Annotated in this window: 177 protein-coding genes and 2 pseudogenes; 117 read left to right on the plus strand and 62 right to left on the minus strand. The window is 57.0% G+C overall.

Annotated features, from left to right (window positions below; translation table 11 throughout):
- Positions 1 to 87 precede the first annotated feature (87 nt).
- Together murB and birA are read left to right on the plus strand one after the other, a co-directional pair.
- Complete coding sequence (gene murB / locus N5C09_RS13075) at positions 88 to 1,116, plus strand: UDP-N-acetylmuramate dehydrogenase (protein WP_279749182.1); 1,029 nt, start codon at positions 88 to 90, stop codon at positions 1,114 to 1,116.
- Entirely contained in the window at positions 1,113 to 2,075 is a 963-nt protein-coding gene (birA, locus tag N5C09_RS13080; protein WP_279749183.1) for a bifunctional biotin--[acetyl-CoA-carboxylase] ligase/biotin operon repressor BirA, read from the plus strand. The genes murB and birA overlap by 4 nt, the downstream gene beginning before the upstream one ends.
- Positions 2,076 to 2,109: 34 nt before the next feature.
- Here the strand turns inward: birA and bcsG are convergent, their stop codons facing one another.
- From bcsG to bcsE, 3 genes are read right to left on the minus strand one after another with little or no spacing between them, the layout of a single operon-like run.
- Complete coding sequence (gene bcsG, locus N5C09_RS13085) at positions 2,110 to 3,789, minus strand: cellulose biosynthesis protein BcsG (protein ID WP_279749184.1); 1,680 nt, start codon at positions 3,787 to 3,789, stop codon at positions 2,110 to 2,112.
- Complete coding sequence (gene bcsF, locus N5C09_RS13090) at positions 3,782 to 3,976, minus strand: cellulose biosynthesis protein BcsF (protein WP_006808586.1); 195 nt, start codon at positions 3,974 to 3,976, stop codon at positions 3,782 to 3,784. Before bcsF ends, bcsG begins: the two co-directional genes overlap by 8 nt.
- Positions 3,973 to 5,535 (minus strand): cellulose biosynthesis c-di-GMP-binding protein BcsE, encoded by a 1,563-nt coding sequence (gene bcsE / locus N5C09_RS13095; RefSeq protein WP_279749185.1) that lies wholly within the window; start codon positions 5,533 to 5,535, stop codon positions 3,973 to 3,975. The genes bcsF and bcsE overlap by 4 nt, the downstream gene beginning before the upstream one ends.
- Positions 5,536 to 5,708: 173 nt before the next feature.
- On the opposite strand from bcsE, the pseudogene bcsR reads away from it, so the two are divergent.
- The 9 genes and pseudogenes from bcsR to N5C09_RS13140 all read left to right on the plus strand — a co-directional run.
- Positions 5,709 to 5,905: pseudogene (bcsR, locus tag N5C09_RS13100) on the plus strand (cellulose biosynthesis protein BcsR); the annotation flags it as partial.
- Between the two features lie 3 nt (positions 5,906 to 5,908).
- Entirely contained in the window at positions 5,909 to 6,661 is a 753-nt protein-coding gene (gene bcsQ, locus N5C09_RS13105; RefSeq protein ID WP_063450031.1) for a cellulose biosynthesis protein BcsQ, read from the plus strand.
- On the plus strand, positions 6,658 to 9,273 hold the full coding sequence (gene bcsA / locus N5C09_RS13110) for a UDP-forming cellulose synthase catalytic subunit (RefSeq protein ID WP_279749186.1): 2,616 nt from the start codon (positions 6,658 to 6,660) through the stop codon (positions 9,271 to 9,273). The genes bcsQ and bcsA overlap by 4 nt, the downstream gene beginning before the upstream one ends.
- Before the next feature lie 10 nt (positions 9,274 to 9,283).
- Positions 9,284 to 11,707, plus strand: a complete 2,424-nt coding sequence (gene bcsB, locus N5C09_RS13115; RefSeq protein ID WP_107534170.1) for a cellulose biosynthesis cyclic di-GMP-binding regulatory protein BcsB — start codon at positions 9,284 to 9,286, stop codon at positions 11,705 to 11,707.
- 6 nt (positions 11,708 to 11,713) lie between these two features.
- Positions 11,714 to 12,820: a cellulose synthase complex periplasmic endoglucanase BcsZ gene (bcsZ, locus tag N5C09_RS13120; protein ID WP_063450028.1), complete on the plus strand. Its 1,107-nt coding sequence runs from the start codon at positions 11,714 to 11,716 to the stop codon at positions 12,818 to 12,820.
- Complete coding sequence (gene bcsC / locus N5C09_RS13125) at positions 12,802 to 16,284, plus strand: cellulose synthase complex outer membrane protein BcsC (RefSeq protein WP_279749187.1); 3,483 nt, start codon at positions 12,802 to 12,804, stop codon at positions 16,282 to 16,284. The genes bcsZ and bcsC overlap by 19 nt, the downstream gene beginning before the upstream one ends.
- A gap of 120 nt (positions 16,285 to 16,404) precedes the next feature.
- Entirely contained in the window at positions 16,405 to 18,411 is a 2,007-nt protein-coding gene (gene hmsP, locus N5C09_RS13130) for a biofilm formation regulator HmsP (RefSeq protein ID WP_064910089.1), read from the plus strand.
- Positions 18,412 to 18,570: 159 nt separating this feature from the next.
- Complete coding sequence (gene dctA, locus N5C09_RS13135; protein ID WP_063450025.1) at positions 18,571 to 19,857, plus strand: C4-dicarboxylate transporter DctC; 1,287 nt, start codon at positions 18,571 to 18,573, stop codon at positions 19,855 to 19,857.
- Positions 19,858 to 20,079: 222 nt separating this feature from the next.
- Positions 20,080 to 21,570, plus strand: a complete 1,491-nt coding sequence (locus N5C09_RS13140) for a pitrilysin family protein (RefSeq protein WP_063450024.1) — start codon at positions 20,080 to 20,082, stop codon at positions 21,568 to 21,570.
- A 62-nt stretch (positions 21,571 to 21,632) separates the two neighbouring features.
- On the opposite strand, the gene N5C09_RS13145 is transcribed toward N5C09_RS13140, so the two are convergent.
- Positions 21,633 to 22,562: a sugar kinase gene (locus tag N5C09_RS13145; protein WP_279749188.1), complete on the minus strand. Its 930-nt coding sequence runs from the start codon at positions 22,560 to 22,562 to the stop codon at positions 21,633 to 21,635.
- Positions 22,563 to 22,792: 230 nt separating this feature from the next.
- On the opposite strand from N5C09_RS13145, the gene pdeH reads away from it, so the two are divergent.
- Both pdeH and N5C09_RS13155 read left to right on the plus strand, forming a co-directional pair.
- On the plus strand, positions 22,793 to 23,566 hold the full coding sequence (pdeH, locus tag N5C09_RS13150) for a cyclic-guanylate-specific phosphodiesterase (RefSeq protein ID WP_063450022.1): 774 nt from the start codon (positions 22,793 to 22,795) through the stop codon (positions 23,564 to 23,566).
- A 65-nt stretch (positions 23,567 to 23,631) separates the two neighbouring features.
- Entirely contained in the window at positions 23,632 to 25,674 is a 2,043-nt protein-coding gene (locus tag N5C09_RS13155) for an AsmA family protein (protein ID WP_063450021.1), read from the plus strand.
- Between the two features lie 93 nt (positions 25,675 to 25,767).
- On the opposite strand, the gene N5C09_RS13160 is transcribed toward N5C09_RS13155, so the two are convergent.
- The 3 genes from N5C09_RS13160 to N5C09_RS13170 form a co-directional block, all read right to left on the minus strand.
- Positions 25,768 to 27,090, minus strand: a complete 1,323-nt coding sequence (locus tag N5C09_RS13160; protein ID WP_063865340.1) for an MFS transporter — start codon at positions 27,088 to 27,090, stop codon at positions 25,768 to 25,770.
- Between the two features lie 260 nt (positions 27,091 to 27,350).
- Entirely contained in the window at positions 27,351 to 28,376 is a 1,026-nt protein-coding gene (yhjD, locus tag N5C09_RS13165) for an inner membrane protein YhjD (RefSeq protein WP_063450037.1), read from the minus strand.
- A gap of 50 nt (positions 28,377 to 28,426) precedes the next feature.
- Positions 28,427 to 29,326: a LysR family transcriptional regulator gene (locus N5C09_RS13170; protein WP_063865341.1), complete on the minus strand. Its 900-nt coding sequence runs from the start codon at positions 29,324 to 29,326 to the stop codon at positions 28,427 to 28,429.
- Between the two features lie 119 nt (positions 29,327 to 29,445).
- On the opposite strand from N5C09_RS13170, the gene N5C09_RS13175 reads away from it, so the two are divergent.
- Positions 29,446 to 30,204 (plus strand): SDR family oxidoreductase, encoded by a 759-nt coding sequence (locus tag N5C09_RS13175; RefSeq protein ID WP_279749189.1) that lies wholly within the window; start codon positions 29,446 to 29,448, stop codon positions 30,202 to 30,204.
- A gap of 173 nt (positions 30,205 to 30,377) precedes the next feature.
- Positions 30,378 to 30,980 carry a response regulator transcription factor gene (locus N5C09_RS13180; RefSeq protein WP_203465324.1) on the plus strand — a complete coding sequence of 201 codons (603 nt, stop codon included), beginning with the start codon at positions 30,378 to 30,380 and terminating at the stop codon, positions 30,978 to 30,980.
- Here the strand turns inward: N5C09_RS13180 and N5C09_RS13185 are convergent.
- Positions 30,959 to 31,297 (minus strand): lysozyme, encoded by a 339-nt coding sequence (locus tag N5C09_RS13185; protein ID WP_063865344.1) that lies wholly within the window; start codon positions 31,295 to 31,297, stop codon positions 30,959 to 30,961. The genes N5C09_RS13180 and N5C09_RS13185 overlap by 22 nt on opposite strands.
- A gap of 71 nt (positions 31,298 to 31,368) precedes the next feature.
- Positions 31,369 to 31,908 carry a GNAT family protein gene (locus N5C09_RS13190; protein WP_279749190.1) on the minus strand — a complete coding sequence of 180 codons (540 nt, stop codon included), beginning with the start codon at positions 31,906 to 31,908 and terminating at the stop codon, positions 31,369 to 31,371.
- Positions 31,909 to 32,057: 149 nt separating this feature from the next.
- Here N5C09_RS13190 and N5C09_RS13195 point away from each other — a divergent pair, with 149 nt between their 5' ends.
- Complete coding sequence (locus tag N5C09_RS13195) at positions 32,058 to 33,641, plus strand: STY4199 family HEPN domain-containing protein (RefSeq protein ID WP_279749191.1); 1,584 nt, start codon at positions 32,058 to 32,060, stop codon at positions 33,639 to 33,641.
- A gap of 32 nt (positions 33,642 to 33,673) precedes the next feature.
- On the opposite strand, the gene N5C09_RS13200 is transcribed toward N5C09_RS13195, so the two are convergent.
- From N5C09_RS13200 to N5C09_RS13210, 3 genes are all read right to left on the minus strand, one after another.
- Entirely contained in the window at positions 33,674 to 35,323 is a 1,650-nt protein-coding gene (locus N5C09_RS13200) for an alpha,alpha-trehalase (RefSeq protein WP_063865347.1), read from the minus strand.
- A gap of 184 nt (positions 35,324 to 35,507) precedes the next feature.
- Complete coding sequence (gene gorA, locus N5C09_RS13205; RefSeq protein WP_063450012.1) at positions 35,508 to 36,860, minus strand: glutathione-disulfide reductase; 1,353 nt, start codon at positions 36,858 to 36,860, stop codon at positions 35,508 to 35,510.
- Between the two features lie 71 nt (positions 36,861 to 36,931).
- The gene (locus tag N5C09_RS13210; protein WP_006808562.1) at positions 36,932 to 37,774 is read right to left on the minus strand and encodes a 23S rRNA (adenine(2030)-N(6))-methyltransferase RlmJ; all 843 of its coding nucleotides are present in this window, start codon (positions 37,772 to 37,774) and stop codon (positions 36,932 to 36,934) included.
- A 206-nt stretch (positions 37,775 to 37,980) separates the two neighbouring features.
- Between N5C09_RS13210 and prlC the strand changes: the two genes are divergently transcribed.
- Complete coding sequence (gene prlC / locus N5C09_RS13215) at positions 37,981 to 40,023, plus strand: oligopeptidase A (protein WP_279749192.1); 2,043 nt, start codon at positions 37,981 to 37,983, stop codon at positions 40,021 to 40,023.
- A gap of 7 nt (positions 40,024 to 40,030) precedes the next feature.
- Positions 40,031 to 40,783 carry a 16S rRNA (guanine(1516)-N(2))-methyltransferase RsmJ gene (gene rsmJ / locus N5C09_RS13220; protein WP_107534151.1) on the plus strand — a complete coding sequence of 251 codons (753 nt, stop codon included), beginning with the start codon at positions 40,031 to 40,033 and terminating at the stop codon, positions 40,781 to 40,783.
- Positions 40,784 to 40,843: 60 nt separating this feature from the next.
- On the opposite strand, the gene uspA is transcribed toward rsmJ, so the two are convergent.
- Positions 40,844 to 41,281: a universal stress protein UspA gene (gene uspA, locus N5C09_RS13225; RefSeq protein ID WP_003861223.1), complete on the minus strand. Its 438-nt coding sequence runs from the start codon at positions 41,279 to 41,281 to the stop codon at positions 40,844 to 40,846.
- Between the two features lie 282 nt (positions 41,282 to 41,563).
- Here uspA and uspB point away from each other — a divergent pair, with 282 nt between their 5' ends.
- The gene (gene uspB / locus N5C09_RS13230; protein WP_003861224.1) at positions 41,564 to 41,899 is read left to right on the plus strand and encodes a universal stress protein UspB; all 336 of its coding nucleotides are present in this window, start codon (positions 41,564 to 41,566) and stop codon (positions 41,897 to 41,899) included.
- 54 nt (positions 41,900 to 41,953) lie between these two features.
- On the opposite strand, the gene pitA is transcribed toward uspB, so the two are convergent.
- On the minus strand, positions 41,954 to 43,453 hold the full coding sequence (gene pitA, locus N5C09_RS13235) for an inorganic phosphate transporter PitA (protein WP_063450006.1): 1,500 nt from the start codon (positions 43,451 to 43,453) through the stop codon (positions 41,954 to 41,956).
- Between the two features lie 228 nt (positions 43,454 to 43,681).
- On the opposite strand from pitA, the gene N5C09_RS13240 reads away from it, so the two are divergent.
- Entirely contained in the window at positions 43,682 to 44,878 is a 1,197-nt protein-coding gene (locus tag N5C09_RS13240) for an NAD(P)/FAD-dependent oxidoreductase (protein WP_279749193.1), read from the plus strand.
- 30 nt (positions 44,879 to 44,908) lie between these two features.
- Here the strand turns inward: N5C09_RS13240 and N5C09_RS13245 are convergent, their stop codons facing one another.
- Positions 44,909 to 45,856, minus strand: a complete 948-nt coding sequence (locus N5C09_RS13245) for a hydroxyacid dehydrogenase (RefSeq protein ID WP_063865354.1) — start codon at positions 45,854 to 45,856, stop codon at positions 44,909 to 44,911.
- Positions 45,856 to 46,548, minus strand: a complete 693-nt coding sequence (locus tag N5C09_RS13250) for an RraA family protein (RefSeq protein ID WP_279749194.1) — start codon at positions 46,546 to 46,548, stop codon at positions 45,856 to 45,858. Before N5C09_RS13250 ends, N5C09_RS13245 begins: the two co-directional genes overlap by 1 nt.
- Before the next feature lie 169 nt (positions 46,549 to 46,717).
- Here N5C09_RS13250 and N5C09_RS13255 point away from each other — a divergent pair, with 169 nt between their 5' ends.
- Positions 46,718 to 47,455, plus strand: a complete 738-nt coding sequence (locus N5C09_RS13255) for an IclR family transcriptional regulator (RefSeq protein ID WP_131637070.1) — start codon at positions 46,718 to 46,720, stop codon at positions 47,453 to 47,455.
- A 35-nt stretch (positions 47,456 to 47,490) separates the two neighbouring features.
- On the opposite strand, the gene N5C09_RS13260 is transcribed toward N5C09_RS13255, so the two are convergent.
- Positions 47,491 to 48,825 (minus strand): MFS transporter, encoded by a 1,335-nt coding sequence (locus tag N5C09_RS13260; RefSeq protein WP_279749195.1) that lies wholly within the window; start codon positions 48,823 to 48,825, stop codon positions 47,491 to 47,493.
- A gap of 328 nt (positions 48,826 to 49,153) precedes the next feature.
- On the opposite strand from N5C09_RS13260, the gene N5C09_RS13265 reads away from it, so the two are divergent.
- A complete protein-coding gene (locus N5C09_RS13265; RefSeq protein WP_023298822.1) occupies positions 49,154 to 50,179 on the plus strand; it encodes a TerC/Alx family metal homeostasis membrane protein in 1,026 nt (341 codons plus the stop codon).
- 83 nt (positions 50,180 to 50,262) lie between these two features.
- On the opposite strand, the gene N5C09_RS13270 is transcribed toward N5C09_RS13265, so the two are convergent.
- The 3 genes from N5C09_RS13270 to N5C09_RS13280 all read right to left on the minus strand — a co-directional run bounded on the left by N5C09_RS13270 (position 50,263) and on the right by N5C09_RS13280 (position 52,737).
- The gene (locus N5C09_RS13270) at positions 50,263 to 50,922 is read right to left on the minus strand and encodes an HAD family hydrolase (protein ID WP_074177577.1); all 660 of its coding nucleotides are present in this window, start codon (positions 50,920 to 50,922) and stop codon (positions 50,263 to 50,265) included.
- A 106-nt stretch (positions 50,923 to 51,028) separates the two neighbouring features.
- Positions 51,029 to 51,823 (minus strand): SDR family NAD(P)-dependent oxidoreductase, encoded by a 795-nt coding sequence (locus N5C09_RS13275; RefSeq protein ID WP_279749196.1) that lies wholly within the window; start codon positions 51,821 to 51,823, stop codon positions 51,029 to 51,031.
- A 32-nt stretch (positions 51,824 to 51,855) separates the two neighbouring features.
- Entirely contained in the window at positions 51,856 to 52,737 is an 882-nt protein-coding gene (locus N5C09_RS13280; RefSeq protein ID WP_279749197.1) for a LysR family transcriptional regulator, read from the minus strand.
- A gap of 99 nt (positions 52,738 to 52,836) precedes the next feature.
- Between N5C09_RS13280 and N5C09_RS13285 the strand changes: the two genes are divergently transcribed.
- A complete protein-coding gene (locus N5C09_RS13285; protein WP_063449998.1) occupies positions 52,837 to 53,343 on the plus strand; it encodes a phenolic acid decarboxylase in 507 nt (168 codons plus the stop codon).
- Between the two features lie 60 nt (positions 53,344 to 53,403).
- On the opposite strand, the gene acpT is transcribed toward N5C09_RS13285, so the two are convergent.
- From acpT to N5C09_RS13310, 5 genes and pseudogenes are all read right to left on the minus strand, one after another.
- Positions 53,404 to 53,997, minus strand: a complete 594-nt coding sequence (gene acpT / locus N5C09_RS13290) for a 4'-phosphopantetheinyl transferase AcpT (protein ID WP_112792227.1) — start codon at positions 53,995 to 53,997, stop codon at positions 53,404 to 53,406.
- Between the two features lie 2 nt (positions 53,998 to 53,999).
- Positions 54,000 to 54,131: pseudogene (locus tag N5C09_RS13295) on the minus strand (beta-ketoacyl-ACP synthase); the annotation flags it as partial.
- On the minus strand, positions 54,132 to 55,181 hold the full coding sequence (locus N5C09_RS13300) for an AI-2E family transporter (protein WP_063865361.1): 1,050 nt from the start codon (positions 55,179 to 55,181) through the stop codon (positions 54,132 to 54,134).
- 135 nt (positions 55,182 to 55,316) lie between these two features.
- Complete coding sequence (locus N5C09_RS13305) at positions 55,317 to 55,874, minus strand: DcrB family lipoprotein (protein ID WP_063865362.1); 558 nt, start codon at positions 55,872 to 55,874, stop codon at positions 55,317 to 55,319.
- Positions 55,875 to 55,946: 72 nt separating this feature from the next.
- Complete coding sequence (locus N5C09_RS13310; protein ID WP_279749198.1) at positions 55,947 to 56,612, minus strand: 7-cyano-7-deazaguanine/7-aminomethyl-7-deazaguanine transporter; 666 nt, start codon at positions 56,610 to 56,612, stop codon at positions 55,947 to 55,949.
- A 169-nt stretch (positions 56,613 to 56,781) separates the two neighbouring features.
- On the opposite strand from N5C09_RS13310, the gene tusA reads away from it, so the two are divergent.
- From tusA to N5C09_RS13330, 4 genes are all read left to right on the plus strand, one after another.
- On the plus strand, positions 56,782 to 57,024 hold the full coding sequence (gene tusA / locus N5C09_RS13315) for a sulfurtransferase TusA (protein WP_023307136.1): 243 nt from the start codon (positions 56,782 to 56,784) through the stop codon (positions 57,022 to 57,024).
- 233 nt (positions 57,025 to 57,257) lie between these two features.
- Positions 57,258 to 58,229, plus strand: coding sequence for a TRAP transporter substrate-binding protein (locus N5C09_RS13320; protein ID WP_279749199.1), 972 nt, complete (start codon positions 57,258 to 57,260; stop codon positions 58,227 to 58,229).
- Positions 58,230 to 58,241: 12 nt separating this feature from the next.
- Positions 58,242 to 58,751, plus strand: coding sequence for a TRAP transporter small permease (locus N5C09_RS13325; protein WP_203465315.1), 510 nt, complete (start codon positions 58,242 to 58,244; stop codon positions 58,749 to 58,751).
- Positions 58,752 to 58,761: 10 nt separating this feature from the next.
- Positions 58,762 to 60,048, plus strand: a complete 1,287-nt coding sequence (locus tag N5C09_RS13330; protein WP_279749200.1) for a TRAP transporter large permease — start codon at positions 58,762 to 58,764, stop codon at positions 60,046 to 60,048.
- 93 nt (positions 60,049 to 60,141) lie between these two features.
- Here N5C09_RS13330 and zntA read toward each other — a convergent pair whose 3' ends face one another.
- Positions 60,142 to 62,313, minus strand: a complete 2,172-nt coding sequence (gene zntA, locus N5C09_RS13335) for a Zn(II)/Cd(II)/Pb(II) translocating P-type ATPase ZntA (protein WP_279749201.1) — start codon at positions 62,311 to 62,313, stop codon at positions 60,142 to 60,144.
- 76 nt (positions 62,314 to 62,389) lie between these two features.
- Positions 62,390 to 63,016, minus strand: coding sequence for a lysoplasmalogenase (locus tag N5C09_RS13340; protein ID WP_063865366.1), 627 nt, complete (start codon positions 63,014 to 63,016; stop codon positions 62,390 to 62,392).
- Between the two features lie 129 nt (positions 63,017 to 63,145).
- Here N5C09_RS13340 and N5C09_RS13345 point away from each other — a divergent pair, with 129 nt between their 5' ends.
- The 5 genes from N5C09_RS13345 (at position 63,146) to N5C09_RS13365 (ending at position 66,364) form a co-directional block, all read left to right on the plus strand.
- Positions 63,146 to 63,505 (plus strand): DUF2500 domain-containing protein, encoded by a 360-nt coding sequence (locus tag N5C09_RS13345; protein WP_279749202.1) that lies wholly within the window; start codon positions 63,146 to 63,148, stop codon positions 63,503 to 63,505.
- A gap of 236 nt (positions 63,506 to 63,741) precedes the next feature.
- Positions 63,742 to 64,221 (plus strand): Hcp family type VI secretion system effector, encoded by a 480-nt coding sequence (locus tag N5C09_RS13350; protein WP_279749203.1) that lies wholly within the window; start codon positions 63,742 to 63,744, stop codon positions 64,219 to 64,221.
- Positions 64,222 to 64,230: 9 nt separating this feature from the next.
- Positions 64,231 to 65,109 (plus strand): hypothetical protein, encoded by an 879-nt coding sequence (locus N5C09_RS13355; protein ID WP_279749205.1) that lies wholly within the window; start codon positions 64,231 to 64,233, stop codon positions 65,107 to 65,109.
- A gap of 1 nt (position 65,110) precedes the next feature.
- Positions 65,111 to 65,617 (plus strand): hypothetical protein, encoded by a 507-nt coding sequence (locus tag N5C09_RS13360; protein WP_063865371.1) that lies wholly within the window; start codon positions 65,111 to 65,113, stop codon positions 65,615 to 65,617.
- 171 nt (positions 65,618 to 65,788) lie between these two features.
- Positions 65,789 to 66,364 carry a DUF1240 domain-containing protein gene (locus N5C09_RS13365; RefSeq protein ID WP_279749206.1) on the plus strand — a complete coding sequence of 192 codons (576 nt, stop codon included), beginning with the start codon at positions 65,789 to 65,791 and terminating at the stop codon, positions 66,362 to 66,364.
- A gap of 52 nt (positions 66,365 to 66,416) precedes the next feature.
- Here N5C09_RS13365 and N5C09_RS13370 read toward each other — a convergent pair whose 3' ends face one another.
- On the minus strand, positions 66,417 to 66,698 hold the full coding sequence (locus N5C09_RS13370) for a DUF1145 family protein (protein ID WP_063449553.1): 282 nt from the start codon (positions 66,696 to 66,698) through the stop codon (positions 66,417 to 66,419).
- Complete coding sequence (gene rsmD / locus N5C09_RS13375; RefSeq protein WP_279749207.1) at positions 66,682 to 67,284, minus strand: 16S rRNA (guanine(966)-N(2))-methyltransferase; 603 nt, start codon at positions 67,282 to 67,284, stop codon at positions 66,682 to 66,684. Before rsmD ends, N5C09_RS13370 begins: the two co-directional genes overlap by 17 nt.
- 126 nt (positions 67,285 to 67,410) lie before the next feature.
- On the opposite strand from rsmD, the gene ftsY reads away from it, so the two are divergent.
- From ftsY to N5C09_RS13450, 15 genes are all read left to right on the plus strand, one after another.
- Positions 67,411 to 68,871: a signal recognition particle-docking protein FtsY gene (ftsY, locus tag N5C09_RS13380; RefSeq protein ID WP_279749208.1), complete on the plus strand. Its 1,461-nt coding sequence runs from the start codon at positions 67,411 to 67,413 to the stop codon at positions 68,869 to 68,871.
- 2 nt (positions 68,872 to 68,873) lie between these two features.
- Complete coding sequence (ftsE, locus tag N5C09_RS13385) at positions 68,874 to 69,539, plus strand: cell division ATP-binding protein FtsE (protein WP_063449550.1); 666 nt, start codon at positions 68,874 to 68,876, stop codon at positions 69,537 to 69,539.
- Positions 69,532 to 70,587, plus strand: a complete 1,056-nt coding sequence (gene ftsX, locus N5C09_RS13390) for a permease-like cell division protein FtsX (RefSeq protein WP_203465307.1) — start codon at positions 69,532 to 69,534, stop codon at positions 70,585 to 70,587. The genes ftsE and ftsX overlap by 8 nt, the downstream gene beginning before the upstream one ends.
- 250 nt (positions 70,588 to 70,837) lie before the next feature.
- Entirely contained in the window at positions 70,838 to 71,695 is an 858-nt protein-coding gene (rpoH, locus tag N5C09_RS13395) for an RNA polymerase sigma factor RpoH (protein ID WP_000159624.1), read from the plus strand.
- A 135-nt stretch (positions 71,696 to 71,830) separates the two neighbouring features.
- On the plus strand, positions 71,831 to 73,096 hold the full coding sequence (locus tag N5C09_RS13400; protein ID WP_279749209.1) for a 4-aminobutyrate--2-oxoglutarate transaminase: 1,266 nt from the start codon (positions 71,831 to 71,833) through the stop codon (positions 73,094 to 73,096).
- A gap of 197 nt (positions 73,097 to 73,293) precedes the next feature.
- Positions 73,294 to 74,394 (plus strand): branched chain amino acid ABC transporter substrate-binding protein LivJ, encoded by a 1,101-nt coding sequence (gene livJ / locus N5C09_RS13405; RefSeq protein ID WP_279749210.1) that lies wholly within the window; start codon positions 73,294 to 73,296, stop codon positions 74,392 to 74,394.
- Between the two features lie 411 nt (positions 74,395 to 74,805).
- Positions 74,806 to 75,357 carry a TetR family transcriptional regulator gene (locus tag N5C09_RS13410; protein ID WP_107534124.1) on the plus strand — a complete coding sequence of 184 codons (552 nt, stop codon included), beginning with the start codon at positions 74,806 to 74,808 and terminating at the stop codon, positions 75,355 to 75,357.
- 29 nt (positions 75,358 to 75,386) lie between these two features.
- Positions 75,387 to 75,764 carry a cupin domain-containing protein gene (locus N5C09_RS13415; protein WP_193036037.1) on the plus strand — a complete coding sequence of 126 codons (378 nt, stop codon included), beginning with the start codon at positions 75,387 to 75,389 and terminating at the stop codon, positions 75,762 to 75,764.
- Entirely contained in the window at positions 75,761 to 77,695 is a 1,935-nt protein-coding gene (locus N5C09_RS13420; protein ID WP_279749211.1) for an aconitase family protein, read from the plus strand. The genes N5C09_RS13415 and N5C09_RS13420 overlap by 4 nt, the downstream gene beginning before the upstream one ends.
- A gap of 44 nt (positions 77,696 to 77,739) precedes the next feature.
- Positions 77,740 to 78,747 (plus strand): TauD/TfdA family dioxygenase, encoded by a 1,008-nt coding sequence (locus tag N5C09_RS13425; RefSeq protein WP_279749212.1) that lies wholly within the window; start codon positions 77,740 to 77,742, stop codon positions 78,745 to 78,747.
- Positions 78,748 to 78,791: 44 nt separating this feature from the next.
- Entirely contained in the window at positions 78,792 to 79,994 is a 1,203-nt protein-coding gene (locus N5C09_RS13430) for a pyridoxal phosphate-dependent aminotransferase (protein WP_107534118.1), read from the plus strand.
- Entirely contained in the window at positions 79,991 to 81,862 is a 1,872-nt protein-coding gene (locus N5C09_RS13435; RefSeq protein WP_279749213.1) for an FAD/NAD(P)-binding protein, read from the plus strand. Before N5C09_RS13430 ends, N5C09_RS13435 begins: the two co-directional genes overlap by 4 nt.
- A 5-nt stretch (positions 81,863 to 81,867) precedes the next feature.
- On the plus strand, positions 81,868 to 82,482 hold the full coding sequence (locus tag N5C09_RS13440) for an isochorismatase family cysteine hydrolase (protein WP_107534116.1): 615 nt from the start codon (positions 81,868 to 81,870) through the stop codon (positions 82,480 to 82,482).
- The gene (locus N5C09_RS13445) at positions 82,482 to 83,753 is read left to right on the plus strand and encodes an MFS transporter (RefSeq protein WP_107534115.1); all 1,272 of its coding nucleotides are present in this window, start codon (positions 82,482 to 82,484) and stop codon (positions 83,751 to 83,753) included. Before N5C09_RS13440 ends, N5C09_RS13445 begins: the two co-directional genes overlap by 1 nt.
- Complete coding sequence (locus tag N5C09_RS13450; RefSeq protein WP_279749214.1) at positions 83,750 to 85,288, plus strand: 2-isopropylmalate synthase; 1,539 nt, start codon at positions 83,750 to 83,752, stop codon at positions 85,286 to 85,288. Before N5C09_RS13445 ends, N5C09_RS13450 begins: the two co-directional genes overlap by 4 nt.
- A gap of 38 nt (positions 85,289 to 85,326) precedes the next feature.
- On the opposite strand, the gene panM is transcribed toward N5C09_RS13450, so the two are convergent.
- Positions 85,327 to 85,710, minus strand: coding sequence for an aspartate 1-decarboxylase autocleavage activator PanM (gene panM / locus N5C09_RS13455; RefSeq protein WP_063449547.1), 384 nt, complete (start codon positions 85,708 to 85,710; stop codon positions 85,327 to 85,329).
- Between the two features lie 425 nt (positions 85,711 to 86,135).
- Here panM and livK point away from each other — a divergent pair, with 425 nt between their 5' ends.
- The 10 genes from livK (at position 86,136) to ugpQ (ending at position 96,178) form a co-directional block, all read left to right on the plus strand.
- Complete coding sequence (gene livK / locus N5C09_RS13460) at positions 86,136 to 87,245, plus strand: high-affinity branched-chain amino acid ABC transporter substrate-binding protein LivK (protein ID WP_193036025.1); 1,110 nt, start codon at positions 86,136 to 86,138, stop codon at positions 87,243 to 87,245.
- Between the two features lie 46 nt (positions 87,246 to 87,291).
- Positions 87,292 to 88,218, plus strand: coding sequence for a high-affinity branched-chain amino acid ABC transporter permease LivH (gene livH / locus N5C09_RS13465; protein ID WP_063449544.1), 927 nt, complete (start codon positions 87,292 to 87,294; stop codon positions 88,216 to 88,218).
- Positions 88,215 to 89,492, plus strand: a complete 1,278-nt coding sequence (locus tag N5C09_RS13470; RefSeq protein WP_063865377.1) for a high-affinity branched-chain amino acid ABC transporter permease LivM — start codon at positions 88,215 to 88,217, stop codon at positions 89,490 to 89,492. Before livH ends, N5C09_RS13470 begins: the two co-directional genes overlap by 4 nt.
- Entirely contained in the window at positions 89,489 to 90,256 is a 768-nt protein-coding gene (gene livG, locus N5C09_RS13475) for a high-affinity branched-chain amino acid ABC transporter ATP-binding protein LivG (protein ID WP_006812274.1), read from the plus strand. The genes N5C09_RS13470 and livG overlap by 4 nt, the downstream gene beginning before the upstream one ends.
- 1 nt (position 90,257) lies before the next feature.
- The gene (gene livF / locus N5C09_RS13480; protein ID WP_074177582.1) at positions 90,258 to 90,971 is read left to right on the plus strand and encodes a high-affinity branched-chain amino acid ABC transporter ATP-binding protein LivF; all 714 of its coding nucleotides are present in this window, start codon (positions 90,258 to 90,260) and stop codon (positions 90,969 to 90,971) included.
- Positions 90,972 to 91,216: 245 nt separating this feature from the next.
- Entirely contained in the window at positions 91,217 to 92,533 is a 1,317-nt protein-coding gene (gene ugpB / locus N5C09_RS13485; RefSeq protein ID WP_263610865.1) for a sn-glycerol-3-phosphate ABC transporter substrate-binding protein UgpB, read from the plus strand.
- 106 nt (positions 92,534 to 92,639) lie between these two features.
- Entirely contained in the window at positions 92,640 to 93,527 is an 888-nt protein-coding gene (ugpA, locus tag N5C09_RS13490) for a sn-glycerol-3-phosphate ABC transporter permease UgpA (RefSeq protein WP_193034093.1), read from the plus strand.
- Positions 93,524 to 94,369, plus strand: a complete 846-nt coding sequence (gene ugpE / locus N5C09_RS13495) for a sn-glycerol-3-phosphate ABC transporter permease UgpE (RefSeq protein ID WP_045347706.1) — start codon at positions 93,524 to 93,526, stop codon at positions 94,367 to 94,369. The genes ugpA and ugpE overlap by 4 nt, the downstream gene beginning before the upstream one ends.
- A gap of 1 nt (position 94,370) precedes the next feature.
- Complete coding sequence (locus N5C09_RS13500) at positions 94,371 to 95,441, plus strand: sn-glycerol-3-phosphate import ATP-binding protein UgpC (RefSeq protein WP_063449539.1); 1,071 nt, start codon at positions 94,371 to 94,373, stop codon at positions 95,439 to 95,441.
- Positions 95,438 to 96,178, plus strand: coding sequence for a glycerophosphodiester phosphodiesterase (gene ugpQ / locus N5C09_RS13505; RefSeq protein ID WP_279749215.1), 741 nt, complete (start codon positions 95,438 to 95,440; stop codon positions 96,176 to 96,178). Before N5C09_RS13500 ends, ugpQ begins: the two co-directional genes overlap by 4 nt.
- Here ugpQ and N5C09_RS13510 read toward each other — a convergent pair.
- Positions 96,168 to 96,539: a DUF2756 family protein gene (locus N5C09_RS13510; RefSeq protein WP_063449537.1), complete on the minus strand. Its 372-nt coding sequence runs from the start codon at positions 96,537 to 96,539 to the stop codon at positions 96,168 to 96,170. The genes ugpQ and N5C09_RS13510 overlap by 11 nt on opposite strands.
- 122 nt (positions 96,540 to 96,661) lie before the next feature.
- On the opposite strand from N5C09_RS13510, the gene ggt reads away from it, so the two are divergent.
- Positions 96,662 to 98,407, plus strand: coding sequence for a gamma-glutamyltransferase (gene ggt / locus N5C09_RS13515; protein ID WP_279749216.1), 1,746 nt, complete (start codon positions 96,662 to 96,664; stop codon positions 98,405 to 98,407).
- 40 nt (positions 98,408 to 98,447) lie between these two features.
- Here the strand turns inward: ggt and yhhY are convergent, their stop codons facing one another.
- Entirely contained in the window at positions 98,448 to 98,936 is a 489-nt protein-coding gene (gene yhhY, locus N5C09_RS13520; protein ID WP_236329242.1) for an N-acetyltransferase, read from the minus strand.
- Positions 98,937 to 99,192: 256 nt separating this feature from the next.
- Between yhhY and N5C09_RS13525 the strand changes: the two genes are divergently transcribed.
- From N5C09_RS13525 to gntU, 5 genes are all read left to right on the plus strand, one after another.
- Positions 99,193 to 100,230 carry an oxidoreductase gene (locus N5C09_RS13525; protein ID WP_193034090.1) on the plus strand — a complete coding sequence of 346 codons (1,038 nt, stop codon included), beginning with the start codon at positions 99,193 to 99,195 and terminating at the stop codon, positions 100,228 to 100,230.
- Between the two features lie 123 nt (positions 100,231 to 100,353).
- Positions 100,354 to 101,049 (plus strand): pirin family protein, encoded by a 696-nt coding sequence (locus N5C09_RS13530; RefSeq protein ID WP_279749217.1) that lies wholly within the window; start codon positions 100,354 to 100,356, stop codon positions 101,047 to 101,049.
- 91 nt (positions 101,050 to 101,140) lie between these two features.
- Positions 101,141 to 102,136, plus strand: a complete 996-nt coding sequence (gntR, locus tag N5C09_RS13535; RefSeq protein ID WP_063865382.1) for a gluconate operon transcriptional repressor GntR — start codon at positions 101,141 to 101,143, stop codon at positions 102,134 to 102,136.
- Positions 102,137 to 102,262: 126 nt separating this feature from the next.
- Positions 102,263 to 102,790 carry a gluconokinase gene (gene gntK, locus N5C09_RS13540; RefSeq protein ID WP_003861569.1) on the plus strand — a complete coding sequence of 176 codons (528 nt, stop codon included), beginning with the start codon at positions 102,263 to 102,265 and terminating at the stop codon, positions 102,788 to 102,790.
- 3 nt (positions 102,791 to 102,793) lie between these two features.
- Complete coding sequence (gntU, locus tag N5C09_RS13545) at positions 102,794 to 104,134, plus strand: gluconate transporter (protein ID WP_023295539.1); 1,341 nt, start codon at positions 102,794 to 102,796, stop codon at positions 104,132 to 104,134.
- A gap of 105 nt (positions 104,135 to 104,239) precedes the next feature.
- Here the strand turns inward: gntU and yhgN are convergent, their stop codons facing one another.
- A complete protein-coding gene (yhgN, locus tag N5C09_RS13550) occupies positions 104,240 to 104,833 on the minus strand; it encodes an NAAT family transporter YhgN (protein WP_003861574.1) in 594 nt (197 codons plus the stop codon).
- Between the two features lie 178 nt (positions 104,834 to 105,011).
- Here yhgN and asd point away from each other — a divergent pair, with 178 nt between their 5' ends.
- The 6 genes from asd to glgP all read left to right on the plus strand — a co-directional run bounded on the left by asd (position 105,012) and on the right by glgP (position 115,723).
- Complete coding sequence (gene asd / locus N5C09_RS13555) at positions 105,012 to 106,115, plus strand: aspartate-semialdehyde dehydrogenase (RefSeq protein ID WP_107534097.1); 1,104 nt, start codon at positions 105,012 to 105,014, stop codon at positions 106,113 to 106,115.
- A gap of 239 nt (positions 106,116 to 106,354) precedes the next feature.
- Positions 106,355 to 108,541 carry a 1,4-alpha-glucan branching enzyme gene (gene glgB / locus N5C09_RS13560; protein ID WP_279749218.1) on the plus strand — a complete coding sequence of 729 codons (2,187 nt, stop codon included), beginning with the start codon at positions 106,355 to 106,357 and terminating at the stop codon, positions 108,539 to 108,541.
- Positions 108,538 to 110,511 carry a glycogen debranching protein GlgX gene (gene glgX, locus N5C09_RS13565; protein ID WP_279749219.1) on the plus strand — a complete coding sequence of 658 codons (1,974 nt, stop codon included), beginning with the start codon at positions 108,538 to 108,540 and terminating at the stop codon, positions 110,509 to 110,511. The genes glgB and glgX overlap by 4 nt, the downstream gene beginning before the upstream one ends.
- Before the next feature lie 17 nt (positions 110,512 to 110,528).
- Entirely contained in the window at positions 110,529 to 111,824 is a 1,296-nt protein-coding gene (gene glgC, locus N5C09_RS13570) for a glucose-1-phosphate adenylyltransferase (protein WP_063449532.1), read from the plus strand.
- Positions 111,824 to 113,257, plus strand: a complete 1,434-nt coding sequence (glgA, locus tag N5C09_RS13575) for a glycogen synthase GlgA (RefSeq protein WP_063865387.1) — start codon at positions 111,824 to 111,826, stop codon at positions 113,255 to 113,257. Before glgC ends, glgA begins: the two co-directional genes overlap by 1 nt.
- 18 nt (positions 113,258 to 113,275) lie before the next feature.
- Entirely contained in the window at positions 113,276 to 115,723 is a 2,448-nt protein-coding gene (gene glgP / locus N5C09_RS13580) for a glycogen phosphorylase (protein ID WP_063865388.1), read from the plus strand.
- A gap of 86 nt (positions 115,724 to 115,809) precedes the next feature.
- Here glgP and glpD read toward each other — a convergent pair whose 3' ends face one another.
- Positions 115,810 to 117,318, minus strand: coding sequence for a glycerol-3-phosphate dehydrogenase (gene glpD, locus N5C09_RS13585; RefSeq protein WP_112792199.1), 1,509 nt, complete (start codon positions 117,316 to 117,318; stop codon positions 115,810 to 115,812).
- 188 nt (positions 117,319 to 117,506) lie between these two features.
- On the opposite strand from glpD, the gene glpE reads away from it, so the two are divergent.
- Genes glpE through N5C09_RS13600 form a run of 3 tightly spaced genes read left to right on the plus strand, consistent with a single transcriptional unit; the run spans position 117,507 to position 119,492 of the window.
- The gene (gene glpE, locus N5C09_RS13590) at positions 117,507 to 117,839 is read left to right on the plus strand and encodes a thiosulfate sulfurtransferase GlpE (protein WP_063865391.1); all 333 of its coding nucleotides are present in this window, start codon (positions 117,507 to 117,509) and stop codon (positions 117,837 to 117,839) included.
- A gap of 47 nt (positions 117,840 to 117,886) precedes the next feature.
- Positions 117,887 to 118,717, plus strand: a complete 831-nt coding sequence (gene glpG, locus N5C09_RS13595; protein ID WP_279749220.1) for a rhomboid family intramembrane serine protease GlpG — start codon at positions 117,887 to 117,889, stop codon at positions 118,715 to 118,717.
- Positions 118,718 to 118,733: 16 nt separating this feature from the next.
- A complete protein-coding gene (locus N5C09_RS13600) occupies positions 118,734 to 119,492 on the plus strand; it encodes a DeoR/GlpR family transcriptional regulator (protein WP_063865393.1) in 759 nt (252 codons plus the stop codon).
- An 81-nt stretch (positions 119,493 to 119,573) separates the two neighbouring features.
- Here N5C09_RS13600 and malT read toward each other — a convergent pair whose 3' ends face one another.
- Positions 119,574 to 122,279: an HTH-type transcriptional regulator MalT gene (gene malT, locus N5C09_RS13605; protein ID WP_063865394.1), complete on the minus strand. Its 2,706-nt coding sequence runs from the start codon at positions 122,277 to 122,279 to the stop codon at positions 119,574 to 119,576.
- 572 nt (positions 122,280 to 122,851) lie between these two features.
- Between malT and malP the strand changes: the two genes are divergently transcribed.
- Both malP and malQ read left to right on the plus strand, forming a co-directional pair.
- A complete protein-coding gene (gene malP / locus N5C09_RS13610) occupies positions 122,852 to 125,245 on the plus strand; it encodes a maltodextrin phosphorylase (RefSeq protein ID WP_193036003.1) in 2,394 nt (797 codons plus the stop codon).
- Positions 125,246 to 125,254: 9 nt separating this feature from the next.
- The gene (malQ, locus tag N5C09_RS13615; RefSeq protein WP_279749221.1) at positions 125,255 to 127,333 is read left to right on the plus strand and encodes a 4-alpha-glucanotransferase; all 2,079 of its coding nucleotides are present in this window, start codon (positions 125,255 to 125,257) and stop codon (positions 127,331 to 127,333) included.
- A gap of 87 nt (positions 127,334 to 127,420) precedes the next feature.
- Here malQ and gntT read toward each other — a convergent pair whose 3' ends face one another.
- From gntT to gntX, 3 genes are all read right to left on the minus strand, one after another.
- A complete protein-coding gene (gene gntT, locus N5C09_RS13620; protein WP_063449523.1) occupies positions 127,421 to 128,737 on the minus strand; it encodes a gluconate transporter in 1,317 nt (438 codons plus the stop codon).
- Between the two features lie 363 nt (positions 128,738 to 129,100).
- A complete protein-coding gene (nfuA, locus tag N5C09_RS13625) occupies positions 129,101 to 129,676 on the minus strand; it encodes a Fe-S biogenesis protein NfuA (protein ID WP_063449522.1) in 576 nt (191 codons plus the stop codon).
- A gap of 61 nt (positions 129,677 to 129,737) precedes the next feature.
- Positions 129,738 to 130,418: a DNA utilization protein GntX gene (gntX, locus tag N5C09_RS13630; protein WP_279749222.1), complete on the minus strand. Its 681-nt coding sequence runs from the start codon at positions 130,416 to 130,418 to the stop codon at positions 129,738 to 129,740.
- A 36-nt stretch (positions 130,419 to 130,454) separates the two neighbouring features.
- On the opposite strand from gntX, the gene bioH reads away from it, so the two are divergent.
- Complete coding sequence (bioH, locus tag N5C09_RS13635; protein WP_279749223.1) at positions 130,455 to 131,237, plus strand: pimeloyl-ACP methyl ester esterase BioH; 783 nt, start codon at positions 130,455 to 130,457, stop codon at positions 131,235 to 131,237.
- Here bioH and feoC read toward each other — a convergent pair.
- The 5 genes from feoC to greB all read right to left on the minus strand — a co-directional run bounded on the left by feoC (position 131,212) and on the right by greB (position 137,247).
- Positions 131,212 to 131,448, minus strand: a complete 237-nt coding sequence (gene feoC / locus N5C09_RS13640; protein WP_279749224.1) for a [Fe-S]-dependent transcriptional repressor FeoC — start codon at positions 131,446 to 131,448, stop codon at positions 131,212 to 131,214. The genes bioH and feoC overlap by 26 nt on opposite strands.
- A gap of 11 nt (positions 131,449 to 131,459) precedes the next feature.
- Entirely contained in the window at positions 131,460 to 133,778 is a 2,319-nt protein-coding gene (gene feoB / locus N5C09_RS13645) for a Fe(2+) transporter permease subunit FeoB (protein ID WP_107534077.1), read from the minus strand.
- Between the two features lie 30 nt (positions 133,779 to 133,808).
- Positions 133,809 to 134,036, minus strand: a complete 228-nt coding sequence (gene feoA / locus N5C09_RS13650; RefSeq protein ID WP_006812243.1) for a ferrous iron transporter A — start codon at positions 134,034 to 134,036, stop codon at positions 133,809 to 133,811.
- Between the two features lie 319 nt (positions 134,037 to 134,355).
- The gene (locus N5C09_RS13655) at positions 134,356 to 136,686 is read right to left on the minus strand and encodes a Tex family protein (protein WP_279749248.1); all 2,331 of its coding nucleotides are present in this window, start codon (positions 136,684 to 136,686) and stop codon (positions 134,356 to 134,358) included.
- Between the two features lie 87 nt (positions 136,687 to 136,773).
- The gene (gene greB, locus N5C09_RS13660; RefSeq protein ID WP_014072116.1) at positions 136,774 to 137,247 is read right to left on the minus strand and encodes a transcription elongation factor GreB; all 474 of its coding nucleotides are present in this window, start codon (positions 137,245 to 137,247) and stop codon (positions 136,774 to 136,776) included.
- Positions 137,248 to 137,475: 228 nt separating this feature from the next.
- Here greB and ompR point away from each other — a divergent pair, with 228 nt between their 5' ends.
- On the plus strand, positions 137,476 to 138,195 hold the full coding sequence (ompR, locus tag N5C09_RS13665; RefSeq protein WP_001157751.1) for a two-component system response regulator OmpR: 720 nt from the start codon (positions 137,476 to 137,478) through the stop codon (positions 138,193 to 138,195).
- Complete coding sequence (gene envZ / locus N5C09_RS13670; protein WP_003861615.1) at positions 138,192 to 139,538, plus strand: two-component system sensor histidine kinase EnvZ; 1,347 nt, start codon at positions 138,192 to 138,194, stop codon at positions 139,536 to 139,538. Before ompR ends, envZ begins: the two co-directional genes overlap by 4 nt.
- Positions 139,539 to 139,662: 124 nt before the next feature.
- On the opposite strand, the gene pckA is transcribed toward envZ, so the two are convergent.
- Entirely contained in the window at positions 139,663 to 141,282 is a 1,620-nt protein-coding gene (gene pckA / locus N5C09_RS13675; RefSeq protein WP_063865721.1) for a phosphoenolpyruvate carboxykinase (ATP), read from the minus strand.
- Positions 141,283 to 141,657: 375 nt separating this feature from the next.
- On the opposite strand from pckA, the gene N5C09_RS13680 reads away from it, so the two are divergent.
- Entirely contained in the window at positions 141,658 to 143,415 is a 1,758-nt protein-coding gene (locus N5C09_RS13680; protein ID WP_279749225.1) for a DUF4153 domain-containing protein, read from the plus strand.
- Between the two features lie 122 nt (positions 143,416 to 143,537).
- Here the strand turns inward: N5C09_RS13680 and hslO are convergent, their stop codons facing one another.
- From hslO to N5C09_RS13700, 4 genes are all read right to left on the minus strand, one after another.
- On the minus strand, positions 143,538 to 144,422 hold the full coding sequence (gene hslO, locus N5C09_RS13685; protein WP_006812239.1) for an Hsp33 family molecular chaperone HslO: 885 nt from the start codon (positions 144,420 to 144,422) through the stop codon (positions 143,538 to 143,540).
- 18 nt (positions 144,423 to 144,440) lie between these two features.
- Positions 144,441 to 144,842, minus strand: a complete 402-nt coding sequence (hslR, locus tag N5C09_RS13690) for a ribosome-associated heat shock protein Hsp15 (RefSeq protein ID WP_063449514.1) — start codon at positions 144,840 to 144,842, stop codon at positions 144,441 to 144,443.
- Complete coding sequence (gene yrfG, locus N5C09_RS13695) at positions 144,839 to 145,522, minus strand: GMP/IMP nucleotidase (protein ID WP_006812237.1); 684 nt, start codon at positions 145,520 to 145,522, stop codon at positions 144,839 to 144,841. The genes hslR and yrfG overlap by 4 nt, the downstream gene beginning before the upstream one ends.
- A 64-nt stretch (positions 145,523 to 145,586) precedes the next feature.
- The gene (locus N5C09_RS13700) at positions 145,587 to 147,725 is read right to left on the minus strand and encodes an intracellular growth attenuator family protein (protein WP_063865725.1); all 2,139 of its coding nucleotides are present in this window, start codon (positions 147,723 to 147,725) and stop codon (positions 145,587 to 145,589) included.
- A 327-nt stretch (positions 147,726 to 148,052) separates the two neighbouring features.
- Between N5C09_RS13700 and nudE the strand changes: the two genes are divergently transcribed.
- Positions 148,053 to 148,613, plus strand: coding sequence for an ADP compounds hydrolase NudE (gene nudE, locus N5C09_RS13705; RefSeq protein WP_063449510.1), 561 nt, complete (start codon positions 148,053 to 148,055; stop codon positions 148,611 to 148,613).
- Between the two features lie 93 nt (positions 148,614 to 148,706).
- Here nudE and mrcA read toward each other — a convergent pair whose 3' ends face one another.
- Positions 148,707 to 151,259, minus strand: a complete 2,553-nt coding sequence (gene mrcA / locus N5C09_RS13710; RefSeq protein WP_279749226.1) for a peptidoglycan glycosyltransferase/peptidoglycan DD-transpeptidase MrcA — start codon at positions 151,257 to 151,259, stop codon at positions 148,707 to 148,709.
- A 120-nt stretch (positions 151,260 to 151,379) separates the two neighbouring features.
- On the opposite strand from mrcA, the gene pilM reads away from it, so the two are divergent.
- The 12 genes from pilM (at position 151,380) to trpS (ending at position 161,328) form a co-directional block, all read left to right on the plus strand.
- Positions 151,380 to 152,153, plus strand: coding sequence for a pilus assembly protein PilM (gene pilM, locus N5C09_RS13715; protein WP_279749227.1), 774 nt, complete (start codon positions 151,380 to 151,382; stop codon positions 152,151 to 152,153).
- Complete coding sequence (locus N5C09_RS13720; RefSeq protein ID WP_279749228.1) at positions 152,153 to 152,647, plus strand: PilN domain-containing protein; 495 nt, start codon at positions 152,153 to 152,155, stop codon at positions 152,645 to 152,647. The genes pilM and N5C09_RS13720 overlap by 1 nt, the downstream gene beginning before the upstream one ends.
- A gap of 3 nt (positions 152,648 to 152,650) precedes the next feature.
- Complete coding sequence (locus N5C09_RS13725) at positions 152,651 to 153,100, plus strand: DNA utilization protein HofO (RefSeq protein WP_279749229.1); 450 nt, start codon at positions 152,651 to 152,653, stop codon at positions 153,098 to 153,100.
- On the plus strand, positions 153,090 to 153,494 hold the full coding sequence (locus N5C09_RS13730; protein WP_279749230.1) for a HofP DNA utilization family protein: 405 nt from the start codon (positions 153,090 to 153,092) through the stop codon (positions 153,492 to 153,494). Before N5C09_RS13725 ends, N5C09_RS13730 begins: the two co-directional genes overlap by 11 nt.
- On the plus strand, positions 153,406 to 154,644 hold the full coding sequence (gene hofQ, locus N5C09_RS13735) for a DNA uptake porin HofQ (protein WP_279749231.1): 1,239 nt from the start codon (positions 153,406 to 153,408) through the stop codon (positions 154,642 to 154,644). The genes N5C09_RS13730 and hofQ overlap by 89 nt, the downstream gene beginning before the upstream one ends.
- A 286-nt stretch (positions 154,645 to 154,930) precedes the next feature.
- Positions 154,931 to 155,452: a shikimate kinase AroK gene (aroK, locus tag N5C09_RS13740; protein WP_003861630.1), complete on the plus strand. Its 522-nt coding sequence runs from the start codon at positions 154,931 to 154,933 to the stop codon at positions 155,450 to 155,452.
- Positions 155,453 to 155,509: 57 nt separating this feature from the next.
- Positions 155,510 to 156,598: a 3-dehydroquinate synthase gene (gene aroB / locus N5C09_RS13745; protein WP_063865743.1), complete on the plus strand. Its 1,089-nt coding sequence runs from the start codon at positions 155,510 to 155,512 to the stop codon at positions 156,596 to 156,598.
- Positions 156,599 to 156,690: 92 nt separating this feature from the next.
- Positions 156,691 to 157,980 (plus strand): cell division protein DamX, encoded by a 1,290-nt coding sequence (gene damX, locus N5C09_RS13750; protein ID WP_279749233.1) that lies wholly within the window; start codon positions 156,691 to 156,693, stop codon positions 157,978 to 157,980.
- A gap of 67 nt (positions 157,981 to 158,047) precedes the next feature.
- Entirely contained in the window at positions 158,048 to 158,860 is an 813-nt protein-coding gene (dam, locus tag N5C09_RS13755) for an adenine-specific DNA-methyltransferase (protein WP_063449500.1), read from the plus strand.
- Positions 158,861 to 158,899: 39 nt separating this feature from the next.
- Positions 158,900 to 159,577 carry a ribulose-phosphate 3-epimerase gene (gene rpe, locus N5C09_RS13760; RefSeq protein WP_003861634.1) on the plus strand — a complete coding sequence of 226 codons (678 nt, stop codon included), beginning with the start codon at positions 158,900 to 158,902 and terminating at the stop codon, positions 159,575 to 159,577.
- Positions 159,570 to 160,331, plus strand: coding sequence for a phosphoglycolate phosphatase (gene gph / locus N5C09_RS13765; RefSeq protein WP_279749234.1), 762 nt, complete (start codon positions 159,570 to 159,572; stop codon positions 160,329 to 160,331). Before rpe ends, gph begins: the two co-directional genes overlap by 8 nt.
- Complete coding sequence (trpS, locus tag N5C09_RS13770; protein WP_023298773.1) at positions 160,324 to 161,328, plus strand: tryptophan--tRNA ligase; 1,005 nt, start codon at positions 160,324 to 160,326, stop codon at positions 161,326 to 161,328. Before gph ends, trpS begins: the two co-directional genes overlap by 8 nt.
- A gap of 72 nt (positions 161,329 to 161,400) precedes the next feature.
- On the opposite strand, the gene N5C09_RS13775 is transcribed toward trpS, so the two are convergent.
- From N5C09_RS13775 to tsgA, 5 genes are all read right to left on the minus strand, one after another.
- Positions 161,401 to 161,571: a YhfL family protein gene (locus N5C09_RS13775; RefSeq protein ID WP_008503029.1), complete on the minus strand. Its 171-nt coding sequence runs from the start codon at positions 161,569 to 161,571 to the stop codon at positions 161,401 to 161,403.
- 143 nt (positions 161,572 to 161,714) lie between these two features.
- Positions 161,715 to 163,088, minus strand: coding sequence for a siroheme synthase CysG (cysG, locus tag N5C09_RS13780; protein ID WP_279749236.1), 1,374 nt, complete (start codon positions 163,086 to 163,088; stop codon positions 161,715 to 161,717).
- 134 nt (positions 163,089 to 163,222) lie between these two features.
- Entirely contained in the window at positions 163,223 to 163,549 is a 327-nt protein-coding gene (gene nirD / locus N5C09_RS13785; RefSeq protein WP_063449497.1) for a nitrite reductase small subunit NirD, read from the minus strand.
- A complete protein-coding gene (gene nirB, locus N5C09_RS13790; RefSeq protein ID WP_279749237.1) occupies positions 163,546 to 166,089 on the minus strand; it encodes a nitrite reductase large subunit NirB in 2,544 nt (847 codons plus the stop codon). The genes nirD and nirB overlap by 4 nt, the downstream gene beginning before the upstream one ends.
- Positions 166,090 to 166,349: 260 nt before the next feature.
- A complete protein-coding gene (gene tsgA / locus N5C09_RS13795; protein WP_279749238.1) occupies positions 166,350 to 167,534 on the minus strand; it encodes an MFS transporter TsgA in 1,185 nt (394 codons plus the stop codon).
- A 278-nt stretch (positions 167,535 to 167,812) separates the two neighbouring features.
- Here tsgA and ppiA point away from each other — a divergent pair, with 278 nt between their 5' ends.
- The 4 genes from ppiA to N5C09_RS13815 all read left to right on the plus strand — a co-directional run bounded on the left by ppiA (position 167,813) and on the right by N5C09_RS13815 (position 170,977).
- Positions 167,813 to 168,385, plus strand: coding sequence for a peptidylprolyl isomerase A (gene ppiA / locus N5C09_RS13800; RefSeq protein WP_022649614.1), 573 nt, complete (start codon positions 167,813 to 167,815; stop codon positions 168,383 to 168,385).
- Positions 168,386 to 168,490: 105 nt separating this feature from the next.
- Positions 168,491 to 169,075, plus strand: a complete 585-nt coding sequence (locus N5C09_RS13805; RefSeq protein WP_279749239.1) for a putative adenosine monophosphate-protein transferase Fic — start codon at positions 168,491 to 168,493, stop codon at positions 169,073 to 169,075.
- Between the two features lie 30 nt (positions 169,076 to 169,105).
- Positions 169,106 to 169,669 (plus strand): aminodeoxychorismate synthase component 2, encoded by a 564-nt coding sequence (gene pabA, locus N5C09_RS13810; RefSeq protein WP_279749240.1) that lies wholly within the window; start codon positions 169,106 to 169,108, stop codon positions 169,667 to 169,669.
- An 87-nt stretch (positions 169,670 to 169,756) separates the two neighbouring features.
- Entirely contained in the window at positions 169,757 to 170,977 is a 1,221-nt protein-coding gene (locus N5C09_RS13815) for an aspartate aminotransferase family protein (protein WP_279749241.1), read from the plus strand.
- On the opposite strand, the gene N5C09_RS13820 is transcribed toward N5C09_RS13815, so the two are convergent.
- Positions 170,974 to 173,061 (minus strand): YccS/YhfK family putative transporter, encoded by a 2,088-nt coding sequence (locus N5C09_RS13820; RefSeq protein WP_063449491.1) that lies wholly within the window; start codon positions 173,059 to 173,061, stop codon positions 170,974 to 170,976. The two genes, N5C09_RS13815 and N5C09_RS13820, sit on opposite strands and share 4 nt — an antisense overlap.
- Before the next feature lie 57 nt (positions 173,062 to 173,118).
- Entirely contained in the window at positions 173,119 to 173,751 is a 633-nt protein-coding gene (gene crp / locus N5C09_RS13825) for a cAMP-activated global transcriptional regulator CRP (protein ID WP_000242758.1), read from the minus strand.
- Between the two features lie 311 nt (positions 173,752 to 174,062).
- Here crp and N5C09_RS13830 point away from each other — a divergent pair, with 311 nt between their 5' ends.
- Positions 174,063 to 174,467, plus strand: coding sequence for an OsmC family protein (locus N5C09_RS13830; RefSeq protein ID WP_063449490.1), 405 nt, complete (start codon positions 174,063 to 174,065; stop codon positions 174,465 to 174,467).
- Positions 174,468 to 174,552: 85 nt separating this feature from the next.
- On the opposite strand, the gene N5C09_RS13835 is transcribed toward N5C09_RS13830, so the two are convergent.
- From N5C09_RS13835 to N5C09_RS13845, 3 genes are read right to left on the minus strand one after another with little or no spacing between them, the layout of a single operon-like run.
- On the minus strand, positions 174,553 to 175,422 hold the full coding sequence (locus tag N5C09_RS13835) for a phosphoribulokinase (RefSeq protein ID WP_063449489.1): 870 nt from the start codon (positions 175,420 to 175,422) through the stop codon (positions 174,553 to 174,555).
- A gap of 30 nt (positions 175,423 to 175,452) precedes the next feature.
- Positions 175,453 to 175,671: a YheU family protein gene (locus N5C09_RS13840; RefSeq protein ID WP_003861664.1), complete on the minus strand. Its 219-nt coding sequence runs from the start codon at positions 175,669 to 175,671 to the stop codon at positions 175,453 to 175,455.
- Positions 175,668 to 176,690, minus strand: coding sequence for a hydrolase (locus N5C09_RS13845; RefSeq protein ID WP_063449488.1), 1,023 nt, complete (start codon positions 176,688 to 176,690; stop codon positions 175,668 to 175,670). Before N5C09_RS13845 ends, N5C09_RS13840 begins: the two co-directional genes overlap by 4 nt.
- Before the next feature lie 228 nt (positions 176,691 to 176,918).
- Here N5C09_RS13845 and mdcA point away from each other — a divergent pair, with 228 nt between their 5' ends.
- From mdcA to mdcH, 8 genes are all read left to right on the plus strand, one after another.
- Entirely contained in the window at positions 176,919 to 178,574 is a 1,656-nt protein-coding gene (mdcA, locus tag N5C09_RS13850; protein ID WP_063449487.1) for a malonate decarboxylase subunit alpha, read from the plus strand.
- Positions 178,574 to 179,431 carry a triphosphoribosyl-dephospho-CoA synthase gene (locus N5C09_RS13855; RefSeq protein ID WP_279749242.1) on the plus strand — a complete coding sequence of 286 codons (858 nt, stop codon included), beginning with the start codon at positions 178,574 to 178,576 and terminating at the stop codon, positions 179,429 to 179,431. The genes mdcA and N5C09_RS13855 overlap by 1 nt, the downstream gene beginning before the upstream one ends.
- A gap of 9 nt (positions 179,432 to 179,440) precedes the next feature.
- Entirely contained in the window at positions 179,441 to 179,740 is a 300-nt protein-coding gene (gene mdcC, locus N5C09_RS13860; RefSeq protein WP_015571419.1) for a malonate decarboxylase acyl carrier protein, read from the plus strand.
- Positions 179,733 to 180,566, plus strand: a complete 834-nt coding sequence (locus N5C09_RS13865; RefSeq protein WP_063865774.1) for a biotin-independent malonate decarboxylase subunit beta — start codon at positions 179,733 to 179,735, stop codon at positions 180,564 to 180,566. The genes mdcC and N5C09_RS13865 overlap by 8 nt, the downstream gene beginning before the upstream one ends.
- Positions 180,566 to 181,366, plus strand: coding sequence for a biotin-independent malonate decarboxylase subunit gamma (mdcE, locus tag N5C09_RS13870; protein WP_279749250.1), 801 nt, complete (start codon positions 180,566 to 180,568; stop codon positions 181,364 to 181,366). Before N5C09_RS13865 ends, mdcE begins: the two co-directional genes overlap by 1 nt.
- A gap of 123 nt (positions 181,367 to 181,489) precedes the next feature.
- A complete protein-coding gene (locus N5C09_RS13875; protein ID WP_063449483.1) occupies positions 181,490 to 182,449 on the plus strand; it encodes an AEC family transporter in 960 nt (319 codons plus the stop codon).
- 2 nt (positions 182,450 to 182,451) lie between these two features.
- The gene (locus tag N5C09_RS13880; RefSeq protein ID WP_279749243.1) at positions 182,452 to 183,069 is read left to right on the plus strand and encodes a malonate decarboxylase holo-ACP synthase; all 618 of its coding nucleotides are present in this window, start codon (positions 182,452 to 182,454) and stop codon (positions 183,067 to 183,069) included.
- Complete coding sequence (gene mdcH, locus N5C09_RS13885; protein WP_279749245.1) at positions 183,069 to 183,965, plus strand: malonate decarboxylase subunit epsilon; 897 nt, start codon at positions 183,069 to 183,071, stop codon at positions 183,963 to 183,965. The genes N5C09_RS13880 and mdcH overlap by 1 nt, the downstream gene beginning before the upstream one ends.
- An 85-nt stretch (positions 183,966 to 184,050) precedes the next feature.
- On the opposite strand, the gene N5C09_RS13890 is transcribed toward mdcH, so the two are convergent.
- Entirely contained in the window at positions 184,051 to 184,983 is a 933-nt protein-coding gene (locus tag N5C09_RS13890) for a LysR substrate-binding domain-containing protein (RefSeq protein ID WP_063865781.1), read from the minus strand.
- Between the two features lie 15 nt (positions 184,984 to 184,998).
- Positions 184,999 to 186,903 carry an ABC transporter ATP-binding protein gene (locus tag N5C09_RS13895; protein WP_279749246.1) on the minus strand — a complete coding sequence of 635 codons (1,905 nt, stop codon included), beginning with the start codon at positions 186,901 to 186,903 and terminating at the stop codon, positions 184,999 to 185,001.
- 132 nt (positions 186,904 to 187,035) lie between these two features.
- Between N5C09_RS13895 and kefG the strand changes: the two genes are divergently transcribed.
- The 4 genes from kefG to slyD all read left to right on the plus strand — a co-directional run bounded on the left by kefG (position 187,036) and on the right by slyD (position 190,291).
- Positions 187,036 to 187,587, plus strand: a complete 552-nt coding sequence (kefG, locus tag N5C09_RS13900; RefSeq protein ID WP_074160922.1) for a glutathione-regulated potassium-efflux system ancillary protein KefG — start codon at positions 187,036 to 187,038, stop codon at positions 187,585 to 187,587.
- Positions 187,587 to 189,392, plus strand: coding sequence for a glutathione-regulated potassium-efflux system protein KefB (gene kefB, locus N5C09_RS13905; protein ID WP_279749247.1), 1,806 nt, complete (start codon positions 187,587 to 187,589; stop codon positions 189,390 to 189,392). The genes kefG and kefB overlap by 1 nt, the downstream gene beginning before the upstream one ends.
- Before the next feature lie 13 nt (positions 189,393 to 189,405).
- Complete coding sequence (locus N5C09_RS13910; protein ID WP_003861689.1) at positions 189,406 to 189,606, plus strand: YheV family putative zinc ribbon protein; 201 nt, start codon at positions 189,406 to 189,408, stop codon at positions 189,604 to 189,606.
- A gap of 94 nt (positions 189,607 to 189,700) precedes the next feature.
- Complete coding sequence (gene slyD / locus N5C09_RS13915; RefSeq protein ID WP_063865788.1) at positions 189,701 to 190,291, plus strand: peptidylprolyl isomerase; 591 nt, start codon at positions 189,701 to 189,703, stop codon at positions 190,289 to 190,291.
- A 51-nt stretch (positions 190,292 to 190,342) separates the two neighbouring features.
- Here the strand turns inward: slyD and N5C09_RS13920 are convergent, their stop codons facing one another.
- Positions 190,343 to 190,561 carry a protein SlyX gene (locus tag N5C09_RS13920; RefSeq protein ID WP_063449475.1) on the minus strand — a complete coding sequence of 73 codons (219 nt, stop codon included), beginning with the start codon at positions 190,559 to 190,561 and terminating at the stop codon, positions 190,343 to 190,345.
- Positions 190,562 to 190,799: 238 nt separating this feature from the next.
- On the opposite strand from N5C09_RS13920, the gene fkpA reads away from it, so the two are divergent.
- The 9 genes from fkpA to N5C09_RS13965 form a co-directional block, all read left to right on the plus strand.
- A complete protein-coding gene (gene fkpA / locus N5C09_RS13925; RefSeq protein WP_107534032.1) occupies positions 190,800 to 191,618 on the plus strand; it encodes an FKBP-type peptidyl-prolyl cis-trans isomerase in 819 nt (272 codons plus the stop codon).
- Between the two features lie 166 nt (positions 191,619 to 191,784).
- A complete protein-coding gene (locus tag N5C09_RS13930; RefSeq protein ID WP_023333674.1) occupies positions 191,785 to 192,507 on the plus strand; it encodes a transcriptional regulator in 723 nt (240 codons plus the stop codon).
- The gene (gene tusD / locus N5C09_RS13935) at positions 192,507 to 192,893 is read left to right on the plus strand and encodes a sulfurtransferase complex subunit TusD (protein WP_063865797.1); all 387 of its coding nucleotides are present in this window, start codon (positions 192,507 to 192,509) and stop codon (positions 192,891 to 192,893) included. Before N5C09_RS13930 ends, tusD begins: the two co-directional genes overlap by 1 nt.
- Positions 192,893 to 193,252, plus strand: a complete 360-nt coding sequence (gene tusC, locus N5C09_RS13940; protein ID WP_193033546.1) for a sulfurtransferase complex subunit TusC — start codon at positions 192,893 to 192,895, stop codon at positions 193,250 to 193,252. Before tusD ends, tusC begins: the two co-directional genes overlap by 1 nt.
- A 7-nt stretch (positions 193,253 to 193,259) precedes the next feature.
- Positions 193,260 to 193,547 carry a sulfurtransferase complex subunit TusB gene (gene tusB / locus N5C09_RS13945; RefSeq protein ID WP_063449471.1) on the plus strand — a complete coding sequence of 96 codons (288 nt, stop codon included), beginning with the start codon at positions 193,260 to 193,262 and terminating at the stop codon, positions 193,545 to 193,547.
- Positions 193,548 to 193,671: 124 nt separating this feature from the next.
- Positions 193,672 to 194,046: a 30S ribosomal protein S12 gene (gene rpsL, locus N5C09_RS13950; RefSeq protein WP_000246815.1), complete on the plus strand. Its 375-nt coding sequence runs from the start codon at positions 193,672 to 193,674 to the stop codon at positions 194,044 to 194,046.
- 96 nt (positions 194,047 to 194,142) lie between these two features.
- Positions 194,143 to 194,613: a 30S ribosomal protein S7 gene (rpsG, locus tag N5C09_RS13955; protein ID WP_003861706.1), complete on the plus strand. Its 471-nt coding sequence runs from the start codon at positions 194,143 to 194,145 to the stop codon at positions 194,611 to 194,613.
- A gap of 96 nt (positions 194,614 to 194,709) precedes the next feature.
- Positions 194,710 to 196,824 carry an elongation factor G gene (gene fusA / locus N5C09_RS13960; protein ID WP_063449470.1) on the plus strand — a complete coding sequence of 705 codons (2,115 nt, stop codon included), beginning with the start codon at positions 194,710 to 194,712 and terminating at the stop codon, positions 196,822 to 196,824.
- A 69-nt stretch (positions 196,825 to 196,893) separates the two neighbouring features.
- Positions 196,894 to 196,980 (plus strand): GTP-binding protein (locus tag N5C09_RS13965; protein WP_002436303.1); only part of this gene is annotated, 87 nt, incomplete at its 3' end.

The following is a 196,980-nucleotide window of genomic DNA, read 5'->3' on the forward strand; positions in this document are numbered from 1 at the left end:
TTGCAGATCCTTCATTTCCATAAACTAATCACCTATCCCTGCGTATATACGGTAAACTACCCCGGTTTTTGCATCAGGATAACGTCTATGAACCACTCCCTTAAGCCCTGGAATACCTTTGGTATTCAACGAAATGCTAATCAAATTGTACGTGCCGAAAATGCTCAGCAGCTGCTGAATGCGTGGCAGAGCGCAACAGAAAACGGTGAACCCGTACTGATTCTGGGCGAAGGAAGTAATGTCCTGTTTCTCGATGATTTTGCGGGAACGGTGATCGTCAACCGCATCATGGGAATTGACGTTGAAGAGCGCGCTGACAGCTGGTATTTACGCGTGGGTGCTGGCGAAAACTGGCACCGTCTGGTGCAATATACCCTTGAAAAAGGGATGCCCGGGCTGGAAAACCTGGCCCTGATCCCGGGCTGCGCAGGATCGTCTCCTATTCAAAACATCGGTGCCTACGGCATCGAACTGAAACACGTCTGCGAATACGTCGACTGCATTGAGCTGGCCACAGGTAATGCGCAGCGCTTAACCGCAGAGCAGTGCCGCTTTGGCTATCGCGACAGCATTTTCAAGCACGAGTATCAGGATCGGTTCGTCATTGTGGCCGTTGGTCTGCGTCTGGCAAAGGACTGGAAACCGGTGCTGACTTACGGCGATCTGACCCGCCTCGATCCGGCTACCGTCACACCGCGTGAGGTATTTGATTCCGTTTGCCATATGCGAATGACCAAGCTTCCGGACCCGAAAGTGAATGGAAACGCGGGCAGTTTCTTCAAAAACCCGGTGATCGGCAGCGAAAACGCCAAAGCATTTCTCGCCGGCTGGCCAACGGCTCCGCATTATCCTCAGGCGGATGGCAGCGTGAAGCTGGCCGCAGGCTGGCTTATCGATCAATGTGATTTAAAAGGTACCACTGTTGGTGGCGCTGCTGTTCACCGTCAGCAGGCACTGGTACTGATTAACCAGTCCAACGCGACGAGTGAAGATGTCGTCAACCTGGCGCACCATGTTCGCCAGCGCGTGGGCGAAAAATTTAACGTCTGGCTGGAGCCTGAAGTTCGCTTTATTGGCCGAACAGGCGAAGTGAATGCCGTGGAGACCATTGCGTGAAGGACAATACAATTCCGTTAACTCTCATCGGCATTCTGGCAGATGGCGAGTTTCATTCTGGCGAGCAGCTGGGCGAACAGCTGGGCATGAGCCGCGCTGCTATCAACAAGCATATACAAACGCTCCGCGACTGGGGCGTGGATGTGTTTACGGTGCCTGGTAAAGGTTATAGCCTGCCGGAACCGATCCAGTTACTGAATGAAGAGACCATTCGCAGCCAGATTGGGCACGGCAACGTTGCGGTATTGCCGGTTATTGATTCGACGAACCAGTATCTGCTGGACCGCCTGAGCGAGCTGACATCCGGCGATGCCTGCGTTGCCGAGTATCAACAGGCAGGACGTGGCCGTCGGGGTCGCAAGTGGTTCTCGCCATTTGGCGCCAACCTCTATCTCTCCATGTACTGGCGGCTTGAGCAGGGGCCGGCTGCGGCCATCGGGCTGAGCCTGGTCATCGGTATTGTGATGGCAGAGGTGCTGCACGATCTGGGCGCGGATAACGTGCGGGTGAAATGGCCGAACGATCTCTATCTCAACGATCGCAAACTGGCAGGTATCCTGGTTGAACTGACGGGAAAAACGGGCGATGCCGCGCAGATCGTCATTGGAGCTGGGCTAAACATGGTAATGCGAAACGTGCAAAACGATGTGGTGAACCAGGCCTGGACCAATCTCCAGGAAGCGGGGATCGCCATCGATCGCAATACGCTTGCCGGCCGGATGATCAATGAGTTACGAAGTTCGCTGACGCTCTTTGAACAGGAGGGATTAGCGCCATTCCTCTCCCGCTGGGAAAAGCTCGATAACTTTATTAACCGACCGGTGAAGCTGCTGATTGGGGATAAAGAGATTTACGGCACTTCACGCGGTATTGACGCACAGGGCGCGTTGCTTCTTGAACAGGATGGCGTGATTAAGCCCTGGGTGGGCGGAGAAATTTCGTTACGAAGTGCAGAGTAACCCTCTCCCCACAGGGGAGAGGGTGTAGCGGCTATTACTGCGGATATGGCACCCAATCCCCGGCATTCAGTCGGACATAAGGCTTGTTCTGATACTGGATCACCACCGCGTTAGCGTTTTCCGATACCTCTGCCGTCTGCGGCAGCCCGCTGGTGAGCTGATCCCAGTTCACGCTATCCTCCACAAACAGCTTACCGTCTACTGCGCGAGCAACCAGTTCCGAGATGGCCAGATAGCTGCTTGGCTGGGTGATCTCAACAGGCGCACCCTGACGCGGCGCCTTCATGCCAAAGAACTTAATCCCGGCCGGAACGTTAGTGATGGACGGGCTTGGGATATCACGCAGGCCAGACACCTGCATCCTGTCGCCTTTCAGCGCTCCACCATGTTCCGGTACCACCACCACCATCACTTTACGCCCTGATTTTTCCAGCTCGGTAAAGAACGCATCCAGCTCGTCAAAGAACTTCTGGGCACGGGCTTTATAATCGGCCGTTTTGCTTACGCCTGGATAGTGATTCCCGTCGTGCAGCGGCAGCGTGTTATAGAACGTCGCGCTACGCGTCCCTTCTTCTTTGCCGACGGTATCGAACCAGCGCTGAAGCACGGCGGTATCGTCATACACCGGCGAACCATCGAAGCCCAGTAACGTCACCGGCAGCCCTTTCTGGTCCATCAGTGGCGCCTGCATTCCCCCCTGTTCACGCACTTCCTTCAGGAAGTTACCGAACTGGCCGTTGTGGCCCATCATCAGGTGCTGCGTAAAGCCGAGTTTTGCCAGGTTATCGAACAGATAGCACTGGTTAGCTGCGGGCTGGTAGAGATTCTTATGCGAAGGCTGCCCACAGCTTGCACGCAGCAGACGGATAGCCGCCGGGCCGCTGTAGGAGGTGGCGGAGTTGAAGTCTTTAAACTGTATATCGAAATGCGACCACAGCGGATGCGACATCAACCCGGCCGCATCGACATCCGCCCAGGACAGAGAACAGATGTTAATCACCAGCAGTTCAAACGGCTGAGCATCGGCAGGCAGCGCATCCGGGAATTTCGTCTGGCGCTTATCTTCCGCAGCGTAAAAACTGGAGAGCCACGCGTTCAGGTTAGTGGATGTCGGCGGTGCGGTCTGCGCGGGGATATCCCCTACCACAGGCTTATCCCCTGCTGTCGCGACGGTAGCGGCGGCGGAACCGCCCGTGGTGGTCACGGTTGTTGTCGGCTGACCGGCTGGCCACAGCGAGAAGCTCGGGCCCGTCAGCGTCAGGACGTTTAGCCAGACCATAATCGCGACGACGAACACCGTCACGCGGATCCACTGAGACAGGAACAGCCAGGCGACCAGCAGGACAAATACCGCACCAATCATCTGCCAGTTAATAAAGCGCTCAACCAGATCGAGCATATAGTCCGCACTGAAACCTGCGACCTGGGAGCCCTGGCTCATGATGCTTTCGGGGCCAGGCAGCCAGGTATCATGCCAGAACAGGGCGAAACCGATGGGGATAGCGACCCAGTGACGTATACGGTGCAGCCTGAGGTTCGGAATTGGCATCAGCAGGAATGCCATAAACACCAGGTTAAGCAGAGGGTGGAAATTAAGGTAGCCTGCCCACAGCAGACCAAACTTCACCAGAAAGTAGAAATTCCAGCCGGACAGGCCGCGCCAGTATTGCCAGAGTGGCGATGGCGCCGAAGAGGTATAGGTAGAATTAGTCATGTTTTCGGTTTGCCTTGACGTTCGGAGCGCGAGTCAGTGTTCCGGCGGGTTTAATATAGCGAGGTTTGACGAACAGTAATCTGACCGTATCGCGAATACGGCGCAGGGAATGGCGCGCATAGTAGCCCAGCGGCAAAAAAATTAGCGCACACAGAACAACCAGTTGAATGATATCGCTGATATTCATAATGGCGCGCTCTCCTTGTTCTCATCCAGTAAACGTAGCGGCTCAGGTACCCGACGCCAGACATGCCCGTCATGCTTCGCGTTGAGAACCGGTACGGCACCGCTTGTTACAGGCAACGGTTTGGCCCACTTTTCGGGTGCCAGGGTACGCATCTGGACCAGCTCAGCAGCGATCAGGTTATCTTCGAACCAGACCATGCGGTTCGAGAAAATATCTCCGGTAGGCAGCGGGAAAATATGGTTCAGCGCGGTATCCAGATCGTTCACCCGGCAGAAGGAGAGGAACAGCACCAGGCGATTATCGCCAATGGTCATGATATCCCCTGTACGGTTAGGGCGGCACAAAGTAAGCGCCTGCTCAACACGAATGCCCGGCACGGGACGCAGGGCAACCATCACCCCTTTTCCGTCTGCCGGTAACAGCGTATTGCTTATCATGTTGCCCACCGCATCGCAGAAGGTGTCCCACTTCTGGTAGCCGCGCAGCTTCATCGGCTGCGTCATGGAAAGCAGGGTGCTGATATCTTCCGGAACGTGGCGGTTAAACTGCTGGCCCTGGATGCTTTCGATCAGCGTCAGACAGCGCGAGAGGGGCGCATTCCAGGGGATGACCATATTAGCGCCACAGCCCAGTAACAGGCGCTCATCGGTGGCGCGCAGGCTGGTATTATTTTCACGCACCACGATTTTTAACGCGCTGCCGCGCTGTCGACGTAGCGTGTGAATATGCCTTGCCAGCGTTTCGATTTGGTTATTCTGAATCAACGAGAAGATAATGGTCGCCGCCTGCGTGGTGCGCGCTTCATCAAATAAGGCTTCATTGGTTTCGAACAGTGACCAGTGTTCAGAAAGAGCAGGCGCGCCTTCCAGTACCGCAATATGACTCAGTACGCGTTTTTCATCACTGCGTGGCTGAACCACCGTCTCTTCCTGTTGAGCAAGATGCCACTCATCCCCGACATGTTTGAGGGTAAGCTGCTGTCGGGAGCTCACCCCTTTTTCATTGCACCAGAATGCCACGTCGTACAGATAGCTGTCAGTCTGGACACGAATACTGGCCAGGCCATAGAGGGAGCGGTATTCACTCATTAAAAGTGAAAAAAGCTTGTCGTTATTACTGCCTGGGTTAACCACCAATAAGGTGCAATTTTGATTTTTCGCCCATCTGTTGATTCTTTCCAGCCATTTCAGCAGTTTTTCTGACGGAATATTTTGTAGACCGTTTTGAGAACATTTAAGAATCAGTAAATAGTGTTCAGGAACAATAGAGCACTGAATATCGCGGGGTAAAAAGTATAAACTGTCGGCCTCTGCTGACATGGAAAATAATCGTACTGTCTGGGGTCCACGGTCAGTTTCGAGCCTGATGATTGACTTTGGCTCATCGCCCATCGTAATGACGGCAACGCGGGAATCCTTACCCTGCGCCGCTATCGTCTGGTTTACCAGACTGATGGCATCAGCATTACGATCCGTATTAACCCACCAGACTCCTCCGACTGGCATGTGGCGCAATTCGTCCCATAATGACTGGATGCCAATAGAAAATATGGAGTCCACGGTGTCCCTCTTTTCGTCGAATTTCTATGCCTCTCAGTTTACTAGCGAAAGCGTAGAAATAAACCTAACATTGAAATTAAAGAACATCAGATTTAGCATGTAAATGAATTTCGTGGGCAGGACGCCTCGCTGCATCTGAATCTTATGATTTTACTCAAAGGGATGAAATAAGAATGCAAAATAACGAACCCGCAACGCCAGTCGACTCAAGCCTGGGTTACACATTCCAAAACGATTTTCTGGCGCTCACGCAGGCTTTTTCGTTGCCTGAAATAGATTACACCGATATTTCCCAGCGGGAACAGTTGGCTGCGGCTATTAAACGTTGGCCGTTATTAGCTGAGTTTGCCCAACAACAATAAGGAAGCCATTGATGGCCGTACTAGGATTACAGGGCGTCCGTGGTGGGGTAGGTACAACTTCCGTAACCGCGGCGCTGGCGTGGTCATTGCAGGTTTTAGGTGAATCGGTACTGGTTATTGATGCCTGCTCCGATAATTTGCTGCGCATGTCATTCAATGTCGACTTTACGTATTCAAACGGCTGGGGGCGCGCGCTTCTGGACGATAAAGACTGGCGGGATGCGGGTTTGCGCTATACCTCCCAGCTCGATTTGCTTCCTTTTGGTCAGCTGACGGAAACCGAACGCGGGAATGAAGCCGCGTTTCAGCGCCTGTTCTCTCGCTTCACCACCGCGTTGCAGAGCCTGAAAGAGAAAGGGCACTATCGGTGGATCCTGCTGGACCTGCCGCACGGCGCCGCGTCGCTGACCCGCCAGTTGCTGGCGCAGTGTGACCATGTGCTCTCCATCGCGAACGTAGATGCGAATTGCCATATCCGTCTGCATCAGCAGGCGTTGCCTGCCAATGCCCATATTCTGATCAACGATCTGCGCATTGGCAGCCAGATCCAGGACGATCTGTACCAGGTCTGGCTACAGAGTCAGCGCCGCCTGTTGCCGATGGTGATCCATCGTGACGAAGCGATGGCGGAGTGCCTCGCGTCGAAACAACCCCTTGGGGAGTACCGTAGCGATTCACTGGCGGCGGAAGAGATCCTGACGCTGGCCAACTGGTGTCTGCTGCACTTTGCGAAAAGGCCTGAGTCTGCCGGGAGTACGGCATGAGTCGCCTGACCAGCTGGCTGCTCATCCCGCCGGTCAGTTCGCGCTTAAGTGAACGCTATCTCCATTACCGTCATCACGGCGCTTCATCGCTGAGCGCTGCGCTGGGCTGTTTCTGGATGGTTCTTGCGTGGATGTTCATCCCCCTTGAACATCCGCGCTGGCAACGTATTCGTGCGCGCCACGGTGAACTCTATCCGCATATCAACCCTGACAAGCCGCGTCCGCTCGATCCCGCGCGCTACGCTATTCAGTCCATCTGGCTGCTGGCGACCTCAACGGGCGCGGAGAAAAAAACGTCCCGCTGGCGCAGCTTCGATCGCGTGCAGAACCTGCGTGAACGCTATCACCAGTGGCTTGACCGGCTACCCGACCGGGTTGGCGACAGAACGGGACATTTAGATAACCACAAAGAGCTCGGGCACCTCCACCCGGGCTTGCGGCGTTTTATTCTCGGCGTGGTGGTGGCGTTCTCGCTCATTCTGGCGCTGGTCTGTATTACCCAGCCGTTCAACCCGCTGGCGCAGTTTACCTTCCTGATCCTGCTGTGGGGCGTGGCGCTGCTGGTGCGGCGCATTCCGGGACGTTTTTCCGCCCTGATGCTGATTGTGCTGTCGCTGACCGTTTCCTGCCGCTACATCTGGTGGCGTTATACCTCAACGCTGAACTGGGACGATCCGGTCAGCCTGGTGTGCGGGCTAGTGCTGCTGTTTGCGGAAACCTACGCCTGGATCGTGCTGGTGCTGGGTTACTTCCAGGTTATCTGGCCGTTGAATCGTCAGCCGGTGCCGCTGCCAAAAGACACGACCCAGTGGCCAACGGTGGACCTCTTCGTGCCGACCTACAACGAAGATCTGTCGGTGGTGAAAAACACCATCTACGCCGCGCTGGGTATCGACTGGCCGAAGGACAAAATCAAAATCTGGATCCTCGATGACGGTGGCCGCGCCGAGTTCCGCCAGTTCGCAGACGAAGTGGGGGTAGAGTACATCGCCCGTACCACTCACGAACATGCTAAGGCCGGTAACATCAACAATGCGCTGAAATATGCCAAAGGGGAGTTCGTCTCTATTTTTGACTGCGACCACGTGCCAACGCGCTCGTTCCTGCAAATGACGATGGGCTGGTTCCTGAAGGAGAAAGAGCTGGCGATGATGCAGACGCCGCACCACTTCTTCTCGCCGGATCCGTTTGAACGTAACCTTGGGCGTTTCCGCAAAACCCCGAACGAGGGCACGCTGTTCTATGGCCTGGTGCAGGACGGGAACGACATGTGGGACGCCACGTTCTTCTGCGGCTCCTGCGCGGTTATCCGCCGCAAGCCGCTGGATGAAATTGGCGGCATCGCCGTGGAAACGGTCACGGAAGATGCTCACACCTCCCTGCGTCTGCACCGCCTTGGCTATACCTCGGCCTATATGCGCATTCCCCAGGCGGCGGGGCTGGCAACGGAATCCCTGTCGGCACACATCGGCCAGCGTATTCGCTGGGCGCGCGGCATGGTGCAAATCTTCCGTCTCGATAACCCGCTGATGGGCAAAGGGCTGAAGCTGGCGCAGCGCCTGTGCTACGTCAACGCCATGTTCCACTTCCTGTCGGGTATTCCACGGCTTATCTTCCTCACCGCGCCGCTGGCGTTCCTGCTCCTTCACGCTTACATCATCTACGCTCCCGCGCTGATGATTGCCCTGTTCGTGCTGCCGCACATGATCCACGCCAGCCTGACGAACTCGAAGATTCAGGGAAAATATCGTCACTCCTTCTGGAGCGAAATTTACGAAACGGTGCTGGCCTGGTACATCGCGCCGCCAACCATGGTAGCGCTGATTAACCCGCATAAAGGGAAATTTAACGTCACCGCGAAGGGCGGGCTGGTGGAAGAGGAGTATGTCGACTGGGTGATCTCCCGGCCCTATATCTTCCTGGTGCTGCTGAATATTGTGGGCGTCATTGTTGGGATCTGGCGCTACTTCTACGGCCCGGAAAACGAAGTCCTGACGGTCTTCGTGAGTATGGCGTGGGTGTTTTACAACCTGATTATCCTCGGTGGCGCGGTGGCGGTATCGGTGGAGAGTAAACAGGTCCGCCGCGCGCACCGCGTCGAAATCAGCATGCCCGCAGCCATTGCCCGCGACGATGGCCATCTCTTCTCCTGTACCGTACATGACTTCTCGGATGGCGGTCTGGGTATCAAGATCAACGGTCAGGCTAAGGTGCTGGAGGGGCAGAAGGTTAATTTACTGCTTAAGCGCGGCCAGCAGGAGTATGTCTTCCCGACGCAGGTTGTACGCGTGAGAGGAAATGAGGTGGGTCTGCAACTGATGCCGCTGACCAAAAAGCAACATATTGATTTTGTGCAGTGTACGTTTGCCCGCGCGGATACGTGGGCTCTCTGGCAGGACAGCTTCCCTGAGGATAAGCCTCTGGAAAGCCTGCTGGATATTCTTAAGCTGGGGTTCCGTGGCTATCGTCACCTTGCAGAATTTGCCCCGTCGTCGGTGAAATTAATTTTCCGGTCACTTACTTCGCTGGTTTCCTGGGTCGTGTCGTTCATTCCGCGTCGGCCTGAGCGAGATGAAGCGAAGCAGGCGGACCCGGTTATGGCTCAACAATGATGATAACGCGATGAAAACAAAACTTTCCTGGTTATGTGCAGTGGCAATGGGGATGAGTGCGCTCCCTGCAACAGTGGCTAACGCGGCGCCTGATAACGCAGCGGCCACGCCCGCTCCAACGGTGCCTGTCGTCGCGCAAGCGACCGATCCGGTTGTGACGGCGGCGCCGGGGCAGACGGAAAACGTCGTCCCAAATCAGCCGACGACGGGGAATACGCTGCCTGCCGGTAATCCGGTGGTGGGGCAGGTCATGCCTGGCGTGCCCGGTGCCAACGCACCCGTGGTTGCGGAAAATACGCCGTCGCGTGACGTTAAGCTGACGTTCGCCCAGATCGCCCCTCCGCCGGGCAGCATGGTCCTGCGCGGCATCAACCCAAATGGCGGTATCGAATTCGGTATGCGCAGCGATGAAGTCGTGTCGAAAGCGATGCTCAACCTGGAATACACGCCATCGCCGTCGCTGCTGCCGGTGCAGTCCCAGCTTAAGGTCTATCTGAATGACGAACTGATGGACGTCCTGCCAGTCACCAAAGAGCAGCTGGGTAAGAAAACCCTGGCCCAAGTGCCGATTAACCCGCTGTTTATCACCGATTTTAACCGCGTACGCCTTGAATTTGTTGGCCACTATCGCGATGTCTGTGAAAACCCGGCCAGCAGCACCCTGTGGCTGGATGTGGGCCGCAACTCCTCGCTACAGATGACGTATCAGCCACTGGCGCTGAAAAATGATCTCTCGGCCTTCCCGGTGCCGTTCTTCGACCCGCGCGATAACCGTCCTCTGAACCTGCCGATGGTGTTTGCGGGCTCTCCGGATGTGACCGAACAGCTGGCGGCCTCCATCGTGGCATCCTGGTTTGGTTCCCGCTCCGGCTGGCGCGGTCAGAGTTTCCCGGTCATGTACGACAAAATGCCGGATAAAAACGCGATCGTGTTTGCCACCAACGCCAAACGTCCGTCATTTCTGCGTGACCATCCGGCCGTGAAAGCGCCCACCATCGAGATGATCACCCATCCGGACAACCCGTACGTGAAGCTGCTGGTGGTCTTCGGGCGTGATGAAAAAGATCTGGTGCAGGCGGCGAAGGGCATTGCGCAGGGGAATATCCTGTTCCGCGGCAACAGCGTCGTGGTGGATGAAGTGAAACCGCTGCTGGCGCGTAAGCCTTATGATGCCCCAAACTGGGTGCGCACCGACCGCGCGATCACCTTCGGTGAGCTGAAAACCTATGAAGAGCAATTGCAGTCCACCGGGCTTGAGCCTTCTCCCGTCAGCCTGTCGCTGAACCTGCCGCCGGATCTGTATCTGCTGCGCACCAACGGGATTGATATCAACCTGAACTACCGTTACACCGCGCCGGCAACCAAAGACAGCTCGCGCATGGATATCAGCCTCAACAACCAGTTCCTGCAATCGTTCAGCCTGACCAGCAGCCAGGAGACAAACCGGCTGATGCTTCGTCTGCCAGTATTGCAGGGGCTGCTGGACGGTAAAACCGACGTGTCGATCCCGGCGCTGAAGCTGGGTGCGGTGAACCAGCTGCGGTTTAACTTCCAGTATATGAACCCGATGCCGGGTGGAACGGTGGAAAACTGTATTACCTTCCAGCCGGTGCAAAACCACGTGGTGATTGGTGACGATTCCACAATCGACTTCTCAAAGTATTACCACTTTATCGCGATGCCGGACCTGCGTGCGTTTGCAAACGCCAGCTTCCCGTTCAGCCGCATGGCAGACCTCTCTGAATCAATTGTCGTGATGCCAAAAGCGGCCAACGAAGGTCAGGTTGCCACGCTGCTGGATACCATGGGCACCATCGGGGCGCAAACCGGCCTGCCGGCGGTCAACGTGACGGTGACGAACGACGGTAGCCAGATCCAGAACAAAGACGCCGATATCATGGTCATCGGCAACATTCCGGACAAGCTGAAAGACGAGAAGCGCGTCGATCTGCTGGTGCAGGCGGCGCAGTCATGGGTCAACACGCCGCTGCGTCAGACCGAGTTCCCGAGCATCATGCCGGACAGCGGCGATCGTCAGGCCAATATCAGGACGACCGTAAGCTCAACGGGCCCGATGGCCGCGATTGTCGGCTTCCAGTCGCCGTATAATGACCAGCGCAGCGTTATCGCCCTGCTGGCGGACAGCCCGCGCGGCTATGAGCTGCTCAATACGGCCATGAACGACAGCGGTAAACGGGCGGCAATGTACGGTTCCGTCTCGGTTATTCGTGAGTCGGGGGTCAACAGCCTGCGCGTGGGGGATGTCTACTATGTGGGCCATCTGCCGTGGTTCGAGCGCCTGTGGTACGCCCTGTCTAACCACCCGGTGCTGCTGGCCGTGCTGGCTGCGCTCAGCGTCGTATTGCTGGCCTGGGTGCTGTGGCGTCTGCTGCGAATCATTAGCCGTCGTCGTCTTAATCCGGACCATGAGTAAGCGGTGATGAAAATCTTTCGTGGGTGTGTAGTCGCAGCGTTGATGCTGGCGGCGGCGAATCTTCATGCCGCCTGCCGCTGGCCCGCCTGGGAGACGTTCAAGCAGGATTATATGAGCGAAGGTGGGCGCGTTATCGATCCCAGCGACGCGCGCAAGATCACCACCTCGGAAGGGCAAAGCTATGGGCTGTTCTTTGCGCTGGCAGCAAACGATCGCAAGGCGTTCGATCTGCTGCTGGCATGGACGCGCGATAACCTTGCCGAGGGGGATTTAGCCCAGCATCTCCCAGCCTGGCTGTGGGGGAAAAAGGACGACGAAACCTGGGCCGTTATCGACTCGAACTCGGCGTCGGATGCCGATATCTGGATTGCCTGGTCGCTGCTGGAAGCCGGGCGGCTATGGAAAAATCCCGATTATACGCGCACGGGTAAGGCGCTGTTGACGCGCATTGCCACCGAGGAAGTGGTGAAGGTGCCGGGTCTGGGCTCTATGTTGCTGCCGGGTAAAGTCGGTTTTGCCGAAGAGAGTGCCTGGCGCTTCAACCCCAGCTACCTGCCGCCGCAGCTTGCGAGCTATTTTACCCGTTTTGGTGCACCGTGGACGACGCTCCGAGAAACCAACCTGCGTCTGCTGCTGGAGACCGCGCCTAAAGGATTTTCCCCGAACTGGGTGAAATATCAGAAGAAGGGCGGCTGGCAGCTGAAGCAGGATGCGTCCCTTATCGGCAGCTACGATGCGATTCGCGTCTATCTCTGGGTAGGGATGATGAACGATAGCGATCCACAGAAAGCCCGGCTACTGGCGCGTTTCAAGCCCATGGCGACCACCACAACCAAACAAGGCTTGCCGCCGGAAAAAGTGGACGTAGCGACCGGGAAACGTACCGGAGATGGGCCGGTTGGGTTCTCTGCCTCCCTGCTTCCGTTTTTACAAAACCGGGACGCGCAGGCGGTGCAACGTCAGCGCGTCGCCGATCGTTTTCCCGATAATAATGCTTATTACAGCTACGTTCTGACCCTCTTTGGACAAGGGTGGGATCAGCATCGTTTTCGCTTCACCGCGCAAGGTGAATTACTACCGGATTGGGGCCAGGAATGCGCACGTTCACACTAAATCTCCTCACGTTATCGCTTGGCCTGGCGCTAATGCCCCTGGCCCAGGCCGCCAACTCCCCGCAGCAGAGACAGCTGCTGGAACAGGTTCGTCTGGGCGAATCCACGCAGCGTGAGGATTTGGTGCGTCAGTCGCTCTACCGCCTTGAGCTGATCGACCCCGACAACCCGGACGTGATTGCCGCACGCTTCCGCTATCTGTTACGACAGGGCGATACGGCGGGCGCGCAAAAAGAGCTGGATCGCCTGAAAGGAATGGCACCCGATTCCAGCGCGTACCAGTCCTCCCGTACGACCATGCTGCTCTCCACGCCGGACGGTCGCCAGGCCCTCCAGCAGGCTCGCCTGCTTGCCACTACCGGCCATACGCAGGAAGCCATTGCCGCGTATGACAAACTGTTTGACGGTAATCCGCCCTCCGGCGACATCGCGACGGAGTACTGGAACGTGGTGGCAAAAGATCCCGCCCGCCGGAACTCAGCCATAGGCCAGCTTAAAAACCTTAACGCCACCAGCCCGGGCAACGCCCCGCTACAGGCCTCGCTGGCCCAGCTTCTGTTCGAGAGCGGACGCCGTGACGAAGGGTTTGCGGTGTTGCAGGAGATGGCCAAATCGAACAAGGGCCGCAGTCAGGCGTCGGATATGTGGTACCAGCAGATCAAAGATCTGCCGGCCAGTAGCGCCAGCGTCACCGCGCTGCAACAGTACCTGAGCGTGTTCAGCGATGGGGATAACGTGACGGCGGCGCGCGCGCAGCTTGAAGCGCAGCAAAAACAGCTCGCCGATCCGGCGTTTCGCGCCAAAGCCGAAGGGTTAGCCGCGGTGGAAGCCGGGCAGGGCAACAAAGCGGTGACGGAGTTGCAGAAAGCGGTCAGCGCCAACCACGCCGACAGCGAAGCCGTAGGCGCGCTGGGGCAGGCCTATTCCCAGAAAGGCGATCGCGCCCGCGCGGTGGCGCAGTTTGAAAAGGCGATCGCCCTCGATCCGCAGAGCGATAACCGGGGCAAATGGGACAGCCTGCTGAAGGTCAACCGATACTGGCTGCTGATCCAGCAGGGGGATAACGCCCTGAAAGCCAACAATACGGCCCAGGCGGAACGCTATTACCAGCAGGCGCGCAGCGTCGATAATACCGACAGCTACGCGGTGCTGGGGCTGGGTGATGCGGCGGCGGCGCGTAAAGATAACGACGCGGCCGAACACTATTACCGCCAGGCGTTACGTATGGACAGCGGCAACACCAACGCGGTGCGCGGTCTTGCCAATATTTATCGCGCACAGTCTCCGGAGAAGGCGACGCAGTTTATTCAGTCGCTCTCTGCCAGCCAGCGCCGCAGCATTGATGATATTGAACGTAGCCTGACGAACGAGCAGCTGTCAGCCCAGGCCGAACGGCTGGAAAGCGAGGGGAAATATGCCCAGGCCGCAGAAATTCAGCGCCGACGCCTTGCGCTTTCCCCGGGCGACGTGTGGATCACCTACCGGCTGTCGCGCGATCTGTATAGCGCTGGTCAGCGCAGCCAGGCGGATAACCTGATGCGTCAGCTGGCAAGCCAGAAACCGGGCGATCCGGAGCAGGTTTACGCCAGCGGGCTGTACCTGTCCGGCAACGATCGGGACCGCGCCGCGCTGGCGCATCTGAACACGCTGCCGCGCGACAGGTGGAACAGCAACATTCAGGAGCTGGCGAGCCGCCTGCAAAGTAACCAGGTGCTGGAAAACGCCAACCGCCTGCGCGACGGTGGAAAAGAGCAGGAGGCGGAAGCGCTGCTTCGCCAGCAGCCCCCATCCACCCGTATCGACTTAACGCTGGCGGACTGGGCTGAACAGCGTGGCGATCATGAGGCCGCGAAAACCGCCTACAACACCGTCCTGCAACGGGAACCGCAGAACGAAGACGCGATTCTCGGCCTGACCGAAGTCAATCTTGCTCAGGGCAACAGGGACGCCGCTCGCGCTGAGCTGGCGAAACTGCCCGCGGCTCAAAACGGCGAACCGCTCTCCCTCAATATGCAGCGCCGGATCGCCATGGCGCAGGCCGGTCTGGGTGATTCTGCCACGGCAGAAAAGACCTTCAACGCCATTGTTCCTCAGGCAAAATCGCAGCCGCCTTCTATGGAAAGCGCGCTGGTGATGCGTGATGCCGCCCGTTTCCAGGCGCAAAACGGCCAGCCTCAGCAGGCGCTGGAAACCTGGAAAGATGCGATGGTCTCATCGGGCATCACGACGACCCGTCCGACCGATAACGACAGCTTTACGCGTCTTACGCGTAACGATGAGAAAGATGACTGGCTGAAGCGCGGCGTACGCAGCGATGCAGGCGATCTTTATCGTCAGCAGGATCTTAACGTCACGCTGCAACACGACTACTGGGGCTCCAGCGGCACGGGGGGCTATTCCGACCTAAAAGCGCACACCACCATGCTCCAGGTTGATGCGCCGCTGTCGGATGGTCGCATGTTCTTCCGTAGCGATCTGGTCAATATGAACGCCGGTTCCTTTGATACGGACAATGGCACTTACGATCCAACGTGGGGCACCTGCGCCGAAACGCCATGTCGCGGCAGCACGAATCAGTCGGCCAACGGCGCCAGCGTCGCCGTCGGCTGGCAGAACCAGACCTGGGCGTGGGACATCGGTACAACGCCGATGGGCTTCGACGTGGTCGATGTAGTGGGCAGTCTGAGCTACAGCAACGACTTAGGGCCGATTGGCTACACCCTGAATGCCCATCGCCGTCCGATTTCCAGCTCTGTGCTGGCCTTCGGCGGGCAAAAAGATCCCAATACCGACACCACCTGGGGCGGCGTGCGTGCCACCGGTGGCGGCGTGAGCGTGAGCTACGACAAAGGCGAAGCTAACGGTATCTGGTCAAGCCTGAGTGCCGACAGCCTCAGCGGGAAGAATGTCGAAGATAACTGGCGCGTCCGCTGGATGACCGGCTATTACTACAAGCTTATCAATCAGAACAACGAGCGCCTGACGGTCGGCGTGTCTAATATGCTCTGGCATTACGATAAGGATTTAAGCGGTTATTCGCTGGGCCAGGGCGGTTACTACAGCCCGCAGGAGTATGTGTCGTTCGCCTTACCGGTGAACTGGCGTAAACGCACCGAGAACTGGTCATGGGAGCTGGGTGGCTCCGTCTCCTGGTCCCATTCAAAAACAAAAGATGTGATGCGTTATCCGTTGCAGGGGCTGATCCCGGACAATGAGCCAGGCCGTTATACCGATAAAGGTGTGATGGAAACCGGAAGCAGCTCGTCAGGGACGGGTTATACCGCAAGGGCGATTGTTGAACGCCGCGTGGCGTCCAACTGGTTTGTCGGTCTGGGCGTTGATATTCAGGAAGCGAAAGACTATACCCCGAGTCATGCGCTGCTCTATGTTCGGTATTCTGCCGCAGGCTGGCAGGGTGATATGGACTTACCGCCGGAACCGCTGGTGCCTTATGCAGACTGGTGATCGGATTTTTGCTTAATCTAATTGTAAGTCTCTCTTAAAAGTGCAGCTATCGGGTATACTCGGGCGCACCAGGTTTACACCCTGGTGCGCCCTGCGCTTCGAGTTTTGTGGAGAGTCATTTTGCGTGTCAGCCGTTCCTTAACGATCAAACAGATGGCGATGGTGTCTGCCGTCACAATGCTGTTTGTCTTCATCTTCTGCGTCATTTTGCTGTTTCATTCCGTACAGCAGAACCGCTATAACACGGCTTCGCAACTGGAAAGTATTGCCCGCTCGGTGCGGGAACCTCTGTCGGCCTCGATCCTGAAAGGGGATATCCCCGAGGCAGAATCCATTCTGAAGCGCATCCAGCCTGCCGGTATCGTGAGCCGCGCCGACGTCGTGCTACCCAACCAGTTTCAGGCGCTGCGGATGAGCTTTATCCCGGAGCGTCCCGTCCCGATGATGGTGATGCGCCTGTTTGAACTGCCGGTGCAGATTTCGCTGCCTCTCTATTCCCTGGAAAGACCGGCTAACCCGCAGCCGCTGGCTTACCTGGTGTTACAGGCGGACTCGTACCGCATGTATAAATTCGTCATGAGCTGGGTTGCTACGTTGGTAACCACTTACTTACTCTTGACCTTAATGTTGAGCGTGGCGCTGACGTGGTGCATCAACCGGTTAATTGTGCATCCGTTACGCCGCATCGCGCGGGAGCTGAACGACCTCTCTCCGCAGGAGCACATGGGGCATCAGTTACCGTTGCCGCGCCTGCATCACGACGATGAAATCGGCATGCTGGTCCGGAGTTACAATATCAACCAGCAGCGTGTCCTGCGTCAGCAGGAAGAGCTCAGTAACAATGCCACCCGTTTTCCGGTTTCCGATCTGCCAAACAAAGCGTTTTTAATGGCCCTGCTGGAGCAGACCGTCGCCCGCCAGCAGCCCACCGCGCTGATGGTGATCGCCTGCGAAACCTTGCAGGACACGACGGGCGTGCTGAAAGAGAGCCAGCGCGAGATGCTGCTCCTGACGCTGGTGGAAAAGGTGAAATCTGTTCTGGCGCCGCGCATGGTGCTCACCCAGGTCAGCGGCTATGACCTGGTGGTGATCGCGCACGGCGTAAAAGAGCCGTGGCAGGCCATTACGCTAGGTCAGCAAGTGCTCACTGTCATTAATGAACGGCTGCCCATTCAGGGTATCCAGCTTCGTCCGAGCGCGAGCATCGGGATTGCGATGTACTACGGTGGCCTGACCGCCGAGCAGCTTTACCGACGTGCTTTCTCGGCAGCGTTCACCGCGCGCCGGAAAGGGAAAAATCAGATCCAGTTCTTTGACCCGGAGCAGATGGAAAAAGCCCAGCAGCGCCTGACGGAAGAGAGTGACATTCTGACGGCGATGGACAATCGTCAGTTTGCGCTCTGGCTACAGCCGCAGGTGAATTTGCGCACGGGTGAAGTGACCAGCGCCGAAGCGTTGCTGCGCATGCAGCAGCCGGACGGCACGTGGGAGCTGCCTGAGGGGATGATCGAACGTATTGAGTCCTGCGGCCTGATGGTCACCGTGGGGTACTGGGTGCTGGAAGAGTCGTGCCGCCAGCTTGCGGCCTGGCAGCAGCGGGGCATTACGCTGCCGCTGTCGGTGAATCTCTCTGCGCTACAGCTGATGCACCCGACCATGGTGCCGGAGACGCTCGCGCTGATCCATCGCTACCGCATCCAGCCCGACACGCTGATACTGGAAGTCACCGAGAGCCGTTGTATCGACAATCCTGACGACGCTGTCGCCATTCTGAAACCGCTGCGTAACGCCGGGGTCCGCATTGCGCTGGACGATTTTGGTATGGGGTATTCCGGCCTGCGCCAGCTTCATCACATGAAAACCCTGCCGGTGGACGTCCTGAAAATCGACAAAACCTTTGTTGAGGGGCTGCCGGAGGATTGCAGTATGGTACAGGCGATTATTCAGATGGCGCACAGCCTGAATCTGCACGTGATTGCCGAGGGAATTGAAAACGACGCCCAGCGCGAGTGGCTGGCTGCGGCGGGCGTGGAGAGCGGTCAGGGCTTCCTTTTTGATCGTGCCGTGCCGTCGGATATCTTTGAGCAACGCTATCTCGCCGCTGCTGGCAATAACGCAAAAGTGTAATTTTGTTGCTGGCTTGTGCGAGCCAGCTCAAAGTTCTTAACATTTGTGTTTCAAATTTGAACCTCGTTTATTTCTGTCCTGTTATGTGGGTGTTATTTTAAAGCCGCAGGTTAACCATAACCTTACAAAGCCTGTAGTTTTTCTTCCCAGGGACACCCTATGAAAACCTCACTCTTCAAAAGTCTTTACTTCCAGGTCCTGACAGCCATCGCCATCGGTATTCTGCTTGGTCACTACTACCCGGAACTGGGCGCGCAAATGAAACCGCTTGGCGACGCGTTCGTTAAGCTCATCAAAATGATCATCGCGCCGGTCATCTTCTGTACCGTGGTGACCGGTATCGCCGGCATGGAAAGCATGAAGGCGGTCGGCCGTACGGGGGCAGTTGCCCTGCTGTACTTTGAGATTGTCAGTACCATCGCGCTGATTATCGGCCTGATTATCGTGAACGTGGTGCAGCCTGGCGCGGGCATGAACGTTGATCCGGCCACGCTGGATGCGAAAGCGGTGGCGGTTTACGCTGAACAGGCGAAAGATCAGGGGATTGTGGCCTTCCTGCTGGACGTGATCCCGAGCAGCGTAATTGGCGCGTTCGCCAGCGGTAACATCCTTCAGGTACTGCTGTTTGCCGTGCTGTTTGGCTTTGCCCTGCACCGTCTGGGCAGCAAAGGCCAGCTGATTTTCAACGTCATTGAAAGCTTCTCGCAGGTTATCTTCGGCATCATCAACATGATCATGCGTCTGGCCCCGATTGGTGCCTTCGGCGCGATGGCGTTTACCATCGGTAAATACGGCGTCGGCACGCTGGTACAGCTCGGCCAGCTGATTATCTGCTTCTACATCACCTGTATTCTGTTTGTGGTGGTGGTGCTCGGCTCCATCGCCCGTGCGACCGGCTTCAGCATCTTTAAATTTATCCGTTACATTCGTGAAGAGCTGCTGATCGTGCTCGGTACGTCCTCTTCTGAATCCGCGCTGCCGCGCATGCTCGATAAAATGGAAAAGCTGGGCTGCCGTAAGTCCGTGGTGGGGCTGGTTATTCCGACGGGCTACTCCTTTAACCTCGACGGCACCTCGATATACCTGACGATGGCGGCGGTCTTTATTGCCCAGGCCACCAACAGCCACATGGATATCTTCCATCAGATTACGCTGCTGGTGGTGCTCCTGCTCTCCTCAAAAGGGGCGGCGGGCGTCACGGGCAGCGGATTTATCGTGCTGGCGGCGACCATTTCAGCGGTTGGTCATCTGCCGGTGGCGGGCCTGGCCCTGATCCTCGGTATCGACCGCTTTATGTCTGAAGCCCGCGCGTTAACCAACCTGATCGGCAATGGCGTGGCGACGGTCGTTGTAGCGAAGTGGGTGAAAGAGCTGGACCACAAGAAACTCAACGATACGCTGAATAACCGTCCATCTGAGGACAAAACCCCCGGTTTATCCTCTTAATCCCTCATAAATGCCCGTATTCCCTTGTGGGGATGCGGGCACCTGCGCATAATAACCGCTCATACCTGTCATAATTCGACAAGATTTTTTTGAGGTATATTTCACTTCCGCCCGTGACGTTTAGCCGAACACGCTGTCTAATCGGAAGGTTTTCATCGTCATCTTTGAGTGCTCACGTCGCGAGACACTCTCTTTAACCAGGAATGTTGATCAGGGGTTCACATGCAGGGCACAAAAATTCGACTCTTAACCGGCGGTTTGCTGATGATGGCAGCAGCCAGTTATGTGCAGGCAGATGCGCTCCAGCCAGACCCGGCCTGGCAACAGGGAACACTGGCGAACGGTTTCCAGTGGCAGGTATTATCCACCCCGCAACGTCCGAGCGATCGCATTGAAATTCGTCTGGCTGTGAATACCGGCTCCCTCACAGAAAGCACCCAGCAGACCGGCTTAAGCCATTTTATTCCTCGACTGGCGCTCACCCAGAGCGGCAGTTTGCAGGCGGTTCAGGTGCGTTCTTTATGGCAACAGGCCATCGATCCAAAACGCCCGCTTCCCCCGGCTGTGGTCTCCTATGACTACACCATGTTTAACCTGAGCCTGCCCAACAACCGTAACGATCTGCTTAAAGAAGCGCTTACCTATCTTTCCGATGCGACCGGCAAACTGGCGATTACGCCGGAGACCGTAAACTATGCGTTGAGCAACAGCGACATGGTGGCGACCTGGCCGACGGATACCAAAGAAGGCTGGTGGCGCTACCGCCTGAAAGGGTCAACGCTGCTTGGCCATGACCCGGCAGAGCCGCTGAAACAGCCGGTTGACGCACAGCAGGTGAAATCTTTCTATCAGCAGTGGTACACCCCGGACGCCATGACCCTCATTGTGGTGGGTAACGTGGACAGCCGTGCGGTGATAGAGCAAATCAACAAAGCCTTTGGCGATCTGAAAGGGAAGCGTGAAACGCCAGCGCCGGTTCCTACGCTTTCTCCGCTGCGTCCTGAGACGGTCAGCATCATGACGGATACCGTGCGTCAGGATCGTCTTTCAATGATGTGGGATACCGCCTGGCAGCCGATTCGCGAGTCTTCTGCGCTGTTGCGTTACTGGCGTGCGGATCTCGCGCGTGAAGCGCTGTTCTGGCACGTTCAGCAGACGCTCAGCAAGAACAACGTGAAAGACATTGGCCTGGGCTTTGACTGCCGCGTGCTGTTCCAGCGCGCGCAGTGCGCCATTAACGTGGAATCGCCCAGCGATAAGCTGAACGCGAATCTCGGCGTGGTGGCAAAAGAGCTGGCTAAAGTGCGCAAAGAGGGCCTGTCTGAAGAGGAGTTTAACGCGCTGGTCGCGCAGAAATCCCTCGAATTGCAGAAACTGTTCGCCACCTATGCCCGCGCCGATACCGATATCTTAATCAGCCAGCGCATTCGATCCTTGCAGAATCAGGTCGTGGACATCGCGCCGGAGCAGTATCAGAAGCTGCGTCAGGATTTCCTGAACGGCCTGACCGTTGAAATGCTGAATCAGGATCTGCGTCAGCAGCTGTCGCAGGATATGGCGTTGATTCTGTTACAGCCGAAAGGTGAGCCGGAATATGACATGAAAGAGTTGAAGGCCACCTGGAACGCCATCATGGCAACGGCGCCGCAGCCAGTACAGGCGGCGGCCGATGATTTGCATCAGGATGCGAGCGATATTCCTCAGGGTCAGTAAGGTCCTGAGTGCCCTCTCCCTGTGGGAGAGGGCTAGGGGGAGGGCATCAGCCCGCACCGTTCTTAAGCAGGCATCGCCTCGCGCGGAATAATCGCTCCGCGATACTGAATCACCGTGCTGGCCGTCAGGTGACCGCGCTGCGCTGCCGCTTCCGGTGTACCGCCGGTCAGACGTACCGCCAGATAGCCCGCGCTGAAAGAATCGCCCGCCGCAGTGGTATCAATCACTTTCTCTTTCGCCAGCTTCACCGCCGGAACCTCTGTCACGGCTTCACCCGTCACCGCCACCAGGCAAGACTCCGCCCCGCGCTTAATCACCACTTCACTGACCCCAGCGGCCTGCGTCCGGGCGATAACCTCATCAACCGGTTTTTCACCCCACAGGGCATCTTCATCATCCAGCGTCAGGAAGGCGATATCGGTGCATTCCAGCATCTGCTGGTACACCTGCTGCGTCTCTTCACGGCTGGCCCAGAGGCGCGGACGGTAGTTGTTATCGAAAATCACTTTGCCGCCGTTGGCGCGGCATTCGCGCAGCAGTGACAGCAGCTTTTCACGGCTCTGCTGGCTCAGGATCGCCAGGCTAATCCCGCTCAGGTAGAGGTAATCAAAGGTGGCCAGCTCTTCACAAATCGCGGCGGCGGCATCGCTTTCCAGCCAGAATTTGGCAGCCGCTTCATTACGCCAGTAGTAGAAGGTGCGCTCGCCGGTGCTGTCGGTTTCGATGTAGTACAGACCCGGCAGACGGTTTTCCATTCGCTGGATCAGCGACGTCCCAACATTTTCACCCTGCCAGGCTTCCAGCATCTGCTGGCTGAAGCTGTCCGTGCCGAGCGCAGTAACGTAATCCACGCTCAGCGCGTCGGGGTCGACCTGACGGGCAATGTAAACGGAGGTGTTCAATGTATCGCCGCCAAAACCGCGGCTCACTTCCGCGCCTTTCTGGGACAGCTCAATCATGCATTCGCCAATCACGGCAATTTTCTTAGACATAGTCGTGAACCTGAACAGAGTAATTAAAGGTAGTGTGCGCTGTGTGTTTTTTACGGTCAACCATATTAAAACGACGTTCCATTATTTTTTTTGAGCCAGCGCGTGTTCCGGCATATTTCTGTCATCTTAATTTCATTTTCCCGGTGAATTGAACATAAAGTTCTCACCTGGCGGGCCGATAACTCAGTGACGAGTCCAGAAAGGCTATCCCATACAACAGGACATCCGAAATGAAGTCAGAGCAGGTTATCCAGCGGCTGAGCACTACGCCTGAGGCAAGTATTGAGAACTTGCAGGAGCATCGCTACTGGCTGCAATGCGAGCGAGCGTATACCTATCAGCCCATCTACCGTACCGACGGTCGGTTAATGGCGATTGAGGTATTAACGATCGTCACTCATCCGTCGAATCCTTCACAGCGTATCGCGCCGGACCGCTATTTTGCGGAGGTTGCCGTGCGTCAGCGCATCGACGTGCTGGAAGAGCAGCTGAGAATGCTGGCGACGAAGCAGGCCTTCTTCGAGCAGCACGGTATTCTGGCGTCGGTGAACGTGGATGGCCCAACTCTGATGGCGTTACGTCAGAATGCGACGTTGCAGGCGCTGATTGCCACCCTGCCGTGGATGCGCTTCGAACTGGTGGAGCACGTGCGTCTGCCGCAGGACTCCTCGTTTGCCTCGATGTGTGAATTTGGCCCGCTGTGGCTGGATGACTTCGGTACCGGCATGGCGAACTTCTCCGCCCTGAGTGAAGTGCGTTATGACTACATCAAAGTGGCCCGCGATCTGTTTATTATGCTGCGCCAGACGTCGGAGGGACGGAACCTGTTTACTATGCTCCTGCAACTGATGAACCGCTATTGTCAGGGCGTCATTGTGGAAGGCGTGGAAACGCTGGAAGAGTGGCGCGACGTGCAAAATTCCCCGGCAGCCGCGGCACAGGGTTATTTCCTCTCTCGTCCTGTCCCTATGGATACCCTGGAAAAGGTGATAACCACGCTCTGATATGCCCGCTTCCCTTTGTCTGAACTATAGTTTTATAGGCAAGTTCATCAGGAAAGGGGACAACAATGACAAAAACAACCAGGGTGATTTCCTGGACAGCAGGGATTTTCGTGTTGCTGATCGTGGTCTTAATCATCATTATCGCCACGTTTGACTGGAACCGCCTCAAACCGACCATCAACCAGAAAGTCTCAGCCGAGCTAAACCGCCCCTTCGCAATACGTGGCGATTTGGGCGTCGTGTGGGAGCGCCAGAAAGAGGAAACCGGCTGGCGAAGCTGGGTGCCCTGGCCGCACGTCCATGCCGACGACATTATGCTTGGCAACCCGCCCGATATCCCCGAAGTGACCATGATCCACCTGCCGCGCGTGGAAGCCACGCTCGCGCCGTTAGCTCTGTTAACGAAAACGGTCTATCTGCCGTGGATCAAACTTCAGCAGCCCGACGCGCGGCTGATTCGCCTGTCTGAGAAAAACAACAACTGGACGTTCGATCTCGCCGGCAGCGACGATAAAGATCCGAATGCGCAGCCCTCTTCGTGGTCTTTCCGCCTCGATAATATTCTGTTCGATCGCGGGCGGATCGCCATTGACGATAAGGTGAGCAAGGCCGACGTGGAGATCCTCGTCGATCCGCTGGGCAAGCCGCTACCGTTTAGCGAAGTGACGGGCAGTAAAGCCAAAGGCGATGACAGCAAAGCGGGCGATTACGTCTTCGGCCTGACGGCGAAGGGGCGCTACAACGGCCAGCCGCTCACCGGCAAAGGCAAAATCGGCGGCATGCTGGCGCTCAGAAGCGAGGGCACGCCATTCCCGGTGCAGGCGGATTTCCGCTCGGGCAATACCCGCGTGGCGTTCGTGGGCACGGTTAACGACCCGATGAACATGGGCGGCGTCGACCTCCAGCTTAAGTTTGCCGGCGATTCGCTGGGTGAACTGTACGATCTCACCGGCGTGCTGCTGCCGGATACCCCGCCGTTCGAAACGGACGGGCGCCTGGTCGCAAAAATCGACGCTGAAAAATCGTCCGTCTTTGACTACCGTGGGTTCAACGGCCGCATCGGCGACAGCGATATTCACGGTACGCTGACCTACACCACCGGAAAACCACGCCCGAAACTGGAGGGTGACGTTGAATCCCGCCAGCTGCGTCTGGCCGATCTCGGGCCGCTGATTGGCGTAGATTCGGGTAAAGGCACGAAGTCAAAAGAGGTCAAAAAGGACGTCCAGCCTGCGGGCAAAGTACTCCCCTATGACCGCTTCGAAACCGACAAGTGGGACGTGATGGATGCGGACGTGCGCTTCAAAGGACGTAAAATTGAGCATGGCAGCACGCTGCCGTTGAGCAATCTCTCAACCCATATCATCCTGAAAAACGCCGACCTGCGCCTGCAACCACTGAAGTTTGGCATGGCGGGTGGAACCATTTCATCGAATATCCACCTGGAGGGGGATAAAAAGCCGATGCAGGGACGGGCGGAGATCCAGGCGCGCCGGCTGAAGCTGAAAGAGCTGATGCCGGACGTGGAGCTGATGCAGAAGACCCTCGGTGAGATGAACGGCGACGCGGACATTCGCGGCACGGGCAACTCCGTGGCGGCGCTGCTGGGCAGCGGAAACGGCAACCTGAAGCTGCTGATGAACGACGGTCTGGTGAGCCGTAACCTGATGGAGATCCTGGGGCTGAACGTCGGGAACTTTATCATCGGGCAAATCTTCGGTGACGACGAAGTGCGCGTGAACTGCGCGGCGGCAAACGTGGATCTGGTCAACGGCGTGGCGCGTCCGCAGATTTTCGCCTTCGACACGGAAAACGCGGTTATCAACATCACCGGTACCGCCAGCATGGCGTCCGAGCAGCTGGATTTAACCATCGATCCGGAAAGTAAAGGTATTCGTATCATTACCCTGCGTTCGCCGCTCTACGTGCGCGGGACCTTCAAAGAGCCGCAGGCGGGCGTTAAGGCCGGGCCGCTGATTGCGCGCGGTGCAGTTGCCGCCGCACTCGCCACGCTGGTCACCCCTGCGGCGGCGCTGCTGGCGTTGATTTCGCCGTCAGAAGGCGAAGCGAATCAGTGTCGGACGATTTTGTCGCAGATGAAGAAGTAAGGTGTGGCCCGTTCTTGCCGGGTGGCGCTGCGCTTACCCGGCCTGCATGTGAATCGTAGGCCGGGTAAGGCGTAGCCGCCACCCGGCATCATCTTACAGCGACTGATGTTTAGTTTCGTGCGTCAGCAGCAGCGCAATCAGCGTCAGCGCTGCCATTGCCGCCAGATAGACGCCCACATAGAACAGGCCATAGTTTGCCTGAAGCCAGGTGGCGATATACGGGGCGACCGAGGCGCCCAGAATAGACGAAACGTTATAGGAGAACGACGCGCCGGTATAACGCACTTCAGTCGGGAACAGCTCCGGCAACAGCGCGCCCATCGGGCCAAAGGTCAGTCCCATCAGGCTCAGGCCAATCAGCAGATACGCCATCACCAGCGCAGGGCTACCTGAACCCAGCAGCGGCGGGAAGACAAACAGCGCGAACAGGATGATCAGCGAGGTGATGACGATCATGCTTGAACGACGGCCAAATTTATCCGCCAGCAGGCCCGCGATGGGCACCATCACGCCAAATCCAATCACCGCCATCATCAGCATCCACAGCACTTCGTTACGCGGCAGGCCCAGCCCGACCGGTACGGCGGCGGTGCTGTAGGTCATGGAGTAAACGGTCATGATGTAGAACAGCGTATAGGTCGCCAGCATAATGAACGTGCCCAGCACGGTTACGCGAAGGTGTTTGGTCAGCAGCGTGCCCAGCGGAACTTTAACCTGTTTTTTCGCCGCGGCGACTTTCGCGAAGACCGGTGTTTCGTGCAGGGACACGCGCACGTACAGGCCAATCAGCACCAGCACGGCTGAGAAGACGAACGGAATACGCCAGCCCCAGCTCATGAACTGTTCATCGGTCAGCAGCCAGGAGAGGAGCAGGAAGGTGCCGTTAGCGAAGAAGAAGCCAATCGGTGCGCCCAGCTGCGGGAAAGAGCCATACAGCGCACGCTTGCGCGCCGGGGCGTTTTCGGTCGCCAGCAGCGCCGCGCCGCCCCATTCCCCGCCCAGGCCTAAACCCTGACCAAAGCGCGCCAGCGCCAGCAGCACGGGCGCCAGAATGCCAATAGTTTCATAGGTCGGCAGCAGGCCGATGGCAACCGTAGAGATCCCCATGGTCAGCAGCGAGGCAACCAGCGTCACTTTACGGCCAACGCGATCGCCAAAATGCCCAAAGACCGCTGAACCAATCGGACGCGCAACGAAGGCGATAGCAAAGGTGGCTAAAGACTGTAGCGTGGCTGCCGTCGGGTCGCCCTGTGGGAAGAAAATATGCGGAAAGACAATGACCGCAGCGGTGGCATAAATGTAAAAGTCGAAGAACTCAATGGCGGTGCCAATCAGCGATGCGACGACGACTTTATTGCGGGAGTTGACCGGAACGTGTTCCGCCCCTTCGTTAAGTGTGGTGGCTGTTGCTTGCATAATATTTTCTTATTTTTGGACGAACGAAGGGCCATATTAGGCACAGCAAAAGCGACATTTCAATCTGTAACAAAGGCGTGGCGTGGTCATAAAAGCAACAAAAAGCGGATAATTTTCAGGCCAGCGAAAACACTTCCATGAAATGCTTCACACATTTTAAATATCAGTCATTAAAACTGGTTTTGAGTTAAATAAAAGTTACGGTCTGGATTTATATGCTGAAATGATGAATCGGGCTGAAATATCAGCCCGACAGAACATCAGTGGTGGGTTTTTCCCGGCATGCGCGGGTCGTCTTTATACTCTGCGGTGGCGATCCACGCGGCGCAGAACAGCGTCAGGCGCGCGAAGAAATAGAAGAAGGCCATCAGCCCCAGCACTGAACCAAAGGCCGCGCCGGAAGGAGACTTGACCAGCGACGGCAGCGTATAGGTCATCACAATTTTGATTACCTCAAAACCAATAGCGGCAATCAACGTCCCACGGATCAGCGCCTTCTTGCGCGGGCGATGGCGGGGCAAACGCCAGAAGATCCAGAAGAACAGCAGGTAGTTAGCAAAGATGGAGATGGCAAGCCCTATACCGCGCCAGGCTGGCTTCAGCCATTCAATGTAATCCAGATACAGCGCGGAGATAATCATCTGCTGCGCGGAACCGGCGACCGAGGTGATAGAGAGCGTGATGACCAGTGCCACCAGCAGTCCAATCAGCGAAATAAAGTCGCGCAGATACTTCACCCATATCTTCTCCTGGTCCTGCGGCGTACGCTCCCAGACGTCACGCGACTGGGCGCGAATGGCCTCACGCAGGTTGCCCATCCAGTTCACCCCGGAGTAGAGCGCAATGAGCAACCCGACGATACCCACGGTGGTACGCTGCTGCACGGCGGTATTGATGGTGCTTTTAAGCGTCGTGGCGAGCGTCTGGTCGCTAACGTTGTTCAGGATCTTATTGAAGATGTCCTGCAATAGCGTCGGGTGAGACGCCAGCACAAAACCGGCGGCGGCAAACGACACCATCAGGATGGGGATCATCGACAGGAAAGAGAAGTAGGTGATCGCCGCGCCGAACTGATTTCCCATGCGGTCGTTGAAGCGCTCAGCGGCGCGTATCAGGTGGGCAATCGCGGGTATCTGCTGAATTTTTTCAGCTATACCGGTTACGGTGCCCAGCGCTTTGCTGGCCGTTCCAGGCTCTTTCGGCGCTTCAGGTTCGTTATCCATCTTTTTGATGGGTTCATAATCTAAATGTTGAGTCGGTCGTTGCGGGTTATTTTCCGGCGTCACGCGCATTTTCCTTTTCGTTGAGCTGGATGTTACTGAATTATAGCTTGCGACTAGTCCACGTAACTTTTTGTGAGTTCGGTAAGCCACGCCATAAACACATGCACCCGGCGGGAGAGGTTACGGCGGTGGGGATAAATGAGGGAGACGGGCATCGGTTCAGCCCGGTACTGCGGCAGGATCTCCACGAGTTTTTTCGTGCGCAGGGCATCACGCACCCCGACGCGCGGGACCTGTATAATGCCAAGCCCGGCGATACAGGCGGCCTGGTAGGTTTCCGTGCTGTTGACCGTTAGTACGCCTCCCGTTTTCACCCACTGGGTCGCGCTGCCGTTGAAATACTCAAAACCCAGCGGGCGGGTGCCCAGCGTGGCGGAGTAGTGAATGAGGGCGTGTGAGGCCAAATCGTCCAGCGTCTCAGGGTAGCCGAATCGCGTCAGATAGTCCGGGCTGGCGCAGTTAATCACCGAAAGCTTCCCAAGCGGACGGGCGATAAGCCCGGAGTCCTTCAGGTTACCCACGCGCACCACGCAGTCAAATCCTTCGCGGATGACGTCCACCAGGCGGTCGCTGCTGCTCAGCTCCAGCTCAATGCCGGGGTACTGCTGTAAAAAGGCAGGCAGTTTTGGAATGACCACATTTCGCGCAATGGCAACGGGCATATCCACGCGTAGCCGACCGCTGATGGAGGAGGGGTCGTGCAGGAACATGCCGTCCAGCTCGTCTAGGTTCATCAGCAGATCTTTTGCACGTTCGTAATAAACCATGCCGTCCTGCGTCAGGCTGACGCGGCGGGTAGTGCGGTGCAGCAGCTGCGTACCCAGCGCGTTTTCCAGGGCCTGGATCTGCCGCGATACGCTCCCTTTGGGCAGGCTTAGCGTCTCCGCCGCGCGGGAAAAACTCTCCAGTTCCGCGACGCGAAGGAAAAGCTGCATTGCGTGTATTTTATCCATAGATGTTAGTCATTGTTGTTATGAATGAAACAGTGAAGCGTTAGCAGGAGTATTTATTGATTTTCTACCATCTAATAAGCTCTTTCTCAATCTTCATCACAGACGAAACGAGGTGAATTATGCGTGAACGTATTGCATTAGTGACCGGCGGTAGCCGCGGCCTGGGTAAAAACGCCGTTCTGAAGCTGGCTGCGGAAGGGACAGGCATCATCCTGACCTGGAACAGCAGCCAGCAGGAGGCGCATGACGTTGTGCGCGAAATAGAGGTAAAAGGCGGAAAAGCGGCCGCATTGCAGCTTAACGTCGGCGATACGGCAAGTTTTCCGCGTTTTGCTCAACAGGTGAAGGACACCCTTCAGCACGTCTGGCAACGTGACGCCTTTGACTATTTAGTGAACAACGCCGGCACAGGCTTGTACGCCCCTTATACCGAGACGACGGAGGCGCAGTTTGACGATGCGGTGAACATTCATTTCAAAGGCCCGTTTTTCCTCACGCAGCAGCTGCTGCCGTTAATAAAAGACGGGGGACGTATCCTGAACGTCTCCAGCGGACTGGCCCGTTTTACTCAGCCAGGCTCAGGCACCTACGCGGCCATGAAAGGGGCGATGGAAGTGCTGACCCGCTATCAGGCAAAAGAGCTGGGCGCGCGCGGTATTTCCGTCAATATCATCGCGCCCGGCGCCATTGAAACCGACTTTGGCGGCGGACGCGTGCGGGATAATGCGGAGCTTAACCAGCTGCTGGCGTCGCAAACTGCGCTGGGACGCGTGGGCCTGCCCGATGATATTGGTGACGCCATTGCGGCCCTGCTCAGCGACAAACTGGGCTGGATGAATGCGCAACGTATTGAAGTCTCAGGCGGTATGTTCCTGTAATGTTCGGTCTTAAGAGGAGGGAACTCTCTTAAGGAAATCCTTAATTCAGGTATGTCTAAATGCGGGAAAATATAAAGAGAGCCGGATGAATTGTAACCTCTCCGTTCATTGAGTTTTTTCTTAAAAAATGCCTCTGTAGAATCCCCCTTCGCTATTCTCAGAGGAGTAAAACGATGCGAGTAATCATGTTTGACAGGCAGTCACTATTTATTCATGGAGCGATGTGCAGTTTGCAGAAGTTAATTCCGGAAATAGATTTGACAGGGACTCGTCAGACTGATGAATTATGGGCGCAATTATCCGCGTCACCCTCCGCTATCGTCATGATAGATGGATATTTAATTCATGATAATGGCGTGGCTTTACTGGAAGAGATTACGGAACGTTTTCCAGCGGCGCGCGTGGTGTTGGTATTAACGAAAAAAGAGCCTCGCTGGGTTGAGCAAATGCTACAGCGCAACGTGGTGGCGATAATCCCCCGCAATGCAAATCCCGAACGCTTTTCCGCAGTGCTGGATTCGGTATCGCGAGGGATGGTCTGTTTTCCCGGCGAGTGGCTGAAGCAGCACTCCTCCCATGATGAGCTGTCATTGTTAAGCGAGCGCCAGCGTGAGGTGTTGAAGTTACTGGCGGCCGGAGAGTCGAATAAAGAGATTGGGCGTAATCTCAACATCAGTGCGGCAACGGTAAAAGCGCATCTTGAGACGCTTTTCCGCCGTCTTGACGTCAAAAACCGGACGCAGGCCGCGATGTACTACACCCGGGCGACGGCCTGAAGGATCTTCTCTGGCAGAGGGGAGTCTTCCCCAAAACTGAAGAGAGTTAATACCAGGGCATCATGCTGCTGTTGGGTTAATGGGCGTCGGTTGGTTTCCCGCAGCAGTGTCTCACATAATTGAATATCATTGAAAAGCAAATACTCCGCCTCAGCCGGCGTAATGAGGCCGTTAAATTTCTCCCACTGGCGAATCACGTGACCGTAACCTATAACCCATATTCCCTTTTCGTCACGGTATTTTTCCAGGGAAAGTCCCTGCTGCTTTTTAATTAATGCGATTGCAGCAGACGTTATCTGCATTGCATAACCCGTCATAAGCGTTTCCTCTTAATGGCGGGACTATAGAGGAAACGACGTCCGGGGAATATCCGCCAAATGGCTGTTGATCAGGTTTTACTGAACGGGTATTCCTTTTTCAATAATCCGAACAGCCAGTCGTTATGCCATTGCCCTGAAAGGAAATAACTCTCGCGCAACTCACCTTCCAGCTGAAAACCTGTTTTTTCCAGCAGCCGCCTTGAGGCGATATTTCCCGCGGTAACGGTGGCGGTGAGCCGACGAATATTGCCCTGAGTCAACGCGAAATCACACACGGCCCGCAGCGATTCAAAGCCGTATCCTTTCCCCTGCGCAAAGGGCGCAAAGAGAAAACCAACTTCGGCACAATCTGCTTCCCGGTGTACATAGCCGGTTACGCCCAGCGGCGTCTGGCTGGCCGTATCACGCACCACAAGGCAGAGCCAGTGTGCGCTGCCCGGCGTCCACGGCAACAGACGAGACTCAAAGGCTTCCCGAATATCCGCCTCGCTACGCGCCTCGGCGACAAAACGCATCACGTCAGGATGTTGCTGAAGCGACAGAAAAAAGAACCAGTCTTGCTCCTGAAGCGGCGAGCAGGTGAGGCGTGCGGTCGTAAAGGCGGGCATTCAGATTCTCCTGAGGCATTGTAAATGATTATAGGGTTGTCACTTTATTTCAACAGAAAGTCAGGTATGTTTAACCTCGTATAAATAAAAAGAAAAATCACCTTTAATGCCGCTTTAGCGGTATTTGTTGTCTCTCAAGGAAAACAAAGATGATGAGCTCATCGCATCATACCCGCGAGCAGTTTGAACACTGCCTGGCGGCGATCCGTCAGGCGTCTGTCGAAATCTTACTTCTGTTGAATGTACCTGTTAGTGAAGGCAAAGATCCACGCTGGTTTCTGGAACAGCTGGACAGCGCCCGCCTGGGGCTGGGCGGGTGGGGCGCCGTTGCCAGGAAGCTGAACCTGAATGATGCGGAAATGACGGCCTTTACGCTGCAATTACGCTTGCTTCAGCAGCGCGTCCCCCAGTATGAAAGCGGGCAGGACGTCAGCGAAAACCAGCTGATTGCGGCGATGCGCTTTGTAACCGCTCTTGAATATCTGCGTTTGCAACAGCCCCTCCTGACCTACGATACCGGGATGGCGCCAGAGCAGGCGAGCCAGCTCCAGGCGCAGAAACAGGTGCGAGCCATCGAGCTAATGATAAAAGGGCTGATACAGCAGGCGTGGCCCGATCCGACGCGGCTGAATAATCATCTTAAGACCTTGTTTAACGCCGATCGCGTGCGTCGCTGGCTGAAAAACGGTGAAATTAACGATGTGCTGAGCGGCATGTTGTTCAGCGAGCTGGCCCAGATGCTGGTGGATAAAAAAGAATTTAGCCGCTATTACGCGTCGCTGTTTAACGACCCGGACATGCTGACGCTGCTGGTAGAGCCTCGCAAAACGCTGCAAACCTTCCTCGAAGATATCCGTCAAATCCGCAACAGCATCACCGTACAGCAGCCGTTAAGCGGGGCGCAAATCCAGCTGCTCGAGAGCTATTACACGCAGATAACCCGCTCCGTTCAGCGCGCGTTTGAGGAAGGGCGGACACGCATTAACCCGGCGGCGCTTATGGCGGTGGAGGAAAGCGAGCTGCACGCGTTCTGGGAAAAGGCGCAGAAAAGGGATCGCACCACGGGTGGCGATCTTTTTGAAGTGCGCGACAGCATAGAGAAACCGACCCAGCGCGCCGCGCGAACGCCCGAGCAGCGCGAACAGCTGATTTCCGGCGTGCTGTGGGGAGCGGTTGGCGTGATGGTTATCGCGATTATCGTGGGGGGAGCCTGGCTGGTAACCAGCAGTAAACCGCAGCCGGCTTTAGCCAGTTCGGCATCTCCCGCGCCGGTGCAGGAGATGCGCGAAACGCCTTCCTCGCGAGAAACGCTGACGCGTATGGGTGTGACCTGGGATGAAAACAACTTCCGTTCAGCTATCAGCCGCAACGATACCCGCGTGGCGCTCCTGTTCTTGCAGGGCGGGATGGACTGGAAAGTGTCATGGACAGAAGAGGCGTTATCGGCAGGCTACGACGACGTGCTGGAAGTGATGCTGCGCTACCGCCTGCAAATGACAGAGCAAAAGCCCTGCCGACGCTTTATTAACACGCTTAGCCATGCGATGGCGAACGGCGAATCGCTGACGTCTATGCGCAAGCAGTACCTGAAAGCGTTCTGTACCGTCCCGGCAGTGGTGAAACGCCAACAGCATGATGCGGATATGGCCACGCGCCGCGCTAAATCTCAGCCGGATGCCACCACAAAAAAATGGCAGTCCATCCAGACTGCCATTTATGAGGTGATCCGCTGATTATTTTCCCCCTCTCCCCTGAGGGGAGAGGCTCAGGGCTCCCCATACAACCCAATCAACCGCCGCACCACGCCATTGGTCCAGCCGAAGCCATCCTGCAACGGATACTCCCCCCCGCCACCTTCGCGTGGCGTGCTGCTGGCGATGTGGTACTTCTCAATCAGCTTATGATGGGTTTTATAGTAATGGTTCACCGTGTGCAGCCAGCTCCAGGCGATCTCATCTCCCAGCGAGTCGTTGCCGTACTGTTTGAACCCCTGAATGGCCATCCATTGCAGCGGCGCCCAGCCGTTCGGCTTATCCCACTGTTCGCCTGTTTCATATTCGGTGGCGAGGATCCCGCCCGGTGTGAGCAGACGGGCTTTAACGGCATCGGACAGCCGCTCCGCCTGCTCATGCGTCGCCATGCCCACGTACAGCGGCACAATGCTGGCCGCAGAGAAGAGCGCCAGCGCTTCACGTCGCCAGTCGTAATCGCGATAACAGCCGTTCTCGTCGTCCCATAGGTAGCGGTTCACCGCCGCGCGGCGGTCGCTGGCTTTCTGACGGAACAGATCGGCGGTCTCTTTATCCCCTTTCGATGCTGAGATATTGGCAATAGCGCTCTCCAGCTTGAACAGGAACGCGTTCAAATCGATGGGGATAAATTGCGTCGTGCGGATGCTGGCCAGCCGCGCCGGATCGCGCAGCCAGCGGGATGAGTAATCCCATCCGGAGGCTGCCCCGGCGCGCAGGTCGCGATACACCTCGTTCGGCGGACGACCCGAATGACGGGCGGTTTCAACGTCCTCAATCCAGGATTCATCCCGCGGCGTATCGCGATCGTCCCAGTAACGGTTAAGCAGGGAGCCGTCCGGCATGCGGACCGCACTGCGATAGGCCTGATTGAGCAGCAGCGATTCTGCCCCGTCCATCCAGAAGGCGTACTCCATCTTGAGGTGTTCAAGATAGCGCTTCGCCCCGCGCACGCCGTCCTCTTCAAACAGCTCCACCATCAGCGCAAATACCGGCGGCTGGGAGCGGCTGAGGTAGTAGGTGCGGTTGCCGTTCGGGATATGGCCATAGCGCTCAATCAGCCAGGCGAAGTTATCGGCCATACATTTCAGCAAATCGTTACGACCGCTTTCCGCCAGCCCCAGCATGGAGAAGTAGGAGTCCCAGTAGTAGGTCTCGCTGAAGCGACCGCCGGGCACAATATAGGCCTGCGGCAGCGCCAGCAGCGACGACCACGGGATGTGATCCTGCGGCTCGCGTGTCAGCACGGGCCACAGGTTATCAATGTGTTCTTTCAGGGAGAAGCCGGGATCGGAGACGTACTCTTTGCTGTAATCCTCCGGCAGCCAGAAGTGATTCTCCACAAAGCGCGCCAGGTCGAAATCACGGTGACGACGCACCTTGCGGTAGCGAATCAGGATATCCAGCGGATCCATCTTCGGCGCACAGTCGGGGAAGGTTTTGCTGTCCGCAAACAGCCGCGACGACTGGACGTGTTCAAACAGTTCAAGGTAGCGGTCTGCGGGCGTGAGGGCATCGGACGCCGGCAGCCCTTCAATCATTTCCGGTTCCGGCTCTGCCTCGATCATCTCATCCAGTTTTAACTCACAGGGATCGGTTTCGTAGCGCAGCTCTTCTGCAATTTCGAACTCGATTTCCTCGGCAGTCTGTAGTTTCTGGTTGAACATGGTGATAAAGACCTCCGGTTATGTGTTCTCAAAGACTGGTTTTTCCGGGCGTCCTATAAGCGTAGACATTCGCTTCGGTAGATGTGGGGGGATATGTGCGGTAGATCACTATTTTCGGAGCATTCGTTTTGCAACGATTTGTGAATGTTAATGAAAAATGCCCCTCCGGGGAGGGGCATCAGGCTTAACGCATGGTCACAAATTCTTCTGCCGCCGTCGGGTGGATCGCGACGGTGTTATCGAAGTCTTTCTTGGTGGCGCCCATCTTCAGCGCCACCGCGAAGCCTTGCAGGATCTCGTCCATGCCGAAGCCAATGCCGTGGATACCGACGATCTTCTCGTCCGGGCCCACGCAGACCAGCTTCATGCGGCACGGCTGACGGTGCGAGGTGACTGCGGTATACATTGCGGTAAACGCCGATTTGTACACTTTCACCTGGTCATCGCCGTACTGCTCGCGCGCCTGCGGCTCGGTTAAGCCGACGGTGCCGATGGGCGGGTGGCTGAAGACCACGGTCGGGATGTTGCTGTAATCCAGGTGCTCGTCCGGCTTGTTGTTAAACAGGCGCTCGGAGAGGCGACGGCCCGCGGCAACGGCAACCGGCGTCAGTTCGACGGCACCGGTGTTATCCCCGACGGCATAAATGCCCGGTACGCTGGTGTTCTGGAACTTATCAACGACGATATACCCTTTTTCATTGGTTTTCACGCCAGTTGCGGCCAGGTTGAAGTTGTCGGTTTCCGGTTCACGACCAATCGCCCAGATCAGGCAGTCAACGGTCTGGCTGCGGCCATCTTCCAGCTCCAGCGTCAGGCTGCCGTCTGCATTTTTAACGACCGCTTTTGGCACGGCGTTGGTGTGCAGCGTTGGGCCTTCGGCGTTCATCACCTCAACCAGCGTCTCGACGATCAGCGGGTCGAAGCTGCGCAGCGGCGCGTGTTTACGCACGAACAGGTGCGCCTCTGCGCCCAGGCCGTTAATCACGCCAGCCAGCTCAACCGCGATGTAACCTGCGCCCACAATGGCCACGCGCTCAGGCAGAGCTGGCAGCTCGAAGAACCCGTCGGAGTCGATACCGTATTCCGCGCCCGGAATGTTCGGGTGGCTCGGACGGCCGCCGGTGGCGATCAGGATGTGATCGGCAGTGATCGTCTCGCCGTTCACTTCGATCGTTTTCGCATCCACAAAACGGGCGAAGCCGCGGATCACGTCAACGTTATTCTTGCCCAGCACGTTGTCGTACGAGGTATGAATACGGTCGATGTAGGCGGTACGGCTGGCGATCAGCTTGTCCCAGTCGAAGTGGTTGATGGTGGTGTCAAAACCGTAGTCCGGGCCATACATATGAATAGCTTCACGGATTTGCGCGGCATGCCACATCACTTTCTTCGGTACACAACCGACGTTCACGCAGGTGCCGCCGAGCGCTTTGGCTTCAATCAGCGCACACTTCTGGCCGTACATGGCCGCACGGTTAATGGAGGCGATGCCGCCGCTGCCGCCGCCGATTGCGATGTAGTCATAATGCCTGGTCATAGTTTTTGTCCTTAATCGTGAATTGCCGCGATTGTATACCTGAAATCAATAGTTTCCACCGATGGCTGCAATTACTCCGGCACAATCCAGCTTACGGTGGCGTGTCCTGTTCCGGCAGGCACCAGCGTTTTGTGCAGCCACGGCAGCACGTTGTTCATCTGCGCTTCCAGCTTCCACGGCGGGTTAATCACAATCATGCCGGAAGCGGTCATGCCGCGCTGGTCGCTGTCGGGGCGCACCGCCAGCTCAATTTGCAGTATTTTACGAATGCCGGTCGCTTCCAGATCCTTAATCATGCGTTTAATCTGCGCGCGCAGCACCACCGGATACCACAGGGCATAGGTTCCGGTCGCAAAGCGTTTGTAACCTTCGTTGATGCCGGTCACCACCGCCTGATAGTCGGTTTTGATTTCGTACGGCGGGTCGATCAGCACCAGGCCGCGACGGGAAACCGGCGGCAGCTTGGCTTTCAGCTGCTGGTAACCGTCGGCTTTGTCCACGCGGGCGCGGTTATCTTTCTGAAACTCAGAGCGCAGCAGCGGGAAATCGCTCGGGTGCAGTTCGGTCAGCTGGAGGCTGTCCTGCTCGCGCAGCAGCTGGCGGGCAATCAGCGGGGAGCCCGGGTAGTAACGCAGCTGGCCGTTGCGGTTAAAGTGATTCACCACGCCGATGTACGGCTCCAGCTCGGCAGGCAGATCGTCCTGCTGCCAGATACGCGCAATCCCTTCCAGATATTCACCGGTACGCTCGGCATGCTCGCCGCTCAGCTGATAACGGCCCGCGCCCGCGTGGGTGTCCAGATAGAGAAACGGTTTATCCTTCTCTTTGAGCGATTCGATGATCAGGCTCTGAACGGTGTGTTTAAGGACGTCGGCATGGTTGCCAGCGTGGAAGCTGTGGCGATAACTGAGCATGGGTAATGATATTCCGCTGAATTGACGATTTGCCACAGTTTACAGCAGAACGGCAAAGATTACCCGCAGGCCCGGTAAGCGCAGCGCCACCGGGCTCTTTTCGACAACGTCCGGCATTGAAATCCTCTACACTTAACCCCATTACTGAACAATATGCACAGCGCCGGATGCGCGCTTCATTCATCTATTTCAACAGGACAGCGTTTATGACCAATCCATTACTGACGCCTTTTTCGTTGCCACCGTTTTCTAAAATCCTCCCTGAGCATGTGGTTCCAGCCGTTACCCAGTCGCTGGACAACTGCCGCGCGGCGGTAGAAAGCGTGGTTGCGCAGGGCGCGCCGTACACCTGGGAGAATCTGTGTCAGCCGCTGGCCGAAGTGGACGACGTGCTGGGGCGTATCTTCTCCCCGGTGAGCCACCTGAACTCGGTGAAAAACAGCCCGGAACTGCGTGAAGCCTACGAACAAACCCTGCCGCTGCTCTCTGAGTACAGCACCTGGGTCGGCCAGCACGAAGGGCTGTACAAAGCCTACCGCGACCTGCGCGACGGCGACCATTATGCCGAACTGAACACGGCGCAGAAAAAATCGGTTGATAACGCCCTGCGTGACTTTGAGCTGTCCGGTATCGGTCTGCCAAAAGAGAAGCAGGTTCGCTACGGCGAAATCGCTGCGCGCCTGTCCGAGCTGGGCAACCAGTACAGCAACAACGTCCTCGACGCCACCATGGGCTGGACGAAGCTGATTACCGACGAAGCCGAGCTGGCGGGTATGCCGGAAAGCGCGCTGGCGGCAGCGAAAGCCCAGGCCGAAGCGAAAGAGCAGGAAGGCTTCCTGTTAACGCTGGATATCCCGAGCTATCTGCCGGTGATGACCTACTGCGACAACCAGGCCCTGCGTGAAGAGATGTACCGCGCCTACAGCACCCGCGCCTCCGATCAGGGGCCGAATGCGGGTAAATGGGATAACAGCCCGGTGATGGCGGAGATCCTCGCCCTGCGCCACGAGCTGGCACAGCTGCTGGGCTTCGACAGCTACGCGGATAAATCCCTCGCCACCAAAATGGCCGAGAACCCGCAGCAGGTGCTCGACTTCCTGACCGATCTGGCGAAACGTGCTCGTCCTCAGGGGGAGAAAGAGCTGGCCCAGCTGCGCGCCTTTGCGAAAGCCGAGTTTGGCGTGGACGAGCTTCAGCCGTGGGATATCGCGTACTACAGCGAAAAACAGAAGCAGTACCTCTACAGCATCAGCGACGAACAGCTGCGTCCGTACTTCCCAGAAAACAAAGCCGTCAACGGTCTGTTTGAAGTGGTGAAACGCATTTACGGCATTACCGCTAAAGAGCGTACCGATATTGACGTCTGGCATCCGGACGTGCGCTTCTTTGAGCTGTATGACGAGAAAAACGAGCTGCGCGGCAGCTTCTATCTGGATCTTTACGCGCGTGAAAACAAACGCGGCGGGGCGTGGATGGACGACTGCGTGGGCCAGATGCGTAAAGCGGATGGTTCCCTGCAAAAACCGGTCGCCTATCTGACCTGTAACTTCAACCGTCCGGTAAGCGGCAAACCGGCGCTGTTCACCCACGATGAAGTGATCACTCTGTTCCACGAGTTCGGTCACGGCCTGCACCACATGCTGACCCGCATCGAAACCGCCGGCGTCGCCGGTATCAGCGGGGTGCCATGGGATGCGGTCGAGCTGCCAAGCCAGTTTATGGAAAACTGGTGCTGGGAGCCGGACGCGCTAGCGTTTATCTCCGGCCACTATGAGACCGGCGAACCGCTGCCTAAAGAGTTGCTGGATAAAATGCTGGCGGCAAAAAACTACCAGGCGGCGATGTTTATCCTGCGTCAGCTGGAGTTCGGCCTGTTCGATTTCCGCCTGCACGCCGAGTTCAGCCCGGAGCAGGGGGCGAAAATCCTCGAAACGCTGGCCGAGATTAAAAAGCAGGTCGCCGTTATTCCAGGCCCAACCTGGGGACGCTTCCCGCACGCGTTCAGCCATATCTTCGCAGGCGGATACGCCGCGGGCTACTACAGCTACCTGTGGGCCGACGTGCTGGCGGCGGACGCCTTCTCTCGCTTCGAAGAAGAGGGGATTTTCAACCGCGAAACCGGTCAGTCGTTCCTCGATAACATCCTGACGCGCGGGGGTTCAGAAGAGCCTATGGAGCTGTTCAAACGCTTCCGTGGCCGCGAGCCTCAGCTGGATGCGATGCTGGAGCATTACGGAATCAAAGGCTGATTGCTACGTGAAGATCTGCTTAGTGGATGAAACGGGCGCCGGGAACGGCGCCTTATCTGTTCTGGCGGCCCGCTGGGGGCTGGAACATGATGAAGACAACCTGATGGCGCTGGTGATGACGCCGGAACATCTGGAGCTTCGCAAGCGCGACGAGCCGAAGCTCGGCGGGATTTTTGTCGATTTTGTCGGCGGCGCGATGGCGCACCGGCGTAAGTTCGGCGGCGGTCGCGGCGAAGCGGTGGCCAAAGCGGTCGGCATTAAGGGAAGCTATCTGCCGGACGTGGTGGATGCCACGGCGGGGCTGGGGCGCGATGCGTTTGTGCTGGCGTCGGTGGGCTGCCGGGTGCGGATGCTGGAGCGTAATCCGGTTGTCGCCGCGCTGCTCGACGACGGGCTGACGCGAGGCTATGCGGACCCGGAAATCGGCCCGTGGTTGCAGGAACGTTTGCAGCTGATCCACGCGTCAAGCCTGACGGCGCTGACGGATATCACTCCGCGCCCGCAGGTGGTCTACCTCGACCCGATGTTCCCGCACAAGCAGAAAAGCGCGCTGGTGAAGAAAGAGATGCGGGTGTTTCAGTCGCTGGTGGGGCCGGATCTGGATGCAGATGGCCTGCTGGAGCCTGCTCGTCAGCTCGCGACGAAGCGGGTGGTGGTGAAGCGTCCGGACTACGCGCCGCCGCTGGCGGACGTTGCCACGACCAACGCGGTGACCACCAAAGGGCACCGGTTTGATATTTATGCGGGGACGCCGGAATAAAAAAAGCCGGGTGGCGGCTTCGCCTTACCCGGCCTACATTCAGTGCCGCTTTTTTTGCACTTACTCGTCTTCTTCGTCACGCAGTGGAACAATCAGCATATCCACGTGAACGGTATTAATCAGCTGGCGCGCTGAGGACATCAGCTTGCTCCAGAAGTCCTGGTGATGTCCGCAGACCACCAGATCCATATCGTATTTCTTAATCGCATCAACCAGCACCTGACCCAGATCGCCGCTACCGCTCAGGGTTTCAGTGATCGGATAGCCCGCATTGGTAGAGAGCTCGCTCAGCGCGTGGTGAGTCTCTTCGGAGATGCGTTTCTGCATATCGCCGAGATTCACGTCGATCAGACCGGTGTAGAGGTCGGAGTAATTCACATCAACGTGAATCAGCGAAACTTTCGCGTTGTAGGGACGTGCCATGGATACTGCTTTGTCGACCAGCACTTTACTCTCCGGGGAGAGGTCTACCGCGATAAGAATGTGTTTGTAAGCCATAGTGTTACTCCTTCCTTAAGTTATCGATGACTAAATGGGAAAGCGTCGTCTGATGCTTTCATTACGGCCCAGTTAAACATATTTTTCAAGCTTTGGTGTTGATAACGATTAACCTTGTGGCAAAAAAATTAACGGATCTCCTACACTATTTAATGAGCCGTTCGGATATTAAAACGCGAACCGGATCGACTTTTAGTCATTCTTTCACTGAACTGTCTGTCAGGGCATTGGGGTGCGGTAGCTCAGGAGCCTTGCTTCATGGGCGGACGCCGGGGAGGATGTATGATTAGCACCGTCGCATTGTTTTGGGCGTTATGCGTAGTTTGCATAGTGAATATGGCGCGCTACTTCTCATCGTTACGTGCGCTGTTAGTGGTACTTCGTGGTTGCGATCCGCTGCTTTATCAGTACGTGGACGGTGGAGGGTTCTTCACCTCGCATGGACAGCCCAGCAAACAGATGCGTCTGGTGGGGTACATCTATTACCAGCGCTACCGCGATCACCACGATGAAGAGTTTATCCGTCGCTGCGAGCGCCTGCGTCGTCAGTTCATTTTGACCAGCGCCCTGTGTGGCCTGGTTGTGGTGAGTATGATTGCACTGATGATTTGGCACTGAGCGTAAAAAAAGCGGGCCAGTTTCCTGACCCGCTTTTTTGTCGCCTTCAGCCGGTTAAATCAGCTTCAGCGAAATCCAGTACAGACCGCCGGACAGCAGGATGGACGCCGGGAGGGTGAACACCCAGGCCATCAGAATGTTGGTCACGGTTTTACGCTGTAAACCGCCGCCGTCAACAATCATGGTACCTGCCACGGACGAAGAGAGTACGTGGGTGGTTGATACTGGCATACCGGTATAGCTCGCCAGACCGATAGACACCGCTGCCGTCATCTGCGCGGACATACCCTGCGCATAGGTCATGCCTTTCTTACCGATCTTCTCGCCGATGGTGGTCGCCACACGACGCCAGCCAATCATCGTACCGATACCCAGCGCCAGCGCGACCGCCATGATGATCCAGATTGGCGCGTACTCAATGGTGTTGAGCATATCGCCTTTCAGTTTCTTCAGCAGACGTTTGTCGTCGGCAGTCACCTCTGGCAGCTTCGCGACTTTATCGGTCACGTCGGAGATGCAGAGCATGATGCGACGCAGCTGACCACGCTGTTCAACAGCCAGTTTGTCGTAGCTTTCGATATCGGCCAGCATGCCTTTCGCACGTTCCAGCGCGTTAATCGCGTTTGCCGGGTGGCAATGGAACTCGCCCGGTGCAGTCAGTGCGCCAGAGTCAGGAGAAGGGATCAGCTGGTCTACGCCGGTCGCTTTCTTCAGCAACTGAGGATGCTGCTGGAAGTACGTTTCAACGTTGTTTACCGCATCACGGGTACGGGTGATCTCGTAGCCAGAGGCGTTCATGTTAACCACGAAGCCCGCCGGTGCGACGCCAATCAGAACCAGCATCACCAGACCAATGCCCTTCTGACCATCGTTCGCGCCATGAGAGAAGGCCACGCCGATAGCGGAAACGATCAGCGCGATACGCGTCCAGAACGGCGGCTTTTTCTTGCCGTCTTTCTTTTCACGCTCTGCTGGCGTCAGGTGGATACGCGCACGTTTCTTCGTGTTGCTCCAGTAGCGACGCAGGATGAAAATCAAGCCACCCGCCACCACCAGACCGACGATAGGAGAGATGATCAGAGAGCCGAAAATGCCCAGTACTTTAGGCAGGTTCAGCGCATCAACAACCGAGGTACCGGTCATCAGGGCGTTGGTTAACCCAATACCGATAATCGCGCCAATAAGGGTGTGAGAGCTGGATGCAGGCAGGCCAAAATACCAGGTACCGAGGTTCCAGATAATGGCAGCAAGCAGCATTGAGAACACCATGGCCAGGCCATGACCGGAACTCACGTTAAGAAGCAGATCCGTTGGCAGCATATGCACAATGGCATACGCAACGCTCAGTCCGCCCAGGAGGACACCAAAAAAGTTAAATACCGCCGCCATAACGACCGCAAGCTGCGATCGCATTGCGCGAGTGTAGATAACCGTTGCAACTGCGTTTGCAGTGTCGTGGAAGCCGTTGATCGCTTCGTAAAACAGCACAAAAACCAGAGCAAGCAATAATAAAAGCCCGGTATGTAAATCCAGGCCGGCAAACAAATGTAGCATAGGACGTTACGCCATTTTGAGGACATGAACGCGGCGCATTATCCAGGACAAATGCGCAACGGGCAAAGTGAAATATAGACTTTTTTTGACATACCACCTGATTTGAGAAATGTGCTTGAAAGGATAATCTTTAAATATCAATGAAATGGCTTTGTAATATCTTTTTACGCTGGTGCGACCACTGAGGAAACTTTACAATCCGCGGCAGTTAACGAAGAGGATTTTGACGTGGAAAGGTTTGATGCCGTAGTAATTGGCGCCGGTGCGGCGGGTATGTTTTGTGCGGCAATGGCCGGACAAGCGGGTCGTCGCGTGCTGCTGCTGGATAACGGAAAAAAGCCTGGCCGCAAGATCCTGATGTCCGGCGGCGGGCGCTGCAACTTCACTAATCTCTATGTCGAACCGGCGGCCTATCTGAGCCAGAACCGTCATTTTTGTAAATCTGCGCTGGCGCGCTACACCCAGTGGGACTTTATCGAACTGGTGGGTAAACACGGTATCACGTGGCATGAGAAGACGCTGGGACAGCTGTTCTGCGACGACTCCGCCCAGCAAATCGTTGATATGCTGGTGGCCGAGTGCGAGAAAGGCGGCGTGGTCATGCGCCTGCGGACGGAAGTGCTCGAGGTCGCCCGCGACGAGCAGGGCTACACGCTGCAACTCAACGGTGAAACCGTCAGCGCCGATAATCTGGTGATCGCCAGCGGCGGCCTTTCAATGCCGGGTCTTGGCGCCTCACCGCTCGGCTACAAAATCGCCGAGCAGTTTGGCCTGAAGGTGCTGCCCACCCGCGCCGGGCTGGTGCCGTTCACGCTGCATAAGCCGCTGCTGGAACAGCTTCAGACGCTCTCCGGCGTGTCTGTGCCGTCGGTTATTACGGCCGAAGACGGCACGGTATTTCGCGAAAACCTGCTCTTTACCCATCGCGGCCTTTCGGGGCCGGCGGTGTTGCAGATCTCCAGCTACTGGCAGCCGGGAGAGTTTGTCTCCGTGAACCTGGTACCGGACTGCGATCTGGACGCGTTCCTGAACGAACAGCGCGCTGCGCACCCGAATCAAAGCCTGAAAAATACCCTGGCAATGCAGCTGCCGAAGCGCCTGGTGGAATGTTTGCAGACGCTGGGGCAGATCCCGGACGTGTCGCTTAAGCAGCTGAACAGCCGCGAGCAGGAAACGCTGGTGGAGACGCTGACGAACTGGCGCGTACAGCCAAACGGCACCGAGGGCTACCGCACGGCGGAAGTGACGCTGGGCGGCGTGGATACAAACGAACTCTCATCCCGCACGATGGAAGCCCGCAACGTGCCGGGTCTCTATTTCATTGGCGAAGTGATGGACGTGACCGGCTGGCTCGGCGGGTATAACTTCCAGTGGGCGTGGGCCAGTGCCTGGGCATGCGCGCAGGCACTCGCTGAGGATAAGTGACAAGCGGGCGCTGTCATTTATCAATGCGCTTCACGGGCTGACGGTGGCATCGTCAGCCACGCGCACAACGTCCAGAATATTGCTGGCGGCCACGGTTCCCATCCTGACGTATGACGCCTCGCTGACGCCGCCAATATGCGGCGAGATGATGACGTTATCGACGGTCTGCCACCTGTGCGGGGCGGTCAGAGGCTCGCTGGTAAAGCTGTCGAGTGCCGCGCTGTGCAAGGTTCCATCCTTTAGCGCCCTGAGCAAGGCGTCATCGTTAATCAACCCGCCGCGCGCCGTGTTCACCAGAATAGCGTTCGGCTTACAGTGGGCGAGCGTGTCTGCGTTAATCATTCCTCTGTTGTCGTCAGTGAGCGGGCAATGCAGGGAGATAACATCGGCACGGGAAAGCAGGTCGGCTAAGGTGTTTGCCCGATCACAGCCTGAAGGCATCGTTTTAGCGTAAGGATCGTACGCCACAACCTGCATGCCGAATGCCAGCCCCACGTTCGCCACCCGCGAGCCAATCGCCCCCAGGCCGATAAGCCCCAGCGTCATGCCGTCCAGCTCGATCGATTTGTGCGTGGCTTTATCCCAGTGCCCGTCGCGCAGGCGCTTATCAAGGGCAACCACGGATTTGGCACAGGCAAGAATTAATGCCCAGGTATGTTCCGCAACCGCTGCCGCATTGGCACCGGGGGCGGAACGTACGGCGATATTACGCGCCGCTGCCGCTGGCTGGTCTATCACGTCAATGCCGCTTCCGTGTTTCGATATAACCTGTAATGCGGGGGCAGCATCCATAATCCGTGCGGTTATCCTGCCGTAACGCACCAGGATGGCCACAGGATTGTGCCGCTCGCACAGCGTAACCAGCTCATTTTCTGTGGGCTGACGTCCTGCATACACCACGTCAAAGTCTCGCAGCATGTTTACAGCCTGGTCTGCCAGGTCGCATCCGGTAACCAGTACAACGCGTTTGCCTGCCATTACAGCGTCTCCCCGTCAGATAACATGCCCGCCTTGCGCAGCGCGTCGTTAAGCCAGTGTGGACGCAAATCGCCCTCACGAATAGCGGCAAGACGTCGGGTCTCTGTTTCGAGTTTCCCTTTGGCCATGGCGATAATGGCCTGCACTTCATCACGCGGGATCGCCACCACGCCGTCGATATCCGCAACAATCAGATCCCCGGCCCGAACCGTCGCGCCAGCGATAGAGATGGGGTGATTAACCCGGCCAGGAATGGATTTTGTCGGGCCACAGGGGTTAAGACCGGCGGCGAAGACGGGGTAATGCCCTTTACTCAGGGTATCGGCATCACGTACCGCTCCGTCAATGATGATGCCCGCGATCCCACTTGCCTGGGCCTGAGTCGCCATAATCTCGCCGAGCAGCGCACAGGTCAGGTCGCCTTTGCCGTCAATAACCAGCACATCGCCAGGCTGGGCGACGGCCATTGCGGCATGGATGGCCAGATTATCTCCCGGGCGCACCTCCACGGTGACAGCCGGGCCCGCAACGGTCATCTGAGGTGCGAGCGGTTTGATACGACCATGGAGCGTACCGCGGCGGCCGGCAACATCCGCGAGGATAGCGGCCTGATACTCAGCGGCCTGGTGAACCTCTTCGGTCGACACGCGTTCGAACTGACGGTTAATAAATGGTTTTTCTGAAACGGACATGAATGCCTCCATATTGTTTTACTGTGTACAATGCAGGTGTACAATACAAAACAACTATAGCGGTGTAGCTTTCCCTTTAGCCAGATCTGCAACGGCGTTTGTGATGTAAACACGAAGTGACTCACAAAAATTGAGGTACACTCACTGCCGAGCAGAAAAGGAGATGATGATGGGTAATGAAGGCGTTGTGGCGGTCGAAAAAGCGCTGGCTTTACTGGATTGCTTCCGTCCCGGCGATGAGAGCCTGACGCTGACCGCGCTGGCGCAGCTATCGGGTTATCACAAAACCACGGTTTACCGGTTAATGAATTCGCTTGAACGAATGAACTATGTCGTCAGGCACGATGATGGCAATTACGCGCTTGGCCCACGTCTGCTTTACCTCGGTAAGCTTTATGAGCAATCTTTTCATCTTTCCCGGGTGGTGCAGCCTGAGCTTCAGGCGTTATCTCAGGCCTCTCAGGAGAGCGCCAGCTGGTATGTGTTAGAAGGCGGGCAACGTTTGTGCCTGTTCCGTGCGGAAGCCTCCCACGGGCTACGCCACAGTAATCTGCCGGGTACTCAGTTTCCGCTGGACGATTCTGCCATCAGTAAAGTGCTTCGCCACTGGGGCCTTAATGATGCGCTACCAGAGGGGGAGCCCGCTGTTCCGCTCTATACCTCAGGTGCCCGAGACCCGCATACCGCGGCGTTTGCGATGCCCGTCTTCGGCGTCAATGACAAGCTGATTGCGGCGCTGGCGCTGACCGGGCCCATCTCCAGACTGACTGAAGATCGCCGTGAACAGGGGATCAGCCAGCTGATGCACGCCACCGCCAGTCGCCTGTCGCAGAAAATGGGGGCGAGTAAGGCTTTCTGCCAGCAGTTTTATGGGGAAACGCAAGACGCTGCGGAAGAGAGCCTCTGAGCATAAAGCGGGACGGGCGTCCCGCTTTTTTATGTCTAATGGGTGACCTGTTTTTCATGCAGATGCGCATTGCGGGCCTGGCGTCCCATCACCAACACTGCGACACCCCCCGCGACGCACAGTGCAGCCAGAGGAAGCATGGCCAGCGTGTGGCTACCCGTCCGCTCGTTAATGATGCCGTAAGCGTTGACCATCACCGCGCCGCCGATAAGGTTAGCGATGGCGCCAATTGCGGCCAACCCAGCAGCAGCCGACGTGCTGCTCATCCAGCCTGACGCCAGCGCCCAGAACGGCCCCTTCATTGAATACGCGCCTATCAGCATGATGCTCAAAATAATAAGGGTGGCAGAAAGAGAGGCGCTGACAAATGCGGCAACTACGCCTGCGGCAATCATGAATAGCGTCAGCGCGGTATGCCAGCGGCGTTCGTTGGTTCGGTCAGAACTTCGTCCCCAGACAATCATCAGTACGGATGCCAGGCCGTAAGGAATGGCGTTGAGCAGACCCGTCTCCAGATTATCAAGATGGAACGATTTCAGCAGCTGCGGTGACCAGACGCTGATGGTGGTGCCTGCTGAGGACGCGCCTGCGTATATCAGCGCCAGCAGCCAGATTTGACGATGCCGGAGCAGCTGCCACGTCGTCTGGTGGCCAATATTTTTTTGCTGCTGACGCTCGCTTTCAAGCGTTGTTTCCAGCCATTTTTTCTGCTCCGCGTTAAGCCAGTTAGCCTGGTGCGGGCGATCGCGAAGAACAAACCAGGCGGCAATACCCAGCAGAACCGCGGGTAAGCCTTCAATGATAAACAGCAGATGCCAGCCGCGCAGACCTAACCAGCCGTCCAGTGAGAGAATCAACCCCGACAGCGGCGAGCCGATAAAATTGGCCAGCGGGATCGCGACCATAAAGGACGCGATAATTCGCGCACGGTAGCGGGCAGGGATCCACCAGGTCAAAAAGAGTACGACGCCGGGGAAAAAGCCCGCTTCAGCGGCTCCCAGCAGAAAACGCACGATATAAAGCGACGTGGTGTTTTGTACCAGTGCCATGCACATGGATACCACCCCCCAGCTGATCATAATGCGGGGGATCCACAGACGTGCGCCCACCTTCTGCATCGCCAGATTGCTTGGAACTTCAAACAGAAAATACGCCACGAAATAGAGACTGCTGGCGAAGCCAAACGCCGCTTTGCTGAGGCCGAGATCCTCATTCATCTGTAGCGAAGCCATGCCAATATTGCCGCGATCGATAATAGAGACCAGATAACTGACTATCAGAAACGGGAGAATGCGCCAGATCACCTTGCGCATAGTCTTTCGTTCTATGTCCTCAGTGGCGGCAACGCCATTACGAATATGTTCTGTCATGAGTTCCTCGCAGGGTCTGTTCTTGGTTTTATCAGGTACAACTCAGTTTTATTAAACAAAACCACTATAGCGTCGGCGCGTTCTTTTTATCCAGTTAATGGAAGGTTTAAATGATGTAAATAAGACGTGACTCACAGATAACGCGCTCTGCTAAATGCGCCTAAACGACAGATGCACCACCCTACGTTGTGAGGTAAAGTACACACCTTGCGCAGCCACAGAGCTGCGGTTTAGTGGGGTAGATGCGGATAACACGTTCCCCCATTCTCACTTCTGGTCTACGCCAGCCTGCATGGTGTTGTGTTTTGTCTTCTTAAAAGGGTTGTCTATGTCTGCTGCTCATCTCGGTTTCCCGACGGAAACCGTTGTTGTTTTTGTGGTGATGGCCGTTGGGGCGATGTTTATCGACCTCTTCATGCACCGTCACGATAAACCTATCTCGCTGAAAAGCGCGGCTATGTGGTCCATCTTCTGGGTCATGATGGCCATGGCGTTTGCCGGCTTCTTATACGTGCACCACGGCGCAGAGATGGCGAGTTTGTTCCTTACCGGCTATGCGCTGGAAGAGGTGCTCTCCGTCGACAACCTGTTCGTGATGATGGCGATCTTCGCCTGGTTCGGCGTGCCGGATAAATATCGCCACCGCGTGCTCTACTGGGGCGTGCTGGGGGCGATTGTGTTCCGCGGGATTTTTGTGGCCATCGGCACCAGCCTCCTGAGCCTCGGGCCGTACGTTGAGGTTATTTTTGCGCTGGTCGTCGGCTGGACGGCGGTGATGATGCTGAAACGCAATGAAGAGAGTGATGAAGTCGAAGATTACTCTAACCACCTGGCGTACCGCCTGGTAAAACGCTTCTATCCGGTCTGGCCAAAAATCAGCAGCCACGCGTTTATCCTGACCCAGAAAGAGGTGGATGCCGAGCTGGAGAAGCCAGAAAACAAGGATGTGATGGTAGGCCGCGTGAAGAAGGCGAAGCGCTACGCGACGCCGCTGCTGCTCTGCGTGGCGGTGGTAGAGCTGTCCGACGTGATGTTCGCGTTCGACTCCGTTCCCGCCATCATTGCCGTCAGCCGCGAGCCGCTGATTATCTACAGCGCAATGATGTTCGCGATCCTCGGCCTGCGTACCCTCTACTTCGTACTGGAGGCGCTGAAGCAGTATCTGGTGCATCTGGAGAAAGCGGTCGTGCTGCTGCTGTTCTTCGTGGCGTTCAAGCTGGGGCTTAATGCGACCGACCACTTCTGGCATCACGGTTATAACATCGGTGCCACGGCAAGCCTGTTTGTGGTGCTGGGGGTACTGGCGCTGGGGATTATTGCGAGCGTGATGTTCCCGGGAAAACGTGAGGCCTGATGTACCGCCCGGTGGCGCTTCGCTTACCGGGCCTACGATTGGGTTGTAGGCCGGGTAAGGCGCAGCCGCCACCCGGCAAAAGGCTACCTTATTGGTGAATTCCGGCGCTTGCTGGGATGATGGAAATGGCGCCAGTGCGGATCCTGCGCCGCCGCCAGCAGCTCGTGGTCGCCACGGGTGTCGCCCCAGGCGCGCAGGTGATACGCGTTCAAATCCCCATACACCTTCTCCAGCCTCGCCACCTTCTGCGCACAACGGCAGTTATGGCCGGTGATCCGCCCGGTCAGCTTGCCGTCCTTCACTTCCAGCTGCGTGCCAATCAGCTTAATGCCGAGCTTATCGGCCCACGGCTGCAATACCAGCGCCGGGGAGGCGGAGCAAATCGTCACTTCCGCACCAGAATTGACTTCGTTGGCGACGGCCATGACCCCTTCCGGGCGCATCAGCTTGCTCCAGTATTTTTCACAGAAGGCTTCCGCTTGCTGACGTAACCAGTGTTCATCCACGCCCGTCAGGAAGGTTTTGATCAGCACCTCTTTCAGCTCATCGCGCGTCAGCTTGCGGCGCACGCAGTGCAGCGTAGGCAGGGCCATGCGCACCAGTCGGCCAGCAAAGTAGCGCTTGCCAAAGGCAAAGCGCAGGAAAGGAATAAAGCTGTCGTGGTGCGTCAACGTACCATCAAAGTCAAAGACAGAGAGCACGCTGGACTTCGCCACGGCTTCGTCGGCAATCATATTGGTCATAAATACGTCTTAGCTGAAATACACATTCTGTTCACTAGTTTACCTGCTTTACCTTCGCAGTCCTTCTATCCGATCTCATTTTTTCTCGAACCTGTGGGCTGACGGGTCAAACGATGTCATCCACTACGCCACCGTCAACGCGCAGCGCCGCGCCTGAAGTCGCGGAGGCCTGCATCGAACAGACGTAAACGACCATGTTGGCCACTTCTTCCACCGTGGCGGCGCGCTGAATCACCGAGCTGGGGCGATTCTCCATCACGAACGCTTTCGCCAGCTGCTCCAGCGATTTGCCGGTTCTCTCGATCTCGTCCTTCATCATCGCAGCAAAGCCGTCCGACATCGTCGGGCCCGGCAGCACGCTGTTCACCGTGACGCCGCTGCCTGCCACAAACTTCGCCAGACCGCGCGCCAGCGAAAGCTGGGCTGTTTTCGTTACGCCATAGTGGATCATATCCGCCGGAATATTGCAGGCCGATTCTGACGAGATAAACACCACCCGACCCCAGCCTTTTTGCACCATGCCGGGCACTAGGGCGCGGGAGAGGCGCACGCCGGACATCACGTTGGTTTGCCAGTAGCGTTCCCAGGTCTCGTCGTCGGTGGAATAAAAATCCTGCTGACCATAAATCCCGGCGTTATTCACCAGAATATCGACGTGCGTGGCAACCCTGAGCAGTTCGTCAACGCCCTCCTGCGAGCTCAGATCGGCGATGGCGGCACGGACCTGCACGCCAGGCACCACCTGCTGTAAGGCCTGAATGCCTTTGTTCACCGAGTCGATGCTGCGCCCGTTCACGATCACTTCCGCACCGCTCTCCGCCAGCCCGCGGGCGATGGCAAACCCTATACCGCCGGTGGACGCGGTCACCAGCGCCACTTTTCCCGTTAAGTCGATTTTCATCGTTCGCTCCTTCTCGTCTTCTGGTTCAAAACTTAAAGCGTAGCAGGTGACGATGACGGCTCCTGCTTAAAAAGGCGCAACAACGTCTCAACCTGCTCGTCCAGCGGGCTGAGGGAGCGTTTGACGATGAGGTGCAGCGGCGTGGCGCGACGTACGCCGTGGCTGAGCGGCAGGGTTTTGAGGATGCCTTGCTGGAGCGGGGCCTGAATGCGTTCTTCCGGTAGCCAGCCGTATCCAACCTGATACATCACCGCTTCGATCGCGGCATCAATGGTTGAGAAGGTCCACGACTCCCCGGCGGGACGAACGGTGGGCTGGCTGTCTGCGATCTGAATGCGCGGCCACGGGCGTAACGTCTCGTCATTAAGCGGTGTATCCAGCGCGAACAGCGGGTGCGCGTGATGCGCAACGGCAACAAAATCGATATTCATCAGCCATTCGCCCAGCCCGGTGACGTCCTGGCGGCGGGTTAAGACCATCACGTCGGCTTCATCATTGAGCGCGTCCGCGCGGCTGTTTTCCAGCACCTCGGTGAGCCGCACCTGCGTTTGCGGATACTGCTGCTGAAACTGCCGCAAAATAGCGAACAGCCGGCTGCGCGGAAAAATACTGTCTACCATCAAATCGATACGGGTTCGCATCCCGCTGCGCAGGGTCGCAGCGCGGGTTTCAACATAGGCGAAGGCTTTCAGCAGCGGCTTCACCTGATTCAGCAACAGCTCACCCGCCGGGGTCAGCACGGCCCGCCTGCCTTCCGTCATTAAGAGCGCCACGCCAAGCCGTTCCTGCAATAGCGACAGGTTATAGCTAACCGAGGACTGGCTGCGGTGCGTCTCTTCTGCTGCTCTGGCAAAGCTGCCAGCCTCGACTACTCTCTCCAGCAGGGCCCATTGTTCTAGCGTCGTCTTATGCATGATCAATCTAAATTTTGGATGAATTTAATTCAAACATAGCGTTATTCATTCATTTTTTGAAGGGGTACGATAGTTTCATCAAAACAAAGGAGACATCTTATGAACACCTTCGACAAACATGACTTAAGCGGCTTCGTCGGCAAACATCTGGTTTATACCTACGATAACGGCTGGAACTACGAAATTTACGTCAAAAACGAGAACACGCTCGACTACCGTATTCACAGCGGTCTGGTGGGTAATCGTTGGGTGAAAGATCAGCAGGCGTACATCGTCCGCGTCGGGGAGAGCATCTATAAAATTTCCTGGACCGAGCCAACCGGTACCGACGTCAGCCTGATTGTGAACCTGGGCGACAGCCTGTTCCACGGCACCATTTTCTTCCCGCGCTGGGTCATGAACAATCCGGAAAAAACCGTCTGCTTCCAGAACGATCACATTCCGCTGATGAACAGCTACCGTGATGCCGGTCCGGCCTATCCGACTGAAGTAATTGATGAATTTGCCACCATCACCTTCGTTCGCGACTGTGGTGCTAACGATGATACCGTGATTGCATGTGCGGCCAGCGAGCTGCCAGCAAACTTCCCTGAAAATTTGAAATAAGCTTCGCAACGCGTTAAATGCACAGCGGCCATTTCGGTATTAACCGGAATGGCCGTTTTTTTATGCCGCAGAGGTACCGCAATAAGCGATTGATTCTGCCGTCAGGGTGAAGGGGGTAGGGGTACAGACCGCCAGGCTCAGCGAGCCGAAGCGTAGCTGGCTGACCGGAAGCGACTGGGCGGTGCTGTCAATGCTGACAATCTGCCACGCGCTGCCGCCACGCTGCTTGACGATGGCCTCTTTGCGCGTCCAGATGCGCCAGAATGCGGAAAGCTGTTCTTCCGGCGCTTCACGCTCCAGCTCGGCATGTTCGGTAAGGCTGAAGACGGCATTCGCCAGCGCCTGCCAGTTCGCACGCGGACGAATCGCTTCAATATCGCAGCCAACTTCACCTTCATCGCTCAGCAGCAGGGCAATGTCGTCCCCGCTGTGGCTCAGGTTAAACCACAGCGGATGACCGTTAGCGAAGGCCGGTTTCCCCTGTTCGCCGTAGATTATCTCGGGAAGCGGAGAAGGGGATAAGGTTCTGGCGAGCAGCGTCCGGCCTGCAAGCCAGGAAGCATGTCGCGCACCCTGAGGTGCCATGTCTGCGAGCGTTGACGCCAGCGGGTCCGCGCTAAGGGTGGAGATCTTTCCCAGTACAAACTGGTACATAGTTACGCCCAGCGTTTAATGATTATCGAGGTATTGATGCCGCCAAAGGCAAAGTTATTGCTCTGTATAAATTTGCAATCAATCGGGCGGGCTTCCCCCATAATATAATCTAAAGCGCCACATTGCTCATCCGGTTATCCCGGCAAACGGCTTTTTGGCCGACCCGGCCCCAGCAGAATGGCGAGTTTACTGCCTCCTTTGGTGGTTTCCATCCAGATTTTACAGACGCTGGTGAGCGGTACGGAGAGCAACATGCCCACCGGTCCCAGGAGCCATCCCCAGATCAGTAATGATAAAAACACCACCATCGTCGACATGCCCAGGCGGTGGCCCATCATGCGCGGTTCGAGAATATTGCCCAGTACCATGTGCACGACAAGGAACAGCGCCCCCACCAGCATGCACTCATAAAAACCGTTAAACAGGAACGCCTGGATCATCGGCGGGACGGCAGAAAGCACCGCGCCGATATTGGGCACGTAGTTCAGTAAAAACGCCAGCACGCCCCACATCAGCGCGAACTGCACGTCCAGTAGTACCAGCCCCAGCCAGACAATCACGCCGGTCCACAGGCTAAGCAGGGTTTTCAGCGCCAGATATTTGGACACGCCCTTCAGCGCGCGGTGCAAGCCGGCAATGTGGATCTGCGGATTGTTCAGGGCAAAACGCAGCTTGTACGGCACGTGGCGCACTTCGAACAGCATAAACACCACCGTCATCACCAGCAGTAGAATGCTGGCCATCGCCCCGGAAAGCCCGGTCATTAACGTGGTGGCGTAGGTCATGACCTTCTCGGAATCCATCCGGCGCAGCATTCGCTCCGGTGAAATATGCAGATTAACGAACGGCATCATTCGCTGGAGATCGACCAGCTTGCGCGTCAGCTCTTTATTGTACTGCGGCAGCATAGTGGAAAATTCACTCAGCGAGGCGGCGAGCACGCCGAACAGCGCCGTCAGCACAATCAGCATTACGATAACCACAATGGTGATGGCGACCGGGCGGCTGATGCCCCGGCGTAAAAACCATGTCACCAGCGGGTTGAGGACGATGGCGAAAAACAGCGCCAGCAGAAGCTGAACAATGATATCCGCCGCCGCGTGGATACCCGCAAGGATAACCACCAGGCAGGCGAGTTTGAGTAAAATATGAAGTCCGGCTTTATCGGGCGGGCTGGCAGTCATAAGAATTCCTTTTTCCGGGGGGCTCGTTAATTGTAGTGCGCCGGAAGTGCTTCGTCTGGAGCGTTAGTCTGAAAGTCGTGGCAAAAAAATGGCCCCCGGCGCAAGCGACGGAGGCCACGGTATCCCGGTGAACGATTACTGGATCACGAGAGTGTTAATGATGTTTTCAGCGGCGCTCTGCGCTTTCTGCTGATTGTCTGCCGGCAGGGTGATCTGCATGGTCAGCAGTTTGTTATCTACCTTGCCGAGCACCACGGAGGAGTACGCGGTCTGGCCTTTGGCGGAGATGATGCTGTCCAGCTGTTGCAGCGTGTGGCCTTTCAGTTCAATCGACTTATTGGTGACCACCTGAAGCTGCGGGTCGCGGCTGCGCTGCTGGTCTTCCAGACGTTTGGCCAGCACGCCCAGATCTTCGCTGGTATCGTCACCGACAATCACAATGACCGCTTTTTGGCCGGTGGCATCGGAATAGACGTGCATGTTGTTCGCCTGGGTGCCCAGCTTACCGCTCTGATCGGTCATATCCGCGGGCAGAGAGAAACTGAGTTTGCCATCCATCAGGCTCACCGGCTGACCGGTGGCGTTGCTTTCTGCTGACGCGCCCTGAGCAGGCGTTTTGGTGTCACTGTTATCACAGGCTGCAAGGCCAACAACCAGCAGGCCAATCCCGACATATTTAACCAGATTGCGCATTGACTTCTTCCTTTCGATAAACGGCCATAGCGGCTCATTCGTTCATCTTATCACAACTGATAAAGCGAACCCTTAACCTGCCTGTAATGTGGCGATTTCAGATTTATCTGCCAGCCTTTTCAGCAGCATATTCAACAGCACGCCGTACATCGGCAGGAAGAAAACCAGGCTGATAAGCACCTTAAAGGCGTAGTCCACGAGGGCGATTTCCATCCAGTGTTCTGCCATGAAGGCGTCCGGGCTGCGCCAGAAGGCAATGAAGAAGAAGGCCAGCGTATCGCTCACGTTACCGAACAGCGTCGAGGCCGTCGGTGCCATCCACCAGCGATGGTTCTGACGCAGGCGGTTAAAGACGTGAACATCGAGGATCTGCCCCAGGGCATAGGCCATAAAGCTGGCGGCGGCAATACGCGCGACGAACAGGTTGAAATGCGTTAGCGCTTCAACGCCCTGCCAGCTACCCATATAAAACAGGGAGGAGATGGCGTAGGAGACGAACAGCGCCGGGATCATCACCGCAAAAATAATCCGCCGCGCCAGCGGTGCGCCAAAGATACGCACGGTTAAATCGGTCGCGAGGAAAATAAACGGAAAACTGAATGCGCCCCAGGTGGTATGGAAACCAAAAATGGAGATAGGGAGCTGTACCAGATAGTTACTGGAGATGATCACCAGCAGATGAAATAGCGAAAGCCAGAACAACGCTTTGACGCGCTGCGATTGTGTAAAGGAGTTCATATTGTACCTTTTTGATTAATATTTGGGGTGAGGGAACCCAATAAAGCCGCCGCATGATACTGCTTTGACCGCACTTTGCAATGGCTAATTTTCACGCAATCGTTAACCTGGTTTGCATTGACGATAGCGGGGCGTAAACTACAGCCGTTTTTACCTGAACGAGAAGAAAATGACCGATCTGTTTTCCAGCCCAGACCACACGCTTGACGCCCAGGGCCTCCGTTGCCCGGAGCCGGTAATGATGGTGCGTAAAACCGTACGTAACATGCAGAGCGGCGAAACGCTGCTGATCGTCGCTGACGATCCGGCCACCACCCGCGATATCCCCGGCTTTTGTACCTTTATGGAACACGAACTGGTGGCGCAGCAAACGGAAACCCTGCCGTACCGGTATGTGATTCGTAAGGGGTAGGTGCGGCCTGATGCCCGGCGGCGCTTCGCTTGCACGGGCTTACGGGTGTAGTAGGTCGGGTAAGGCGCAGCCGCCACCCGACAAGCACCCATCACAATTTCGAACCATCGTTTCAAAATTTCGCGCTTTTGTGAGGCGCTTCACCCTCCCTTTTCCAGCCGTAGTCTAATTTTTAAACGTCAAAAACTAAAACACCGTTTTAACGCTTATCTCACTACCCTGGAGTTGACTGAATGAAAACGACCCTCAAGCCGTTACTGGCCGCTCTGTGCCTGTCTGCTTTTGCCTGCACCGTTTCCGCGCAAACCATTAAAGCCGCCGATGTGCATCCTGAAGGCTACCCGAACGTGGTGGCGGTTCAGCAGATGGGTGAAAAACTCAAACAACAAACCGACGGCAAGCTGGAGATTAAGGTCTTTCCCGGCGGCGTGCTGGGGGATGAAAAGCAGATGATTGAGCAGGCGCAGATGGGGGCGATTGATATGATCCGCGTCTCTATGGCGCCGGTTGCCGCCATCCTGCCGGATATCGAAGTGTTTACGCTGCCCTACGTGTTCCGCGATGAGGACCACATGCACAAGGTGATCGACGGGGATATCGGCAAGCAGATCGGCGACAAGCTCACCGCCAACCCGAAATCGCGTCTGGTGTTCCTCGGCTGGATGGACTCCGGCACCCGCAACCTGATCACCAAAGAGCCGATCGTCAAGCCGGACGATCTGAAAGGGAAGAAAATCCGCGTGCAGGGTAGCCCGGTGGCGCTGGCCACGCTAAAAGCGATGGGGGCGAACGCAATCGCGATGGGCGTCAGTGAGGTTTACAGCGGGATGCAGACCGGGGTGATTGACGGTGCGGAGAACAACCCGCCAACCTTTGTCGCCCACAACTACATGCCGGTTGCGAAAAACTACACGCTGAGCGGCCACTTCATCACCCCGGAAATGCTGCTCTACTCCAAAGTGAAATGGGACAAGCTGAGCGCTGACGAGCAGCAGAAGATCCTGACACTGGCCCGTGAAGCGCAGTTAGAGCAGCGCAAGCTGTGGAATGCCTATAACGACCAGGCGCTGGCGAAAATGAATGCCGGCGGCGTGCAGTTCCACGATATTGATAAAACGGTGTTTATCAAGGCGACAGAGCCGGTGCGCGCGCAGTATGGCGACAAGCATCAGGATCTGATGAAAGCCATCGCCGACGTTCAGTGATCCGGAGTACGTATGTCCGAACTCTACCTGAAGTGGATGGATCGTCTGTACCTGCTCGCCATGGCGGTGGCGGGTGTCTCGCTGCTGGTGATGACGATTGTCATCCCCATCGGCATCTTCTCACGCTACGTGCTCAACCGCGGCGAATCCTGGCCGGAGCCCGTCGCTATTATCTGCATGGTGACGTTTACCTTTATCGGCGCGGCGGTGAGCTATCGCGCCGGATCGCATATTGCGGTCAACATGCTCACCGACCGTCTGCCCGCATCGCTGCAAAGGCTGTGCGCGCGGACGGTGGACCTGCTGATGCTGCTGATCTCTGGCCTGATGTGCTGGTACAGCTACTGGCTGTGCGTCGAGCTGTGGGAGCAGCCGGTGGCGGAGTTTCCGCTCCTGACCTCCGGCGAGAGCTATCTGCCGCTGCCTGTCGGATCGGCGATTTTGATCCTGTTTGTGCTTGAACGCCTGCTGTTTGGCTCGCAGGAAAACCGTCCGGTCGTGCTGATCGGCAACCACAGTTAAGGGGTGAACAATGGATGCTTTTATTTTGTTATTCACCCTCGCCATTTTGCTGGCGCTGGGGATGCCGGTGGCCTTCGCCGTGGGCCTGAGCGCCGTCGCGGGCGCGCTGTGGATTGACCTGCCGCTGGAGGCGCTGATGATCCAGATCACCAGCGGGGTGAACAAATTCACGCTGCTGGCGATCCCGTTCTTCATCCTTGCCGGGGCGATCATGGCGGAAGGGGGCATTGCCCGACGGCTGGTTAACTTCGCGTACGTCTTTGTCGGCTTTATTCGCGGCGGGCTGTCGCTGGTGAACATCGTGGCTTCAACGTTCTTCGGCGCGATTTCCGGCTCGTCGGTGGCGGATACGGCGTCCATCGGCAGCGTGATGATCCCGGAGATGGAGAAGAAGGGCTACCCGCGCGAATACGCGGCGGCGGTGACGGCCAGCGGGTCGGTGCAGGCGATTTTAATCCCGCCCAGCCACAACTCGGTGATTTACTCCCTGGCGGCGGGGGGCACGGTCTCCATCGCCACGCTGTTTATCGCGGGCGTATTGCCGGGCCTGCTGCTGGGCGTGAGCCTGATGGTGCTCTGTCTGTGCTTCGCCCGTAAGCGCGGCTACCCGAAGGGGGACAAAATCCCCTTCAGGCAGGCGCTGAAAATCATGCTCGATGCCCTGTGGGGGCTGATGACGGTGGTGATTATCCTCGGCGGGATCTTGTCCGGGATTTTTACCGCCACCGAATCTGCCGCCGTGGCCTGCCTGTGGGCGTTTTTCGTCACCATGTTTATCTATCGCGACTACAAATGGAGCGAACTGCCGAAGCTGATGTGCCGCACGGTGAAAACCGTCACCATCGTGATGATTTTAATCGGCTTTGCCGCTGCGTTTGGCGCGGTAATGACCTACATGCAGCTGCCGATGCGCATCACCGAGTTCTTCACGACGCTCTCCGATAACAAGTACGTGATCCTCATGTATCTCAACGTCATGCTGCTGCTGATTGGCACGCTGATGGACATGGCGCCGATCATTCTGATCCTGACGCCGGTGCTGCTGCCGGTGACCAACGCGCTGGGGATCGACCCGGTGCACTTCGGGATGATCATGATGGTTAACCTGGGGATCGGGCTGATCACCCCGCCGGTCGGGTCGGTGCTGTTTGTGGCGAGCGCGGTAAGCAAGCAGAAAATTGAAACCGTGGTGCGGGCGATGCTGCCGTTCTACGGCATCCTGCTGGTGGTGCTGGGGATGGTGACGTATATCCCGGCGATATCATTGTGGCTGCCGAGGGTGTTAGGGATGCAGTAGCGCCGTTTTTTGCCGGGTGGCGGCTGCGCCTTACCCGGCCTACGGTTCAGAGCCGTTGTAGGCCCGGTAAGGCGCAGCCGCCACCGGGCGTTTTTATTGGCGTCGTAATAACCTCAATGCGTTCGCCGTGACCAGCACCGTCGCCCCGGTATCCGCCAGCACCGCCAGCCACAGTCCGGTCATGCCGAGCAGCGTAGTGACGAGAAATATCCCCTTCAGACCCAGCGCAATGCCGATGTTCTGACGAATGTTGGTCCGCGTCGCCCGCGCAAGATCTATCATCTGCGCCAGCCCGGTCAGGCGGTTGTGCGTTAGCGCCGCGTCGGCGGTCTCCAGCGCCACGTCGGTGCCGCTGCCCATGGCAATGCCAATGGTTGAGGCTTTCATCGCCGGGGCATCGTTTATCCCGTCACCGACCATCGCCAGCGGGGCGTGGCTGTTCAGTTCAGTTACCGCGCTGACCTTGTCCGCAGGCAGTAATCCGGCCTTAAACGCCAGCCCCAGCTCGTCGGCAATCGCGGCCGCCGCGCGCGGGTTATCGCCGGTCAGGATCACGCCCTGCACGCCCAGCCTGTGCAGCGCCTCGACGGCGTCTCTCGCATCGTCACGCAGGGTGTCGCGCAGGGCCAACATGCCCATCGGTACGCCGTCCTGCATCACGGCAACGACCGTCTGACCGGCCTGCTCCAGCGCCTCAACCTGTGGCGTAGAGCGCGTACCCGCCGCGACAATCAGCACTTTTTTGTCCTCGACCACGGCTTCAATCCCTGAACCGACCAGCGCTCGTTGAGCGGTTGCTGAAGGAATAGCCAGCCCGCGCGCCTGCGCTTCACGCACGATCGCCTGCGCAAGCGGGTGGGTGGAGCCCTGCTCCACGGCGGCGGCCAGAGTAAGCAGTTCATTTTCGCTGATGTCCTGCGGATACACCCCGGTCACCTGCGGTTTGCCGACGGTCAGCGTACCGGTTTTATCGAAGGCGATGTGCTGGATCTGGCTCAGCTGTTCCAGCGCCGCGCCGCCCTTAATTAGCGCCCCGCGGCGTGCCGCCGCTGCCAGCCCGGAGGTAATCGCCGCCGGGGTGGAAATCACCAGTGCGCACGGGCAGCCGATCAGCAGCAGGGTCAGCCCTTTATAAATCCAGCCCTCCCACGGCGCGCCGAAGAACAGCGGTGGAACGACGGTGACCAGCAGCGCCACCAGCATGATGGCGGGCGTGTAAATCCGGCTGAAGCGATCGATAAAGCGTTCGACCGGCGCGCGGCGCTCCTCGGCTTCTTCGATCAGCTTCAGGATACGGTCGATGGCGCTGTCGCCCGGTTCAGAAAGCACCGTAAGCTGCACCAGGCGGTCGACGCTGGTGGAACCGGCAGGTACCTTTTCACCCGCCGCACGCTCTACAGGAATGGATTCCCCGGTCAGGGCGCTTTCGTCAAAGCTCGCGGTGGCGGTAACGAGCGCCCCATCGGCCGGCAGACGTCCACCTGCGGGCACTTCAATCACGTCGCCCGGGCGCAGGGCGTTAATGGCGACCGTTTCACGAGTACCGTCTATCATGCGTGTGGCGGTTTCTGGCTTCAGCGCCATCAGCGCGCTTACCCCCTTACGCGCCCGACTCGCCGCCCAGCCTTCAAGGCGTTCGCCGATTAAGAACAGCAGCAGCACCATCGCCGCTTCTGCCGTTGCGCCAATGAACAGCGCGCCGATGGCCGCCACGCTCATCAGCGTTTCGATGGCAAACCAGCTTCCGCTCCGCATCAGGCGTAGCGCCTGTCGGGCAATGGGGAACAGGCCGACCAGCGTGGTGGCGATAAACGCCAGGTTGCCGAACGGGTGGTTAACCTGTTCCAGCCCCCAGCTCAGGGCCATCATGATGATGAGGATAATGAGCGGCAGGTTTTCTTTCAGGGGAGAGGTTTTTTCGGCAGGTGCCGTTTCGCTGCGCAGAGTATAGCCCGCCTTGCTGACGGCGGCTTCAACCTGCTTGCTGACGTCTTTTTCGGCGCTGACCATCAGCTTTTCGGTGGCGAACAGGACCTGAACGTGGTTCACGCCCGGTACCTGCTTCACCGCGTTTTCTACCTTGCGGGCGCAGGCTGCGCAGTCCATACCGTTGACCACCCAGCTGTAGCGGTTGCCGCTTTCAGGAAGCGTTTGGATTGGTGTTTCGCACGTCCCTTCGCAGCAGCAGTCGTCTTTTGCCGGAACCGGGCTGAGCTTAAGTGCCGAGAACTGTGGAACTTTGTTAGGTGTTTCTGGAGTCGACATGGCAGTCTCCGGTAATGATAATTTTCTCATTAACCGCAGCATACACTCTGGAGTCGACTCCAGAGTCAAGCGTTATTTAGATATACAGCGAACGCACAATCAGGAAGTGCCCGGCGAAGTAGCAGGCAGCGGAAATCGCATTATCCGCGCGGAAGCGGCGGCGATAGTGGCTGCCCAGCCAGACGATATTGCCGAGCAGCAGCAGCGCGGCCCCGAAGAAGGCAGACATTGCCTGTGAGGTTGGGCGGAAGAACCACAGCTCACCGGCCAGCCACACCATCACCAGCGTCATGGCGATAAAGGTACACACCGGCAGACGCATCTCCTCCAGACGCGACCAGATCACCGCGATCAGCAGGGCGCCAATCACCAGCAGCACCAGCGGCAGCGGCCAGAAGATGGAGAGCGTCATCTGGCTGGCAAAATAGATGGTGTAAAGCAGATGCGACAGGAAGAACGCCCCTACGGCGTACAGCAGGCGCTGGCGCGGCAGCAGGGTTAAGGCATCGCCAATCAGGGAGGCACACAGCCCGGCGAGCACCAGATAACTGATGGCGTTGAACATGGGGGCCTGCCAGGCAAGCAACAGCAGGAGCAATAGCGTGACGGGTTTAAACAACCAGCGCTGCCAGGCTGGGCCACGGTAGGACGCATCGACATAAAGCCATGCGGAAAAACAGACAGCGATAAATGACCAAAGCATATTAACTCCCTGTAACTGTTGAGGCTGAATAATCAGTTTCTGATCCAGTGTAGTGACGCGAGCGGGCGTTTGGCAATGCCGGGGCAGGCGAGGTATCCTGAATTCCGCATAATCTGATGGGATTTTTCAATGAGCAAGATGCCCCTGTTTTTCATCATCGTGGTGGCGATCATCGTCATTGCCGCCTCGTTTCGCTTCGTGCAGCAGCGCCGTGAGAAGGCCGACAACGATGCCGCGCCGCTGTTGCACAAGCGCGTGGTGGTGGCGAACAAACGCGAGAAACCGCTTAACGACCGCCGCTCTCGCCAGCAGCAGGTGACGCCTGCGGGGACAACGATGCGCTATGAAGCAAGCTTTAAGCCGGAAACCGGCGGGCTGGAGATGACCTTCCGCCTGGAGGCGCAGCAGTATCACCAGCTGACGGTGGGAGATAAAGGTACGTTGAGCTACAAAGGGTCGCGGTTCGAAGGGTTTGAACCGGAGCTGTGACGCCGGGCGGCACTGCGTTCTTTACGTCAGTGCCAACAATAAATCAAACTGGCATATATATGAGCCAGCAAATATATTCCTGATTAATATTTTTGTAATTATGTCGTAGCCATAATTTTTTTAGTTGGTGAAAGTTTCGCTTGCATCACTATTCTTCCATGGGTATTTCAATACTCTAATAATGTTATGCCATTTCAAGCATAAGCATTTATTTTGAAAGAGGTTGAGAGATTCATATGGCGAATATAATGTGGTTGACTTTAAAGGGAACGTCTCAGGGCATGATTTCTGCTGGATGTGCTTCTGTGAATTCCATAGGCAATAAAGCGCAGCTTGCTCACCAGGATCAAATAATGGTCATGGCTGTTCATCACGGCATGAGCCGTGCAAAAAATGTGAACCACCAGTGCCTGACATTTATTAAGCCCGTGGACAAGTCTTCCCCTTTATTAGGAAAAGCGATTACTGATAATGAAACGTTAAGCTGTGAATTTCACTTCTATCGCACCAGCCAGACGGGATTAAACGAGTGTTATTATGTGTTAAAACTGATTAATGCCAGAATATCCAGCATCCATTTGCAAGTGCCGCATACCATAAATGATAGCGAGGGGCAGCCAGAGGAAATCATAGAGCTGTCATACGAATCTATTGCCTGGGAGCATCGTATTGCTGGAACCAGCGCCTACAGTATCTGGGATGCACGAGATTTTTAAGGACTTAAGATGAAAGGGTATTCGGACTGGATAAGGGATCATCGTGAAGATATTCTCAAAGGAAATAACTGGCAGCGTAATCAGCGTTTCGAAAATGAAATCAGGCAGCTGAAAAATAGCCTGGTCAACAATGCTCATCACATTATGCTGCTCACGCCTGACGAGGCGCAGGGTGTGGTTGACGATTTGTTAGGTAGTCAGCCTGTCAGCTTTTCCACAACCTATGCCGGTAACATCAAAGAGACGGTTTCTGCGGCTAAAAGTCTGTCAAAACTCTTTACTTATCAGCAGGCTGGAAAGATTGTTTTCACGCTAAAAGGCTTTGGGATCAAAGCCACACAGTATGTTTATCGGGGAAAGCTGTATGTGAAGATTACGGGCTACCCTTCTTTACGACGCATTCTTAACGGAACGCGTTACCGGATTAATCATCCCAAAGTGCTCGAGGTGGGTATAGGTAGTGCCGGGTTTCGAAACGGTATTATGTCAGGAGCCAGATTCTGCATCTGGTTTTCAGCATGCTGGCGGTTGGTGGAGTTGATCTTTAAATCCGAGCATGACGTCGCCGCATTTCTGGGGAATGTCACGATGGACGTGGCTAAAGTGATTGTTAGTGTATTTGCTTCGAGATTAGCAGGGGAAGGGATCTCGTTGGCTATATCACCCTTTTTAGCGAGTGCGGCTGTTCCTGTGTGGGGGCAAATAATATGTGTGGTTGCGTTAGGTGTATTGATTGCTTATTCGTTGAATGTGTTAGACGACCAGTGCGATTTATCAAATAAGCTTATAGATTATCTCAGAAATGGGCTGAAAGAAAAGCAAAAAATTGCAGAGAGGAACGCTCGAAATTCAGTATATGGTAGTTCCTTTTACCAAAGGAATTACTGATATGAGTGTTAACATGAATCTCGATAAAATAAAGACAAGATGTGGTTGTTTTTTTTGCTTGATATTATTTAGTGTTATCACTTGGGGTTGTTATGAAGCGAGCGTGCCAGCTGTAACCGAACTCATTCAATCAAGAAGCATTGTCTGTTTTTTATGGGGTTCATTTTTTTTGTTGTTTGTTTTCCCGGTTTGTTGTTGTTTTGTTTTCGTGATTGCATACGTGACATTTACTAAAAACATGCAGCCACCCAGGTTCTTCGCTAAAGGTATTACCGTTGGTTTTCACGTTATGGGTGCAGGATTTATTATTGGCAACATCCTCTCCCTTATCGCCATATTTTATCCCCTTGGAACCAACTATGTGTTATGTGAGCGCCCAGGGCCATTTTCTGGAACGTATTACACCCGGACCGAAGAGATTTGCACGCAGGTTAAATACCTGCTCAAAACAAGAGCCAGAGATATCGAAAAACTCAATGACAAACTGGACGGCGTATCGTCGCAGTGATGGGGAAGGTGACGATGGATGTATGGCGTGAGGATGTTCCTGTTTGGGGGCAGATAATACGTGTGATTGCATTTGGGGTATTGATAATTTATTAGCTGAATGTTTTGGGCAACAGAACGATTTATCAAATAACCATTATAAATTGCATGAGAAATAGCATGAAACAGCAGTATGAAACGGCAGAGTGGAACGATCGATGCTCGCTATATGAAGGCGCATTTCAGCTCGGGAATTACTGATATGAATCTTAGTATTAATCTTAATAAAATTAAAAGAAGATGCTTTTTGTTTTTTTGTATCTTCTTTTATGGTGCTTTTGCCTGGGGTTTTTATTGGGCTAGTGTGCCCGATATAACCGATATTATTGAATCCAGAAGCATTATTTATTTTTTCTGGGGTTCTTTTTTTATGTTGTTTGTTTTCCCGGTAGCTTGTTGCTTTGTTTTAGTTATTGTCTATATGACATTTTCGAAGAACATGGAGCCACCCAAGTTTTTCGCTAAAGGAATTACCGTCGCTTTTCACTTTATGGGGGCAGGATTTGTCATTGGCAACATCCTCTCTTTTATCGTCATATTTTATCCCCTTGGAACCAACTATGTCTTATGCGAACGTTCAGGGCCGTTTTCTGGAACGTATTACACCCGGACCGAAGAGATTTGCACACAGGTAAAACACCTGCTCAAAACGAGAGCCAGAGATATCGAAAAACTCAATGACCAACTGGACGGCGTATCGTCGCAGTAAGGGTTATCTGAAGGCCCGGATCGCTGCGCGCCACCGGGCATAAGGCCATATCTTACTTCTTCACCTGCGCCTTAAACTTCTTCATCCACACCAGCAGCTCAAACACGCCGAAAATAAACACCCGCAGCTGCTGCCAGCCGGTCATCGGTGGGCCATCTTTCGGCAGACCGTTTTTCAGCATCACCATCTGAAGGGCATGCATAAACGCGGTAAAAATCAGCGCCACGTTAACAAAGATATTCAGCGGGCGCGGGAACGGGTGCACCAGATTTAAAATCAAAAATGCCCAGACGCCCAGCATCAGCAAGCGCCCTACGTTAATCAGTACTGGCATCGGATCCTCCTTGTGCCTGACGGTGATACAGACGATAAGCCACCTGACCGGCGACCTTTTCGCGGTGCAGATCCCAGTGAACGGGAACGGGCGGCAGGCCATTTTCCACTTCGCTTTCAACGTAAATCAGCGCGTCGTCTGCCAGCCAGCCATTTTTTTCCAGCAACGATAACGTCTCTTCCAGCAGCCCTTTACGGAACGGCGGATCGACAAACACCACGTTGAACGGCGTCCCCTTTTGCGCAAGGAAGATCAGCGTGTTGGTGTTCACTACCTTCGCGTTGGTTGCCTTCAGCGTAGCCAAATTTTGCTGCAACGTCTGCGCAACGCCGCGTTCCATCTCCAGCAGCGTGGCGCTGGCGGCATAGCGAGACAGCGCTTCCAGCCCCAGTGCGCCGCTTCCGGCGAAGCAGTCCAGGCAGTTGGCGTCTACCATTGACGGGGCAAGCCAGTTAAACAGCGTCTCGCGTACGCGGTCCGTGGTAGGGCGTAAACCGGGGCTGTCCGGCACCGGTAATTTCCGGCCTCGCCACTGACCGCCGATAATTCGAATTTGACCGGCCGGGGCGCGGGTGGGTTTCTTCATCTCAGGAAAGCTCTGTTAACAATGCCCTGCGATTGCGGGCGGTGATGTCAATTAAGTAAAGTGTTAGACTATTTCATCATTTTTTTAGCTTCCCTGTATATAGCGCCGCGAGGAGTGTAGTCGCAGATGGCAAAACAAAAAAAACGTGGCTTCTTTTCCTGGTTGGGTTTCGGTGAAAAAGAGCAAGAAACAGAACAGAAAACCGAAGAACAACAGGTTGTAGAAGAGCAGTCACAGCCTGAAACGCCTGTCGAAACCGCTGCGATTGTCGAAGCGGAAGAACCAGCGCACAGCAAAGAAGAGATTGAATCCTTTGCTGAAGAGGTGGTTGAGGTCACTGAACAGGTTCAGGAGAGCGAAAAACCAGAGCCGGTTATGGTAGAAACCCTTACCGAAGCGCCGCAGGCCGCTATCGAACACGAAGCGCTGCCGCTGCCGGAAGAGGTGAAAACCGAAGAAGTTTCTGCCGAAGAGTGGCAGGCCGAAGCGGAAACCGTTGAAATTGTTGAGGCGGTGGAAGAAGAGGCGGCCCTTGAGCCTGAACTGACCGACGAAGAGCTGGAAGCCCAGGCGCTGGCGGCGGAAGCCGCTGAAGAAGCGGTCATTGTTGTGCCGGTAGAAGAGCAGGCCGAAGACGAGATCGCTCAGGAGCAGGAAAAACCAACCAAAGAAGGTTTCTTCGCGCGCCTGAAACGCAGCCTGTTAAAAACCAAAGAAAACTTAGGTTCCGGATTTATCAGTCTGTTCCGCGGCAAAAAAATCGACGACGATCTGTTTGAGGAGCTGGAAGAACAGCTGCTGATCGCGGACGTGGGCGTGGAAACCACCCGGAAGATCATCACCAACCTGACCGAAGGGGCGAGCCGCAAGCAGCTGCGTGACGCCGAGGCGCTGTACGGCCTGCTGAAAGACGAGATGGGCGAAATTCTCGCAAAAGTTGACGAACCGCTTAATATTGAAGGCAAAATGCCCTTTGTTATTCTGATGGTTGGCGTCAACGGCGTGGGTAAAACCACCACCATCGGCAAGCTGGCGCGCCAGTTTGAGCAGCAGGGCAAATCGGTGATGCTGGCGGCGGGCGATACCTTCCGTGCGGCAGCGGTGGAGCAGCTCCAGGTGTGGGGCCAGCGCAATAACATTCCGGTGATTGCCCAGCACACCGGCGCGGATTCTGCGTCCGTGATTTTCGATGCCATCCAGGCGGCGAAGTCGCGTAACGTGGACGTGCTGATTGCGGATACCGCAGGGCGTTTGCAGAACAAATCGCACCTGATGGAAGAACTGAAGAAAATCGTTCGCGTCATGAAGAAGCTGGACGAAGAGGCACCGCATGAAATTATGCTGACTATCGACGCCAGCACCGGACAGAACGCCATTAGCCAGGCGAAGCTGTTCCATGAAGCGGTAGGACTGACCGGGATCACGCTGACCAAGCTGGACGGCACTGCGAAAGGCGGGGTGATCTTCTCTGTGGCCGACCAGTTCGGCATTCCTATCCGTTACATCGGTGTGGGCGAGCGTATTGAGGATTTACGTCCGTTTAAAGCGGACGACTTTATTGAGGCACTTTTTGCCCGAGAGGACTAACAATGATTCGCTTTGAACACGTCAGCAAGGCCTATCTCGGTGGGAGACAAGCGCTACAGGGGGTGACATTTCACCTCCAGCCAGGCGAGATGGCATTCCTGACCGGCCATTCCGGCGCGGGGAAAAGTACTCTGCTCAAGCTGATCTGTGGGATCGAGCGGCCAAGCGCCGGGAAAATCTGGTTCAGCGGCCATGACATTAGCCGTCTTAAGAACCGTGAAGTGCCGTTTCTGCGTCGTCAGATCGGCATGATTTTCCAGGATCACCACCTGCTGATGGATCGCACGGTTTTCGATAACGTCGCGATCCCGCTGATTATTGCCGGCGCCAGTTACGATGATATCCGCCGTCGCGTCTCCGCGGCGCTGGATAAGGTCGGGCTGCTGGACAAAGCGAAGAACTTCCCTATCCAGCTGTCCGGCGGTGAGCAGCAGCGCGTGGGCATTGCCCGTGCGGTGGTGAACAAGCCAGCCGTTTTGCTGGCGGATGAACCGACCGGTAACCTGGACGATGCCCTCTCCGAAGGCATCCTGCGTCTGTTTGAGGAATTTAACCGCGTGGGGGTAACGGTACTGATGGCGACGCACGATATGGGGCTGATCTCCCGCCGTTCGTACCGCATGCTGACCCTGAGCGACGGGCATTTGCACGGAGGCCACGGTGAATAAGCGTGATGCAATGAACCAGATTCGGCAGTTCAGCAACCGGTTTGACCGTTTCCGCAAGCCTCAGGGCGGCGGGGACGGCAATCGCCCTGCGCCTAAGCGTGCCAAAGCGACACCGAAGCCGAACTCCCGCAAAACCAACGTCTTTAACGAACAGGTGCGCTACGCCTTCCAGGGCGCGTTGCAGGATCTGAAAAGCAAACCGCTGGCGACGTTCCTGACGGTGATGGTGATTGCCATCTCCCTGACGCTGCCGAGTGTCTGCTACATGGTTTACAAAAACGTTAACCAGGCGGCGTCCCAGTATTATCCGTCGCCGCAGATCACCGTTTATCTGGATAAAGCGCTCGACGATAACGCGGCGGCGCAGGTGGTCGGGCAGATTCAGGCCGAACAGGGCGTGGAGAAGGTGAACTATCTCTCCCGCGATGAAGCACTGGGCGAGTTCCGCAACTGGTCCGGGTTCGGCGGGGCGCTGGATATGCTCGAAGAGAACCCGCTGCCCGCCGTGGCGGTGGTGATCCCGAAGCTGGATTTCCAGGGCACGGATTCGCTCAACACCCTGCGCGACCGCATTACCCGCATCAACGGGATTGATGAAGTGCGCATGGACGACAGCTGGTTTGCCCGTCTTGCCGCCCTGACCGGGCTGGTAGGACGCGTGTCGGCGATGATTGGCGTGCTGATGGTTGCGGCGGTCTTCCTCGTCATCGGTAACAGCGTTCGCCTGAGCATCTTCGCCCGTCGCGATACCATCAACGTGCAGAAGCTGATTGGTGCAACGGATGGTTTCATCCTGCGTCCGTTCCTTTACGGTGGCGCGCTGCTCGGTTTTTCCGGCGCATTTCTTTCACTGATATTGTCAGAAATTTTGGTGATGCGGCTTTCGTCTGCCGTCACCGAAGTGGCGCAGGTTTTCGGAACGAAGTTTGATATCAGTGGCTTAGGCTTCGATGAGTGCCTGCTTTTGCTGCTGGTCTGCTCCATGATCGGCTGGATAGCGGCATGGCTGGCAACGGTTCAACATTTACGCCACTTTACTCCCGACTAATAAAAGCGTGATATAATCTTTCCCTGCACCGAGATGTTCGCTTGCAGGGAAAGCGTCCCTGTCGTCTCTTCCCCTGTAATCATCTTCATGTCACATTTTGTGCGTAATTTATTCACGGTTGCACCTGGAACTTGTGGATAAAATCACTGTCTGATAAAAGAGTGAATGCTAATCTCGTTGCTCAAACGCTTTGGCATGGTTGTTGCCTGACGGGGACAACCTGGACCAGAAGAAACATTGAGAGGAATGAATGACCAAAGAAATGCAAACTTTAGCTTTAGCCCCTGTTGGTAACCTGGAATCTTACATCCGGGCTGCGAACACCTGGCCGATGTTAACGGCTGAGGAAGAAAAGGAGCTTGCTGAAAAGCTGCATTACCAGGGCGATCTGGAAGCAGCTAAAACGCTGATCCTGTCTCACCTGCGCTTTGTTGTTCACGTTGCTCGTAATTACGCGGGCTACGGCCTGCCGCAGGCGGACTTGATTCAGGAAGGTAACATTGGCCTGATGAAAGCGGTGCGTCGCTTTAACCCGGAAGTGGGTGTGCGACTGGTCTCCTTCGCCGTGCACTGGATCAAAGCGGAAATTCACGAATACGTTCTGCGTAACTGGCGTATTGTGAAGGTCGCCACGACGAAAGCGCAGCGCAAACTGTTCTTCAACCTGCGTAAAACCAAGCAGCGTCTGGGCTGGTTTAATCAGGATGAAGTGGAAATGGTCGCGCGCGAACTGGGCGTTTCCAGCAAAGACGTCCGCGAGATGGAATCCCGTATGGCCGCGCAGGACATGACGTTTGATATGTCTGCCGACGACGATGCGTCCGACAGCCAGCCGATGGCCCCGGTCCTGTATCTTCAGGATAAAACCTCTAACTTTGCTGATGGCATTGAAGAGGATAACTGGGAAGACCAGGCGGCAAACAAGCTGACCTTCGCGATGGAAGGCCTCGACGAGCGTAGCCAGGATATCATCCGTGCCCGCTGGCTGGACGAAGATAACAAGTCCACCTTGCAGGAGCTGGCCGACCGCTACGGCGTCTCCGCTGAACGTGTGCGTCAGCTTGAGAAGAACGCCATGAAAAAACTTCGCGCCGCTATCGAAGCGTAATTCAGGCGAAGTCCCCGATAACCCTCGAATGCAAATTCGGGGGTTCTGTTTTTTTAGCGCCCGCTCTGGCGAATTTCTCCCCCCTGGCAAACACTTACTGATGCGCTAAGCAGGCGACATTCTCAGGGGGTCAGGGTGAAAAATAACGAACTGAATGACCGACGTATCCAGGCAACGCCGCGCGGTATCGGCGTCATGTGTCACTTCTATGCCGATAAAGCCGAAAACGCCACGGTGTGGGACGTGGAAGGTAACGAGTATATTGATTTTGCCGCCGGGATCGCCGTGCTGAATACCGGCCATCGCCATCCAAAAGTTATCGCTGCCATCGAAAAACAGCTTCACGCCTTTACCCATACCGCTTATCAAATCGTCCCCTACGAAGGCTATGTGGCGCTTGCCGAGCGCATCAACCAGCGCGTGCCGATAGAGGGGCCGGCCAAAACCGCCTTTTTCTCAACCGGTGCAGAAGCGGTCGAAAACGCGGTGAAAATTGCCCGCGCGTATACCAGACGTCCCGGCCTCATCACTTTCGGCGGCGCGTTCCATGGCCGTACCTTTATGACCATGGCGCTGACCGGCAAAGTGGCGCCCTATAAGCTCGGCTTCGGCCCGTTCCCCGGCTCGGTCTACCACGCGCAATTCCCCAACGACCTGCACGGGGTCAGTACCGCCGAAGCGCTAAAAAGCCTGGAGCGCATTTTCAAAGCCGACATCGCGCCCGATCAGGTGGCGGCCATCATTATTGAACCGGTTCAGGGGGAAGGCGGGTTCAACGTCGCGCCCGCTGATTTCATGCAGGCGCTGCGTGCCCTGTGCGACACGCACGGTATTTTGCTGATTGCCGATGAAGTACAAACCGGCTTCGCCCGCACCGGCAAGCTGTTCTCCATGGAAAACCATTGCGTGAAGCCGGACCTCATCACCATGGCGAAAAGCCTGGCGGGCGGGATGCCGCTCTCAGCGGTATCGGGCCGTGCCGAGGTGATGGATGCGCCTGCGCCTGGCGGGCTGGGCGGCACCTACGCGGGCAACCCGCTGGCGATCGCCGCGGCCCATGCGGTGCTGGACGTGATTGACGAAGACAACCTCTGCACGCGCGCGTCTCATCTCGGCCATCATCTGGTCGAGGTGCTGAATAAAGCGAAGGATGGCTGTTCTTATATCGCCGATATCCGCGCGCAGGGCTCAATGGTGGCGGTAGAATTTACCGATCCGCAAACCGGGCAGCCGTCGCCGGAATTTACCCGCCAGGTTCAGGAGCGCGCGCTGAACGAAGGGCTGTTGCTCCTGAGCTGCGGCGTTTACGGCAACGTGATCCGTTTTCTCTATCCGCTCACCATCCCCGAAGCACAGTTCCGTAAAGCGCTGGATATTATTTCCGCCTCGCTGACACGATAAAGCCAAACGCCCGGCTGAAATAACGGTCGGGCCTATCATATTTTCATTTCAAATTAGCTATTCCAAAATCATAAAAATGGGGTATGTTTTAGCAGAGTATGCTGAAAAAGCGCGACCAGCAGGCCTATAACTGAAATAAAGCGCTACACAACAACATCACAACAATCGTTATAACCATAATAATGGGGAATCTCAGGATGAATATGAAGGGTAAAGCGTTACTGGCAGGATGTATCGCGTTGGCATTCAGCACCATGGCGCAGGCCGATATTAAAGTGGCCGTGGTGGGCGCGATGTCCGGCCCGGTAGCACAGTACGGCGACCAGGAATTTACGGGCGCAGAACAGGCGGTTGCAGACATTAATGCTAAGGGCGGTATCAAGGGCGAAAAGCTGCAAATCGTAAAATATGACGATGCCTGTGACCCGAAACAGGCGGTCGCGGTGGCGAACAAAGTGGTGAACGACGGCATCAAATACGTTATCGGTCACCTGTGCTCCTCCTCCACGCAGCCTGCGTCTGATATCTACGAAGACGAAGGCATTCTGATGATCACCCCGGCAGCGACGGCACCCGAGCTGACTGCGCGCGGCTATAAGCTGATCCTGCGCACCACCGGTCTGGACTCCGATCAGGGCCCAACCGCCGCGAAGTACATCGTGGAGAAAGTGAAGCCGCAGCGCATCGCGATTGTTCATGATAAACAGCAGTACGGTGAAGGCCTGGCGCGCGCGGTGCAGGACAACCTGAAAAAAGCGAACGCCAACGTGGTGTTCTTTGACGGTATCACCGCCGGCGAGAAAGATTTCTCTACCCTGGTGGCGCGTCTGAAGAAAGAGAATATCGACTTCGTTTACTACGGCGGCTATCACCCGGAAATGGGGCAGATCCTGCGTCAGGCGCGTGCGGCGGGTCTGAAGACTCAGTTCATGGGGCCAGAAGGCGTGGCGAACGTTTCCCTGTCTAACATCGCAGGTGAATCTGCCGAAGGCCTGCTGGTGACCAAGCCGAAGAACTACGATCAGGTACCTGCGAACAAACCAGTGGTGGATGCCATCAAGGCGAAGAAACAGGATCCAAGCGGTGCGTTCGTGTGGACCACCTACGCAGCGTTGCAGTCTCTGCAAGCGGGCCTGAACCAGTCAGCCGATCCGACGGAGATTGCCACCTGGCTGAAAGCGAATTCGGTAGAAACCGTGATGGGGCCGCTCTCCTGGGATGAGAAGGGCGACCTGAAGGGCTTTGAGTTCGGCGTGTTTGACTGGCATGCTAACGGAACGGCAACTGACGCCAAATAATTTTCCTGCGGCGGGCGGGATTTACCGCTCGCCGTCTCTCCTCTCCTCGCTTTTTTCTTTCCCGCCTCCGGTTTTGTTTACTATCACTACAATATTATTTAGCGCCATCGCACTATGCTTTTGCCTGATGATTAAGAACAATCGGGCAAACCAGAAGGTGATATTGATCAAACAACATGTTTCAGGGCTTTTACTACCGCCTCGTCTGTGCTTTTCTTATGCACTTTTAGCGTAACCCAACGAATTTACTACATTTATTGTGGTTATTGCAGAGTAAAAAGGGGTGATGGAATTTTTATATCGGAATATTGCATATACATAAAATTAACATCTGTAACATTTGAGAGGGTCGATATTAACAACTTTTTGCTAATTTAGTGATTGCCATTTTACATACTAATAGGTACAAAAATGAAAACCAAAGACGCACTGATTAAAACCATGCAGGAACTTTTATGGACCCGTGGTTACTCCAACACTAGCCCGAAAGAGATACAACAGGTTTCTGGCGTTGGGCAAGGAAGCATGTATCACCACTTCAAAGGCAAGGCGGATCTGGCCCGACAGACGATCCTGCTTAACGCCGAGGAGCTACAAAAAGAGATTTCCACCATTTTGCATGCTGAGAAAAATGCACGTGAGCGAATTAAGGACTATCTGCTGCGTGAACGTGAAGTACTGGCTGGGTGCAGGATGGGCGGATTAGCGCAGGATAGCGAAGTGATTCGCGACGACACGCTACGTGAACCCATTGCGAACAATTTTGAATGGCTGATCGGCGAGCTGGAAAAAGTGCTGGAAGAGGGAAAAACCTCCGGTGAATTTTCTGCCGATCTGGATGTAAAACAAACGGCATTAACGCTCATTTCAGTCATGCAGGGGGCGTTTGTTATCGCCAGGGCAACCCAGTCCGAAGCGTATTACAAACAAGCTATTGCTGGAGTGATCGCAATGCTCAAATAAATACCGCCTGGCTTTTGGGAGAAGAGAGAATGAATAACGGTCTGCCCGTTACCCTGAATTTGTTTTCGGTGTTGAAGAATATAGATAGCGTCGCCTGGGAAGCCCACAGCACGCTTGGTCGCAAGGATGCGCGCATTTTCGAACTTTTTCAGGATGATTCAGGGCAGCGCATCGCGCTAGTGCATTGCGCGCCGGGGGCATCTGCAAAATCTCATCTCCATACGGGGCATGAAACGTTTCTGATTCTGGATGGCACCTTTGAAGACGATAACGGTGTTTACCACCCCGGTGAGCTAATCTGCTACGCACCAGGCAGCGAGCACGCCTGGCGAACGCCGCAGGGCGCGCTCATCTATGCAGTCTGGGGCGGCCGCGTTGAAGCCGCTCTTACGGATGTCGCCGCATGAAACTGATGCTAACTCAGGCCAGAATATTATTCCTGGCGGCAGACCCGAACAAAATTACGGCTCAGCTTCGTGGCGAATCTCTTTCGCTGGCGCAGGCCAGGCCGCTGCGCGATAACATTTCCACCGATGAAATCACCCCTATCCCGGCGCTAGCCTACTACGACGAACGACTGGGAGCATTCGCCTGGACGGGCCTGAAGTGCGGCGCTGAAAATCCGATAGGAAAAAATGCCATCGTTGAGGCAGGGATAAACGTCGTGGTTGGCGGACTGCGCTACGGTAAAGGCTCATCCCGCGAGCATAGCCCGGTTGCGGAGAAGGCAGCCGGCGTACAGCTGGTCATCGCCGAAAGTTTTGAACGTATCTACCGGCAAAACGCCGATAACATAGGTTTGCTCACCTCCACTAACATGGCGCTGGTGGACAAACTGGCGCGCGGAGAAGCGCTCACCCTTGAAGAGATTGTTGCTGACCGGGAAGAGAGCGCCCGACGCGTTATCCAGTCCGGCGGGCTGCTGGCCTGGTGGAAAGGACAGATGGAGAAAAGCGGTCTGCCGCCTTTAGCCGCCACGAGCGAGCCGAAACCGATGACGCTGGGGGAGAAAATCATTGCCCGCCATCGTCTGGAGCAGGGCGATTTCCCCGGCACCGCGCTACTGCTGCGCCCGGACTGGCGCTTTATCCATGAGTATTACACCGCCATGTGTGGCCATATGCTGAAACGGACTTTTGGCCGCGAGCTGACCCTGTGGCAGCCGGATTCGATCATCACCTTTGAAGATCACCTGCCGTACATGCATCAAAGCAAAGTGCATATTGACGGGCAGCTTACCGGCGACCTGGAACACCTGCTGGCGGCTCACCGGGCGTTTACCCAAACGTGGGGATTGACGGCACACCGATACAACCCGGACGGCGAGGGTGCAGAAGGTATCTCCCATGCGCTGATGGCGGAGCGCCACGCCCTGCCTGGGCAGCTTATCATCGGCACCGATTCCCACACCCCACACTGTGGTGCGCTGGGCTGTTTGGCTGTGGGCGTCGGCAGCACCGATATGGCAGGCAGCATGGTTACCGGCGCTTTTCGTATGACGCCGCCGGAAACGGTGAAAGTAGTGTTCACCGGTACGCTGCCGGAAGGCACTGGCGCGAAAGATATGGTACTGCACCTGCTGGCAACGGAGTGGATCCGTCAGGGAGGTGGTATTGGCAAAATCTTTGAATTTTGTGGTGAGGCCGTCGAAGGATTATCGGTGGACGAACGCGCCACGCTCACCAATATGGTGGCAGAGTTGGGTGGCGTTTCAGGACTGGTGGCGCCCGATGCGCAGACTGTTGCCTTCCTGAAGGCCCGTCGCGGAATCGATTTCACCATTGAAGCGTGGATGCGTAGCGATGAGGGCGCGCATTACGCCTCAACAATGGTGATTGACTGCATCGATCTTGCGCCAATGATTGCACTGCCGGGCGATCCGGGTAATGGGCTGGCGCTGTCGTCTTTGAGCGAGCCGGTTAAAATTGATATTGCCTACGGCGGTTCATGTACTGCGGGCAAGCGGGATGATTTTGATGAATATCATGCGGTGCTGGATTGGGCTTTATCCAGGGGTAAACAACTGCCGCCAGATGTGACGCTCTACCTACAGTTTGGCACCATGGATGTCTACGACTACTGTCGCGAGCAAGGGTATCTGGAGACGTTCCATCAGGCTGGGGCGATACTGCTCAAACCTGCCTGCGGTGCCTGCGCAAACTGCGGCCCCGGATCGTCGGTGGATGCTGGACAGGTCACTATCAGCGCCATTAATCGAAATTTTCCTGGCCGCTCAGGTCCGGGGAAAGTCTGGCTAGGCAGCCCTTCGACGGTGGTCGCCAGCGCAATAAAGGGTGAAATAACCTCATTTAATGATTTAAAACGTCAGTACCGTTAATTCTACTTACTTACAATCAGCTCATTAACAGGGTGCAAGACATCATGAAACCGTTTTATCATTTTTCGGATGAAGAAAACAAAGAATTAACCCGCTTCTTCCAGCAAATTGTTGTTAATCCTTATACGGATTATCAGGCATTTAAGCTTGCGGTTGCTGAGGTTTGTTATTTTAGAGGCGTGCCAGGCTTTTTTGTCGATATTTGTACCGCAATTAAAAATGAACGCGAGTCGGGCGTAAGTGATATTCATGTATTACGCAATTGCCCACGGGATATCGACTTGCCGGAGTTGGATCCGGAAAATCCCATTAGCGATAAATATAAAAAGAAAAAAACATTTGTCGGTGAGGTGCTACTGGAATGTTTTTCGCTACTAACCGATACACCGTTATTAGCCTACGGCAGCCGTAATAATGGAGATTTCTTTACCGATGTTATTGCTATTCGCAAATACAGCGGGCAATTAACGGGTTTTAGCGATAGTGAACTGGTCTACCATAACGACCGTACCGCTCACGCGGTACGCGCTGATTTCGTCACGCTTTTGGGTCTACGCAGCCCGGACGAGGAGCTGATTTTTACCGGCTATATTGACGGCAAAGCCATTCTGGCGCACCTGACGGACGACCAGCAGGCGGCGCTTCGCCAGCCGTGGTATCGCACCCAGTTTGACGTTTACTCCCGTGAAACCAACCGCCGTCAGGTGAGCTCGCCGGATCACGCCATTTTGAAAAATCACCATAGCATTCGTTACCTGGATACGTTGACTCACGTTGCGCCAGAGGCGCCCAATGAGGCAAAAGACGCCCTGATTGCTTTTATGCAGGCGATGACCAAAGCGGATAAACAGCGCCACCGGATTTTGCAGGGCGACCTTTTAACCTTCGCCAACCAGGATGGATTGCACAACCGGGAAAAAATTGAAATTAAGGATAAAGAGAATGCCGCGCGCCGCTGGCTATTAAAAACCTATGCATTCCGCGATCGGCAAACTGCCGAGAAATATCAGGAACACTGGCATAACGGTATTTTTGGCCGGGTTGAAGATTAGTCCGCTTCGCAAAATTTATTTCTTTATTTAACGGAACATGCACGATGAGAAACGTCGCCGATCGCGTAAAGCGTATAGGTTTATCAGAAACCTATGCCATTCTCGATAAAGTTAAAACCATGCAGGCGGAAGGGAAAGTTATTTATGATTTAGGCGGCGGCGAGCCTGATTTTGCCACGCCAAATCATATTACTAATTACACTATAACGGCGATGAAAAATGGCATGACCCATTACACCGCCAGTAAAGGTACGCCTGGATTATTAAAAGCCATCGCCAGCCAGCTCTTTGAAGAAAACCAGCTGCCGGTTCAGTGGAATAAAAATATTATTGTGACGCCTTCGGCGAAACACGCGCTGTTTATTACGCTGATGACGCTGCTGAATCCTGGCGATGAAATCGTGATCCCCACCCCCTGCTGGGTGAGCTATATCGCGATGGCGGAAATGGCCGGGGCGAAGCCGGTGACCCTGCCGCTGGCAAAAGAGAATCAGTTCTTCCTCACCCGTCAGGCGCTAGAAAGTTGCATCACCGCGAAAACCCGCGTGCTGTTGCTTAATAACCCGAACAACCCCACCGGGCGGGTGTTAACAACAGAGGAGATCGACGCGGTCTGCCAGGTCGCGCAGAAGCATGACCTGTTCGTGGTGATGGATGAAATTTACGAACATATCCGCTATCTGCCGGGACGCCATCGTAGCCTCGCGGCGGAACCCGGCATGTTTGAGCGTACCGTCACTATCAGCGGTTTCTCCAAAGCCTGGGCGATGACCGGCTGGCGGCTCGGCTACCTCAGCGCGCCGGAAACTCTGCTCAATGAAATTCTTAAAGTTCAGCAGCACAGCGTGGGATGCGCCGGCTCCTTCGTGCAGCAGGGCGGGTTGGCCGCGCTGATTGGTGACCGTCAGCCGATGCTGGATATGGTGGCGCACTACCGTCAGCGCAGGGATCTGGTGGTAAACCGGCTAAACGCCATTCCGGGGATCGCCTGCCGGGCGCCGGAGGGAGGACTGTATGTTTACGCCGACATCAGCGGCCTGGGTATGGGGGACGCCCGGGCTGTAACACACTGGCTGCTGACTCACGCCCATGTTGCCGTCACGCCGGGTACCGCATTTGGCAAGGAGGAATCCAGCGCGATTCGCCTGTCGTTTGCCGGGGCGACTGACACGCTTATCGCCGCGCTGGATAGCATCAGCCAGGCGCTCGCTGACTGCCCGTATCCGCTAAAGCAGGTGGCGTCATGAGCGAAGCGCTTCGAATCGCCATTATTGGCAATGGCCCTCGGGCGCTTTCGGTACTTGAACGCCTCGCCGCGCGTTTACAGGACCAGCCGGACGCCGGGGTGGAAATCCACTATATCGATAAACAGCACCCCGGAACGGGCCGTATCTGGCGCCAGGAACAGGATGCCGCTTTCGTCATGAATACCGTAGCGGAAGAAGTCTCCGCCTTTTCCGGCGAAGGCGACGTGGCAACGGCTCGTCCAGGCTGCGGCCCTTCGCTCGCCGCCTGGTGGCGTGCCACGCGGGACGACTTCCCTGGCGAGAATGCCTGGGCGCCGCGTGCGCTGTATGGCGAATATATGCACTTCGTTCTGAACTGCATCAAAGCCTCGTTTAGCCCGGCGCAGCGCTTTTGCCCTCGACAGGCGGAGGTAACAGACATAGTGCCGTTGAATAATAGCCGGGCGGTGCTGTTATTTCGCGATGGTGAAACCCTCACGGTAGACCGCGTGGTTATTGCCAGCGGCCATCCCCGTAACAGCCTGAGCGAACAGGAGCAGCGCTGGCAGGCCTATGCAGACACTCATCCGTCGCTGCGCTGGGTGCCTGGCGATTCAGCCGCCGATATGCCGCTGGAGGAGATCGCCCCCGGCAGCGCCGTCGGCATTTTAGGACTGGGGCTGTCGTTTCTGGATGTCATGGCGGCGTTAACCACCGGGCGCGGCGGCCAGTTTATTGAGCAGGCCGATGGCTCACTGCGCTATCAACCCTCCGGGCGCGAGCCGCGTCTGGTGGCCGGTTCACGCAGTAGTCTGCCCATCCCCGGCCGTGGGCGTAACCAGAAGGCCCCTAACTTCCGCTATCAAAGCGTGCTTTTTACCCAGGAGCGTGCCGAGGCCCTGGCCGCCCGCGGACAACTCGATTTTGATCGCGACGTGCTGCCGCTGCTGATGGCAGAGGTCAACCTGACCTGGTACGCCACCACGCTGCGCCAGCGTTTTGGCCTTTCCGCTGAGCTGGAATTTCGTGCCTGCGCGCAGGCGCTGGAGGTTGAGGCGTTTGATAGCCTGCCGGACATCGCCGCGCGCTTTGGCCTCACCGATGTGCCTGCACTGGATTTTTATCAGCTCGGCGATCCCTTTCGTGAGCGCCGGTTCATCTCCGCGAGCCATTTCCACGCCGCGCTGCGCGAAGAGCTGGTTCGCGATAGTGAACACGCGGAGGGAGGTAACGTGGATAACCCGCTTAAGGCAGCGCTGGATACGCTGCGCGATACTCGCGGGCTGGTGCGCAGAGTGGTGGATTTCGGCGGTCTGGCTCCGGCCTCGTTTCGCGATGCGTTTCTCTCCCGCTACTCCCCGGTGAGTGCGCTGCTTTCCGCCGGGCCGCCGCGCTACCGAACCCGACAAATGCTCGCTCTGATTGACGCCGGCATTCTGACGGTCGTCGGGCCGCGTATGCAGATCACCTGCGGCGTGGAAAGCGCTGCTTTTGAGCTCTCTTCCCCACAGGTGGAAGGGGCCGTGTGGCGCGTAGAGACGCTGCTGGACGCCAGGGTGCCGGGGCAGGATCTGACGCGGGATCTATCGCCGCTGACTCAGGCGCTGCGCCAGCGTGGTCTCTGGCAAAACTTCACCGTGGAAGATGCCGATACCCGCTTTCAGACCGGCGGCGTGGCGGTTACCCGCGCGCCATATCATCCCCTTAACCAGCAGGGGAAGGCGGTTCCCCAGCTTTACGTTATTGGTATTCCCAGCGAACACACGCGCTGGTTTATGTCCGCTGGCAGCAGCCGCCCGGGCTATTGGACTGATTTTATCTGCGATGCGGATGCCATTGCAGAACACATCTTAACGGCGCTACCCGCTGCCGATCTTAAGCAGGAATAAAGACGATGAAAAAAATGGCGTTACTGATGTTGGATTTTCTCAATGAGATAGTCCATCCCGATGGCGTATACGCGCAGATGGGTTACTACCAGCAGGTGCGGGAAAAAGGGGTGATTAAACAGGCTGCTCAGGCGCTGGCAGGGGCGCGTGCCGCTCATACTCCGGTGGTGCATGTGGTAGTTGGTTTTTCTGAAAACTACGTTGAATGCCCAACCGGCTCCGAGGTTTTTGATATCGCACGTCGCAACCGGCTGTTGCGTTTTGACACCTGGTCGACGGATATCGTCGAAGCGCTGGCACCGCTGCCGGAGGAGAGCATTGTCCGCAAGCATCGGGTTGATCCGTTTTACCAGACCAGCCTTGAATTGACGCTGCGAAGCATGGGCGTGGACACGCTGGTGCTGGCCGGTGTTTCTACCGAGTTTGTGGTGCTGGCGACGGCGATGAGCGCCCACGATCGCGGTTTTCACGTCGTAGTGCTGGAAGATGCCGTTGCGGCGGTGAATAACGTGAAACATCTGGCGGCTCTGGAGGTGATTGGCAGTACCGCTGAACGGCGAAAAACCGCCGATCTTTTCCCGGCTCGCCGGACGTTTAATGCCACTCAGGAGGCCCTCTGATGACAGAAGTTGCAACGACTCTGCTGCGCGGCGCGCGCCACCGCTGGAAAGTGTTGGGTATTGGCGTAGCGGCCAACGCCTGTTTCTCAATGGTGGTAGGAGGCTTGCCGGCGACGGCGGTCTTTATGCGTGCCGATTACAACATCAGCAATGCCGAGCTGGGGTTCGTGCTTGGGATGCTGGGATTGGGGATCGCGATTAGCGAGCTGCCCTGGGGGCTTTTGACCGACCGCTGGGGCGACCGCCCGATCCTGCTGACCGGCTTGTTAAGTACCGGCGCGATGTTGCTGCTGATGGCGGCCTTTGCCGCGCCGCATAACGGTTTTATTCCCGCATACGGCCTGCTTATTACCGGAGTGTTGTTTATCGGACTGCTTGGCAGCAGCGTAAACGGCTCCAGCGGCAGGGCGATCATGGCCTGGTTTCAGGAGGGGGAGCGCGGTCTGGCGATGAGTATCCGTCAGACCGCGGTACCGATGGGCTATGGGATTGGCGCGTTACTTCTCCCCTGGCTGGCGGCTACATGGGGGTTTGTAACGATGTTTATCGTCTCTGCGCTGCTGTGCGCCGTGGTGGGTTTTTATGCCTGGCTGTGGTTGCACGAGCCGGATCGCGTCGGGGGCAATACGGCTCAGGCCGCTACTGCGTCTGCCGTACCGGGCAAAGGGCCGCTGTACGATCCTGCCATCTGGAAAATCGTGCTGGCAATCGGCATTCTCTGCGGGCCGCAGTTCGCGCTGCTCACTTTCGGATCGGTCTTCCTGCACGACTTCGCCCATATCGACGTGGCCGTAGTGTCCGTGTGCCTGGCGGTTATCCAGGTTGGGGCGATGGTGTCGCGTATCTGGAGCGGACGCTGGACGGACAAAAATAAAAACCGTAAGCGTTATCTCAAAAGCTGCACGCTGATAAGCATTCTGGCTTTTGTGCTGCTGAGCGTGCTGGTAGGCATCTGGCCGACTCTGCCGCATCAGGGAGCAACCCTTGCCTTACTGGCGGCGCTATTTATCCTCTCCGGCGTGGTGGTCTCAGCCTGGCATGGCGTGGCCTATACCGAGCTGGCGTCAATGGCGGGGGCAAAACGCGCCGGAACAGCGCTGGCAATGGGCAACACCAGCGTGTTCGTGGTGATGTTTATCACTCCGATCGCTATCCCTTGGATGCAAACGCACTTTAGCTGGAGCAGCGTCTGGCTCGCCTCAGCGGCGTGTGCGGTTATTGCGCTCTGGTTTTTCCCGAAAGTGGAGAAAAAGCAGGAGAACGCAGCATGAGCGCGCATGTGACCGGTGGTAAATATTGCCCGATGCCGCAGCCTGAACTGCCGAACCGCCAGTGGCCGACACGCGCGCTGCTCCACGCACCACGCTGGTGTAGCGTTGATCTGCGCGACGGCAACCAGGCGCTGCCGGAGCCAATGAACCCTCAGCAAAAGCGGGCACTTTATCAGCAGTTGGTAGCGATGGGCTACAAAGAGATTGAAGTAGGTTTTCCCGCCGCCTCGGAAACCGACTACCAGTTTGTACGAACCCTGATAGACGACGGGTTGATCCCCGATGACGTACGCATCCAGGTGCTGACGCAGGCGCGAGAAAACCTTATCGCCGACACCGTTGCCGCCCTGAGTGGGGTAAAAGAGGCGGTGGTGCATCTCTATAACTCTACGTCGTTACAGCAGCGCGAGCAGGTCTTTAATCTCAGCCGCGCTGGGGTGATCGAACTGGCGCTACAGGGCGTGCGCTGGCTGCTGGAGGAGATGGCAAAGGTGGAGCAAAATTGGGTGCTGGAGTACTCCCCGGAGAGTTTTACAGCCACCGAGATGGATTTTGCGCTGGAGATTTGCAACGCGGTTATCGACCTGTGGGTGGGGAAGACGGGGCGGGAGGTGATCATCAACCTGCCTGCAACCGTCGAGCTGGCTTCGCCAAACGTCTATGCCGACCAGATTGAATGGATCTCAGGTAAGCTTCGCCACCGCCAGAAGGTGACGCTTTGCGTGCATCCTCATAACGATCGCGGTTGCGCGGTGGCGGCAGCGGAAATGGCGTTGCTTGCGGGCGCTGAACGTGTAGAAGGCACACTGTTTGGCAACGGCGAACGTACCGGCAATGTCGATCTGGTCACGCTGGGGTTAAACCTGTTGGTGCAGGGCGTCGATCCGCTGATTGATTTCAGCCGGCTTCCGCAGGTGGTGAATGTCTATGAGTCGGCGACGGGAATGACGGTGCCGCCGCGCCATCCCTACGCCGGAAGCCTGGTATTCACCGCCTTTTCCGGTTCGCATCAGGATGCGATCCGCAAATCAATGGAGCTGCAAAAATACCGCACCCGTTGGGATGTGCCCTATTTACCCCTCGACCCGCACGATATTGGCCGTAGCTACGAAGGGATCATCCGCATCAATGGTCAGTCGGGCAAAGGAGGACTAGGCTACCTGCTGGATTATTACTACGGCATTCGCCCGCCGCGCCCGCTGCTTATTCGCTTTCAGCAGCACATACAGACGCTGGCGGACGCCAGTAACCAGGAGCTGGAGCACGCGTTTCTGCACCAGCAATTTCACGCGTTTTTTGCGACCTGTGACAGTATCAGCGAAGCGCATCCCGGCGGTACGCCCGCAGAATTTCACCCCCAGTGGGATAGCCATCGGCTGGGAGCATCACAGGTGATGAGCTATGTCTGGGGAACGTGGCAGGGCGAACTGGTATACGGTATCGGGCTGGATATTAGTGAAGAGAAAAGCCGCCACCGTGCCTGGGGGCAGCTGTTGCGCTCGCTGCCAGTGAGCGTGATCAGCGTGCCGCTGTAACACACTTGCGCCGCACAAGCTTCATGCGGCGCGAGTTTTTAGCGCTTCTCCCACCCGTTCGCCTGCGCCGTAAACCCTAACGCCTGCATAAACGCCGCCATCACGCCGCGATCCTCTACGCCCACGTCGGCCATCCACCAGGAGGTCACGCTCGGGTTTTCGCGGATCACCTCTTCAATTAAATACTGCCCGACCCCACGGCGGCGGGTCACGTCGCGCACGCGGAGCGAGTCCAGCGCGCCTTCCGTGCCGCTCAGCGTTACGCGAACGGCGGCCAGCAGGCGCTCGTTAAAGCGCGCGGCATAAATGCGGTGGTTCTCATCGACGGCCAACGACGAAGGGGAATATTCCGGCCAGATCTTGCCCAGGTCGATATGATCCTGTTCGCTAAAGGTCACCAGACGAACGATAGTCAGTTTCATTAGCTGCTTGTCCAAATCAAAAAAAGTAGGGCCAGTGTACTCAATTTATTTGCTCAGGCGCGTTCTCTTTTTATTCCCGTTTGCCAGGTGATTCGTTTTTTAGCGGCGACATGGGCAGTTCGAAAACACATGGATTGAAAAATAAGCAGGATTTTAACCTGAAGGGCAGTGATTTATTCCGCGCATTGTACCGTTATTTTATGCTGCAAAACGCGCTTTTATTTGTTTATCTCTGCCTGAATTCAGAATATTATCTTTCCTTAATCTCCTGAAAAATAGAGATATTAGTCTGGTTTTTGATAAAAAAACCGCGCTAAACCCTTAAAGGCACTGGTAAAAATAGCGTTGTTCATTAAAAGTACAGAATGCTTTTTAACCATAATAAAACAAAATATAAACATCACTTCACGAATGGGGATTCTGAGATGAAAAGGAACGCGAAGACGTTAATCGCGGGGATGGTCGCACTGTCGATCTCGCATATCGCTATGGCGGAGGACATTAAAGTTGCGGTAGTGGGTGCGATGTCCGGTCCTGTTGCCCAGTGGGGTGACATGGAGTTCAACGGTGCGCGCCAGGCCATAAAAGACATCAACGCTAAGGGCGGCATCAAGGGCGACAAGCTGGTGGGCGTGGAATATGACGACGCCTGCGATCCGAAACAGGCCGTCGCGGTCGCCAACAAAATCGTTAACGATGGCATCCAGTATGTCATTGGCCACCTCTGCTCGTCCTCCACGCAGCCCGCGTCCGACATCTACGAGGACGAAGGCATTCTGATGATCACCCCGGGCGCCACCAACCCGGAGCTGACCCAGCGCGGCTATCAGCACATCATGCGTACCGCCGGCCTGGACTCTTCTCAGGGACCGACCGCCGCCAAATATATCCTTGAGACCGTCAAGCCACAGCGTATCGCCATCATTCATGACAAGCAGCAGTACGGCGAAGGTCTGGCGCGCTCCGTGCAGGACGGCCTGAAAAAAGGCGGCGCGAACATCGTCTTCTTCGACGGCATTACCGCCGGTGAAAAAGACTTCTCCGCGCTGATCGCCCGCCTGCAAAAAGAGAATATCGACTTCGTTTACTACGGTGGCTACTACCCGGAAATGGGCCAGATGCTGCGCCAGGCGCGCGCCACCGGCCTGAAAACCCAGTTTATGGGGCCAGAAGGCGTGGGCAATGCCTCACTGTCCAACATCGCGGGGGATTCTGCCGAAGGCATGCTGGTCACTATGCCAAAACGCTATGACCAGGATCCGGCCAACAAAGCTATCGTGGATGCGCTCAAGGCGCAGAAGAAAGATCCGAGCGGTCCGTACGTCTGGATCACCTACGCGGCCGTGCAGTCTCTGGCAACGGCAATGGACCGTACCGGCAGCAAAGAGCCGCTGGATCTGGTGAAAGATTTAAAAGCACACGGGGCGAACACCGTGATTGGGCCGCTGAACTGGGATGAGAAAGGCGATCTGAAGGGATTTGAATTTGGTGTCTTTAAGTGGCACGCCGACGGGTCTTCCTCGGTCGCCAAATAATTATCCCACCGCCCGGCTCCCCGGGCGGGTATAAAAAGGTTTGCATATGTCCGAGCAGTTTCTCTACTTTTTGCAGCAGATGTTTAACGGCGTCACGCTGGGAAGCACCTACGCGCTGATCGCCATCGGCTATACGATGGTTTACGGCATTATCGGCATGATCAACTTCGCCCACGGCGAGGTGTACATGATCGGTAGCTACGTCTCCTTTATGATCATCGCCGCGCTGATGATGATGGGCATCGACAGCAGCTGGCTGCTGGTGGCCGCCGGGTTTGTCGGCGCGATTGTGATCGCCAGCGCCTACGGCTGGAGCATTGAGCGCGTGGCCTACCGGCCGGTGCGCAGCTCCAAGCGCCTGATTGCGCTGATTTCCGCGATTGGTATGTCGATCTTCCTGCAAAACTACGTCAGCCTGACCGAAGGCTCGCGCGACGTGGCGCTGCCAAGCCTGTTTAACGGTCAATGGATTGTGGGAGCCAGCGAAAACTTCTCTGCCTCTGTCACCACCATGCAGCTGGTTATCTGGGTTGTCACCTTCCTGGCGATGCTGGCCCTGACCGTTTTCATCCGCTACTCCCGCATGGGACGCGCCTGCCGCGCCTGCGCGGAAGATCTGAAGATGGCGAGTCTGCTCGGCATCAACACCGACCGCGTCATCGCCCTGACCTTCGTGATTGGCGCCGCAATGGCGGCGGTGGCGGGGGTTCTGCTCGGCCAGTTCTACGGCGTAATTAACCCGTACATCGGCTTTATGGCCGGGATGAAAGCCTTCACCGCGGCGGTACTGGGCGGTATCGGCAGCATTCCGGGCGCGATGATCGGTGGCCTGATCCTGGGCGTGGCGGAAGCGCTCTCCTCGGCGTACCTGAGTACCGAGTATAAAGACGTGGTGTCGTTTGCCCTGCTGATTCTGGTTCTGCTGGTGATGCCTACCGGTATTCTGGGCCGTCCGGAGGTAGAGAAAGTATGAAACCGATGCATTTTGCTATGGCGCTGCTCTCTGCCGCCATGTTCTTCGTACTGGCGGGCGTCTTTATGGGCGTCCAGTTAGGGCTGGACGGCACGAAACTGGTGGTCGATACCGCCCCCGACATCCGCTGGCAGTGGGTGTTTATCGGCACCGCCGTGGTGTTTCTGTTCCAGCTGCTGCGTCCGCTGTTCCAGAAGACGCTGAAAAACGTCTCCGGGCCGAAGTTCGTTCTGCCGGCGATCGACGGTACCACGGTAAAGCAGAAGCTGTTCCTCGTGGCGCTGCTGGTGGCTGCCGTGGCGTGGCCGTTTATGGTGTCGCGCGGCACGGTGGACATCGCCACCCTGACCATGATTTACGTGATCCTCGGCCTCGGTCTGAACGTGGTGGTGGGGCTGTCCGGCCTGCTGGTGCTGGGCTACGGCGGTTTCTACGCTATCGGCGCGTACACATTCGCGCTGCTGAACCACTATTACGGCCTCGGCTTCTGGACCTGTCTGCCGCTGGCGGGGCTGGTCTCTGCCGCCGCAGGCTTCCTGCTCGGCTTCCCGGTGCTGCGCCTGCGCGGTGACTACCTGGCGATTGTGACCTTAGGCTTCGGCGAAATTGTCCGTATCTTGCTGCTCAACAACACCGAAGTGACCGGCGGGCCGAATGGCATCAGCCAGATCCCGAAGCCGACCTTCTTCGGCCTGGAGTTCAGCCGTACCGCCCGCGAAGGCGGCTGGGATACCTTCAGCAACTTCTTCGGCATCAAATATGACCCGTCCGACCGCGTGATCTGGCTCTACCTGGTGGCGCTGCTGCTGGTGGTCATCACCCTGTTCGTGATCAACCGCCTGCTGCGCATGCCGCTGGGCCGCGCGTGGGAAGCGCTGCGCGAAGATGAGATCGCCTGCCGCTCTCTGGGCCTGAACCCGACCCGCATCAAGCTGACCGCGTTCACCATCAGCGCCGCGTTTGCCGGTTTCGCCGGCACGCTGTTCGCCGCGCGCCAGGGCTTCGTCAGCCCCGAGTCGTTCACCTTTGCCGAATCGGCCTTTGTGCTGGCGATCGTGGTGCTCGGCGGGATGGGCTCGCAGTTCGCCGTGATCCTCGCGGCCATCCTGCTGGTGGTCTCCCGCGAGCTGATGCGCGACTTTAACGAATACAGCATGCTGATGCTGGGTGGTTTGATGGTGCTGATGATGATCTGGCGTCCGCAGGGCCTCCTGCCGATGACGCGTCCACAGCTGAAGCTTAAGCGTGCGGAAGCGAAAGGAGAGCAGGCATGAGTCAGCCATTATTATCCGTTAACGGTCTGATGATGCGTTTTGGCGGCCTGCTGGCGGTCAACAATGTGAACCTGGATCTGCATAAAAAAGAGATCGTCTCCCTGATTGGCCCGAACGGCGCGGGGAAAACCACGGTCTTCAACTGCCTGACCGGTTTCTACAAGCCGACGGGCGGCACCATCATGCTGCGCGACCAGCACCTGGAAGGGCTGCCGGGCCAGCAGATTGCCCGCATGGGCGTGGTGCGTACTTTCCAGCACGTGCGGCTGTTCCGCGAGATGACGGTGATTGAGAACCTGCTGGTGGCACAGCATCAGCAGCTGAAAACCGGCCTGTTCTCCGGCCTGCTGAAAACCCCGGCCTTCCGCCGCACGCAGGAGGAGGCGCTCGATCGCGCCGCCACCTGGCTCGACCGTATCGGCCTGCTCCAGCACGCCAACCGGCAGGCGAGCAACCTGGCCTATGGCGACCAGCGTCGGCTGGAGATCGTGCGCTGCATGGTGACCCAGCCGGAGATCCTGATGCTCGACGAACCGGCGGCGGGCCTCAACCCGAAAGAGACCAAAGAGCTGGACGAGCTGATTGCCGAGCTGCGCGATCATCACGACACCACCATCCTGCTGATTGAGCACGACATGAAGCTGGTGATGGGCATTTCGGACCGTATCTACGTGGTAAACCAGGGCACGCCGCTGGCAAACGGCACGCCGGAAGAGATCCGCAACAACCCGGACGTGATCCGCGCATACCTTGGTGAGGCATAAGATGGAAAAAGCGATGTTAACGTTCGACAAGGTCAATGCGCACTACGGCAAGATCCAGGCGCTGCACGACGTCAGCCTGCACATCAATCAGGGGGAAATCGTCACCCTGATTGGCGCCAACGGCGCGGGCAAAACCACGCTGCTCGGCACCCTATGCGGCGACCCGCGCGCCACCAGCGGGCGGATTGTGTTTGATGGCAAAGACATTACCGACTGGCAGACCGCCAGAATTATGCGTGAAGCGGTGGCGATTGTCCCGGAAGGGCGCCGCGTCTTCTCGCGCATGACGGTGGAAGAGAACCTGGCGATGGGCGGCTTTTTTGCTGACCGCGACCAGTATCACACCCGTATCAAATGGGTGTACGAACTCTTCCCGCGCCTGTGGGAACGCCGCATCCAGCGTGCGGGCACCATGTCCGGCGGTGAACAGCAGATGCTGGCGATTGGCCGCGCGCTGATGAGCCAGCCGCGCCTGCTGCTGCTGGACGAACCGTCGCTCGGTCTTGCGCCGATCATCATCCAGCAGATTTTCGACACCATTGAGCAACTGCGCAAAGAGGGGATGACCATCTTCCTCGTCGAGCAGAACGCCAACCAGGCGCTGAAGCTCGCCGATCGCGGCTACGTGCTGGAGAATGGTCGCGTGGTGCTCGAGGATACCGGCGACGCGCTGCTGGCGAACGAAGCGGTGCGGAGCGCGTATTTGGGCGGCTGAGCCGTCTGTAGTGCCCGGTGGCGCTACGCTTACCGGGCCTACGGATACCCTCCAGGCCGGGTAAGGCGAAGCAGCCACCCGGCTTTTTTCATATTAACCCCTTCACACAACCATCATCCCCCTGACGCCTGGCCGTCACTTATCTGTAAACAAACAGTTATTTTTCTGTCATTCGAGCATGTCATGTTACCTCGCGAGCACAAAACGCGTGATATCGCGCATCCGGCATAATAAGAGAGATGACAATGACATCGTTACGACACACGGCTTTGGGTCTGGCAATCGGTCTGGCTTTTGCGACGAACGCAATGGCCGTGACCACCATTCCGTTCTGGCATTCCATGGAAGGGGAGTTGGGTAAAGAGGTTGACTCCCTGGCGCAGCGTTTCAACGACACCCACCCGGATTACAAAATTGTGCCGGTGTACAAAGGCAACTACGAGCAGAGCCTGAGCGCGGGCATCGCCGCCTTCCGTACCGGCAACGCGCCTGCGCTGTTGCAGGTGTATGAAGTCGGCACCGCAACCATGATGGCCTCGAAAGCCATCAAACCGGTCTACGAAGTGTTCAAAGACGCGGGCATCAACTTTGACGAATCCCAGTTCGTGCCGACCGTCTCCGGTTACTACACCGATTCCAAAACCGGCCACCTGCTGTCCCAGCCGTTTAACAGCTCCACGCCGGTGCTGTACTACAACAAGGATGCCTTCAAAAAAGCGGGCCTGGATCCGGAGCAGCCGCCAAAAACCTGGCAGGATCTGGCCGAGTACACCGCGAAGCTGAAAGCGGCGGGCATGAAGTGCGGCTACGCCAGCGGCTGGCAGGGCTGGATCCAGATTGAGAACTTCAGCGCCTGGCACGGCCTGCCGGTTGCCACCAAAAACAACGGCTTCGACGGCACCGACGCGGTTCTGGAGTTCAACAAGCCGGAGCAGGTGAAGCACATCGCGCTGCTGGCGGATCTGAACAAGAAGGGCGACTTCAGCTACTTCGGGCGTAAAGACGAATCCACCGAGAAGTTCTATAACGGCGACTGCGCCATTACCACCGCGTCTTCCGGCTCGCTGGCGGATATCCGTCACTACGCCAAATTCAACTACGGCGTGGGCATGATGCCGTACGACGCCGACGTAAAAGGCGCGCCGCAGAACGCCATCATCGGCGGGGCGAGCCTGTGGGTGATGCAGGGTAAAGATAAGGGCACCTACAAAGGCGTCGCCGAGTTCCTCGACTTCCTGGCGAAGCCGGAAAATGCCGCCGAGTGGCACCAGAAGACCGGCTACCTGCCGATCACCAAAGCCGCGTACGATCTGACCCGCGAGCAGGGCTTCTACAGCAAAAACCCGGGCGCGGACATCGCGACGCGTCAGATGCTGAACAAGCCGCCGCTGCCGTTCACCAAAGGCCTGCGTCTGGGCAACATGCCGCAGATCCGCACCATCGTGGATGAAGAGCTGGAAAGCGTGTGGACCGGGAAGAAAACGCCACAGCAGGCGCTGGACTCTGCGGTAGAGCGCGGCAATCAGCTGCTGCGCCGCTTTGAGCAGTCGACGAAATCGTAATCGCTGAAACGCCCGGTGGCGCTTCGCTTACCGGGCCTACGATGTGCCCCATCCAGGCCGGGTAAGGCGCAGCTGCCACCCGGCATTGTTCAGGAATCAAATCTCCATGTCCTCATCCCGTCCGGTGTTCCGATCCCGCTGGCTGCCGTACCTGCTGGTCGCGCCTCAGCTGATCATCACCGTTATCTTCTTCATCTGGCCTGCGGGCGAAGCGCTGTGGTACTCGGTACAAAGCGTCGATCCGTTCGGGCTGTCCAGCCAGTTTGTTGGGCTGGACAACTTTACGGCGCTGTTCCACGACAGCTATTACCTGGACTCCTTCTGGACGACGATCAGGTTCAGCGCGCTGGTGACCGTGAGCGGCCTTGTCGCGTCGCTGTTTTTCGCCGCGCTGGTGGATTACGTGGTGCGCGGCAGCCGCCTGTATCAGACCCTGATGCTGCTGCCTTACGCCGTGGCCCCCGCCGTGGCTGCCGTGCTGTGGATCTTCCTGTTTAACCCCGGGCGCGGGCTGATTACCCATTTTCTGGCGGAATTCGGCTATGACTGGAACCACGCCCAGAACAGCGGTCAGGCGATGTTCCTCGTGGTGTTCGCCTCGGTGTGGAAGCAGATCAGCTACAACTTCCTGTTCTTCTTCGCCGCGCTGCAATCCATTCCGCGTTCGCTGGTTGAGGCCGCCGCCATCGACGGCGCAGGGCCGGTGCGCCGCTTCTTCAGGCTGTCGCTGCCGCTGATCGCCCCGGTCAGCTTCTTCCTGCTGGTGGTTAACCTGGTGTACGCCTTCTTCGATACCTTCCCGGTGATCGACGCCGCCACTGCGGGCGGTCCGGTGCAGGCGACCACCACGCTCATCTACAAGATCTACCGCGAAGGGTTTGCCGGACTCGATCTCTCGGCCTCTGCCGCGCAGTCCGTCGTGCTGATGTTCCTCGTCATCATCCTCACGGTAGTGCAGTTCCGCTATGTCGAAAGTAAGGTACGCTACCAATGATTGAGAACCGTCGCGGGCTGACGATTTTCAGCCATACCCTGCTGATCCTGGGTATCCTCGTTATCCTGTTCCCGCTGTACGTGGCCTTTGTCGCCGCCACGCTGGACACCAAAGCGGTGTTCGACACGCCGATGACGCTGATCCCGGGCGGGCACCTCTTCGAAAACATGAAGACCATCTGGACCCAGGGCGTGGGCGCCAACAGCGCGCCGTTCTGGCTGATGATGCTCAACAGCTTCATCATGGCGTTCGGCATTACGGTGGGCAAAATCACGGTGTCGATGCTCTCGGCCTTCGCCATCGTCTGGTTTCGCTTTCCGCTGCGTAACCTGTTCTTCTGGATGATTTTCATCACCCTGATGCTGCCGGTGGAGGTGCGTATCTTCCCGACCGTGGAGGTGATCGCCAACCTGAAGATGCTGGACAGCTACGCGGGCTTAACCCTGCCGCTGATGGCCTCGGCGACCGCCACCTTCCTGTTCCGCCAGTTCTTTATGACCCTGCCGGACGAGCTGATTGAGGCCGCGCGCATCGACGGTGCCTCCCCGATGCGCTTCTTCCGCGACATCGTGCTGCCGCTGTCGAAAACCAACCTTGCGGCGCTGTTTGTGATCACCTTTATCTACGGCTGGAACCAGTACCTGTGGCCGCTGCTGATCGTTCAGGACGTTAACCTCGGCACCGCCGTGGCGGGCATCAAAGGCATGATCGCCACCGGTGAAGGCACCACCCTCTGGAACCAGGTGATGGCGGCGATGCTGCTCACCCTAATCCCACCCGTAGTCATTGTTTTAGCCATGCAGCGCGCGTTTGTCCGCGGCCTGGTCGATAGCGAGAAATAAGATGGCAGGTTTAAAACTTCAGGCAGTTACCAAAAGCTGGGACGGTAAAACCCAGGTCATTCAGCCGCTGACGCTCGACGTGGCGGACGGCGAATTCATCGTGATGGTCGGCCCGTCCGGCTGCGGGAAGTCCACGCTGCTGCGCATGGTGGCGGGGCTGGAGCGCGTCACGTCCGGAGATATCTGGATTGACCGCCAGCGCGTCACCGAGATGGAGCCAAAAGATCGCGGCATCGCGATGGTGTTCCAGAACTATGCCCTCTATCCGCACATGAGCGTGGAGGAGAACATGGCCTGGGGGCTGAAAATTCGCGGCATGGGCAAAGGCCATATCGCCGAGCGCGTAAAAGAAGCCGCGCGCATTCTGGAACTTGACGGCCTGCTTAAGCGCCGCCCGCGCGAGCTCTCCGGCGGCCAGCGCCAGCGCGTGGCGATGGGGCGCGCCATCGTGCGCGACCCTGCGGTATTCCTGTTCGACGAACCGCTCTCGAATCTCGACGCCAAGCTGCGCGTGCAGATGCGCCTTGAGCTACAGCAGCTGCATCGCCGTCTGAAAACCACGTCCCTCTATGTCACCCACGATCAGGTCGAAGCCATGACCCTCGCCCAGCGCGTGATGGTGATGAACAAAGGCATTGCAGAGCAGATTGGCACGCCGGTGGAGGTCTACGAAAAACCGGCCAGCCGTTTTGTGGCGAGCTTTATCGGCAGCCCGGCAATGAACCTGCTGGACGGGCGGATCAATGCTGCGGGAACTCACTTTGAACTGGAAAGCGGGATGGCGTTACCGATCAACTGGTACTATCGTGGGTACGCCGGGCGTAAGATGACGCTCGGCATCCGCCCGGAGCATATTGGCTTAACGTCTCAGGCGGACGGCGGCGTGCCGCTGGTGATGGACACGCTGGAGATGCTGGGCGCCGATAACCTGGCGCACGGGCGCTGGGGCGAGCAAAAGCTGGTGGTGCGCCTGCCGCATCAGGAGCGCCCGAAGGCAGGCAGCACGCTGTGGCTGCATGTGCCGGAAAATCACCTGCACTTATTTGACGGTGAAACAGGACAACGAGTATGAGCAACTGGCCTTACCCCCACATCGTCGCCCACCGTGGCGGCGGTAAACTGGCGCCGGAGAACACCCTGGCGGCGATTGACGCTGGCGCACGCTACGGCCATACGATGATCGAGTTCGACGCCAAGCTGTCTAAGGACGGCGAAATTTTCCTGCTGCATGACGACAACCTCGAACGCACCAGCAACGGCTGGGGCGTGGCGGGCGAACTGCCGTGGCGCGATCTGCTGAAGGTGGACGCCGGAAGCTGGTTCAGCGGTGATTTCAAAGGCGAGCCGCTGCCGCTGCTGGCGGAGGTGGCGGACCGGTGTCGTCAACACGGCATGATGGCTAACATCGAAATCAAACCGACCACCGGCACCGGGCCGCTGACGGGCAAAGTGATTGCGCTGGCCGCGCGTGAGCTGTGGGAAGGCATGACGCCACCGCTGCTCTCCTCGTTTGACATCGACGCGCTGGAAGCCGCACAGGCGGCTGTGCCTGAGCTGCCGCGCGGGCTGCTGCTGGACGAGTGGCGTGAGGACTGGCGCGAACTGACGGGCCACTTAGGCTGCGTCTCTATCCATCTGAACCATAAGCTGCTGGATGCGGCGCGGGTGAAAATGCTGAAAGACGCAGGCCTGCATATCCTGGTCTACACCGTCAACAAACCCCAGCGTGCAGCCGAACTGCTGCGCTGGGGCGTAGACAGCATCTGTACCGATGCGATTGACAAGATCGGGCCAGACTTTATTTATTAAGCATGCTGCCGTTCTGCTGGGTCGGCAGCATATGCTGCTGACCGCTGCTTTGCGACATCCCGCCCCCTAACATCCCACCGTTTGGGTTTTGCAGCGGCTGCTCGCGCATCTGGCCCTGCTGCACACGCTGGGTGTTAGCGTTCATCTGGTTTTGCAGGTGCTGCTGCTGCACCTGGGTCTGCGTCTTTAGCTGCTGGTTGAGCATCCCTTTCTGCTGTTGTTGCTGGCTCATCATCTCCGTCTGCATACGCTGCTGGCTCGGAATGACGTAGCCCGGCTGGTTCGGGTTGTTCAGGGTGTTAATGGGCTGTGCGAGCGCGGCGAACGGAAGCAGCGCGGTCAGGATCAGGAATCGTTTCATGGTTATCTCCTCCTTTGAGGCTTCTCTTTAGTTTACCCCTAAACCAGCATAACGATGATTTTTTAAGAGTTGTGAACCAGGCTTAAGCGGGGAATATGGACCCCTTCACCTGGAGAACAATAATGATGAAACCAACCTTTTTGCGCTGGGTCGCCCTCGCTGCGCTGATGGCAGGCGGCACATTTACCGTGGCGGCCAACCCGCCCGCCGCTCCTCCGGTCTCTTACGGCGTGGAGGAGGATGTTTTTCACCCCGTGCGGGCCACGCACGGCATGGTGGCCTCGGTTGACGCGCTGGCAACCCAGGTAGGCGTCGATATTCTTAAGCAGGGCGGTAACGCGGTGGACGCGGCGGTCGCGGTCGGGTACGCGCTGGCGGTAACGCACCCGCAGGCGGGGAACCTGGGCGGCGGCGGGTTTATGATGCTGCGCACTAAAGACGGCAAAACCACGGCCATCGACTTCCGTGAGATGGCGCCGAATCAGGCCTCCCGCGATATGTTCCTCGACGATCAGGGCAACCCGGACAGCAAAAAATCCCTGACCTCGCACCTTGCGTCCGGCACGCCTGGCACCGTTGCGGGCTTCTCGCTGGCGCTGGAAAAATACGGCACGCTGCCGCTGAACAAGGTGGTGCAGCCTGCTATCAAGCTGGCGCGTGACGGCTTTGTGGTGAACGACGCGCTGGCGGACGACCTCAAAACCTACGGCAGTGAAGTGATTCCGAATCACGAAAACAGCAAGGCGATTTTCTGGAAAGACGGTGAGCCGCTGAAGAAGGGCGATAAGCTGGTGCAGAAAAACCTCGCCAAAAGCCTGGAGCTGATTGCGGAAAACGGTCCTGACGCCTTCTATAAAGGGGCGATTGCCGATCAGATTGCCGATGAGATGCAGAAGAACGGCGGGCTCATTACCAAAGCGGACCTGGCAGAATACAAGGCGGTGGAGCGCGAGCCGATTAGCGGCACCTATCGCGGGTACGAAGTCTTCTCCATGCCGCCGCCGTCCTCCGGTGGCATTCACATTGTGCAGATCCTCAACATTCTTGAAAACTTTGATATGCACAAGTACGGCTTCGGCAGCGCGGACGCCATGCAGGTGATGGCGGAAGCGGAAAAGCGTGCCTACGCAGACCGCTCGGAATACCTTGGCGATCCGGATTTCTTGAAGGTGCCGTGGCAGGCGCTGACCAACAAAGCCTATGCCAAATCGATTGCCGACGAGATCGACATCAACAAGGCGAAGCCGTCCAGCGAGATCCGCCCCGGCAAGCTGGCACCGTATGAAAGTAACCAGACCACGCATTTCTCGGTGGTGGATAAAGACGGTAACGCGGTGGCGGTGACCTATACGCTGAACACCACTTTCGGCACCGGGATCGTAGCGGGCAACAGCGGCATTTTGCTGAATAACGAGATGGATGATTTTTCGGCCAAGCCGGGCGTGCCGAACGTGTACGGGCTGGTCGGCGGGGATGCTAACGCCGTGGGGCCGAAGAAGCGTCCGCTGTCGTCCATGTCGCCAACCATCGTGGTGAAGGACGGTAAAACCTGGCTGGTGACCGGCAGCCCTGGCGGGAGCCGCATCATTACCACCGTGCTACAGATGGTGGTGAACAGCATCGATTTTGGCATGAACGTCGCCGAGGCGACCAATGCGCCGCGTTTCCATCATCAGTGGCTGCCGGATGAACTGCGCGTCGAGAAGGGCTTTAGCCCGGACACGATAAAACTGCTTGAGCAGCGCGGACAAAAGGTGGCGGTGAAAGAGGCGATGGGCAGCACCCAGAGCATTATGGTCGGGCCGGACGGGGCGCTGTTTGGCGCGTCGGACCCGCGTTCGGTAGATGATTTAACGGCGGGGTATTGATGTTTAGCCGGGTGGCGGCTTCGCCTTACCCGGCAACAAACTACTTCATCCGCGCCATATAATATGCATCCACGTACTCACCGTTGCGCAGGGCGTAGCGCTTGCCGGTGCCTTCAATCTCAAACCCGTGCTTTTTGTACACCGCGATTGCCGGTTCGTTATCCACAAACACCGTTAACTCAATGCGGTCGACGCGCAGCCAGTTGTCGCACATATCGATCATGGTACGCATCAGGGCGCTGGCGACGCCTCGGTTTTGCCACTGCGCACCTACACAAATTCCGAAATCGGCAACGTGGCTGCGACGTGGGCGCTGGGCTACGGCAATGCACAGGTGCCCGGCGACGGTCCCGTCGATGCAGGCGACCAGCTGTTTAATGCCGGGCTGATCGGTTAGCCGCTCCTGCCACATCTGCTCTGAGGGATGAGGAACCTGTAGCGTGTTGTGGTACACCTCCGGCTGGGCGTGGATCTGACGAATAGCGTCGTAATCTTTCGGTTCCGCGTGGCGTATCACTATCTCACTCATTCCTTGTTCCTCAGTCGGTTAAAAGTCCCTTCCAACATCATTGACTTTAAAATCTGAGTCAATCGCTATTTTTTGCAAAAAGTGTTGGACAAGTGCGAATGAGAATGATTATTATTGCTCTGCATTCAGGAAGACCTCCTACGGGAACCTGAAAGCACGACATTGCTCACATTGCTTCCAGTATTACTTTAGCCAGCTTCTCGCTGGCTTTTTTTTTGTTATGGTTAAACCCAGTAACCTTAAAAAGGACTGAGCCATGACACTACATTGCGCATTTATTGGATTTGGCAAAAGCACTACGCGTTACCACCTTCCGTATGTTCTCAACCGTAAAGACACCTGGCATGTAGCCCATATCTACCGTCGCAGCGCGAAGCCGGAAGAGCAGTCTCCGCAGTATTCCCACATTCACTTCACCAGCGATCTTGATGAAGTGCTTAACGATCCGCAGGTAAAGCTGGTGATCGTCTGCACTCACGCCGACAGCCACTTCGACTACGCGAAACGCGCGCTCGAAGCGGGCAAGAACGTGCTGGTGGAAAAACCGTTCACCCCGACGCTTGCCGAAGCCAAGGCGCTGTTCGCGCTGGCGAAAAGCAAAGGTCTGACCGTCACCCCGTACCAGAACCGTCGCTTTGACAGCTGCTTCCTGACGGCGAAAAAGGCGATCGAAAGCGGCAAGCTCGGCGATATTGTGGAGATCGAAAGCCACTTCGATTACTACCGTCCGGTGGCAGAAACCAAACCCGGCCTGCCGCAGGACGGCTCGTTCTACGGTCTGGGCGTACACACCATGGACCAGATCATCTCCCTGTTTGGCCGCCCGGACCACGTGGCGTACGACATCCGCAGCCTGCGCAATAAAGCGAACCCGGACGATACCTTCGAGGCGCAGCTGTTTTACGGCGACCTTAAGGCCATCGTTAAAACCAGCCATCTGGTGAAAATCGACTACCCGAAATTTATCGTTCACGGCACGAAGGGCTCGTTCATCCGGTACGGTATTGACCAGCAGGAGACCAGCCTGAAGGCCAACATCATGCCGGGCGAACCGGGCTTTGCGGCGGACGATGCCGTGGGCGTGCTGGAGTACGTGAACGATGAGGGCGTGACGGTCAGGGAAGAGCTGAAACCTGAAACCGGCGACTATGGCCGCGTCTACGATGCGCTGTATGAAACCCTCACCAACGGCACGCCGAATTACGTCAAGGAATCTGACGTTCTCACTAACCTGGAAATCCTTGAACGGGCATTCGAACAGGCTTCTCCTGCCACGGTAACCCTCGCCAGATAAGCAAAAACGGCTCCTCTGCGGTTGTTCATAATTTTTGAACAGAGGAGTCAATTTTCACCCTCTATGATCCCGGACGGTTTGCGTCCACACTTACTCCATCGAAACGAACTGAGGGTGAAAACAATGATCTACTTACGCAAAGCAAACGAACGCGGTCACGCAAATCATGGCTGGCTGGACTCATGGCATTCATTCTCGTTTGCCGACTATTACGACCCGAACTTCATGGGCTTCTCCGCGCTCCGCGTCATTAACGACGACGTGATTGACGCAGGCCAGGGCTTCGGTACCCACCCGCACAAGGACATGGAAATCCTGACCTATGTGCTGGAAGGGGCGGTTGAGCACCAGGACAGCATGGGCAACAAAGAGCAGGTGCCGGCGGGTGAGTTCCAGATTATGAGCGCGGGTACCGGGGTGCGTCACTCTGAGTACAACCCGAGCAAAACGGAAAAACTGCACCTGTATCAAATCTGGATCATTCCGGAAGAGACCGGCATCACGCCACGCTACGAGCAGCGCCGCTTCGACGCGAAACAGGGCAAACAGCTGGTGCTGTCCCCGGATGCGCGTGAAGGTTCTCTGAAGGTGCACCAGGATATGGAAATGTACCGCTGGGCGCTGGCGAAAGACGAACAGTCTGTCCATCAGATTGCCGCCAACCGCCGCGTCTGGATCCAGGTGGTGAAAGGGGAAGTGTCTATTAACGGCACGAAAGCCACAACCGCCGATGGCCTGGCTATCTGGGACGAGCAGGCGCTCTCCGTGCACGCCGACAGCGAAAGCGAAATCCTGCTGTTTGACCTGCCGCCAGTCTAAATAATTTCTCAACCTTCCCTTTAAACGGGGAAGGTTGAGCTTTGTCCGTGATAAACTGAGCAAATCTCTCACTTCAAGATTTCTCAGGACGATGAAAAAGAAACGCCCCGTACTTCAGGATGTCGCCGATCGCGTCGGTGTGACCAAAATGACGGTCAGCCGTTTTTTACGTAACCCGGAACAGGTTTCCGTGGCGTTGCGTGGCAAGATTGCCGCCGCCCTTGATGAACTGGGTTATATCCCCAACCGCGCACCCGATATTCTCTCCAATGCGACCAGCCGTGCGGTGGGCGTCCTGCTTCCTTCCTTAACCAACCAGGTTTTCGCCGAAGTGCTGCGCGGTATCGAAAGCGTTACCGATGCGTTTGGCTATCAGACCATGCTCGCCCACTACGGGTACAAGCCGGAACTGGAAGAGGAACGTCTTGAATCGATGCTTTCCTGGAACATCGACGGGCTGATTTTAACGGAACGTACCCACACGCCGCGCACGCTGAAAATGATTCAGGTGGCGGGCATTCCGGTGGTGGAGCTGATGGACAGCCAGTCGCCGTGCCTCGACATTGCCGTTGGGTTCGATAACTTTGAAGCGGCGCGTCAGATGACGGCGGCGATCATTGCCCGCGGTCATCGCCATATCGCATACCTGGGTGCACGACTGGATGAACGTACTATCATCAAACAGAAGGGATACGAGCAGGCGATGCTCGACGCCGGTTTAACCCCGTACAGCGTAATGGTGGAGCAATCTTCATCTTATACGTCGGGTATTGAGCTGATGCGTCAGGCGCGACGCGAGTATCCGCAACTGGACGGTATTTTCTGTACCAACGATGACCTTGCGGTGGGCGCGGCGTTTGAATGCCAGCGTCTGGGGCTGAAGATCCCTGATGACATGGCGATTGCCGGCTTCCACGGTCACGACATCGGCCAGGTGATGGAGCCGCGGCTGGCAAGCGTCCTGACCCCGCGCGAACGCATGGGGCGCATTGGTGCAGAACGCCTGCTGGCGCGCATTCGTGGTGAGGCGGTTACCCCTAAAATGTTAGATTTAGGTTTCACCTTGTCACCGGGTGGATCTATTTAATCCGACAAATTTGAAGTAGCTCACACTTATTCACATCGCGCACGTTTGGATATTGCTTCTCTTTTGCCCCGGCAGGACAATGTTACCGATAACTGTTACCCGTAACAATTGACTGAGGGACACCCTTTGAGCACGACTAATCACGATCACCACGTTTACGTCCTGATGGGCGTGTCCGGTAGCGGTAAATCTGCCGTGGCGAGCGAAGTGGCGCATCAACTCCAGGCTGCGTTTCTTGATGGTGACTTCCTCCATCCGCGCAGCAACATCATGAAAATGGCTTCCGGCGAGCCGCTGAACGACGACGACCGCAAACCGTGGTTGCAGGCGCTGAATGACGCCGCGTTCGCGATGCAGCGCACCAACAAAGTCTCCCTGATCGTCTGCTCCGCGCTGAAAAAAACCTATCGCGACCTGCTGCGCGACGGCAATCCGAACCTCTCTTTCATCTACCTGAAAGGCGATTTCGGGGTGATTGAAAGCCGTCTGAAGGCGCGTAAAGGCCACTTCTTCAAAACCCAGATGCTGGTCACGCAGTTCGAGGCGTTGCAGGAGCCGGGTGCTGACGAGCAGGATGTCTTAGTGGTTGATATCGATCAGCCGCTGGAAGGTGTTGTAGCCAGCACCATCGAGGTTATTAATAAAAGGCAGTAAGTTTTGAGTACATTAACGCTAGTTCTGACAGCAGTGGGTTCGGTATTGCTGCTGCTGTTTTTAGTGATGAAGGCGCGTATGCATGCCTTTGTTGCTTTGATGGTGGTTTCTATTGGTGCAGGTCTCTTTTCCGGTATGCCGCTCGACAAAATCGCGGCGACGATGGAAAAAGGGATGGGCGGCACGCTGGGCTTCCTGGCCATTGTGGTGGCGCTGGGCGCGATGTTTGGCAAGATCCTGCACGAGACGGGCGCGGTCGACCAGATTGCCGTTAAGATGCTGAAATCCTTCGGACACAGCCGTGCGCACTACGCGATTGGTCTGGCCGGTCTGATTTGCGCGCTGCCGCTGTTCTTTGAAGTGGCGGTTGTGCTGCTGATTAGCGTGGCGTTTTCAATGGCGCGCCATACCGGTACGAACCTCGTGAAGCTGGTCATTCCGCTGTTTGCGGGCGTGGCGGCGGCCGCGGCGTTTCTGCTGCCCGGACCTGCCCCGATGCTGCTGGCCTCCCAGATGCACGCGGACTTTGGCTGGATGATCCTGATTGGCCTGTGCGCTGCGATCCCGGGGATGATTATCGCCGGTCCGCTGTGGGGCAACTTCATCAGCCGCTACGTTGAGCTGCACATCCCGGACGACATCTCCGAGCCGCACCTGGGCGAAGGTAAAATGCCGTCCTTCGGCTTTAGTCTTTCGCTGATCCTGCTGCCGCTGGTGCTGGTGGGTCTGAAAACCATCGCGGCGCGCTTTGTGCCGGTGGGTTCAACCGCGTACGAATGGTTCGAGTTTATTGGTCACCCGTTCACGGCGATCCTGGTGGCGTGTCTGGTGGCGATTTACGGCCTGGCGATGCGTCAGGGCATGCCGAAAGACCGCGTGATGGAGATTTGCGGCGCTGCGCTGCAACCGGCGGGTATCATTCTGCTGGTGATCGGTGCCGGTGGCGTATTCAAACAGGTGCTGGTGGATTCCGGTGTGGGTCCGGCACTGGGCGAAGCGCTGACCGGAATGGGTCTGCCGATTGCGGTCACCTGCTTCGTGCTCGCTGCGGCGGTGCGTATCATTCAGGGCTCCGCGACCGTGGCATGCTTAACCGCCGTGGGCCTGGTGATGCCGGTAATTGAACAGCTGAACTACTCCGGCGCGCAGATGGCGGCGCTCTCTATCTGTATCGCGGGCGGCTCGATTGTGGTTTCACACGTAAACGACGCTGGCTTCTGGCTGTTCGGTAAATTTACCGGCGCCACCGAAGCGCAAACCCTGAAAACCTGGACGCTGATGGAAACCATCCTCGGCACCACGGGTGCGATTGTCGGGATGATTGCGTTTACGCTCCTGAGTTAACGAGGTTGTATGTGTGTCGGGTGGCGCTTACGCTTACCCGACCTACAAAAACCTCAGGTCTCTTAGGCCGGGTAAGCGTGAGCGCCACCCGGCTTTTTTACATCCTCAACCTTTCATCCACGCCCGTATTCCGTCCAGGAACATCTGCGTCGCCATCATCACCAGAATCAGCCCCATCAGACGCTCCAGCGCGTTCACCCCTTTCTCACCCAGCAGGCGCAGGAACAGCGACGACTGCAACAGGATAATAAACGTCCCGCCCCAGGCGATGAGCAGGGCAATCACCAGATGGCTCATCTGATTCGGATACTGATGCGACAACAGCATCAGCGTTGCCAGAATCGTTGGTCCCGCGACCAGCGGGATCGCCAGCGGCACGATAAACGGCTCTTCACCCGCGGGAAGGCCGCTGCTGCTGCCTTCTGCGCTCGGGAAAATCATCTTAATGGCGATCAGGAACAAAATTATCCCGCCGGAAATGGAGACCGTTTCGGCGCGTAAGTTCAGGAAAGCGAGGATTTTTTCCCCGGCGAACAGGAAGATAAACATCACCAGCAGGGCGATGAGCAACTCGCGGATCATGATCGCCCGGCGGCGCTTCGGCTCGGTGTGCTTCAGCACCGACATGAAGATCGGCAGATTACCGAGCGGATCCATAATCAGGATCAATAAAACCGCTGCGGAAATGATTTCACTCATCTTAAATTATCCCTGATACTTATTGTGGTCATTGCGATGATTAGCACTTTTTCTGATTGCCGGGCAATCATCGATTAATTTCGCTTGCGACTTTGGCAGCATTTTGTAATGTGAAGCATATCCCAGTTCAATACTGGCTTGCACAATCAGCACACACCCCTTGCAGGAAAAAAATGCTATGAAAAACGTTGGTTTTATCGGCTGGCGCGGTATGGTCGGCTCTGTACTCATGCAACGCATGGTTGAAGAGCGCGATTTCGACGCCATCCGCCCGGTCTTCTTCTCCACTTCCCAGCTCGGCCAGGCTGCACCGTCCTTTGGGGGTACCACGGGCACGTTGCAGGATGCTTACGATCTGGAAGCGCTGAAGGCACTCGACATTATTGTGACTTGCCAGGGCGGCGATTATACCAACGAAATCTATCCGAAGCTGCGTGAAAGCGGCTGGCAGGGCTACTGGATTGACGCGGCCTCGTCGCTGCGCATGAAAGACGATGCCATCATTATTCTCGACCCGGTTAACCAGGACGTCATCACCGACGGCCTGAACAACGGCGTGAAAACCTTTGTTGGCGGCAACTGCACCGTCAGCCTGATGCTGATGTCCCTCGGCGGCCTGTTCGCGCAGGATCTGGTGGAGTGGGTCTCCGTGGCAACGTACCAGGCCGCGTCCGGCGGCGGCGCGCGCCACATGCGCGAGCTGCTGACCCAGATGGGCCAGCTGCACCACAGCGTCGCGGCCGAGCTGGCAGACCCGGCATCCGCCATCCTCGACATCGAGCGCAAAGTCACTCAGCTGACCCGCAGCGGCGAGCTGCCGGTGGATAACTTTGGCGTACCGCTGGCCGGTGGCCTGATCCCGTGGATCGACAAACAGCTGGATAACGGCCAGACCCGCGAAGAGTGGAAGGGCCAGGCTGAGACCAACAAAATCCTCGCCACCGCGAATACCATTCCGGTTGACGGTCTGTGCGTGCGTATCGGCGCGCTGCGCTGCCACAGCCAGGCCTTCACCATTAAACTGAAAAAAGATGTGTCTATTCCGACCGTGGAAGAGCTGCTGGCCGCGCACAACCCGTGGGCGAAAGTGGTGCCAAACGATCGCGATATCACCATGCGCGAGCTCACCCCGGCTGCCGTTACCGGCACGCTGACCACGCCGGTTGGCCGCCTGCGCAAGCTGAACATGGGGCCGGAGTATCTCTCCGCGTTCACCGTTGGCGACCAGCTGCTGTGGGGTGCCGCCGAGCCGCTGCGCCGCATGCTGCGCCAGCTGGCGTAATAATTTGTTAAACACGGGGGGTGATTGTCACCCCCTTTTTTTGCGTACTACATGGAGTAAAACGCAGATGTCTTATTTTTTATCAGGAGGAACCACGACGTTGGCTATGCTTTAAGGAAGATTTATTTCTCACCTGAGGGTAGGGCGGAGCAGAGAGGATTAACTGCACCGTTTAGGTCACATTAAAAGTCGTCCCGGAGCGCGTAAAAAGGGCGACATAAAAAAACAGGATGAATACCATGTCCGATCGTATTTCGAGAGACGTGATTAATGCGCTTATTGCGGGTCATTTTGCCGACCCCTTTTCTGTGCTAGGGATGCACCGTACAGAGGCCGGACTGGAAGTTCGGGCGCTGTTACCGGATGCGACAGAAGTGTGGGTTATCGAACCCAAAACCGGCCGCAAGGTGGGTAATCTGGAATGCCTCGACTCGCGTGGCTTCTTCTCGGGCGTCATGCCCCGTCGTAAAAACCCCTTTCGCTATCAGCTTGCCGTTATCTGGCACGGTCAGCAAAACCTGATTGACGATCCCTACAGCTTTGGGCCGCTCTTAAAAGAGATGGATGCCTGGCTGCTGTCCGAAGGAACCCATTTACGCCCCTACGAAACGCTGGGTGCCCACGCGGATACCATGGACGGTATCACCGGCACGCGCTTTGCCGTATGGGCGCCAAACGCCCAGCGCGTCTCCGTCGTTGGGCAGTTCAACTACTGGGACGGTCGTCGTCACCCCATGCGCCTGCGCCGGGAAACCGGCATCTGGGAGCTGTTTATCCCCGGGGCGCATAACGGCCAGCTCTACAAATTCGAGATGATCGATGCCAGCGGCAAGCTGCGCATTAAATCTGACCCGTACGCCTTTGAGGCTGAACTGCGCCCGAATACCGCCTCGCTGATTTGCGGCCTGCCGGAAAAGGTCGTCCAGAGCGAGGAACGCAAGCAGGCCAACCGCTTTGATGCGCCGATCTCCGTCTATGAGGTGCATCTCGGCTCCTGGCGTCGCCACACGGACAACAACTTCTGGCTGAGCTATCGCGAGCTGGCGGACCAGCTGGTGCCGTACGCCAAATGGATGGGCTTTACCCATCTGGAGCTGCTGCCGATCAACGAACACCCGTTCGACGGCAGCTGGGGCTACCAGCCAACCGGGCTGTATGCGCCTACGCGCCGCTTCGGCACCCGCGATGACTTCCGCTATTTCATTGATGCCGCGCACGCCGCCGGGCTGAACGTCATCCTCGACTGGGTACCGGGCCACTTCCCGTCGGACGATTTTGCGCTGGCAGAGTTCGACGGCACGAAGCTGTACGAGCACAGCGACCCGCGCGAAGGCTATCACCAGGACTGGAACACGCTGATCTACAACTACGGTCGCCGTGAAGTGTCGAATTACCTGGTGGGGAATGCGCTGTACTGGATCGAACGCTTCGGCATTGATGCCCTGCGCGTCGATGCGGTGGCGTCGATGATCTACCGCGACTACAGCCGCAAAGAGGGCGAGTGGATCCCGAACGAGTTTGGCGGGCGTGAAAACCTCGAAGCGATTGAGTTTCTGCGCAACACCAACCGCATCATCGGCGAGCAGGTGGAAGGCGCCGTGACCATGGCGGAAGAGTCCACGGACTTTCCGGGCGTTTCCCGTCCACCGTCAATGGGCGGCCTGGGCTTCTGGTACAAGTGGAACCTCGGCTGGATGCACGACACGCTCGACTACATGAAGCTCGACCCGGTTTATCGTCAGTATCACCACGATAAGCTCACCTTTGGGCTGCTCTACAACTACACCGAAAACTTCATGCTGCCGCTATCGCACGATGAAGTGGTGCACGGCAAAAAATCTATTCTCGACCGCATGCCGGGGGACCCGTGGCAGAAGTTTGCCAACCTGCGCGCCTATTACGGCTGGATGTTTGCCTTCCCCGGCAAAAAGCTGCTGTTTATGGGCAACGAATTTGCGCAGGGGCGCGAATGGAACCACGACACCAGCCTTGACTGGCACCTGCTGGAAGGCGCGGACAACTGGCACCACGGCGTACAGCGTCTGGTGCGCGACCTGAACCTGACCTACCGCCACCACAAAGCTCTGCACGAGCTGGACTTCGATCCGTACGGCTTTGAGTGGCTGGTGGTGGACGACCACGCGCGCTCGGTGTTTGTCTTTGTCCGTCGTGACAAAGCGGGTAACGAGATCATCGTCGCCAGCAACTTCACGCCAGTGCCGCGCGAAAACTACCGCTTCGGCATTAACCAGCCGGGTAAATGGCGCGAAATTCTGAACACCGACTCCCTGCATTACCACGGCAGTAACGCCGGTAACGGCGGGCTGGTGCAGAGCGATGCGATTGAAAGCCACGGTCGTCCGAACTCCCTGAGCCTGACGCTGCCGCCGCTGAGCACCATCTGGCTGGTGCGGGAGGGCGAATGACGCAGCTCTCGGCAGGTAAACCCGAACCGCTCGGGGCGAGTTTTGACGGAAAGGGGGTGAACTTCACGCTCTTTTCTGCCCATGCGGAGCGGGTGGAACTCTGTGTGTTTGACGGGGAAGGTAACGAGCACCGTTACGATTTACCGTCCCGCACGGGAGACATCTGGCACGGTTACCTGTCCGGCGGGCGTCCGGGAATGCACTACGGTTTTCGCGTACACGGCCCGTGGGAGCCATCTCAGGGGCACTGGTTTAACCCGGCAAAGCTGCTGATTGACCCGTGCGCGCACCGCGTGGACGGCGAATTTAAAGACGACCCGCTGTTCCACGTCGGCTACGGCGAACCTGATCACCGCGACAGCGCGCCCGCCGCGCCCAAAAGCGTGGTGGTGCACGATCTCTACGACTGGGAAGATGATGCCCCGCCGCGCACGCCGTGGGGGAATACCGTCATCTATGAAGCCCACGTCAAAGGGCTGACGTATCTGCACCCGTCGATCCCCAAAGAGATGCGCGGCACCTACAAAGCGCTGGGACATCCAACGATGGTCGCTTACCTGAAACAGTTAGGTATCACCGCGCTGGAGCTACTGCCGGTGGCGCATTTCGCCAGCGAGCCGCGTCTTCAGCGTCTTGGGTTAAGCAACTACTGGGGCTACAACCCGCTGGCGATGTTCGCGCTCGACCCGCGCTACGCGGTGCATCCGGAGAAAGCGCGGGACGAGTTTCGTGATGCGGTGAAGGCGCTTCACGCGGCGGGCATTGAGGTCATTCTGGACGTGGTGCTGAACCACAGTGCGGAAAGCGATCTTGACGGTCCGACGCTCTCACAGCGCGGAATCGATAACCGTAGCTATTATTGGATCAGGGACGACGGCGATTATGAAAACTGGACCGGGTGCGGTAACACCCTCAACCTCAGCCATCCGGCCGTTACGCATTACGCGTACGAATGCCTGAAATACTGGGTTGAGACGTTCCACGTGGACGGTTTTCGTTTCGACCTGGCGCCGGTGATGGGGCGCACTCCGGCATTTAGCCAGCAGGCGCCGCTGTTTGAGGCGATAAAAAACTGCCCGGTGCTCTCAACGGTGAAGCTGATTGCGGAACCCTGGGACATTGGTGAAGGCGGTTATCAGGTGGGGAACTTCCCGCCGCTGTTTGCCGAGTGGAACGATCACTTCCGCGACGCCGTCCGTCGCTTCTGGCTGGCGCGCGATCTGTCGCTCGGAGAGTTCGCCGGACGCTTTGCCGGCTCGAGCGATCTCTTTAAGCGCGACGGAAAACGTCCGTCGGCCACCATTAACCTGGTGACGGCACACGACGGTTTCACGCTGCGCGACTGCGTTTGTTTCAATCAGAAACACAATGAGGCAAACGGCGAGGAGAATCGCGATGGGACTAACAATAACCATAGCTTTAACCATGGTATAGAAGGGTTAGGCGGAAGTCTGGACGTGATCGAGCGGCGACGCGCCAGCGTTCATGCGCTGCTGACGACGCTTTTGTTATCGCAGGGCACGCCAATGCTGCTGGCAGGCGATGAGCACGGTCACAGCCAGCACGGCAACAACAACGCCTATTGCCAGGACAACACCCTGACCTGGCTCGACTGGGGAGAAGCGAACAGCGGGTTGACTCATTTCACCGCGGCGCTGATCCATCTTCGCCAGCGCATCCCCGCGCTCACCGCCGACAGCTGGTGGGAAGAGGGCGACGGCAACGTTCGCTGGCTGAATAAAGACGCGCAACCGTTAAGCGCGCAAGAGTGGCAACACGGCATACCCTGTCTGCAAATCCTGCTTTCGGATGCGTGGCTGGTGACGCTGAACGCGACGGATGACGTCGCAGAGATTGTTTTACCTGACGGGGAATGGCGAGCCATTCCTCCCTTTGCCGGAGCGGATAATCCGGTTGTTATGGCTGTCTGGCACGGGCCTGCGCACGGAGTGTGCGTATTCCAAAGATGATAAAAAAGGAGTTAGTCATGGTTAGATTAGAGAAGAACGATCCGTTAATGTTGGCGCGCCAGCTACCATTAAAAACAGTTGCCCTGATACTTGCGGGCGGGCGTGGTACCCGTCTGAAAGATTTGACCATCAAGCGCGCCAAGCCGGCGGTTCACTTTGGTGGTAAGTTCCGTATTATCGATTTTGCACTCTCCAACTGCCTTAACTCAGGCATTCGCCGCATTGGCGTCATTACGCAGTATCAGTCGCACACGCTGGTGCAGCACATTCAGCGCGGCTGGTCATTCTTCAGCGAAGAGATGAACGAGTTTGTCGATCTGCTTCCCGCGCAGCAGCGCGTACACGGGGAAAACTGGTACCGCGGCACGGCGGATGCGGTGACCCAAAACCTCGACATCATTCGCCGCTACAACGCGGAATACGTCGTGATCCTCGCGGGGGACCACATCTACAAGCAAGATTACTCCCACATGCTGATCGACCATGTCGAAAAAGGGGCGCGCTGCACCGTGGCGTGTCTGCCGGTGCCCGTTGCGGAAGCAACCGCGTTCGGCGTGATGCACGTGGATGCGGACGACAAGATTATCGATTTTGTTGAAAAGCCGGCGAACCCGCCAACCATGCCGGGGGATGACACCAAATCGCTCGCCAGCATGGGGATCTATGTCTTTGATGCTGACTATCTTTATGAGCTGCTGGAAGAAGACGACACAGACGAAAACTCCAGCCACGATTTCGGCAAAGACATTATCCCGAAAATTACCAAAGCTGGCATGGCGTATGCACATCCGTTCCCGCTGTCCTGCGTGCAGTCCGATCCGAATGCGGAACCCTACTGGCGCGATGTGGGAACCCTGGAAGCGTACTGGAAAGCCAACCTCGATCTGGCGTCCGTGACGCCTGAGCTGGATATGTACGACCAGAACTGGCCAATACGCACCCATATGGAATCGCTGCCGCCGGCGAAGTTCGTGCAGGACCGCTCCGGCAGCCACGGTATGACGCTGAACTCGCTGGTCTCTGGCGGGTGCATTATCTCCGGTTCGGTGGTGGTGCAGTCCGTGTTGTTCCCGCGCGTGCGTATAAACTCATTCTGTAATATCGATTCGGCAGTCCTGCTGCCGGACGTCTGGGTAGGGCGCTCATGTCGTCTGCGTCGCTGCGTCATTGACCGCGCCTGCGTCATTCCCGAAGGGATGGTGATTGGAGAAAACGCGGAAGAAGATGCGCGTCGTTTCTACCGTTCGGAAGAGGGGATCGTGTTAGTAACACGGGAAATGTTGCGGAAGCTGCAAATCAAACAGGAGCGATGATGCAGGTTTTACACGTATGTTCTGAGATGTTCCCGTTGTTAAAAACGGGCGGACTGGCGGATGTTCTTGGTGCACTACCGGCGGCGCAAATTGCCGGAGGGGTAGATACCCGCGTGTTGTTGCCCGCTTTTCCGGATATCCGGCGCGGTATTCCTGACGCAAAGGTTGTTTCCCGTCGCGAGACCTTCGCGGGACGTATCACCCTGCTGTTTGGACATTACAATGGGGTAGGCATTTACCTGATTGATGCGCCGCATTTATACGACCGTCCCGGCAGCCCGTATCACGATACCAACCTGTACGCCTATACCGATAACGTGCTGCGCTTTGCCCTGCTCGGCTGGGTGGGGGCGGAGATGGCCGTCGGGCTGGATCCGTTCTGGCGTCCGAACGTGGTGCACGCGCACGACTGGCATGCGGGGCTGGCACCCGCGTATCTGGCGGCGAAGGGGCATCCGGCCAAATCGGTGTTTACCGTGCACAACCTGGCGTATCAGGGCATGTATTACGCCCATCACATGAATGACATCGATCTGCCATGGTCGTTCTTTAACATGCACGGGCTGGAGTTTAACGGACAGATTTCGTTCCTGAAGGCGGGGCTGTACTACGCCGACCACATTACGGCGGTCAGCCCAACCTACGCGCGTGAAATTACCCAGCCGGAGTTCGGTTACGGTATGGAAGGGCTGCTGCAACAGCGCCACCGTGAAGGCCGCCTGTCGGGCATTCTGAACGGCGTGGATGAACAGATCTGGAATCCGGAAACGGACCTCCTGCTGGCGGCGCGCTATGGTCGCGACTCGGTGGAAGACAAAGCGGAAAACAAGCGCCAGCTACAGATTGCGATGGGGCTGAAGGTCAACGACAAGGTGCCGCTGTTTGCGGTGGTTAGCCGCCTGACCAGTCAGAAAGGGCTGGATCTGGTGCTGGAAGCGCTGCCGGGATTACTGGAGCAGGGCGGCCAGCTGGCGCTGCTTGGTGCGGGCGACCCGGTATTGCAGGAAGGTTTCCTGGCGGCCGCGGCGGAACACCCGGGGCAGGTGGGCGTGCAGATCGGTTATCACGAAGCGTTTTCGCACCGCATCATGGGCGGCGCGGACGTGATTCTGGTGCCCAGCCGTTTCGAGCCCTGCGGCCTGACGCAGCTCTATGGCCTGAAATACGGCACGTTGCCGCTGGTGCGGCGCACGGGCGGGCTGGCGGATACGGTGTCTGACAGTTCTCTGGAAAACCTGGCGGACGGTATCGCCAGCGGGTTTGTCTTTGAGGACAGTAATGCCTGGTCGCTGCTTCGGGCGATCCGGCGTGCGTTCGTCTTGTGGTCCCGTCCATCCCTGTGGCGTTACGTCCAACGTCAGGCGATGTCCATGGACTTTGGCTGGCACGTTGCGGCGCAGTCCTACCGCGACCTTTATCAACGCTTGATGTAACGAGGCGAAGTTACTGATATGAACGCTCCATTTAGCTACTCTTCCCCCACGCTCAGCGTTGAGGCGTTAAAGCACTCCATCGCCTATAAGCTGATGTTTACCATTGGGAAAGACCCCGTTATTGCCAACAAGCACGAATGGCTGAACGCCACGCTGTTTGCGGTGCGTGACCGTATGGTCGAACGCTGGCTGCGCTCCAACCGCGCCCAGCTTTCGCAGGAGACGCGACAGGTGTATTACCTGTCGATGGAGTTTTTGATTGGTCGCACCCTCTCCAACGCGCTGCTGTCGCTCGGGATTTATGACGACGTCAAAAACGCGCTGGAAGAGATGGGTCTGGATTTAGAAGAGCTGATTGACGAAGAGAACGACCCGGGGCTGGGTAACGGTGGTCTGGGGCGTCTTGCCGCGTGCTTCCTTGACTCACTGGCAACGCTGGCGCTGCCGGGGCGCGGCTACGGTATTCGCTACGACTACGGCATGTTCAAGCAGAACATCGTCGATGGCCGTCAGAAAGAGTCCCCGGACTACTGGCTGGAATACGGTAATCCGTGGGAGTTCAAGCGCCACAACACGCGCTACAAGGTGCGTTTTGGCGGGCGTATTCAGCAGGAAGGGAAAAAATCCCGCTGGGTGGAAACCGAGGAGATCCTCGCCGTGGCCTATGACCAGATCATCCCCGGCTACGACACCGATGCGACCAACACGCTGCGCCTGTGGAACGCGCAGGCCAGCAGCGAGATCAACCTGGGTAAATTCAACCAGGGCGACTACTTCGCGGCGGTGGAAGATAAAAACCACTCCGAGAACGTCTCCCGCGTGCTTTACCCGGATGACTCCACCTATTCGGGCCGCGAGCTGCGCCTGCGTCAGGAGTATTTCCTCGTCTCGGCAACGATTCAGGATATCCTTAGCCGACACTATCAGCTGCACAAAACCTACGCCAACCTGGCGGAGAAAACCGCGATTCACCTCAACGACACCCATCCGGTGCTGTCGATCCCCGAGCTGATGCGCCTGCTGATTGACGAGCATAAGTTCAGCTGGGACGACGCGTTTGAGGTGACCTGTCAGGTCTTCTCGTACACCAACCATACGCTGATGAGTGAAGCGCTGGAGACGTGGCCGGTGGACATGCTCGGCAAAATTCTGCCGCGCCATCTGCAAATCATCTTCGAGATCAACGACTACTTCCTCAAGACCTTGCAGGAGCAGTACCCGAACGATACCGGCCTGCTGAGCCGCGCGTCGATCATTGATGAATCCAACGGACGCCGCGTACGCATGGCCTGGCTGGCGGTGGTGATCAGCCACAAGGTGAACGGCGTGTCAGAGCTGCACTCGAACCTGATGGTGCAGTCGCTGTTTGCGGATTTCGCGAAGATCTTCCCGACGCGTTTCTGCAACGTGACCAACGGCGTCACGCCGCGTCGCTGGCTGGCGCTGGCGAACCAGCCGCTCTCCGACGTGCTGGATGAGAACATTGGCCGCACCTGGCGCACCGATTTGAGCCAGCTGAGCGAGCTTGAGCAGCACATTGATTTCCCGACGGTGAACAAAGCCGTACGGGAAGCCAAGCTGCTGAACAAGAAACGTCTGGCGGTGTGGCTGGCGATGCACCTCAACGTGGTGGCGAACCCGAAAGCACTGTTTGACGTGCAGATCAAGCGTATCCACGAGTACAAGCGTCAGCTGATGAACGTGCTACACGTGATCACCCACTATAACCGCATTAAGGCTGACCCGACGGCGGAATGGGTTCCGCGCGTGAAGATCTTCGCCGGTAAGGCGGCGTCCGCGTACTACATGGCGAAGCACATTATTCACCTCATCAACGATGTGGCGAAGGTGGTCAACCACGATCCGGACATTGGCGACAAGCTGAAGGTGGTGTTTATCCCGAACTATAGCGTGAGCCTGGCGCAGCTGATCATTCCGGCGGCGGATCTCTCTGAGCAGATTTCCACGGCGGGGACAGAAGCGTCCGGCACCAGCAACATGAAGTTTGCCCTGAACGGCGCGCTGACCATCGGCACGCTGGACGGCGCAAACGTCGAGATGCTTGAGCATGTAGGGGAGGAGAACATCTTTATCTTCGGCAATACGGCGGAAGAAGTGGAGGCGCTTCGCAAGCAGGGCTACTCGCCGCGCGAATATTACGAAGAGGATGAAGAGCTACGCCAGGTGCTGACGCAAATTGCCACCGGGGTGTTCAATCCTGAGGAGCCTGGACGCTATCGTGACCTGGTGGACTCGCTGATTAACTTCGGCGATCACTATCAGGTGCTGGCGGATTACCGCAGCTACGTGGACTGTCAGGACAGGGTGGACGAGCTGTACCGTCAGCAGGAGAAGTGGACCAGCGCCGCGATGCATAACATCGCCAACATGGGGTACTTCTCGTCAGACAGAACCATCAAGGAGTATGCCGAGAACATCTGGCATATTGATCCGGTGCGGTTGTAAAAATTTAGCCCGGTGGCGCTGCGCTTACCGGGCCTACAGGATCGAGTAGGCCGGGTAAGGCGGAGCCGCCACCCGGCTTTTTTCATTTACGACGCCAGCGACAATTCACGCTTTCCCGCATGTTGCGCCAGCCACTGCGCGACGCGAGACTGCTGCTCGGCATTCAGCCACATCCCTTCTTTAGTACGACGCCAGATGGCATCGTCCAGGCGGCGCACCCACTCGTGTTCAACCAGGTAGCGCAGCTCCGCTTCATACAGCTCATGACCGAAATGCTCGCCCAGGTCGCCAATCTCTTTCGCGTCGCCGAGGAACAGCTCGGTATTGCTGCCGTAGGTGCGGGCATAGTGGCGCGCCATCCCTTCGGTGATGAACGGGAAGCGGCGACGCAGCTTCGCGGCGTAATCGTCGCGGTTATCGCCGATATCCCCGCCCGGCAGTACTGCCTCTTTGGTCCACGCGGGGCCGATGCCTTTATAGTACGGCGCCAGTTTTTCCAGCGCGTGCTCGGCCAGCTTGCGGTAGGTGGTGAGCTTGCCGCCAAACACCGACAGCAGCGGCGCCTGACCGTCTACGTCATGAATATCGAGCGTATAGTCGCGGGTGATGGCCTGCGGTGAGTCAGATTCGTCATCGCACAGCGGACGCACGCCGGAGTAGGTCCAGACCACGTCATCGCGCGCCAGCTGTTTCTTAAAGTGCGCGTTGTACACCTTCAGCAGGTAGCTGACTTCACTCTCGTCGATCTCAACGTTTTTCGGATCGCCTTTGTACTCCACGTCAGTGGTGCCGATGATGGAGAACTCGTCCATCCACGGGATCACAAACACGATGCGCTTGTCTTCGTTTTGCAGGATATAGGCCTGCTTCTGAGTATGTACGCGCGGCACCACAATGTGGCTGCCCTTGATCAGGCGAATGCCGTACGGTGAAGGCAGATGCATTCCATCGTCGAAGAACTGCTTCACCCACGGGCCGGTGGCGTTCACCAGGCCGCGTGCTTTCCAGCTGAACTTCTCGCCGGTATCCACGTCTTCCGCTTCCACAATCCACAGGCCGTTTTCGCGGCGGGCGGCGGTCGCGCGGGTGCGGGTTTTCACCTCGCCGCCTTTCTTCTCGACCATCTGGGCGTTAGCCAGCACCAGACGCGCATCGTCCACCCAGCAGTCGGAATATTCGAAACCGCGCACGATTTCAGGCTTAAGGACCGATTCTGAGCCAAAACGCAAACCGTTCGAACCCGGCAGGCTGGTGCGTTTGCCGAGATGATCGTACATAAACAGGCCGATGCGGATCATCCACGCCGGGCGCAGGTGCGGGCGGTGAGGCAGGCGGAAGCGCATCGGGATCGCCAGATGCGGGGCCATTTTCAGCAGCACTTCACGTTCGGCCAGCGCTTCGCTGACCAGGCGGAATTCGTAGTGTTCCAGGTAGCGCAGGCCACCGTGGATCAGCTTGGAGCTGGCGGACGACGTCGCGCAGGCGAGATCGTTAGCTTCCAGCATCAGCACGGATAAACCGCGTCCTGCGGCATCAACCGCAATACCGGCACCGTTGATGCCACCGCCTATCACAATCAGATCTTTGGTTTCCATAACACCCTCATGCACTTTCGTTAAAGCTCAGAAATGTTCGATATCGCTCATAATAGCAAAGGAACGCGCTTTTGGTAACATCAAAAAAACAATTTAGAGTGATATGGATAACATAATGGCGTTTACCCGCCGCCAGGACGTACACTACGGGGTAAAATCTTGTCGTTGACCACTGTAAAGAGAACACCATGGATCAGTTTGAATGTATTAACGTAGAAGAAGCCCATCAGAAGATGCACCAGAAAACCGCGGTGCTGGTGGACATCCGCGATCCGCAGAGCTTTGCCATGGGCCACACGCCGGGCGCGTTCCATTTGACCAACGATACGCTGGGCGCGTTTATGCGCGATAACGACTTCGAAACCCCGGTGATGGTGATGTGTTACCACGGCAACAGCAGTAAAGGCGCAGCGCAGTATCTGATCCAGCAGGGCTACGATGCGGTGTACAGCGTCGACGGCGGCTTTGATGCCTGGCACCGTCATTTCCCGGCAGAAGTAGAATACGCGTTTGAGCGCTGATCCCGCTATACTGTCCCCTTTTGTGTGGAAATAAGCGACCGCTGCCCATGTTGATGATCACCTCTTTTAGCAACCCACGCGTCGCCCAGGCGTTTGTCGACTATATGGCGACGCAGGGCATAATCCTGACTATTCAGCAGCATACGCAGACGGACGTCTGGCTGGCGGACGAAAGCCAGGCCGAGCGCGTGAACGCCGAGCTGGCGCGTTTTCTGGAAAATCCGGGCGACCCGCGCTATCTGGCGGCAAGCTGGCAGTCCGGCCAGACGGGCAGTGGCCTGCACTACCAACGTTTTCCTTTTCTCGCCACCCTCCGCGAGCGCGCAGGGCCGTTTACCCTGCTGCTGATGGCGGCCTGCATCATCGTCTTTATCATTATGAGCGTGGTGGGCGACCAGAGCGTGATGGTTGCCCTTGCATGGCCGTACGATCCCTCCCTGCAATTTGACGTCTGGCGCTACTTCACGCATGCGCTGATGCACTTCTCGGTGATGCATATCCTCTTTAACCTGCTGTGGTGGTGGTATCTCGGCGGGGCGGTGGAGAAGCGGCTCGGCAGCGGCAAGCTGATTGTCATCACGGTGATCAGCGCCCTGTTGAGCGGCTATGTGCAGCATAAATTCAGCGGCCCGTGGTTTGGCGGATTATCCGGCGTGGTTTACGCCCTGATGGGCTACGCCTGGCTCAGAGGCGAGCGCGACCCGGAAAGCGGCATCTATTTACAACGTGGATTAATAACCTTTGCGTTAATATGGCTTATTGCCGGATGGTTTGATCTGTTTGGTATGTCTATCGCCAATGGTGCGCACGTTACCGGCCTGGCGGTCGGGCTGGCGATGGCGCTTGCCGATACGCTCCATGCGCGAAAACGAACATAATTCTCAGGGATAATTGATGAAACAAACACAACGTCATGACGCCATTATCGAACTGGTCAAAAAACAGGGATACGTCAGTACGGAAGAGCTGGTGGAGCAGTTTGCCGTCAGCCCGCAAACCATCCGCCGTGACCTGAACGACCTTGCCGATCAGAACCGTATTCTGCGGCATCACGGCGGCGCCGCCCTGCCGTCCAGCTCGGTAAACACCTCGTGGCATGACCGTAAGGCGACGCAAACGGCAGAGAAAGAGCGTATCGCCCGTAAGGTAGCGAGCCAGATCCCGAACGGCGCGACGCTGTTTATTGATATCGGCACCACGCCGGAAGCGGTCGCCCACGCGCTGCTGGATCACGAGAACCTGCGCGTAGTCACTAACAACCTGAACGTGGCTAACACCCTGATGCAGAAAGATGATTTCCGCATCATTCTCGCGGGCGGCGAGCTACGCAGCCGCGACGGGGGCATTATCGGTGAAGCGACGCTCGATTTTATCTCCCAGTTCCGCCTCGATTTCGGCATTCTGGGGATCAGCGGCATCGACACTGACGGCTCGCTGCTGGAGTTTGATTATCACGAGGTACGCACCAAGCGCGCGATTATTGAGAACTCGCGCCACGTGATGCTGGTGGTGGACCACTCGAAGTTTGGCCGTAACGCGATGGTGAACATGGGCAGCATTGGCCTGGTGAATGCGGTCTATACCGACGTAATGCCGCCGGCGGGGGTGATGCAGGTGATTAAGGATAATAATGTGCAGTTAGAGCTGTGCTAACCGTTTTGTCGGGTGGCGCGGCGCTTACCCGACCTACAAAACCCGTAGGCCCGTGCAAGCGTAGCGCCGCCGGGCAATAAATTACACACCGTACCCCATCATTTTCAACAGCTGCTGCGCATGCTGTACCGCGTCCTGACGGTGCGCCACGCCCAGCTTCTGATACAGATTACGAATGTGCGTTTTGATGGTGGTCGCCGCGACGGCCAGCTCACCGGCTATCTGGTCATTGCTGTAACCGGAGTAGATCAGCCCCAGCACCTGCCATTCACGCTGGGTGAGCGGGCTGGTGCGGATAAGTTCCGGCACTTCCGGATGGTTCAGCAGACGCTCCACGAAATTCTCATCGAAGTGCGCAAACTTGTGGCGGTGATGCTGGTTGATCTCGCGCAGAATGCGCTGGGCGCGATGCTGGTCGAGTTCCGGCAGCGTGTTGAGCTGAATCAGCTGGCGCAACTGCTGGGCCATCACTTCACCTTCAATCACAAAGTGGCTGATAAACCCGGTGCGGTTCGCCAGCTGCAACGCTTCCAGCAGCACGCGCTGGGCATCGTTTTTACGTCCCGCCTGCCAGTAAAGCTGGTTTAACAGCAGCAGGTTGCGGTTCAAATCGCTCATCAGACGCAGGCTGCGGGCGTTTTCATTTAACTCTTCCAGCACAATCTCGGCAGGCTCGAAGTCACCCAGCAGGATCTGTACGCGGGCAATATTGCGCCACTGGCTTTGCAGGAAGTGGTTATTGGCAAACTCTGGCTTAGGCGTCTGACGCAGCCAGTGGGCAGCGGACTTTTTATCGCCGGTCATCTGCCAGTAAATTACCCGGACCTTATCGGCGTTGGACACCCAGTCGCTATGGTACTGCCCATTGCCGAGCAGGTTTTCCAGGCGATTAAGGTGGTTGCGGGCATTATCCAGGTCACCGCGCGCCAGCGAGCACTGTACCAGCAGGGCCAGACACTGGAGTTGCTGTTGAGGCTGGAAGCTCGAAAGCACGTTCAGCCCCTGGCGGGCGCAGCTTTCTGCTTCATCCAGACGCGACCATGCCCACAGCAGCTGAGCGCGAATACGCAACAGGAACTCGTGCATCGGCAGCTGTTCCAGATGCTGTTCACGGATAAGCTGGAACGCTTTCTCCTGGTTTTCCCAGGCAGCTTGCAGGAACCCCTGAGCAAATAAAATCTCGCTTTGCTGGATCAGGCTCCACAGGGCGTAATGCCAGACATCGTGGCGGCGCGCCATCTGTTCGGTTTGCTGCATGAGCGAAAGCGAACGCGTGAGGTCGCCCTTGCAGTGCAGCACTTCGCCGTGCACTGAGGTGGCAACAATGCGGCTGTAAAAATTCGCCAGCGGCAGCTCATCCAGCGCGACCATCGCCAGCCGTTCGGCCTCATCCGGGTCGCCGTCGTTAATCGCTACCTGCGCGCGCAGGGCGTTAAACTCGCCGTGCAGGATGGTATCCATCTCGCTTTCCATCTCCTGCTCGGCGCGCGCCAGCAGGGTGTTCACTTCGCTGTAGCGATGCTGGCTCTGCATCAGCCAGGCCTGGAGCAGCACCAGACGCGGATTCTCCAGCAGGCTCTCCCACGGCAGCGCTTTCAACGACTCTTCCAGCAGCGACAGTTCGCTGTGGTTGAACAGTCCCCACGCGTGATTGAGCAGAATATCGCGCAGCATACCGGCATCCCCCGCGGCCAGCGCGTGGTGGATAGCCTCGCTCGGGAAACCTTGCGCCATCCAGCTTTCGGCGGCGGCGCGGTGAATGTCAGGCAGCTCTGCGGCCAGCTCCCACTGGCAGCGCTGGCGCAGGAAGCTGCCAAACAGCGGATGGTAGCTAAACCATTCACCGGGATCGTCCATGCGCGTCAGGAACAGACCCTGACGTTCAATCTCTTCGAGCTGAAGCTGCCCGTTTTCGATGCCGGTGACGCGCACGATCAGCGCATCGTTCATCGAACGCAGCAGGGAGCTTTTCAGCAGGAAATGGCGGGTGGAGAGGTCAACGCTGTCGAGTACCTCATCCACCAGATAATCCGACAGGTGGCTGGCGTTGATGCCCGCCAGGCGGCGTGCCGACTGGTGCGTCGGGCTGTTGTTTTGCCGCGCGGAGAGGGCAATCAGCTGAAGCGCCGTGGCCCAGCCTGCAACGTCATCACACAGGCGGCTGCTTTCAGACGCCTCGATCGGAGACGTCAGACGGCAGTCAAAGAACTGTTTCGCTTCCTGATGGGTAAAGGCCAGCTGCTGGCTGCCGATTTCCAGCAGCTGATCGCGCACGCGCAGGTTAGCAATGCCCAGCTGCGGAAGGTTGCGCGACAGGACCACCAGCGTCAGGTTTTCCGGCTGATGGCGCAGGAAGAAACGCATCGACTCGTGAATGACCGGGTTCGTGATCAGATGATAATCATCAATCACCACGTACAGCGGGCGATGCCATTCGGCCAGTTCAATAAACAGCTGTGAGAAAAGAGAGGACAGGCTGGCGTACTGGCGCTTCTGCACCATCACCTCGCTGGTGACGCAGTGCCCGTTGGTTGCCTGCTGAATAGCGGCAATTAAGTAGCTGGCAAAACGCTCCTGCTGGTTATCCCCTTCATCCAGGGAGTACCAGCCAAGATCGCTTTTGCCTGCCGCCCACTGTGAAATGAGCGTTGTTTTTCCATAACCCGCAGGACTCGTAACCAGCGCCAGTCGGAAATTATGCGCACCGGAAAGTTTAGCCAGCAGGCGCTCGCGGACCACAGTATGGTCAAGACGAACCGGGCGACTTAATTTGGACGGAATCAACATAGTTTTCACTTCACTGTGGGGAACGAGAAAATTTATTTTTTTTGCGCTTCGTAATTAATACCTATAAGTTCGGCCAATACAGGAACTATTGCAAGTTATGTCTGGGTTTGGAGGCTCTGAATTTGCACTCTGTCACAAAACATTCTCATCTATGTTGGAACTTTTGTTAAATGGCTGGATGCCGCGCTGCTGCTGGCTTGTCTGCATGGCGTACGGCTGCGCTGAAACTGGTTTCAGGAGGAGATAATGACGCTGAAGTTAATAAACTTTGGCAAAGGTTGCGTGGGCTTAATAGTGGTGCCGAATAATCCAGGCGCCCGGAAATCATATTCTTCGTAAGTAATCATTTCAGTCATGATTAATTCCCTCCGAAACGGTATTTCACTTCTTTGACACGCTTCCGGTATATCTTTTTTTGCGAAGCGCACACTCACACAGTGGCCTCGATCACACTTTTATGCTCATCCCCGCTACTCCTCCCTGCCTAATCCCCGACAGGAGGAGGAAGAGGCGCAGTGAGCCAGGCACACTAGCGCCAAATGTGTTTTCTCTCTACAGGATGCCGATTCCCTATGTCACAGCCTACTTTCAACAAAGCTCAATTTCAGGCTGCCCTGACGCGTCAGTGGCAGCGTTTTGGCCTTCATGCTGCAAACGAGATGACGCCTCACCAGTGGTGGCAGGCGGTGAGCGGGGCGCTCGCGGAGCAGCTGGACGCTCAGCCCGTGACGAAGCCTGTTAAGGGCCAGCGTCACGTCAACTACATTTCGATGGAGTTCCTGATTGGCCGTCTGACAGGCAACAATCTGCTGAACCTTGGCTGGTATCAGGAAGTGGGTGACGTGCTGAAAGAACACGACATCAACCTGACCGATTTACTGGAAGAAGAGACGGACCCGGCGCTGGGTAACGGCGGACTGGGACGTCTGGCAGCCTGCTTCCTGGATTCCATGGCAACGGTTGGCCAGTCGGCGATTGGCTATGGTCTGAACTACCAGTACGGCCTGTTCCGTCAGTCATTCGCTGACGGCCACCAGATGGAAGCGCCGGACGACTGGCACCGTAATACCTATCCGTGGTTCCGCCACAACGCGCAGCTGGACGTGCAGGTCGGGATTGGCGGGAAAGTGACGAAGCAAGGGCTCTGGGAGCCGGCGTTCACCATTACCGGTGAAGCCTGGGACCTGCCGGTGCTCGGCTACCGTAACGGCGTGGCGCAGCCGCTGCGCCTGTGGCAGGCGAAGCACGCGCATCCGTTCAACCTGACCAAATTCAACGACGGCGATTTCCTGCGCGCCGAGCAGCAGGGTATCGACGCCGAGAAGCTGACGAAAGTGCTCTACCCGAACGACAACCATCTGGCGGGTAAAAAGCTGCGCCTGATGCAGCAGTACTTCCAGTGCGCCTGCTCCGTGGCGGACATTCTGCGTCGCCATCACCTGGCGGGCCGCAAGCTGGCACAGCTGCCGGACTTCGAAGTCATTCAGCTCAACGACACGCATCCGACCATTGCCATCCCGGAACTGCTGCGCGTGCTGATTGACGAGCATCAACTGAGCTGGGACGACGCCTGGGCCATCACCAGCCGTACCTTCGCCTACACCAACCACACCCTGATGCCGGAAGCGCTGGAGTGCTGGGATGAGAAGCTGGTGAAAACGCTGCTGCCGCGCCATATGCAGATCATCAATAAGATTAACGACCAGTTCAAAACGCTGGTGGAGAAAACCTGGCCGGGCGATAAGCCCGTCTGGGCGAAGCTGGCCGTGGTGCACGACAAGCAGGTGCGCATGGCGAACATGTGCGTAGTCAGCGGTTTTGCGGTCAACGGCGTGGCGGCGCTGCACTCTGACCTGGTGGTGAAAGACCTGTTCCCGGAATACCACCAGCTGTGGCCGACCAAATTCCACAACGTGACCAACGGCATCACGCCGCGCCGCTGGATCAAGCAGTGCAACCCGCTGCTGGCCGGCCTGCTGGACAAGACCCTGAAGAAAGAGTGGGCCAACGACCTGGACCAGCTCATTAACCTGGAAAAATATGCCGACGACGCGAAGTTCCGCGAGCAGTACCGCGCGATCAAGCTGGAGAACAAAGTTCGCCTGGCGGCGTTCGTGAAAATGCGCACCGGGATTGAAATCAACCCGAACGCGATTTTCGATATTCAGATCAAGCGCCTGCACGAGTACAAGCGTCAGCACCTGAACCTGCTGCACATTCTGGCGCTGTACAAAGAGATCCGCGAGAACCCGCAGGCCGACCGCGTGCCGCGCGTGTTCCTGTTCGGTGCGAAAGCGGCGCCGGGCTACTACCTGGCGAAAAACATTATCCTCGCCATTAATAAAGTAGCGGCGGCGATCAACAGCGATCCGAAAGTGGGCGACAAGCTGAAGGTGGTATTCCTGCCGGACTACTGCGTCTCTGCGGCTGAAATGCTGATCCCGGCGGCGGATATCTCCGAGCAGATCTCTACCGCCGGTAAAGAAGCGTCCGGTACCGGCAACATGAAGCTGGCCCTGAACGGCGCGCTGACCGTCGGCACGCTGGACGGCGCGAACGTCGAAATTGCGGAGAAGGTCGGTGAAGAGAACATCTTTATCTTCGGCCATACTGTTGAAGAAGTGAAAGCCATCAAAGCCAAAGGGTACGACCCGGTGAAATGGCGTAAAAAAGACAAAGTGCTGGATGCGGTGCTGAAAGAGCTGGAAAGCGGTAAGTACAGCGACGGCGACAAGCACGCGTTTGACCAGATGCTGCACAGCATGGACAAACAGGGCGGCGATCCGTATCTGGTGATGGCTGACTTCACGGCTTATGTTGAAGCGCAGAAGCAGGTCGACGTGCTGTACCGCGACCAGGACGCCTGGACCCGCGCGTGTATCCTGAACACCGCGCGCTGCGGCATGTTCAGCTCTGACCGCTCAATCCGTGATTATCAGGCCCGTATCTGGCAGGCAAAACGCTAAGGAAGCGCGATGGAGAGTAAACGTCTGGACAGTGCCGCGCAGGCGGCGGGAATTAGCCTCAGTTACATCAATGCGCACGGCAAACCGCAGTCTATTGGTGCGGACACCAAAAGACGTTTGCTGGATGCCATGCATAAAACCGACGCGAAAGCGTCGGGTACGCCAGTGCCGAACGTGAAGGTCTTCACCGCAGGCAAAAAGATGCCGCTGACGGTGGAAGGGCGCGGCGAATTCAGCTGGCTGCTCACCACCGAAGAGGGGCACCAGCACAAAGGCCACGCCACCGGCGGCAAAACGTTCAACCTTCCGGCAAAGCTGCCGGAGGGCTACCACAGCCTGACGCTCACCCAGAATGACGGCCGCTTCCACTGTCGGGTGATCGTCGCGCCGAAGCGCTGCTATGAGCCGCAGGCACTGCTCGAAGGCAAAAAACTGTGGGGCGCCTGCGTGCAGCTCTATACGCTGCGTTCCGACAGCAACTGGGGCATCGGCGATTTTGGTGACCTGAAGAATATGCTGGTATCCGTGGGGGAGCGCGGCGGGGCGTTTATCGGCCTCAACCCGATCCACGCCCTCTATCCGGCTAACCCGGAAAGCGCGAGCCCGTACAGCCCGTCTTCCCGCCGCTGGCTGAACGTGATTTACATCGACGTTAACGCGTTAGACGATTTCAAAAACAGCAAAGAGGCGCAGGCCTGGTGGAAGCTGGACACCACGCAGCAGATGCTGCAACAAGCTCGCGATGCGGAGTGGGTGGACTATGCCACCGTGACCGCGCTGAAAATCGCGGCGCTGCGTCTGGCATGGAAGGGCTTTGCGAAGCGTAACGACGCGCAGATGGCAACCTTCCGCCAGTTTGTGATGCAGGAGGGGGAAAGCCTGTACTGGCAGGCGGCGTTTGATGCGCTGCACGCGTATCAGGTGCAAGAGGACGAGATGCGCTGGGGCTGGCCGGTGTGGCCGGAAGCGTATCAGTCCGTGGATACCCCGGAAGTAAAAGCGTTCTGTAAGACGCATGCCGACGAGGTGGATTTCTATCTCTGGTTGCAGTGGCTGGCGTACAGCCAGTTTGCCGCCTGCTGGCAGGTGAGCCAGGGCTATAACATGCCGATCGGGCTGTATCGCGATTTGGCCGTCGGCGTGGCGGAAGGCGGAGCGGAAACCTGGTGTGACCGTGAACTTTACTGCCTGAAGGCTTCCGTGGGTGCGCCGCCGGACATCCTGGGCCCGCTCGGTCAGAACTGGGGCCTGCCGCCGATGGATCCGCACGTGATGGCGGCGCGTGCCTACGAGCCGTTTATCGACCTGCTGCGCGCGAACATGCAGAACTGCGGGGCGCTGCGTATCGATCACGTGATGTCCGTGCTGCGTCTGTGGTGGATCCCGTACGGTGAAACGGCCGATCACGGGGCGTACGTGCAGTATCCGGTGGACGATCTGCTGTCGATCCTCGCGCTGGAGAGTCAACGTCATCAGTGCATGGTGATTGGTGAAGATCTCGGTACGGTGCCGGTTGAGATCGTCAGCAAGCTCCGCGACAGCGGGGTTTACTCCTACAAAGTGCTCTATTTTGAAAACGACCATGAGAAAACCTTCCGTGCGCCGAAAGCGTACCCAGAACAGTCAATGGCAGTCGCGACGACGCACGATCTTCCTACGCTCAGAGGCTACTGGGAAAGCGGTGACCTGACGCTCGGCAAAACGCTGGGTCTCTATCCTGATGAAGAGGTTCTGCGCGGGCTGTATCAGGATCGCGAGCTGGCGAAGCAGGGGCTGCTGGACGCGCTGCATAAGCACGGCTGTCTGCCGAAGCGCGCCGGGCATAAGGCGTCGCTGATGTCGATGACGCCAACGCTTAACCGTGGCTTACAGCGCTATATTGCCGACAGCAACAGCGCGTTGCTCGGCCTGCAACCCGAAGACTGGATTGATATGGCGGAGCCGGTGAACGTTCCCGGCACCAGCTATCAGTACAAAAACTGGCGTCGCAAGCTCTCCACTACGCTTGAGAAGATGTTTACGGATGACGGCGTGAACAGGCTGATTAAGGATTTGGATAAGCGGCGAAAAGCAGCCGGGAAGAAGTAATAAAAAACCCGCCAGTGGCGGGTTTTTTATTATCAGGTAATGCTCATGTAGGTCGGGTAAGGCGTAGCCGCCACCCGACTTAGGGCATCAGACCACCATATTCAACAGCAGCACCCCGACCAGGCCACACACCGAAATAATGGTCTCCAGCGCGGACCAGGACTTAATGGTTTCACCGATGGTCAGGTTGAAGTACTCCTTGAACAGCCAGAAGCCCGGATCGTTCACGTGGGAGAAAATCACGCTACCGGAACCGACCGCGATAACCATCAGCTCAGGGCTGACGCCCGTCGTGGCAATCAGCGGTGCAACGATGCCGCCCGCGGTGATCGCCGCAACGGTCGCAGAACCCAGCGCAATACGCAGAACGGCGGCGATTGACCACGCCATCAGCAGCGGGGAGACGTTGGTTTCGTGCATCATGGCAGCGATGTATTTATCCACGCCGCTGTCGACCAGCACCTGCTTGAACGCGCCGCCGCCGCCGATGATCAGCAGCATCATGGCGATGATTTTGATGGAAGAGGTCAGCGTGTCGTTGATCTGATCCATGGAGCGACCGCGGTTAAGACCGAAGGTGAACATCGCAATCAATACCGCAATCAGCGTTGCCATTACCGGGTCGCCCAGGAACTCTGCAACGGACAGGAACGCGTGACCTTTCGGCAGAACCATCTCTGCTACGGCACGCATCGCCATCAGGATCACCGGCACCAGTGAGGTCCAGACGCTGACGCCAAAGCCCGGCATCTCTTCTTCTGAGAAGGTTTTGGCGCTGTACAGGCCTTCCGGGATGGGCTTATCAATGCCTTTCAGGAAGCGCGCATAAACAGGGCCCGCCAGGATAACCGTTGGGATCGCCAGAATCGTACCGAACAGCAGGGTTTTACCCATATCGGCGTGGAAGATGGTGGCGATAGCGGTTGGGCCCGGGTGCGGCGGCAGGAAGCCGTGAGTGACGGACAGCGCCGCAGCCATCGGCACGCCCACGAACAGCAGCGGGATGTTGGCGGCAGCGGCGATGGTGAACACCAGCGGCAGCATCAGCACGAAGCCCACTTCATAGAACAGCGCGAAACCGACGGTAAAACCGGTTAAGACCACCGCCCACTGGATATGCTGCTTGCCAAATTTATCGATAAGCGTGGTGGCAATACGCTGCGCGCCACCGCAGTCCGCGAGCATTTTACCCAGCATGGCGCCGAAGCCCATGATCAGCGCCAGGCTGCCGAGCGTACCGCCGACACCGGCTTTGATGGAGCTGATAACTTTAACCAGCGGCATTCCCTGCATCAGACCGACTGCAAGTGCCACCAGAACCAGAGCGATAAATCCGTTCATTTTGAAGCGGATCATCAAGAGCAGTAATAACACAACACCGATAGCGACGATGACTAATGGCATGATTGACCTGGCCTTTGAATTGTTATGGGTAACGTCATTGTTTCAACGACAAATTCCGGTTGTCCCAACTGGGAACAGAGCGTTAACGGCACTCATACTGATGCCTGCGAAAACGTTAAGTTTAGTCGGCTGTTATAGGGGTGTTGAGTGCCCATGGGAATAATACGGGTAACATGCTGTGATTGAGAATCACCCAGGGAGGCAAAATGTGAATTATGAGACGCAGGTCAACATATGGAGTGAGATCGGCGGGAAAACAAAAGCCGGGTGGCGGCTTCGCCTTACCCGGCCTACGAGCCTTGCAGACTGTGTTTGTAGGCCCGGTAAGCGCAGCGCCACCGGGCAATACAGACGGGTACTGAATTAGTAGTAAGAGTGCTCGCCGCGCTGGTGCTCGGTCAGATCGCGCACGCCTTTCAGTTCAGGGAATTCGTTCAGCAGCTGCTTCTCGATCCCTTCTTTCAGGGTTACATCGACCATGGAGCAGCCGTTACAGCCGCCGCCAAATTGCAGGATCGCCAGACCCTCTTCGGTGATTTCCATCAGGGAAACACGTCCACCGTGGCCGGCCAGCTGTGGGTTGATCTGCGATTGCAGCAGATATTCCACGCGCTCCATCAGCGGGGCATCGTCAGAGACTTTACGCATCTTCGCGTTTGGCGCTTTCAGCGTCAACTGAGAGCCCAGCTGGTCGGTAACGAAATCAATCTCCGCATCTTCAAGATACGGCGCGCTCAGCTCATCAACGTACGCGGTGAGCTGTTCAAATTTAAGGGCAGTGTCAGTTGCTTCCACGGCATCCGGAGGACAATAAGAGACACCACATTCTGCATTCGGAGTGCCTGGATTGATCACAAACACGCGGATCTGCGTCCCTTCTTCCTGATTTGCCAGCAGTTTGGCAAAGTGCGCTTGTGCAGAATCGGAAATACGGATCATAGCTTTGGCCTAATAGTTGACTAAATTACCTGGGTATAATCATACGCCCATTGGAGAAGGGCTACAAGGTACGGCACAGACACCATACCTGAACTGACGCGGCGCCGCTTTGCAAAAGCAGTCGGGAAAGTTCAGCGACGGTACTGCCCGTGGTGACGACATCATCCACAATCGCGATATGGAGACCGTTGACCGGCAATTCAAGGCGAAAGGCGTTTTTCAGGTTCCTTTTGCGCAGCCGGGCATTGAGGCGGTGCTGAACCGCAGTGGCATGTACGCGCTTCAGCGCGCAGGCAGCGTACCGACAGCCCAGCCAGCGGGCGAGCGGACGGCACAGCAGGTCGCTCTGATTATAACCCCGCCGCCAGTGGCGACGCCGGAAGAGGGGTACGTTCATAATCAGGTCGATCTTCGGCAGCCCCCGCGTTCGCCGCGCCTGTAAGACCGCCAGTAATAGCAGGCGCGCCAGCGGCTTCGCCAGGCGGGTCTGGCTGGAAAACTTAAACTGATGAACCAGACGGCTCAGCGGCAAAACGTAATCATCCACCGCCACCAGCGCGTGCCACGGCGGCGCTTTTTTCAGGCATCGCCCGCAGGGGAGCGTCTGGCTGACGGCAGGCAAGCCGCATTGCGGGCAGCCCTTCAGCCAGCCCAGCGCGCGCGTACAAACGGAACAGACGCCCCACTTACTCAGCGCAAGCGGCATTCGGCATAGCCAGCACAAGCCGGGCACTGTTAGCATACGCAACCTCCATGTGAAAAAAGAGAACGATAGCTGATGAAGACGCTGTGGTGGCAGACCGTTGGAACGGGAAATTGTCATCTTGTGCTGCTGCACGGATGGGGACTGAACGCCGAAGTGTGGCGTTGCATAAGTGAGGAACTGGCCTCGCAATTTACGGTGCACCTGGTCGATCTGCCGGGGTATGGCCGCAGCCGCGGCTATGGGGCGATGACGCTCGACGACATGGCGAAGCAGGTTCTGGATGCCGCGCCGCAAAAAGCCGTCTGGCTCGGCTGGAGCCTGGGCGGGCTGGTGGCAAGCCAGATTGCGCTGAGCCATCCTGAGCGGGTGCAGGCGCTGGTGACCGTGGCCTCATCACCCTGCTTCAGCACCCGCGAGGCGTGGCCGGGCATTAAACCCGAGGTGCTCGCCGGTTTCCAGCACCAGCTGAGCGAAGACTTCCAGCGGACGGTGGAGCGTTTTCTGGCGCTACAAACCATGGGGACAGAAACCGCCCGTCAGGACGCACGGACGCTGAAGCAGACGGTGCTTTCCCTGCCGATGCCGGACGTTGAGGTACTGAACGGTGGGCTGGAAATCCTGAAAACGGTCGATCTGCGCGAGCCGCTGGCGTCGCTGGCGGTGCCGCATCTGCGTATTTATGGCTATCTGGATGGGCTGGTCCCGCGCAAGGTGGTTCCGCTGCTGGATGCGCTGTGGCCGGAGAGTCAGTCACGGGTGGTTGCCAAAGCGGCACATGCGCCTTTCATCTCTCATCCTGCTGAGTTTTGTTCGGCGCTGTCCGGTTTTATTAGCGAAGCGTCCACCACTCCCTGAGGCAGGCTTTACCTTCCGGGCAATGTTTACAGCTGCCGGACAGACAACCGTCCGGCTCTTCCTGAATGCGCACGACTTTTCCCATGGCATCCAGCCTTTCCAGCATGGCATCGATCATCGGCTGCGGCGTACGCAGGCTGAGGCTGAGCTGCTTCGCCTCCATTCGCCCCTGCAACGCCAGTAAGTCCCGGACCTGAATCAACGATGCCATCGCTTTCCTCCTCAGTGACAGTCGCCCGCAGGGCTGCTACAGCAGGTGGTTGGGGTTTTGCGCGTCGCCAGCAGATTAATGTCAACGCGGCTACGCGCCCGGCGCAGCAGGCCAATCACCAGCACGTTGAACAGGATCACCGCCAGAATGCAGACCAGGCTGTAGCGCGGATGCTGACTGTAATTGACGGTCTGATAAAACACGGTCGCCAGCGAGTAGGCAATGTTCAGCCCCCAGAGAATGGAGAAGCCCATCCAGCCGCGGCTGGACTCGCGGGCAATGGCGCCCATCACCGAGATGCACGGAATATAGAGCAGGACGAAGATCAGGTAGCTGTAGGCCGCTGACGCGCTGCCAAATTTCTGGCCCATCACGCCCATTGCCCCGGTCGCCATTTCGCCGTCGCCTTTGCTGGCTTCAATCGGGTTCGCCAGCACGCTCAGGCTGAAGGTATCTTTCAGGCTCTGCCAGGTCTCTTCCACCGCGCCGAGCAGTTCATCGCCGAGGTGGAACGCTGCCGGATTAAACTCCTCTTCCTGAATATTCTCAGCGGTGTAGAGCGTGTTCAGGGTGCCGACCACCACCTCTTTCGCCATCGCGCCGGTGAACAGGCCCACGGTTGCCTGCCAGTTGTCTTCCTGAACGCCAATCGGTTTGAAGACCGGCGTAATGATCCGGCTGACGGAGGCGAGGGCGGAATCGTTAATGTTGTCCGCCGCCTGGCCGCTCAGGGTGAAGCTGTTCAGGGCGCTCAGGAAAATGCTGACGATAACAATCACCTTACCGGCGCGCAGAACGAAGCCCTTGAGGCGCTGCCATGTCTGAATGACCAGACTTTTCAGGTGGGGAACGTGATACACCGGCAGCTCCATCACGAACGGCGAGGCTTCGCCGCGCATGATGGTGTGCTTCAGCATCAGGCCGGTGAGGATCGCCATCACAATACCCAGCACATACAGGGAGAAGACGGCCAGCGCCCCTTCCTGACCAAAGAACGCCGCGGCAAAGACCGCGAAGATCGCCAGACGCGCGCCGCAGGACATGAACGGCGCCATCATGATGGTCATCAGGCGTTCACGCGGTGCATCCAGCGTACGCGCGCCCATCACGGACGGCACGTTACAGCCGAAGCCGACAATCAGCGGCACGAACGATTTGCCCGGCAGCCCCAGCGCCTGCATCAGGCGGTCCATCACGAAGGCCGCGCGCGCCATGTAACCGGAATCCTCCAGGAAGGAGAGGAACAGGTACATCATGCCGATTTGCGGCACCAGCGGGAGGACGGTGTTGATCCCGCCGCCGATCCCCTGCGCAAGGAAGATAGTCAGCCATTCCGGGAAGTGGAGGGTATAGCCCAGCCACTGAATGCCATGCACGAAGATAGCGACAGAGCCGCCATCAAAGATAGGTTGTAATGCGCCGCCGATGTTAATGGCGAGCAGGAACATCACGTACATCACCAGTAAAAAGATCGGCAAACCGAGGAAGCGGTTGAGCACAATCTTATCCACGGCGGCGGTGAAGCGGCTCGGTTCAGCGGTTAAGGCATTACTGACCACGTCACAGATCGCCGCGATGGCCTGATAGCGCGCATCGGCAATGTGCAGGGCCGGGTCATCCAGCTCGTCGCTCAGGCGGGCCAGCGCAACGTCCAGCTTATCCGCCGCATCGCCTGCGTAGGCGCGGCTGTAGATATCGCCTTCCAGCATTTGCAGGCCAAGCCACAGGCGCTGTCTGGCGGGCATGGTGTTGTCCATCTCCTGCGCCAGTTGTCTGGCTTCGCGCAGCAGCGGCTGGGCGTAGTGCACCAGCTCGACGTCGGCATTGCCCGCGTGGCGGTCAATCGCCAGCTTCAGGGCGTCAATGCCGCGCGCGCGAGTAGAAACCAGCGGAACCACCGGGCAGCCCAGACGGGCGGAGAGGGCGTCGACGTCGATGCGCAGCTTTTGCTTTTCCGCGATGTCGAGCATGTTGAGCGCCACGATGCAGGGAATACCCAGCTCCAGCAACTGTAACGTGAGATACAGATTGCGCTCGAGGTTGGAAGCATCCACCACGTTGATGAGCATATCCGCGTCGCCGCTCAGAATATAGTGGCAGGCAATTTGCTCATCGAGAGAGGTCTGGGAGGAAATCGTAGTGAGGGAATAAGTTCCCGGTAAATCAACCAGCGTGACCTGGTTATCCGTCGTGGTGAACTGGCCTTCTTTGCGTTCAACCGTTACGCCTGCCCAATTTCCCACGCGCTGGCGCGCGCCGGTTAGCTGATTAAATAAGGTTGTCTTGCCGGAATTAGGATTGCCAATTAAGCCAATAGTTAATTTTTTCATTGTAGTAGACTCACTGAAACCGCTGGCTTGTTAACGGGATAAAGATTCAACTTCAATTAATGCGAGATCTTTTTTTCGCAGAACCAGATTAACGCGTCGGGTTTCGATATGAATGGGGTCGCCCAACGGCGCGACGCGCACCACCTGGAATGATGAGCCGGGTAGCATACCCAGTGACAGCAGCTTCTGCCGATAGGCCGGGCTTATCTCACGGGTAAAACCGATAATTTTCCACGCACTGTCTGGAGTGAATTGCATAGCGCCTGATTCCACGAGAGGTTAAATAATCTACACTGCGATGATAATGAGAATAGTTTTTATCAGCAATAATAAAAATGTGACGGGATGTTGTTAAGCGTATTATTTTGCGGTCGGATTGACCTTGCTCAATATTTGCGGAAGTACCGAAAGGGAAGAATAAATGTATTTTGTTAACGGAGTGATAAATAGTGGTTTAAATATGGATACACCATATTTATTTTAATTTCCTGCGGCCTGCTTGCCGGGCGGCACTGCATTTGCCCGGCCTACAAAATCGTAGGCCCGGTAAGCGTAGCGCCACCGGGCATTTACAGATTTAGCGTTTCTTACCCATTGCCGCTGCCAGCGCATCCATCATCGCGCTGTTGCCCGCCGGCTGTGCGTCGCGTCCGCGTGGCTTCGCGGCTTTCGCTGTCGGGCGCTGCTGCTCACGGCCACCGCCATTACCGCCACGGCGCGCGCTGGTGTCGCCCGGCTGCTCGTCCAGACGCATGGTCAGGGCGATACGCTTGCGCTGGAGATCCACTTCCAGCACTTTCACCTTCACGATGTCGCCCGCTTTGACCACGGTGTGCGGATCTTCAACGAACTTGTCGGCGAGGGAAGAGATATGCACCAGACCATCCTGATGCACGCCAATATCCACAAACGCGCCGAAGTTGGTCACGTTGGTCACCGCACCTTCCAGCACCATGCCCGGGAGCAGGTCATTCATGGTTTCCACGCCGTCAGCAAAGGTCGCGGTTTTGAACTCAGGACGCGGATCGCGGCCCGGTTTTTCCAGCTCTTTGAGGATGTCGGTCACCGTCGGCACGCCGAACTGTTCGTCGGTGAAATCCACCGCCTTCAGGTTACGCAGCGCGCTGCTGTCGCCCATCAGGTCTTTCAGCGCCTGCTGGGTGGCGGCCAGAATACGCTCAACGACCGGGTACGCTTCCGGGTGAACGGTAGAGGCATCCAGCGGGTTATCGCCGTGATTGATGCGCAGGAAGCCCGCGCACTGCTCAAACGCTTTCGGCCCGAGGCGGCTCACCTTCAGCAGCTGCTGGCGGTTCTGGAACTGACCGTTCTCATCGCGCCAGGCGACGATATTCTGCGCCATCATGCGGGTTAAGCCCGCGACGCGGGTCAGCAGGGGAACGGAGGCGGTGTTCAGGTCCACGCCGACGGCGTTAACGCAGTCTTCCACCACCGCATCCAGCTTGCGCGCCAGCTGCGTCTGGCTCACGTCGTGCTGATACTGGCCCACGCCAATGGATTTCGGGTCGATCTTCACCAGCTCCGCCAGCGGATCCTGCAAACGACGGGCAATTGAGACCGCGCCGCGCAGGGAAACGTCCAGGTCCGGGAACTCCTGCGCCGCCAGTTCTGAGGCGGAATAGACCGATGCCCCCGCCTCGCTGACGATCACTTTCTGCGCCGTCACTTTCGGGAACTGCTTCTGCACGTCAAGGTAGAAACGCTCGGTTTCGCGGGACGCCGTACCGTTACCGATGGCGACCAGCTCGACGTTATATTTTTCACACAGCGCCGCCACGACCGTCGCCGCCTTAGCCGCCTGGCCGGTGTGCGGGTAAATGGTGTCGGTGGCGACCAGCTTGCCGGTGCCGTCAACGACCGCCACCTTCACGCCGGTACGCAGACCCGGATCGAGCCCCATGGTGGCGCGCAGGCCAGCGGGGGCGGCCATCAGCAGGTCATGCAGGTTACGGGCGAAGACGTTGATCGCTTCGTCTTCGGCGCGCTCGCGCACGGTGCCCATCAGCTCGGTTTCGAGGTGCATCAGCACCTTAATGCGCCAGGTCCAGCTCACCACGCCTTTGCGCCAGCTGTCCGCCGGGGCGTTGTTCAGGCGCAGGCCGAGATGATCGATAATGATCTGCTCGCAGTGGCTCTCTTTTGGCGGCTCGTCAAACTGCGGATCGGCATTCAGGGAGAGTTGCAGCACGCCTTCGTTACGGCCGCGGAACATCGCCAGCGCGCGGTGGGACGGCGCGGTAGAAATCGGTTCGTGGTGATCGAAATAGTCGCGGAATTTCGCGCCTTCTTCCTCTTTGCCGGTCACCACGGTGGAGACGATATGCGCGTTCTTCCACAGGTAATCACGCACTTTGGCCAGCAGCGCCGCGTCTTCGGCAAAACGCTCCATCAGAATGTAGCGAGCGCCGTCCAGCGCGGCTTTGGTGTCCGCTACGCCTTTGTCGGCGTCGATAAATTTGGCGGCTTCGGTTTCCGGGTCGTGAGACGGCTCGTTCCACAGCAGGTCGGCCAGCGGCTCTAGTCCGGCCTCGATCGCGATCTGCCCGCGCGTGCGGCGCTTCGGTTTGTACGGCAGATAGAGATCTTCAAGTTCGGTTTTGCTCAGGGTGCCGTTAATGGCTTTTTCCAGGTCACTGGTCAGCTTGCCCTGCTCGCCGATAGATTTGAGGATCGCCTGACGTCGGTCTTCCAGTTCGCGCAGATAGCCCAGACGCGTCTCCAGGTTACGCAGCTGCGTGTCATCCAGACCGCCGGTGACTTCCTTACGATAACGTGCAATAAACGGCACGGTGTTCCCTTCATCAAGCAGGCGAACGGCAGCTTCTACCTGTTCGGCTCTGGCCTGAATATCACCCGCAATAATGCGGCAGAGCGACTCTTTCATCATGGTCAGTTCATCTTGTGGATCGAAAATCAGGGGGATAGTTATACGGGCTGACACCAAAAAATGCCAGCCGGGGAGGGCGCTCTCGGACTATTTAACATACTCGATTTCGTTGACGTACCAGCTTGCTTCACCGGCGGGCGTCTGGACAACGGCTAAATCGCCCACCTCTTTTTTCAGCAGGGCGCGGGCCATCGGTGAGTCGATAGAGATGTAATCCTTACGACCGAAAATTTCATCGTAACCGACGATGCGAAAACGCAGGGTGTTGCCGTCGTCGTTTTCGATCTCCACCCAGGCGCCGAAAAAGACTTTACCTTCCTGCTGCGGGGAGTAATCGACGATTTTGAGATTCTCGAGGCACTTCGTCAGGTAGCGTACCCGGCGATCGATTTCGCGCAGCCGCTTTTTATTGTACTGGTAGTCCGCATTCTCGCTGCGATCGCCCAGGCTTGCCGCCCAGGTAACTTTTTTGGTCACTTCCGGACGCTCTTCGCGCCACAGGTAATCCATCTCTTTTTTGAGTTTTTCGTACCCTTCACGGGTGATCAGAGGCGTTTTCATGGTGCAGCCTTTAATGCCGGTTAACTGTCTTTGCGCACAATACGTAGCGCACAGTGTAACAGACAAGATTAATAATGATTTATGTGATGAAATGAACAGATAAGCTGCTGTTAAATATGCTTTGTAACAATTTCGTCTAGAATTTATACCAGAATTTGCTGGTCGAACACGTGCACTTTTTTAGAATACGCTGTTCCAGGCCTATCCGAACCTTTGGGAGTACACACAATGCAAGAGAACTACAAAATTCTGGTCGTGGATGACGACATGCGCCTGCGTGCGCTGCTGGAACGTTATCTGACAGAGCAGGGCTTCCAGGTTCGTAGCGTCGCGAACGCGGAACAGATGGATCGTCTGCTGACGCGTGAATCCTTCCACCTGATGGTGTTAGACCTGATGCTGCCTGGCGAAGACGGGCTCTCTATCTGCCGCCGCCTGCGCAGCCAGAGCAACCCGATGCCGATCATCATGGTGACGGCGAAGGGTGAAGAAGTTGACCGTATCGTCGGCCTTGAGATTGGCGCTGATGACTACATTCCTAAGCCGTTCAACCCGCGTGAACTGCTGGCGCGTATTCGCGCCGTGCTGCGTCGTCAGGCGAACGAGCTGCCGGGCGCGCCGTCTCAGGAAGAGGCAGTCATTGCATTCGGTAAGTTCAAGCTGAACCTCGGCACCCGTGAGATGTTCCGTGAAGATGAGCCAATGCCGCTCACCAGCGGCGAGTTCGCGGTGCTGAAAGCGCTGGTCAGCCACCCGCGTGAGCCGCTCTCCCGTGACAAGCTGATGAATCTGGCGCGTGGTCGTGAATACTCGGCGATGGAGCGTTCTATCGACGTGCAGATCTCTCGTCTGCGCCGCATGGTGGAAGAAGATCCGGCGCATCCTCGTTACATTCAGACCGTGTGGGGTCTGGGCTACGTATTTGTTCCGGACGGCTCTAAAGCATGAGGCGAATGCGCTTCTCGCCGCGAAGTTCGTTTGCCCGCACGCTGTTATTGATCGTCACCCTGCTGTTCGTCAGCCTGGTGACGACCTACCTGGTGGTGCTGAACTTTGCGATCCTGCCGAGCCTTCAGCAGTTTAATAAGGTGCTGGCATACGAAGTGCGTATGCTGATGACCGACAAACTGCAACTGGAGGACGGCACGCAGTTGGTTGTTCCCCCGGCGTTCCGTCGGGAAATCTACCGTGAGCTGGGTATTTCGCTCTACTCCAACGAAGCGGCAGAAGATGCTGGCCTGCGCTGGGCGCAGCATTATGAATTCCTCAGCCAGCAGATGGCGCAGCAGCTTGGCGGCCCGACGGAAGTGCGCGTTGAGGTCAATAAAAGCTCGCCGGTTGTCTGGCTGAAAACCTGGCTGTCACCCAACATCTGGGTGCGTGTTCCGCTCACCGAAATCCATCAGGGCGACTTCTCGCCGCTGTTCCGTTACACCCTGGCGATCATGCTGCTGGCCATCGGCGGCGCGTGGCTGTTTATTCGTATCCAGAACCGACCGCTGGTCGACCTGGAGCATGCGGCGTTGCAGGTCGGTAAAGGAATTATCCCACCGCCGCTGCGCGAGTATGGCGCGTCGGAAGTGCGCTCGGTGACGCGTGCGTTTAACCACATGGCGGCAGGCGTTAAACAGCTGGCGGACGACCGTACGCTGCTGATGGCCGGGGTCAGCCATGACCTTCGCACCCCGCTGACGCGCATCCGGCTGGCGACAGAGATGATGGGCGAGCAGGATGGTTATCTCGCTGAATCTATTAATAAAGATATAGAAGAGTGTAACGCCATCATCGAGCAGTTTATCGATTATCTGCGCACCGGGCAGGAAATGCCAATGGAGATGGCGGATCTGAACGCGGTGCTGGGGGAAGTGGTCGCCGCGGAAAGCGGCTATGAACGTGAAATTGCGACCGACCTTCAGGCGGGTGAGATTCAGGTACGTATGCATCCGCTCTCCATCAAACGCGCGGTGGCGAATATGGTGGTCAACGCGGCGCGCTACGGCAACGGCTGGATCAAAGTCAGCAGCGGTACGGAACTCAACCGCGCCTGGTTCCAGGTGGAAGACGATGGTCCGGGCATCAAGCCTGAGCAGCGTAAGCACCTGTTCCAGCCGTTCGTGCGCGGCGACAGCGCGCGCAGCACCAGCGGCACGGGCTTAGGCCTGGCGATTGTGCAGCGTATTGTTGATAACCATAACGGACTGCTGGAAATTGGCACCAGCGAACGGGGTGGATTGAGTATTCGCGCATGGTTACCGGTGCCGGTTTTACGGGGGCAGGTAAAAGAGAGTTAAAAAAGGGTGGCTTTAGCCACCCTTTTCGTAGGTCGGGTAAGGCGAAGCCGCCACCCGACAAGATTTATTCTCTGCGGCCTGATGCCCTCACCCCGACCCTCTCCTACAAGGAGAGGGAGAAGGGCTACAGCTTCGGACCCGCACTCACCAGCGCTTCACCTGCCGGGGTATCGGTATACTTCTCAAAGTTTTCGATAAACAGTTTCGCCAGCGATTCTGCCTTCTCGCGCCACTGTTCCGGTGAACCGTAGGTGTTGCGCGGGTCAAGGATACGCGTATCCACGCCCGGCAGCTCGGTTGGGATCGCCAGATCGAACATCGGCAGCGTAAAGGTCTCGGCGTTGTCCAGTGAACCGTCCAGGATGGCGTCGATGATGGCGCGGGTATCTTTGATGGAGATACGCTTGCCGGTACCGTTCCAGCCGGTGTTTACCAGATAGGCCTGGGCACCGGACGCCTGCATGCGTTTCACCAACACTTCCGCGTACTGCGTCGGGTGCAGCGACAGGAATGCCGCGCCGAAGCAGGCGGAGAAGGTTGGAGTTGGCTCGGTCACGCCGCGCTCGGTACCCGCCAGCTTAGCGGTAAAGCCAGAGAGGAAGTGGTACTGCGTCTGGCTGGCGGTCAGGCGGGAAACTGGCGGCAACACGCCGAACGCGTCCGCGGTCAGGAAAATCACCTTCGTGGCGTGGCCCGCCTTCGACACCGGCTTCACGATGTTGTCGATGTGGTAAATCGGGTAAGACACGCGGGTGTTTTCGGTTTTGGACGCATCGTCGAAGTCGACGGAGCCATCGGCACGCACGGTGACGTTTTCCAGCAGCGCATCGCGGCGAATCGCGTGGTAGATATCCGGCTCTGCCTCTTCAGACAGGCGAATGGTCTTCGCGTAGCAGCCGCCTTCAAAGTTAAACACGCCGTCGTCGTCCCAGCCGTGCTCGTCGTCGCCAATCAGACGACGTTTTGGATCGGTGGACAGCGTCGTTTTACCGGTGCCGGAAAGGCCGAAGAACACCGCCACGTCACCTTTTTCACCGACGTTCGCCGAGCAGTGCATGGAGGCGATACCGCGCAGTGGCAGCAGGTAGTTCATGACCGAGAACATCCCTTTCTTCATTTCGCCGCCGTACCAGGTACCGCCGATCAGCTGGATACGCTCGGTCAGGTTGAAGGCGATGAAGTTTTCGGAGTTCAGACCCTGCTCTTTCCACTGCGGGTTGGTGCATTTCGCGCCGTTCATCACGATAAAGTCAGGGGTGAAGTTTTGCAGTTCTTCATCGGTCGGACGAATGAACATGTTCTTCACGAAATGCGCCTGCCAGGCCACTTCAGTGATAAACCGAACGGAGAGACGGGTGTCGGCGTTAGCGCCGCAGAAAGCATCGACGATGAACAGACGCTTGCCGGAAAGCTGATGGGTGACGAGCCCTTTCAGATGCTGCCAGGTTTCAGGAGAGAGCGGTTTGTTATCGTTCTTCCCTTTGCCTTTATCGGCCCACCACAGCGTATCGCGGGTGGTATCATCTCGGACGATGTATTTATCTTTCGGCGAACGGCCGGTAAAAATACCGGTATCGACGGCGATAGCACCAAGATTCGTCAACACACCTCGCTCGTACCCTTCCAGCGCGGGATTAAGCTCTTCCTGATACAGCGTATCGTAATCGGGGTTGTAGACCACTTCCTGGACGTCGTGAATACCATAAGCCTTGAGATCTTGCGGGGTTAAACCATTAACACGCATATCACTGCTCCTTAGCCAATATGTACTGCCTGAAATTGTAGGGTTTTTCTGGGGATGTTAACCGCGACGGGGCTCATAGATTTACGTATCTGGTCAAAACCCTTACTAACGGAAAACGCTGCGACTCCAGTCACAGGGCGGGCAGATTATCGCAGGAATCGCTTTTTGGTTGGGGAAAATGTTCTTAAAAGGTTAATCTCTGGTGAATTTATCCGGAAGAATGTGAATGTAATCGCATACATGAAAGAAAATTACGTAAGGGTTACATTGGGAAAACGATTCATGTCTCCTGCAACTATGATTTCAGATATTGCCGTTGACACCCTGATATCGCTTTAATGGGACACTGTATTTTTCGTAAGCAAGGGATGAAAGATGGACAACAGTGAAACGTTATCCCCTTCCACGCGCCTGGCCGTCGTGCTGGCGGGCGCTCTACAGGGAGTGCTCTGCTATGCCATTACCTGGTACATCGGGCATGCGAAATTGCCGTCCGATACGCTATGGTTGATGTGCGTCATTCCTGCCACCGTGGTAATGACGACCACGATGTCGCTTGCTGTGACATCGTTCAGAAAGCCTTTTTTGTGGCTGGCGCTCGGGTTGATCGGCGCGGCAGTCGCGGGTATGGGCGGCTGGCTTAAGTGGAGCGTTGCAGGACTCGAAAGCTGGAGTCTCAGAGATGAGATGCTCGTTTTCGGCTTTCATCTGCTGCTGATGACGCTGTTGGTGTTGCCATGGCTTCAGCGGCGTCTGGATCCTGTCCCGACTACCTCGTTTTACAGCGACTTTTATCAACGCAACTGGCATAACGCGCTGACGCTGCTCATTATTTTTGTTTCGAATGGTCTCTTCTGGCTGGTGCTTTTCCTCTGGGCCGAGCTTTTCGAACTTATCGGCATCGGCTTTTTTGATCGGCTTTTCTTCCATTCTGACGGGTTTATTTCAGTGGCGATTGGCGTGGTTTCAGCCAGTGCGGCCGTTCTCACGCGTATGCAGGTAAGGTTAATCCTTGCCCTGCAAAATCTGCTGACCCTCATCGCCACCGGTCTGCTTCCCCTGATGGCGGCGCTGGCGCTGCTCTTTATTGGCGCATTGCCTTTTGTCGGCTTTGAATCCATTTCAGCCAGAATATCCGCCGCGGGCTTGCTGACCACCTTAGCGCTGCTGCTGTTATTCCTGGTGACGATAGTGTGGCATCCACAGCGTCAAACGCTGCCTTACTATGTCCCGCTGCGAGGGATGATTCGCCTTGCCGTGGCTATCGTACCCGCGTATCCGGTTCTGGCGGGATGGGCGCTGTGGCTACGCATTTCGCAATACGGCTGGTCACCCGAGCGTTTGTACGGGGTATTAATAACCATCGTGGCGCTGGTCTGGGCGGTCGGTTTTTGCGCCAGCGTCCTGATTCAGCGCCGTGAACCGCAGAAAATCCATGCGTACGTCATTCCGGCGACCGGGCTGCTTTCCCTCGTCTTCCTGGCGTTGATCCATACCCCCGTGCTGGATCCGTGGCGAATAAGCGTCGCAAGCCATATGGCCCGCTATCAGGACGGCAGGATAACTGCGGATCAAGTCAGCCTGTATATGCTCAGTAACGCTGGACGAAAGGGGCGGGAGGCGATGCTCACGCTGCAAAACGATCCGCAGTTTATCGCTAACCCAAAACGCCAGCGTGAAATAAATGGTCTTCTCTCCGGGAACGCTGGCGGAGCAGGTAAGATGACCGCCGCGATGCTGGAAAAACAGGTTCAGCTCGCACCGGGAATGGCTCGTCCTGATAAGGCATTGTGGCAAGCCATGCTCAGCAATCATTATCGCTTTGAGAGCTGCGATAGCGCCCAGAGTAACTGTTTACTCATGCCGCTGGATCTTAACGGCGACGGCAAGCCGGAAGCCGTGCTATTTCAATTTACCGATCGCACGATTGTGGCTTACACACAAACCGACACGGGCTGGAGGCTCGCCGGGGACGCGTGGAAAATGCCGGAGGCGTTGACCAGAGAAGAACTTGACCGCGCATTAAGGCAGAGGAAAGTGAAATCTGTCGTGAAGCCCTGGGCGGATATTGAGATTTTTGGGGAGCGTGTCGATATGAGCTACGACAGTTATAATAATGCGCAGTGGCGTTAGCGCTCTTTCTTGCCGGGTGGCGCTACGCTTACCCGGCCTACAATTAGCAATCATATGAAAAAATTGCACCATTCATTGTAGGCCCGTGCGAGCATAGCGCCGCCGGGCAACTGGCTCAGAGCTTAGTGAACCTGCGGATCCGCCGGAGAGGCGTTATTGCGGATCTCCGCGATATCCATCGAATTGAACACGTAGTGCGTACCGCAGTAGTCACAGTGCATATCGATTTCACCGTCTTCCGCCATGATGCTGTCGATCTCTTCATCCGGCAGGGTTTTCAGTGCGCCAGCACAACGCTCGCGAGAGCAGGTGCACTTAAATTCCACCGCCTGCGGATCGTAAACCGTCACTTCTTCTTCGTGATACAGACGCCACAGCACGTCGGTCGCCGACAGGGTGAACAGCTCTTCCGCTTTGATGGTTTCCGTCAGCGTTGCCAGATGCTCGAAATCATTGGTCTGCGCATCCTGCGCAGGCAGAACCTGGAGCAGCATACCGCCGGCGGCAGGCTGGCCGTCAACTTCACCGGTACGGATGAACAGACGGGTTGGCAGCTGTTCGGAACGCATGAAGTAATCTTCCAGGCAGGCGGCAAGCGTATCGCCTTCCAGACCGACCACGCCCTGATAGCGCTCACCTTCTTCAGGCGAGATGGTGATGACCAGGTAGCCGTTACCGACCAGCGTTTTCAGATCGGCATTTTCAGGGATATCGCCCTGAACGCGCGCCACGCCGCGCATCTGCTGCTGGTTATTGCCGTTGATCACCGCCAGCGACATTGGGCCATCGCCCTGCAACTGTACGGTAATATCGCCTGCGAATTTCAGCGTGGCGGTCAGCAGGCTGGTGGCAACCAGCAGTTCGCCCAACAGGGTTTTCACCGGCAGCGGGTAGTTGTGGTTTTCCAGAATCTGTTTCCAGGTTTCGGATACGGTGACCAGCTCGCCGCGCACGGCGAATTGTTCAAACAGATAGCGGTGTAATTGGTCGTGTTGGGCCATTTTCATCTCTCGTGCAGGTGAGGGTTACTCGTTCTCACCGTGTTTAAATTTCATCAGATCGCGGCGCTCTTTTTTATCCGGTCGCCGGTCCGGGTGAGGCATAGTCAGCGCATTCATTTTGCGCGCCAGCGCGGTTTTCTCACGCTTCTCTATGCTCTGGGCCGTCTCTTCATAAAGCAAAACGGCTTCGGTTGCGGGCCGCCGCTGTTCGGTAATGGCTTTCACCACGACCGTTTTTTCATCGTTGCCCTGGCGAAGCGTCAACGTGGCATTCAGTTCAACCAGCTTGCTCGGTTTGCTGCGCTGGCCGTTGTAATGCACCTTTCCGCCATCAACCATTTCACGGGCAAGGGCGCGCGTTTTATAAAAACGGGCGGCCCACAGCCATTTATCCAGTCTTACCCCATCAGAGGGTTTTTCTTTCATGGCGTCTCCTTCACGGTAAGTGAGGGGATCATCCGGCGATAGTCGTTCAGCCCCGGATGTCGCAGATAGCTTTTTTCAGCCAGGCCGGAATCAGGATTGGTCACGCCCAGGCAATAGCGAATGCCAAATGCGGCCGCAGAATCCAGAATGGGCTCGCTGTCGTCAATGAACAGCGTCCGTTCCGGCTGTAAACCGGTCTCTTCCACCACGGCATGCCACAACCGCTGATCCTCTTTCGGATAACCAAATGTGTGGGTGGAAAGCAATAAATCAAGGTGCGAAGCAAGACCGGTATGTTCCAGCTTCACGGCCAGGTTATGGGGATGCGCATTTGTCAGCAAAATGCGGCGCTTACCGCAGGCTTTCAGCGCGTCCAGAAACGGGACCGTATCGTCACGCAGTACGGCGCGTGCGCCCTGGGCGGTGGTCATGGCACAAATATCCAGACCGAGTCGCTCGCTCCAGTAGTCAAGACAGTACCAGTTTAGCGTATGCTGCACCGCGCTATATTGCGAGCGAATGAATTCCTGCGCTTCCGCCGGGGAGATCCCCTGCTGTTCACCGTATGTTTCCGGGACCAGCTTTTGCCAGAAATAGTTATCAAAGGCGAGATCGAGCAGCGTGCCGTCCATATCAAGCAGGACGGTATCGACCGCCTGCCAGTCGATATCAAGATGCATAAGGGGGAACTCCAGCCAGAAGAAACGTGCGCGACAGGGTAGCACAACTTGTCGCGCAGGGACGTTATCCGATCAGGCTCTCAGAAGAGGAGATCAGTTTCGGGTTAAGGCAATTTTCGTAGTAGGCCTGGATGTCTGCCAGTCGCGTGCGGGAGCGCTGGTAGCGGCGTACGGCCTGATAACCGTTCCAGACAATGCACGCCAGCATCGCAATCAGCAGCAGAGATGTTCCTACGTAGCGCCACAGGCCAGCGCTGTCCGGCATGCGGTGCAGGCCAATATGACGCGTGCCGTTGGCGTCGGTAAACAGGGTAGTGACGATCCCTTCTGCGCTGAACGGCGTTCGCATCAGCATCTGCGCCAGACGCTGAAATTCGCTCCACTGTTCCTGAGCAGGATAGTCATACAGTGAAACCTGCGGGTAGGGTTGATCCACCAGGTCGCTGCCTTCATCGCTGGCAATCACAAATCCGCCTGGCGCCGGGCTGTTAAGCGCCTGGGCCGCACGGGTGGTTTCACGCAGCACGAAGGGGGCGGTAGACGTCGCCACCAGGTTATCCAGCGACTCGGCGCTGACCGGACGCAGAAGCACGTTCACGCCGTCGAGGCGTCCCGCTTCGGCGCGTTTCACCAGCGCATCCCAGTCCTTGCTGTTACCGAGGTTGACCAGCGCGTTCTTAAGCCGGATACAGTCATCCTGAGCGGAACAGAGATCTTCAGTTTTCAGGACGATTTCGCCAAAGTCATCCAGCAGCACCATGCCCGACTTCTGAATGGCCGAGCGCAGGGCAGGGCTCACGCGAGAATCATCATCCGGTTTCGGATGGAGCTGGCGATTAATCGTCTGGGTGAGCGCAGTGGCCTTATTGACCACATCCGATTCCGGCAGCGGCAGCGGAGAGGCATCATTCCAGATGATCTGAGAGCAGTCGAACGGCGCGAACGGCGAGTTCTGGCGCGTGTTCCAGGCGCCCGGCGTGTGGATATTACACATCCCGGTACCTTTCAGCCGCAACGTATCTCCCACGCGGACACCCGCTTCTTCAAGCTGCTGGACGCTGGTGGCTTCCACGGTTTGCGCCCCTTTGATCCACGACAGGGTAAACTTAATTGGCATATCCAGCGGCACGAAGAGCAGCAGCATAACGAAGACGAGCGCGGCGCCACCGGCAATCACCGCGCTGCGAAGCCAGTGCTGAAGCGGGAAGTTTTTCACTTCGTCGTGCAGGGACAAATAACGTCCCTGGCGTACAACGTGGCGGTCGAGATAGATATCAATATCCGTTTTTTGGCCCAGGTCCTGCGCAATCCACGGCTGCCAGTGGCGCGGATAGATAAGATCGATGATCCCGAGCGAGATATTGTTGATATGTTCCTGATCGTTCTCGCCGAACAGTCCCCAGCGTTTTGGGGTTCCGCGCAGGCAGTGAATTTCACGTAACGACGTTTTTGCCGGCGGGGCAAATATGCCCCACAGTCCGGCGGCCAGAAGCAGTACCGCGCCACCCGCGAGCCACGGAACAAACACGTCCGGCGTCAGCAGGCAGATGAAAAAGAGCAGGAACGAGACGACAATCAGCACCGCTTCGCGAATGCCATCCGGGCGGCTCAGGACGTACTCTTCATGCGTCTCCTGACGGATGTTCAGCAGTTCAATCTGCTCTGTCTCTTCACCGCGAATAGAGGCCTGCGTTCCGCTCGCGCGCTCCAGCGCAAAGCGTGGCGCTTCCTGAACATATTCGCTCAGGGTGTGACCATTAAGGGAAATAACCAGCGGCAACGTATCGGTATGGATGAGCTCGACGCTGTTTTCATCGTTAATATACTGCTCCCAGAAGGGCGGCAGGTGGACTTCAACAGAATCGAGATAGTAACGCCACTTGTTGGGATCGTCGGTAGTGATGCCGTAGCGGGTAATGGAGCGCGTCACGCACAGAACGGTGTCGCTTTGTGCGTTCAGGTTAAGCGATACGGGGGCGGTGCTGGCGCCGGTAGGGCCAGGCGAAAGCCGGGATCGGTTCAGCGTGTCGAGATACTGCTCAACGGTGCTGCGTTCCTCTGGCGAGAGCTTGCGCGTGTTTGCCCCGGCGAACGCGTTTAAAAAGGGCAGCCGATAACGGCGATGTACGCGGCGCCTGAATACCCACACCGCAATCGACGCGCAGGCCAGCACAGCAGCGAGAAAAATCAAAATGGTGCTCATGCTTTCCCCATCTTACTTATCTTCTTACAGGTGTTGTCAGTCGCACCTTTTGTACAATGAATGAGATTCTGTGGTCGGCTATCGGCAAGTATGGAGTCTAACTTGAGCATGTTGACGCGCATCCCAGTGACCGGTAATGATACCAAAGCCTGTTCCGGCGCGATATCAGCAAATTCCTGGAAACATTTCAACCTCTTGACATTTGTTTTGAAATGAGAATCGCATTCAGTTACGTTGCATAAATGTAAATAAAGAGCAATTGACATTGCCGAAACCGTGCGGCGTATCGCACAATAAAGCCAGTTCACCCAGCAAAGACCCGTCAAGATGACCAAACCCTTACAAAAGCCCACCATTCTGAATGTTGAAACCGTCGCGAAATCGCGTCTGTTTAATGTTGAAAGCGTGGATCTGGAATTCAGCAACGGCGTGCGTCGTGTTTATGAACGTATGCGCCCCTCCACGCGCGAAGCGGTGATGATTGTGCCCATTGTCGACGAGCACCTGATCCTCATTCGTGAATACGCCGTGGGCATTGAATCCTACGAGCTGGGCTTTTCCAAAGGACTGATCGACCCGGGCGAAACGGTTTTTGAAGCAGCAAACCGGGAGCTGAAAGAAGAGGTCGGTTTTGGCGCGAAGGAGCTGACGTTCCTGAAAAAGCTGAGCATGGCGCCATCCTATTTTTCCAGCAAAATGAACATTGTTGTCGCAGAAGATCTCTATCCTGAATCTCTGGAAGGAGACGAGCCGGAACCGCTGCCGCAGGTTCGCTGGCCGCTGGCCCACCTGATGGATTTGCTGGAAGATCCTGACTTTAACGAGGCGCGCAACGTGAGCGCACTGTTCCTGGTGCGGGAGTGGCTGAAGGGGCAGGGGCGTTTGTAGCGCCACCCGTAAAAACGGCAACCGATGGTTGCCGTATTGCATTACGCTGTAGGCCGGGTCAGGCGTCGTCGCCACCCGGCTTTTTTGTCGGCGTCAGAAGAGCTCGTGCGTTTCGCCGTTATCAATGATTTCGGTACCCACCTCGTGCACCGCCTGCGTGGTTGGCTGCGTGCCCTCGATGAAATACTCTGCGCGGCTGTTGCCGCCATTCGCCAGCTGCCCGGTGCTGCGGTCAATATTGACCGTGACAATGCCCGGCGGAGGCGTTAGCGGCTGCTCCGGTACGCCGTCGAGAGCGGCCTTCATGTAAGCATCCCAGGCCGGCTGCGCACTCTTCGCCCCGCCCTCGTAACCGGAAATCTGATCTTTAATCGCGCCAGAAGCGGTTGTGCGCCCCAGAGTGCGGCGGTGATCGTCAAAACCAATCCAGACCGAGGTGACAACGCCCGGGCCATAACCCGAGAACCAGGCATCTTTTGAACTGTTGGTGGTGCCGGTTTTGCCGCCAATGTCGCGGCGCTGCAAATCGCGGCCCGCTCGCCAGCCGGTGCCTTGCCAGCCCGGTTCGCCAAAGATGTTGGTGTTCAGCGCGCTCTTAATCAGGAACGACAGCGGGGTGCTGATGACGTGCGGGGCATACTCCTGCGCGCCGCTCTGGGCGACCAGCGCCTGATTGGCCTGTTCCAGCTGAGGCTGCGGCACCGTCAGATTCTGACGTTCCTGAGAGATCGCCACATCTTCCATATCCTTGTTTTCAAGGACATTAGATTTTGGCGTGTCGCCGTAAATCACCGGGACATCGCATTCAGGGCAGGCAATTTTCGGCTTCGCTTCAAACAGCACGCCGCCCTGATCGTTCTCGATTTTGCTGATGAAATACGGATCGACCAGGAAGCCGCCGTTCGCCATCACCGAGTATCCACGCGCGACCTGAAGCGGCGTAAAGGACGCGGAGCCGAGCGCCAGAGATTCGGTATGGACGATGTTTTGCGCCGGGAAGCCGAAGCGTTGCAGATACTCTGCCGCATAATCAACGCCCATCGCACGCATCGCGCGAACCATGACCACGTTCTTCGACTGGCCAAGCCCCTGACGAAGACGGATAGGGCCAGCGTATTGCGCCGGAGAGTTCTTCGGCTGCCAGTCAGAGCCGGCGCCGGCATCCCAGCGGGAAATGGGCACGTCGTTGAGAATACTGGCGAGCGTCAGACCCTTGTCCATCGCCGCGGTATACAGGAACGGTTTGATGTTCGAACCGACCTGACGCAGCGCCTGGGTTGCGCGGTTAAATTTGCTCTGGTTGAAATCGAACCCGCCCACCAGCGCCATCACGGCACCGTTTTGCGGATTGATGGAGACCAGGGCAGAGTTGACGTCCGGCACCTGCGCCAGCCACCAGGCATCACCGACCTGACGTACCCAGATTTGTTGTCCGGTTTGTACGACATCGGTCACTTTACGCGGCGTCGGGCCCTGAAGAGTGTCAGAGCGGTACGGACGCGCCCAGCGGACACCCTCCATGCGCAGCGACACAGAGGTGCCATCGGCCATCATTGCCACCGCTTCCTGCGGATCGGCCTGGGTTACCACCGCCGGACGCAGCGGGCCATAGGTCGGCAACGCCTTCAGGGAATCAGTGATTTTTTTGCTGTCCCATGCCCCTTCGCCCACTCTCCACAGCACGTTGGACGGGCCGCGAAAGCCGTGACGCATATCATAATCCATCACGTTATTACGCACCGCCTGCTGGGCAGCCTGCTGCACCTTGCGGGTCACGGTGGTGTAAACGCGATAGCCGTCTTCATACGCTTTGTCGCCGTAGCGGCGCACCATCTCCTGGCGAACCATTTCCGTCAGATACGGCGATGAGAAAGCAATTTCCGGCGCATGGTAATTGGCGTCGATAACCTCGCCGCGCGCCCGATTGTAGTCATCCTGGCTGATGTAGCCTTCGCTCAGCATACGCGACAGCACCACGTTGCGACGCGCGGTGGCGCGGTCCAGAGAGTAGAGCGGGTTAAACGTGGACGGCGCTTTTGGCAGGCCGGCAATGGTCGCCATTTCGCTCAGCGTGAGCTGATCGATCGGCTTACCAAAGTAGACCTGCGCCGCTGCCCCTACGCCATAGGCGCGGTAGCCCAGATAGATCTTGTTGAGATAAAGTTCAAGGATCTCGTCTTTGCTCAGCAGTTGCTCAATGCGGATCGCGAGGAACACCTCTTTGATCTTACGCATTAGCGTCTTTTCCGGGCTGAGGAAGAAGTTACGCGCCAGCTGCTGGGTAATGGTACTTGCCCCCTGAGAGGCATGACCAGAGAACAGCGCCACGCTTGCCGCACGGAAAATACCGACCGGATCCACACCGTGGTGCTCGTAAAAACGGCTGTCCTCGGTGGCGATAAAGGCCTTCACCATGACGGGCGGAATTTCATTTAAGGTCAACGGGATACGACGCTTCTCGCCGTATTGCGCCATCAGTTCACCGTCGGCGCTATAGACCTGCATAGGGATCTGGAGCCGCACATCACGAAGCGTGGCGACATCAGGTAGTTGCGGCTCGACATATTTGTACAAACCAATAATCGAGCCTGCTCCCAGCAGAATGCAACAGACTGCAAGGATCAATAAATACTTTACGAACTTCACCGGAGATTTCCCATTTGGTTTAGCCTGGGCAGTTTCTAAACAATCGCGCGGTAGTATAAAGGCAAGCCTGATTCATTGATATAGCCGTCACTCCGACGGGCGATAAGGAGATCGTGAAGCATGGCTTTTAAAACGTGGCAAACAGGCGTTCATATTCAACAGGATAAGGTGGTCGCGGTGGCGCTGACCCGGGAGCGGTCCGGCTGGCGTTTACGCCGCTGGTGGGCCGTGCCGCTGTCGGACGGCATTATCGGGGAGGGGAAAATACTCAAGCCCGATCAACTGGTTAATGCATTACGCGGCTGGCGGAAGACGTTGCCGCACGCGCATCGGGTTTTTCTCTCATTTCCGGCGACGCGCGTGCTGCAACGCGCGTTGCCCCGGCCCACCGTAGCCTTGCGCGACAGCGAACAGCTCACCTGGGTAGGGGCCACATTAGCACGTGAGCTGGAGATGCCCGCCGATACGCTCTGCTTTGACTACGCGCAGGATACGTTCAGCAACACATTTCATGTCACCGCGGCGCAAAACAGAGAGGTCGATACTCTGCTGTCGCTGGCGAAAGCGCTGCGTTTGCGCCTGGCCGCCATCGCCCCGGATGCCGGCGCGCTGGCTAATCTTCTCTCTGCTGTTGAACCCGCCCGGTGCGTGGCCTGGAGGGATGAAGACCAGTGGTTATGGGCGATGCGTCATCAGTGGGGGCGGCGCTATACCACAGAAGCGGCGACGGTGAATGAGCTGGCGGCGCTGCTTGCGCTGTCTGCTTCTGACATCGCCGTTTTTGATGCTGCTCGCGATCCCTGGGAAGCGGTGACGCTGTGTCAGCCGCCGCTGCCTGAATGCGGTGCTGAGTACACCGTCGCCCTGGCGCTGGCCATGAGCGAGGCACGTTGATGAGCATGCCCAATCTTTTACCGTGGCGTCGGCAACAGCGTATTCAGCGTCTGCGCTTCTGGGGCCTGCTGTACGTCGCCTCGTTGCTGGTGATGCTGGCGGGCGGCGTTAGCCTGCGGGCGGCTCAGTCTCTTTCGTCACAGGCGTTGCAAAGCGATCTGGCGGGCACGCGTGCGGTGCAGAAGGTATTGAAAGCCCGTCAGCCGCAGCCTGCGGCGCTGAATACCCCTTCGCAGCCGCCCGAGCCGGTGGCCTGGCAACCCGCGCTGGAATCCCTCGCTGTCGCCATGCCCCAGCAGGCCTGGCTGACGGCGCTGCGTTACCAGCCACCCTCGCTGATCCTGACGGGTTATACCTCATCACTCCCGGCGCTCTCCGCCATGACCGATGCGCTGAAAAGGGTGACAGGTTTTAACCCCGGGCCGACAGGCGAACTGCAACAGGATAGCCAGGGGCGATGGATGTTCTCTTTTCAGCTGCATAGCCGGAGGTAGCCAGTGGGGATCTATCAACGCTGGGCTGATGCACGCCCTTCCCGACGCGTACTTTGCTGGTTGATGGCATCGGGGGTCATCGCGTTTGTGATGTGGGGGCTGCTGCTCAGACCCGCAGCTCTTCGCCACGCCGATATTCAGGCGCAGGCCATCAGTACACAGCGGATTAATGCCTCGCTGTGGCCAGAAGCCAGACGGCGACCGGGGGTTACGCAAGGGAAGCCCTCACAGCCCTTTTCTCCGCTGGCATTTCAGCGTGAGGACGCAAGACTGGTGTACTGGAAGCCGCAAAAGAGTGGGGGAGAGCTGGCGCTGGATATCTCATGGAGTGCCGTTCCGGCGCTCTTTTCCCGGCTTGCGCTTAAGAACGTGCGGGTGAGCGCATTTGATCTTACGCCTCAGGGCAAACAGCTACGCCTCAGCCTGCAACTGGAGGTCGGTCATGCGCGGTAAAGCCCGTTTGCTGATCCTGCTTTCTCCGCTTTTCCTGACCGGGATGCGGGATCCCTTCTCAGTGCCACACGATAGCTGCGCGGCAGGGCAACTGAGCCAGTGGCGTTATCAGGGGATAGTCAGTGGCGGCATGGATATTGGCCTTATGCAGGACGGGCAGAAACGCTGGCACCGGGTAAAAACGCAGATGCGGTTACCGCCAGGCTGGCGGGTAAGTGCGATAGATAAACAACAACTGACCGTTGATGTCGGCGACATGTGCGAGCCGAAGCGATGGACATGGCAACGAGAAGGAACGAAAAAAAGTGAAGTTAAGGATATTGCTGTTGCTGACGGCACTCAGCCAACCCCTGTGGGCCGCCACGCCAAAACCGGTCACCCTGCTGGTGGATGATGTCCCGGTGGTGCAGATTTTACAGGCATTGGTAGCGCAGGCGGACCGCAATCTGGTGGTCTCGCCGGACGTCAGCGGCTCGCTTTCGCTGAATTTAACACGGGTGCCCTGGAGGCAGGCGCTCCAGACGGTAGTGAACAGCGCCGGGCTGGTATTGCGGGAAGAGGGCGGCATTTTTTATGTGCATACGGCAGCCTGGCAACGGGAGCAACAGACGCGTAAAGAGCAGGAGCGAGCCCAGCGTCTGCTCGATGCCCCGCTTCTCTCTCACAGCATTCCGTTTGCCTGGGCAGATGCAGCCGAATTGCAAAAAGCGGCGGAGAAGCTCCTAAGCCCGAAAGGCAGTCTGTCCGTCGACAAGCGCACCAACCGTCTCCTGATCAGGGATAACCAGACGGTTGTGGACATGCTCACGCGCTGGGCGGCGCAGATGGATCTGCCCATCGAGCAGGTGGAGCTGGCGGCGCAAATCGTGACCATCAATGAAAAAAGCCTGCGCGAGCTGGGCGTGAAGTGGAGTCTCGCCGAGGCGTCGGAGGCGGGAAAAGTGGGGCAGGTGACGACGCTTGGTGCCGATCTGTCGGTCGCCAGCGCAACCACCCACGTGGGGTTCAACATCGGGCGTATCAACGGCAGGATGCTGGATCTTGAGCTGTCTGCGCTTGAGCAAAAGCAGCAGGTGGACATTATCGCCAGCCCGCGGCTGCTGGCGTCGCATATGCAACCGGCCAGCATCAAGCAGGGCAGTGAAATTCCGTATCAGGTTTCCAGCGGCGAGAGCGGGGCGACATCCGTTGAATTTAAAGAGGCAGTATTAGGGATGGAGGTCACACCGGTGGTGCTGCCAGGCGGCCGCGTACGTCTTAAGCTGCATATCAGTGAAAATATGCCCGGACAGGTACTGCAACAGGCAGACGGCGAAACGCTGGCGATTGATAAACAGGAGATCGAAACGCAGGTAGAAGTAAAAAGTGGGGAAACGATCGCGCTGGGCGGGATCTTTTCGCAAAAGAATAAAACCGGACGCGATAGCGTGCCTGTGCTGGGCAACATACCGTGGCTGGGTCAGTTGTTTCGCCATGACGGAAAAGATAACGAACGGCGCGAGCTGGTGGTGTTTATCACGCCACGTCTGGTCAGTATTCATTAATGGGTAACGATCCCCGCAATGATTTTGCATTCAGTTTGTTGCAGATGTTTGACGTGGGGCATGAATTAGCATACAAGGAGTACCGATTTGAGTTGGACTTACGTCTTATTTCCTTATGCGCCGGGAACGGTGATTTAATCAGTTGCCAAACAAGCCGGAGTATTGAGATAATTTTTCGTCTGACTCTCGCTCTATTGCAAATGAGGTTTCAGTTCATGTCCTGCTACGCGAGGTGTCTGCGCAGCGGGGATTACCATTAACGAATAGTCTTAGTAGTACCGAAAAAATGGCAGAGAAACGCAATATCTTTCTGGTTGGGCCTATGGGTGCCGGCAAAAGCACTATTGGGCGTCAGTTAGCTCAACAACTCAATATGGAATTTTACGATTCTGATCAAGAGATTGAGAAACGAACCGGAGCGGATGTGGGCTGGGTCTTCGACGTAGAAGGCGAAGAAGGTTTCCGTGACCGAGAAGAAAAAGTGATCAACGAACTCACGGAAAAACAGGGCATTGTGCTGGCAACAGGCGGCGGCTCTGTAAAATCTCGCGAAACCCGCAACCGTCTCTCCGCCCGTGGCGTAGTGGTCTATCTTGAGACGACCATCGAAAAACAGCTGGCACGCACGCAGCGTGATAAAAAGCGCCCGTTGTTGCAGGTTGAAACACCGCCACGTGAAGTTCTGGAAGCTTTGGCCGATGAACGCAATCCTCTGTACGAAGAGATTGCTGATGTGACCATTCGTACTGACGATCAAAGCGCTAAAGTGGTTGCAAACCAGATTATTCATATGCTGGAAAGCAACTGATTCTGGCTTTATATACACTCGCCTGCGGGTAAAAGCATTTAAGGTGGATGTCGCGTCATGGAGAGGATTACAGTTACTCTCGGGGAACGTAGTTACCCTATCACCATCGCGGCTGGTTTGTTTAACGATCCAGCTTCCTTCTTACCACTGAAAGCGGGTGATCAGGCGATGCTGGTCACCAACGAGACGCTGGCTCCGCTTTATCTCGACCGTGTACGCCACCTGCTTGAGCAGGCGGGCGTGAAGGTCGACAGTGTGATTCTGCCCGATGGCGAGCAGTACAAAAGCCTGACGGTACTGGATACCGTCTTTACCGCACTTCTGCAAAAACCGCACGGTCGTGATACAACACTGCTTGCCCTTGGCGGCGGCGTTGTGGGCGATCTGACCGGTTTTGCAGCCGCCAGCTATCAGCGCGGTGTGCGCTTTATTCAAATTCCAACCACGTTGCTGTCACAGGTCGATTCTTCTGTAGGCGGTAAAACGGCGGTTAACCATCCGCTCGGCAAAAACATGATTGGCGCGTTCTACCAGCCTGCATCGGTGGTGGTGGATCTCGACTGTCTGAAAACGTTGCCAGCACGCGAACTGGCGTCTGGCCTTGCAGAAGTGATCAAATACGGCATTATTCTTGACGGTGAGTTCTTCAACTGGCTGGAAGAGAATATGGATGCGCTGTTGCGCCTCGATGGGCAGGCGATGGCCTACTGTATTCGCCGTTGCTGTGAGCTGAAAGCAGAAGTCGTTGCCGCAGATGAGCGTGAAACCGGCTTACGTGCTTTACTGAATCTGGGGCATACGTTTGGTCACGCGATCGAAGCCGAAATGGGCTACGGTAACTGGCTTCACGGTGAAGCTGTCGCTGCCGGGATGGTTATGGCGGCCCGTGCCTCTGAACGTCTGGGGCAGTTCAGGCCGGAAGAGACAGCGCGTATCATTGCGTTGCTTAAGCGCGCTGGCTTGCCGGTGAGTGGTCCGCAGGAAATGTCTGCGCAGGCGTACCTTCCCCACATGATGCGCGATAAAAAAGTATTGGCAGGTGAGATGCGTCTGGTGCTCCCGCTTGCAATAGGGAAAAGTGAAGTGCGCGGCGGAGTGCCGCACGAAGTCGTACTTGGCGCTATTGCTGATTGTCAGCAGGCGTAACAACTAGAAAGGTCAGACCGCTGTAACAGGTGGTCGTTTTAGCTTCAGGTAAATGCAGAGTCGTTGGCAGAAGCCTTTGAGTGGGGTGTTAAATGGATGAATTCAAACCAGAAGACGAGCTGAAACCCGATCCCAGCGATCGTCGTACTGGTCGTTCTCGTCAATCTTCAGAACGTGATAACGAGCCGCAGATCAACTTTGACGATGTCGATCTGGATGCAGACGATCGTCGCCCTTCGCGTAGCCGCAACGCGCGTGAAGACGAGGCGTTTGAATCCGAAGAAGAGTTAATGGATGAACAGCCTGTTGAACGTCGTCCGCGCAAGCGTAAAAAAGCGGTAGCGGCAAAACCGGCCTCCCGTCAGTACATCATGATGGGCCTTGGCGTTCTGGTGCTGGTACTGCTGATTGTCGGCATTGGTTCCGCGCTAAAAGCCCCTTCTACCCATTCTACCGAGCAGACCGCGTCTGCCGAGAAGAGCATCGACCTGTCTGGTAACGATGCGAGCAACCAGGCGAATGGCGCTCAGCCTGCGCCGGGCACCACCTCCGCAGAGCAGACCGCAGGCAACACCAGCGCCGGTCAGGATATCTCTCTGCCGCCCGTCTCTGCTACCCCGACTCAGGGCCAGGCACCCGCTACGCCTGAAGGCCAGCAGCGTGTTGAAGTTCAGGGCGATCTGAACAACGCGCTGATGCAGCCGCAGAATCAGGAGCAGGTTAACAACGCCGTGGTGAACTCCACGCTGCCAACTGAACCGGCCACCGTTGCGCCAGTGCATGGCAGCAATGCCCAACAGCAAACTGCGGCAACGGAAACCAAACCGCGCCAGACGCAGACTGCGCCGCGTCAGGAACGTAAGCAGACCGTGATTGAGCCGAAGCGTGAGACGAAACCACAGGCTGTGGCAAAAGCGCCAGAAACGAAAGCGCCAGCGCAGACAAAACCTGCGGTGAGCCAGCCGGTTAAAGCGCCAACGCCTGCGGCAACCGCTGCACCGAAAGCAACGGCGACCACAGCCGCGCCTGCGGCAACTGCGGCACCGGCTGCAACGCCAGCCGCTAGTGCATCCGGCACCACGGCAGGGAAAACGACGGGTAACGTGGGTTCTCTTAAAGCTGCGTCATCCAGCAACTACACGTTGCAGCTGAGCAGTTCGTCTAACTACGACAACCTCAACGCCTGGGCGAAGAAAACGAATCTGAAAAACTACGTGGTTTATCAGACGACCCGTAACGGACAGCCGTGGTACGTGCTGGTAAGCGGTGTTTATGCTTCTAAAGATGAAGCAAAACGTGCCGTCTCCACGCTGCCAGCCGATGTGCAGGCGAAAAATCCGTGGGCGAAGCCGATTCATCAGGTGCAGGCCGATCTGAAGTAATGTTTAAAGCGCAGGATGCTGTCGGAGCTTTCTCCACAGCCGGAGAAGGTGTAATCAGTTAGTCAGCATGAAAAAAAATCGCGCTTTTCTGAAATGGGCAGGGGGGAAATATCCCCTGCTCGATGATATTAAAAAGCACCTGCCGAAAGGCGAGTGTCTTATCGAGCCCTTCGTGGGTGCTGGATCGGTGTTCCTGAATACCGATTTTTCTCGTTATATCCTGGCGGATATCAACAGCGACCTTATCAGCCTCTATAACATCGTCAAACTGCGTACCGATGAGTATGTGGAAGAGGCGCGGAAGCTCTTTACGCCAGAGAACAACAACCCGGACGTCTACTATCAGTTCCGCGCTGAGTTTAATCAGAGCCAGGATCCGTTCCGTCGCGCGCTGTTGTTTCTTTATCTCAACCGCCATGGTTACAACGGCCTGTGCCGGTATAATCTGCGTGGCGAGTTTAACGTGCCGTTTGGCCGCTATAAGCGCCCCTACTTCCCGCAGGACGAGCTGTATCACTTTGCTGAAAAAGCGCAGAATGCCGAATTTTACTGCCTCTCCTATGAAGAGTGCATGGAGCTGGCGGGCGTAAACTCGGTGGTTTACTGCGACCCGCCTTACGCGCCGCTGTCTGCCACGGCAAACTTCACCGCCTACCATACCAACAGCTTTAGCCCTGCCGAGCAGGCGCGTCTGGCGGAGTTGGCGGAAAAGCTGGTCAGCAAAAGAATTCCGGTGTTAATTTCGAATCACGACACGCCTGATACGCGCGAATGGTACAAAGCCGCGAAGCATTTTCAGGTAAAAGTGCGGCGTAGCATTAGCAGCAACGGCGGCACACGTAAAAAGGTGGACGAACTTCTGGCGCTTTATCGACCCTGAGCCTTTGCCCGCCGGTAAACACATTTCAAGGAGATGCGGATGAAACAGTTTTTGATTGCTCCCTCAATTCTGTCGGCCGATTTTGCCCGCCTGGGTGAAGACACTGCCAAAGCTCTCGCGGCTGGCGCGGACGTCGTCCATTTCGACGTGATGGATAACCACTACGTTCCCAACCTGACCATCGGTCCGATGGTGCTTAAAGCGCTGCGTAATTACGGGATCACCGCGCCCATTGACGTGCATCTGATGGTGAAGCCGGTTGACCGCATCGTGCCTGATTTTGCCGCAGCGGGTGCCAGCATCATCACTTTCCACCCGGAAGCCTCCGAGCACGTTGACCGCACGCTGCAACTGATCAAAGAAAACGGCTGTAAGGCGGGGCTGGTCTTTAACCCAGCGACCCCGCTGAGCTATCTCGACTACGTGATGGACAAGCTGGACGTGATCCTGCTGATGTCCGTTAACCCGGGCTTTGGCGGCCAGTCGTTTATCCCACAGACCCTCGACAAACTGCGTGAAGTGCGCCGCCGTATCGATGAGTCTGGCTATGATATTCGCCTGGAAGTGGACGGCGGCGTGAAGGTGAATAATATCGGTGAGATTGCGGCTGCGGGTGCGGATATGTTCGTCGCGGGCTCCGCCATCTTCGATCAGCCGGATTACAAAAAAGTCATTGATGAAATGCGCCGTGAACTGGCGAAGGTAAGTCATGGATAAATTGCAGGCTATTCGGGGTGTAGCATTTGACCTCGACGGCACGCTGGTCGACAGCGCGCCAGGATTAACCAGCGCCGTCGATCGGGCGCTGTATGCGCTTGAACTCCCCGTTGCGGGCGAAGAGCGCGTCGTGACGTGGATTGGTAACGGTGCGGACGTGCTGATGGAGCGCGCGCTGGCCTGGGCGCGTCAGGAGCGCGCCTCTCAGCGTTCCGCACAGGGAAAACCGAGCGTTGATCTCGCGGATATCCCCCAGGACGAACAGCAGCGTATTCTGCGTAAACTGTTCGACCGTTTCTATGAAGAGACCGTCGAAGAGGGCAGTTTCCTGTTCCCGGATGTCGCTGAAACGCTGGGCGCGTTACATGCGAAAGGCATCCCGCTGGGGCTGGTGACCAACAAACCAACTCCATTCGTTGCGCCTCTGCTGGAAGCGCTGGATATCGCGAAATACTTCTCCGTGATTGTGGGCGGCGATGACGTGCAGAATAAAAAGCCGCATCCGGAACCGCTACTGCTGGTGGCAGGAAAATTATCCTTAGCACCGGCGGAGCTGCTCTTTGTCGGAGATTCCCGCAATGATATTCTGGCTGCCAGAGCGGCAGGTTGCCCGTCTGTTGGGTTGACCTACGGCTACAACTACGGTGAGGCCATTACGCTGAGTGAGCCGGACGTTGTGTTCGACCACTTCAAAGATTTGTTGCCCGCACTCGGGCTCTCGCACAGTGAACATCAGGAATTGAATAATGACTAAGCCCATCGTTTTTAGTGGCGCACAGCCTTCAGGTGAACTGACCATTGGTAACTACATGGGTGCGTTACGTCAGTGGGTGAGCATGCAGGATGACTACCACTGCATTTATTGCATCGTGGATTTGCATGCTATCACCGCGCGTCAGGATCCCGAGAAGCTGCGCAAAGCGACGCTGGATACGCTGGCGCTGTATCTGGCCTGCGGTATCGATCCCGAGAAGAGCACCATTTTCGTTCAGTCTCACGTGCCGGAGCACGCGCAACTGGGCTGGGCGCTGAACTGCTACACCTACTTCGGTGAGCTGAGCCGCATGACCCAGTTCAAGGATAAATCTGCCCGTTACTCTGAAAACATCAACGCCGGTCTGTTTGACTATCCGGTGCTGATGGCGGCCGATATTCTGCTGTATCAGACCAACCAGGTGCCGGTGGGTGAAGACCAGAAGCAGCATCTGGAGCTGAGCCGCGATATCGCCCAGCGCTTCAACGCGCTGTACGGCGACGTGTTCAAGGTGCCGGAGCCGTTTATTCCAAAATCCGGCGCGCGCGTGATGTCGCTGCTGGAGCCGACCAAAAAGATGTCTAAGTCTGACGATAACCGCAACAACGTTATCGGCCTGCTGGAAGATCCGAAATCGGTGGTGAAAAAGCTCAAGCGTGCGGTAACCGACTCCGACGAGCCGCCGGTAGTGCGCTACGACGTGCAGAATAAAGCGGGCGTATCCAACCTGCTGGACATCCTCTCCGGCGTAACCGGACAGAGCATCCCTGAGCTGGAAAAACACTTCGAAGGCAAGATGTACGGCCACCTGAAAGGCGAAGTAGCTGACGCCGTTTCCGGTATGCTGACCGAGTTGCAGGAGCGTTATCATCGTTACCGTAACGACGAAGCATTCCTGCAAAAAGTGATGAAAGAGGGCGCGGAAAAAGCCAGCGCGCGCGCGTCGGAAACCCTGAAAGCGGTGTACGAGGCGATTGGGTTTGTGGCGAAACCATAAGCCGCCACCCGACAAATACGGACTCAATAAAAAAACCGGGAAATTCCCGGTTTTTTTACGCCTGAAAAACGCTTACTGCTGTGCCGCCGGGCCGCAACCGCCAATGATCTTCGAAATGGAGATCGCCGGGTGCAGCAGGTAATCATAGCTGCAATTATTTTTAGTATTTTGAACGTGACCGGTGCAGGCCGTCAGAGTTGATAACAGGCCGACCAGAACGGCAGCTTTTGCCAGTTTGAACATACGCATTCCTTGTCTAAAAATCTAAAATTGGATGTAACACGAGGGAATAAATGGAAAAGTTCCATTATGCGGGCGGTATGTTATCGACTGAGGTATGAAGGGAGTAGTCCGCATAAGGACTACTCCAGGAAGAGAGACTATGGTTAGTGGTTCGAGAACCAGTTCAGCTTTTCGCGCAGCTCAACCACGCGTCCAACAACGATCAGCGCCGGGCTTTGAACCTGCTGCGCCAGCTCGCCCAACTGCGTCAGCACCCCATCAACCACGCGCTGCGTAATGGCGGTACCGTTTTCTACCAGCGCGACCGGCATATCTGCTTCCATGCCGTGCTCCAGCAGTTTCGCCTGAATAGTGGCGGCCTGATTTAGCCCCATATAGAAGACCAGCGTCTGCTTTTCAGCGGCCAGATTATGCCAGTCCAGCTCGCTGCCGGTTTTCAGGTGTCCCGTTACCAGGCGCACGCTCTGGGCATAATCGCGGTGGGTCAACGGGATACCGGAATAGGCAGAACAGCCGGATGCCGCCGTAATGCCCGGCACCACGGAGAACGGAATACCGGCGTTGCACAGGGTTTCCAGCTCTTCGCCGCCGCGACCAAAGATAAACGGATCGCCACCCTTCAGGCGCACCACGCGCTTACCTTTTTGCGCTTCCCGCAGCAGTATCTGGTTGATCTCCTCCTGCGGTACGCAGTGATAACCCGCCCGTTTGCCGACGAACACGCGGTCAGCATCCCGGCGTACCAGGTTCATGATGTCATCAGAGACCAGACGGTCATACACCACGATATCGGCCTGCTGGATCTGCTGTAAGCCTTTCAGCGTCAGCAGGCCCGCATCGCCGGGACCTGCGCCCACCAGCACCACTTCACCGCGGTGATCCAGCGGTTCCGAGAGGAGTTGCTCGGTGGTCTCTTCAACCGCCTTTGCGTCCTGATTGGCCAGTGACTGCGCCAGCCTGTCGTTGACAAAGAACTTCTCCCAGAAGCGACGGCGTTCGCCCACGGTTGAGAAGGTTTGCTTCACGCGGGAACGAAGCTGCCCGGCGTAGTGGGCAATCTGGCCGAGATGCTGCGGCAGCACGGACTCCAGTTTTTCCCGCAGCAGGCGCGCAAGCACGGGCGAGCGGCCGCCGGAGGACACCGCAATCATCAGCGGTGAACGGTCGATAATCGACGGCATGATAAAGCTCGCCTCTTTCGGCGCATCCACCACGTTACAGAAGATGCGGCGCGCTTCGCAGGCGTTGCTGACGCGCTGGTTAACGTCATCGTTATCCGTTGCGGCGATGGTCAGCCAGCAGGTTTCCAGCAGGGATTCATCAAATTCGCCCTGCACCAGCGTGAGCATCCCTTCCTGCGCCCAGACGTCAAACTGTGGGGCGAAGGTGAGGGCGTTAACGGTCAGGCGGGCGCCAGCCTCCAGAAGCAGGCGGGCTTTGCGCTCAGCCACATCGCCGCCACCCACGAGCAGGCAGTCGCGGTTGCGTAATTGACAAAAAATCGGCAGGTGATCCACGACGTTACCTCACAGCATTCATAGCGGGGGAAGAATTGACGTCAGGATAACAGCAGGGATCGTACAGAACATACGGTTTTTCCTGCTGCTACCCACAAGAGGTCATAAGCCTTTCCTATTGGAAAGGCGGAGGGTTACGCTTTCAGCTGCACCTCGCCGTCCTTCACGCGGACGTCGTAGTGCTTCACAGAGAAGCTTTCGTCTTCCATGCAGCGCCCGTCGGTTAAGCGGAAGCGCTGCTTTTTCAGCGGGCTAGCGACCCACAGGTCGCCCTGGTGCTCGGCAATCAGTCCGCGGGAGAGCACGCTGGCCTCAAAGAACGGGTCGATATTGCTGATGGCAAAGACCTGTTCATCGTGGCGAGGGCGGAAAATCGCCACCTGCTCGTTACCCAGCAAAGCACAGACGCCGGTTGCTGGCAGAATGTCGTTAATGTTGCAGATGTTTACCCACTGGCTCATGCGTTTTCCTCCACCAGCATCACCGGAATGCGTTCATACGGGGTTGCAGGACGATGCTGTTCGCGCTCCGGCACCACCTGCACGTTCGGGTCGCGCTGGGTGCTGTTGATAAAGTGTTTGAAGCGCGTCTGCGCCGCAGGCGTGTTCACGGTTTCGCTCCACTCGCAGATCACCGCCTCGCGCAGGCGAGCCATCTCGGACTCCAGCTGTTCGTTCAGACCCAGCTTGTCGTCAATGATGACCGACTTCAGGTAGTCGATACCGCCTTCGAGATTATCCAGCCAGGACGCGGTACGGGTCAGCTTATCGGCGGTACGAATGTAGAACATCATGAAGCGGTCGAGATACTTGATCAGCGTATCGCGATCGAGATCCGCCGCCAGCAGATCCGCGTGGCGAGGTTTCATCCCGCCGTTGCCGCACACGTACAGGTTCCAGCCTTTCTCGGTGGCGATGATACCCACGTCTTTACCCTGCGCTTCCGCACATTCACGGGTGCAGCCTGAGACGCCGAACTTCATTTTGTGCGGAGTACGGATGCCTTTGTAGCGGTTTTCCAGCTCGACGCCGAAGCCCACGCTGTCGCCTACGCCGTAGCGGCACCAGGTGCTGCCCACGCAGGTTTTCGCCATGCGCAGCGCTTTGGCATACGCGTGACCGGTTTCGAAGCCCGCCTCAATCAGCTGACGCCAGATTTCCGGCAGATCATCTTTTTGCGCACCAAACAGGCCGATACGCTGAGAACCGGTGATTTTGGTGTACAGGTTAAACTCACGGGCGATACGGCCCACGGCGACCAGCCCTTCCGGAGTGATTTCCCCTCCGGCAGAACGCGGGATCACCGAGTAAGTCCCGTCTTTCTGAATGTTGGCCAGGAAGTTGTCGTTAGTGTCCTGAAGCGGGGTGTGCTCTGGTTTGAGCACATACTCGTTCCAGCAGGACGCCAGCAGGGAACCGACGGTCGGCTTACACACTTCACAGCCGTAGCCCTGGCCATGTTTCTCCAGCAGCTCGTCGAAGGATTTGATGCCTTCCACACGGATCAGGTGATACAGCTCCTGGCGAGAGTAAGCGAAGTGCTCGCACAGGTTGTTGTTCACTTCGATGCCCTGTTTCGCCAGTTCAGCGTTCAGCACCTGCGTGACCAGCGGAATACAGCCGCCGCAGCCGGTACCAGCTTTGGTTTCGGCTTTCAGCGCCGCAACGGTGTGGCAGCCTTTGTTGATGGCGGAGATCAGCATGCCTTTGGTGACGTCGAAACAGGAGCAAATCTGCGCGCTGTCCGGCAGTTTATCTACGCCGATCGACGGTTTGCCGCTGGAGGCATGTGCCGGCAGGATCAGCGCGTCCGGGTTTTCCGGCAGCTCAATGGCGTTCAGCACCAGCTGGAGCAGGTTACCGAAGTCGCTGGTATCGCCCACCAGCACCGCACCGAGCAGGGTTTTGTTGTCCTGGCTGACGATAAGGCGTTTGTAGACCTCTTTGCTTTCGTCCAGATAGACGTAGCTGCGGGAGTTCGGAGTGCGGCCATGCGCATCGCCAATGCCGCCTACGTCCACGCCCAGCAGCTTCAGCTTGGCGCTCATGTCTGCGCCGGTAAAGGCGTTTTCGTTGCCGAGGATATGGTCAACGGCAACCTGCGCCATTTTGTACCCTGGCGCCACCAGACCGTACACGCGGTTATTCCAGCTGGCACATTCGCCGATGGCGTAGATATCCGGATCGGAGGTCTGGCAGGTATCATTGATCATGATCCCGCCGCGCTGGGCGACGGCCAGGCCGCACTGCGTGGCGAGCTTGTCGCGTGGACGAATACCGGTGGAGAAGACGATGAAGTCCACTTCCAGCTCGCTGCCGTCGGCAAAGCGCATGGTTTTACGCGCTTCGGTACCTTCCTGCACGATCTCTTTGGTGTTTTTGCTGGTGTGAACCTTCACGCCCATGCTTTCGATTTTACGGCGTAGCTGATCGCCACCCATGTGGTCCAGCTGTTCCGCCATCAGCATCGGGGCAAATTCGATGACGTGGGTTTCAACGCCGAGGTTTTTCAGCGCGCCTGCCGCTTCCAGGCCCAGCAGACCACCGCCGACAACCGCACCGCGTTTGCTCCGACGTGCGCAGGATTCAATGGCGTTGAGGTCTTCAATGGTACGGTAAACGAAGCAATCCTGGGTTTCCGACCCTTTAATCGGCGGGATCCACGGATACGAGCCAGTCGCCATGATCAGCTTATCGTAAAAAACCGTACGCCCGGCGCTGGAGTGGATCACTTTCTCCTGACGGTTGATGGTGATAGCGCGTTCGCCCACCAGCACTTTTACGCCATGCTTCTCGTAGAACCCGTCGCGCACCAGAGAGAGCTCTTCGGCGGTATGGTGGGAGAAGTAGGAAGACAGGTGCACACGGTCGTACGCCTTGCGGGGTTCTTCACAGAACACGGTAATATCGAACTGGTCAGCATCGGCTTTATCGAGAAGATCCTCAATAAAGCGGTGGCCGACCATGCCGTTACCGATGATAGCGAGTCTGACTTTGCTCATTTTTGCCTCGATTTCTTTTCTATTACTGCCTACCTTAACGATTCAGCAGAGGCACTTATTGATGCAAATCAAATACGCCTGCACCTACCCCTTAGTGGGTATATCTATGATTTGTCAGGATTTTTATAAGTGGCGGATATTGTTCGTTTTTTGTGCTTGCTTGTTTTTTGCACAAATTTAGTGGGGTTTTATACGAATCGGCAGTCAGAGCGGGTGAGCAGGGTGAAACCCCTTTGCAGAACGCAAAGGGGTGATGGCGATTAGTGGGTAGCCGTTGCCGTATTGTGCTGGCGGTGACGGGTCACAAAGCCCAGCACGAAGCACATGATAAACACCACGGCGTACAGACCATTAGCGGTATGCAGCGCCGCCAGCGGGCCGCTGTGCGCCACAATCGGGCCCGTGACCACGAAGGTCAGCATGGTGCCGATGGTGCCGCAGGTCAGCACGAAGTTCACCAGCTTTGGCGAGGCCACTTTGGTCTGAAGTGAGCCAAGGGTGATGATCGAGGTATAAATCGCGCTGGAGAAGAAGCCCAGGGTCAGAATGAACCACGGCATATGCTCCGGGGAACCGTTGATGAACAGATACATCAGCACGGTCGCCAGACCCGCCAGAACGGTCAGAATACGTTGCAGGTCGAAGAAGCGCAGGATGAAGCTAAAGGCCCACATGCCGAACATGTAAGACATCCAGAAATCGCTCACCAGCTTGCCCGCGTCGTTCAGGCTCATGCCCAAACCTTTGGCGTATTCCGGTACCCACGAGATAAAGCCCAGCTGACCGAGGATGTAGCACAGGGCGGCAATGGAGAGGAACAGCACGCCGATACCCCATTTTTCCTTCGCCACCGGCTCTGAGGTGTTCTGCGCTTTTTTGCCGAGCACCGGGAAGTCACAGCCGAAGGTCAGAATGAAGATCGCGACATAGACCAGACCGATACAGGCGTATACCCAGTACCATTCAATGCTGCGCGCGAGAAGATACGCGGCGACCATCGGGAAAATCATCCCGGCCATGCTGAAGAAGGAGTCGGTAAACAGCAGACGCGCGCCGCGCTGGCGGCCTTCATACATATGGGTGATCAGGAACGTACCGATCGACATGGTGATCCCGCTCACCAGGCCCAGCACGAACATGGCGGCGGAGAACAGGGCGATGCTGTGGCTCAACATCAGGCCCGCCACGGCGGCAACCATCAGCACGAAGCCGAAGCGCAGCTGGGTTTTCAGCGGCACGATTTCCATCAGCCAGGCATTCAGGAAAATAGAGATCAGGATCCCCGCGTTCAGGAAGGTGAAGGTGTTACTCATGCTGGAAACGGGCAGCTGGAAATACTCTGCGATATTACCCATCACCATCCCGGTGACGATCACCAACGCGCCAGTCAGGGCGTAAGAGAAGAAGCTGATCCATGTGAGCTTGATGCGATTGCTGTTAGTCATGTCTGGCCTGTTAAAAGTAAAGAAAAACGCATGGACTGCGTTTGAGCGGGCAGATTTTAGTCGCGAAAGTGATCTAATTAAATCTTTTAAGAAAATTTTGAGCACAATTGCAGGCTTTAACGTGATAAAGATCACATTCTATCGCGTACTGAACAATCGTTTGCGCGGTAATAATTGTTTCAATTTCGTAAAATTAGGTAAAAGACTGGTCTGGGTTCATACTGCTCTTTAGAATCAAGCCATTCGCTTTTTATACTGCGCTTTGTTAAGGAATTCTCATGCTCAAATCAACACTGGCGGCTGTCGCAGCTGTGTTTGCTCTTTCTGCCGTTTCCCCTGCTGCGCTGGCAGCCAAAGGAGACCCTCACGTCCTGCTGACTACCTCTGCGGGGAATATTGAGCTGGAGCTGGATAGCCAGAAAGCCCCCGTTTCCGTGAAAAACTTCCTCGACTACGTGAACAGTGGTTTTTATAACAACACCACGTTCCACCGCGTGATCCCGGGCTTTATGATTCAGGGCGGCGGTTTCAACGAGCAGATGCAGCAGAAAAAGCCTAACCCGCCAATCAAAAATGAAGCGGATAACGGCCTGCTGAACAAGCGTGGCACCATTTCCATGGCGCGTACGGCGGATAAAGACAGCGCCACCAGCCAGTTCTTCCTCAACGTGGCGGACAACGCTTTCCTGGATCACGGCCAGCGCGACTTTGGCTATGCGGTCTTCGGTAAAGTTGTGAAAGGCATGGACGTGGCGGACAAGATCTCTCAGGTTCAGACCCACGATGTCGGTCCATACCAGAATGTGCCGTCTAAGCCAGTGGTGATCCTCTCCGCGAAAGTGCTGCCGTAATCGTTCTTCCACACGGGCATATCCTGCCCGTGTCTTTCCCTCCTCCCAGCGAAAGCGCGTTTTGCTGCTTATACTTGTGGCAAACGGACTATTCAGGGAGGCGTAGTGAAAAAACTCACCGACAAGCAAAAATCCCGACTCTGGGAGCAACAGCGTAGCGTCAATCTTCAGGCCAGTCGCCTTCTTGAAAAAGGCAAGGGTCCAGCTGAACCCGATATTGAGACGCTGGAACTGGGGCCTTCTGCACCGGGTTTACCCCATCTGTGCCTTATTCACCGCCATTTATTCCGCAACGAAATGAAAGGGGCTGGTGAGCTGCGCACCGCCGATATTTCCAAAGGCGACATTCCTTTTTGCCATTTCGAGTACATCGAGAAGGTGGGGAATGAGCTGATGGCTTCGCTGGAAACCGATAAATATCTGGTTGGCCTTCCGAAAGAGGATTTCACAGACAAAATGAGCCACTACTACTGTGAAATCAACATGCTACATCCGTTTATGAGCGGCAATGGCGTGGCCCAGCGGATCTTCTTTGAACAGCTGGCGATCCATGCGGGCTACGTGCTGAACTGGCAGGGTATCGACCCGGACGACTGGGCCGCCGCCAACCAGAGCGGGGCGACGGGGGATCTGGCCGCCCTGAACGCCATCTTTGCTAAAGTAGTGAGCGAAGCGCGGGGATCTGAGTAGAATAGGGCGGCAATTTTTTCGGGGGCCGCCATGATTCTGCTGATTGATAACTACGATTCCTTTACCTGGAACCTTTACCAGTATTTTTGTGAGCTGGGGGCAGAGGTGGTTGTCCGCCGTAACGACGAGATCGCGCTGGCAGACATTGACACGCTGGCTCCCCGGAAAATCGTGATTTCGCCGGGGCCGTGTACCCCGTCGGAGTCCGGTGTCTCCCTGGAGGCGATCCGCCACTACGCGGGCAGGCTGCCGATTCTGGGCGTCTGCCTTGGCCATCAGGCCATTGCGCAGGTTTTTGGCGCGACCATTGTCCGTGCCGCGAAAGTCATGCACGGTAAAACCTCGCCGGTCACGCACTCCGGTACGGGCGTATTCTCAGGACTCAACAATCCGCTAACCGTGACGCGCTACCATTCGCTGGTGATCGATCCGCCGACGCTCCCGGCCTGCTTTGAGGTTACCGCCTGGAGCGAGACGCAGGAGATCATGGGCATTCGTCACCGGGACTGGGATCTTGAAGGCGTGCAGTTCCACCCGGAAAGCATCCTGAGCGAGCAGGGGCACGCGCTGCTGGCGAATTTCCTCAACCGCTGAATATCTGTTGCCTTGCTGTGATTTTTTATGCATATTTTGTGATTATATTTTCACAATCACTGTGACATAAAAATGGATGGTCATGACATGGCAACTGAACAACCAGCAATTACCCGCGCGACATTCGATGAAGTGATCCTGCCGATTTATGCACCGGCTGAGTTTATTCCGGTAAAAGGGAAAGGCAGCCGCGTGTGGGATCAGCAGGGCAGAGAGTACGTAGATTTCGCGGGCGGTATTGCGGTGACGGCGCTGGGACATTGCCATCCTGCGCTGGTGGACGCGCTGAAAACCCAGGGCGAAACCCTGTGGCACACCAGCAACGTTTTCACCAACGAACCGGCGCTGCGCCTGGGCCGTAAGATCATCGATGCAACCTTCGCCGAACGCGTGCTGTTTATGAACTCCGGCACCGAAGCCAACGAAACCGCCTTTAAGCTGGCGCGCTATTACGCAACCACGCGCCACAGCCCGTATAAAACCAAAATCATCGCCTTCCATAACGCTTTCCACGGTCGCTCGTTCTTTACCGTTTCCGTGGGCGGCCAGCCGAAGTATTCCGACGGCTTTGGCCCGAAACCAGCGGACATCATCCACGTGCCGTTTAACGATCTGCACGCGGTGAAGGCGGTGATGGACGACCATACCTGCGCGGTGGTGGTCGAGCCGATTCAGGGGGAAGGCGGCGTCACGGCGGCTACCCCGGAATTTCTGAAAGGGCTGCGCGAGCTGTGCGATGCGCATCAGGCGCTGCTGGTGTTTGATGAAGTGCAGTGCGGGATGGGGCGTACCGGGGATCTGTTCGCTTACATGCACTACGGCGTCACGCCGGATATTCTGACCAGCGCGAAAGCGCTCGGCGGCGGCTTCCCGGTTAGCGCGGTGCTCACCACCCAGGATATCGCTTCTGCGTTCCACGTCGGCTCACACGGCTCCACCTACGGCGGTAATCCGCTGGCGTGCGCCGTGGCGGGCGCGGCGTTCGACATCATCAACACGCCGGACGTTCTGAACGGCGTGAATGCGAAACGCGACCTGTTTGTGAAACACCTGAAAAAGATTGATGAACAGTACGACGTGTTCAGCGAGATCCGCGGCATGGGGCTGCTGATCGGCGCCGAGCTGAAGCCGCAGTACAAAGGCCGCGCGCGCGATTTCCTGCACGCCGCCGCGCACGAAGGCGTCATGGTGCTCAACGCCGGGCCGGACGTGATGCGCTTTGCGCCGTCGCTGGTGGTGGAAGAGAACGACATTGAAGACGGGTTAACCCGCTTTGCCGCGGCGGTCGCGAAGATTGTAAAAGGCTAATACGCCGTCCGCTTCAACCTGCGGGTTAGCCAAATCCCGTGATGCGGACGCTGACGCCATGCTACCGACGAAATGGTGTGCATGGTGTTCAGGTGCCCGAGAACGCGCTGCAAATGCTGCTCCAGGGTGCTCATCGGGCCGTGAGTGAGTGTTTCCGGCGCTTCCAGAATATTTGACTCTCCCGACTCGCCAGGCGCGTCATACTCCAGACGCTGCTGACAGCGCTGCAACGCAATTTCACACGACTGTAAATAACGCTGCGCCAGGTCTGGCGTCAGCATGGTGTGCTCGCGCGCCAGCGTGGTCATGGCGTTGATGTGCTCGACGATAAACTGGCTGTGCGTCACCCACAATTTCATGTCCGCCAGGTAGTGCGCGTTAAAGCCCGGCTCCTGCATGGCCTGGTTCAGGGAGTTGAACAGGGCGTTGTGCGCCTGGTTGACCTTCATGCGCTCGTAGGCCAGCGGGGAGGGCTGCGGGTCGTCGCTCAGGATCAGACGAATGGCCTGCTGATCGGCCTCCAGCGCGTCGTGGGCGTTCTGCCTCAGCAGCCCGCTCTGCCACTGCGGCCACAGCCAGACCATACCGCCAAAGGCGATCAGGCAGCCAATCAGCGTATCGACCAGACGGGCAATAATAAACTGTTCCCCGTTAAGCGTGAGCAGTTGCAGGGTATACACCGCCGTCACCGTAAAGCCCACCATCGCCCAGCCGTAGTTTTTGCGGATGATCAGATAGCTCACCAGCGTGATCGCCAGCATACCGGCCAGGGTATAGCCCTCCGGCACGTGAAAGTGCAGCGTCACGCCCGCGATAATCAGCCCCGCCATCGTGCCGCCCGCACGATGCAGAATACGGACCCGCGTGGCGCCATAGCCGTTCTGGGTAACAAACAGCACGGTCATTAAGATCCAGTAGGGTTTCGGCAGGTGCAGGGCCATTCCCATCAGGCTGGCGATGCTCAGCATCACGCTGATCCGCGCGGCGTTGCGCAGGGCGGAAGACTTCAGCGACAGGTAGCTTTTCAGCGCGGGCAGCAGCGGGAGCCGTTTTTGCTTATCGGCCATCAGGTCGCGGGCATAAAGCGGGCGCTGGGTGCGCAGCACGCGGGCGATGCGGCTGAAATGCCAGGCGGCAAATTGCCCGACCGGGTTATCCGCGTGCTGACGCGCAATCTTTTCCAGCGCGCCGAGCTGTTTATCCATGTTAAAGCGCGTCGGGTAGCGGTGATAGAGAATATCATCAGCCAACACCCGCAGGCGCGCCGCGACGGTCTGCGCATTCCAGCGGATCACCGCTTCCGCATGGCTGCGCTCCACCAGCTTTTGCACCTCTTCCGGATTATGCAGGCTGACGGAGATATGCTCCTGCAAATCCAGCCCGACCTGGAAGGTACGCAACAGCCGCTTGTATTCATGATTTTTATTGGCGGCAAGCATATGCAGCTGCTGGTAGCACTGGCTGATCAGATCCACCACTTTTTGCTGCCGCTCCAGCAGCGGCGGCAGGGATTTTTCCGGGTCGGTATGCTGGGTGAGCAGGGTGTATTTAGCTTCGCAGTATTCAGCAAGCTGCACGTAGAGCAGGCTCAGGGATTCACGCAGCGGCTGTTCCCGCCACAGCCAGAACCAGAACCAGTTAAACAGCCCGTACCACAGCGTGCCGAGGGCGTAGATCAGCAATGGCTCCCACACCGGCATATTGCCCGCAAGGCTTAAGGTGAAGATGGCGGCTATCAGCGACGCGGGAAGCAGGCGGGCGTGCAGCGAACTGATTTCGGCGGTGACGCCGAGCGTCATCGCCAGCACGGTCAGGATCAGCGGCAGCGGAATGTCGCGGGCCAGTAAAAGCTGCACGGCAAGGCTACAGCCGGCAAACAGGCAGCCGCCAATAATCAGGCGTTTGAAAAAGCGTTTATGCGGCGTGTCCAGACCGGCAATGTTGCAGCAGGCGGGCACGAGAGAAAACAGCAACCCCTGCTGAAGATGTCCGAGAAGCAGGCCCACGGCCACGGGGAGACACAACACCAGCGTTTGTCGCAGTGCGTAGTTAACTTCCGGGTGATAGATCAGCCTGCGCCACATGAGGAGTAGAGACAAAAACGGCGTGCCACCCTGCGGCGGCACGCCGTCTGACCGGAATTAACGGGTCCCGTAAACCACGATGGTTTTACCGTGGGCGGAGATCAGGTTCTGGTCTTCCAGCATCTTCAGGATACGGCCCACTGTTTCACGGGAACAGCCGACAATCTGACCGATTTCCTGGCGGGTAATTTTAATTTGCATACCGTCAGGGTGGGTCATGGCGTCCGGCTGTTTCGCCAGGTTCAGCAGCGTCTGCGCGATACGACCGGTTACGTCCAGGAAAGCAAGGTTACCCACCTTCTCAGAGGTCACTTGCAGACGGCGTGCCATCTGGGAAGAAAGACGCATCAGGATGTCAGGGTTGACCTGAATCAGCTGACGGAATTTCTTGTAAGAAATTTCAGCCACTTCACATGCTGTTTTAGCACGAACCCAGGCGCTACGTTCCTGGCCTTCTTCAAACAGGCCCAGTTCACCGATAAAATCGCCCTGGTTCAGATAAGAAAGGATCATCTCTTTCCCTTCTTCATCTTTGATCAGCACGGCCACCGAGCCTTTAACGATGTAATACAACGTTTCCGCTTTTTCACCCTGGTGAATCAGCGTGCTCTTTGATGGGTACTTATGAATGTGGCAATGAGACAAGAACCATTCGAGAGTCGGGTCTGTTTGCGGTTTGCCAAGCACCATGCGCTGTTATCCTCTGTTATAAGCTGTCACCAGAGTCATAAGATGCATCCGGACTCTGGGGTTGCAATCGAATTCTTACCCATACCCTGGGAAGTCGGCTGTCGTAACGTTTCGCAGCCAGTAAAGTTTGATGTCCTCTGCATACATGTGTAACGTCAATGTATTACTGTAGCATCCAGAGTGTTTTAGCATAGCTTTCGCTGCGTGTCTCCTGGTGTCTCGCTTCAGCATGACGCAGGTCGCCTTCCGTTGCGAGAAATGTAACGTACACGTAATCTGTCATAAAAAATGCAACGTTGGAGTGAGTGAATATGCAAGCGCGTGTGAAATGGGTTGAAGGGTTAACGTTCCTGGGCGAGTCGGCCTCCGGGCACCAGGTTTTGATGGACGGTAACTCCGGCGATAAAGCCCCAAGCCCGATGGAAATGGTGCTGATGGCGGCAGGCGGATGCAGCGCGATCGACGTGGTGTCGATCCTGCAAAAAGGCCGTCATGACGTGACCGATTGTGAAGTGAAGCTGACGTCAGAACGTCGCGAAGAGGCGCCACGCCTGTTCACGCACATCAATCTGCATTTTGTTGTCACCGGGAAAGCGCTGAAAGACGCGGCGGTGTCACGCGCGGTGGATCTCTCAGCGGAGAAGTACTGCTCCGTGGCGTTGATGCTGGAGAAAGCGGTAAACATCACCCATTCGTATGAAGTGATCGAGGCTTAATCTTTTGGCGGGTGGCGCTTCGCTGACCCGCCCTACAAAAGCATGACCGTAGGCCCGGTAAGCGCAGCGCCACCGGGCAAAAAAATCACGCGATCTGCTTCCCTTCCATCAGCCGCTGCACCAGCGGCGTCATGATCAGCTCCATCGCCAGCCCCATTTTTCCGCCCGGCACCACTAACGTATTCATGTGCGAAATAAACGAGCCTTGCAGCATCGCCAGCAGCCAGGGGTAATCGATGCCTTCCAGGTTGCGGAAGTGGATCACCACAAAGCTTTCGTCCAGCGAGGGAATGCTTTTCGCGGCGAACGGGTTAGAGGTATCCACGGTGGGCACGCGCTGGAAGTTAATGTGGGTGCGGGAGAACTGTGGCGTCAGGAAGTTGATGTAGTCTTCCATGGAGCGCACCACCGAGTCCATCACCGCTTCACGCGAGTGGCCGCGCTCGCTGATGTCGCGCGTCAGCTTCTGGATCCACTCAAGGTTAACAATCGGCACCACCCCCACCAGCAAATCCACGTGGCGCGCCACGTCGTGCTGAGGCGTCACCACGCCGCCGTGCAACCCTTCGTAAAACAGCACGTCAGTTGGTTCCGGCAGCGGCTGCCAGGGCGTGAACGTGCCGGGTACCTGGTTCCAGGGAACGGCTTCATCGTAGGTGTGCAGATACTTGCGGGACTGTCCGGTGCCGCTTTGCCCGTATTCGCGGAAGGTTTGCTCCAGCAGGCCGAAGTCATTCGCCTCCGGACCAAAGTAGCTGATGTGTTTACCCAGATCGCGCGCCTTGCGGATGGCCATGTCCATCTCCGGGCGCGTGTAGCGGTGAAAGCTGTCGCCCTCTACCTCTGCCGCCCGTAAATTCAGCTGTGCGAAGATCTTGCGGAAGGCGAGGCTGGTGGTGGTGGTTCCCGCCCCGCTCGAACCCGTAACGGCAATAACCGGATGTCTGGCAGACATAGCAACTCCCTGACTGGAAAAGTTTTAAGATCAGCCATGAAACGCGTTGCGGGGCATGATATTGACCGTCTCATGCAGTTCGGACCATACCAGCACCACGTCGCCGCTTTTAAGCTGGCGCTTAACATCGTTGACCTTTTGTTCAAGCGAACGTTCATGTTCACCATAATCGGTGCCTTCGCGCAAGACAAAGCTTTCAATCAGATTATCGAGCGTTTCGGGAGAGAGATCCTGCCAGGGAATAATCATTTTTTACCGTCCAGATAAGCCGTTAACCAGTCGGGAATACGCGTCTCAAGCCACATTTTAGGCCGACGCAGCGTGCCGCCAACAAAGCCGACGTGTCCGCCGAACTCGGTAAGCTGATACTGCACGTTGGCCGGCAGATAATCGGGCGCGGGGATCGAGTGATGATCCATAAACGGATCGTCTTTGGCGTGGATAATCAGCGTGGGTTTCGTGATTTGATTCAGTAAAGGCATGGCGCTGCACTGACGGTAATAGTCGATTGCATCGGCAAAGCCGTGAATTTTCGAGGTGATCAAATCATCAAACTCGCGCAGGCGCTTCACGCGTTTAAGCTGTTGCAGCGTCACAGGCAGCGTATCCGGGTAGGCCTTTAACTTGCGCGCGGCGTTGGCTTTCAGCAGGTTGAGCAGGTAACGCTGGTAGACTCGCGAAAACCCCTTTTCCATATGATAGCTGCACTGCTCAAGCATAAATGGCGCAGAGACAATAACCGCCGCGTCCAGCGGTACGGCGTCGCTCTCTTTCGCCAGCAGGCAGGCCAGCATATTGCCGCCCAGCGAATATCCCACCGCTGCCGTTGGCGCGGCGCCAAAACGGTCTCTCAGCCAGCGCAGAAACCAGGTGCCGTCCTCGGTTTCACCCGAGTGATAGATGCGTTTCTGGCGATTCGGCTCGCCGCTGCATCCGCGAAAGTGCATCACGACCCCAAGCCAGCCGCGGGCTTTCGCCGCCTCGATGAGGCCGTGGGCGTAAGGGCTGTGCAGGCTGCCTTCCAGACCGTGAAACACCACCAGACGAGGTTTATGTTTGGCCCGCTCCGGATCTTCGCTCCAGGCAAGATCCAAAAAGTCGCCATCCGGCAAATCCAGGCGTTGCCAGTGAGGGGCGAACCGTACCTTGCGCCGGATCAGGCGCGGCAGCATGGTTTGCAGGTGGGGGTTAGCCACCCCGCGCATGGGCACAAACTCTGCGCTCTCTTCGGCTGCAATGTCAAAGTCTGAGGGAATGATTTGGGTCATAAGGGCGATGCTGATTCTTGTCAGTAATTAACTATACCTTCCGGATTGTACCCCGTTTAGCCCGTTTTTCCGAAATATGAACTGATCCCGATCACATTTCCTTACCTTGTTTATTACTCTCAGGCTAATGATTCCGTCCTACGCTTAATTGATGCCTTTCTCACCAGAGCGCACACTTTACTCAACGTCAGGCAAATCAGAATGATGTGCTGAATCAGGAGGTTAATAATGTTATCTGGGCAAACTCCCACCCGGCAATGGAACACCCGACGCACTGAGAAAGCGCGTCGTCTGGCATCCGTACCGGTACAGGGCAAGGTACTGCCAACGGGCGATCTTGTCGCCATGCTGGAAAAACTGATCGCACCAGGCGACAAAGTCGTTCTGGAAGGTAATAACCAGAAGCAGGCGGATTTCCTTTCCCGTTCACTGGCGGAAGTGAACCCGCAAATCGTACATGACCTGCATATGATCATGCCGAGCGTGGGCCGCAGCGAACATCTGGACATCTTTGAGAAAGGCATCGCCCGCAAGCTGGACTTCTCCTTCTCCGGTACGCAAAGCCTGCGCATTTCGCAGCTGCTGGAAGATGGTCAGCTCGAAATCGGGGCGATTCACACCTACATCGAACTTTATTCACGTCTCTACGTTGACCTGTCGCCAAACGTGGCGCTGATTGCCGGTTTTAAAGCGGACCGCAAAGGCAACCTCTATACCGGGGCGAGTACCGAAGATACCCCGGCGCTGGTGGAAGCCGCCGCGTTCCACGACGGTATCGTCATCGCACAGGTGAACGAACTGGTGGACGACGAGTGCGACCTGCCGCGCGTTGATATCCCGGGCTCGTGGATCGATTACGTGGTGGTGGCGGACAAGCCGTTCTTTATTGAACCGCTCTTCACCCGCGACCCGCGCCTCATCAAACAGGAACATATCCTGATGGCGATGATGGCGATTAAAGGCATCTATGCGGAGCACCAGGTGCAGTCCCTTAACCACGGGATCGGCTTTAACACCGCGGCGATTGAGCTGCTGCTGCCAACCTACGGCGAACAGCTCGGGCTTAAAGGCAAAATCTGTAAACACTGGACCCTGAACCCGCATCCAACGCTGATCCCCGCCATCGAAAGCGGCTGGGTGGAGAGCGTCCACTGCTTCGGCGGCGAGCTGGGGATGGAAGAGTACATCCGCGCCCGTCCGGACGTGTTCTTTACCGGTGCAGACGGCTCTATGCGCTCTAACCGCGCCTTCTGCCAGCTGGCAGGTCAGTACGCGGTGGATATGTTTATCGGCTCTACGCTACAGGTTGATGGTTACGCGAACTCCTCAACCGTGACCCGCGGTCGTCTCTCCGGCTTCGGTGGCGCGCCAAACATGGGCCACGATCCGCACGGTCGTCGCCACGCCACGCCGGCCTGGCTGAACATGATCACCGAGCCGGACCCAATGCAGCGCGGTAAAAAGCTGGTCGTGCAGATGGTAGAAACTTTCCAGGCGGGCGTGAAGCCAACCTTCGTGGAAAAACTCGACGCCGTAGACGTGGCGAAAGCCTCCGGTATGCCGCTGGCGCCGGTCATGATTTACGGTGATGACGTCACCCACGTGCTGACGGAAGAGGGGATTGCGTACCTCTACCGGGCGAAAGATCTGGAAGAGCGTCGCGCGATGGTCGCCGCCGTGGCGGGTATTACCGATATCGGTCTGGGCGTGGATGCCAAACGCGTGGCGGAACTGCGCCAGAGCGGGAAGGTGGTTTATCCCGAAGATATGGGTATTCGCCGCACCGACGCCACCCGCTCTCTGCTGGCCGCAGGCAGCGTGTCCGACCTCGTTGAGTGGTCCGGCGGTCTGTATAACCCACCTGCGAAATTCCGGAGCTGGTAATGAAACTTCTGCCCCAGATCCAGGTTGAAGGCGGTGCCGAATGGCTGGCGCGAACCGCCACGCAGTGTCTGATTGACGAAGCACGCTTAAGCCCGAAACCCGGTCTGGTGGACAGCCGGGGGAACGGCGCGCACCACGATTTATCGCTTGCGCTGATGGAGCGTTCCGCCCACAGCCTGACCCCCACGTTTCAGGCGCTGGCGCAGCAGAGCTGGCAGCGTCCGGCGGATATTGCCCTCAGGCAAACCGTTGGCCGCCTGGGTCGCGAAGGTGAACGGCAGATGATGGCCGCTACCGACGGCGTGAATACGCACCGTGGCGCGATCTGGGCTTTGGGACTGCTGGTGAGCGCGGTGGCGATGCTGGGCGGTGATGCCAGCGCGCAGGCCGTCGCGAACACCGCCGCGCAGCTGGCGAAACTGCCGGACGACGCAGCACCAAAAGTGTTCAGCAAAGGGTTACGCGCCACGCACCGCTACCGCGTGCCGGGCGCGCGTGAAGAGGCTCAGCAGGCGTTTCCGCACGTTATGCAGCGCGCGCTGCCGCAGCTTCGCCTCAGCCGTTTCAACGGCAGCAGCGAAACGCACGCCAGGCTTGACGCGCTGATGGCGATCATGACCTCGCTCACCGATACCTGCGTGCTGTCGCGCGCCGGCATGGAGGGTCTGGACGCCATGCAGAACGGTGCCCGTGCGGTGCTGAACGCCGGAGGATGCGCAACGCTTGCCGGGCAGCAGGCGATGGCGCGGTTAGACCGTCAGATGCTGACGCTCAACGCCTCGCCGGGCGGTGCCGCAGACCTGCTTGCCGCCACGCTGTTTCTTGACCGCATCGAAACGCCCTATTCAAAGCATTAAGAGGATGTTATGGAAAAAATTACATTGACCGTGCCCGCCAGCCGCGAAGTAAGCGGCAGGGCGCTGGCAGGGGTAGTCGGTTCCGGGGATATGGAGGCGCTTTTCACCGCCGAACCGGGCCAGACCTTAACCATTGATATCACCACCTCCGTCGACAACAGCCGCGGACGCTGGGAGGCGTTGTTCAACCGCCTGCAAACCGTCAGCAGCCTGCCCGCAGGCAAACTGACCATCCACGATTTCGGCGCGACGCCGGGCGTGGCGCGCATTCGTATCGAACAGGTCTTTGAAGGGGTGAATCATGCGTGATGACAGCAGCTTTATCGAACTAAAAGCGCGCCAGCGTGCGCAGGCATTGCTTGACGACGGCAGCTACCGCGAACTGCTGGATCCGTTTGAAGGCATTATCTCTCCATGGCTTGGGCCACAGGGGATTGTTCCTCAGTCCGACGACGGCATGGTGGTCGCGAAAGGGACCATTAACGGCCAGCCTGCGGTAGTCGTGGCGATTGAAGGCACCTTCCAGGGCGGCAGCATGGGCGAAGTGTCCGGCGCCAAAATGGCGGCGGCGCTGGAGCTGGCGGCGGAAGATAACCGCAACGGCATTCCGACTCAGGCGGTACTGTGCCTCGAAACCGGTGGCGTACGTTTGCAGGAAGCCAACCTTGGCCTGGCGGCGATTGCCGATATCCACGCCGCGATCGTTGACCTGCGTCGCTATACCCCGGTCGTCGGGATTGTCGCCGGGACCGTAGGTTGCTTCGGCGGGATGTCTATCGCCGCGGCGCTGTGCAGCTACCTGATTGTGACCCGCGAAGCGCGTCTTGGCCTCAACGGCCCGCAGGTTATTGAGCAGGAAGCGGGCATTGAAGAGTACGACTCCCGCGACCGTCCGTTTATCTGGAGCATGACCGGCGGCGAAGTGCGCTATGAAAGCGGGCTGGTGGACGCGCTCGTCGGCGACGGCGTGAACGCGGTGAAAGCTGCGATGAACGAGGCCATCGCCAAAGGCGTACCGGCGAAACATCGCACCGATAACTACGACGATTACCTGAACCGTCTGACGAATTTCGACACCCGCAAACAGGCCGATGCCGAACAGATTAAAGCGCTTTTTGCCCGGGAGGTGAAATGATGAGTACTTCAATAAGCCGTGGCGAACTCTGGCTGGAAACCCTCGCCCCTCACGCCAAACGTCTGGAAGGGTTATGCCCGTCCGTGCAGGCGGCAGACGCCGAGCTGAACGGTGAAACGGTGCGCTTTGTCGCCGTGGTGCCGGACGCCAACAACCACTTCCCGCGCGCGGCGCAAGGGGAAGTCGGCCTGCTGGAAGGCTGGACGCTGGCAAAAGTGGTCAGCGAAACCGTAGCCGCTGACGCTGATAAAGCCGTGAAGCGCCCGATTGTGGCGGTGATCGACGTCCCAAGCCAGGCCTATGGCCGTCGCGAAGAGGCGTTTGGTATCCACCAGGCGCTGGCCGGAGCCGCTGCCGCCTACGCCAACGCGCGTTTAGCGGGGCACCCGGTGATTGGTCTTATCGTCGGTAAGGCCATGTCCGGCGCGTTTCTGGCGCACGGCTACCAGGCTAACCGCCTGATTGCCTTCAACGATAAAGGCGTGCTGATCCACGCGATGGGCAAAGAGTCTGCGGCGCGCATTACGCTGCGCACCGTAGAGGCGCTGGAAAAACTGGCGGCAACCATTCCGCCAATGGCGTACGACATCAGCAACTACGCCACGCTGGGGCTGCTTTCTGACCTGCTGGACATCAGCAATCCGGATGCCCCTTCCGATAACGATCTGACGCTGGTGAAAACCACCCTGCAACAGGCCATCAGTGACGCTCGTCAGGACACCACGTTGAAAAACCGTCTGGGTGCTGACAACCGCCGCAGCTCGGCGCTCGTACGTGAACGCATGCGAGCCAGCTGGTAAGTAACAAGAGACCTGCCAGATGCACCACCCCGTGGGCGCACCCGCTGCGTCCACGCGGGGAGCTGCATCCTGAAAATAATAAACATCGCGCCAGTGCTTAAACTTTTTTACTACAGGTGATTTATGACTTACGTAATTGTTCATGCTCTTGCACCGATTTTCGTCATCATGCTGCTGGGATTCTGGGCCGGTAAGGCAAAGATGGTCGATAACAAAAATGTTTCCCTGCTGAATATCTTCGTTATGGATTTTGCACTCCCTGCCGCGCTGTTCAGCGCCACCGTGCAAACCCCGTGGACCGGCATTGTGGCGCAGTCGCCGCTGATCCTGGTTCTCACTCTGGCGATGTGGATCACCTATGCGGCCATCTACTTCCTCGCCACCAAAGTTTTTAAAAAATCCCCGCAGGATGCGGCCGTGCTGACGCTGACCGTCGCCCTGCCAAACTATGCGGCGCTCGGCCTGCCGATTCTGGGCAGCGTGCTGGGTGAAAGTTCTTCTACTTCACTCTCCGTGGCGGTCTCCATCGCCTGTGGTTCGGTGCTGATGACCCCGTTCTGCCTGCTGATTCTGGAGCGTGAGAAAGCCCGCGCCGAAGGCAATAACTCCGGTTCAACGCTTTCCATGCTGCCGGTGCTGATGTGGCGCTCCATTAAAAAACCGATCGTGATGGGCCCGCTGCTGGGTGTGATCCTGTCCGCTATCGGCATCACAATGCCGGAGCTGGTACTGGCGGCGATTAAACCGCTGGGACTGTCCGCGACCGCTGCGGCGCTGTTCCTGACCGGGGTGATCCTCTCCGCGCGTAAGCTTCAGATCAACACCATGGTGATCACCTCCACCATCGCTAAACTGCTGATCCAGCCCGCGATTGCCTGGGGTATCGTCTTGATCTTCGGTCTGCACGGCTCCGTGGCGATCACCGCCATCCTGATGATTGCGCTGTCCGCGGGCTTCTTCGGCGTCGTGTTCGGTAACCGCTTTGGCGTTCAGTCGCCGGATGCAGAAGCCGTGCTGCTGTTGAGCTCCGTACTGTGTATCCTGTCGCTGCCGCTGTTTATTTCGCTGACTTCAGGAATGTAATCATGACCACAACATTACGCCCCCACGACCTTATCTGGCTTACCGCGCGTGACGCGCTGGAAGACGTCACCGACTCCTGGGTGGACGCGGCCTGGCATACCGGGCTGCCGGTAGTGGTACGGCGTGATGTTGATAGTGAAGGCCGTATTCCCGTTGGCGTGCGCGGTTTGCGTCGCGACCAGCGTGCGGCCGGATGGGTGAAGCCCGGGAACGTGCTGCGCGTGGTTTCGCCTGAAGATTTGTGCGTCACCGCCGATCTGCTGCGTTCGCCGTTTGTCACTCAGCCGCCGGTTCAGATGGCGCTTCAGCTTGCTCAGCAGTCGTGGCCGTGGACGTGGGGGATAACCGGCAGTACGGGTTACGCGCTGGCGACCGGTATTCCGGTGATCCACGCCGACAGCGATCTCGATCTGCTCATCCGCGCTCCGCACGCCGTGCCACCTGACGCGTTTACCGGCTGGCAGGCTCAGCTTGGCCGCGCGCTGTGCCGGGCGGATACGCAGGTGGATACGCCCGAGGGCGGATTCGCACTGGCGGAATGGTTACGCGACGGCAAAACGCTGCTGAAAACCCGCCGTGGACCGCGCCTGGTGGCGGATCCATGGCACAGGGAGGAGTAATGAAAATACTGTTTACCTTTCCGGGGCAGGGCACCCAGCATGAAGGTATGCTGCAAAACCTGCCGGGAACGGAGCTGGAGCAGGCCCGTGCTGTGCTGGGGGCGGAAGTCGATACCCTGGACAGCGCAGCCTCGCTGACCCATACCCGCGCGGTTCAGCTTTCACTGTTAATAGCCGGCGTGTCCTGGGCGCGCGAGCTGGAACGTCGCGGCGTGTCGCCGGATATCGTCAGCGGTTTATCGATTGGCGCTTATCCCGCGGCGGTGGTGTCGGGCGCGCTGGCGTTTACGGACGCGCTGAAGCTGGTGGCGCTGCGTGGCGATCTGATGGAGCAGGCGTATCCACACGGCTACGGCCTGACGGCGATAATGGGGTTGACCCTGCCGCAGGTGGAAAACCTTATCCAGGGGACAGGAACCTATATCGCTAACCTGAATGCCGAAACGCAGATCGTTATAGCCGGAACCGATGACGGCATGGCGCAGGTGGCCGAACGCGCGCTGGCGAAGGGTGCGAGCAAGGCCAAACGGCTGGCGGTGAGCGTGCCGTCGCACTGCGAGCTGCTGGCGGAACCCGCGCAGAAGCTGGTGGCGGCGTTTGAATCGGTCACGCTTTCACGCCCCCGCTGCGCGTACCTGAGCGGCAGTACCGGGCGCGTGCTCTGGCAGCCAGAGAAAATTGCCGATGACCTGGCGATGAACATGGCGCGCACCGTGCGCTGGCAGGAGGCAGTCATTTCTGCCAATGAACGCGAAGCGCGGCTGGCGATTGAGATGCCGCCAGGGGGGATATTGACCTGCCTGACGCGTCAGGCGGCCTGGGAAGGGGAATCCATTTCGCTGGAGCGCAGCGGGGTGGACGTGGCGGTGCATCTGGCAGGGCGGCTTCAGCGGTGAGTTTGATGCCCGGTGGCGGCTGCGCCTTACCGGGCCTACAATTCGGGAGTAGGTCCGGTAAGCGTAGCGCCACCGGGCAATAACATCAGGCACCATCCTGCAAACTGCGGGCATACATTCGCCCTTCTGCGGCCAGCGCCCGCAGGCTGGGATCCTGCTCGCGGTTGCGCGCAAAGACGATCGCAATCAGTTGCTGCATCTGGTACGGCTGCGCCAGCTTTAACAGCTGCACCGAATTTTCGTACACTTTCTTCATCCTGCCCGGCATTAGCGTAAACCCGACCCCTGCCTGCACCAGGCTCAGCATCGAGAAGATATCGTTCACCCGCGTCACAATATCCGGCTCGAAGCCGGCGATATGAAACGCTTCCTGAAACCCCGCATATGTGGCGAACCCTTCCGCGAGGGCGACGAACTTCCGATCTTTATAGTCGCGCAGATCGGCGGGGCCGCTGGTATTGAGCGTGGCAGAGGCCGGTGCGGCAAGGAAAATATCGTCGTGGAACAGCGGCAGCACTTCGAGGCTGTTACGGTCGATATCGCTTTCGGAGATAGAGATTAAAATCGCGTCCAGCGACCCTTCATCCAGCATGTGCAGCAAGGTTTCGTTAGATCCCATCGTGAGATCCATCTCCAGATCCGGACGGCGCAGCTTCATGCCCATGATCAGGCGCGGCACGGTTTCCAGCGTCAACGAGTAGAGCGTGCCGACGCGTAACCGCCCCTGACCAATGCCGGCGACCTTGCGCGACTCTTCCAGCCCGCGCTCCATCACCTGCATCACCTCCTGGCAATACTCCAGCAGCGTCCACGCCGAGGGGAGGGCAATCAGGTTGCGTCCTTTGTGGGTAAAGAGCGGGCAGCGGACGTTCTCTTCCAGAGTATGCAGCGCCCGGTGCACGCTGACGCCGCTCAGGCCGAGTGTTTCGGCGGTACGCGCGATATTGCCCTTCTCCATGAACGTCATGAAGATGCTGAGCTTACGGAACGTAATCTCGCTCGTGGTATCGAAACCCATAACCCTCCCGGCGTGTTAGTCGGCTTGCAGCATCGCTTCCAGCTGTTCCTGCGCGTCCAGCCAGGCCATTTCGCACTCTTCGAGGCTGGATTTGGCTTTCGCCTGCGTTTGCAGGCAGTCCGTTAGCTCCGCTTTACGGCGCTGATCGTACAGATCGCTGTCGCCCAGCTTCTCTTCAACGGCGGCAAGCGTGGCGTTGAGCTTTTCCATCTCTTTTTCGAGACGGGCAATCTCTTTACGCAGCGGCTGAGTCTGGGTGCGCAGCTCCGCTTCACGGCGCTTCTGGTCTTTGCGCGCCTGCGCGCTGTTGGCGTTGTCTTTCGCTGACTCTTCCGGCTGGTTTTCCTGCTTCTGCACGTCCGTCAGCCACTGCTGATAATCTTCCAGATCGCCGTCGAACGGCTCCACTTTGCCACCGTGCACCAGGTAGAGATCGTCGGTGGTGGAGCGGATCAGGTGGCGATCGTGCGATACGACAACCAGCGCCCCTTCGAACTCAATCAGCGCTTCGGTCAGCGCCTGACGCATGTCGAGATCCAGGTGGTTGGTCGGTTCATCGAGCAGCAGCAGGTTTGGACGCTGCCAGACGATCAGCGCCAGCACCAGGCGGGCTTTTTCACCGCCCGAGAAACGCGCAGTGTTTTCAGTGACCTTATCGCCCTGGAAGCCGAAGCCGCCGAGGTAGTCGCGCAGCTTTTGCTCCATTTCCTGCGGGGCCAGGCGAGCCAGGTGCTGAATTGGCGATTCATCCGCGCGTAAAAATTCCAGCTGATGCTGGGCGAAGTAGCCAAGCTTAATGCCCTTCGCCAGGCCGATTTCGCCGCTGACCGGGTTAAGCTCGCCCGCCAGCAGCTTGATCAGCGTGGATTTACCGGCGCCGTTACGCCCCAGCAGACCGATGCGTGAACCCGGCACCAGGTTAAGCTTAATAGAGTCGAGAATAATGCGATCGCCATAGCCTGCGCTCACTTTTTCCATTTTCAGCAGCGGGTTCGGCAGGCTCTCTGGCTCGCGGAAACTGAAGTGGAACGGGTTATCCACGTGCGCGGGGGCGATCATCTCCATGCGTTCCAGCATCTTGATGCGGCTCTGCGCCTGCTTGGCTTTTGACGCCTTAGCCTTGAAGCGATCCACAAAGCTTTGCAGGTGCGCTACGCGCTGCTGCTGGCTTTCATACATCGCCTGCTGCTGGGCAAGGCGCGTCGCGCGCTGGCGTTCGAAGGAACTGTAGTTGCCGGTGTACTCGAACATGCTTTGCTGTTCGATATGAATAATTTTATCCACCACCGGATCGAGGAAGTCGCGGTCGTGGGAGATCAGAATCAGAGTGCCCTGATAGCTCTTAAGCCACTTCTCCAGCCAAATAACCGCATCGAGATCGAGGTGGTTGGTCGGTTCATCGAGCAGCAGGAGGTCGGAGCGGCAGATCAGCGCCTGCGCCAGGTTGAGGCGCATACGCCAGCCGCCCGAGAAGTCGCTGACCGGGCGTTCAAGCTGTTCGTTGCTGAAGCCCAGACCGTGCAGCAGGCTCGAGGCGCGGGAGCGAATGGTCCAGGCGTCGATGGCGTCCAGCTTGCCGTGAACGGTGGCGATGGCGTTGCCGTCGTTGCGCTCGTTGGCGGCATTGAGCTCCGCTTCGAGCCTGCGGTATTCGCGGTCGCCGTCGATAACATAGTCGAGTGCGGGTTCGCTCAGCGCAGGCGTCTCCTGGTTCACCCAGGCAAGCTGCCAGTTGCCCGGGAAGGTAAAGTTCCCGCCATCCGCGCTTATCTCGTTTTTCAGCAGCGCCAGCAGGGTGGATTTACCGCAGCCGTTTTTGCCGACCAGCCCCACCTTCTGGCCCGGGTTGATGGTAGCAGTCGCGTTATCCAGCAGAACGCGCACGCCGCGACGAATTTGTAACGAGGAGAAAACAATCATAGAAGCGCCGTATGTTCCGACTATGTTAATTTGTCATTATGATAATGTAAGGTGTGGGCCATTTTCCCCACCGGGCCGCCATGGTAGCCCAAAACGACAACAATACACAAAAACAGAACCGGGAGGGGAGTGATGTCTCAGACAGCGAAAGTGCTGCTGCTGTATGCCCATCCGGAATCTCAGGACTCGGTGGCGAACCGGGTGCTGCTTAAGCCGGCCACACAGCTCAGTAACGTCACGGTGCACGATCTCTACGCGCACTATCCTGATTTTTTTATCGATATTCCTTACGAGCAGGAACTGCTGCGTCAGCATGACGTGATTGTGTTCCAGCATCCGCTCTATACCTACAGCTGTCCGGCGCTGCTCAAAGAGTGGCTGGACCGCGTGCTGAGCCGGGGCTTTTCCAGCGGGGTGGGAGGCAACCAGCTGGCGGGAAAGTACTGGCGGAGCGTCATTACCACCGGTGAGCCGGAAAGTGCTTACCGTCACGACGGGCTGAACCGTTATCCCATGAGCGACATCCTGCGGCCGTTCGAGCTGACGGCGGCGATGTGCCGCATGCACTGGATGAGCCCGATTATTGTTTACTGGGCGCGGCGGCAGGAACCAAAGGCGCTGGCGAGCCATGCCAGAGCCTACGGAGAATGGCTGGCATCACCGATACCGGCGGGAGGACGCTAATGGACGGTTCGAATTTACTCCTTGCCGGGGTGCTGTTTTTGTTTGCCGCCGTGGTCGCCGTGCCGCTTGCCGCGCGTCTCGGCATCGGCGCGGTGCTGGGCTATTTGCTGGCGGGGATCGCCATTGGCCCCTGGGGGCTGGGGTTCATCAGCGATGTGGATGAAATTCTCCACTTCTCCGAGCTGGGCGTGGTGTTCCTGATGTTCATCATCGGTCTTGAACTGAACCCTTCCAAGCTATGGCAACTGCGGCAATCTATTTTTGGCGTCGGGGCGGCGCAGGTGTTGCTCAGCGCCGCTATTCTGGCGGGCCTGCTGATGCTGACGCAGTTTTCCTGGCAGGCGGCGGTGATTGGCGGCATCGGTCTTGCGATGTCGTCGACGGCGATGGCGCTACAGCTGATGCGCGACAAGGGGATGAACCGCAACGAGGCGGGGCAACTGGGCTTTTCGGTGCTGTTGTTCCAGGATTTAGCGGTGATCCCGGCGCTGGCGCTGGTGCCGCTGCTGGCAGGCTCCGGTGACGATCATTTCGACTGGATGAAAATCGCCATGAAGGTGCTGGCCTTCGCGGGCATGCTGATTGGCGGACGGTTTTTACTGCGCCCGGTATTCCGGTTCATTGCCGCATCCGGCGTGCGCGAGGTATTTACCGCCGCAACGCTGCTGCTGGTTCTCGGCTCGGCGCTGTTCATGGATGCCCTCGGGCTGTCGATGGCGCTCGGGACGTTTATCGCCGGGGTGCTGCTTGCGGAAAGTGAGTACCGCCACGAGCTGGAGACCGCCATCGATCCGTTTAAGGGGCTGCTGTTAGGGCTATTCTTTATTTCGGTGGGCATGGCGCTCAACCTCGGCGTGCTCTATACCCATCTTCTGTGGGTCGTGATGAGCGTGGCGGTGCTGGTCGCGGTGAAAACGCTGGTGCTGTATGTTCTGGCGAGAGTTTACGGGCTGCGCAGCTCGGAAAGAATGCAGTTCTCCAGCGTGTTAAGCCAGGGTGGAGAGTTTGCGTTTGTGCTGTTTTCCACGGCGTCGTCTCAGAAGCTGTTCAAAGATGACCAGATGGCGCTGCTGCTGGTGACGGTAACGCTGTCGATGATGACCACGCCGCTGCTGATGAAGCTGGTGGACAAACTGCTGTCGCGCCGCCTGAACCCGGCAACCGATGAAGATGAAACGCCGTGGGTGGAGGACGATAAGCCACAGGTGATCGTCGTGGGCTTTGGCCGCTTCGGACAGGTGATTGGACGCCTGTTGATGGCGAACAAAATGCGCATCACGGTGCTGGAGCGCGATATCAGCGCGGTCAATCTGATGCGCAAATACGGTTATAAAGTCTATTACGGCGATGCGACGCAGCTTGAGCTGTTGCGCTCGGCGGGAGCAGAGGCCGCGGAGTCCATCATTATCACCTGCAACGATCCGGAAGACACCATGAAGCTGGTGGAGCTGTGCCAGCAGCATTTCCCGCATCTGCATATTCTGGCGCGTGCCCGCGGACGTGTTGAAGCTCACGAACTTTTGCAGGCGGGTGTGAAACACTTCTCCCGTGAAACGTTTTCCAGTGCGCTGGAGCTGGGGCGTAAGGCGCTGATCTCGCTTGGGATGCATCCTCACCAGGCCCAGCGGGCCCAGATGCATTTCCGCCGGCTGGATATGCGCATGCTGCGCGAGCTCATGCCCGTGCACAGCGACACGGCGCAGATCTCCCGCGTGCGGGAGGCGCGTCGCGAGCTGGAGGAGATCTTCCAGCGTGAAATGCAGCAGGAACGACGCCAGCTCGACGGCTGGGATGAATTTGAATAAAGGGTAACGAAAGATGGCTGTACGTAAACGCTTTATCGCGGGTGCAAAGTGCCCGTCCTGCCAGGCGCAAGATACGCTGGCCATGTGGCGCGAAAATAATATCGATATCGTTGAATGTGTTAAGTGCGGCCACCAGATGCGTGAGGCCGACAAAGAAGCCCGCGATCACGTTCGCAAAGAAGAGCAAGTGATCGGCATTTTTCATCCAGACTAGCGATATGCTCTGAGTTTTTTTAAGCTTAAGGGTACACGGGTGCAGATTTCCGCTACAATCTGCGCCAGTAATTTTCCCACGCTCAGGAGATATCATGAAAGTAGCAAAAGACCTGGTGGTCAGCCTGGCCTATCAGGTACGTACAGAAGACGGTGTGTTGGTTGATGAGTCTCCGGTGAGTGCGCCGCTGGACTACCTGCATGGTCACGGTTCCCTGATTTCCGGCCTGGAAACTGCGCTGGAAGGCCATGAAGTTGGCGACAAATTCGACGTTGCTGTAGGCGCAAACGACGCTTACGGTCAGTATGACGACAACCTGGTTCAGCGCGTTCCTAAAGACGTGTTCATGGGCGTTGACGAGTTGCAGGTTGGCATGCGCTTCCTGGCTGAAACTGACCAGGGTCCGGTTCCTGTTGAAATCACTGAAGTTGAAGACGACCACGTCGTGGTTGACGGCAACCACATGCTGGCTGGCCAGAACCTGAAGTTCAACGTAGAAGTTGTTGCTATCCGTGAAGCAACCGAAGAAGAGCTGGCTCATGGCCACGTTCACGGTGCGCACGGTCACGACCACGACCACGATCACGGCCATGACGGCTGCTGCGGTGGTCACGGCCACGACCATGGTCACGACCACGACCACGGTAAAGGTGGTTGCGGTAACGGCGGCTGCGGTTGCCACTGATTCCGTACTGCGGAAAATAAAAAAGCGGGATAATCCCGCTTTTTTTACGCCTCAATAATGAGGTGGTGGCGTCTCTTCCGACTGAGAGGCAATATTCGACGGCTGCGTGGCCTTCAGCTTTTCCGTCAGCAGGCGCATATGATCGCGCAGTTTTGCCATTTCAAGCTCATGGGCCGTTACGGTCTGGTTCAGTTCTTCGATGGTGATGTCCTGAAAAGCCAGGCGGCTTTCCAGCTCAGCCAGTCTCGCTTCGATCATTGTATCCTTCATCATTCACCTCGTTTATATCTCATACGCCATAATGGGCCAGCGGCGGCGAAGTGTAGCTGACTTTTTCCTTAAGTACAGTATCCATCTCCCTGACAAGAAACTTATTTAAACAAAAATAGTCTGAAAAGAGGCGACAATAGGGGGAGTCTGTCTGTAGATTTCTTCCACAACGTTTTATAGTACGTCACTCATTTACGTTTAACACTGGGGTGAGAGACCTCAGGTCCTGGAGATATGGATGAAATCACTGTTTAAAGTTACGCTGCTGGCGACCACGATGGCCGTTGCGCTCAACGCGCCGCTGTCTTTCGCTGCTGATACTGCTGCGAAGCCTGCTGCGACTACAGACAGCAAAGCGGCATTCAAAAATGACGACCAGAAATCCGCCTACGCACTTGGCGCGTCTCTGGGTCGTTACATGGAAAACTCTCTGAAAGAACAAGAGAAGCTGGGCATCAAACTGGACAAAAACCAGCTGATCGCCGGTGTTCAGGATGCGTTCGCCGACAAGAGCAAGCTCTCTGATCAGGAAATCGAGCAGACTCTGCAAGCGTTTGAAGCGCGTGTGAAAGGCGCCGCTCAAACCAAGATGGAAGCAGACGCTAAAGATAACGAAGCGAAAGGCAAAGCCTACCGAGACAAGTTTGCTAAAGAGAAAGGCGTTAAAACGTCTTCTACCGGCCTGATCTATAAAGTTGAGAAAGAAGGGACCGGCGATGCGCCTAAAGACAGCGACACCGTTGTGGTGAACTACAAAGGTACGCTGATCGACGGTAAAGAGTTCGATAACTCTTACACCCGCGGTGAGCCTCTCTCCTTCCGTCTGGACGGTGTGATCCCGGGCTGGACCGAAGGCCTGAAGAACATCAAGAAAGGCGGTAAGATCAAGCTGGTCATTCCACCAGACCTGGCTTACGGCAAAACGGGCGTTCCGGGCATCCCGGCTAACTCTACGCTGGTATTTGACGTAGAACTGCTGGACATCAAACCGGCTCCGAAAGCGGATGCGAAAGCAGACGCACCGGCTGACGATAAAGCCGCAGCAGCCAAGAAGTAATGCTGAAAAAAACCGCCGCCTGCCAGGCGGCGGTTTTTTTTATGTGGGGCAGATATAATTAACACTGGAAAGCGTTATACACGCTGTATTAATTTAGTTGTCCGTGTAGATAATGAGCCTGCCCTGAAAACCTAACGACAGGCTCCTGAAAAGGAGTGTTTTTTTCATGTCCAGGTCGCTTTTAACCAACGAAACCAGTGAACTTGATTTGCTGGATCAACGTCCATTTGACCAGACCGACTTCGATATTCTGAAATCCTACGAAGCGGTAGTGGACGGGTTAGCGATGCTCATTGGTTCCCACTGCGAAATCGTATTGCATTCCCTGCAAGATCTTAAGTGTTCCGCTATCCGCATTGCGAACGGTGAGCACACTGGCCGTAAAATTGGTTCGCCAATCACCGACCTTGCATTGCGTATGTTGCATGACATGACCGGCGCGGACAGCAGCGTCTCAAAATGCTATTTCACCCGTGCCAAAAGCGGCGTGCTGATGAAATCAGAAACTATCGCGATTCGAAACCGCGACCACCGGGTTATCGGGTTGCTGTGCATCAACATGAACCTTGATGTGCCCTTCTCTCAAATCATGAGCACCTTCATTCCGCCAGAAACGCCGGACGTGGGCTCGTCGGTGAACTTTGCTTCCTCCGTTGAGGATCTCGTGACCCAGACGCTTGAGTTCACCATTGAAGAGGTGAATGCCGATCGCAACGTATCCAACAACGCCAAGAATCGTCAGATCGTCCTGAACCTCTATGAGAAAGGGATTTTTGATATCAAAGATGCCATCAACCAGGTGGCCGATCGCCTGAATATCTCTAAACACACGGTTTACCTTTATATTCGCCAGTTCAAAAGCGGCGATTTCCTGGGGCAAGACAAGTAATGCGCTTTGCGTTAATGGTGACGGGCCCGGCGTACGGAACCCAGCAGGCCAGCAGCGCGCTACAGTTTGCCCATGCGCTGCTTGATGCCGGCCATGAACTGGCAAGCGTCTTCTTCTATCGTGAAGGGGTGTATAACGCGAACCAGTTTACCTCTCCGGCAAGCGATGAGTTTGACCTTGTGCGCGCCTGGCAAAAATTAAACGAAACGCAGGGCGTTGAGCTGCATATCTGCGTCGCCGCGGCACTGCGTCGCGGTGTGGCGGATGCGACCGAAGCCGAACGCCTCGGTCTGGCGGGGGCCAACCTGCAACCGGGCTTTTCGCTCAGCGGATTAGGTGCATTGGCACAGGCCGCGTTGACCTGCGACAGAGTGGTGCAATTTTGATGAAGCGCGTAGCGTTTGTTTTTACTTCTGCGCCGCACGGCAGCGCTTCAGGTCGGGAAGGGCTGGATGCATTGCTCGCGACATCGGCATTAACCGAAGATATCGGCGTGTTCTTTATAGGCGATGGCGTATTCCAGCTTCTGGCCGGCCAACAGCCGCAGGCTATTCTCGCGCGCGATTACATTGCGACCTTTAAGGTCCTGCCGCTCTATGACATTGAAACCTTCTATGTGTGTGCCGACTCGCTGGCCGCTCGTGGGTTAAACGAGAAAACATCGTTCGTGCTGGACGTGACGATCCTCGCCTCTGCGGCGCTGCGCGAACATCTCTCTCACTACGATACCGTTCTGACTTTCTGAGGCCGTCATGCTCCATACCCTGAGCCGTTCACCGTGGCAATGCGATATCGACACGTTACTGAGCATGCTGCGCGAAGGTGACGATCTGCTGCTGATTCAGGATGGCGTGCTGGCGGCGCTTGAAGGCAGCCGTTTTGTTGAAATCCTCAGTAATGCCCCCATAACTGTCTCTGCGCTGAAGGACGATCTGGATGCGCGGGGTCTTTCTGGTCAAATTTCAGCCAAAATTGACGTGGTTGGCTATACTGATTTCGTCAATCTTACTGTGACGCACGCCAGTCAAATGAACTGGTGATTTGAGATCGCTGTATATTTCTTGACACCTTTTCGACGTAGCCCTAAAATTTCGCGTCCTCATATTGTATGAGGTCGTTTTATTACGTGTTTACGAAGCAAAAGCTAAAACCAGGAGCTATTTAATGGCAACAGTTAACCAGCTGGTACGCAAACCACGTGCACGCAAAGTTGCAAAAAGCAACGTGCCTGCGCTGGAAGCCTGCCCGCAGAAACGTGGTGTATGTACTCGTGTATATACCACCACTCCTAAAAAACCAAACTCCGCACTGCGTAAAGTATGCCGTGTGCGTTTGACTAACGGTTTCGAAGTGACTTCCTACATCGGTGGTGAAGGTCACAACCTTCAGGAGCACTCCGTGATCCTGATCCGTGGCGGTCGTGTTAAAGACCTTCCGGGTGTTCGTTACCACACCGTTCGTGGTGCGCTGGACTGCTCAGGTGTTAAAGACCGTAAGCAGGCTCGCTCCAAGTACGGCGTGAAGCGTCCTAAGGCTTAATGGTTCTCCGTTAAGTAAGGCCAAACTGATTTATCTTAATGTCAAACTAAACTCGTAGAGTTTTGGACAATCCTGAATTAACAACGGAGTAATCCCATGCCACGTCGTCGCGTCATTGGTCAGCGTAAAATTCTTCCAGATCCGAAATTCGGATCAGAACTGCTGGCAAAATTTGTAAATATCCTGATGGTAGATGGTAAGAAATCTACCGCAGAAGCAATCGTATACAGCGCGCTGGAGACCCTGGCTCAGCGTTCTGGTAAAAATGAACTGGAAGCTTTCGAAGTCGCTCTCGACAACGTGCGCCCGACTGTAGAAGTTAAGTCTCGCCGCGTTGGTGGTTCTACTTATCAGGTTCCAGTTGAAGTTCGTCCGGTTCGTCGTAATGCTCTGGCAATGCGTTGGATCGTTGAAGCTGCTCGTAAACGCGGTGATAAATCCATGGCTCTGCGTCTGGCGAACGAACTTTCTGATGCTGCGGAAAACAAAGGTACCGCAGTTAAGAAACGTGAAGACGTTCACCGTATGGCAGAAGCCAACAAGGCGTTCGCACACTACCGTTGGTAATCCCTTCGGAGTCGTAGTCACCAGGCGGGCGCTTCAGAGAAGCCGCCCGCTCTGGGTAACTTAACTGAACGCCTAAAGATATAAACGAGGAATCAAATGGCTCGTACAACACCCATCGCACGCTACCGTAACATCGGTATCAGTGCGCACATCGACGCCGGTAAAACCACTACTACCGAACGTATTCTGTTCTACACCGGTGTAAACCATAAAATCGGTGAAGTTCATGACGGCGCTGCCACCATGGACTGGATGGAACAGGAGCAGGAGCGTGGTATTACTATCACCTCCGCAGCGACTACTGCTTTCTGGTCAGGTATGGCTAAGCAGTACGAACCGCATCGCGTAAACATCATCGACACCCCAGGGCACGTTGACTTCACCATCGAAGTAGAACGTTCCATGCGTGTTCTTGACGGCGCGGTAATGGTTTATTGCGCAGTTGGTGGTGTTCAGCCACAGTCTGAAACCGTATGGCGTCAGGCGAACAAATATAAAGTTCCACGCATCGCGTTCGTTAACAAAATGGACCGTATGGGTGCTAACTTCCTGAAAGTTGTTGGCCAGATCAAAACCCGTCTGGGCGCGAACCCTGTTCCGCTTCAGCTGGCAATTGGTGCTGAAGAAGGTTTCACCGGCGTTATCGACCTGGTGAAAATGAAAGCGATCAACTGGAACGAAGCAGATGCGGGCGTTACCTTCGAATACGAAGATATCCCGGCAGAGATGCAGGACCTGGCTGACGAATGGCACCAGAACCTGATCGAATCCGCAGCAGAAGCTTCTGAAGAGCTGATGGAGAAATACCTGGGTGGTGAAGAACTGACTGAGCAAGAGATCAAATCTGCTCTGCGTCAGCGCGTTCTGAACAACGAAATCATCCTGGTAACCTGTGGTTCTGCGTTCAAGAACAAAGGTGTTCAGGCAATGCTGGATGCGGTAGTTGACTACCTGCCATCCCCGGTTGACGTTCCTGCGATCAACGGCATCCTGGACGACGGTAAAGATACGCCGGCTGAGCGTCACGCAAGTGATGACGAGCCGTTCTCTGCACTGGCGTTCAAAATTGCTACCGACCCATTCGTGGGTAACCTGACCTTCTTCCGTGTTTACTCTGGTGTGGTTAACTCCGGTGACACCATCCTGAACTCCGTGAAAGCGGCGCGTGAACGTTTTGGCCGTATCGTACAGATGCACGCTAACAAACGTGAAGAGATCAAAGAAGTTCGTGCGGGCGACATCGCTGCTGCTATCGGTCTGAAAGACGTGACTACTGGTGACACCCTGTGTGACCCGGATCACCCAATCATTCTGGAGCGTATGGAATTCCCAGAGCCGGTAATCTCCATCGCGGTTGAACCAAAAACCAAAGCTGACCAGGAAAAAATGGGTCTGGCTCTGGGCCGTCTGGCGAAAGAAGACCCATCATTCCGCGTATGGACTGATGAAGAATCTAACCAGACCATCATCGCTGGTATGGGTGAACTGCACCTGGACATCATCGTTGACCGTATGAAACGTGAATTCAACGTTGAAGCGAACGTGGGTAAACCTCAGGTTGCTTACCGCGAAGCGATTCGCGCGAAAGTTACCGATGTTGAAGGTAAACACGCTAAGCAGTCTGGTGGTCGCGGTCAGTACGGTCACGTTGTGATCGACATGTACCCACTGGAGCCGGGCTCTAACCCTAAAGGTTACGAGTTCATCAACGACATCAAAGGTGGTGTAATTCCTGGTGAATACATTCCTGCCGTTGATAAAGGCATCCAGGAGCAGCTGAAAGCTGGTCCTCTGGCTGGTTACCCGGTTGTAGACATGGGTGTTCGTCTGCACTTCGGTTCTTACCACGACGTTGACTCCTCTGAACTGGCGTTTAAACTGGCTGCGTCTATTGCCTTTAAAGAAGGCTTTAAGAAAGCAAAACCAGTTCTGCTTGAGCCAATCATGAAGGTTGAAGTAGAAACTCCGGAAGAGAACACCGGTGACGTTATCGGTGACTTGAGCCGTCGTCGCGGTATGCTGCGTGGTCAGGAATCCGAAGTAACTGGCGTTAAGATCCACGCTGAAGTTCCGCTGTCTGAAATGTTCGGATATGCAACTCAGCTGCGTTCTCTGACCAAAGGTCGTGCATCATACACTATGGAATTCCTGAAGTATGATGATGCGCCGAACAACGTTGCTCAGGCCGTTATCGAAGCCCGTGGTAAGTAATCCACAGGATTAAAACCTAAGTCCCGTGCTCTCTCCGAAGGGGAGAGCACTATAGTAAGGAATATAGCCGTGTCTAAAGAAAAATTTGAACGTACAAAACCGCACGTCAACGTTGGTACTATCGGCCACGTTGACCATGGTAAAACTACCCTGACT

The sequence above is a fragment of the Enterobacter sp. GD03975 genome, assembly GCF_029838645.1.
GTDB classification, from domain to species: Bacteria; Pseudomonadota; Gammaproteobacteria; order Enterobacterales; family Enterobacteriaceae; genus Enterobacter; species Enterobacter quasihormaechei.

What these genes read in the sequence shown, in the direction of transcription:
- murB (WP_279749182.1), top strand. Translation starts at nt 88, where the DNA reads ATGAACCACTCCCTTAAGCCCTGGAATACCTTTGGTATTCAACGAAAT.
- bcsG (WP_279749184.1), bottom strand. Translation starts at nt 3,789, where the DNA reads ATGACTAATTCTACCTATACCTCTTCGGCGCCATCGCCACTCTGGCAA.
- bcsF (WP_006808586.1), bottom strand. Translation starts at nt 3,976, where the DNA reads ATGAATATCAGCGATATCATTCAACTGGTTGTTCTGTGTGCGCTAATT.
- bcsQ (WP_063450031.1), top strand. Translation starts at nt 5,909, where the DNA reads ATGGCCGTACTAGGATTACAGGGCGTCCGTGGTGGGGTAGGTACAACT.
- bcsA (WP_279749186.1), top strand. Translation starts at nt 6,658, where the DNA reads ATGAGTCGCCTGACCAGCTGGCTGCTCATCCCGCCGGTCAGTTCGCGC.
- bcsB (WP_107534170.1), top strand. Translation starts at nt 9,284, where the DNA reads ATGAAAACAAAACTTTCCTGGTTATGTGCAGTGGCAATGGGGATGAGT.
- bcsZ (WP_063450028.1), top strand. Translation starts at nt 11,714, where the DNA reads ATGAAAATCTTTCGTGGGTGTGTAGTCGCAGCGTTGATGCTGGCGGCG.
- bcsC (WP_279749187.1), top strand. Translation starts at nt 12,802, where the DNA reads ATGCGCACGTTCACACTAAATCTCCTCACGTTATCGCTTGGCCTGGCG.
- dctA (WP_063450025.1), top strand. Translation starts at nt 18,571, where the DNA reads ATGAAAACCTCACTCTTCAAAAGTCTTTACTTCCAGGTCCTGACAGCC.
- N5C09_RS13140 (WP_063450024.1), top strand. Translation starts at nt 20,080, where the DNA reads ATGCAGGGCACAAAAATTCGACTCTTAACCGGCGGTTTGCTGATGATG.
- N5C09_RS13145 (WP_279749188.1), bottom strand. Translation starts at nt 22,562, where the DNA reads ATGTCTAAGAAAATTGCCGTGATTGGCGAATGCATGATTGAGCTGTCC.
- pdeH (WP_063450022.1), top strand. Translation starts at nt 22,793, where the DNA reads ATGAAGTCAGAGCAGGTTATCCAGCGGCTGAGCACTACGCCTGAGGCA.
- N5C09_RS13155 (WP_063450021.1), top strand. Translation starts at nt 23,632, where the DNA reads ATGACAAAAACAACCAGGGTGATTTCCTGGACAGCAGGGATTTTCGTG.
- N5C09_RS13160 (WP_063865340.1), bottom strand. Translation starts at nt 27,090, where the DNA reads ATGCAAGCAACAGCCACCACACTTAACGAAGGGGCGGAACACGTTCCG.
- N5C09_RS13170 (WP_063865341.1), bottom strand. Translation starts at nt 29,326, where the DNA reads ATGGATAAAATACACGCAATGCAGCTTTTCCTTCGCGTCGCGGAACTG.
- N5C09_RS13175 (WP_279749189.1), top strand. Translation starts at nt 29,446, where the DNA reads ATGCGTGAACGTATTGCATTAGTGACCGGCGGTAGCCGCGGCCTGGGT.
- N5C09_RS13180 (WP_203465324.1), top strand. Translation starts at nt 30,378, where the DNA reads ATGCGAGTAATCATGTTTGACAGGCAGTCACTATTTATTCATGGAGCG.
- N5C09_RS13185 (WP_063865344.1), bottom strand. Translation starts at nt 31,297, where the DNA reads ATGACGGGTTATGCAATGCAGATAACGTCTGCTGCAATCGCATTAATT.
- N5C09_RS13190 (WP_279749190.1), bottom strand. Translation starts at nt 31,908, where the DNA reads ATGCCCGCCTTTACGACCGCACGCCTCACCTGCTCGCCGCTTCAGGAG.
- N5C09_RS13195 (WP_279749191.1), top strand. Translation starts at nt 32,058, where the DNA reads ATGATGAGCTCATCGCATCATACCCGCGAGCAGTTTGAACACTGCCTG.
- N5C09_RS13200 (WP_063865347.1), bottom strand. Translation starts at nt 35,323, where the DNA reads ATGTTCAACCAGAAACTACAGACTGCCGAGGAAATCGAGTTCGAAATT.
- gorA (WP_063450012.1), bottom strand. Translation starts at nt 36,860, where the DNA reads ATGACCAGGCATTATGACTACATCGCAATCGGCGGCGGCAGCGGCGGC.
- N5C09_RS13210 (WP_006808562.1), bottom strand. Translation starts at nt 37,774, where the DNA reads ATGCTCAGTTATCGCCACAGCTTCCACGCTGGCAACCATGCCGACGTC.
- prlC (WP_279749192.1), top strand. Translation starts at nt 37,981, where the DNA reads ATGACCAATCCATTACTGACGCCTTTTTCGTTGCCACCGTTTTCTAAA.
- uspA (WP_003861223.1), bottom strand. Translation starts at nt 41,281, where the DNA reads ATGGCTTACAAACACATTCTTATCGCGGTAGACCTCTCCCCGGAGAGT.
- uspB (WP_003861224.1), top strand. Translation starts at nt 41,564, where the DNA reads ATGATTAGCACCGTCGCATTGTTTTGGGCGTTATGCGTAGTTTGCATA.
- pitA (WP_063450006.1), bottom strand. Translation starts at nt 43,453, where the DNA reads ATGCTACATTTGTTTGCCGGCCTGGATTTACATACCGGGCTTTTATTA.
- N5C09_RS13245 (WP_063865354.1), bottom strand. Translation starts at nt 45,856, where the DNA reads ATGGCAGGCAAACGCGTTGTACTGGTTACCGGATGCGACCTGGCAGAC.
- N5C09_RS13250 (WP_279749194.1), bottom strand. Translation starts at nt 46,548, where the DNA reads ATGTCCGTTTCAGAAAAACCATTTATTAACCGTCAGTTCGAACGCGTG.
- N5C09_RS13255 (WP_131637070.1), top strand. Translation starts at nt 46,718, where the DNA reads ATGGGTAATGAAGGCGTTGTGGCGGTCGAAAAAGCGCTGGCTTTACTG.
- N5C09_RS13260 (WP_279749195.1), bottom strand. Translation starts at nt 48,825, where the DNA reads ATGACAGAACATATTCGTAATGGCGTTGCCGCCACTGAGGACATAGAA.
- N5C09_RS13265 (WP_023298822.1), top strand. Translation starts at nt 49,154, where the DNA reads ATGTCTGCTGCTCATCTCGGTTTCCCGACGGAAACCGTTGTTGTTTTT.
- N5C09_RS13270 (WP_074177577.1), bottom strand. Translation starts at nt 50,922, where the DNA reads ATGACCAATATGATTGCCGACGAAGCCGTGGCGAAGTCCAGCGTGCTC.
- N5C09_RS13275 (WP_279749196.1), bottom strand. Translation starts at nt 51,823, where the DNA reads ATGAAAATCGACTTAACGGGAAAAGTGGCGCTGGTGACCGCGTCCACC.
- N5C09_RS13280 (WP_279749197.1), bottom strand. Translation starts at nt 52,737, where the DNA reads ATGCATAAGACGACGCTAGAACAATGGGCCCTGCTGGAGAGAGTAGTC.
- N5C09_RS13285 (WP_063449998.1), top strand. Translation starts at nt 52,837, where the DNA reads ATGAACACCTTCGACAAACATGACTTAAGCGGCTTCGTCGGCAAACAT.
- acpT (WP_112792227.1), bottom strand. Translation starts at nt 53,997, where the DNA reads ATGTACCAGTTTGTACTGGGAAAGATCTCCACCCTTAGCGCGGACCCG.
- N5C09_RS13300 (WP_063865361.1), bottom strand. Translation starts at nt 55,181, where the DNA reads ATGACTGCCAGCCCGCCCGATAAAGCCGGACTTCATATTTTACTCAAA.
- N5C09_RS13305 (WP_063865362.1), bottom strand. Translation starts at nt 55,874, where the DNA reads ATGCGCAATCTGGTTAAATATGTCGGGATTGGCCTGCTGGTTGTTGGC.
- N5C09_RS13310 (WP_279749198.1), bottom strand. Translation starts at nt 56,612, where the DNA reads ATGAACTCCTTTACACAATCGCAGCGCGTCAAAGCGTTGTTCTGGCTT.
- tusA (WP_023307136.1), top strand. Translation starts at nt 56,782, where the DNA reads ATGACCGATCTGTTTTCCAGCCCAGACCACACGCTTGACGCCCAGGGC.
- N5C09_RS13320 (WP_279749199.1), top strand. Translation starts at nt 57,258, where the DNA reads ATGAAAACGACCCTCAAGCCGTTACTGGCCGCTCTGTGCCTGTCTGCT.
- N5C09_RS13325 (WP_203465315.1), top strand. Translation starts at nt 58,242, where the DNA reads ATGTCCGAACTCTACCTGAAGTGGATGGATCGTCTGTACCTGCTCGCC.
- N5C09_RS13330 (WP_279749200.1), top strand. Translation starts at nt 58,762, where the DNA reads ATGGATGCTTTTATTTTGTTATTCACCCTCGCCATTTTGCTGGCGCTG.
- zntA (WP_279749201.1), bottom strand. Translation starts at nt 62,313, where the DNA reads ATGTCGACTCCAGAAACACCTAACAAAGTTCCACAGTTCTCGGCACTT.
- N5C09_RS13340 (WP_063865366.1), bottom strand. Translation starts at nt 63,016, where the DNA reads ATGCTTTGGTCATTTATCGCTGTCTGTTTTTCCGCATGGCTTTATGTC.
- N5C09_RS13345 (WP_279749202.1), top strand. Translation starts at nt 63,146, where the DNA reads ATGAGCAAGATGCCCCTGTTTTTCATCATCGTGGTGGCGATCATCGTC.
- N5C09_RS13350 (WP_279749203.1), top strand. Translation starts at nt 63,742, where the DNA reads ATGGCGAATATAATGTGGTTGACTTTAAAGGGAACGTCTCAGGGCATG.
- N5C09_RS13355 (WP_279749205.1), top strand. Translation starts at nt 64,231, where the DNA reads ATGAAAGGGTATTCGGACTGGATAAGGGATCATCGTGAAGATATTCTC.
- N5C09_RS13360 (WP_063865371.1), top strand. Translation starts at nt 65,111, where the DNA reads ATGAGTGTTAACATGAATCTCGATAAAATAAAGACAAGATGTGGTTGT.
- N5C09_RS13365 (WP_279749206.1), top strand. Translation starts at nt 65,789, where the DNA reads ATGAAACGGCAGAGTGGAACGATCGATGCTCGCTATATGAAGGCGCAT.
- N5C09_RS13370 (WP_063449553.1), bottom strand. Translation starts at nt 66,698, where the DNA reads ATGCCAGTACTGATTAACGTAGGGCGCTTGCTGATGCTGGGCGTCTGG.
- rsmD (WP_279749207.1), bottom strand. Translation starts at nt 67,284, where the DNA reads ATGAAGAAACCCACCCGCGCCCCGGCCGGTCAAATTCGAATTATCGGC.
- ftsY (WP_279749208.1), top strand. Translation starts at nt 67,411, where the DNA reads ATGGCAAAACAAAAAAAACGTGGCTTCTTTTCCTGGTTGGGTTTCGGT.
- ftsE (WP_063449550.1), top strand. Translation starts at nt 68,874, where the DNA reads ATGATTCGCTTTGAACACGTCAGCAAGGCCTATCTCGGTGGGAGACAA.
- rpoH (WP_000159624.1), top strand. Translation starts at nt 70,838, where the DNA reads ATGACCAAAGAAATGCAAACTTTAGCTTTAGCCCCTGTTGGTAACCTG.
- livJ (WP_279749210.1), top strand. Translation starts at nt 73,294, where the DNA reads ATGAATATGAAGGGTAAAGCGTTACTGGCAGGATGTATCGCGTTGGCA.
- N5C09_RS13410 (WP_107534124.1), top strand. Translation starts at nt 74,806, where the DNA reads ATGAAAACCAAAGACGCACTGATTAAAACCATGCAGGAACTTTTATGG.
- N5C09_RS13415 (WP_193036037.1), top strand. Translation starts at nt 75,387, where the DNA reads ATGAATAACGGTCTGCCCGTTACCCTGAATTTGTTTTCGGTGTTGAAG.
- N5C09_RS13420 (WP_279749211.1), top strand. Translation starts at nt 75,761, where the DNA reads ATGAAACTGATGCTAACTCAGGCCAGAATATTATTCCTGGCGGCAGAC.
- N5C09_RS13425 (WP_279749212.1), top strand. Translation starts at nt 77,740, where the DNA reads ATGAAACCGTTTTATCATTTTTCGGATGAAGAAAACAAAGAATTAACC.
- N5C09_RS13430 (WP_107534118.1), top strand. Translation starts at nt 78,792, where the DNA reads ATGAGAAACGTCGCCGATCGCGTAAAGCGTATAGGTTTATCAGAAACC.
- N5C09_RS13435 (WP_279749213.1), top strand. Translation starts at nt 79,991, where the DNA reads ATGAGCGAAGCGCTTCGAATCGCCATTATTGGCAATGGCCCTCGGGCG.
- N5C09_RS13440 (WP_107534116.1), top strand. Translation starts at nt 81,868, where the DNA reads ATGAAAAAAATGGCGTTACTGATGTTGGATTTTCTCAATGAGATAGTC.
- N5C09_RS13445 (WP_107534115.1), top strand. Translation starts at nt 82,482, where the DNA reads ATGACAGAAGTTGCAACGACTCTGCTGCGCGGCGCGCGCCACCGCTGG.
- N5C09_RS13450 (WP_279749214.1), top strand. Translation starts at nt 83,750, where the DNA reads ATGAGCGCGCATGTGACCGGTGGTAAATATTGCCCGATGCCGCAGCCT.
- panM (WP_063449547.1), bottom strand. Translation starts at nt 85,710, where the DNA reads ATGAAACTGACTATCGTTCGTCTGGTGACCTTTAGCGAACAGGATCAT.
- livK (WP_193036025.1), top strand. Translation starts at nt 86,136, where the DNA reads ATGAAAAGGAACGCGAAGACGTTAATCGCGGGGATGGTCGCACTGTCG.
- livH (WP_063449544.1), top strand. Translation starts at nt 87,292, where the DNA reads ATGTCCGAGCAGTTTCTCTACTTTTTGCAGCAGATGTTTAACGGCGTC.
- N5C09_RS13470 (WP_063865377.1), top strand. Translation starts at nt 88,215, where the DNA reads ATGAAACCGATGCATTTTGCTATGGCGCTGCTCTCTGCCGCCATGTTC.
- livG (WP_006812274.1), top strand. Translation starts at nt 89,489, where the DNA reads ATGAGTCAGCCATTATTATCCGTTAACGGTCTGATGATGCGTTTTGGC.
- livF (WP_074177582.1), top strand. Translation starts at nt 90,258, where the DNA reads ATGGAAAAAGCGATGTTAACGTTCGACAAGGTCAATGCGCACTACGGC.
- ugpB (WP_263610865.1), top strand. Translation starts at nt 91,217, where the DNA reads ATGACATCGTTACGACACACGGCTTTGGGTCTGGCAATCGGTCTGGCT.
- ugpA (WP_193034093.1), top strand. Translation starts at nt 92,640, where the DNA reads ATGTCCTCATCCCGTCCGGTGTTCCGATCCCGCTGGCTGCCGTACCTG.
- ugpE (WP_045347706.1), top strand. Translation starts at nt 93,524, where the DNA reads ATGATTGAGAACCGTCGCGGGCTGACGATTTTCAGCCATACCCTGCTG.
- N5C09_RS13500 (WP_063449539.1), top strand. Translation starts at nt 94,371, where the DNA reads ATGGCAGGTTTAAAACTTCAGGCAGTTACCAAAAGCTGGGACGGTAAA.
- ugpQ (WP_279749215.1), top strand. Translation starts at nt 95,438, where the DNA reads ATGAGCAACTGGCCTTACCCCCACATCGTCGCCCACCGTGGCGGCGGT.
- N5C09_RS13510 (WP_063449537.1), bottom strand. Translation starts at nt 96,539, where the DNA reads ATGAAACGATTCCTGATCCTGACCGCGCTGCTTCCGTTCGCCGCGCTC.
- ggt (WP_279749216.1), top strand. Translation starts at nt 96,662, where the DNA reads ATGATGAAACCAACCTTTTTGCGCTGGGTCGCCCTCGCTGCGCTGATG.
- yhhY (WP_236329242.1), bottom strand. Translation starts at nt 98,936, where the DNA reads ATGAGTGAGATAGTGATACGCCACGCGGAACCGAAAGATTACGACGCT.
- N5C09_RS13525 (WP_193034090.1), top strand. Translation starts at nt 99,193, where the DNA reads ATGACACTACATTGCGCATTTATTGGATTTGGCAAAAGCACTACGCGT.
- N5C09_RS13530 (WP_279749217.1), top strand. Translation starts at nt 100,354, where the DNA reads ATGATCTACTTACGCAAAGCAAACGAACGCGGTCACGCAAATCATGGC.
- gntR (WP_063865382.1), top strand. Translation starts at nt 101,141, where the DNA reads ATGAAAAAGAAACGCCCCGTACTTCAGGATGTCGCCGATCGCGTCGGT.
- yhgN (WP_003861574.1), bottom strand. Translation starts at nt 104,833, where the DNA reads ATGAGTGAAATCATTTCCGCAGCGGTTTTATTGATCCTGATTATGGAT.
- asd (WP_107534097.1), top strand. Translation starts at nt 105,012, where the DNA reads ATGAAAAACGTTGGTTTTATCGGCTGGCGCGGTATGGTCGGCTCTGTA.
- glgB (WP_279749218.1), top strand. Translation starts at nt 106,355, where the DNA reads ATGTCCGATCGTATTTCGAGAGACGTGATTAATGCGCTTATTGCGGGT.
- glgX (WP_279749219.1), top strand. Translation starts at nt 108,538, where the DNA reads ATGACGCAGCTCTCGGCAGGTAAACCCGAACCGCTCGGGGCGAGTTTT.
- glgC (WP_063449532.1), top strand. Translation starts at nt 110,529, where the DNA reads ATGGTTAGATTAGAGAAGAACGATCCGTTAATGTTGGCGCGCCAGCTA.
- glgA (WP_063865387.1), top strand. Translation starts at nt 111,824, where the DNA reads ATGCAGGTTTTACACGTATGTTCTGAGATGTTCCCGTTGTTAAAAACG.
- glgP (WP_063865388.1), top strand. Translation starts at nt 113,276, where the DNA reads ATGAACGCTCCATTTAGCTACTCTTCCCCCACGCTCAGCGTTGAGGCG.
- glpD (WP_112792199.1), bottom strand. Translation starts at nt 117,318, where the DNA reads ATGGAAACCAAAGATCTGATTGTGATAGGCGGTGGCATCAACGGTGCC.
- glpE (WP_063865391.1), top strand. Translation starts at nt 117,507, where the DNA reads ATGGATCAGTTTGAATGTATTAACGTAGAAGAAGCCCATCAGAAGATG.
- glpG (WP_279749220.1), top strand. Translation starts at nt 117,887, where the DNA reads ATGTTGATGATCACCTCTTTTAGCAACCCACGCGTCGCCCAGGCGTTT.
- N5C09_RS13600 (WP_063865393.1), top strand. Translation starts at nt 118,734, where the DNA reads ATGAAACAAACACAACGTCATGACGCCATTATCGAACTGGTCAAAAAA.
- malT (WP_063865394.1), bottom strand. Translation starts at nt 122,279, where the DNA reads ATGTTGATTCCGTCCAAATTAAGTCGCCCGGTTCGTCTTGACCATACT.
- malP (WP_193036003.1), top strand. Translation starts at nt 122,852, where the DNA reads ATGTCACAGCCTACTTTCAACAAAGCTCAATTTCAGGCTGCCCTGACG.
- malQ (WP_279749221.1), top strand. Translation starts at nt 125,255, where the DNA reads ATGGAGAGTAAACGTCTGGACAGTGCCGCGCAGGCGGCGGGAATTAGC.
- gntT (WP_063449523.1), bottom strand. Translation starts at nt 128,737, where the DNA reads ATGCCATTAGTCATCGTCGCTATCGGTGTTGTGTTATTACTGCTCTTG.
- nfuA (WP_063449522.1), bottom strand. Translation starts at nt 129,676, where the DNA reads ATGATCCGTATTTCCGATTCTGCACAAGCGCACTTTGCCAAACTGCTG.
- gntX (WP_279749222.1), bottom strand. Translation starts at nt 130,418, where the DNA reads ATGCTAACAGTGCCCGGCTTGTGCTGGCTATGCCGAATGCCGCTTGCG.
- bioH (WP_279749223.1), top strand. Translation starts at nt 130,455, where the DNA reads ATGAAGACGCTGTGGTGGCAGACCGTTGGAACGGGAAATTGTCATCTT.
- feoC (WP_279749224.1), bottom strand. Translation starts at nt 131,448, where the DNA reads ATGGCATCGTTGATTCAGGTCCGGGACTTACTGGCGTTGCAGGGGCGA.
- feoB (WP_107534077.1), bottom strand. Translation starts at nt 133,778, where the DNA reads ATGAAAAAATTAACTATTGGCTTAATTGGCAATCCTAATTCCGGCAAG.
- feoA (WP_006812243.1), bottom strand. Translation starts at nt 134,036, where the DNA reads ATGCAATTCACTCCAGACAGTGCGTGGAAAATTATCGGTTTTACCCGT.
- N5C09_RS13655 (WP_279749248.1), bottom strand. Translation starts at nt 136,686, where the DNA reads ATGATGAAAGAGTCGCTCTGCCGCATTATTGCGGGTGATATTCAGGCC.
- greB (WP_014072116.1), bottom strand. Translation starts at nt 137,247, where the DNA reads ATGAAAACGCCTCTGATCACCCGTGAAGGGTACGAAAAACTCAAAAAA.
- ompR (WP_001157751.1), top strand. Translation starts at nt 137,476, where the DNA reads ATGCAAGAGAACTACAAAATTCTGGTCGTGGATGACGACATGCGCCTG.
- envZ (WP_003861615.1), top strand. Translation starts at nt 138,192, where the DNA reads ATGAGGCGAATGCGCTTCTCGCCGCGAAGTTCGTTTGCCCGCACGCTG.
- pckA (WP_063865721.1), bottom strand. Translation starts at nt 141,282, where the DNA reads ATGCGTGTTAATGGTTTAACCCCGCAAGATCTCAAGGCTTATGGTATT.
- N5C09_RS13680 (WP_279749225.1), top strand. Translation starts at nt 141,658, where the DNA reads ATGGACAACAGTGAAACGTTATCCCCTTCCACGCGCCTGGCCGTCGTG.
- hslO (WP_006812239.1), bottom strand. Translation starts at nt 144,422, where the DNA reads ATGAAAATGGCCCAACACGACCAATTACACCGCTATCTGTTTGAACAA.
- hslR (WP_063449514.1), bottom strand. Translation starts at nt 144,842, where the DNA reads ATGAAAGAAAAACCCTCTGATGGGGTAAGACTGGATAAATGGCTGTGG.
- yrfG (WP_006812237.1), bottom strand. Translation starts at nt 145,522, where the DNA reads ATGCATCTTGATATCGACTGGCAGGCGGTCGATACCGTCCTGCTTGAT.
- N5C09_RS13700 (WP_063865725.1), bottom strand. Translation starts at nt 147,725, where the DNA reads ATGAGCACCATTTTGATTTTTCTCGCTGCTGTGCTGGCCTGCGCGTCG.
- nudE (WP_063449510.1), top strand. Translation starts at nt 148,053, where the DNA reads ATGACCAAACCCTTACAAAAGCCCACCATTCTGAATGTTGAAACCGTC.
- pilM (WP_279749227.1), top strand. Translation starts at nt 151,380, where the DNA reads ATGGCTTTTAAAACGTGGCAAACAGGCGTTCATATTCAACAGGATAAG.
- N5C09_RS13720 (WP_279749228.1), top strand. Translation starts at nt 152,153, where the DNA reads ATGAGCATGCCCAATCTTTTACCGTGGCGTCGGCAACAGCGTATTCAG.
- N5C09_RS13730 (WP_279749230.1), top strand. Translation starts at nt 153,090, where the DNA reads ATGCGCGGTAAAGCCCGTTTGCTGATCCTGCTTTCTCCGCTTTTCCTG.
- aroK (WP_003861630.1), top strand. Translation starts at nt 154,931, where the DNA reads ATGGCAGAGAAACGCAATATCTTTCTGGTTGGGCCTATGGGTGCCGGC.
- aroB (WP_063865743.1), top strand. Translation starts at nt 155,510, where the DNA reads ATGGAGAGGATTACAGTTACTCTCGGGGAACGTAGTTACCCTATCACC.
- damX (WP_279749233.1), top strand. Translation starts at nt 156,691, where the DNA reads ATGGATGAATTCAAACCAGAAGACGAGCTGAAACCCGATCCCAGCGAT.
- dam (WP_063449500.1), top strand. Translation starts at nt 158,048, where the DNA reads ATGAAAAAAAATCGCGCTTTTCTGAAATGGGCAGGGGGGAAATATCCC.
- rpe (WP_003861634.1), top strand. Translation starts at nt 158,900, where the DNA reads ATGAAACAGTTTTTGATTGCTCCCTCAATTCTGTCGGCCGATTTTGCC.
- gph (WP_279749234.1), top strand. Translation starts at nt 159,570, where the DNA reads ATGGATAAATTGCAGGCTATTCGGGGTGTAGCATTTGACCTCGACGGC.
- trpS (WP_023298773.1), top strand. Translation starts at nt 160,324, where the DNA reads ATGACTAAGCCCATCGTTTTTAGTGGCGCACAGCCTTCAGGTGAACTG.
- N5C09_RS13775 (WP_008503029.1), bottom strand. Translation starts at nt 161,571, where the DNA reads ATGTTCAAACTGGCAAAAGCTGCCGTTCTGGTCGGCCTGTTATCAACT.
- nirD (WP_063449497.1), bottom strand. Translation starts at nt 163,549, where the DNA reads ATGAGCCAGTGGGTAAACATCTGCAACATTAACGACATTCTGCCAGCA.
- nirB (WP_279749237.1), bottom strand. Translation starts at nt 166,089, where the DNA reads ATGAGCAAAGTCAGACTCGCTATCATCGGTAACGGCATGGTCGGCCAC.
- tsgA (WP_279749238.1), bottom strand. Translation starts at nt 167,534, where the DNA reads ATGACTAACAGCAATCGCATCAAGCTCACATGGATCAGCTTCTTCTCT.
- ppiA (WP_022649614.1), top strand. Translation starts at nt 167,813, where the DNA reads ATGCTCAAATCAACACTGGCGGCTGTCGCAGCTGTGTTTGCTCTTTCT.
- pabA (WP_279749240.1), top strand. Translation starts at nt 169,106, where the DNA reads ATGATTCTGCTGATTGATAACTACGATTCCTTTACCTGGAACCTTTAC.
- N5C09_RS13815 (WP_279749241.1), top strand. Translation starts at nt 169,757, where the DNA reads ATGGCAACTGAACAACCAGCAATTACCCGCGCGACATTCGATGAAGTG.
- N5C09_RS13820 (WP_063449491.1), bottom strand. Translation starts at nt 173,061, where the DNA reads ATGTGGCGCAGGCTGATCTATCACCCGGAAGTTAACTACGCACTGCGA.
- crp (WP_000242758.1), bottom strand. Translation starts at nt 173,751, where the DNA reads ATGGTGCTTGGCAAACCGCAAACAGACCCGACTCTCGAATGGTTCTTG.
- N5C09_RS13830 (WP_063449490.1), top strand. Translation starts at nt 174,063, where the DNA reads ATGCAAGCGCGTGTGAAATGGGTTGAAGGGTTAACGTTCCTGGGCGAG.
- N5C09_RS13835 (WP_063449489.1), bottom strand. Translation starts at nt 175,422, where the DNA reads ATGTCTGCCAGACATCCGGTTATTGCCGTTACGGGTTCGAGCGGGGCG.
- N5C09_RS13840 (WP_003861664.1), bottom strand. Translation starts at nt 175,671, where the DNA reads ATGATTATTCCCTGGCAGGATCTCTCTCCCGAAACGCTCGATAATCTG.
- N5C09_RS13845 (WP_063449488.1), bottom strand. Translation starts at nt 176,690, where the DNA reads ATGACCCAAATCATTCCCTCAGACTTTGACATTGCAGCCGAAGAGAGC.
- mdcA (WP_063449487.1), top strand. Translation starts at nt 176,919, where the DNA reads ATGTTATCTGGGCAAACTCCCACCCGGCAATGGAACACCCGACGCACT.
- N5C09_RS13855 (WP_279749242.1), top strand. Translation starts at nt 178,574, where the DNA reads ATGAAACTTCTGCCCCAGATCCAGGTTGAAGGCGGTGCCGAATGGCTG.
- mdcC (WP_015571419.1), top strand. Translation starts at nt 179,441, where the DNA reads ATGGAAAAAATTACATTGACCGTGCCCGCCAGCCGCGAAGTAAGCGGC.
- N5C09_RS13865 (WP_063865774.1), top strand. Translation starts at nt 179,733, where the DNA reads ATGCGTGATGACAGCAGCTTTATCGAACTAAAAGCGCGCCAGCGTGCG.
- mdcE (WP_279749250.1), top strand. Translation starts at nt 180,566, where the DNA reads ATGAGTACTTCAATAAGCCGTGGCGAACTCTGGCTGGAAACCCTCGCC.
- N5C09_RS13875 (WP_063449483.1), top strand. Translation starts at nt 181,490, where the DNA reads ATGACTTACGTAATTGTTCATGCTCTTGCACCGATTTTCGTCATCATG.
- N5C09_RS13880 (WP_279749243.1), top strand. Translation starts at nt 182,452, where the DNA reads ATGACCACAACATTACGCCCCCACGACCTTATCTGGCTTACCGCGCGT.
- mdcH (WP_279749245.1), top strand. Translation starts at nt 183,069, where the DNA reads ATGAAAATACTGTTTACCTTTCCGGGGCAGGGCACCCAGCATGAAGGT.
- N5C09_RS13890 (WP_063865781.1), bottom strand. Translation starts at nt 184,983, where the DNA reads ATGGGTTTCGATACCACGAGCGAGATTACGTTCCGTAAGCTCAGCATC.
- N5C09_RS13895 (WP_279749246.1), bottom strand. Translation starts at nt 186,903, where the DNA reads ATGATTGTTTTCTCCTCGTTACAAATTCGTCGCGGCGTGCGCGTTCTG.
- kefG (WP_074160922.1), top strand. Translation starts at nt 187,036, where the DNA reads ATGTCTCAGACAGCGAAAGTGCTGCTGCTGTATGCCCATCCGGAATCT.
- kefB (WP_279749247.1), top strand. Translation starts at nt 187,587, where the DNA reads ATGGACGGTTCGAATTTACTCCTTGCCGGGGTGCTGTTTTTGTTTGCC.
- N5C09_RS13910 (WP_003861689.1), top strand. Translation starts at nt 189,406, where the DNA reads ATGGCTGTACGTAAACGCTTTATCGCGGGTGCAAAGTGCCCGTCCTGC.
- slyD (WP_063865788.1), top strand. Translation starts at nt 189,701, where the DNA reads ATGAAAGTAGCAAAAGACCTGGTGGTCAGCCTGGCCTATCAGGTACGT.
- N5C09_RS13920 (WP_063449475.1), bottom strand. Translation starts at nt 190,561, where the DNA reads ATGAAGGATACAATGATCGAAGCGAGACTGGCTGAGCTGGAAAGCCGC.
- fkpA (WP_107534032.1), top strand. Translation starts at nt 190,800, where the DNA reads ATGAAATCACTGTTTAAAGTTACGCTGCTGGCGACCACGATGGCCGTT.
- N5C09_RS13930 (WP_023333674.1), top strand. Translation starts at nt 191,785, where the DNA reads ATGTCCAGGTCGCTTTTAACCAACGAAACCAGTGAACTTGATTTGCTG.
- tusD (WP_063865797.1), top strand. Translation starts at nt 192,507, where the DNA reads ATGCGCTTTGCGTTAATGGTGACGGGCCCGGCGTACGGAACCCAGCAG.
- tusC (WP_193033546.1), top strand. Translation starts at nt 192,893, where the DNA reads ATGAAGCGCGTAGCGTTTGTTTTTACTTCTGCGCCGCACGGCAGCGCT.
- tusB (WP_063449471.1), top strand. Translation starts at nt 193,260, where the DNA reads ATGCTCCATACCCTGAGCCGTTCACCGTGGCAATGCGATATCGACACG.
- rpsL (WP_000246815.1), top strand. Translation starts at nt 193,672, where the DNA reads ATGGCAACAGTTAACCAGCTGGTACGCAAACCACGTGCACGCAAAGTT.
- rpsG (WP_003861706.1), top strand. Translation starts at nt 194,143, where the DNA reads ATGCCACGTCGTCGCGTCATTGGTCAGCGTAAAATTCTTCCAGATCCG.
- fusA (WP_063449470.1), top strand. Translation starts at nt 194,710, where the DNA reads ATGGCTCGTACAACACCCATCGCACGCTACCGTAACATCGGTATCAGT.